This window comes from Streptomyces mutabilis (assembly GCF_046628145.1).
In the GTDB taxonomy this organism is placed as follows: domain Bacteria; phylum Actinomycetota; class Actinomycetes; order Streptomycetales; family Streptomycetaceae; genus Streptomyces; species Streptomyces mutabilis.
Genome location: NZ_CP176874.1, coordinates 7,703,401 through 7,929,211, shown reverse-complemented (window position 1 = coordinate 7,929,211; position 225,811 = coordinate 7,703,401). Strand labels below are relative to the sequence as shown.

The window sequence follows — 225,811 nt, the reverse complement described above, 5'->3', positions numbered from 1 at the left end:
GCTGCCCGGTGCTGGCCCCGGCGTGGCACGGTTCGACGACTATCCGCTGGCGATGGTCGTCGCAGCGGCTCCTGCTGAGGCGGCCCGCCTGGTGCAGGTGACGCTCGGTCCTGTTCTCGACCTGCCGGCTGGGGAACGTTCCCGCCTGCTGCGCACCCTGGAGCATTGGTTCGCTTCCGGCGGCTCGGCCAATGCCACGTCGCAGAGCCTTTTCGTCCATCCCAACACCGTCCGCTACCGCATCCGCCGCGTCGAGGAACTGACCGGCCGGTCCCTCTCCGACCCGCGAACGACGGCAGACGTCGGTGCGGCGCTCCTGGCGGTCCGCCATCAGGACAAGGGCCCCGCCGACTGTCCGCCAGACGTCGGTTGACGTCTGGCGGGACGCCCGGGCCCCCTCAATCAGGCGTGGTCTTCGTTGAGAAGGAGGATCTTGCCGAGGTGGCCGCCGGCCTCCATCAGGCGATGCCCCTCGGCGGCGTCCGCCATCGGCACGGTCCGGTCGATGACCAGCTGCACCGTGCCGTTCTCGATCATCGGCCACACGTTCTGCTGTACCTCGGCCACGACCTCGGCCTTGTACTCCTTCGAACGTGTGCGCAGCGTCGTGCCGTGCACCGATGCCCGCTTGAACACGATCTCGGCGAGATTGAGCCGGCCCTCCAGCCCCTTCTGCAGACCGATCACCACCAGCCGGCCGTCAGCAGCCAGCGATTCGACGTTGCGCTCCAGGTAGTCACCGCCCACGACATCGAGGATCACATCGTAGGGACCGTGCTGGGTGAAGTCCTCGGTCCGGTAGTCGATCGCCAGATCCGCACCCAGGCCCCGAGCCTGGGCGGCCTTCTCCGCGCCGCCCACCGTCGTGACCACACGGGCGCCCAGGGCCTTGGCGATTTGGATCGCCATCGTTCCCACACCGCCGGCCCCGCCGTGCACCAGCAGCGTCTCCCCCGCCTTCAGGCCCGCGGTCATGACGATGTTGGACCACACCGTGGCGGTGACCTCCGGCAGACCCGCCGCCTCCGCCAGCCCGACACCCTTCGGAATCGTGAGCAGCTGTCCCGCGGGAACGGCAACTTTCTGCGTATAGCCTCCGCCCGTCAGCAGGGCGCACACCTCATCGCCCACCTGCCAGCCAGTCACGCCCTCACCGAGCGCGCTGATACGGCCGGAGACCTCCAGCCCCGGGTACGGCGACCAGCCCGGCTGCAGCGGATACAGCCCCCACCGCTGCATCACGTCCGCCCGGTTCAGAGCACTGGCCACCACATCGACGATCACCTCACCTGCGGCGGGCGCCGGGTCCTCGGCCTCCACCCACTGCAGAACCTCGGGACCACCGTGCTCCGTGATCGACACAGCCTTCATGACATCTCCGTTCCCACAACGAGCTAAATGTTTACAGCACACACATTAGCTTGCCGAGTATGCAGCGTCAACATTCCGGGGCAATCACGCCAAAACCCCTGCACCTCCGTGTCGTCCGGGAGGTGCAGGGGGTGGTCGAGCGGTCCGATCAGACCCGGGCGGCCGTCTTGCGACGCGGGTCCGCCTTCTCGGTCTCCGGCCGCTCGGCCGGTGCCGCGGCGGGCAGACGCGCGCCTTCGATGTCGACGTCCGGGAGCAGTCGGTCGAGCCAGCGGGGCATGCTCCACGCGCGCCGTCCGAGCAGGGCCATGGCGGCGGGCACGAGCGTCATACGGACGACGAAGGCATCGATGAACACTCCGAAGGCGAGTGAGAATCCGATGGCCTTGACGATCGGGTCATCGTTGAAGATGAAGCCGCCGAAGACCGCAACCATGATCAGTGCGGCGGCAACGACGACGCGTGCACTGCTGGAGACGCCCTGGGCGATCGCGCGGGCCGCGTTCTTGTTGTGCTCGTAGTCCTCGCGCATCCGGCTGACGAGGAACACCTCGTAGTCCATGGCAAGACCGAAGAGCACACCGGTGAGCAGGATCGGCAGGAAGCTGGTGACCGGTCCGACGGCCGACACGTCGAGCAGGCCGTTCAGATGGCCCTGCTGGAAGACCCAGACTGAGGCGCCCAGGCTCGCCCCGACCGAGAGCAGGAAGCCGAGTGCCGCCTTGAGGGGAACGAGGACGGACCGGAAGGCGATTGCCAGCAGGAGCAGGGCGAGGAGGACGATGACACCCACGAACAGAGGCAGGGCGTCGCCGAGCTTGTCGGCGACGTCGATCGCCATGGCCGTCTGTCCGGTGACGTAGAGCGCTCCGCCCGCGGCGGCGACCTCGGGGGCCTGATCGCGCATGCGGTGGACCAGGTCGGTGGTGGCCTCTGCGTCAGGACTCGACTTCGGCACCACGGCCATGACCACGACGCCGCCGGACGGGCTGGGCACGGGGGGCGAGACCACGGCCACGTTCTTGTCGGCGGCGAGGGTGCCACGCAGCTGGGCCACGGCGCCCTGCCTCTGGTCCTGCGGGATGCTCTCGGCGTCGACGACGGTGATGAGGGTGGCGTTGAAGCCTGGACCGAAGCCCTCGCTGAGCAGGTCGTAGCTCTTGTGCTGGGTACTGGCCTCGGGCTGGGCGGCGTAGCTGGGCAGACCGAGGCGCAGGTCACGGGCCGGCAGGGCCAGCGTCAGCAGGCCCAGGATGCCGGCGACCAGGACGACGGCCGGTGTGCGGGTGACGCCACGGGCCCAGGCCAGGCCCCAGGAGCCGGGGGCGCGGCCCTTGCTCTTGCTCTTCCGCTTGGGCCGGCGCGGGCGCATCCGTTCGCCGAACACTCCGAGCACGGCCGGGAGCAGGCTGATGGCGACCAGGACGGCGACCAGAACCGTTCCGGCACCGGCGAGACCCATGATCGTGAGGAACGGGATGCCGGTGATGGCCAGGGCGGCGAGTGCGATGACGACCGTCGCGCCGGCAAAGACGACGGCGCTGCCGGCTGTGGCGGTGGCGCGGGCGATCGACTCCTCCCAGCCGGTTTCGGGGTCGGCGAGCTGTTCGCGGTGCCGGGAGATGACGAACAGGGCGTAGTCGATGCCGACCGCAAGGCCGATCATCAGGGCCAGCACGGTGGCGGTGCCCGTCATCTCCACGAAGCCGGAGACAAACATCGTGCCGAGCAGGCCGACGGCGACGCCGAGGAGAGCGGTCAGCAGAGGCAGTCCGGCGGCGACGATGGAGCCGAGTGCGACGGCGAGGACCACGAAGGCGACGACGACGCCGATGAGTTCGGCCGGGCCGCCCGCTTCGGTCTGCGGGAGCATGGCGGAGCCGCCCAGCTCGACCTGCATCCCCGCGTCGCGGAGAGGGTCGACCGTGGTGGCGAGCTCCTCCTTGACCTCTTCCGTCACCTCGGGGGCTTCGTCCTTGAAGCGGACGTCGGAGTAGGCGATGGTCCGGTCGGCCGACACAGCGCCCGCCTCGGTCGGCTGGGAGACGTCGACAACGCCCTCCATCTTCGCCGCCTCGCGCAGCACGCCGTCCAGCACCTTCTGCTGGGCCGGGTCCGTGAGGGTCTTCCCCTCGGGGGCGGCGACCACGATGCGTACGACACCACCGGCGGCCGGGGGGAACTTCTCCTTGAGGAGGTCCTGCGCCTCCTGCGCTTCGACGCCGGGGATGGTGAATTCCGTGGATGTCTTTCCGTGGAGTGTCGCCCCCAGGCCGCCGACGGCGGCGAGAAGGACTATCCAGGTCGCGATCACCCAGCGGCGGCGGCGAACCATCCAGCGCGCCCAGGCGTACAGGCGTGAGGCCATCGAGCATTCCTAACCGAACGAGACCCTGACCAAGAGGGCGTCAGGGGACACAGGCGTGAAGGGAGGAGCAGACATGGCGGGAGGGGGCGGAGTGGTACACCCTCACCGCTCGTTACACAGTAAGGCATTTTTACAGTCGTTGGTAATTTAGCTACCGGTGGTAATCTTGCCCCATGACGGGTGACAGCCTCAGAGAACGCAGCAAGGCGCGGCGCAGGGACGCGATTCTCACCGCCGCCTATGAGCTGTTCGCCGAACGCGGCTTCGACACCACGAGCATCGCCGACATCGCCGAGGCGGCCGAGGTTTCGCCCCGCACGGTCACGCTGTACTTCCCGACCAAACTGGAACTGGCGATGGCGCACTTCAACACGTTCGTCGACCAGTTGTCGGCAGCGTTGCGCGCCAGGCCGGCAGGTCAGGGCATCATCGACACCGTGGAGCATTGGCTGCGAGAACAGGCCGACTGCCAGGGGAAGTTGGACGAGCTCCATGACCGGATGCTCCAGGCCAACCCACAGCTCAAGGGACTCTGCCGGGGCCGGTTGGCCGATGTCGTCCAGGACGGCGCCCGGCTGCTCGCCGAGGAGCAGGGCTGGCGCGCCGACGCCTTCGCCCCGCGCATCCTGGCGGCCACCGTGGCGAGCGTGATCGGCGAGCTGACCCACCAGTCGGAGCCCGGGGACCTGGAGACCGCCATGGCGTTCATACGAGCCGCGGCCGCCACCCTGCAGCCGGGCTGAGCCGGCGCGCGTCCCCTACGGTCGCCTCTTCACCCCTGGATCGTCCGGAGAATGTCCGGCTCGCGGCCACGGACCGTCGTCGCGGCGTTCACGAACGCGGCGACGAACGGGTTCACCTGGTGGGAGCGGTGGGCCACGGCGACGACCGAGCCGGGGTAGTCGTCGATCGAGAGGAAACGGACGCCCGGGTGAGGCGAGTAGCGGCGTGCCGCCGCGGGTGTGATGTTGCAGGCCATCCCGGCGGCGACCACTTCCACTTCCTCGCTCTGGGAGTGCGTCTCGATGACGTTGCTCACGCGCTTGCCTCCACGGCGGCCGGCCAGGGTCCAGAAGTCGCGCCATACGGTGTCGTCGGTGCGGCCTATGGCGATCGGTTCGCCGAGGAGGTCCTGCACGCGGACACGGTCACGCGAGCTCAGCGGATGCGACACGCTCACCCCCACCACGCAGGGTTCGGTGAACAGGGGCGTTGTCACGAGGTCGTGCGTGGAGCTCGGAAGTCGCACGAACGCGACGTCCGTGGTGGCGGTGGCCAGGCCGGCGGATGGGTCGGCGAAGCCGAACTCGTGCAGCTCGACCCGCACTTCGGGGTGCCGTCCGGTGAACTCGCTCAGGATGAGCGTGGTCAGTTCGAGGGCAGCGCCGACGACGAATCCAACCCGTAGCGTGGCCTGCTCTGCCAGGCCCACTCGCCTGGCTTCGGCCGCGCCCCGGTCGAAGCAGGCCAGCACCTCGCGGGCGGTGTCCAGGAACACCTGTCCGGCAGGCGTGAGCTCCACGCTGCGCGAGGTGCGCTTGAGCAACCGCGTTCCGACCTGATCCTCCAGTTCGGCGATCTGTTTGCTCAGCGATTGCTGTGCGACGAAGAGCTTCGCCGCGGCGCGGGTGAAGTGCAGCTCCTCAGCCACCGTGACGTAGGCACGCAGGCGGCGCAGGTTCATATCCACAACTCCGGGATTGTAGATCCTGCCGATTTTGGTGTTTCACCTCACACCCAGCTCACCACGACCATGAGCCATCCGCGATGAGCCAAGGGGAGAGATGACTTTCACCACAGCCGTCGGCCACGCCGACGATCAGGGCGCCACCCCGGGTGACGCCGAAGCCATCGCCGAGCTGCGCGCCGTGTTCGCCGCGCAGAGGGCGGCCGTTCTCCGCGACCCCGCACCGGGCATCGAGCAGCGTCGCCGGAACCTGGGAACGCTGGTCGAAGTGATCAGTGCGTACCGGCACCGGATCCAGGAAGCGCTGGCGGCGGACTTCGCGGTGCATCCCGCCGGGTTCGCTGATCTCGTCGAGGTCCTCGGAGTGGCCGGACGGGCCGCCTTCGCCGCCCAGCACCTCGAGGAGTGGATGACGCCGGAGTCCCGTCTCTCCGACCCAGGGCTCCTGGGAACGGCACAGGTCGAAATGGCGTACCAGCCCAAGGGGGTCATCGGCCTGATCTCCCCCTGGAACTTTCCGTTCGACCTCTCCCTCGGCCCTCTCGCCGACATGCTCGCCGCCGGGAACCGGGTCGTCATCAAACCGTCGGAGCACACCCCGGCGTGTTCGGCTCTGCTGCGCCAGATGATGGCCGAGGCCTTCGATCCGGCCCAGGTCACCGTCGTCACGGGCGGTCTGGAGTTGGCACGCCAGTTCCCGACCCTGCCGTGGGACCACCTGCTGTACACGGGCAATCCCGAGGTCGGACGCCTGGTCGCGCGGGCGGCCGCCGAGAACCTGGTGCCGACCACGCTCGAACTCGGCGGCAAGTGCCCGGCGATCGTGAACGTGGACAGCGTCACCGCCGACACGGTCGCGCAGATCGTCGGGGCGAAGCTGGTCAAGAACGGGCAGATGTGTATCAGCGTCGACTACTGCCTGGTGCCTCGGGAGGGCATGGCCCGGTTCACGGAACTGGTGAGGGCGCACCTGCGCGAGCGGGTGCCGGGCTTCGCCGTCTCGCCGGACTGTACGGGCATCATCACCGAACGCCACCTGAACCGACTCGTCGGCCTGGTCGAGGAGGCGAAGGCGCGGAACGTGGAAGTCGTACAGGCCGACGACGCAAGCCCGGACGCGGCCGGCCGCCAGATGCCTCTGACTCTCGTCATCGACCCTCCCGACGACCTCGCGCTGATGCGGGAGGAGATCTTCGGTCCCATCCTGCCGATCAAGCCCTACGACCGGATCGAGGACGCGGTCTCCTACGTCAACGAGGGCGAACGGCCGCTGGGCCTGTACGTCTTCGCGCAGGACCGTGACGTCGCGGAACAGGTGCTGGCCACCACCGTTTCCGGAGGGGCCTGCGTCAACACCTGCGCGGTGCAGGGTGCCGTGCCCGACCTCGGCTTCGGCGGGATCGGGCGCAGCGGCCACGGGCGCCATCACGGCTTCGACGGCTTCCGGGAGTTCTCCAACCCGCGGGGCATCGTCAGGCGCGGCCAAGGCGACATGATCGACGTGATGTTCCCGCCCTACGGGGGCCTGCTCGACATGATCGTCGCCTCCGCGTTCGGTTCCGTGGATGGAAAGGTCACCGAATGACCCGGCCCGGTCCGGAGCAGAAGCCGTCCGAAGACGAAGCGACGGCCAGCGAGTTCGGGTATTCGCAGGAGCTGCACCGGTCACTGAGCTGGTTCTCGCTGTTCTCCGTCTCGTTCTCCATCATGTCGATCGCCACGGGTGTCTTCCTCAACTTCACCTTCGGAATAACCCAGTTGGGGCCGGTGAGCATCTGGCTCTGGCCTGCGGTGGGCGTCGGCCAGCTGCTCGTGGCCCTGGTGCTCTCCGAGCTGGGGACCAGGATCCCGCTGGCCGGTGCGGGCTACCAGTGGGGTTCCCGGCTGGTCGGGCCCGCCTACGGGTGGTTCATCGGCGCGCTGGGCATCCTGTACGCCGCCGTGGGCGTGCCAGGCATCGTCTACCTCGCCGTCGCCCCGTTGACGGAGTACGTCCTCGGGATCGACGATGCTTCACCCCGCATGACGCTGTTCATCGCGTTGCTGATGCTGACCGTCGCCTACCTCGTCAACATCATCAGCGTGCAGGTCGCCGCCCGGATCAACAACGTCGCCGTACTCGCGGAGATCCTCGGCACGGTCGTGCTGGCCCTGCTGCTGTTCTTCCTCTGGGTCACCGGGGCGAAGGACTCCGACCACGGCATCGGGTATCTCACCGAGCACCACCATCTGCCCGGGCATTCCTACGGGTACGCCGTCGCTCTGGCGTCCCTGGTCGGCGTGTACACGCTGGCCGGCTTCGAAGCGGCCGCCGACGTGGCCGAGGAGGCGGTCGACGCCAGACGTGCGCTGCCTCGCGCGATCCTCGGCAGTGTCGTGGTCTCGGTTGTCCTGGGCATGCTGGTGCTGATCGGTTTCACGGTGGCCATCCCCAGTGACGAGGTCCTCGCGGCCGGCGGTCTTCCCGCCGTGTTCCAGTACTGGCTCGGTGAAGGACTCGCGCGCACGTTCGTGGGCGTGGTCGTCTTCGCGATGTTCGCGTTGATGGTGGTCTCCGCTGCCGTCATCGCACGTCTCCTCTTCGCGATGGCCCGGGACAACATGCTGCCCGGATCGGCGCTGTTGAGGCAGGTCAACCCCGCAACAAGGACGCCAGTTCCCGCGCTCCTCGCCGGGTACGTGCTCAACATCGCGGTGGTGGTCTTCGGCTACAACAGCTCCAACGCCTTCGGCACGCTCGTCGGTGCCACGGCGGTGCTGCCGTACCTCGTCTACCTCCTGATTGTGCTCGCCTACGGCTACCGACGGCGGAGGCTGGCCGCGGTCGACGGCGCGTTCGACCTGGGCCGGTTCGCCGGCGCCGTGTTCGGAGCGTCCCTCGTCTACCTCGTCGCCGTGGTCCTGACGCTGACGCTGCCGGACGAGTTCCGCCGAGCGAACTACTACGTGCTCGGTGGGCTGGTCCTGGCAGCGCTGTGGTGGCTGGTCGGACTGCGCCCACGGCTCGCACGGGGCGAGGCCGGGGCACCGCTTCTCGATCAGCCACGCCCTGACACCGATGGCCCGAAACCCCAGGAGGTCGGAGGATGAAAAGGAAGGCTCCCACGGCCGGCACGTGGGTCAACTGGGCCGGCGACGAATCCTGTGTGCCGTACCACGCTCTGCAGCCACGCTCGGTGGACGAGGTCGCCGCGGCGACCAAACGGGCGGCCGCGGAAGGTCGGACGGTCCGCGTCGTCGGGGCCGGCCACTCCTTCAACGACCAGGTCTGTACCGACGGCCTGCTGTTGAACCTGGACCGGATGAGCGGCCTGCGGCATGTCGACGCCGAGGCGGGACTCGTCACGGTCGGCGCCGGTACCCGCCTGAGCGAGCTGAACCTCCAGCTCGCCCGCCACGGCCTCGCCCTGCCCAATCTCGGCGACATCGACCGGCAGAGCGTCGCGGGCGCGGTGTCCACCGGCACCCACGGAACGGGCCGACGGCTGGGCAACCTCGCCACCCAGATCGAAGCCCTCGATCTCGTCCTGGCCGACGGCACGACGCTGACCTGTACCGAAGCCGATTCCGAGATCCTGCGGGCGGCCCGTCTGAGTCTGGGGGCGCTCGGTGTGATCACGAGCTACACCTTGCATGTCGTACCGGCCTTCGCGCTGCGGGCGGAGACCAGGACCATGCCGCTCACCCGGACACTGGACAGCCTGGACGACCTCGTCGACGGCAACGATCACTTCGAGTTCTTCCTCTTCCCGCACAACGACGCGGCCCTGGTCAAGCTGAACAACCGCACCGACGAGCCCGTCCGGCCGCCCCGGGGCCTCGCGAAAGGCATTGCCGAGTTCGTCGAGAACGGGGTCTTCGACGCGGCATGCCGGGCAGGGCGCCGCTTCCCGTCCCAAATCCCCCGCCTGAACCGTGCCGTCACCCGGCTCATGAGTCCCTCCACTCACGTCGATCAGAGCCACCGCGTCTTCGCCAGCAAGCGGTCGGTGCGGTTCACCGAAATGGAGTGGTCTGTGCCCCGAGCGGCGTGCGCGGAGGTCCTCCAGGAGATCGTGCGGGTGATCGACCGCGAGCACCTGGACGTGAGCTTCCCGATCGAGGTGCGGTTCGTGGCCCCGGACGAGCAGTCCCACCTCAGCCCGGCCTATGGACGCGAGAGCGCCTATCTCGCCGTCCACATGTATCAGGGCATGCCCTGGGAGCGGTATTTCCGGAGTGTCCAGGACATCGCCCTGGCTTTCGACGGCCGGCCGCACTGGGGCAAGCGGCACCTGATGACCGCAGCGGGGCTGGCCGCCCGTTATCCCGCGTGGGATGCGTTCCAGGCGGTCCGGGCGCGGCTCGACCCGCAGGGCACCTTCACCAATGCCCATCTGCTCCGCGTACTCGGTCCCGTCACCGACAGCCACTCGAAGGGGCGGGCAACGACATGCTGATCAGTGAACTACAGACCCCCGTGCTGCTGGTCGAGCAGACGGCGCTGCGCCACAACCTCGATACGATGACGGCAGCACTGCCCGGCGCACGCTTGCGGCCGCACGTCAAGGCACACAAGTGCACGAGCCTGGCCCGGCTCCAGTACGTCAACGGGCATCGCGGCTTCACCTGCGCGACGATCCGCGAGGTCGAGGCGATGGCGGCCGCCGACCTGGGCGACGACCTCCTGCTGGCCAACGAGGTCCTCGACACCCGACGCCTGGGACGTCTCGTCGATGACGGACACCGGGTGACGGTCGCCGTGGACTCGGCCGAGACGGTCGAGGCCGCCGCTGCAGGCGGAGTACGCGAAGTCCTCATCGACGTCAATGTCGGACTGCCGCGGTGCGGTTGCTCCCCGGACACCGCCGGCGCGCTCGCCGACCTCGCCCGGCGGTCCGGACTGACGGTACGCGGAGTCATGGGCTACGAGGGGCACCTCATGCTCGTGGAGCAGGAAGCGGATCGCCGGGAACAGACAGAGCGGGCCATGGAGCTACTGCTCGCCGCGAGTGCCGACGTCGGCGGTGAGTTGATCAGTGCGGGAGGGACCGGCACGTACGCCGTCAATACCTGGGCCCATGAGATCCAGGCCGGCTCCTACGCGCTCATGGACACCGACTACCAGCAGCTCGGCCAGCCTTTCCGACAAGCCCTCTTCGTCCTCGGACGGGTCATCTCGGTCTCGTCCGGCTGGGCCGTCGTCGATGTCGGGCTGAAGGCGCTGAGCCTGGACCACGGGCTTCCTCGCATCGACGGCGCCGAGGTGTGGTTCTGCTCCGACGAGCACACCACGTTCCGCACCGACGGCACGCCCCCGCCCGCCGTGGGAGACCTCGTCCGGGTACAACCCGCCCATGTCGATCCCACCGTCGCGCTGCACGAGAGCATCCACCTGGTCGATGGTGTGAAGGTACTCGATCAATGGCCGGTCGACATGCGAGGCTGGCGATGACTGCCGGAACGAGTCCGTCGGCTGCCGTGACCACCGCCTGAAGAACCATGCGCCCCCCTGATCGCGAGACCCGCGGTCGTCCAAGCCAAGCCCCGAGTGATGCCCCCACCCATGTGAAGGCAGGAACCGTGGACACACCAGCACTCACGCGCAGACGAGGACTCCAGCTCATGGCCGCAGCCGCCGGCGGTCTGGCACTCGGCACCGGCAGGGCCGCGGCAGCGGACACACACGGTCCGTCGGCCTACCTAGTCGGCCGCGGGATCGCCGACATCACCGGCGCCGCCGCCGAGAGCGGCATGATGGGCTACTCCAAGTTCGACCAGCAGACCAGCGGCATCCACCAACGGCTGCGCGCACGGGCGTTCGTCATCGTCGATCTCGCGAGCGGCAACCGCATCGCCTGGTGCAACACCGACCAGGGCATCCTCCCGTTCGCCGTCTTCCGCGCGGTGCTGGCTCGACTGACCGCCGCGTTCGGCAGCGTCTACAGCGAACAGAACGTCTCGCTCAGCGCCACCCACACCCACGCAGGGCCTGGTGGCTGCAGCCACGACCTCGCCTACAACCTGGCAACCCTCGGCTTCCAACGGCAGAACTTCGACACCGTGGTCGACGGTATCGTCGAGGCGATCAGCACAGCCCACGCCGACCTCAAACCCGGCACCATCACCCTCGGCGGCGGCGAACTCACCGACGCGAGCGTCAACCGTTCCCTCCCTGCCTTCGAGCGCAATCCGCAGGCGGACAAGGACGTCTACCCCCTCGGCATCGACCCCGCGATGACCGTGCTGCGCTTCCGCCAGGGCGGTACCGACATCGGCGCGATCAGCTGGTTCCCCACCCACGGCACCTCGATGTCCAACGGCAACACACTGATCAGCGGAGACAACAAGGGGTACGCCGCCTATGCCTGGGAGCACGACACCGCCGGGGTGCGCTACCTCGACGACCGGCCCGGTTTCGTGGCCGCATTCCCCCAGACCAACGCCGGCGACATGTCGCCCAACCTCAACCTCCGTCCCGGATCCGGGCCGACCGACGACGAGTTCGAGAACACCAGGCTCATCGGCCTGCGCCAGTCCGTCACCGCGCAGCGCATCCATGCCTCCGCCACCACCCCGATCAGGGGCGGCATCGACTCCCGCCTGCGCTACGTCGACATGTCCCAGGTCCAGGTCGACGGCCGCTACACCCCCGACGGCCGGACGCACCACACCAGTTCGGGCGTCATCGGCCTGTCCACGCTGGCCGGCAGCGTCGAGGACGGGCCTGGCATCCCGGGTCTGATCGAGGGTACGCCCAGCCCTCTCGCGCCACTGATCGAGCACATCAACTCCGCGGTACCGCAGTGGCTCGCCGACGAGCAGTCACCCAAGACCTCGGTCGTACCCGGAGGGCTGCTCCGTGCGACGCCGGACGTCCTGCCCCTGCAACTGCTCAAGATAGGCCAGCTGTATCTGGTCGGCGGCCCCGCCGAGTACACCATCGTCGCCGGACTCCGCATCCGCCGTGCCGTCGCCGAGGAACTCGGCGTCCCGCTGGAGAACGTGCTGATGCAGGGCTACACCAACGGGTACAGCCAGTACGTCACCACGCCCGAGGAGTACGACAGCCAGCAGTACGAAGGCGCCTCCACGCTCTTCGGCCGGTACACCACACCCGCGTACCAACAGGAGTTCGCCAAGCTGGCCTCCGCGATGCGCGAGAACATCAGGCTCCCTCTCGGGACACCACCCACCTCACCGGCCGTCGGCACGCTGAACGTACAGCCCAGCGTCGTCCTGGACAGCCCCGGCCTGCTCCGTTCCTACGGCCAGCTACTCACCGACGCGGCACCCGGCTACCGGGCGGGGCAGCGGGCAACCGTGGTGTTCGTCACCGGCCATCCCAAGAATGACCTGCACCGTGGCGGTACGTTCCTGGAGATCCAGCGGCGCAAGGACGGCGAGTGGGCACGCTACCTCGATGACGGCGACTGGCAGACGACGTACCGCTGGCGGCGCACCAACGCCGTGACCGGCGAGTCCACCGCGACCATCACCTGGGACATCGCGCCGGACACCCCGCCGGGCACGTACCGGATCGTCCACTATGGCAACGCCAAGAATGGACTGACAGGAGTGATCGGCGCGTTCACCGGCACCTCGCGCCCCTTCATCGTCTCCTGAACGCAGTCCGTGCCTGGACGTCGGACGTCTGTCGTGCCCGTCACGGTTAAGCATCACTGCAGCATGATTGTGTGCCACTTGTGGGTTGCTCAACTTTCGTGCTCTGCGGGATCACATGCCCCAGGAGGGCACCTGTCCGCCGGACGAATCAGGTCCGGCTGGCGTGGCGGGCCCGGTGGGGTGCGCCTGGGGCACTGACCGTGAGGTCAGCACGCCCATGGAGGCCACAGTGTGCAGCGTTGCTCCGACACGGCCTCAACCGTCTCACGGAGGATGGATTACGGCTGGTCGTCCATGAGGTCGAGGTCGTTCCATGCCTGCTGGACCAAGCCGGAGGCGCGGCCGGCTTCGGTGTCGGTGAGTTCACCGAGGATCGCTTGGGTGACGGCGACCATGGCAGTGAGGGAGACAGTGCCCTGAACGCCCTCGATGGGCGTGACGATCAGATGATCGGCGTCCTCGGCAAGGGGGGAGGAACGCAGGTCCGTGAGGACGCTTACGGTGGCTCCGCGTTCGCGACCCATCCGGGTGAGGCCGCGCAGGGTGCGGGTGAGACGCCAGACGTTGAAGGCGAGCAGGCAGTCGCCCTCCTGCAGCCGAGTGATCTGAACGGCCTGAGTGGTGGCGGAGCCGAGGGCGAGCTGAATGTCGTAGCCCATGATGGTGCCGAGATGGCCGAGGATGTGGGCAGGCCCGGCCCCACTGCCGGAGCTGACGATCACGGTGCGGCGCGCAGACCTGATGGCCTGGGCGGTGGCACGGATCGCTTGGAGGTTCTCCTCGGTGGCCAGCGCGGTGACGTTGGCCGCGTCCTGATGCAGCACCCGAGCGGCGGCTTCGGCCGGCCGGGCCAGGCCGGGAGTGCCTGAGGCCACTGAGCTGAGGTAAAAGGCGCGCAGCTCCTGTCGGAGGTCTGTCCAGCCTTCGAAGCCGAGCTGTTGTGCAGTGCGAACGACGGTGGAGACGTTGACGCCTGCCCGCTCGGCGACCTCGCGGGCCGAGGAATACGTGGCGAACTGCGGCGCCCGGACGAGGACGTGGACCACACGCTCAGCCTGCGAGCCGAGCTTGCCCTGGCCCGCTCTTTCGGCAAGCCATGCCTCGATCGACACGTCGTCCTCCTCGTCGGCCTGCTGTCGGTCAGGTGGCCGGGGCGTTCCCGTACCCGACCTGGAACTCCCGGGTGTGCGCGCTGTCCGCGGAGCCGAAGAAGGGCGCCATACCCCGGCTGAACTCCAGGCGCTGGGCTGAATTGTGCCAGGCCGTGTACGCGGCCTGGTCGGCCCATAGGGCTGTGACGACGACCGTGTCCGGATCGTCGTCGGGGACCAGGACCTGGGAGGAGAGGGCTCCGGACGCCTCGAGGATGCCTGCCGCGCGGTAGTACGCGATCACGTCATCGACACGGCCCGGCGCGGGTCGCAGCGTCAGCATCGTGAATCTCATGCAACAAGCGTTGCAATAAACAGGTTGAACATCAAGTGTTGTTCTTCCGCTGTTGTGCATCTAGCGTTGCGTGCCATCTCTCCCCCGTCCCCAGTGGAGGCACTGTGTCGACCCTTGAGACCGGCCGCTCCGCCGCCGGCCAGGCGCTGCTGGCCAGACTCGACCGCCTGGAACCCGGCCGCCCGCACCGCCGACTGATGTTCCAGGGCGGCCTGGGCTACACCTTCGACTCCTTCGACGGCGCCCTGATGGGATACGCGCTCTCCGCCGTCATTGTGGTGTGGGGCATCGCCGCAGGCACCGCCGGCTGGCTGCTGTCCTCGATCTTCTTCGGCTACCTCGTCGGCGCGCTGGGCGCGGGCATACTCGCCGACCGGTTCGGGCGGCGACGCCTGATGATGTGCGCCCTGCTGTCTTTCTGCGTGTTCAGCCTGCTGATGGCCACTTCCTCCGGGACGGCCGAGCTGTTCCTGTGGCGGGCCTTGGCGGGCGTCGGCATCGGCGCGGAGACGACGCTGATCGCCCCGTACATTTCCGAGTTCCTGCCCGCACGGCATCGCGGGCGCTTCGTTGCCCGAACTGTCGGCTTCCTTGCCGTTGGATATGTCCTCGCCGGCATCGCCGCGCCGCTCGTGATCTCCCCGGATCCCGAGACGGGCTGGCGTATCGCCGCCGTTCTCGCCGCCGCACCGGTCTTGCTGCTGCTGTGGTGGCGCAAGACCCTGCCGGAGTCCCCGCGCTACCTGGTCGCCCGCGGCCGGATAGCCGAAGCTGCGAAGGTGGTCGAGAAGTTCGAGCGGGAATCGGCTGTCAACGGGCATCAGAAGGCGCCGCTTGATGAGGAGACCCCCGCCTCAGATGCAGCTGCTCGAACCGCCGCGCCCCGCGAGCGCAGCTTCCTCGGCCAGCTGGCTGCCCTGTGGCAGGGAAAAATGGCCCGTACCACGCTCGTCCTGTGGGTGCTGTGGTTCATCCTCACCGGCGTCAACTACGGTTTCACCAGCTGGTTGCCCGCAATGCTGGTGGCTGCCAAGGGTTTCACGATCACCAAGTCGTTCCTTTTCGCACTGGTCACCGCTCTAGCGCAGATCCCTGGCTACTACGTGGCGAGCGTCCTCATCGAGCGTGTCGAACGTAAGTGGCTCATCGCGGCCTATGCCACCGGCGCCACCCTGGCCGCCCTGGGCGTGGCCATGTCTGACGGCCAGGCGGCGCTGCTGGTCAGTTCGTCGTTCCTGGCCGCCTTCACCAACGGTTCGGCCGCCGTCTACTACGCCTACACCGCCGAGCTCTACCCGACCGCCATCCGTGCCACCGGCATGGGCGCGGCCTCCGCCGTCGGCCGGATCGGCGCTATCGCCGCCCCCATCACCATCGGCTACGTGTACCAGAGCGTCGGCTTCACCAATGTCTTCCTGGCCCTGGTCGGCGCTCTCGCCATTGCGGTGGCCGTGATCGTCGCGTTCGGCGAGAAGACCGCCGGACGCAGCTTGGAACAGTTGGAAGGAACCACCGCATGACTGCCTCCCCCGCCCCTCGCCTGCTCATTACCGGAGCCCGCCTCCTCCACCCCGAGCAGGGCGAACTCACCGATGCCTCCTGGATCGAGGTCGCCGACGGCCGAATCGCCGCCACCGGCACCGGCCGCCCCCCGGCTGCCCCCGACGGCGTAACCGTGATCGACGCGGGCGGAGCCACCGTAATGCCCGGCCTCGTGGATGCCCACGTCCACATCCTGATCACCAGCCTCAACCCGGCCGAGCGGGCGTCCTGGACGGCCGGCTACGCCACGGTCCGCGCCCTGCGGGAAGCCGGCCGCATGCTCCGCCGCGGCTTCACCACCGTGCGCGACGTGGGCGGCGCCGACCACGGCATGGCCCGCGCCCTGGACGAGGGCCTGATGCCTGGGCCCCGTCTCGTCTTCGGCGGCAAGGCGCTCTCCCAGACCGGTGGCCACGGTGACATGCGCCCGCTGTCCGAGGACCGGGTGCCCTGCTGCCATCACCAGCCGGACTTCGCGCGGATCGCCGACGGCCCGGACGCCGTGCGCGCAGCTGCCCGCGACGAGTTCCGCAAGGGCGCCCAGCACCTGAAGATCCTGCTCTCCGGTGGCGTCGCCTCCCCGCACGACGAGGTGTCCGCTGTCCAGTACACCGACGACGAGATCCGCGCAGCCGTCATCGAGGCCCACAACCACAACCGCTACGTCACCGTCCACGCCTACCACCCCCGCGGAATCAACCAGGCACTGCGCGCCGGTGCCCGCTGCGTCGAACACGGCAACCTCATCGACGACGAAACGATCGAACTGCTCCTGGCCAACGACGCCTTCCTTGTCCCGACGCTCATCACCTATGAGCAACTGGCCGAGACCGGCAAGCGGCACGGCTTGGGCGAAGCCTCGTACCGGAAGATCGACGACGTACGGCAGGCCGGCCTCGGCGCACTGGAGAGGGCACACAAGGCAGGCGTGAACCTCGTCTACGGCTCCGATCTCCTCGGTCCCATGCACGCCCACCAGCTCGACGAATTCACCCTGCGCGCCCAAGTACAGCCCAACGCCGACCTCATCCGCTCGGCCACCACGACCGCTGCCCGCCTGCTACGGATGGAAGGCCGAATCGGCACACTCGCCGTCGGCGCCCACGCCGACCTGCTCGTCGTCGACGGCGATCCCCTGGCGGACATTTCTGTTCTGACACGGCCGCAGGAGTGCCTCAAGCAAGTCATCAAAGCGGGCACACCGGTATGACCACCACGCACCGCCCGGTCGCCCGGAACAGCGCCGCCGACCGGGTGCTCCACTCAACCGTGCGGGCCGATGCGGGTGGGAGGCCGACGGCGGAGGGTCGAGCGGACGGTGTCGAAGGTAAGCGTGGCGAACAGGAAGCCGACGGCCAGGGCAACGATGACCATGCCGGCGATACCGATCTCGGTGACGGCGTTTAGGTGATCGCCGGGTTCGCCGAGTTCGACCGCCCCCTGCAGTCCCAGGGCTCCCGGGACGACAACCCAGAGCACCGGGACGAACCCGGCGTACGACGGCAGGGCGTCCGGGAGGCGATTGAAGACTCCGGAGGCGATGACGGTGGCGACCCCGGCGGCGACCCCGCCCAGAATCGGGCCGCCGTGGTCGGTGGCGAAGAACTGGACGGTGAAGGTGGTGTAGGCCACGAGTATCAGGGCGGGCAGGGCTCTGACGGGAGCCGACTCGGTGAGGAGGGATCCGGCGCAGAAGACGGCCACGCCGAGCCATGGGGCCCAGTCCAGTGTCGTGCCGGTGTAGTGGGGGGCGACGGGGATGAGCCTGGAGGCGGCGTAGGCGCCGAAGGCGAGCAGGACCATGCGCTGCACGCTGACTGCCAGCCGGGCCGTGCCGGAGATCGCCTGGCCTGCGGACAGGTCGATGACGGCGTAGGTCATGGCGGCGGCGGGCAGCAGCGACGCGAGAGGCGCGATCATAGCCAGGGAGGGGTTCATACCGATTCGGGGTGCGCACAGGTCGACGACGGCGGTGACGGCAAACGCGGCGACTACCGGGAACAGGGCCGCTCCGGCCCTGTTACGGCTCGCCAGACCGTTGACCCCGCCGACGATCATGGCCAGGCCGGCGGCGAGCACGAGGCCCCACCATGTGGCTTTGAGTAGCATGCCGAACCCGAGGCCGAACAACGCGTGCCCGGCCAGGACAGTGGCGGTGCTGTAGCGGGGCGGGGCGTTCTTCATCGCCCTGAGCCGCTCAAGGCCCTCCTCGGCGCTGGTCCGGCCAGCCGCTACATCGTCGAGCAGGGACTGCAGCTCCTGGAGCTGGTCCATACGCAGAGAGCCGGTTCCGGCGGTGGAGTTGTCGGCGTCGAAGAAGGCGGTGGTGCCGTCGGCGTGATGGACGAGCACCCCGGCGGGCATGGTGTAAACCCGGGTGCCGGGCAGGCCCAGAACGGTGGCGATCTGCTGCATGCGCCTGGTGACGTGGAAGCTCGGCACTCCGGCGTCGGCCTGGGTCACCGCGGCGTCATGGAAGAACTCCAGAGCCGCGTCCGAGGCTTCCGTGTTCCGGGCGGCGGCCGGTTCGCCGTCGGCGTCACGCCTGGTTCGGAATCTCATACCGGCTCCAGGGGTGTTCGCGGGGCGGTAGACGAGACGGGTCCGCGTCCGTCGGAGCACTGCCCCGGCGGACGCGGACCCCCGGACGCCTACTTGCCGTCGTCGAGGAGGTTCTTGAACACCTGCCCGTCCTTCACGATGACGACCAGGTTCTGCTCGGGTTCGGTGAGGACGGACGGGTCCTCCAACGGGTCGCCGTCGATGAGCAGGACGTCGGCCAGCGCGCCGGGCACGATCACGCCGAGGGTGCCGGGGTAGGGGTTGCGGGGCCCGGCCAGGGCGAGCATCCGGCCGTTGTTGCCGGTCGCCTGCCGCAGGATCTCTGCCGGGGTGAACCACTTGGTCCGGTGCACGAACTCCTCGTTGATCTTCGCGAGGGTGTCCGGCGCGCTGATGATGTCCGATCCGAAACCGATTCGGTCGAACCCGCTCTTCTTCGCCAGCCCGAAAAGCGTCTCCAGCCCCTCACGGGCCTGGGCGAACTTCTTCTTCGTCACCGGCGCGAGCCCCGGCGGGTCCTGGACGTAAACGCTGACCTGCGGACTTAGCCACGTCCCCTGCTCCTTCATCAGCTCCAGGGTCTCGGAGTCGATCAGGTTGGCGTGCTCAATGGTCCGCACGCCGGCCTCGACGGCGCGGCGGATGCCGGAGGGGTTGTAGACGTGGGTGGCCACGTAGGTATTCCAGTCGCCGGCCACCTTCACCGCCGCACCGATCTCCTCTGCGGTGAACTCGGTGATGTCCAGCGGATCCCGCTCGGAGGCGCAGCCCCCGCTCACGGCCAGCTTGATCTGGGAGGCGCCGCGACCCAGGACGTAGCGGGCGGCCTGCAGCATCTCTGGCACACCGTCGACCACCAGCAGATGCCCGTTCATCTGCATGTTGTCGCGGTGCCCTCCCAACAGACGGGCGGGTTCGGCCGCCGGGGTGAAGTCACCGTGCCCGGAAGTTTGGGAGATGATCGGCCCGGACGGGAAGATCCGAGGCCCCTGGGTCAGACCGCCGTCGATCGCCTTCTTCAACGAGAAGGTGTTGCCGCCGGTGTCCCGGATCGTGGTGTAGCCGCGCGACAGGTAGAGCTTCGCCATCGAAGCGCCGTACAGCCCGTGGTAGGCCAGGTCCGTGTTGGCCGCGTCCGCGAGCTTGGGCTGCAGCATGACGTGTGCGTGGGCGTCGATGAAGCCTGGCGTCAGGGTTCGCCCGTCCGCGTCGATGACCAGGGCGTCCGACGGGGCGTCGCCGCGGTCGCCGACCGCGGCGATCTTCCCGTCGGCGATCAGCACGCTGGTCGGACCGGTCAGCTCGTCCGAACGGCCGTCGAAGACCCGGACACCGGTGAACAGCACCGTCCGCCGGGAAGAAGCCGTTCCTCCTTCGGAGGCCGTACCGTCCGGCATCGACTTCGCAGCACTCATGAACGCCTTCCTCCACGATCGGCGGTCAAGCACAACCCCACCATGCTGCCCTGGTGGTCCAGTCGCCCAGCTGCTGGCGCAAACGAGTGACGCACCCGTATGAGACGCCCGGATCCCGGCTGCACGGGCATTTCCATGCCCTTCTCGCTCGGCAGCCGAAGGATCTCTATCGCCCTCCTGGGATCAGGAGGCCATCCGTCTGACGGGCACCACCATCAGCGGCCACAACGGCTCGCCCCTGTTCCAAGCGACTCACCTGCCGTACTGACCGCGTCGGTCTCCTGCACGCCCTCATCGACGTCCGTACGGTCCACCGGCAGCCGAGAATTGCCATGTCCACGCCTTTGCGGGGCCCGTGGCCGGCTACGCGGGCATGCGGGATGGGGCAGGCTGCCGGCCGGTATGCCGTGAAGGGGTTACGGGGGCGTAGCACGTAGGTAGGGCGCGCGCCGCGGGAGCCAGTAGCGGGTCAGCACGTCCAGAGCAAGGCAGATGTCAATGCTTCTGACGCCGTCCAGGCGGGCCAGGTCCTGAGTGATGAAGGTAGACAGTGCGGCTTCGTCCTCGAAGGCTCCATGGAAGAGCAGTGAGGATACGCCTGCGACGGTGGAGACGTAGCGGGCTGCACGATGTTGGCCGAGTGCGGTGGCGGTGGGAACGATGGCCGAGAGGTCGGTGGTGAGGGCGATCACCGGTTCCACGGGATAGCCGAGCAGGGCGGGTTCGATCTCGACCCGTGGCAGGACCAGTCCGCGGTCGAGGACAGAATGCAAAATGCGGTAGGCCGTGGACTGGCTGAGCCCCAACTTCCTGGAGATGTCCCCGGCGTTGGTTCGGCCGTCGTCGTGCAGCAGCTCGATGACAGCGCGTTCGTCATCTGTGATCGCCACCCTCTCACGCAGTGGTGACGAGGTAGGGAAGTCCTCGCACAGGTGATCGTGCTGAGCCGGGGTCAAGCGCGGCAGCCGCCAGTTTGCGGCTGTGGAGTAGGAGCCCAGGACTGTCTCCGTACGGGAAGCGGCGACTCCGTCAATGCCGCCGATCCGCTGGGCGAGGAGGTCGGCACTATCCGCGCGTCTGGGCGCCTGGACGATGGCGTAGACGTCACTGCTGCCGGACATGAGCGCGGTGAACTGGGTCTCGGATAGCTGGGCGACGGCCTCGGCTACCTCGCGGGCGCGCCCGGGAGCGGTCTTGAGCCAGACATGGTTGGGCGTGACGTCCGCGACCAAGGCCGAGTTGACCTGGCCGATCACCCTCGCGGTGCCGGTGTCCCGCAGGCGGCTCATGCGTCGGCTGACGGTGCTGGGTGATGTCTGCAGGACCTCGGCGAGCTGACGGGTGCCTGCCCGGGGCGCGTGCTGCAGGGCGGCCACGAGGTCCAGGTCCGCCTCAGCGAGAGTCACGGTCATGGCTCCAGATCATAGGCCCTGCCGCTCGTGGTCAGTTACCCGACCACGAGCGGAGACGGTTGATTGATTCAATTCAACCCAATCCATTGACTGACTATGCCATCTATGCGACGTTCACCGAACGTTTCCCCCATCCGCGTCTAGGGGAGTCCGCCGGAGGTCGCCGTGAACACCCAGACAGATGTCGAGCCCCGCGCTGCGCGGCTGCTCACCAGAGCGCTGAACAGGATCGAGTGGGCCGGCAACAAGCTGCCCCACCCCTTCTGGCTCTTCGTGGGGCTCAGTGCTGTCCTCGCCCTCGCAAGCGCCCTCCTGGACGCGCTGGATGTGACCGCCGCCGCCCCTGACGGAGAGGGGACGATCGAAGCGCGCAGTCTGCTGACCACCGCAGGGATCCGAGGCGTGGTCGAAAACGCAGCGGCCAACTTCACCGCCTTCCCGCCGCTGGCAACGGCTCTCCTGATCATGATCGGTGTGTCCGTCGCCGACAAGACGGGCCTGCTGAGCACTGCCCTACGCGCAGCAGTCATACGCGTGCCGCCGAAGTGGGTCACGTTCACGCTGTCGTTCACCGCGATGGTCTCGCACGTCGCCTCCGACGCCGCGTACATCGTGCTCATCCCGCTCGGCGCGCTCGTCTTTCGCAGCGTGGGACGCAGCCCGGTGCTGGGCATCGTGGTCGCGCTCGTCGCGATCTCTGCCGGGACCGACGCGAGCCCTCTGATCACACCGACCGACGTCATCCTGTCGGGACTGTCCACCGCGGCGGCACAGACGCTCGACCCCCACTTGGTGGTCAGCCCGGTGGCCAACTACTACTTCTCGCTGGCCTCGTCGATCGTGCTGTCCGTCGTGATCACCGTCGTAGTCGAGAAGTTCCTCGCCCGCCGGATCGAGCAGGACGAAAGCGACCGAAGTGATCTGTCCGTTGCCGGTGAGCAGGCACTGCACCTGACGCCGCAGGAGCAGCGCGGCCTGCGGCATGCGGGCTGGGCCGCAGGTGCCTTCATCGTGCTGATCACGGTGTCCGCGTTGCCGACCGGCTCCCCGCTGCGCGGCAAGAACGGCGCGGTCATCGAATCGCCGCTGATCTCGGGCATCGCCTTCCTGTTCATGCTGCTGTTCCTGCTCGCCGGAGCGGCGTACGGCCGAGCTGTAGGAGCGGTGCGCACCAGCCGGGACATCCCGGACCACATCGCGGCGGGACTGAAGGACCTCGCCCCCATCCTCGTCATGTTCTTTGCCGTTTCCCAGTTCCTGGCCTACTTCAAGTGGACCCACCTCGGGGAGATCATCGCGGTCAAGGGCTCCGACCTGCTGCGCTCGGCCGACGCGCACACCCTGCTGATCTTTGCCGGGCTGCTCGTCATGGTCAGCCTGATCAATCTGGTGGTGACGAGCGGGTCCGCGCAGTGGTCACTCGTCGCTCCGATCTTCGTGCCGATGCTGATGCTGCTCGATATCCCTCCGCAGACCACTCAGGCCCTCTATCGCATCGCCGACTCGTGCACGAACGTTGTCACCCCTGTCAGCGTCTACTTCGTCATGGCCCTCGGCTTCATCCAACGGCACCGCCACTCCGCCGGGATCGGCACTCTCGCCGCGATGACGATTCCGCTGGCCGCCTGCATGTTCGTCGTCTGGACCGCCCTGTTCCTGCTGTGGTGGGCCCTCGGCGTTCCCCTGGGTCCGGGCTCCCCCGTCCGCTGAAACCCCGCCGCCACAACCATCCCGCTTGTATCGAAAGGTCATCTGCCGTGCCTCGACCTCTGCTACTCAAGAACGCCCATGTCCTCGACCCGGAATCGGGCTCCTACCGCGAGGCTGACGTCCTGTGCGCCGACGGCCTCATCCAGCAGTCCGAGGGAAAGACGAAAGCTCCCCAGGACGCGATGGTCATGGACGTGGCCGGCGCCTTTGTGGTGCCGGGGCTGATCGACGCTCATGTACACGTCGCGGGCATCAACGCCGACACGACCGCCCTGCGCACGATGGCCCCCAGCTACATCGCAATCAAGGCCGCCCGGCGTATGGAAGCCATGCTGCGGCGTGGATTCACCACCGTTCGCGACGTCGGCGGCGCCGACTTCGGCATGGCGCAAGCTCAGCAGGACGGACTCGTGCAGGGGCCGCGCCTCGTCTTCGGCGGCAAGGCGCTGTCACAGACTGGTGGGCACGGCGACAAGCGCAGCCCTGGGGTGCAGGCGCAGGACGATCACCCGTTCTGCGGCGGCTCCTGCCGCGTCGTCGATGGCGTCGAAGGCGTCCGGCTAGCCACCCGGGAGGAGCTGCGCCGCGGCGCCCACCACATCAAGGTCATGGCATCCGGCGGAGTGGCCTCACCTACCGATCACATCGATGCCGTCCAGTACTCGGAAGCGGAACTGACCGCCATCGTCGACGAGGCCCACGCCGCCGGCACCTACGTCACCGTCCACGCCTACACCGCCGCGGCCATCAACCGGGCGCTGCGCGTGGGCGCCCGCTGCGTCGAGCACGGCAATCTCCTCGACGACCAAAGCGTGGAACTGCTGCTCTCCAACGAGGCGTTCCTCGTTCCAACCCTGGTCACCTACTGGGCCCTGCGCCGCGAGGGCAGGGACCACGGCCTGTCCGAGTACAGCTGGGCCAAGGCAGGAGAGGTGCTTGAGGGCAGCCTGTCCGCCTTGGAGCGCGCGGATCGGGCCGGTGTGCAGATCGTCTTCGGTACGGACCTGCTCGACGACATGGAGCGGCACCAGAGCCACGAGTTCCGGCTGCGTGCCCAGGTGCAGAAGCCGGCCGACATCATGCGCGCGGCGACGTCCACAGCGGCCCGGCTTCTGCGCCAGGAGGGGCGCCTGGGCACCACGACACAGGGTGCGCAGGCGGACCTGCTGGTCCTCCGCAACGACCCCTTGGCCGACATCGGCGTGCTGGCCGAGCCGGAGAAGCACCTACGTCACATCATCCAGGCCGGACGTGTGCTCGCTCAGCCCTGAGATCTTACAAAGGGAACGGGAGGAGGTCAGTTCTCGACGGATTTGTCCGTGTGACGTCGGGAGTCATGGCAAGGGCGACTACCGCCATCTACGACTACGGCTACGGCTGTTCACAGCGAGGCATCGCCCTCAAGGGCGGCGAGACGTCAGAGGCTCGGGCGGCACCGCTGAGCCATGGAAGAGACCATGACTCAAGTCGCCGGGTGCCGTCGATTCACCCGCCGCTATGAGCGTAAGGGCGAGCATTTCCTCGCCTTCACGAGCAGCGCCTGCAACCTCACCTGCCCCCCAGACTCGCGGGAAATGGCCTCGCACCCGGGCCAGGACAACCAGCGCACCCCATCAGGGCCGGGAAGGTGACCGTGCGCCCACGGTCATACGGGTCATGTCGCAGTACCGCTCCGCGAGTTCTTGCGGGGTGTACTCGCCTTCCGCGCGGTACCACTGTGAGACGCCCGTACACATGGTGACGATCGCCCTGCTGACCTCACGCGGATACGCGGTGACGAAGACGCCTTGCTCAACGCCCTCCTCGATCACGTGGTCCATCAGCCGCTGCTGTCGGTCACGGGCAGCGATGTAGGTGGTGCGGGCGTCTCCGGTGAGACTGCGGATCTCGCTGTAGGCAATGAAGGCGAGGCCTCGCCGGTGGGCATGGAAGAGCACGAGGCATTCCACGAGCAGTTCCAGCCGCCGCTGGACATCGTCGCCGGCCTCCTCCAGGGCTGCGGTGCTGCGTGCCCAGAGCTCGTCCATGGCGTAGGAGACGATTGCGACGAGCAGGGCCTGTTTCGACGCGTAGTGGTAGTACAGCCCCGGCACAGAGAGCTCCGCCCGGGCGGCCACCGTGCGGATCGTCGTCCCGTGGTAGCCGTGCTCCACGAAGCAGGCCAGTGCGGTCTCAAGGATGGGCGGCAGTCCGCTGCCTGAGTACGTTCTCCAGTCCGCCCTGACGTCCGCGTCTGACTTGGTCACAGCGCTCCCCTTGCCCCCTGGTTCTTCATCGCGTTGGCACGCCAGTATGCAGTGCCACGCGGCTCCGAACCGGCGGCAGACCTCTTGACATGGCGCTCCTGCCACATCAATCCTTCACCGAGCGATCGCTCGGTAGCCCTATCGTCGCACATCGCAGACCGAGCGAGCGCTCGGTAGCTATTGACCTGCGGTACGCCGTGAGCAGGAGGGACGAGTAGTGACAGTTCCTGAAGATCCCCCGTGGGGTTCGTTGCTTCCCACCAATGTCGAAGCAGAGACGGCGCCGGCACACGTCCACGACTCGCTCGTAGCCGCATGGACCGCTCGCGTGGCGAAGAACCCGGGCGCCCCGGCACTGCGCTACTTCGACGGCGTGATGTCCGCTCAGGAGGTCGACACGGCGTCGGATGCCCTGGCAGGTGCGCTCAAGAGCCGCGGAACCCGCCCGGGCGACCGCGTCGGCGTCTATCTGCAGAACGTCCCGCAGTACGCCCTCGTCCTGCTGGCCCTGTGGAAGCTGGGAGCCACAGCCCTGGGGCTCAACCCGATGTACCGGCGGCAGGAGCTGTGCCGGATTATCGACGACGCCGGTGCGGTCGGTGTGGTCTGCGCGGACACCGACGTCGAGGAGACGCTGGAGGCCCTGGCGGGAAGCACGGTCCGGTGGCTGATCAGTACGTCGGCGCTGGACTACCAGTCCCGGAACGATCCACGGGTCTTCGCGACGACGGAGCGCGCCGCCCCGGCACCGGACGGTGATCTCGCCGCGCTGATCGAGGAGTTCGCCGGTTTCCGGCCCGCACCGGCCCGGCTGAGCCGTGACGACGTCGCGTTCTTGACCTACACCTCCGGGACGACCGGACCGCCGAAGGGGGCGATGAACACCCACGGCAACGTCCTCAGCGTGGTGACGACGTACACGGCATGGACCGGCGTGAGCGACGGTGACGTCGTCCTCGCCATCGCGCCGTTGTTCCACATCACCGGCGCCGTGGTCAACGCGACGATGTCGCTGCTCACCGACACCACACTCGTCCTCGCCGGCCGTTTTCACCCTGAAGTGGCCCTGGAGGCCTTTGCCGAGCACGGCGTGACCTTCACCATCGGCTCCATCACGGCGTATAACGCGATCTACGAGCTGCCGCAGGCTGAGCCACGGCATTTCGCCTCGGTGAAGACCCTGTATTCCGGGGGTGCGCCGATCCCGCCGGCGACCGTCGAGCGGTTCCAGGAGCGGTTCGGCACCTACATCTACAACGGTTACGGGATGACCGAGACGACCTCTGCCGTCATCGCCGTGCCACCCGGACGCAAGGCGCCGGTCCATGGGCCGAGCGGGACGCTGTCGATCGGGATGCCGCTGCCGCATCTCACGGCACGCGTCATCGATCTGCACGGCGTTCCGGCACCCGTTGGGGCGCAGGGCGAACTCGAACTCAGCGGCCCCCAGGTGGTACCCGGGTACTGGGGAAAGCCGGAGGCCACCGAGCAGACGATGTCCGGAGGGCGACTGCGTACCGGTGATGTCGCCATCATCGACGAACAGGGCTGGGTCTACCTGGTGGACCGTCTGAAGGACCAGATCAACGTGTCCGGGTACAAGGTCTGGCCCCGTGAGGTCGAGGACGTGCTGTACGAGCACCCGTCGGTGCACGAGGCCGCTGTCGTCGGGGAGCCGGACGACTACCGCGGCGAGAAGGTCGTCGCCTATGTATCGCTCAAGTCGGGTGCGAGCCTCACTCAGGAGGAACTGATCGCCTTCTCCCGTGACCGCCTGGCGGCCTACAAGTGCCCTCGGCGGGTCCATTTCATCGCCGACCTTCCCAAGACGCAGAGCGGCAAGATCCGGCGCGCCGAGCTTCGTGCAGCGGACACCACGGGACTGTCCTCCCCCTCGAAAGGCTGATCCGTTGAACCAGAACCACACGGTGCGGGACCGGTTCACGGGGCGCACCGCCATCGTGACCGGCGCGAGCCGGGGCATCGGCCTCGCGATCGCCGAACGGCTGGTGGCCGAGGGGGCGCGGGTGTGCATCACCGCCCGCAAAGCCGGTCCGCTCGAGGAAGCCGCGGCCTCTTTCCCCCCGGACAGCGTCCTCACCGTCGCCGGTAGGGCGGACGATCCCGAGCACCGTCGCGAAGTCCTCGACAGCGTCGCGCGGGAGTTCGGCGGGCTCGATGTCCTGGTGAACAACGCGGGCATCAATCCTACCTATGGTCCCCTCACTCAGCTGGACGTCGATGTCGCCCGCAAAGTGCTGGAAGTGAATGTCCTCGCCACCCTCGCCTGGGTCCAGGACGCGGCGGCGCACGAATCCCTTCGCTTCGCCCAACGCCGGGGAACCGTCGTCAACCTCTCCTCGGTGACCGCGGAGACCCCGTCGCCCGGGATCGGTCTCTACGGGGTGAGCAAGGCAGCAGTGTCCCACCTGACCAGAACCTTCGCCGTCGAACTCGGTCCGGAGATCCGCGTGAACGCAGTGTCGCCCGCCGTGGTGAAGACGCGGTTCGCGAGAGCTCTCTACGAAGGCAAGGAGGACCAGGTGGCCGCGGACTACCCCATGAACCGCCTGGGCGTGCCTGCTGATGTCGCCGCCGCGGTGGCATATCTGGCCTCGGACGATTCCTCCTGGGTCACCGGCCAGGTCCTCACCGTCGACGGCGGCCTGAGGGTCGCCGGCGGCACCGCTTGACGACCACGCCCTGCGCGCCCCACCCCGAAAGGACAGTCATGGCTTTCACTCACCTCCCTCCCGAGGTGGCGGAGTTGCGTGAGCGCACGCGCCGGTTCATACGCGAGATCGTCATCGACGCGGAACCCGCCCCCGGCGAGCGTCTCGACCAGGCCGCGCGTGACGGGCTGCAGGCGGCGGCGGAAGACGCTGGGGTCTTCGCACCGCACGTGCCGAAGGAGTACGGAGGGCAGGGGGTGCCCATCGAACACTGGTCACCGATCCTGCAGGAGGCCGGCTACTCACCGATCGGTCCCAGCGCGCTCAACTGCATGGCACCCGACGAGGGGAACATGCACATGCTCAACCTGATCGGGACCGAGGAGCAGAAGCACCGGTACCTCGTGCCGCTGGCCGCGGGAGATATCAGATCCTGCTTCGGCATGACCGAGCCCCATCCGGGGGCCGGGTCCGACCCGGCGGCCCTGCGGACGAGGGCCGCGCGTACCTCGGGCGGCTGGATCATCAACGGCCACAAGCGGTTCACCAGCGGTGCGGTCGGCGCCGGCTTCTGCATCGTGATGGCACGGACCCCGGCCGTGGACGGCTTCCCGGAGGGAGCCACCATGTTCCTCGTCGACATGACGAACCCGGGCCTCAGGGTCGGTGAGGCGATCCACACCATCGACCGCGCCATCGACGGCGGCCACCCTCACCTCTTCGTACAGGACTGTTTCGTCCCCGACGACGCGGTGCTGGGTGAGGTGGGTCTCGGCTTCCGGTACGCGCAGGTACGGCTCGGTCCGGCGCGTCTCACTCACTGCATGCGGTGGCTGGGACTGGCGCGGCGGGCGCTCGATATCGCCCTGGACCGGGCTGGGCGGCGGGAGCTCTTCGGCGGTCCGATCGACTCGCTCGGTCTGGCGCAGAACCTCATCGCCGAGTCGGTGATCGACATCGAGACGTCCGACGCGATCATCACCAAGACCGCGGCTTTGCTCCACACCGATCCGAAGGCGGGGTCGGCGATGTCGTCGATCGCGAAGGTGCATTGCTCGGAGGCGATCTTCCGCGTCGTCGACCGGGCCATCCAGGTCTGTGGTGGTGACGGGGTCTCCGACGGGCTTCCGCTGGCGCAGTACCTCAACGAGGTCCGCCCGTTCCGCATCTACGACGGTCCGAACGAGACTCACAAGTGGGCGATCGCCCGCCGGGCCTCGGCCAGCCGGAGCGCGGCGGTCCGGGCCGGTGAGCGCTACCGGGGCGATGTCGTGGTCGGCCGGGGCGAGGGAGCGTGATGCACACCGTCCCCGACCGGGTGGAGGTCGTCGCGACCTGGGCCGCTGCCCGGCATCTCGAGAATCCTCCCCTTCTGGTCGTCGACACGGTCACCGCCTTCCTCGACGCGCACGGTGTCGGGCACGGGCCGATGGCGTGGCAGCGCATAGGTGACGGCCAGTCCAACGTTACCTATCTGATAGTGCGCGGCAGTGACTGCGTCGTACTGCGCCGAGGCCCGCGCCCGCCACTGCCGAAGTCGACGCACGACATGGTGCGCGAGGCCCGCATTCAGAAGCTGCTGCGCGGGCATGGGGTGCCGGTGCCGGAGATTGTCGCCGTCTGCGAGGACGAGTCGCTCTTGGGCGTGCCGTTCTACCTCATGTCCCACATCGAGGGAACGGTCATCACCGGCACGGTCCCGTTCCACCTCTCCTCGCTCGAACAACGTCGCGCGACCAGCCTGGCGGTCGTCGACACCCTGGTCGCGCTGCACCGCATCGACGTGACCAGGGGGGAGCTCGCCTCCCTGGGCTCCCCCGACGGATATCTCCGACGCCAGGTCGACCGTTTCAGCGGCTTGTGGGAGGTCAACGCCTCACGCCGTCTCCCGGCCGTGGAACGGATCGCGGACTGGCTCGGCCGCAACCTGCCGGCGAGTCAGGCCGCCTCGGTGGTCCACGGTGACTACCGCTTGGGCAACCTCATGTTCGCTCCGCAGGCACCCGCCGGGGTCCTCGCGGTCCTGGACTGGGAGATGGCCACGCTCGGCGATCCGCTGGCGGACCTGGGCTATCTGACCGCGACGTACTCCGAGGCCGGTGCACCCTCCACTCCGCTGGAACTGACCCCGGTGACCCAGGCGCCCGGCTACCTCACCCGACTCCAGCTGGCCGAACGCTACCGGTCCCGCACGGGCCTCGACCTCTCTCCGCTGCCCTGGTATCAGACCCTCGCGCTGTGGAAGGCAGCGATCTTTTGTGAGGCGATCTATACCCGTTGGCGCCGTGGCGAGCGTCCGGACGACACGGACTTCGGTCCGACGTTGGAGACGGGAGTGCCCCGTCTGCTGGAGGCGGCATCACAATACGCCGGCTTGGTCATGTCCCACCGGGCCTGACACCCGACGGCTTCTGCGCACCACCTCATCTCTGGGCACCGGGCGTCGCTCCGCCCTGCCCGAAATCAGTGAAGGAGCAGTCATGAGCAACGCGAAGGCAGGGACCGACGCAGCGACTGGAGCAGGAGCCCGCCCAGCCCTTAGGTCGCGACGCAGGTCTCTGTTCGCCAGCACGGTCGGCAACGTTCTTGAGTGGTACGAGTGGAGCGCCTACGCGGTGTTCGCGCCCTTCATCGCCACCGTCATGTTCAGCTCTTCTGACCAGGTGTCGGCACTGCTGTCGACTCTCGCCGTGTTCGCGGTCGGGTTTCTGATGCGTCCGCTGGGCGGCATCGTCTTCGGGCGGATAGCCGACCGGAGGGGGCGCAAGTTCGTCCTGGTCACCACCATGTTGATGATGGCTGGTGGGAGTCTCGTCATCGGGCTCATGCCCACCTACTCCTCCATCGGCGCCTGGGCCTCGTTGATTCTCCTGCTCGCCCGTATGGCGCAGGGCTTCGCCCACGGCGGCGAATCAGCGACGGCCAACACCTACGTCGCGGAAATCGCACCGCGCGAGAGCCGCGGCCTCTGGGGGAGCATCGTGTTCGTCGCGATCTTCGGAGGCTCCGCCCTCGCCTACTCGGTGGGCGGCGCGGTGACATCCCTGCTGTCCGACAGCGCGGTCGCCCAGTGGGGCTGGCGCATCCCGTTCGTCTTCGGAGCCTTTCTCGCCCTCGCTGCTCTCTACCTGCGCCGCAGCATGGACGAGAGCGAAGTGTTCTCGGACGACAAGTCGGCCGATGGAACCCAGTCGTTGCCTCGCAGGCAGGTGGTCCGTGCAGTGCTACTTGTCATCACGATGACCTCGGGGATCACCGCGGCCCACTACACCTGGACCTCGTACGTGTCCACTTACGCCATCACCCGTATGGGCATGGACGCCGACGTCGCCTACTGGTCTTCCGTCGCGGCCCAGTGCATTGCTCTCACCACTCTTCCGCTTTGGGGGCGCCTCTCGGACAGGATCGGCCGCCGGCCCATGATGATCACTTTCGCGGCACTGATGATCGTCTTGCAGATCCCGCTCACCAGCCTGATCGACTCTGCGGGCTGGACGCTCTTGGTGGCTTCCTCCGTCGCGCTTGCCGTCGTGGCCATCCCCGGTGCTCTTCTGTCGGCCACCATGTCGGAGGCTTTCCCCACACGGGTTCGCACTCAGGGGATCGGTTTCGCGTACTCCGTCTCCGTCGCCGTCTTCGGCGGCACCGCACCGTATCTGAACCAGCTCTTCAACGAGTACGGCGTGGCCCGGCTCTCCAGCTTGTACATCATGCTGCTGTGCTCATTGACGGGCATCGCGTGCTATCTCATGCAGGAGACCAAGGGGATTCACCTGAAGGACGCCTGACGGGAGGCTCTGGGCGTTCCTTCCTCGGCGCGCGGCGCGCCCCCTTTCATGGATGTCACGCCGTCGCGGGTCATGGTGCGGTGGAGGGAAGGGTGAAGCGGAAAGCGCCTGCCGCGCCGCCCAACTGGAGCCAGAGGTAACGGGGCTGTGCGACGACACGCAGGGCGATGGCGGCGCAGCCGGGGCAGCGGGCGGTCAGGCCGGGTTCGGGACCGTAGACGTGTAGTTGGGCCATGGTCGCGGGCAGTTGGCAGGAAGGGCACAGGCGCCAGGCCGTGGTCGGGTCGACGGCGAAGACCTCTCCGAGCGGGCCGGCCAGGACGTTCCCGTCGAGGTATGAGGGGTGATGGTTCATGGCAGGGTTCCTCCCCGTGGCGTTGGTGGGTCAGCCGAAGCGTTCGGTACGGATCTGGTCGGGTGCGTATCCGGCCATCAGGAGCAGGGCGCCGGTGTGCTCGACGAAGCCCGTCGGGCCACAGACGTAGCAACGGGCCGAAGACGGCAGGGCGTTCAGATCGAGTTCGGTCATGCGTCCCGCGGGGCGTTCGGAGCCGTCTGGCGCGGTGCGGGTGTAGAGGCGTCGCACGCGGACGACGTCGGCGGCGGCATCGAGTTCCGTGGAGTACCAGACCTCGTCCGGAGAGCGCACGGAATAGAGGAGCGCGCACGGCTCATCCGAATCCGACGCGAGTCGTGCCCGCAGCATTGCCATTAGGGGCACGATGCCGGAGCCCCCGGCGATCAGCAGCAGCGGGTTGCGGTCACGCGGTGTCCACACGAACCAGCCTCCGAGGGGCCCTTTGATCTCGACCTCGGCGCCCACGGGGAGTTCGTCGGCCAGGTACGGGGAGACCTCCCCTCCGAGCGTGGCCTGGACTCCTAATTCGACCCTGTCGGTGTCGGCGGGAGCGGCGAGCGAGTAACTCCGTCCGGCCTGGTAACCGTTGTCGGCGGTCAGCCGGACGTCGACGTGCTGGCCGGGCAGGTGTCCCGGCCACCGAGGCACCTCGAACTCCAGCGTGCGGCCGGTCGCGGTCTGTTTCGTCCGCTCCGTGAGGCGTGCCCGTCGCCATCCGTGCATCAGTCGCTCCAGTAACGCTGCTCGCGCCAGGGGTCGCCGTAGTCGTGGTAGCCGGCGGACTCCCAGAAGCCGGGTTCGTTGTCCGGCGTGAGGATGAGGCCCTTGACCCACTTGACCGACTTCCAGAAGTACAGGTGGGGAATCACCAACCGGGCGGGGCCGCCATGGTCCGGGGAGAGCGCGTAGCCGTCGAAAGAGTGCGCCAGCCAGGCTTTGCCGTCGGTGACATCCTCCAGGGGCAGGTTGGCGGTGTAGCCGTCGAAGGACTCGGCGACGACGAAGTCTGCGGTGGTCTCGACCTCATCGAGGAAGGCGTCGAGGGGGACTCCGCGCCAGTGGGTGTCGAACTTGGACCAGCGAGTCACGCAGTGGATGTCGACGGTGGGCTCTTCCTGCGAGAGCGCCATCATCTCCTCCCACGTCCACGAACGGCTCTCGCCGGCCTCGGTGGTCACAGTGAACGACCACCCGTCGATGGGGATGTGGGGCGTAGGCCCGGCGGACAGGACGGGAAACGATTCCGTCGGGTACTGCCCCGGCGGGAGCCGGGACATGAGGTCTCGGGGTTTCCCGTGGAATCCCGGTGACAGGTCGCCCATGTTTCTATTCCTCGCTCGGAGTCGGCTTCCGCCCGTTCTTCGTCGCGGTGGGCCTGGGCTCGGGCGTTCAGGTCGTGCACGAACCCGCGGGTGTCCTGCACGGAGTTGCCGGGTCGAGCCGGAGCAGGCGGTCTATCCGCGGGCCGAGAGGGCAGCCGGGTTCTTTTATGAGTCCTCCCCCGGTGAGCTGGGGCGACGTCCGCCGGTGGCAGGCCGACGGGGAGGTCGTTCCCCGTGCGCACCGCGTCGTGTTCTCCCTCTCATGGTCCCCGCCTGCCGTGCGCGTGCAACCCGGCGTGCTGGGTTCTGTTGGACGGAAGTTCTGCGGGGAGTCCAGCCGCCCGCAGGTCAGACCGTGACGAGACCGAGTGCGGCACAGCCCTGGCGGAGCGTGTCGATCCCGAAGGCGGTGGTGGGCCCCACCACACCGGGTGTGGCACCGGTGTGGGTGGCGAGGCGGTCAGCCGCCCAGGCGATGAGTTCGCCGGTGAGGGTGTAGGGGTTGGGGCCTTCGAGATGGACCTCCGCGAGCGGGGCTTGGCTCGGGAGGCCCGAGGAGGCGACGGCGACGACGTGTGAGGGGATCCGTTCGCGCAGGGCCGCATCTGGGCCGCCTGGCGGGCCGACGAGGAGCGGCCGGGTCAGCGCGTCGGTCAGTTTGCGGCCCGCGGGGAGCCGTGTGGTGGCGTTGACCAGGGCCGAGTAGAGGGACAGGGGGCGGCTGAGTCCGGGAAACCAGCCGTTGTAGACGGTGACGTCGTCGAGGAACGGGAATTCCTCCGGCAGGAACAGCACTTCGGTGCCGGAGACGAGGAACGCGGACTTGCGGCGGCCCCGCACCGTGAAGCGGTGGGTGTGGGAGGCGGTGCGTTCGTCGACGAGCCGGTGTTGCTTTCGGCGGGGCGAGGGCAGGGTCATGCCATCGCGCATGGTCGTGCGTGTCCCTTGGCTGATCCCGCGCCAGATGGGACCGGTGGCGAAGTAGCCGATGTCGACGGCGCGTGTGGTGGGTCCTGCTTTCTGGATGGCGAGGGCCGCGGCGAGGATGCCGGGCACGTAGTCGTAACCGAAGGCCGGCAGCATCACCGCGCCGGTCTCGCGGGCGGGTCGGTGGTGCTGGGCGTGCAGGGCGCGGACGAACCCGACTTCACCGCTGGAGTCGAGGTAATGAGCTCCCGCGTCAGCGGCGGCCTGCGCGACGGGGAAGCCGAAGCGTTCGAAGGGGCCGACGGTGGTGATCAGGACGTCACCGCGCCGCAGGTGCTTCTTCAGGCCGTCGGGGGTGCCGGCATCGACCACCAGGTGGTCCAGTTCGCCGGAGCGTTCGGCCAGTGCCGCCAGTGCGGCAGGGTTGCGCCCGGCCAGCATGGGCCTCACGCCTCTGCGCAACAGTGCGCTCAGGACGAGGTCACCGGTGTAGCCGGTGGCGCCGAGCAGGATGATGCGGCTGATCATCGCTTCCTTCCGAGGAGCGGGTGAGTCCGGGACACGGCCTTGGCGATGAGGGCGAAGGACCGGGAGGTGTGCGGTGCGTAGACGAGGCGCAGCGTGTCGGGCCTGGTGGGCTTGGTGAGGACTGGCTTGTGGTGGCTGAAGGTGTCGAAGGAGGTCTTGCCGTGATAGGCGCCCATGCCGGATTCTCCGACGCCGCCGAACGGCAGGTTCGGTACGCCGAGGTGGATCATCGGCGCGTTGTAGACGAGTCCTCCGGACGAGGTCTTCTCCAGCAGGGCCTGCCGGGCCGCCTTGTCGCGGGTGAACGCGTACAGGGAGAGGGGCTTGTCGCGGGCGTTGATGAAGTCGATGGCTTCGTGGACGTCTCGTACGGTCAGAACCGGGAGGATCGGGCCGAAGATCTCCTCGGTCATGACGGGGGCCCCAGGCGGCACGTCGGTCAGCACGGTGGGGGCGATGTAGCGTTCTTCCGCGTCGAAGGCGCCTCCGGTGAGGAGGTCGCCCGCTCCTGTGAGGGCGGTCAGCCGATAAAAGTGGCGGTCGTTGACGATTCGCCCGTAGTCGGGGCTGGTACGGGGATTGAGGCCAAACATCTGTTGGACGGCGCCGGGCAGTTCGGCCAACAGGGAGTCGCGGGCGGCGTGGGTGACGAGTACGTAGTCGGGTGCGACACAGGTTTGGCCGGCGTTGGTGAACTTGCCCCAGGCCAGCCGACGTGCGGTGACGGCCATGTCGGCGGTTTCGTCGATGAAGACGGGTGATTTGCCGCCGAGTTCGAGGGTGACGGGGGTCAGGTTCTTCGCCGCGGCTGCGGCCACAATACGACCGACCGTTCCGTTGCCCGTGTAGAAGATGTGGTCGAAGCGCTGCGCGAGCAGCAGTGTCGTCTCCTCGACGGCTCCTTCGACCACGGCGATGGCTTCCAGGTGGCGGGGCAGGAGGTCGGCGAGCAACGCACTGGTGGCAGGAGCGAGTTCGCTCGGCTTGACGACAGCCGCGTTGCCGGCTGCCAGTGCGCCCACCAGCGGGTTCAGCGTGAGTGTCAGCGGATAGTTCCAGGGCGCGATGATCAGGCAGACGCCAAGGGGTTCGGGGTGGATGCGAGCCGTAGCCGGTTTCAGGTTCATTGGCACGGCGACCCGTCGGGGTCTCATCCAGCGGTCGAGGTGGCGCAGGGCGTGCTCGATCTCGGCCAGGACTCCGCCGATCTCGGTGAGGTGTGACTCGGTGCGCCCTTTGCGCAGGTCGTCGTAGAGGGCTTCCTCAATGGCCGGGGTGTGGTTCCGTAGCATGCGTCGCAGGGCGTGAAGCTGGCGTCGACGCCAGGCTGCCGGCCGGGTGACGCCCGAGTCGAAGGTGCCCCGGAGTCGTACGACGGTCTCCGGGATGTGGTCCTGCTGCGCCTCGGGGGCGGCGGTGCCGGTCATGGGTGCCGGGCCTTCCATCCGGGGGGGGGCTGGTGATGCCGGGGTGGGCTACTGGGCTTTTGCCGCGGCGTCGACATCGGCGACGAGACGTTCGGCGAGGCGTTCGGAGGACGGCGGGTTCTGCCCCGTATAGAGGTTGCGGTCGACCACCACGTAGGGCCTCAGTGGCAGGCGTGCCTTGGAGTACTCCGCGCCGCTTTCCCGCAGCCGGTCCTCCAGCAGCCAGATGGCCTTTCGTCCGAAACTGTTGAACTTCTCCTCCAGGTTCGACAGCCCCGTCATGCGATAGCCGGTGAACGGCCAGGAGCCGTCCTCGTTCTTCGCCGCGAACGCAGCCGCCGGCGCATGGCACAGCAACGCCAGCGGCTTGCCCGAAGCAAGCACCTTTGTCAGCAGCGCGCCTGAGACCGGGTCGACCGACAGATCCTCCATCGGACCGTGTCCGCCCGGGTAGAACACCACGTCGAAGGCATCCGGGTCGATCTCGTCCAGTGACCGCGGACTGTTCAACTCGTCCTGGATCGAGTCCAGGTATGCGGCGACTTCGCGCAGTTTCGACGGCCGCCCCGCTGTCCTCGACATGCTCAACCGGTCGAGCGTCGGGATCCGCCCGCCTGGGGTCGCGATCGTGATCTCCCACCCCGCCCGAGTAAAGATCTTGTGCGGCATCGCGAGTTCCTCGCCCCAGAACCCTGACGGATGCACCTCACCGTCGCGCAGCGTCCACCGGTCAGCCGCAGACACAACGAACAACACCCTGGTCACAACAGACCCTCCTCTTACCGAAACGGATTTACCGACGTTCCGATGGCTGCATCGACGTGATGCGCCGCAAGGGGCTTAAACCATCATCTGCCTCGCAAAGGGTGCGGGCGACCGGGCAAGGCGACGCCACCGCACCCTTCACGACTGACACAGTACGCCATGACTGACACAGCCTGCCAGGTTTGACATTGATAGGCTTCCTGTATGAGGGAGACGACAGCGCCCGGTCTGCGCATGAAGACTCGCCAGGCCGTCACCGAAGCCTTGGCCGACACAGCCCTCGAGCTCTTCGACAGCACCGGCTTCGACCAGGTCACCGTGGCCGACATCGTCGCGGCGGCGGGTATCTCCCAGCGCAGCTTCTTCCGCTACTTCAGCAGCAAGGAGGACGTCGTCTTCGGCGACCGCATCCCGAGCGCCGAGGAGGTCCGAGAGGAACTGCTCAGGCACCTCGACGCAGGACCGGCATGGGACGCCCTGCGGAACACCTTCCATGCGGCCGCCGATCAGATGGACGCCGATCCGGGGCGCTGGAAGCGCGCGACCCGCGTCATCTGCCACACGCCCGGCCTGCGTGCACGCTACCTCGAAAAACACCTGGCCTGGACCGACGCCCTCGTACCCGAGATCGCGGCGCGGCTCGGCCCCGACGGTCCGGACGCGGACCTCAGGGCCCACACGATGATCAACACGGCACTGGGCTGTTTCGACGTCGCCCTGATGCGCTGGGCCGACAGCGGCGAGGACCTGTCCCTCGCCGTTCTCGTCGACGACGTGTTCGGGTTCGTACAGATCCCCCACACCTGACCGACCGGCCCGCCCGCCTCTATACCGTTTTACCCCGGCCGTCCCGCGACACCAGGCGCTTCAACTCCGAACGGTCCTGTCTCTGCGGTTCGGCGTCGGCGCAACACCGCCGCGACCATGGTGATCAGGACGCCGGCGACCGCCCAGGCCGACAGCACCAGCAGAGCGGGCGTCATTCCGTTGCCGTGAAAGTAGGAGATCGAGCGGGCCGCCCAGGTGCCGGCCCCCGGCGGCAGGGCCGGGCCGATCGCCTGCCAGAACGGCGGCAACATCGGGGCGGGAAAGGCACCGCCCGCGCTCGGATTGCCCGCGATGACGACCAGCAGGATCGCCAGGCCGATGCCCATGACACCGAAGAGGCCCTGGAGGGCGAGCGTGGCGGCACCGACGGCGAAGATGAGCAGCGCCCCGAGACCCCACAACGCCCACACACTGCCCGGAAGAGCACCCAGGATCGGGCCGACGATGACCGCACCGCCCAGTCCCCCGACGAGTGCGACCAGCACCATCGTGCCCAACCGGGTCGCCGCTCGGGCCGGATTGGCCGGCCGCGCTCCGGAACTGATCGCCAGGATCGACGCACATAGATACGCACCGACGCACCAGCCGATGACCAGATAGAACGAGGACAGACCGTTGAAGTCGTGCGGGGAGACCGCAGCCACGTCCACTGTCCGGACGTCGCGCCCCTGGCTCTGCTCCACACTGACGGTGAGCGTACCCAGCGCCAGCGACAGGGCCCTGCCGCTACCCGACGCAACAAGCAGCGTGTCGGTGGTTCCAGCCGGGTTCACCACCAGTGCCGCGTAGATGTCCCGGTTCGCGATCTGGTCCACCGCCGTCTCCTCGTCGGGCAGCGCACGCGGGTCCAACGGCGAACCCAGCAGCCCCTCCAGGCGACTCACCGTCTGTTCCGCCACTGCCCGTGGCGCCACCACGCCGAAGGTCACGTCCTTGAGCCTGGGCTCGTGCAGGGCTCCCACGTAGGAGGCGACGAACAGCAGCTGCAGGGCGATGACCCCGATCACCAGCAGCGTGGCCCGCGGAGTGACGGCGTCTTTCATCTCGGACAGGGCGCTCTGTCTCATGGATCCAACGGTCCGGGACGGCGGGCGCCTGCACAGGCGGGATGCCTCCGAATGGCCGTCGGCGCACCCGGAGTATGCCGGCGCCGAGCACGAGCCGCCCGCTTGCGACGCAGCCCACACCTTCTGATGTTTACATTGATTACATCAACCCCTAATGTGAGTGGTGCAAACATTTTTACGCTCGCCATTGGAAGAGAGGGCCCGTATGACCAGCGAAGTGTTCTCACCGCTGCCCCTGCACTCGGGACAGGTACTGAAGAACCGGATCGCGAAGGCGGCCATGGAGGAGAACATGGCTGGCGACGGCCAGCTGCCCGACGAGGAGTTGCTCACTCTGTACCGGCGCTGGGCCGCCGGCGGTACCGGACTGCTGATCACCGGCAACGTCATGGTGCACGCCGAGGCGCTCACCGGTCCCGCCGGTGTCGTGCTCGACGAGGACGCTCCCTTGGCTCCGTTCATCGAGTGGGCGAAGGCCGGCAAGTCCGGTGGCGGTGCGATATGGATGCAGATCAACCACCCCGGCCGCCAGGTGGCCTCCGAGATGCCCGGCGTCGTGTGGGGCCCTTCGGACATCGGCGTCAACCTGGGCAAGCACAGCAGCCGCTTCGGCCGACCGACCGCCATGACCTCGCAGCAGATAGAGGACACCGTGGCACGGTACGCAGTGACCGCGCGCCGCGCCGAGCAAGCCGGCTTCGACGGTGTCGAGATCCACGCCGCACACGGATACCTGCTGTCCCAATTCCTCTCCCCCCTGGTCAACAAGCGCACCGACCAGTGGGGCGGATCCCTCGAGAACCGTGCCCGGATGCTGCTCGACATCGTCCAGGCCGTCCGCTCCGCCGTCTCCCCCACCTTTGCCGTCGCGGTCAAGCTCAACTCCGCCGACTTCCAGCGCGGCGGGTTCGACGCCGACGACGCCCGGCAGGTCATCGAGATGCTCGAACCCCTCGGGGTCGACCTGGTCGAACTGTCCGGCGGCAGCTACGAGAGCCCGGCGATGACCGGCCGCTCCGCCGACGCCCGCACCCAGGCCCGCGAGGCCTACTTCCTGGATCTGGCCAAGGACCTGGTCAAGACCAGCCCGCTCCCGCTGATGCTCACCGGAGGCATCACCAAGCGTGCGACCGCGGAGAAGGTCCTCGACAGTGGCGTGGCGGTCATCGGCATGGGTACCGCGCTCGCCGTCACCCCCGACCTGCCCGACCGCTGGAGCCAGGGCCGTGAGGCCGACCGTCGGATGCGGCCGGTGAATTGGGCCGACAAGGCCCTCGCCTCCGCAGCGAGCATGGCTCAGGTGCGCCACCAGATGCGCCGCCTCGCCCGCGGAAGCAGCCCCAGGCCTGGCACGCACCCGGCGATCGCCCTGATCTCCGAACGGCGCAAGCAGCGCGCGGCACTGCGCAGCTACCGCGCCTGGCTGTCGAAGCGGCAGGGCGCGGCCTGACCGGCGCCGCTTCGCACCACCCAGGCACAGGGAGTACAGGAGTGGCGGAGCCGATCCACAACGACGAGGACCTGAGCGAAGGGCGATCGGGCGACAACGACCACCCGACCTCCCCTGTCCCGGCAGACGTGCCGTCCGCCGAACCCCACGAAGCCACCGCGCATGAACCCGCAACCCTGCCCGGAGCGGTAGCCACGGTGTGGTCCAGCATCCTCTCCACCGCCTACTGGCGGCTTGGAAAGAGGCGATGAGGGCCATGCAATCGCTCGCACACAGCGCAGCGGGCGCGCCCATGAACGGCGTCTCCCGCACTCCGCCGGCCGATCACGGCCATGAAAGGCCCCGCAGACTCCCCGAACCTCAGTGTTGACGCTGCAAACATAAAACCCTACAGTCAAACAAAAATGTGTACGCCGCTTACATCAGAGTGAGGAATGCGCCATGTCTTCGAATCAGCAGGACACCGTCAAGGTCGATCTGGGAGGCCGCGAGGTCACGGTCCCCAAGGGGGGCCTGTACGACCGCTACCGCATGAACCCCGACCTCGACGCGATCGGCCGGGATTCGCGCGTCAGCAGTGTGGACTTTTTCCGGAAGCTCCCCAAGATCAAGGTCGACTCCCCTATCGGCCCCACGCTCACCCCGAACTTCTACTACAATATCTCGACGGCCCGGCTCACGATGCTCGCGCCGTCCCGCGCCATTCGCGCCCGGCTGCCTGAGGAACTCTCGCCGCTGGAGGTCGTACCCGGCCTCGGCCTGGTATCGGTCATGTTCTTCCGCTACAACGTGTGCGACATCGACTTCTACACCGAAGCGGCCGTGGGTATCGCGGTCAAGCCTGCGCGGCACGGCAAGCTCGGCTTCTTCGACCTCGTCACCGGTCTGAAGAACGAGCACCTCGACTCCTATGTCCTGTCGCTCCCCGTCAGCACGGAGATCGCGCAGGTCCGCGGCCACGACGGCTACGGCTTCCCCAAGTGGGTCACCGACCTCGACGTCGACATCGACGCCCACCGGACGACCGCCCGCGTGGCCAATGACTCCGGCGGACTCGACCTGTCGCTCCTGGCGAACACCCCCGCCCAGAGGGCCTACGTGAGCGGGGAGCGCGTCGGCTCGCTGACCTCGTACACGAGGATCGACGGCGCGTGGCACTCCACCCTGAATCAGACCAACGTGCTGAACGCGGGCACGACGCGCAGCACCAGTGGCATCACCCTCCAGCTCGGTGAGGGTCGCATGTCCGACGACCTGCGGTCGCTCAAGCCGAAGCGGACCATCCAGTTCGACGTCATGACCGAGGGCCAGGCCGCCCTGCACATGCCGGTCCCCACCTCTGTCCAGAGCCGCAGCAAGTAGCAAAGGAGCCCTGCCATGACCACCGCCCCCGCCGGCCCGACGACCACTCGCGGTCCGAGTCTTCCTGCGTCCGTCACTCCGTCCTTCCTTCAGCGGCTAAGCGCTCAGGTCTCCGCCGCGCCGGACGCCGCACGGGTCACCACCAGTGCCCCCTACACCGGCGTCCCCCTGGCCGACCTTCCGGTCTCCACCCCCGAAGACGTCGAGGCCGCGTTCGCCCGTGCCCGTACTGCCCAGAAGACCTGGGCCTCCACGCCGATCGCGGAGCGCAGGAAGATTCTTCTGCGCTACCACGACCTCGTCCTGTCCCGTCAGGACGAGGTTCTGGACCTGATGCAGGCCGAGAACGGCAAGACCCGCCGCGACGCCTTCCTTGAAGTCGTCGACATCGGCATCGTCTCCCGCTACTACGCCCGCAACGCCGCCAAGTACCTGAGCCCGAAGCGCCGTCGCGGTGCGATCCCGCTGCTGACCCACACCACCGAGCTGCGCCATCCCAAGGGCGTCGTCACGGTCATTTCTCCGTGGAACTATCCGCTGAGCATGGCCGCCAGTGACACCATCGCCGCGCTCATGGCCGGCAACGCGGTTGTCCAGAAGCCCGACACCCAGACCGCGCTCACTGCCCTGTGGTCCATGGACCTCATGTACGAGGCCGGGCTGCCCAAGGACGTGTGGCAGATGGTGATCGGCCGGGGCAGTTCTATCGGCGGTGCGCTGATGGACAACGCCGACTACATGATGTTCACCGGCTCCACCGCCAGTGGACGCAACATCGCCAGTGACGCCGGCCGGCGCTTGATCGGCGCCTCTCTCGAGCTTGGGGGCAAGAACCCCATGATCGTTCTGGACGATGCTGACATCAACAAGGCCGCCGACGGCGCCGTCGCCGCGTGCTTTCCCTCTGCCGGCCAGCTCTGCGTCTCCATCGAGCGTCTCTACGTCGCCGAGTCCGTCCGCGACGAGTTCGTCGCCGCGTTCACCGCCCGCACCAAGAACCTCAAGATCGGCGCCGCGTACGACTACAGCGTCGACGTCGGCAGCCTCACCACCCCTGCGCAGCTCAAGACCGTCACCGAACACGTCGACGACGCCGTCGCCAAGGGCGCCACGGTCCTCGCCGGCGGCAAGGCCAGGCCCGATCTCGGGCCCCTCTTCTACGAACCGACGATCCTCACCGACGTCACGCCCGACATGACCTTGTACGACCACGAAACATTCGGCCCTGTCGTCTCCATCTACACCTACCGCGACATCGACGAGGCCATCGCACTCGCCAACGCCACCCCCTACGGCCTCAACGGCAGCGTCTGGTCCCGTAACGGGGCCCGCGGCCGGGCCGTCGCCGCGCGTGTCCATGCCGGTACCGTCAACGTCAACGAGGCATTCGCCGCCGCCTGGGGCAGCATCGACGCCCCTATGGGCGGTATGGGCGACTCCGGCCTCGGCCGCCGCCACGGCGCCGAGGGCCTCCTCAAGTACACCGAGCCCCAGACCATCGCCCATCAGCGCATCCAGGGTTTCACTCCCCCCGCCCGCATCAGCCCCGACGCCTGGGCCAGTATCCTGACCGGGGCACTCAAGGCCCTCAAAGCGGCCGGCGTCCGCTGAACCGCGACCGTATTCCAGGAGCTGCCCCGGCCCGGGCAGCTCCGCAAGGGCAGCAGGAGCACCCTCTCCGCCGCCTGGCCTGGCGCGAAGTGCAGGCCCGACGGCACTGCGCCCCGACGAGCGTGTAGGCGACAGGCGAAACAGCCGACACGGCAGGGTTCGGGGCTCTTCCGGGAAACAGGACCGCTGAGGCGCTTGGGCTGGACGCAGGCGCCGGAACCACCCTGCAACAGCAGAGCTGCCGGCCCACGCCGCGCGTCCTGGACAGCCCGTCAGGGCAGGCGGCGAAGCGCCCTGCGCTGTTGACGCCGTTCAGAGACCAAAGCGATCGCCGGCCGGGCCCGGGAACGGGGGCTTGCATGGGCGCAACGGCGCACCAGGCTGCGCCCGGCACTCACGCCCACTGAGGACACAGCGAAGCCCTGTCGGGCCACATCGCCGCCTCCCTCTTCCAGCCAGCGTCTCGGCCTGCCCATCCCACTTCCGGCGGCCGACAACCCGTGCCGCCGGCGGACCAGCGCCGGTGCAGTCCGCAGACTCGCCCGTAGGGCAGCCGGTCGCCTTCGGCCATGCCCCGCCTTCGCGAACCGGCACTCCAGCGCCTGGCCGGGGCGATACAGGAGTGGCGAGAACAGCCCCGTGACTACCCTGGTTCCCTCTTCCCTTTTCGATCACTTACGATGTATGCGACGTTCACATTAGAAAGAGAATGTAAGCGGCGTAAATATTAGGGAATGTGACCTATGCCTCAAGACACGTATCACCACGGCGATCTGCGTGCCGCCTGCCTGCGAGCCGCGCGTGAACTCCTCGAGGAGGACGGCAGCGCGGCTCTGTCGCTGCGCGCAGTCGCCCGGCGCGCCGGGGTATCGGCCACGGCCCCCTACCGCCACTACGCCGACCGCGACGCGCTTGTCTCTGCGGTGGCCGCCGAGGGCTACCGGGAACTGGCCCAGTACTTGGCCGAGGCCCATCCCGCGCCCTCGACCCCTGACGAACTCGCCGCGGTCGCCGTCGCCTATGTTCAGTTCGCCCTCGAGCACCCTGCCCTGTTCCGGGCCATGTTTGCCGAGCCTTGCGACCCGACCAGCGAAGAACGGGTCGCCGCGACCGCCGCCATTTCGGAGTACGTCCGCAGCATCGTCCGGGCCACCTTCCCCGGCGTGGACGCGGACGCCCTGTCCACCACCGTGTGGGCCTTGGTTCACGGCCTGGCGTTCCTGCACCTCGACGGCAAGCTCGACTCCTCCACCCCCGAAGTCGTCGCCGCACAGGTCCAGGGCGCCGTCCACGCGCTGTTCAACGCGTCTCCGGCGATGGCCCAGGCAACGACCGGGAAGGCGGCGGTCTAGGCCACCCACGCCCGTCCCGCCTGGAGCCGGCTCAGCGGTAGGTGCGCATATGACGCCTGTCGCCGGCGAAGTGGGCGTGTTCGTTGAAGGTCAGCAGCGTGGCTCCTGACGCGCCCACGGCAAGGGTGGTGACGGAGGCGTTGACGCTCACGCGGTTGAGTGCGACGACGCTCTCGTGGGGCAGGGAGAGCAGGGCGCCGCACAGAGCGGCAAGAAGGCCGCCCGAGGTGACAACGATCGCGTCCTTCCCTCGGTCGAGCCTGGCAGCCAGTTCGGCCAGTGCGGCCGCGGCCCGCTGAGAGAACGCCGCCCACGTTTCACCGCCGACCGGGTCGGGGTCCCTCATCCATCCCAGCAGGGCGTGATCGAGCAGGTCCTGTACCGGTTGGGGCTGCTGGGACACGGGGGCGTAGCGGGTGATCAGGGCGAGGTGGTCGTACTCGTTCCAGCTCGCGTCCTGGTGAAGCGGTTGGTCGTACCCGGTCGCTTCTGCGATAAGGCGGGCCGTGTCCCTCTGGCGGGTCAGAGTGCCCGAGACGAGGTACGGATCGCGCAGGCCCCGGCGGGCCAGTTCGTGGCCGACGGCAGCCGACTGATCCCGGCCGAGGTCGGACAGGACGTCGTAGTCTTCGGCGGTGGCGGAGGCCTGGCCGTGACGGACGAGGCAGATGAGCGGCATGGTGGGCTCTTCCGTCCGTTCTGTCAGATTGCAGTGCTGCGGCGGATGACCGCACGGCAACGGTGGTCAAGGTAGTTGACGGCCAGCCAGAAGTTGCGGAAGGCCGGGTTGCGGGTCTGTTTGTGGTGGTAGCGGTAGTAGATCTGCTGGACGATCACCGCGAGCCGGAACAGGCCGAAGGTTTCGTAGAAGGGCCAGTTGTCGGTGGACTGGCCCGTGCGGTGGCAGTACCGTTCGACGATTTCAGTGCGGGTGAGCATGCCGGGCAAGTGGCTGGGCTGGCGGCGCGTGGTTCGCGCGATGCGGTCGTCGTCGGCCTGCACCCAGTAGGCGAGAGCGTTGCCGAGGTCCATCAGCGGATCACCCAGGGTGGCCATTTCCCAGTCCAGGACTCCGGTGACCCGCAGGTCTGTCTCGTCGAGGACGAGGTTGTCCAGGCGCCAGTCGTTGTGGACGACGCAGAGGGCGGAGTCATCGGGCTGGTGGTCGGCGAGCCAGGCTGTCACCCGGCGGAAGCTGGGCGTGTTCCAGGTGCGGGCCTGGGCGTAGCGGCGGGTCCAGCCGTCGACCTGCCGACGGACGTAGCCGCGGCCTTTGCCCAGGTCGGCCAGTCCTGCGGCGGCAGGGTCGATCCGGTGCAGGTCGGTGAGGGTGTCGACGAAGGCTTCGGACAGTGCACGCGCCCTGGCTGCCGGCAGGTCCATGCCCTGAGGGAGCTTTCCGCGGAGGATGATGCCCGGCACCTTGTCCATGACGTAGAAGTCGGTGCCGATGACGGAAGGGTCCTGGCACAGTGCGCGGACCGTGGGGACGAGGGGGAAGTGGAGCTTGAGCGCCTCCTGTACGCGATATTCACGGGCCATGTCGTGCGCGGACGCGGCCTTCTGTCCGGTCGGCGGTCGGCGCAGGATCAGTTCCGTGCCCAGATGCGGGTAGCGCAGCAGGTAGGTGAGGTTCGAGGCGCCGCCCGTGAACTGGGTGATGTCGGGCGGGGGGCCGGAAAGTCCGCCGATCCGCTGCGTCAGCCAGGTGTGCAGGCGCTCGACGTCGAAAGAGTCCTCGGCGCGGACCGGGCTCTGATGGGTGGCGTTCATCGGGTCACCTGGCCACGAGTCGCAGGGGCAGGTGACGCATGAGGAATCCCACGGGGACCCAGGGCCAGGCGGGGACCTTCGCTTCGGTCCGTTCGCGCTCGATGGCTTTGACCATGGACCGTACTCCCTTCTCGGTGGTGGTCATCAGCGGTGATTTCGCCGCGCCCGCGCTGAGGTCCGTGGCGATGTAGCCGGGGTGGAGGGTGGTGACCTTGATTGGGGTGCGGGTGACGGTCATCTCGGCCCGGATGCCTTCGGCGAGGGCCGAGATGCCGGCCTTGGTGGCCGCGTAGGTGGTGAGATTGCGGGGCAGTCCCCGCATCGCGCTCATCGACGAAACGACCACGAGATGGCCCGATCGCTGGCTGCGGAAGATCTCCATGGCTGCCTCGCACTGGGCGAGCGCGGCCGTGAAGTTGGTCTGTGCGGTCTGCAGGTTCACGTCGAACTGGCCGGTGCCGATCCGCTTTCCCTTGCCGAGGCCTGCGTTGACGATGACGCGGTCGATGCCTCCCAGGTCCTCGCGCAGGGCTTGGAAGACGGCAAAGACCTGCTGGTGGTCGTTGACGTCCAGACGGCGTACGGACACGGTGATGCCGGGGTGAGCGGCAAGCAGTTCTTTGCGCAGCCTCTGCAGGCGGTCGGTGCAGCGTGCACAGAGCGCGAGGTCACGGCCGACGGCGGCAAAGGTGCGGGCCATCTGCTCGCCGAGTCCTGAGCTCGCCCCGGTGATGAGCACCTTCTTTCTCACGGTCACGCGGCGGTCCTCCCCTGCTCCAGCTCGTCCTGGGCCCGGAGTTTTCTGGTGGTGCGCCGCCATCTCCTGGCAGTCCGTGCGTCGGCTACACGGGGAAGAAGCCGCTTGAGGCATACAGCGCGCCGGTTCTCGGGGTGGGTGACGATCAAGAACCGTCCTTGTGAAACAGCATCGACGATCTGGTCGGCCACCAGCTCCGCGGGCAGCCCTCTGTCGCGGACCCTGCGGTCGGCGAGCTCGGCGAGTACGGGATCGGGGCTGTACAGCCCGGCTCTGAGGTTGGTCCGGATGGGGCCCGGGCAGACGACGCTGGTGCGGACGCCGAAGGTCCCCAGCTCGTGGTGGAGCGTCTCGGACAGAGAGATGACGGCAGCCTTGGAGGCGTTGTATGAGGCCATGCCGGGTTCGTTGAGCATTCCGGCCGAGGAGGCGACGTTGACGATATGTCCGCTGCCCTGCTGCTTGAACAGCGGCACGAATGTACGGCAGCCCTGGGCGACACCTTTGAGGTTGATGTCGAGGATCCAGTCCCAGTCGTCGGCGTGGAGGCGTTCGATGCGTCCGGCCGCCATTACTCCGGCGTTGTTGACCAGGATGTCGAGGCCGCCCCAGTGGTTCTCGCACCACTTCAGGGCGCGTTGCCAGTCCTTGTGGATTCGGACGTCGAGCCGGACGAATGATGCGCCGGCGGGGAGTTCGCTCGGCTGGTCGTGGTCCGCAACCAGGACACGGTCTCCGGCGGCTGCATATCGCTCCGCCAGGGCGCGGCCCAGACCGGAGGCTCCACCGGTGATGAGGACGCGCTTGCTCACCCTTCCTCCCGTGCGCGGTACCGGCCGAGTTCCGTCCGGGCCACAACCCCGAGGTGGACTTCGTCGGGTCCGTCGGCCAGGCGCAGCGCGCGGGCAGCGGCCATCGCGGCAGCGAGCGGAAAGTCGTCGGACAGGCCGGCACCGCCATGGAGTTGGATCGCCATGTCGATCACTTCACAGGCCATGACGGGAACGGCTGCCTTGACCTGGGACAGTTCACTGAGTGCGGCCGCTGTGCCTGCGGTGTCCAGCAGCCAGGCGGCATGCAGGACCTGCAGTCGAGCCTGGTTGATCGCGATCCTGGCCTTCGCCACGCGCTCACGGTTGCCGCCCAGGCTACTGAGCGGCTTGCCGAAGGCGGAGCGGGAGACCGCACGTCGGCAGGCCAGTTCGAGGGCGTTCTCGGCGAGACCGATCAGACGCATGCAGTGGTGGATGCGGCCGGGCCCGAGCCTGCCCTGGGCGATCTCGAATCCGCGGCCGGGGCCGGCGATCACCGCGTCCAGCGGAAGCCGGACGTCGTGAAAGGACACCTCGCCGTGGCCGTAGGGCTCGTCGAGGTAGCCGTACACCGGCAGCATCCGCTCGATGCGCACACCCGGGGTGTCGAGCGGCACCAGCACCATGGAGTGCCGGGCGTGGCGTGGAGCGTGCGGGTCGGTCAGCCCCATGAAGATGACGAAGCGGCAGTCTGGGTGCCCGATGCCGGTGCTCCACCACTTGCGGCCGTTGAGGACCACGGTGTCTCCGGCGATGAGGGCGGTGGCGGCCATGTTGGCCGCGTCGGAGGAGGCCACGTCCGGTTCGGTCATGCAAAAGGCCGAGCGGATCTCGCCGCCCAGCAGGGGCTCCATCCACCGTCGGCGCTGTTCGCTGCTGCCGTAGTGAAGCAGGACCTCTGCGTTCCCGGTGTCGGGCGCATTGCAGTTGAAGATCTCCGGCGCGATCAGGGATCGGCCCATGAGTTCGGCCAGCGGCGCGTACTCGGTGTTGGTCAGACCGGCACCGTAGGTGGTGTCGGGAAGGAACAGGTTCCACAATCCGGCCGCTTTGGCCTTCGCCTTCAGCTCGTCGATCACCGACGGTATGGACGCCCAGCGGTCCTCCTGGGCCCGCAGTGCGGTGGTGTACTCCAGCTCACGCGGCAGAACCTCTGACGTCATGAACGCGCTGACACGCTCCATGTAGTGGCGCGCCTTGGGCGAGTGTCCGAAATCCATGCGCCTTCCATCCTGTCGAGCATTGCTCAGTAACTGGCCCCGCACGCCTGGCGGGCTGCACCGGGGTCCGGCAGGCGTCAGTCCTGCCTGGCGACGAACTGATCCATGACCTGTTCCAGGCTGTCCACGAGCAGGTCGACCAGTTCTGCCGTGATGACGACCTGATCGGTGGCGCCGATGGCCATCTCCTCCGCCATGGCCAGCCAGCCTCTGACGGCCAGCCGGTGCAGCGGGGTGGGGGTATGGACCCCTGCGGCCTCCAGCACACGGTCGGCCAGGATGCGGCGGCTGTCCTCGAAAACCTCCAGCACCCGTTCGTCGCCACCGGCCGCAGCCCGCACCACAGCCACGTAGTTGTCCTTGCGACGCTGCACGAAGGACACGAATCCATCGGCGACGCCGCGTACCCGTTGCGCCGGGGTCCCTTCTTCCGGCGCCTTGGCGTGCAGCAGCAGGCGGTCCGCGCCGGCCCGTACCACCGCGACGTAGTAGTCACGTTTGGTCGGGAAGTAGTGGAAGAGCAGGCCTCGGGAGATGCCCGCTTCAGCGGCCACCTCGTCGACCGACATCTCGTGGATGGGGCGGGTGGTGAGCAGACGCAGGCCAATGTTGATCAGCTGCGTCCGGCGCTCTTCGGGCCTCAGTCGCACGCGGGTCGGCCCGGACTTGGCGGTCATGGGCGCCGACCCTAGCTTGTTGAGCAATGCTCGACAAGCGTTTCCCTGGCACGCGGCGGCGGCCAGGTACCGCCGCCTCGCCGACTTGGCGCCGAGCTCTCATCGCAGCACCCCCCAATGTTGACACTGCACACCCAGCCCTCTAATGTGAGCATCGCGCACATTGAGATCCGGCGGTTCGCTCCCGAGGCCGCGCCTCAGCTCTGCAGCCCCGGCACGCTCGTAGGCGGTGAAAACGGCACCGGGCCGCCAGAAAGGAGGCGGGGCCATGTTCCTGCCGTATTACCAGGTCAAAGTCCCCATGCGAAGCACCACCGGCGCCAGCGGCATACACGTCTTCACTGGACTGGCCGACAGCCGCAGTGCCGCCATACGGATCGCTCGCGACGCCTATCACGCAGCTCACACAGCGCAGCAGACCGGACGCAAGAAGCCTTGCGAGCGGCCGAACGGCTGGGGGGCTCGTGGTTACCGTGTTGGATGGAACCTCGACTGGAACGCGGCCACCGCCCTTCCCTGGCAGGACCAGTGGGGCTGGCACCACACGGGCATCGTCGATGCCGAACAGTAGGACAATCGCTGTGCGGGAGCGGGCATCCCCTGATCAGAACGTCCAGGAAGCCAGATGCTCTGCCCCGCAGAAATCTGCGGCCTCGGTGCCGTCGTCGGCACAATGAGAATGCATCCCGGCCACTGCCCGGGCCCCGGCCGCGCCGGCCGATAACCGTCCCCTTGAGCACATCCCCGGAGACCAGTCCGCCTTCCGCTCTCGCCCAGGCACGTCTCGGCTGGCCGGGACAGGGGCGACCGGCACCCTCTGAGCCGCACATCCTCGATCCAACTGGCCCAGGGACGTCACTATTCGTCCTGTCGGTGCGACCGGAGCCCACACGCGCGGAGTGCGCTGGGCGGGGAGACGAGTGCAGTCTGGAGGTGTGAGCAGCGTTGCGATCGTCGTGGGCCGGCCCTGTGCGAGCGGCGGCCGCCGGGTACTCCTGCGCCGTGGCGGCCATGAGAAGGTCCTGGGGCTCGCTCATTCTGACCACGACGTGGTCGTCTTTCTGGAGGCTGCCGGGATCGGCGATGCAGATGCGGCTCTAGACGATCCGCAGTGCGTGCAGTGGCAGGGAGCACCCGCTCATCAATGGGATGCGCCATGAACCCTCGTGTGAAGGTGCCCGCCAGGAACCGAGCAGTCGGCAGCAACGCCCTGGCTCCGTACTGACAAGCCGGTGGGATTCGCCTCGATGTTGTTCTCATCCGAGGTATGCCGGTGGGCGGAGGCTGCACAAAGCCTCCGGTCGGCGTTCTTGCGCCACCCAGCCGTCCCGGGCAATGAGCTGCCGGAGCGGTCAGGTCCCGCTGCCGTCGGGGTGATCCCTGATCCAGGACAGACCGCCGAGGTCGAGACGCCGACGCGCCCGGGTGACCGCGACGTACGCGAGTCGCGCTTCGGCATCGTCGACCGGGGCTGCGGGAGCAGGGCCGTCACCGGTGACACCGGCAGCGGATCCTTGTCGCGGGCGACGAGAACTCGGTGCCATTCGCGTCCTTTCGCCTTGTGCGCTGTGGAGACAGTGGCCTGGGCCTGCCGCTCGGAGGTGAGCTGTGCGACTGCGGTGAGGATTGCGTCAGTGCCGTGTGTATCAACGAGGTTGACCAGCGGCAGGAATTCGCGGCCGGCGGAGTCGTGCGAGGCGTAGTCCTGCAGATCGCCCCAGCAGGGAAGAAGGACCAGTTCGGGGTGATGCGTGCGGCGTCCTTCCTTCAAGTCGCGGGCGGCGAGAGCCAGGGCCTGGAGGTTGTCGCCGCCGCCGGCCAGGGCGACCCGGCGCCCGGCGGCCATGTACGTCATGACCTAGGCCAGTGGTAGATGGCCTGGGCGGAGTCGCCGACCATGACGAGCTGGGCGTGGTCGCGCTGGTTGAGGAAGATCTGTTCGACGATCGGCCCGGTGGCATGCCGCCCTGCTACACCCTCTCTCTGACCGGTGCTCCGGCCAAGGAGCGCGGCCAGGACGGGATGCCAGTGTCAGCGCATACAGTCGCTGCGACGTGACAGGGCACGCACACGGGGTGATCACATTGGTGTCGGGATGACCGGTCGATCCAGAAGAGGCGCGGCAATTGATGCTGCGGAACGGCTGCAGGCCGAAGACCGCCTTCACCACCGTGAAGGCGGAGTGGCCCTGCATCTGTGGTAGGTGCAAGGCGGACATCGTCCCGACGTTCGACGGCATCGCCAGGACAGCGAAGAAGCACGGCGACGCCCCAGCGGGTGCCGCGACTGCGCCGCCCGCGCGCGGGCGGACAAATATCTTACCGAAACCGTACTGCTCAACGATCCCGCCCGCGACGAGAAGTGGGCTCAACTGACGCCGTTGGCCTTGTGGATGGATGTCATGGTCGAGTCTGAGCAGTTGAGCTTCGACCTTGACGAGCAGCGGGCCAAGATGTCCGACAACTGATACCTGCGCCGGGGGCAATGCCGCCTTACCGGCCCTTCGAAATAGCCTGCAAGCACGGCCAGTTGCACGAGAGAGTGCAACAGCAACCGGTTCAGACCGGATCCGAGCAGGACGCGGAGCGCGGTCCAGGCGGCCAGGCCGACAACCGGTTCCGGGCAGGCAGGGCCTTAAGCCTGCGGTGCTGAAGCAGCCGGCACGCCCCGGCTTCCACCGCGGCGCCGTCCGCTTCATGGAATTGGCCCGCGGTGAGTTACCCGCAGCTCTTCCGGCGGGCCGAGTGCACCCGGCTGAGCATGGTCAGTTCTCCCTCATCGGTCACCTTACCGGCATGGCCGACGCGCCGTTGCCTGTTCTCCTGCCCTACCCGTGGACATCGCCGGGCGAAGTGTCCGGCTCGTTCAACTTCCCGAAGGGCACGTGCACGCTGGGCGTGCTGCGGGAAGTGCCGGACAGGTGCCTGACTTGGTCGTCGAAGAAGATGTGCGGCTTGAGCACCCCCATGATCGTGCTCTTGTCTATGCCGCCGAGGAAGAAGGCGTCGTTGACGGTCACACCCCAGTCCTTCAGGCTGCGCACCGCGCGTTCGTGGGCGGGTGCGTTGCGGGCAGTGACGAGGGAGACATGAACACGGATCTTGTAGTCCGGGTCTTTCACCCGCTGCTCTTCTTCCCGCTGCTGCAGCCGGTTGACATTGGCGAGGAAGTCCCGTAGAGGTCCCGGGTCGTGCGGGGTGGCAGCGTTCATCGTCTCGTGAGCGCGGAAGCCCTCGATGCCGTCAGCCTGATAGACCCGCTCCGAGGCGCCGTCGGCGAGGACTCCGTCAAAGTCGAAGGCGATCCGCAAGTCCTGGTCATCGCTCTCGTCGGCCGCCGCAGGCCCCAGGACACGACCGGCCGGCAGTCCGAGCGCGACGGCCTCACGGACGTCGGTTTCGTTCGCGGACAGGAACAGCGACATGTTCAGGGCCGGCATGAAGTGGTACGGCGAGCGGCCTTGCATGAAGATCGCCCGGGTGATCGGCAGGCTGTGGGACTGAATGGACCGCATGACCCGCAAGCCGGTGTCCGGGTCGTTGCGTGACAGGACGATGACCTCGACCAAGGGATCGTCGGGTGAGAGGTCGTTCAGGGACAGCAGCCGGCGGACGAACGGGAAGGCGACCCCGGTGCCCAGCGTTTCGTCCAGATGCTGCTCCTGGTAGGCACGGTAGGCCTCCTCCCCCTGCTCGCGGAAGACCGTATCCGCCTCTGCCAGGTCGAACAGCGCGCTGGAGGCGACCCCGATGACCAAACGCTGCTCGAGTTCACAAGCCACCGCACTCTCCCTAACATCAATTCGCACATGCGTCTCATTCATGGTACCGAGCGGCGCGAGTGAGCGGTGTTCCAGCGGGCGGCCCTAGCCGTGGGGGTCGCCGTTTCGGCCCTCACCTGGCTGTTGGCTCGTGTCCGGCGGCTTCTGCGGTTGCCCGGTGCGTCGCCCACCTTCCCTGTCCTCGCAAGGCCACGGATCACCGGATCGCACCCGTGCCGCCGCAGCCCGGGCGGGCGGGCGGGTGAGCGACGCTCCCGCCGCTGAACCGAGCCACACGCGGCAGGTAGGCGATCTCTGCGGCAGCGACCTGAGCGCCGTTTCACGGCAGCACTGCGGACCTCCCCGTCCGTCTCTCACCGCGGTCGCAGAGCGAGCCAGGACGCAGCGTTCACGGATGCGCACACGTCGAAGACGATCCAGCACTAAGGGATCATCTCGTTTGGTGGATCGAAGTGAAGGTGCCCCGGCGGACTGCATCTTCAGTGCTGGTGCGACGATGCGGGCATGCGCGAGGTCGATGAGCTGCTCAACGTCGATGATCCAGCCTGGCCGCTCCTTCTCCAGGAGCTGTCCGGCACTGACGTACCAGTCGAGGTGCTGCCCGGCGATGCCGAGACAGGCCGTGCATCGCTGTTGCAGCTCCAGGTCTCGGCCCGGTCGAATCTGGGCGGGATTGTCTTGAATAGCGGCGGTCTGCTGGTGGACAGCGGCTGGTTGCGGATCTTCGGAAGCCCGGGTGACGCTCATGCCGAGAGGCTGCCGGGCCTGGCGGAGATCAACGCGATGCCCTCGACGTTCGATCCGGCCTGGCGGCCAGGGGCGGGACTCGTGGTTGCGCACGATGTGCTGGGCGGGGTGTTCGCCCTCAACGGCGGAAACTCCCGTGCCGCCGGTCGGCCCGGAGAGCCGGGCGAAATCCTCTACTTCGCCCCCGATTCTCTTGGCTGGGAGGCGCTGGGCGCCGGGCACTCGGCCTGGCTGTCCTGGATTCTCTCCGGAGGGCTACAGGAGTTCTATGGGGGCCTGCGGTGGGACGGCTGGCGCAGCGAGGTGTCCGTGCTGAACGGCCGGCAGGGATTGTCGTTCTTCCCGCCGTTGTGGTCGGCTGAGGCCCGCCAGGACCTGCTGGCGACCAGTCGCCGTGCGGTGCCCATGGCGGAACTCCTGGGGCTGAGCCGCGACTCGTGCCTGCAGTTCGACGGCGCCGACCCGGGGTTCCTCGGAGTCGCATGAACCGGCTCACGCAGCCAGACGCCGGTAGCAGATGAGCGCGGCGGCGATGCCGGCGAAGGCGAGGAAGTGTTCGGCCTTGCGCTCGTAGCGGCGGTGGAGGCGGCGGCACCCGGCAAGCCAGGCCACCGTGCGTTCCACGGTCCATCGGTGACGGCCCAGGCGCTGGGAGGACTCGATGCCCTTGCGGCCGATGCGTGGGGTGATGTTCCTGGAGCGTAGCCACCAGCGAAGGTGGTGGTAGTCGTAGCCCTTGTCGCCATGGAGCTTGGCGGGCCGTCGTCGGCGCGGTCCGCGGCGGGAGCGGATGGGCGGGATGCCGCGCACCAGGGGCTCAAGCCCCTGGCTGTCGTGGGTGTTCGCGGCGGAGATCCCGATGGAGAGGGGCAGACCGGTCCGCTCGGTGATCAAGTGGATCTTTGATCCCTTCTTGCCGCGATCTACGGGATTCGGACCCGTCAGGTCCCCCCTTTCGTCGCGCGCATGTTCACGGAGTCGATGGCGCACCGGGACCAGTCCAACTCGCCACGCGCACCGAGTTCGTCCAGGACCAGGCGGTGAAGCTTGCCCCATACCCGGGCCCGGCTCCACTCGGTGAACCGCCGGTGCGCGGTCGGCCCGGACGGGCCGAAGACCGGTGGCAGTTGCCGCCAGGTACACCCCGTCGTAGCCACGAACAGGATCGCCGCCAGCACTTCGCGATCACCGTAGCGGCGTCGGCCGCCACCCTGCGGACGCACCGGCGCAGCCGGGACCACCCGCTGGAACAACTCCCACAACCTGTCCACCAGACGCCCCACCATCGCCATCACGGCCGCCAGCCTAGTGATCTAGCCAGTTGAGACGTCCTCTAAGGCGCTCGGCCGTGATCTGCGGCCGAGCGCCTCCGTGTTCACTCCCCGCTCAAGGACGCCGTCCCCCTGCAGCACGCAGGGTCACACCTCACGGATCGGGAGTCAGGACTTGCCCTTGCGGCCGGCGAGTACGGCAAAGACTGCCAGGAGCACTCCACATGCCACGGCGATCGCCCCGAGCACGATCGGAACGGCGTCACCGGTCGCGACTCCCGCGATACATCCGCTCAAACCTCCCACCATCAGAATGATGGAAAAGATCCGCACAGCGCGTACAGCGTCCGTCATCGGGGCGTCGCTCGCTGTCATCCTTACGTCACTCCCCTGTAGATGGTCTGGTTGGCGTCTGATTGAACGTCATCCGTAGGTGATGATGTCGGCTCCGTAGTAGCCCGCGACGCCTCCCACCGCACAACTGCCGACCACGACGGCACCGGCGCCGACCGTGTGCCACCTCCGGCACCGACCACTCCTCCGACCGCAGCGGCGTACCGGATGGTTCCGGTTGATGCGGCTGCACCAATGCCCGACACGCAACCCGACACGACGCCGAAGAATTTACTACCGGTGTCCAGAATGTCTGAGAAGCTGAACAAGCCGGTGGGGTCGGTTCGGTTGACCGGGTCGCCGGCGGCGTAGAGGTAGGGGTTGGTTTCCTGGCCGGAGGGGTCGGGCTGGGTGAAGCGGCTGAGGGTGGGGTCGTAGTAGCGGTGGCCCATCTTGTACAGGCCGGTCGGGTCGGCGTAGGCGCCGGCGTAGCGGTACGGCTGGGGGACGGCCTCGGTCGGCGTCGTGCGCGGCAGTCCGGTGGGGCCGTAGGCGTAGGTGTGGGTACGCTTGCCGGTATCGTCGACGAGGCCGAGGGCCTTGCGGCTGGCTGCCGCCCTCTGCTGCTATAAGCGGCTCGTCCACCTCACCGCGTAGGACACCTGTGTGTTCTGCTTGCTTTGGCAAGCAGAACACACAAGATCAGCAGTCTACGTGCGGCGCATAGGAGGAACTTTTCCCACTGCTCTGATTGAGCGTAATGACAGCGCAGGTCAGTACGCCAATCGAGACAGAGAGGCAAATCATCCAATCACGATCCTGTGAGAACGCCAGATTTGCGGTCGCTACTGTGGCGAGTACAAGGACCAGGGCGCTGACGATACGTGTTCGGGTTGAGCGGGCCTTCAATGTGCTCAATATGCGCGTGGGCAAGAGGGCCACAACTGCAAGCGCAGTGGCCCCGAAAGCTGTGGAAACGGCCGTTGATGTAGCTGCCATCGAGTCGTTCGCTGCGAGTATCGACGTAGCCACGAAAAGCGCGGCGGATCCTGCGCATAGAAGTCTGGCGACTAGCACGAGTCCTTTGCCCCTTCTAGGCCAGCCTGGCATGTTTCCCCGACGACGACACGACAGAAGGCCCTGCTTCCATGCGTCGGCACCAGCAGGCTCACCTGGATCAAGTCGTGTTCGAACCTCACCGACGACGTGAGCGGAAGGAGAACAGCCAGTCGGGGCTCGGGCCTAATTCCTGCGCCGGAACTGGACCAACACCGAAGCTGTTGCGATCACGCCTACGATACTAAGGACGAGGAGGCCCCAACGTTCAGTCGCAAGAGAGGTTCCTGAAGAAAGCACGCACAGAGCGAGTACCGTCCAAACGCAGGCTTTCCAGGTTCGACTCTCTCGCAAGTCCCCTGAGCCTCGCATACATACTCCTCTCGCTCTTACGACATAGGTTGCAACTCAGTGGGGTGGAGGCGATCGTGCGTCGCCTCCACCCAATGGCTTTAGTCTGCGATGTGCCGCCCGACTACCACCCCGACTCCGAAGGCACCGCCGATGAAGCCGCCGATGCCGACGCCGACTCCGCAGGCCTGGGGGCCGAAGAAGCACGCGCCTCCCCCGAGACCGGCTCCCGCTCCGGCGGACCCACCGATGATGCTGATATCAGTCACCAGGTCGTCGATGCCGTACAGGCCGGTGGGGTCGCTGTTGTTGATGGGGTCGCCGGCGGCGTAGAGGTAGGCGTTCTTCTCCTGGCCGGAGGGGTCGGGCTGGGTGAAGCGGCCGAGGGTGGGGTCGTAGTAGCGGTGGCCCATCTTGTACAGGCCGGTCGGGTCGGCGTACGCACCTGCGTAGCGGTACGGCTGGGGCACAGCCTCCGTCGGCGTCGTCCGCGGCAGGCCGGTGGGGCCGTAGGCGTAGGTGTGGGTGCGCTTGCCGGTGTCGTCGGCGAGGCCGAGGACGTTGCCGGTGGCGTCGGTGAGGTAGTAGTAGGACTTCCCCCCAGTCGTCATGGAGTTCAGCGTGCCCGCCGGTTCGCGGATGAATCCGGTGTCGACGCCGTTCGTCGTGGTGGAGGCGAGGCCGAGGGCGGTGTGGTGGAACCACGTCTCGCCGAGTTTGGTGCGTTCGTAGTTGCTGGTGCCGGCGTGGACCAAGTCGTAGGTCTTGCCGCCTGCGGTGATGCCGGACAGCTGGCTGTAGTCCGTCCAGCTCTCGCCCGTGCGCGGGGTGTTGTTGGCTGCGGCGGTTTCGTTGCCGAGTTTGTCGTAGGACCAGCCGGTGGTGGAGCCGTTCTTGCCGGTCAGCTCGGAGGCGTCGTTGTAGGTGTAGGTGGTGCCGCCGGGACAGGTGCTCTTGTTCCCGTCTCGGCTGGTGAGATTGCCGGCCTTGTCGAAGCAGTACAGCCACGACGCCTTCCGCGCCCCCGCCGCGTCGGCCTCGAGCGCGTAGGAGAGGCGGTCCTGGGAGTCGTAGGTGTAGGTGGTCTTGAGCTTGGTGAGGTTGTCGGTGCGGGTCCGGATCTTGGTGGTGTCCTTGCCCGCGTTGGCGTAGCTGTAGGTCAGGTCGACGAAGGTCTGCGTGCCCGAGGTGGTCTTGATCGCCTGCGGGCGGCCGTTCTTGTCGATGGTGACGGTCTGGGTGGTGCCGCCGGGGTAGACGGTCTTGGTGCGCTTGTCGTTGTTGTTGTAGTCGAAGTCGGTCTTCTTGCCGTCCGGCGCCGTCAGGTAGTCGAGGCGGCCGGCCTTGTCCCAGGTGTAGTCCGTTGTCCCGGTCGGATCGGTGTAGAAGTCGACGTCGCCGCCGGGGGTGTAGGCGAGTGCGGTCTGGGCGCCGTTCTGCAGGGTGCGGACGCTCTCGCGGTTGAGCTTGTCGTAGTCCCACTTGGTGGTGCCGGAGGCGTCGGTGCGGGACGTGACGTTGCCGTCGCCGTCGTAGGAGTAGGTGACGGTGAAGTTGGTGGAGGAGACCTCGTGGACGCGGTCGCGGGAGTCGTAGGCGTAGACGGTGGTGATGCCGCGGCCGTCCTTGACCGTCTCGACCCGGCCCAGCGCGTCGTAGGTGTAGGTCGTCTCCCCGAGCGGCGCCGGCGGCTTCACCTTGATCAGGTTGCCCTTGCTGTCGTAGGTGAAGGAGGTGACCTTGCCGTTGCCGTCCTTCGCGGTGCAGCGCTGGCCCTCGAACCCGCCGCAGGTCGGGGTGTCCTTGTTGTAGGTGTACTCGCGGGTCGCGCCGGCGGTGCCGGATGTGGTGACCGACAGGGTGTTGCCGTTGGTGTCGTACTTGAAGGTGTCCTTGCGGCCGTTGGCGCCGGTCATGTCGCTGGGCAAGTCGGTGCCCGCGATCGTCTGGTAGGCGCTCACCGACGCTGTCGCGCCCATCGGCAGCTTCTGGGAGACGGGGTTGTTGCGGTCGTCCCAGCCGTAGGTGGTGGTGTTGCCGCCGGTCCCGTCCGTGCCGGTACCCATCGCGTCGATCGCCGTCTGGGTGAGGTGGTTCTTGTAGGTGGCGTGGCGGGAGTGGCCGAGGGGGTCGGTGACCTTGGTGACCTCGCCGTCAGCGTTGTGCGTGTAGATCGTTTCGTCACCGTCGGGGTCGGTGACCGTCGTCGTACCCGCGTCCGAGGGGGTGGCCGCGGTGTAGTCGTAGCGCCAGGTCGGCCCGGTGTGGCCGCTGCCCGAGGTGCCGGTGGCGCGTTGCATGGAGGTGACGCGGTTGTGGCTGTCGTAGGTGAAGAGGGTGACGGTGCCTTCGGGGGTGGTCACCTTCGTCAGGCGGCGTGAGGAGTCGTACTCGTAGGCGGTGGCTTTGCCGGCGGTGTCGGTGACCTTGGCGAGGTTGCCCGTGCTGTCGAGGTCGAGGACGGAGGTGCGGCCGGTGTGGTCCTTGGCCTGCCACTGGCTCGCGTCCGTCTTGACCAGGTCGATCCAGCGGCCGGAGCGGGTCTCGGTGAGCTTGAAGCCCTTGTGCTCGGCGCCTTCGTCGTGCTGGTCGACGGTGATCGTGCCGTCGTTCTTGTCCGTCACCTTCAGCAGCGTGCCGTGCTCGTTGTAGGTGTCCTTGGTGCCGGACTTGCGGTCGGTGAGGGTGTAGGTGCCGTCCGCGTTCTTCTTCAGATCCTTCGAGTAGCCCGTCGGCGTCGTGTACGTGCCGTCCGCGTTCGCGGTGAAGCGCAGCAGGCTACCGGTGGCGTCGAAGACGTCCACCTCGCCGTCGTTGATCTGCAGGTAGCGTTCGTAGGCCTGCCACCAGCGCTGCGACATCTTCCCCCACGGCGCCTCAAGGGAGTTGTAGGTGCGGGTCAGCTGAAGTTTCTGGCCGACGCCGGCGATGTCGAAGTCGGTCGCGGCGAGCATCAGGTTGCCGTTGGAGACGTTCACCCGCGCGACCAGGGCGTCGTTCAGGCGGGTGTCGAGGATCTGGTGCCAGGGCACGTCTCCCTGTCCCTCGGGCAGGTAGTCGGCTGCAGCGGCGTCCACGGCAGCCGAGCGGGATGCGGACGTCTTGGCGGGCTCTTCGCCGGTGGCGCGGGCCTTCTGCGCCGTCCGCCAGGCCGCGACCTCGGCCGACGGCTTGGCTTCGGCCTCCGAGGTGGGCGCCTTGATCGTGCCGGCTGGCGTTACCGGCGCCTGTACCTTGGTCGGTTTCGTCCACGGACTCTCCGGCTCCGGCAGCTCCGGTTTCGGTGTCGCCGCCAGACCGGGAGCCGCCGCGATCACCACGGCAGCCGCGGTGATCGCCGAGACGAGAGCGGTTCTGTGTGTTCTCCGGGCACGCCACATGGGCGTGCGCGCAGCACGCGAGTGCATCAGCTTCCCCCCACAGGAAGTCAGACCCGGCAACCCCAGCGGTCGCCAGCGGCACACAAGCTGTCACAAGACGCACACAAACCGGCGCGGCGTCCCCCCGATGCACGCATGCATGCGGGCCGGAACCAGCCCCACCGCTTCACCCCGGCAAACCAGGACGTTAGCCCTTTAACTCTACGGGCAGCGGGCGGAGTTGTCGGTTCCGTTACCGTTCACCGGAGGCAGCTTGACCGGAATTGTTCGGTCCAGGGCGTCTTCCGGTCCGTCACGGTTCCCGACCGCCGCCTTTCGGCCAGGTTCAGACCTTTCCGGTGGCCTGTCGCGCAGGCTGAGCAGGGTGTTCTCGCTGGCCATGACGGCGAACAGGTGATCGGAGAAGTTGTCTCAGAGGACGGGGCGCACGGCAGGTGCCGCTGTGCGCGCGGTTTCACCGAATGCACACTTGGCCCGTCCTGCATGCGTGGTCCCCCAGCCCGCGGCAACCACCCCTGTCGTGAAGGACATCTCTGCGATGAGCACACCGGGCAGACACACGCCCTGCTCCCGTTCCAGTCGCCGCCACCGCGTTCCCGCCCAGCGGCTCACGCGCTTCGTGCAACAGGCCGGCCGCCTGCTGTGCTGGAGCCTCACCGCCGGCATGACCACCGCCGCCCTCGAACTCCTCATCACACCCGCAGCAGCCTGGTGGCACATGATGTGGCCCCTGCCCTGGTACCTCACCTGCCTCTCCGCCCCTCTCTGGGCCACCCTCCGCACCCACGAAAAGGCCGCGCACCAACAAGCGCCTGAGGAAGACAACGACATCCCCGGCAAGTGGGAGCAAGCCGCCTGACCCCACGACACCAGCGGGACCGGCAGGTGCAGTAACCGAGCATGGCGGCGACCTGTGACGCGTGCTGTTCCATGGACCGCTGGGGGCCTCTCGCCTCGGCCGATGCGATCGCTGCGGAGGTCGACCGTGACCGCCCCAACGCCGAGGTGCCGCGCACACTCCTCAGGGCGTACGACGTCCGCCAAAGCAGCGTCGACGGCATGCCGGTCATCACGCTCACCCCGAAGGGTGTTCCCCCTGTGGGGGAACTGCTCTATACGCACGGCGGCGCGTACGTGCACCCGCTGATCACGCCGCACTGGCACATCATCGGACGTCTGGGGCTGACCAACCCGCTGCGCGTGACCGTCCCTCTGTACGCGCTCGCACCCGAGCACACCGGTGACGAGACCTACCCAAGCTCCACAAGCTCTACGACAGCCTGACCGAATCCGGGTTGCCGGTGATCACCGCGGGCAATTCGGCCGGCGGCTCGCTCGCAATGGCTCTCACCATCCGCGCCCGGGACGAACACCGTCCTCTTCCCGCCGCGATCCTGCTGTTCTCACCCTGTCCAGACGCGACCCTGACCAATCCCGACATCCCAGGCATCGAGCCGCGAGACCCCATGGTCGGTCGTGAAGGGGCGCTATGGGCCATGCGCAGCTGGGCCGGGGGACCGCCTCCTGGAACACCCCTGGCTCAGCCCGATCAACGACAGCCTCCGTGACCTGCGTGACCTGCCTCTGATCTCCGTCTTCCACGGCGAACGCGACATTCTGTACCCCGACGCCAAGAAGATGGTCGCCAAGGCCAAGGCCGCCAGCACCAACGCCGAGATCAACCTCTACCCCGACGCCTTCCACGTCTTCGTCGGCCTGCCACACCTCCCCGAATCGCGGGCAGCCCTTGCCCACGCCAGAGAGATCATCAAAACCGTCACCGTGACCTGACCTCACCACGGGGGCGGACGCCGCCCCCGTGGTTCGCTGCTGTCGGCGCCCGCGCGTCCGCTGCAAGGAAGTGCAGGCACCCACAGCCCGTACGGTCCTCGCCTCTTGCGCCATCGGCAGTGCGCAAGCGGTGCGGGGCCGGGGCCCGAGTCAGATTACGGCGAGTAACTGGCCGTATACAATGGTGATTTCCTGCCGGACAGGCGAAGAAGCGACCAGCGAGCGACATCGAAAGACATCGCGATTGATCATGCCGGGACGGGCTCAGTGACTCCCCGAGACACCGCGAAACGACTCCCGTTCAGACCTCCACAGCCACACGACGACGGCCAACGCTAAACCCGCGGGTTCGGGGTGCGGGTGCCACAGAAGGTGACCGCCACGGTGATGGCCTTCGGGGCCGGGGTGCTGCTGTCGGCGGTTTCAGCTTCGAGCTGGTCGGGGAGGCATACGAGCAGGCCGGGCTGGCCCCGGCTGCAGTCGGCACACTGGCGGGCGCCGCGGCCTACACCGTCGGCATCATGTGGCTGGCCCGCCGCGGCGCCCGCCACCGCAAGCGCTCCGGCCACTACGACCATCAGGCGCAGCCTTCCGAGGAGCAGCAGAGCGGTTCGGGTCTTGCGCTGGCCTTCGGCGCGTTGCTGGACGGTGTTCCGGAGTCGGCGGTCATCGGCGTGAGTCGAGGGCGGAGCGGTGAGTCTGGTGACCGTGGCAGCGGTGTTCATCAGCAATGTCCCCGAGGGGCTGTCCAGTTCGGCGGGGATGAAGAAGGCGGGCCGTGGCAAGACCTACGTCTTCGGAGTGTGGGGAGCCATCGCCGGGGCGAGCACGCTCTCCGCGGTCCTCGGCTACACCGTGGTCGGCGGCTTCTCCCCCGCGGTGATCGCCGCCGTGACCGCGGTGGCCGCTGGTGCCATCCTCGCGATGATCGCCGACACATCCCGGAGGCCTTCAAGGACGCCCACCTGGCCATCGGCGTGGTCACCGTCAGCGGCTTCCTGATCTCCTTCGCCCTCTCCCACACCTGAACCAGACCACGCCCCGCCTGTTCGGCTCCGTCGCGCGACGCCGCGCATTGAGTGCGAGCGCCTGAGTAGTTTTCCGAGGCCCTGGACGCCGCCTAACCCTCCGCAGCCATGGCCACGCCGGTGGCTCCTGACCCAACGGGGGAGGCCAAGAGCCACCTGCGTGACAGGGCGGGCCCTGGTATGCAGTCGTCGGCTTCAGCCTCCAGCCAGGTGAGGGTCGACGGCGGCGACCGCACCAAATCCCGTCCGTGCCATCCAGGACAACGGCCGTCAGCACGAGTGGTCACGCCACTGTCAATCACTCCAACAATCGACTTCCCCTCCACACCAGCCACCACACCGTGTCGCGGCCCGGAAGCACCGCCGGACGCGCTGAGAAGAAGCCCCACCGGCAACGCGCCCGTCACCCAGTGAACGCCCTCACCACACCGTCGCTCACCTCGCTGCGCATAGAAATCTGTCAGAGGCGCCCTGTCCCGGGCTGGCGAGGCGGAATGCGTCCGAGACGGAGTGTCCGTTCCGTTTCTCGGCGCCGGCCGAGGACCGGTGCCGAGAGACGGCCGGTGCCCGCGGCGCATGTTCCAAACCATGGGCACCTGGCGGGCACCGGCCCCCGGGGGATACCGGCCACCGCCTGCCGCCCCTGTGCCCGGCCGGCGCCGTCCATAACACGATGCGGAGCGGGTAGACGCTGCCCAGTCCCTCCAGAAGGAACTAAAAGTACAAAACCCACAACTGAGAGTGACGATCTTCATGTCTCAACCGCTTATGAAGCAGGCGGAAGAGCAGGGACCGGACGACACTCTGCGTCGGCACCTGGCCTGGAGCGGCTCCCCGCCCACGGCCGCCCGGGCACGAGCCGAAGCCGACGCACTGCTGTCCGCCCTGCAGCACACGCATCAGGTGCTGATTGCATCCCGTATCGCCGACGACATCCGGCTCGTGGTCAGCGAACTGGTCACCAACGCCACACGGCACGCCCCCGGCCCCGGCCGCCTGGAGCTCGACACGGCCGACCGCGGCCGCACCGTGCGAATCACCGTCCGGGACACTTCCCCCGCCATGCCCCTGCCGCAGCCGGCCGACCCCCGCCGCGCAGGAGGACATGGACTGAGGATCGTCGAGGCCCTCAGCAGCCGCCTCACCGTCCAGCGCACCGACGAGGGCAAACAGATCACAGCCGAGCTGGCCCTCCACCAGCGCCGCACCCCACCCCGCCCCGACCGGTACTACGTGGACGTGGACGGGGCACGCGACGGCGCCCCGGAATAGGTGCAGCCAACCGCGCCTCGCCCGGCACGGCGCGCAGACGGCAGGACACCACGCCCCGGCGCACGTCCACGTCGGTCAACGGCGCTCCTGCTCGGCGCGGACCTTCTGCGCCACGTCCCGCAGCTTGATGTTGTGGTGCTGGGAGACGCGGCGCAGCACGTTGAAGGCGTCGTCTTCGCTCATGCGGTGGCGTTCCATGAGGATGCCCATGGCTTCGCCGATGGCGTGGCGGGTCTCCATGGCGTGTTCGAGCTGGTCGATGGTGCGGGCGCTGGCCAGGGCCACGGCGGCGTGGGAGGCGAGCATCCAGGCGGCGGTCTCGATGTCCTCGGTGAAGGTGCCGGGGCGGCGGGCGTAGAAGTTGAGGGCGCCGAAGTCCTCGTTGTCGGTGTAAAGCAGGATGCCGGTCATACTGCCGATACCGAGTTCGCGGGCAGCCTCGGCGTAGGCGGGAAAGTCCGGCTGAGGCTGGGACATGTCGGTGATCCGGTAGGTGCGCTCACCGGTCTCGTGGCGGGCCAGGTCGTAGCAGGGCCCCTGGCCGAGCTCGCCCTGGATACGGTCGGAATCCTCGACCCACTCCCCGCACGAGGACAGCGTGACCGCCCGGCCCTTGCGCACCGCCAGGATCCCCGCCGCGTCACACCCCTCGACCAGGTCCACAGCCGCCGCCGAGATCGCGTCCAGCGTGTCCTGGACCGACTTCTTCTCCAGAAGGTCCCGGGCCAGCACCGCCATCTGCTCAGCGAACCTCTGCCACCGCATCCCGCCACCACCCGCCTCGGCACACCCGTAGAGCCGTCCACTCACCCTAAGCCCCCCACCACGCCCGCCGTCCAACTGCCGCACGCTGATGGCTGCAACCCCTCGTCGATGCCTGTCTGTCCCACTCCAACAGTCTCCGCAGCGCGACCCGGTCTTCAGGCAGGACAACGGCTCGGGGCCGGTCAGTCAGCCCCATGAACGACTTGTCCGGGGCCAGCTGGCCCAGCGAGCAAACGCGCACAGCCTGGAAGGCGGCGAAGTCGGCGTGCACGGTTCTGGGTGCGGACGAGCGTTTGAGCGGGGCCGCTGCCCTGATCCTTCGAACGGGGCCGCCGACCAGGACGGCTAGGTGTCCCGAAGGGCGACACGAGTAACGCACCACTGGGGCAGGCGTGTCCGGGTGCTCCGGCTGCGCGCCGAACGAAACAATCGGTTCGTGAAAGGCTGCACGTGCGTGCTCCGATTGCGGCCGGCGGCCGGCTCGACGCGGCCGCCAAGCATCCTGGCCTCAGTGACCCCCGCCACCTGCAGCGGCGTCGGGCAACCACAATCCCCATAGCGCTGTCCGCCCGCTGGGCGGCGGCGCCGACGCCGCACGATGCGGTCGGTGCCGTGCAGGGTTGCCGAGTCAGGAGGCCGGGTCGAACCACAGGGGGTTGGTGCCGTCACAGGTGTAGCCGACGGTGATCTCCTGTCCCGGCGCGATGCCGCGCACAGCGTGGATGTCCACGGTGGCGGTGTCGGTGTTCTTGCGGTAGCGCGCGTTCGGCCGAGGCGAGTGGTTGTAGAGGCTGCCGTACCCCAACGCGAGGGCCGCCTGGTCGCCGGGCCAGTTGAAGTAGTAGTCGTAGCGTGTTGTGTCGTCGACGAGGTGGCGCTGTGAAGCGGGTACCAGGATCACGGGGCAGGACTCGACGGTCTCCCCTGCTGTGAGGGCGCGGGTGGCGAGGACACCGCGGCCGTGGACCGCGGAGGCGCCGATCAGGAGGTGGCCGGGGCCGCTCGCCGCGGCGTCCGGGACGTTTATGGGCGCGCCGCCCGGTACCAGCAGTCGGGCTCGCCCATCATGCCGAGATCACCCAAGCGGTCGATGCGGTCACGGTGGTAGTCCGACCGCTCGGCGACGGGACCGAATTGGTCAGCTCCAGGCCCGCTTCGGCGAACTGCTTCTTCAGCAGCGGGTCGGGCACGACCAGCTTGCTGTAGGTGTGCGCCGGCACGAGGGGTCGACGGCCGTGCTGGTCCAGGATCTCGCACCGGATGCTCAGCAACGCCATCCCGGAGGTGCCCAGTGGCCGGCAGGTGCGCGTGCGCCGGTCCACGACGTCCACGTCACCCTCCGGGCCGTGCCAAACCTGCGGCCATTCACTGGTCGTCGGTCCGGTGCCGACGGGCCGAACGCTGGCGTGCCGGGACCGCGGAGCCGACGCGGCACTCCTTCGCCACCGCGCAGATCCTGTCGAACGTCGGTGCTCCGGTGCGGGTAAGAGCGGGTGGGTGGGTGGAACGATGTGCTCGGCCGGGCGGAGACACTCGTGCTGCCTGCGGTGAGGTGAAGGCCACCGGGCCTGCCGACGTACTCCTCGGCTATCTGCCCGACCCTTGACTGTGGGGTATGCGGGCCCTTTCTCGCCGCGGGCTACCCGCCGCCGCTGCTCCGGCGCTTCATCGTGTCGTGGCCTGACATTCCCCGGTCGACTGCGCGATGCCGGTCAGCCGACTGCAGGCATCGGCGGCGTAACGACCTGATGCCCGATGCGTTGGGCAGTACGCGCGGGTCCTGCTCGCCCCACGACGGGACCTGCGTCGTCGACGGCTCCGGCCCCGCGCTCGGCGCCGGAGCCGTCTTCATCTGCCACCACCGTCCGCAGGCACGCATGCAATGGCCTGCGGAGTCGGAGAGGTAGGCGTGGTCGCCTGGGACTGGGTGTGTCGTCGGTCGGATAAGCGGGACAGTGCGGGGTACAACGATTGCGGCTCCTGCTGCCGGGAGCCGGAGCATGCCCAGATAGCTGGGCTGTTCCTCCGCGCATGAACGAAGGATCGACAGTATGGCCAGCGGCACCGTGAAGTGGTTCAACAGCGAAAAGGGCTACGGCTTCATCGCGCAGGACGACGGGGGCGCGGACGTCTTCGCGCACTACTCCGAGATCCAGGGCAATGGGTTCCGCGAGCTGACAGAGGGAGAGCACGTCACCTTTGAGGTCGGACAGGGCCAGAAGGGGCCGCAGGCGCAGAACATCGTCCGGCGCTGACCGGGCGGCGCGATGACCACCAGGCGGCTGCCGGCGCGGTAGCCGCCTCCCGCTTCGCGCCGCCCCGGGCGCCGGGCGCACGGATGAGGAACGTGGCGCGCATAAGTCGCTGGCCGTGGGTGGATGCATCGGGGGCTCGGTCTTGGGCCGGGCTGCGCCCGCTATCCGGCCATGCGATCATTCAAGATGGCGTCGTCCATGAGGTTCCTTTGACCGACGCCGTCTGTACCGATCGCTCCGCTGCTCCACCTGCTCGGAGGTGACGCCTCCCCCAAGGAGGTGTCACACGCTCGGGCCGCGGCTTGTGCTGTCCATAGAGGGAGGGTCCGCGATCTGGCCCGCCGATGCTTCCACGCCCGCTCCCCAGCGCGAGGGCGTCGGCATACCGATCAGCGGTGACGGTGTCAACGGCGCGCACGCACAGCGCGCGCTTCAGTCCACCCAGGGGGATCTGCCAGCCCACGCCTCCGGCGCCTCACTGTTCGCCTTCTTGTATCGACCACCACGTGTCCCGGCTGAGGGCGCGGGCACCCGGTGGCCATGCAGATGCCGACCGCACCCTTGATCGACCGTTCCCTGCCGGCTCTCCTCCAGGGCTACTCCTGGTTGCCCAGCGTGCTGCGGGAACGCCCCGACGGCGTGGCTCGCACTCGGGTGCTGGGCAAGCCGGCGCTCGTCGTGCGCGGGCCCGAAGCCGTGCGGTTCTTCTACGACCAGGAGAACGTACACCGCGGCGGCGCCCTGCCGGGGCCCGTGCTGAGCACCTTGTTCGGTCATGACGCCGTCCACACGCTTGACGGCGATGCGCACCGCGCCCGCAAGGAGTTCTTCCTGCCGCTGCTGCGCCCCGACCGGATCTCCGGTCTCGTCGAGCACGTGACGGCCGTGTGGGACGACGCGGTCCGGCAGTGGGGCGAGGCCGAGCAGACCGTGCTGTTCGACGCGGCGAGCGTGGTTCTCACCCGCGGCGTGTGCCGCTGGGCGGGTGTTCCGCTCGGCGAGGACACCGAAGAGACGAAGGACCTTGCCCACGACCTGGTCGCCATGGTCGACGGCTTCGCCACCGCCGGGCCACGGCACTGGCGAGCGCGACGTGCCCGCAGCCGCCAGGAGCAGCGCTTCACCCAGCTCATCGAGGACGTGCGCGCCGGCGAGGCAGCCGCCCCTGACGGATCGGTGCTCGCCGCCGTGTGCGAGCACCGCGAGGCCGACGGCGAACTGCTCCACCCGCACACGGCCGCGGTCGAGCTGCTGAACGTCCTGCGCCCCACTGTCGCGCTCTGCTGGTTCGTCACCTACACGGCGCACGCCCTGCATCTGCGGCCCGGCCAGCGTGAGCGGCTGCGCAGCGGCGGCCCCGCCTACGCCGCCGCGTTCGCGCACGAGGTGCGCCGTTTCTACCCGTTCGCCCCGTTCCTCGGCGGCCTGGCCGTCCGCGATCTGGCCTGGCGAGGAGTCTCGCTGCCGGCCGGCGGGATGGTGCTGCTCGACGTCTTCGGCCAGAACCACGACGAGAAACTGTGGGGCGACCCGTTCGTCTTCCGCCCCGAGCGGTTCCTCCAGCATGCCGTCGAGCGTGACGAACTGGTCCCGCAGGGCGGCGGCGAACCACGCACCGGTCACCGCTGCCCGGGGGAAGGGCTGACTATCGGGCTGCTCGAGGCTCTGGCACTTCGTCTTGCCAACCTCGACTATGCCGTCCCCGACCAGGACCTGAGGATTTCCCTGCGGCGCATCCCAGCGCGGGTACGCAGCGGCTTCGCCGTACGGAACGTGCGGACGACGAGCGAGCGCACGCCGACGCCCGTGTGAGTTCCGCTCCGTTGGGCAGGCGGGCCCCTGGCAGCGGTTCTTCCTCGGACCGGCCTGCGGTACGCGGGTCCGAGCGCTGCGTACCGCCGACCTCGCCCTACCCGCCCGTCAGTGGCCGTGCTCTCCCGTCAGGCAACGGAAACCAGGGAACTTGGCGCCGACGGAGCAGATACCTCGGGCGGGCGCGGCGACGCCCGTCCGCTCCTCAGGACGGCTGCTCGGGGGCCTTGCCGGTTCCCGGTTCCGCCAGCCGCCGGTGGATCGCCGCCTTGACCCCGTCGGGCAGCACCTTTCCCGCCAGCCCTTGTGCCTTGGTCTTCAAGGACCCGGTCACGGCCGTCGTCTCACCCGCCATGACCGCTTCGAATGCCTGCTCGGCCACCTGTGCCGGATCGTCCTTCTTCATGGTGCCGATCCGGGTGTCGTCCGCCATGCCGGCCCGGTCGAAGAAGGCCGTGTCCGTCGGCCCCGGCATGAAGGCGGTCACGGTCACGCCGGTGTCCTTCACCTCCTCCGCCAGTGCCTGGGCGAAGGACTGCACGAACGACTTGGAGGCGTTGTAAACGGGCTGGAAGGAGCCGGGCATCATCGAGGCGACGGACGAGGTGAAGGCGAGCCGACCCGCTCCTCGCGCCACCATGGCCCGCAGGAGCGGCTTGGCCAGTCTCACGGTCGCGGTGACATTGAGGTCGATGACCTCCTGGTCGTCGGCGAGATCGGTGTCCACGAAGGCACCGCCCTGGCCCACACCGGCGTTGAGGACGGCGACGTCGACCGTCAGTCCGTCGAGCGCGTCGAGAAGGAGGAAGCGTCCCTCGCCGGTCCGGAGATCGGCGCGCACCGCGCGGACCTCCGCTCCCGACTCCCGCAGCTCCTGGGCGGCGGACTCCAGCGGCGCTTCGTCCTCGGCGTTCACCACCAGGTCGTAGCCGTGGTGCGCGAACTGCCGGGCCAGTTCGTGGCCGATTCCGCTGGACGCGCCGGTGATCAGGGCGAGTGGCCGTGTGTCAGTCATGACGGACGGGTAACCGCCGCGCCCCGTGCCACGCCTTGAGGGACGGTCGCACGACCGTCACTCGCAGGCTGCGCACGCACACGGTGAGCGGAAGAGCAGGAAAGAGCCCGTTACCAGCCCTGGCACTCGGGAACACATGTCGCATCAGCTCAACCGCCGCCCCTCGGCACCCGTGCGGGAGGCGGCACGCCGAAGAAGGGGAGTCCATGACCAAGGCGCGAGAGATCATGACCGGCGGAGCCGAATGCGTCGGTGCTGAGGAGACGGTGCTGGACGCGGCCCGCAAGATGAAGGACCTCGGGGTCGGCGCCCTGCCGATCTGCGGCACCGACAACAAGCTGAAGGGTGTCCTGACCGACCGGGACATCGTGGTGAAGGTCCTGGGTGCCGGCAAGGACCCGGCCACCTGTCCGGCCGGTGAACTGGCCCAGGGCGAGGCCGTCACCATCGGAGCCGACGACGACGTGCAGGAGATCCTGCGCACCATGTCCGCGCACAAGGTGCGCCGTCTGCCGGTGATCGACGGACACGACCTGGTCGGCATGGTCGCCCAGGCCGATGTCGCCCGCTCCCTGCCCGACCCCCAGGTCGGTGATCTGCTGCAGGCGCTGTCCACCGACTGACGTCGCCCCTGTCCCGAGCCCCGGCCCCTTGTCCCACAAGACGTGAGACTGCGGGACCGGGGCTCGGGGCACCCAGGTCCGTGTGCGACCCGAGCGAGTGGCGGCGACCAAGGGAGACCCCCGATGCTGATGGCCCACCCGGCCGTGTTGAAGAACCTGGTCGAGCAGTACGAGGCGCTGCGCGCGCTGCACGCCGAAAACAGCGGTGAGGAAGCCCGGCGGCGCCTGGACGACGTCACCTACACCCTGTGCGTGTCCACCGGTACGCGTGACATCGCCTCCGCCCTCATCGCGGCGCGCCACCAGATGTCTGGGGCCCGGTGGGCGGACAAGACGCCTCTCACAGGCTGAGAGCCTGATCCGGCCGCGAGCCGTCGACGGGCCGCTCCTCGTCGGGCGGCCTCACGCCGACGTGATCGACGACGGCGGGTCACCCGGTCACTGATGCGCTTCCCCTTCACGGCTGCAAAAGCCTCTCGAAGCACTGATGCACAGGCGTACGAGGACCGTCGCCGGTTACTCACCACCCAGGCGACTCGGGGTGGTGGAGATCGGATCGAACACGGTGCGGCTCGTCGTCGCCCACGGACACGGTGACGTTCCGCTGCCTGTGCACAGCAGCAAGCGGCGACTGCGGCTCGCTGAGAAGTGCACCGGCGACGGCCGACTCGCCTCGGGCGCCGTGGAACAGCTGGCGGAGACGATCATCGGGATGCGCCGGGAGGCAGCCTACTGGGGAGTGGGCGAACCGCTCGCCGTGGCGACCGCCGCCGTTCGGGACGCCGCCAACCAGCAGCACGTCCTGGTCGAGGTACGCGCGCACCGGCCTGAACGTGCACATCCTTCCCGGCGACTTGGAAGCCGAGCTGACGTTCCTGGCCGCGCGCGACTGGATCGGCCTGCAAGCCGGGCCCATGGTTCTGCTCGACATCGGCGGCGGCTCTCTCGAAATACCTCAGGCCGGGGCCGTACCCCTGACTTCGCCGTCTCCCTGCCGCTCCGTGTCGTCCACCTGACACGGGAGTACCTGGATCACGACGCCACCTCCACGCCCGAACAGCTCCGCAGGGTACGGCGTCGCGTCCGCCACGAACTGCGCGACGTCACCGTCCGGATGCAGTGGGAGGGGCCGCGCACCGCCGCGGCGACCTCACGCACCTTCCACCAGCTCGGCAGGCTTTGCGGGGCGGCCCCCGGCCGGCAAGGGGTCTTCGTCCCACGTCAGTTGGACCGCCACGATCTCAAGGCCGGCCTGCGGCGCCTGGCCGAACTGCCCGCGCCCGCACGGGCCGATCTGCCAGGTATCTCCCCCACACGCACACGCCAGCGCCTGACCGGTGCGATCATCGCGCACACCGCCATGCGGTGCCTCGGCATCGCTCACGTCACCCTCTCTCCATGGGCCGTGCAAGAAGGCGTCCTGCTCACCCAACTGCAGGAACGACGCGTCCCGCGCGAGCGTCTCGGCGAAAAGCGGGCACCACTTGGTGAGGCACAAGCCGGTCGACTCCCCACCGGGGCCGGCTGAATGACCCATCCCAGCGGTTCGCATTATCGGGAGGTCACCGGCGACCGGGAGTGGACATCAGCAGATCAACGTTCGCGGGGTGCCATCGGGTGGGCCCGCCTTCAAGGCCGTTTGGCCACCGCAACACGGGCAACCCGTTCCGGCACTCATCAGATCGGGACGTGCGAACGACCGGTATCAGGAGGAGACGATCATGCCTGCGGGTTCCAGTTCCAAGCGGGAGCGTCAGTACGAGCACATCAAGGACAGCGCCGAGGACCGCGGGGCGTCAAAGGGCCGGGCCAAGGAAATCGCCGCCCGGACCGTGAATAAGGAGCGTGCACAGTCCGGCGAGGCGAAGTCCGCCAGCCGTAGCTCCACGAAGGGCAAGTCACCGTCCCGACGAGGCGGCGAGAAGTCCGGCTCCTCGGGCGGGGGCCCGACGCGGGAGCAGCTGTACCAGGAGGCGAAGAAGAAGGGCGTCGAGGGCAGGTCCACGATGAACAAGGACCAGCTCGCCAAGGCTCTCGGCCGGAACTGACCCCCTCCCTCCCCCGGCCTCTTTCAGCCGCGACGCCTGAAGCCAGGGTCCACGGGAGGACGCCCGGTGACGCTGGCGACCAACTGGGCGCACACGTCCCGGAGTTTGACATTGCGGTGCTGCGAGGCGGAGCGCAGGATGTTGAACGCCTCGTCGGCGGTGCAGTGGCGCTGACCCATGATGATGCCGAGCGCTTGGTCGATGACGCTGCGCGACCGCATGGCGGTCTGCATCTGGTCGGCGAACTCCTGGGCGTCACTGATCCGCTGGGACAGGGCGATGCCCTCGGTCGCCTGAGTGGCCAGGGCACGCAGAGCCGCGAGATCGCTGTCGGCGAACGCGTCGGGCGGGTCGGCGTAGAAGTTGAGCGCGCCCGCGGTGTCGGTGTGGGCGGCGACCGGCAGGGAGAGGGAGGAGCGGATGCCGCAGGAGGCGGCATAGGCGGGATAGTCGCCCCACCGGGTCTCGTCCAGCATGTCACCGACGGTGATCTCTTTACCGCTGCGCAGGGCCTGAAGGCAGGGGCCGTCGTCCTGTCCATACTGTTTCTCGTCGAGTTTGGGTGCCGCGATCCCCGCGCTGACCACCGTGAGGGGGCGGCCGTCCCGCTCCAGCGTCACTCCGACGCCTTCGCAGGGGGCCAGTGTCAGGGCGGCGTCGGCCAGCGTCTGGAGGAAGTCCTCCAAGGACTCGGTTTCCAGCAGCCACTGGGTGATGTGGCCGCTGTCGTACGGGCCCTCGGCGTTCATCTGATGTCCTTTCGCGGTGATTCGGGCGCTGAGCCCCGGTCGCAAGTCGGTCGGTTCGCTCTTCCACCAGGGCCGACGGACTCCAGGATCCGCAGGGAACATCTCCGGTGCGGCCACCGACCGCCATGGTTCGCGAGCGGAACGGCGTGGCCTTCGAACTCACACGCTACTCCCCGGTCACCGCCACACCGGTGGCGGTGACCGGCGCACTGGCGCCGGGCGGCCGCTCACACGCCGGCGCCCTGGCTCCCAGGGCCGTGCCATGCGCGCAGCATAGGGCAGTCCCCTCGCGAGGGGACTGCCCGCGTCCGTCCCTCGCCGGGAGGGACCTGGGCGACTCCCATGAACACTGCTGTTCGAGACATGCTCGCCGCTTACCCCGCCGACCTGGGCGGGGTGGATCGTGACATGCTCGCCCACTGCATCGAGGAGTGCGTCGCCTGCGCTCAGGCGTGCACGGCGTGCGCGGACGCCTGCCTGTCGGAAGAGATGGTCGCCGGGCTGACCAAGTGCATCAGGACCGACGCCGACTGCGCCGACATCTGTGCCGCCACGGCAGCCGTCCTCTCCCGCACACCGGTTACGACGCCAACGTCACCCGGGCCGTCCTCAAGGCGTGCGCCACCGTCTGCAAAGCCTGCGGTGACGAGTGCGCGAGCCACGCCGAGCAGCACGAGCACTGCCGCGTCTGCGCCGAGGCGTGCCGCCGCTGCGAGGAAGCGTGCAACGACCTCCTCGCCTCCCTCGGCTGACGCCCGCGCACCCGATGCCTTTCGTGCGGCCGGGTGGTGGGCAGGCGCCGTCTTCGATCAACCGTCGTCAGTCCCGCGCCACCACGCGGAGCGTCTTGAGCGAAGGGTCGGCCGCGTCCGGGATCAGGACCCCATGCTCGACACCGCTGCGCAGGTAGTCCAACACCTCGTCGGTGATGACTTCACCTGGAGCGACGACGGGCACCCCCGGCGGGTACGGGCTGACCATCTCCGCGGCGATCCGTCCCGCCGCGCGCTCGGCGGACACGTGCTCCACCGGGGCGAAGAACGCCTCCCGCGGCAGCATTGCCTGCTCCAGTTCCAGGGCCGAGGGCTCGGGCAGGTGCACCGGCGGCTGCTTCTCGATGGAGTCGGCGCCCTCGACGAGCGCGCGCAGGGCGTCCAACAGGATCTTCTCGGTCTCGTCGTCGTCAGCGTGCGTGATGGACGCACTGATCCGGCAGGTGTCGGAGCCGCCAATGTCCACATGCCGGTTCGCCCGCAGCCACTCGGCCGCCTGCATGCCGCTGATGCCCAGCTCCCGTACGTCGATCACCATCTTCAGCGGGTCGAACGCGGCGGCGAACCCCTCCTCGACGACCTCCCCGCCCATGGGCCGCAAGCCGGGCAGATCGCCGACGGCCGACCGGATGCGCTCCGCACGGTGCAGCGCGGCGTCCAGGAGGTCGTGTCCGTGTTCGACCATCTGACGGCGCCAGCCGTCGAGGGTCGCGTAGACCAGGGAGGAGGCGCTGGTGGTGCCCAGCAGGTCCTCCCGCTGCTTGAGGGCCTCCGGCGACACCCGGTCGTACTGAAGGTGGAAGACAGAGCTCTGCTCGATGGCCCCGCCCATCTTGTGGACACTCGTGACCACCAGGTCGGCCTCGGCGTCCATGCCCCAGGCCGGCAGCCCGGGATGGAACGGAAGGTGGGCCCCCCACGCCTCGTCGACGATCAGCGGGACGTCGAACTCGTGGCAGACCCGGGCCACGCCCGCCACGTCCGCACAGGTGCCCCAATCAGTAGGAGTGATCAGCAGCATGCCCTTGGCGTCCGGGTGCTCCTCAAGGCGGCGCCGGACGTCCTCGGGCTCCGGCGGGTGCGCCAGGTGCCGTTCGCCATCGAACTTCGGATGCACCCAGATCGGCTCCACACCGTTGACGACGACGGCCGCGATCACCGACTTATGCGCGTTGCGGGACAGCAGGAGTTTCTCGCCGGGACCGGCCACGGCCAACATGGCGGTCTTGACTGACAGGGAGCTGCCACAGGTGGAGAAGAACGCCTGTTCGGCCCCTACCGCGTCGGCCATCAGATCCTGGGCCTGGCCGAGTACGCCCTGGGACTGACGGCGGTCGTCCAGTCCGTTGAGGGACAGTACGTCCGACCGGAACACGTCGAGCCCGACGATGTCTGCCACCCTAGGGTCCACGCCTCGGCCCTGCTTGTGCCCCGGCGGGCCGAAGACCACGTCCCCACGACGCCGGAACTCCTCGAGCGCCTCCAGCACGGGTACCCGCGAGTGATCCATCGTTCCTCCCAGCGGTCGTCCTCCGCCCGGCCGTTTCCGGCACGGCGACTTCGCTCTGCGTCGTCCGTGAGCGCACCGGACGTGTTGCACCGATGTCCCGGATCGAAACCCGGAGGTGTGACGACGCCCGGTTGACGGCACCCGATGGTGCACGACGCGAAGACCGACGACCGCACCTTGATCCGAGGAGGCCAGGTGACCCGTACGCCTTCCGGCGACGCTGTGCATGCCGACGTCCACGAGAGACTGCGAGCGGAGGTCGCGAAACGGGCGCATCTTGTCTGGGAGACCGCCCTGGAGCTGCATGCTCACCCCGAGTACGCCTTCTCCGAGCACCGGGCCGCGGCGTTACTGACGGACACGTTGGAGAGGGCCGGTTTCGAGGTCGAGCGCGGGACGGCCGGGATGCCCACCGCGTTCACCGCCCGCTCGGGCCACGGCCGCCCCGCCGTGGCACTGCTGCTGGAGTACGACGCCCTGCCGGGACTCGGCCACGCCTGCGGGCACAACCTCATCGCAGCCGCCGGTCTGGGAGCGGCACTAGCGCTGAACGCGGTGCTGGACGCCTCAGACGGACGCGTCATGGCGGTCGGGACACCGGCCGAGGAGGGCGGGGGCGGAAAGGCCCTGGAGGTGGAGGCCGGCGTGTTCGACGACGTCGACGCCGCGCTGATGTTCCACCCCGGCGTGTACGACTGGACGCGGGCCCCGCTGACCGCGCAGGTGCAGTACCGGGTGGCCTTCCACGGCCGCGCCGCGCACCCCACCGGCAACCCGACCGAGGGTGTCGACGCTCTCCTGGCGCTGGTCGAGCTGTTCAACGTGCTGACCGCCCTGGGCAGGCGTCTGCCGACGGCCTCCCACATCCAGGGGATCGTCACCGACGGGGGCAGGGCAACCAACATCGTCCCGGAGTACGCGGAGGGGCTGTTCGGCCTGCGGGCGGCGACGAACGAGGAGTTGGAGGACCTGACCGGGCAGTTGCGCGCCGCCGCCGAAGGCGTCGCCCACGCCACAGGCACTCGTGTCGAGGTGGAACGGGCCACGCTCCGCTACGAGCACTTCCGGGACAGCGGCCCGCTGTCCGAGACGTTCGCCGAACGCCTGTCCGAGGCGGGGATCGAGCTGACGCCGCCCGCGCCGGGCGTCTACCTGGGATCGTCGGACATCGGCAACGTCAGTACACGCGTGCCCGCCATCCACCCTTTCGTCGCCATCATGAATGACGGGTCCGACCACACCCCCGAGTTCGCCGCGGCAGCCGCCTCTCCACGGGCCCGCGACGTGCTCGTCGCCGTCACCGGCGCGCTGGCCTGCACGGCCGCGGACCTGCTCCTCGACGCGGACTTGCGCGAGAAGGCGTGGGAACTGCACCGGCAGGCGGGACGCTGAGCCATGTCCGCCACAGCCATCTCCATAGAGTCCACCGGTGGAACGCAGGATGACCTGGGCTTCGTGGCACGGCAGCCATCTGCCAAAAACCCCGGACCGAGGGAAGTTTGCGGTACGAGCTAAGCCGAGACACCACCAAGCGTCGGCACCGCGGGGGCCTGGCTGTACCACTTCTTTCTCGGCGTCTCAGCTCCCGTGCGTGACCCGCGCCGCGCGGGAGCCGTCCGCCGGCTTCTCGTCGTCACCGTGTCGGTCGGTGACCGAGTGCCTCGACGATCTCGGTCACGTTGGTGTACGTGCCGCCCTCCGGGAGGTCCCGCGCCGCCTCCAGCACCGAGTCCGGTGCGTGGTGCGCCTCCAGGGCCTCCAGCACCGACCGCCGGTCGGCGGGGAAGACCGTGCGGTCCAGGTGGCGTGCCAGTTCGAGACGCAGGGAATCCGCCTCCGCCTCGGCGCGCGCCCGGTCGCGTTCCTCGCCTGGAGGGGGAACCGGTCCGCCCGGGTCCACCCGGATGTCGTCGTCCGCCGGCGGCTCCGGGGAGCTCGCTTCCTCCACGTGGGTCGGCCGGCCGGAACGCAGGTGTCCTTCCAGCTCGTGCTTCATCTCGTCGTCGGTACGCGGACTGATCGGGTTGCTGCCTCGTTCCGTCATGTCTCCACACCTCGCATTCTCGGCTGTGTCGCCGTCACGCCGGAGTCGTCTCGTAGGTCCAGCGCAGAAGAGCGCCCAGGCCGCCCGTAGGAATGTCCGTGGCTTCCGTGTCGTCCTCGTCCGCCGGGGGGACGACCAGTACGTCGGCGGCCGTGACGGCGGCTGCGCGTAGCAACGCGTCGTCCGCGCGTACTGCCGCCGGATCGCTCACCCCCAGCGTCCGGGCGTCGCTCCGGCGCGCCGCGACCTGGTCGGGCCGGCTGCCCACCCACGTCTCACGGTCCAGCTCCGGTCCGTCGGGCCGGACGAGCAACGTGTCGATGCGGTGTTCTCGGGCCGCTTCCACCAGCGCCGGGATGCCTTCCACCGCCTCCGTGGACCGGTCGGTGCCCACGCGGCCGGCACGGAAGCGGTCGAGCGCCTCCTCGACACGGTGACTCGTGTACCGCCGCCGGGCCTCCTCGATGGCCTCCTCCAGCAGCGCGGAGGCGGACCCCGCGGCGCGACCGCCGTGCTCGGTCTCCGTTGTGACCCGGCGGACCGCTTCGGTGAGCCTCTCGTGCACGGACGGCCGCTCGCGGGGGTCGCCGGCCAGGACGACCAGGTCGGCACCGGATTCCTCATAGGCCGCACTCAGCGCTTCGGCGATCTCACCGGCGTTGCGCTCCCAGGTGTTCTCGACCTTGAGCTGGAAGTGCCGCTCGGACCAGTCGGACGAAGCCGTGCGATGCACGGGGTGCTGCTGCCCCTCGACCTGTCCCGCGGACCGCGGGCCGGCTGCCCCGCGCAGCTCGAAGTCGGCACCCGTCCGGTCGATGTACGCCACGAGGCAGACCGGGTCCTGACCCACCAGTTCCAGCAGCGGCGTCAGCCGGGGCAGCGAGGCCCAGCAGGCGATCGGCCGCTGCGGCGGGCGGGAGAGCCGGTGGCTGAGCACCACCTCGCCCCCGGCCGCGAAGACCACTCGGCCCGTCGGGTCCTCCGCGGGTCCGATCCGAAGGAGGGCGTCGCGTACCGCTTCCGTGGTCGCGGCGTCGGCACCCTCCTCCTCGAGCGTCCGGCACGCTTCGCGTACGGACAGCTCACGCCGCTTGGCACCCGACTCGTCGTTCTGGGCGGGGTCGAAGTAGACGGTGGCCCACGGGCCCGGGCGGTCGAAGAGCGGTTGCAGGAAAGACAGCTGCACTTTTCCTCCTTCGGTCCGTTGCCGGGCCGGGTGCCCGAAGCAGGACGAGAGACACACGACGAACCCGGCACGCGGGTCTCACCCCGCGTGGTCCGACTACGGCCGGAGCGCCGTCGGTGCCCTCGGAGCGGCGGACCCTCTCTCCGCCCGGCTGCGCCGGCCGCCGGCCCTCATCCCATCCTTCGAGAGGGTCGGCGGCCCACCACCGGCATCCTCGACAGCCGTCCGGGTTTACTCGTTCCCGAACACGGCCTTCTGGACATCGTTCGGGCCGTCGAACTCGTCCGCAGGGGCATCGCCGAGCTTCTCCACGAGGGTGTCGTCCGCACCGTTGTCCTTGGCCAGCGTGACCAGGTCGTCGCGGCTGGCAGGGTACTCGGCGCCCTTGAGTGCCTTCTGCAGGTCGATCGGGCTGATGCTCGCCATGGCGGTCTCCTCGCTGTCCTGACGGTCCTCCGGTAGGCCCGTCGTACCGGGTCGGCCGGCAGGTACATCGTGGCCACAGCAGAGGGGACGGCGCATGTCGGCCCGTCCGCCCCGGCGAAGTGGGCGACACCGTCCGTGGCATGGGTCGGCTCCGGTTCGGTGGAGGCCCCGGTCCGCCCGCAGACGCGCGGAGTCGTGCCGGCCGGTCGGCACGCTACGAACCCCGTGTGGTCGTTCAGGGGCCACCGAAGCGACGCGCGGTCACCGAGCCGGCACAACCGCACGCATGCGGCAACCCGATCCGGCTACTCACACCGACATCCGAGTCGACGCGAGAGCGAGGAGGGACCCCGTGAGCGGACACCCCTGGCGCAGGGCCCTGGTGACCGGCGGAGCGGGATTCGTCGGATCCCACCTGTGCGCACGGCTGGCCGAGGCCGGCAGTGAGGTCGTGTGCGCGGACAACCTGGTCACCGGATCCCGGGCCAACGTCTCCGAACTGGAGCGGTACCGCGGCTTCCGCTTCGTGTGCGCCGACGCCACCGCCCCCGACGCCCTCGCGGCTCTGCCCGGCAGGTTCGACCTGGTGCTGCACTTCGCCTGTCCCGCCTCGCCCGCCGACTACCTGCGGCTCCCCCTGGAGACCCTCGACGTCGGCAGCACCGGCACCCGCAACGCCCTGGGGCGGCCCGCGCCGACGGCGCGCGCCTCGTCCTCGCTTCCACCTCCGAGGTGTACGGCGACCCGTTGGAGCACCCGCAGCGCGAGACGTACTGGGGCAACGTCAATCCCATCGGGCCGCGCAGCGTCTACGACGAGTCCAAGCGCTTCGCCGAGGCCCTGGTCACCGCCCACCGTCAGGTGCACGGCACCGACACCGCCATCGTGCGCATCTTCAACACCTACGGCCCCCGCATGCGCACCGGCGACGGCCGCGCCGTACCCACCTTCATCGCGCAGGCCCTGGACGGCATGCCCCTCACCATCGCCGGCGACGGCAGCCAGACCCGCTCCCTGTGCTACATCGACGACACCGTCACCGGCGTCCTCGCCCTGGCCGCCTCCCGCGAGACCGGCCCCGTGAACATCGGCGGCGGCGAGGAGATCACCGTGCTGGAACTGGCCCCCGCATCGTCGAGCTCACCCGATCCGCCTCCCGGATCCGGTTCGTGGACCGCCCCGTGGACGATCCCGCCCGGCGCCGGCCCGACACCCGGCTCGCCCTCGAACGCCTGGGCTGGCGGCCCCGGACCGGCTGGAGCCAGGGCCTGTCCCTTACCGTCAACTGGTTCTCGCGCTCGATGGCTGCCTGAAGTAACGCTCGCCGTGTGAACACAGCTCCGGTGCAAAGGAGGGTCCTGCGTCCGCACAGCCACGGAGAGAAACGAACGCGAGGACCTCCGGGCGAGCTGTCTCCAAGTGTTTGAGATGACTGCGGTGGGGACCCGCGAGGCCAGAGCGCCTCTGCATGCCGTCCGGGACGGAGCACCCTTCATGCGCATTCTTGGTGTCAACGCCCTGTTCCACGACCCGGCCGCCGCCCTCGTCGTGGACGGACGTACGGTCGCGGCGGCCGATGAGGAGCGGTTCAGCCGGCGTAAGCACGGCAAACGCCCGCTGCCGTTCTCGGCGTGGGAACTGCCGGAGCTGTCCGCCCGCTGGTGCCTGGAACACGCCGGTGTCCGGCCGGAGGAACTGGACGCGGTCACCTACTCCTACGACCCCGCGCTCGCCCGGCCCGCCGCCGACATGGACCTGGACGACCCCTTCGACCCGCTGCGCCAGGACTACGCCCGCCGCGCCCCCGAGTTCCTCGCCGAGGCCCTGCCCGGCCTCGACCCCGAGCAGGTCGTCTTCGTCCCCCATCACGTCGCGCACGCCGCCTCCGCGGGACGTGCCGCCCCGCATCCCGACAGCGCGGTCCTCGTCCTGGACGGGCGTGGTGAGTGCGCGTCCCACCTGGCCGGGCGCTACGACGACGGCAAGCTGGACACGCTCTTCACCCAGCCTCTGCCCGACTCCCTCGGCCTGCTCTACGAGGACCTGACCCAGCACCTCGGCTTCCTGCGCAGCAGTGACGAGTACAAGGTGATGGCGCTCGCCTCCTACGGCACCCCGCGCCACCTGGCCCGGCTGCGGCAGTACGTGCACGCCACGGGCGACGGCGGCTTCCGCGCCCACGGGGTCGACTGGGCCGCCCTGGCCCCTCCCCGTGCCAAGGGCGAACCGTGGACCCGGGAGCACGCCGACCTGGCCGCGAGCACGCAGGCCGTCCTGGAGGAGGTCCTCCTCGAACTCGTGCACTGGCTGCACCGCGAGGCCGGCGGTGAGACCCTCGCCCTGGCCGGCGGCGTCGCGCTGAACTGCGTCGCCAACTCGAAGATCGCAGCGAAGGGCCCGTACCGGAACGTGTGGGTGCAGCCCGCCGCCGGAGACGCCGGCACCGCGCTCGGCGGCGCCCTGCACCTGGCCGAGAACCCGGAGCCGATGTCCGGCGCCGCCCTCGGCCGCGGCTGGAGCGACCAGGAGATCCGCGCCTGGCTCCAGGGGGCGGGGGTCCCGTTCGAGGAGCCGGCCGACATCGCCGAGACTGTCGCCGGGGAACTGGCCCGGGACGGCGTCGTCGCCTGGTTCCAGGGCCGCAGCGAGTACGGACCGCGCGCTCTCGGGCACCGCTCCCTGCTGGCCCACCCGGGCCGGGCGGAGAACCTGGAACGGCTGAACCGGGTCAAGGGACGTGAGGAGTTCCGGCCCGTCGCGCCCATGGTGCTCACCGAACGCGCCCACGAGATCTTCTCCGGTGGCCCGCTGCCCAGCCCGTACATGCTGTTCGTGCACGACGTCGCCGCGGAGTGGCGTGAGCGCATCCCGGCCGTGGTGCACGTGGACGGCACCGCCCGCATCCAGACCGTCGACGCCTCTCAGGAGCCGCTCGTGGCGCGCATGCTGACCGCGTTCGAGCAGCGCACCGGGGTGCCCGTCGTGGTCAACACCAGCCTCAACACCGCTGGCCGGCCCATGGTCGACGATCCGCGCGACGCCCTGGAGTGCTTCGGCTCAGCACCGGTGGACCTGCTGGCGATCGGGCCGTACGCGGTGCGCCGGGGCGCGATGTTCGGGAGGGCCTGACGTATGACCGCCTACGCCGTCGTCATCCCCACGCTGGTGCGCGGCACGCTCGCCGACTGCCTCGCCGCGCTCGCCGCCGCGACCGGTCCGAAGCCCGAGAAGATCGTCCTCGTCGACGACCGCCCGGAGCCGGACGCCACGGCGCTGGATCATTCGCTGGGCGTCCTCGGCGATCTGCGCAAGCGCGCCCTGGTGATCCACAGCGGAGGGCGCGGACCCGCCGCCGCCCGCAACGCCGGACTGCGCGCGGTCAACACGCCCTGGGTCGCCTTCCTCGACGACGACGTCCAGGTCGGCCCGCACTGGTGCGACCAGCTCTCCCAGGATCTCGCGGAAGCCGGCCCCGAAACCGGTGGCGTACAGGGCGTCATCACCGTACCGCTGCCGGGGGAGCGCCGGCCCACCGACTGGGAGCGCGGCACCGCCGGCCTGGCCCGGGCGCGCTGGATCACCGCCGACATGGCGTACCGCGCCAAAGCCCTGAAGCAGACCGGCGGCTTCGACGAGCGATTCCGGCGGGCCTTCCGCGAGGACGCCGACCTCGCACTGCGGATACTGGACGCCGGCTGGAGCATCGGGCAGGGCCGGCGCACCACCCGGCACCCTGTGCGGCCGGCCGACCGCTGGGTGTCCCTGCGTGCCCAGCGGGGCAACGCCGACGACGCCCTGATGCGGCGCCTGCACGGGCCGGACTGGTGGCAGCGGGCCGAGGCGCCGCGCGGCCGGTTGCGCAGGCATCTCGCGATCACGGCCGCGGGTCTGGCCGCCGGTGTCCTCGCCCTGACCGGGCACCGCCGGGCCGCCGCGGCCGCAGCACTGGGCTGGGCCGTCGGCACCGGCGAGTTCACCTGGGCACGCATCGCGCCCGGACCGCGCACCCCACACGAGGTGAACACCATGCTCGTCACGAGCGTGCTCATCCCGCCCGCCGCCACCTGGCACCGGCTGAGCGGGCTGTGGCGCCACCGAGACGCCGCCCCCTGGCAGGAAGTGACGTCGTGAACGAGATCGACCTCGTGCTGTTCGACCGCGACGGCACCCTCGTCCACGACGTCCCCTACAACGGCGAGCCCGATCTGGTCCGCCCGGTCGACGGCGCCCGCGAGGCACTCGACTCGCTGCGCGCCCGCGGCATCGGCACCGGCGTCGTCACCAACCAGTCCGGCATCGCTCGCGGGCTGCTCTCCACCGCCGACGTCCGCCGTGTCAACGAGCGGATCGACGCCTTGCTCGGCCCCTTCGACATGTGGGCCGTCTGCCCGCACGGCCCCGACGACGGCTGCCACTGCCGCAAACCCCGGCCCGGCATGATCCTCCGGGCCGCCGACCGGCTGCGCACTCCGACGGAGCGGATCGCCGTGATCGGCGACATAGGAGCCGACGTCGAGGCCGCGAGCCGGGCCGGTGCCCTCGGTGTCCTCGTCCCCACCGCGCAGACCCGGCCGGAGGAGATCGCGGCTTCCGAACACGTGGCACGCGACCTGTCGACGGCCGTGCGCACCGTGCTGTCCCAGCGGCCGTCCGGACGGTTTCCAGTCGGCCGGCGGCCTGTCACAGCCGCCCACGAGATCACCGGGAGCATCCGATGAGGGCCCTGGTCACCCGCCTGGACAGCTTCGGCGACATGCTGCTGGCCGGACCGGCCATCCGTGCCGTCGCGGCCCGGGCCGACCACGTCACCGTTCTGTGCGGACCGGCCGGCGCCCCTGCCGCCCGCATGTTGCCGGGCGTGGACGACATCCTGGTCTGGGACGCGCCGTGGGTGGGCTTCACGCCCCCGCCCGTGGGCCGCGGCGAGGTCGAGCTGCTCGTCGACACCATCGACGCCGACACCGCGCTGATCCTCACCTCCTTCCACCAGTCGCCGCTGCCCGCCGCCCTGCTGCTGCGCCTGGCCGGCGTCGGCTTCATCGCCGCCGACAGCGACGACTACCCCGGCTCCCTGCTCGACGTGCGCCACCACCGCGCCCCACACGCCCACGAGGCGGAGGCCGCGCTCGACCTCGCCGAGGCCGCGGGCTTCCCCCGCGTCGACGACGGCCGACTGCGCGTGCTGCACCCGCCCAACGCCCTCCGGCTGACCGGACCGGAGCCGTACGTCGTACTGCACCCCGGGGCCAGCGTGCCCGCCCGGGCCTGGAGCCGGGAGCGGTGCGCCGAGGCGGTGCGTGAACTGTCGGTGGCCGGGCACCGGGCCGTGGTGACCGGCGGTCCCGGGGAGCGCGAGCTGACCGCGTACGTCGCCGGTGACCACGGCCTCGACCTCGGCGGCCGTACCGACGCCGTGGAACTGGCCGGCGTGCTGGCCGGCGCGCGGGCCGTCGTCACCGGCAACACCGGCCCCGCCCACCTCGCCGCCGCCGTCGGCACCCCGGTGGTGTCCCTGTTCGCCCCCGTCGTCCCCGCGGAACGCTGGCACCCCTACGGCGTCCCGCACATGCTGCTCGGCGACCAGGACGCGCCCTGCGCGGACAGCCGCGCCCGGGACTGCCCGGTGCCCGGCCATCCATGCCTGCAGTCCGTCACCGCGGAGGATGTGGTGGCCGCCGTGGAGAAAGTGATGGTCGTGGAATGAGGATCCTGATCTGGCACGTCCACGGGTCGTGGACCACGGCCTTCGTACAGGGCCCGCATACCTACGTCGTCCCCGTCACCCCGGACCGCGGACCCGACGGACTCGGCCGCGCCCGCACCTTCGACTGGCCGGAGTCGGTGATCGAACTCCCGCCGGAACGGCTGCGGGACGCCGACATCGACGTCGTGATCCTTCAACGCCCGCACGAGTACACCCTCGTGGAACAGTGGCTGGGCCGCCGCCCGCCCATGGTGTACCTGGAGCACAACGCTCCCCACGGCTCTCCCGGAGTACCGGACACCCGGCATCCGGTCAGCGACCTGCCCGGTGTGCCGCTGGTTCACGTCACCCACTTCAACCGCCTGATGTGGGACGCCGGAAGTGCCGAGACCACCGTCATCGAACACGGCATCGTCGACCCCGGTCCCCTGTGGACCGGAGAGTTCCCGCACGCGGCCGTCGCCGTCAACGAGCCGATCCGGCGCGGCCGTACCACCGGGACCGACTTGCTGCCGACGTTCGCCGAAGCCGCCCCGCTGGACGTCTTCGGCATGAAAACCGACGGCCTCGCCGACCACCTCCGCATTCCGCCCGAGCGCTGCCGCTCGTACGAGCTGGTCCAGCACGACCTGCACGCCGAGATGGCCCGCCGCCGCGTCTACGCACACCCCGTGCGCTGGACCTCCCTCGGGCTGTCCCTGCTAGAGGCCATGCACCTCGGCATGCCCGTGGTCGCCCTCGCCACCACCGAGGTCACAGAGGCCGTACCAACCGGCGCCGGTGTGGTCTCCAACCGCATCGACGTACTGACCGACGCCGTCCGCGACTTCATCACCGACCCGCTGCACGCCCGCACGGTCGGCGAGGATGCACGGGCGGCGGCACTGGCCCGCTACGGGCTGTCCCGCTTCCTGGACGACTGGGAGCGGCTGCTGAAGGAGGTGACCCGATGAGGATCGCCATGGTGTCCGAGCACGCGAGCCCTCTCGCCGCGCTCGGCGGTGTCGACGCCGGCGGCCAGAACGTGTATGTGGCACGGCTCAGCGAGGAGTTGGCGCGTCGCGGCCACGACGTCACCGTGTACACCCGCCGTGACGCGGCCGATCTGCCCGAGCGGGTGCCGCTGCCCGGCGGTGCCGTCGTCGAGCACGTGCCCGCCGGACCGCCCGAGGTGATTGCCAAAGACGGACTGTTGCCCCACATGCCCGACTTCGGCGCGTACCTCACCCGGGCCTGGCGGCCGGACCGGCCGGACGTCGTGCACGCCCACTTCTGGATGTCGGGCATGGCCGCTCGGATCGGCGCGCACCCGTACGGCATCCCCGTGGTCCAGACGTTCCACGCCCTCGGCACCGTCAAGCGCCGCCACCAGGGCCGGGACGACACCAGCCCGCCCGAACGCATCGGCGTCGAACGGCAAATCGGCCTCACCTGCGAACGGATCCTGGCCACCTGCACCGACGAGCAGGAGGAACTCGCCGCTATGGGCGTGTCCTCCAGCCGGGTGTCCGTGGTGCCGTGCGGCGTCGACACCGACCACTTCCACCCTCGGGTCGACACCGCCGACGCTCCCGGGCGGGAGCAGCGGCACCGGCTGCTCGCCTGCGGCCGACTGGTCCCCCGCAAGGGCTACGACCAGGCGATCCGCGCCCTCACTCGGATCCCGGACACCGAACTGGTCATCGCCGGCGGCCCGCCCTCCGACCGGTTGCACGCCGAGCCCGAAGCCCGACGGCTGCTGAAATTGGCCGAGGAGCAGGGAGTGGCCGAACGGGTACGGCTGCTCGGTGCCGTCGACCCGCGCCGGATGCCCGCGCTGATGGGCAGCGCGGACCTGGTCCTGTGCACTCCCGTGTACGAACCGTTCGGCATCGTCCCGTTGGAGGCCATGGCCTGCGGTACACCCGTCGTCGCTACCGCCGTCGGTGGTCACCGGGACACCGTCGCCGACGGCCGCACCGGACGGCTCGTGCCGCCGGGCGACGCCCCGGCGGTCGCCGCCACCGTCCGCGATCTGCTCGGGCACGACCGCAGGCGTGACCGCTTCGGCGCGGCCGGCCGCAAGCGTGTGCTCGCCCGCTACACCTGGCAGCGCGTAGCGGACGGAGTGGAACGGGTCTACCGGCAGACCGCCATGGGCCGTGAACTGCGTACGGAGGTCGCCTGATGAGCACCCATGCCGAATCGTCCGTCGTCGCGCACTGCGACGAACTCCTGGACGCCCTGACCCGGTTCCGCGGCCGGGCTCCTCTCACGGAGCGCTGGGGCGGGCTGCTCGCGGAGGTGCTCTCCAGCGGGGGCCGGCTGCTGGCCGCGGGCAACGGCGGCAGCGCCGCCCAAGCCCAGCACCTGACCGCCGAACTCGTCGGCCGCTACCGCGACGACCGGCCGCCGTTCTCCGCGCTCGCCCTGCACGCCGACACCTCCAGCACCACCGCCATCGCCAACGACTACGGCGTAGACGAGGTGTTCGCCCGCCAGGTACGCGCCCACGGCCGCTCCGGCGACATGCTGATGCTGCTGTCCACCTCCGGCGCCAGCGCCAACCTGCTGTCCGCCGCCGACGCCGCCCGCGCGGCCGGTCTGCGCGTATGGGCCCTCACCGGACCCGCCCCCAACCCGCTGACCGCGGGCAGCGACGAGGCCCTGTGCGTGGAGGCGCCCACGGCGGCCACCGTCCAGGAACTCCACCTGGTAGCGGTGCACATGGTGTGCGCGGCGTTCGACGCGGCGCTGGAGAGGAAGGCGAAGTGACCGTGGCACGCTCGGGCACGTCCCCTCGTCGTGGTCGGTGACGCCCTGCTCGACCGCGACTTGACCGGCCACGCCGACCGACTCGCCCCCGACGCGCCCGTACCGGTCGTCACCGAGCGGGCGCGACGGGCACGGCCGGGCGGCGCCGCCCTCGCGGCCTGCCTCGCGGCCGCGGACGGCCGGGACGTGACCCTGATCACCGGCATGGGCGACGACCCGGCGAGCGAGGAGTTGCGCCGGCTGCTCGACGGCCGGGTGAGGGTGATCGGCCTGCCGCTGTCCGGCGCCCTGCCGGAGAAGACCCGCGTGCTGGCACAGGGCCGCCCGGTCGTGCGACTGGACCGCGGTGACGGCCGCGTTCGCGGGGCCACCGACGAAGCCCGTGAAGCCGTCCGCTCGGCCCCCGCCGTGCTGGTCTCCGACTACGGCCGGGGCGCGGCGGACGCCCTGCGCGACGTCCTGGCCGAGCGTCCGCCGGTGGTCTGGGACCCGCACCCGCGAGGCGGGCCGCCGGTGCCCGGCATCCGGCTGGTGACACCGGCGCGGTCGGAGGCGCGCGCACTGGCGGGGGCCGTCGGAACACCGGACGGCGACCTGCGCGCCGCCGCCCGCGAGGCCGCCGCGCTCGTGCGGCGCTGGGGCGCGACCTCCGTGGCGGTGACCATGGGCGCGCGCGGTGCCCTGCTCTCGTACGGCGAGCACCCCCTACTCGTCCCGGCGCCGGCCGCGCACCACGGCGACCCCTGTGGCGCCGGCGACCGGTTCGCCGCGACGGCGGCCGGGCTGCTCGCCGACGGGACACTGGTGGGCGAGGCCGTCGAGGCCGCCGTCATAGCCGCGAGCGGGTTCGTCGCCGCGGGCGGCGCGGGCACGGTGGCCGGCGGGGCCCCGCCCGAAGCCGAGGCGCTTCCCCGGCAGCCCGGCGAAGACGGCGCGGGCGCTGCTCCCGACCCGCGCACGGTGATCGCCCGGGTACGGGCCGCCGGCGGCACCGTCGTCGCGGCGGGCGGCTGCTTCGACCTCCTGCACGCCGGGCACGTCGGCCTGCTCCAGACCGCCCGCCGCATCGGAGACTGCCTCATCGTCTGCGTCAACTCCGACGCGTCGGTACGGCGCCGCAAGGGAAAGGGCCGCCCCGTCAACCCGCTGGCCGACCGGGCCCGTGTGCTGCTCGCCCTGGGATGCGTCGACGCGGTGGCCGTGTTCGACGAAGACACCCCGGAACGGCTGCTGACCGACCTGCGCCCCGACATCTGGGTCAAGGGAGGCGACTACACCGGCGCGGACCTGCCCGAGGCGGTGCTGCTCGAGGAGTGGGGCGGACAGGCGGTGCTGCTGCCGTACCTCGACGGGCGGTCCTCGACCGCGCTCATGACCCGGGCGGCGGAGGGAGCCCGATGACGCACCCCCGCCTGCTCGTCCTGCGCGCCCTCGGCCTCGGCTACCTCCTCGCCGGCGTGCCGGCGCTGCGCGCCCTGCGACGGGCCTTCCCCGGCCACGAACTGGTATTGGCTCGTCCGCCATGTCCGCCCGCTCGAGGAAGTCGCCCGCCCCGCGCATCACCATGGCTCGCAGCAACAGTTTGGTCAGGCCAGCCGCACTGTCGCGCCGACGTTGAGATCGATGACCTACTGGTCCTCGGCCAGGTCGGTGTCCATCAAGGCGCCGCCCCACACCCGCGTTGAGGGCCCCCGCGTCGGCCGTCAGACCGTCGAGCGCGTCCAGCAGCCGAAACCGTCCCTCGCCGGTCCGCAAGCCGGCGCGCACGGCGCGCATCTCATGCCAGGGCGCCGTCACCCTGCCGGGTCGGCGGTTCCGAGAGGGGCGGGCACCCGCGGGTGAGTCTCACGGCACCGGGCAGTGTGGCTGCCACGCGCAGGTATCGGCAGACACCGGTTGTGCGGAAGACCCTGCGGGCCAGCGATCGACGCGCCACAACACACAGCACGGCTCCACGGCTATAGGCGAATTGCCGGGTACGCAGCAAGACACTGACAGCCGTGGCGGTGACCAAGGGCGTTTGCACATCGATGATCACGGTGCGGGCGGCCGACCGCGAGATCTTTCCGCAGAGGTGCCCGTGGGCGACGTCCTCCGTGTTGAAATCGATGGCGTCGTCGATCTGAATCACAATCTGGTCTTCGGTGAGGCGGTGGCACGGAAACAGCAACACGGACTCCTCGAATGCATGCCTGGCTAGCGGGCTGCCGCTTCCTGACGCCGTATCCGTCGTACCCCTGCCCCAGCGGCTGATGCCAAAGATCGGCGTGGTCTTGCCCACCCGCCCCCCCCCAGACTGGACGCGGGCACGAATTGCGGATCCGACGTACCCCTGCCCTGCCGGTGGGGAACGGCCCGACAGCGCGCGGGAGGAGGCGAGAGAGCCTTATTCGCGCATTGTCGTGCGTCCCGGGGGCAGTTCTCTGCCTGTGGGATTCGTGGGGCTGTCCGGTGGCACCTTCGTACTGGCGGGCTGCAACTCGGCTGGGGTTTCGGCAGCTCAGTCGCCTGCGGTCGCGCTGGTGCTGCTGGCCTTCGTCTTCCCGGTGCAGGCGCTGGCGAGCGTGCTGGAGTTCCTGGCCGTGACGCCGTCGCGGCACAGGCAGGGGTGTACTGGGTGGCGGTGGGTGCGATCATGACGAGCGGTCCGTCGGGGGCGACCAACGATGCCGCCGGGTTGCTGCTCCTGCTGGCCGGGCTCGCGCTGGGCAGCTTACGGATGTCGCTGGACTCGGCGCCGCGTTCCGCGGGCGGCCCTTTCCGCCAGGCCGCCCCGCAGCGGACGGCTTGCGCGGCGCGGTGCCGATCGACCTCGGCCGACCGGCCGAGGGATACGTCCGCCGTGGTGAGACGGCAGGTCGGACCGCGCGAGCCGGGTGCGATCGGAAGGGGTGGGGTACTCGGCGTCCCGACCGTCCCACCGGGTGGCACCCGCTCACTGCGGACACCCGCCTCTCGTCTGTTCTGGAGCCATGATGTCGCAGCCCCGCCAGCAGCAGGTCCCGCCCGGCCGGACCAGTCAGATGACACCTCGGCCCGACCACGGCGAGGATAGTTACCGAGGGTCCGGACGACTGGCCGGCAAGGTCGCCGTGATCACCGGCGCGGACAGCGGAATCGGGCGGGCGGTGGCCATCGCCTACGCCCGGGAAGGCGCGGACCTGCTGCTCTCCTACCTGGACGAGCACGAAGACGCCGAGGAGACGGCCCGATGGGTACGGAGCGCCGGCCGCTCGTGTCTGCTGCTCCCCGGGGACCTGGCCGAGCCCGCCCACTGCCGGACGGTCATCGACACCGCTGTACGGGAGTTCGGACGGGTCGACGTGCTGGTCAGCAATGCCGCCCACCAGATGACGCGCGACTGGATCACGGACATCCCCGATGAGGAGTGGGACCGCACGCTGGCGATCAACCTCAGCGCCTTCTTCCACCTGACCAAGGCGGCTGTCCCCCACATGCGGCCTGGGTCGGCGATCATCGCGAGCACCTCGGTCAACTCCGACAGCCCGCCGCCGCAACTGCTGGCCTACGACGTCACCAAGGCAGGCATCGCCAACATGGTCGGTGCCCTGGCCCAGATGCTGGCCGCCAAGGGGATCCGGGCCAACAGCGTCGCCCCGGGGCCCATCTGGACACCGCTCATCCCCGCGACCATGCCACCGGAACAGGTCGAGAGCTTCGGCTCCCAGGTACCGCTCGGCCGACCGGGCCAGCCGGCCGAACTGGCACCGGTGTACGTCATGCTCGCCTCCGACGAGGCGAGCTACGTCTCCGGGGCCCGGGTCGCCGTCACCGGCGGACAGCCGATCCTGTGAACGCCACAGAGACATCTCTGTATCCGTTGCGGTTGACCGTCACGGCGAAACCTCTGGTCTTCGGCGGTCACGCGATCGCCCGGCGGCTGGGCAAGACCGGCCTGCCCGACTGGAGCGTCGCGGAGACCTGGGAATGCAGCGACGTCACGGGCCACCGCAGCGTGGTGACCAACGGCCCGCTGGCCGGCCGGACGCTGCACCAGGTGCTCGGCGACCATCCCCAAGCGCTCATGGGCGCCGGATGGTCCGGCACGTCCTTCCCCCTGCTGACAAAGTTCATCGACGCCACCGGCACCCTGCCCGTGCACCTGCACGCCGACGACGAGACGGCCCGACGCCTGGAGGGAGAGCCCAACGGCAAGACCGAAGCCTGGCACATCCTGGACGCCGCGCCCGGAGCGACCGCCCTGTGCGGGGTCAAGGAAGGGGTGACGGCCGACCGGCTGCGGGCCGCTCTGGAAGCGCAGGACTTCGAGGCGGTGCTGCGCCGCCTGCCGGTGCGCGCGGGACAGACCCTGTACGTGCCCGGCGGCACCCTGCACAGCTTCGGACCGGACACTCTCGTGTACGAGATCGAGCAGACGTCCGACATTCAGCAGCACGCGATGCGCTGGAAGATGGAGGACGGCTCCCCAGTGGGCGACGAGGAGTTCCGGACCAATCTCGACATGCTGATGCTTCAGGCCGACCTGGAGATCCGTCCGGACTTCACTTCCGGGCTGAGCGTCGCCGTCGGGGACGCGGTGGAGCGGGTGTTCCTTTGCGCGGGGCCGTACTTCGCGCTCGAACGCTGGCGTGCCGGGACCGCGGAGCCGATGCGGCACTCCTTCGCCACCGCGCAGATCCTGTCGAACGTCGGTGCTCCGGTGCGGGTACGAGCGAGTGGGTGGAGCGAGGTGCTCGGCCGGGCGGAGACACTCCTGCTGCCCGCGGCGTGCGGTGAGGTGGAGGTCACCGGGCCGGCCGACGTGCTCCTCGGCTACCTGCCCGACCTCGACCGTGACGTACGCGGGCCCTTGCTCGCCGCAGGCTACCCGCCGCCGCTGCTCCGAGGCTTCATCGCGTCGTGAGCCTGACACTCCCTGGCCGACTGCGTGATGCCGGTCGGCGTCTGCGGGCATCGCAAATCGTCTCCCAGGTGTTCCGGGGCTGTCCCGGGGCCGTCCCGTCACGGTCGCGTGCGGCGCAAAGTCACCGACACGAGCTTTCGATCCAGAGGCCGGCCCTGTTCGGCGTTCGCGACGCGGATCAGAAGTCGGCGGGCAGGGTGTCGGGGAGTATGCGGGCGAGGTCGTACGCGGCGGGGTTCAGGTCGGCGGCGATCAGTAACAGGCGCAGGGGTTGAGACCGCAGGCCCGTCACGGTCCTGCGGCGGGGCGGCGAGGCATTTACGGAGTGGTCGAAGAGGACGCGGAGACCGGCGGCGCTCATGAAGGGGGTGTCGCGCAGGTCGAACAGGACGTCACCGACGTCCGGCGCGAGCGCGGTCAGGGCTGCCTGTAGCGAGGGCAGGGTGTCGGCGTCGATCTCACCATGCCGGTTGATCCGGGCGTAGGTGCCGTCGGTGACGGTCGCAGCCGGGTGAAGACGATGCGGTGCAAGGCCGCGTTTGCTTGGCGGTCGCCGCCGTGGTCGAGCCGACGCGTGTGCCGCCGACCGGAGGAGTACTCGATGGGGCTGACTGCGCAAAGGACAGCAAAGGACGCCTCGGTGTTCAGGCGCTCGGAATTGTCTCCCATGGTGATCAGGAGAGGGACAGCGCTGTCCGGACCGATACCCACTGGTTCGAGCAGCTGCGGGGCATGATGCTCGACGAGCCGGGCCAGGCGTTGGTTGAGCTCATTGATCTGCGCCGTGAGCTGTTCGATGCGTTCGGCGAGCATGCGCAGCGTCATGTGGGTGGCCTGGGTAACCGCGTCCTCGTCGTTCCCGCCGTCGTTCGGGGCGAGGCGCACGCAGGTGCGGGCGGACGAAAACGACTCCGACGCCGAGCGCGGAGTCGGAGCCGTAAACGACGCGGGCCCCGTTGTGGGGCGAGCGGAACCCGCGCGTGCTGCCCAGCGCACCAGGCTTCTGGCCGTTACGCCGCCGAACGAGCGAAGCACCACAGCACCGTCCCCCGCCTCATGTGTGTCAGCCGCCAACAGCAGACGCCGAGTGGCGCTGCGCCCCCGGGCCCGCGTTGATCAGTGGGTGGCTGGCCCTGGCCCGCCGTACGGCAATAAGCAGCTGTCGTACGGGAATCGATTCGCCCAGCAGAGAAACTCAGCGTGGTGCGGTTCGGCGCAAAGGCGGAGACGTTGTCCCGGCTGATGCCGAGATTGCGCAAGGCCCAGGTGCTGTCGCTGGTGTACTTCACCGTCGACGAGTGAAGCGGGATTCCGCAGCTGTACGCGGAAGAGTCAGCAGGTGTCCCTGGACTGGCGCGTCATTGGTAGTGCGGAGCAGTTCCCTGAGCGAAGACGCTGAAGGCATTTCGAACCGGTTCGCACCGGTCGGCAGGCGGACTTGGGCCCCGTGCCGCGCGACCAAGCCGGCAGTATAGCGCCACCCGAGGTTACTGGCGGTCGTGTCGCGTCGGCGATGGCCTCAGGGGTGCGGGGGTTTCTCCGGAGGTTCGTCTCGGTCGAGTGGGCCCCAGCGTCCGGGCTGTTCGGTGATGATGCGGGAGGCTTCTACGATCACTTGGTCGGCGATCCAGCCGAGGGGTTCGATCTGCGTCACCAGCGGCTCGTTGTCCGGACCGCGTGCCGTCTCCGTGCCGTGCAGGACCCAGGGGCGGGTGCGGGGGTCTTTCACGCGCGGCAGGTAGCAGTAGTCGTACAGTCGGCGGGCGACCCAGATGCGTACGGGGCGCTCGCCCCACCAGTCCTCAAGGTCCAGCGGGCTGGCCGACAGGCCCGGCAGCTCGATGCCCGTCAGATCGTCCGTACTGCTCGTCTTCGGCAGGTCGCTCTCCGGCCCGCGGGACCAGCGTACGTAGAGGCCGCGACGGCGGGTGATGAGCCGGGTGAGCTCATCGAGGCTGCTGAACGTCGGCAGGTCGACGGTCTTGGTCATGATCCTGGTGGGACGATGCCGGGGCAGTCACGCAGCCAGAAGGGAGTCGTCTTCGGTACGCGCTCCGGGCAGCTGGTGGCGGGCGGCAACGAGGGCGGTGTCGTCGATGTCGCGGGTCCCGGTCGACACGCACAGCGTGTAGGCGACGTCGTCCATACGCCGGCGCGCCTCCTCGGTGCCGTCTTCGGCGTGCAGGGCACGCAGCGTCTCGTACTGCTCGATGAGGTTCTTCAGCACGACGGGGTGTGCCAAGAGCATCGGGAGTCTCCCTTGTCACCGTCTCTCACGTGGGTCGTACACCGACGTGTGCCCCGGCCCCCGGCCGCCATTCCGGTGCGTTCCCGCACCGGCGGCCAGAGGTCAGTGGGGTCCAGTGTCCGGGTCAGTCGGTGGACAGGGCCTGGAGCAGGTCGCCGACCTTGGGGTCGGGCAGGGAGCGGGCGACGTCGGCCTGGGCGACCATGCCGACCAGGTCGTGACCGTCGATCACCGGCAGGCGGCGCACCTTGTGTTCCGTCATGGTGCGCAGGATCTCCTCCACGTCGTCGTCGGCGCCGATGGTCACGGCCTCGCCCTGAGCCAGGTCGCCGGCCGGGCAGGTCGCGGGGTCCTTGCCCGCGCCCAGCACCTTCACGACGACGTCCCGGTCGGTCAGCATGCCCTTGAGCTTGTTGTCCGTGCCGCAGATGGGCAGGGCGCCGACGCCGAGGTCCTTCATCTTGCGGGACGCGTCCAGCACCGTCTCCTCGGCACCGATGCACTCGGCCCCGCCCGTCATGATGTCCCGTGCCTTCGTCATCAGATTCACTCTCCCTGTGTCGTCGGCCGTCCCTGAGCACCGTGTCAGCGGACGGTCGCGTTGGGTGGCTGCGGGCGGGGTTCCCCGCGGTCGCCCGCCGTAACGCCTGCCTCGGCGCTGGCCTCACCGCTGCTGAAGCGGCACACCGCCCCGGCGTGAGCGGTCATCCGCCTCTCGGCACCGGGATGCGTGATCACCGGTTGTGACATACTCCGGTCGGCTGGATCCTGGTACGAAACCGGGGCAGGCGTAGGACTGCCTCTGCCCGGCTGCCCGGCTGCCCGGCTGCGGCCAGAGCACGGTCCAGCGCCAGCACCGACGCCGCGGCCGGTGCCTCTGTGTACTCCACGGCGTGCACGACACCGCCGCGGCCGCTGGCCTTGGCCAGCACTCAACCGCTGAGCCACCGTGGCCGCAGGAGTCGTTGTCTTGGGCCATGCGCTCGCGCTCCCACAGCACTCAGTACTGCCCATGCAGTGGCCTGGTTGGCGCTGACGACGGGCTTGCCGAGCCGTTCTTCGAGGTGAGGGAGGGCCTCGTAGGTGGGCAGAGCGGTGCAGCTGATGAACAAAGCATCGGCTTCACGGTGGTCTCCGGTGACGACGGCGTCCACTACCTCCTGTTCGTTCACGGTGTAGACGTCCTCGACCGCGTCGCAACCCAATGGTGTGAGAGCCACAACGGCGAAGCCGGATTCCTCGAGGTACGCGACCAGCAGGCGGTCGACCGGCTTTTGGTAGGGGTGCACGACGGCGAGACGACGAGCGCCGACGGCACGGAGAGCGCCAATGACCGCGCCGCCGGTCGTCAGCGCCTGCCGCGCCCCGTGTTTCCTCATTGCTTCGCGCAACGCCCGCTCACCGACCATGCCGCCGGCAAAACTGCAAGCGGTACACAGATACGCCACGGCCTCCGCTCCGCGTTCAACGAGCTCATTGACCGGCTCTGCCAGCAGGCCCGGCCTCCCAAGGCGGGAGACCAGCTCCAGATTGTCCCGGTAGGGAACCTCTTCCGTGAAGGCCAGCGTGAACTCCACGCTCGGCGGGATCCAGCGGCGCAGCTCCGCCTGACGTAAGAAGTCGTAAGAGGCGACCACACCGACATGCCGCCTCGTCGCAGCAGCGACACTTCGGGGACCCATACCACCGAGACTAACGCGACGGTTTCGCCCGGTTGTGCCGCCCGACCGAAGCACAGTGACGAGCAGCTTGCTCATTCAGTGACAGCTCACGTGCTGCGCTGCTGTAGAACAGCAGCGCAAGCGTCACCGATGGTGACAATCACCGTGCCACGGGACAGCACTAAGCCGCCAGGGGCGAGACGCGTTCGCGTTTCTGCTGGGACTGGTGAAGGCAGAGTCAGAGCCCTATTGTGCTCCGCCACAGCACTGGCCCACGCGCATCCTCACTGTCCGGGACCGAGACAGGGCAGTGAAGGCGCGTGCGACAGTCTTTCCGCCTTGCCTGGCGCTTCAGTAACGAGAACTGCCTCTTTCGCCGCCCGGGTACGTGATTTGGGGGTGGGGAGCATGATGGGGTTCCTGCTCTACGCCGAGGACGAAGAACTCGGCGCCCTGGACCTGTACTCCCGCGCGCCTGGCGCCTTCACCGAGAACAGCGAGACCGCAGGCTGGCTGCTCGCCTCCCACGCCGCGGTTGCCCTGGCCGGCGCCCGCACCCATGCCCAGATGGGCCAGGCGATCGCCACCCGCCACACCGTCGGCGAAGCCATGGGCATCGTCATGGGCAGTCGCCACCTCACGGAGGAGCAGGCTTTCGACGTACTGCGCCGCTACTCCCAGGAGCACAACATCAAACTGCGCGAAGTCGCCCGCCGAGTCTGCGAGAAGGGCAGCGTGTGACGAAGCCGCGGAGGCGGCTGGCCTGGTCCGTGACTGGACCGCGGGAGCCAGAGCGGGGTCGGCTCCCCAGGGGACGCCGCCGCCCCCGCCTGCGGAAGGCCGTCCCCTGTGCGCCTACGTCAATGCCCGTGATCAGCAGCCCACTGCTGTGACACGCGATCAGCGGACGGCACTCAGCCAACGGACGCTGACTGACCGGCCGGTTCCGTCGCAGTCTGCGTGCGCGTCGAGGAGGTGTACTGCCGGAAGGGAGAATCCTCCTCGAGGGCGGTCAGCAGGACGCCCTCACGCAGAGCCCAGGGACAGAGCACCACCTGATCGATCTCCAGGCAGCGCATGGTGGTGTGGGCGACGATCGCTCCGGCCAGGGACTGGCGTGCACGTGCGGCTGAAATTCCTGGCAGGGCTGCCCGCTCGCGTGCGGGCAGCCGGGCCAGTGTGCCAAGGGCGGCTTTCAGGTCCCGGCGCACCAGCCGACCAGGCTTCTTGGGGGCCTTGCGGCCGTTCTGGGCCGCGCACAGGCGTCCAAGTTGGTGGAACGTGCGGGACGTGGCCACGGCGGTCCGTGGGTTCTCCCACTGGATACGGGCGGCGGCATCCCGCAGTTCGTGTCGGATACGCCGCCGCACCTGCCGCAAAGCCGTGGCGTCGGGAACGTCGTCTTCGGCCAGGTGCTCCCGGGTGAGCCGACCGGCCCCGAGCGGCAGCGAGACCGCGAAATCGGGCGTGGTGCCGCGGCCGGAAGCGATCTCGAGCGACCCCCCGCCGATGTCGAGGAGCACCATCGCGCCCGCCTGCCAGCCCATCCACTGCCGGGCAGCCAGGAAGGAAAGCTCTGCCTCCATCTGCCCGGACATGACGAACAGGTCCATACCCGTACGGGCCTGCACCTCTGCCAGGACCTCTTCCCGGTTGGGTGCCGCCCGGACGGCGGAGGTGGCGAACACGAAGGGGTCACTCACGCCCCAGTCTGCCGCCTCCTTCACGACCTGGCCGACGGCCTCGACCAGACGATCGATGGCGCCACGGCCGAGTCGGCCGTCGGCTGCGGCCCGCTCTGCCAGCCGCAACCGCCGCTTGCTGGTGTACACGGGCAGCGGCATCTCACCGTCCCGTTCCGCGATGACCAGCCGCACCGTGTTCGAACCCACGTCCACAACCCCGAGTCGCATGGACGAGGAGTACCCAACAGCCGGGTGCCACGCCTACGAGTCGACGCTTCCCCCGGGTCGTTCTCACACCGAGCGCGAACGGCAGCGGCGCCCTGGGAGCCAGGGTCACGTGAATGCGTGCGGATAAGGGGCGCGCAGTGGCGCCGGGAGGCCGCTCACACGGCGGCTCCCTGGCTCCCGGGGCCGTGCCATGCGCAGCACAGGACGGTGGCGTCGTCGTCCAGCACGCCGTCGTGGTAGTCGAGGACCGAGTGGACCAGCCGGCGCAGGGTTTCGGGGAGCGAGACCTCGTCCGCGTGGTGACGTACTAGGAAGTCGACGAAGCGGTCGTGTCCGAACATCCGTCCAGTGGCGTCGCGGGCTTCGGTGATGCCGTCGGTGTGGAGCAGCAGCCGGTCACCGGGTTCCAACTGCTCCCAGCAGACGGTAGGGGTCAAGCCGAGATCGGTTCCCAGAGGATGCGTGGGCGGGCACTTCAGGATGGTCGTCCAGCGGCCGCCCCGGATCAGCACCGGTGGCGGATGACCGTAGTTCACCCAGCTCAGATGCCCTGTGCCGAGATCGAGGTCGGCGATGACACCGGTGGCGTAGCGGTCGCGGTGGAACTGCTCCATGAGCGCCGTTTCGATGGCGGTGCCGGTCTCGGCGAGGCCGGCGCCCCGACGGCGGTGGCTGCGGCAGGTGGCGACGGCCAGGTTCGCCGTCAGACCGGCGGTGGTGTCGTGTCCCATGGCGTCGAACAGAGCCAAATGTACGGTTTGACCGGCCAGTGCGTAGTCGAAGGCGTCACCTGCCGTCTCGTAGGCCGGTTCCATGGCCGCGGCGATCGTCACCCTTCCATTCGAGAACACCTGGGGCGGCATCAGGGTCCACTGCATCTCGGCCGAGGGGCTCATGGGGCGGGTGCGGGTCAGCCGGGCGTACGAGTCGCTGTAAGCGCGCTTGGACACCAGCAGCAGGCCCAGTAGGGAGGCCAGATCCTCCCTCGCTTTCCCGTCCGCTCCCCCGGCCGGCACGGCATCCACCCGCAGGACGCCCAGACGCTCGGTGCCGTCCAGCACCGGCACCCAGTGCCTGCCTCGGCCGTCGGACACGGCACCGCCCAGACCCTGCTGGAACGCCCTGCCCGCGAGGGTGGTGTCGATCCGCAGTTCCTCGCCCCCGTACCCGGCGTCGACGCCCCGGCCGGTCAGTTCACGCAGCACCCCTTGCTGCAGGTCGGCCAAGAAGATGGCGACCCGTCCCAGGCCCGCCCGGGCAGCGTGGGCGGCCACGAGGGTGGGCAGGTCCTCCAACGCCGACAGGTGGCTGGCCTGGGTGAGGGCGGTCAGTACGCGGGGTGGGTCCTCGTACGCTGCCACGGTGGTTTCCCCTCGCGAGGGGACTGCCCGCGTCCGTCCGTCGCCCTCGCCTGGAGGGGCCTGGGCCTGCTGGTGGCTGATGAAGACGGGAAGCCCGGAACACACTGTCGCCGTCAGCCTACTGCAGCCGGCAGCGCGTACCTGGTGAGGACAGGTGACGCTTCTTCCAAGGTCGGCCTTCGAGAACTGGGTCCGCCGCCATGGGCGCCTTCGCGTCCGGGCGGGTTTCCCCACCACCGTTCGGTGTTACGCGTCAAGGGCCGGGACCCATTCGCGCTCCCACTGCCACCGCACTCACTGGAGACTCCCATGAACGCTGCTGTCCGGGACATGCTCGCCGCTCACCCCGCCGACCTGGGCGGTGTGGACCGTGACAAGCTCGCCCACTGCATCGAGGAGTGCGTCGCCTGCGCTCAGGCGTGCACGGCCTGCGCGGACGCCTGCCTGTCGGAAGAGATGGTCGCCGAACTGACCAAGTGCATCAGGACCGACACCGACTGCGCCGACATCTGCGCCGCCACGGCAGCCGTCCTCTCCCGCCACACCGGTTACGACGCCAACGTCACCCGGGCCGTCCTCACGGCGTGCGCCACCGTCTGCAAAGCCTGCGGTGACGAGTGCGCGAGCCACGCCGAGCAGCACGAGCACTGCCGCGTCTGCGCCGAGGCGTGCCGCCGTTGCGAGGAAGCGTGCAACGACCTGCTCGCCTCCCTCGGCTGACGCCCGCGCGGCCGAGGCGGGCCCCACGAGGGCGACGTTTCCCGCGTAGCCAGACGGTTACCCATGGGCTGTGTCGTGCCCGCGGGCGTCCAGACGCCGGGGACCGCCGTTCACCATCGCGATCGGAAACGGAGTTTGCATGGCCAGCACGAAGGTGTCCGACTACATTCTCCAGCGGTTGCGCGACTGGGACGTCGACCATGTCTTCGCCTACGCGGGGGACGGCATCAACGGGCTGCTGGCCGCTTGGGGACGCGCGGACAACAAACCCAAGTTCGTCCAGGCCCGGCACGAGGAGATGGCTGCCTTTCAGGCCGTCGGTTACGCGAAGTTCTCCGGCAAGGTCGGCGTGTGCGCGGCGACGTCCGGACCGGGCGCGATCCACCTGCTGAACGGGCTCTATGACGCCAAGCTCGATCATGTTCCCGTCGTGGCCCTGGTCGGGCAGACGAACCGCAGTGCGATGGGCGGCTCCTACCAGCAGGAGGTGGATCTGGCCAGCCTGTACAAGGACGTCGCCTCGGACTTCTGCGAGACGGCCATGGTCCCCGAGCAGTTGCCGAACCTGATCGACCGGGCCTTCCGTACCGCGTACGCCAAGCGCACCGTCACGGCGATCATCCTTCCCGGCGACGTGCAAGAGCTGGACTACAGCCCGCCCACGCACTCCTTCAAGATGGTGCCCTCCAGCCTCGGAATGGGACGGTACGCGCCGGTCCCCGCCGACGAGGACCTCCAGCGAGCCGCCGACGTGCTCAACTCAGGCGAGAAGGTCGCCGTCCTGATCGGGCAGGGCGCCCGTGGCGCCCGCGCCGAGGTCGAGCGGCTGGCCGACGTGCTCGGTGCCGGCGTGGCCAAGGCCCTGCTCGGCAAGGACGCCCTGCCCGACGACCTGCCCTACGTCACCGGCTCCATCGGCCTGCTGGGCACCCGTCCCTCCTACGAGCTGATGCAGGAGTGCGACACCCTGCTGATGATCGGCTCCAGCTTCCCGTACACGCAATTCATGCCGGAGCTGGACCAAGCCCGGGCCGTGCAGATCGACATCGACCCGCACATGATCGGCCTGCGCTACCCGAACGAGGTCAACCTCGTCGGCGACGCCCGCGAGACCCTCCAACGGCTGCTGCCCCGCCTGCACCGCAAGGAGGACCGCTCCTGGCGGGAGAAGATCGAGAAGAACGTCGCCCGCTGGTGGGAGGTCATGCAGCGCCGCGCCGCCGTCAGCGCCGACCCGGTCAACCCCGAGTACGTCGTTCACGCCCTGGACGGCAAACTGCCCGACGACGCGATCCTGAGCGCCGACTCCGGCTCGGCCGCCAACTGGTACGCACGTCACCTGCGGCTGCGCGGCCGGATGCGCGGCTCCCTGTCCGGCACCCTGGCCACCATGGGCCCCGGCGTGCCCTACGCCATCGGCGCCAAGTTCGCCCACCCCGACCGGCCCGCCATCGCCCTGGTCGGTGACGGCGCGATGCAGATGAACGGCATGATGGAGATGGTCACCGCCGCGAAGTACTACCGCGAGTGGTCGGATCCGCGGCTGATTGTGGCCGTGCTGAACAACGGCGACCTCAACCAGGTCACCTGGGAGATGCGCGCCATGTCCGGCGCCCCGCAGTTCGAGGAGTCCCAGCACATTCCCGACCTGCCGTACGCGGACATCGCACGGTCGTTCGGTCTGGACGGGGTCCGGGTCGAGAAACCCAAGCACGTCGAGTCCGCCTGGGATCAGGCTCTCGCCGCGGACCGGCCCTTCGTCATCGACTTCCGCACCGACCCTGCCGTCCCGCCGATCCCGCCGCACGCCGAGCTGGACCAGATCGAGGCCGCAGCCGCAGCGATCCTCAAGGGTGACAGCGACCGCGGCTCCATGGTGAAGCAGGGATTCAAGGCGAAGGTGCAGGAGATGCTGCCCGGCAGTCGCCACCGCGACGACCGCCCCGGCGCCGGACCGCACGACAGCACCGAAGAGAACAAGTGACCCAGGCTGCCTCATCAGGTCAGGTTCTCCGCGGCAGTCCGGCCGTGGAGAACCTGACCGTCTCCGTCTACCGGATACCCACGGATCTGCCGGGCGGTGACGCAACGTTGACCTGGGGGGCCACCACCCTGGTGCTGGTCGAGGCCGTCGCGGCGGGCGTGACGGGCCTGGGCTTCACCTACGGATCGCCCGCCACCGCACCCGTCGTCGAGCACGAACTGGCGGACCTCGTCATCGGGCACGACGCCTTCGACGTGCCCGCCGCCAACGATCGGATGAGCCGGGCCCTGCGCAACGCCGGCAGGCCCGGCATCGCCGCCGGCGCCGTCTCCGCCGTCGACACGGCGCTGTGGGACCTCAAGGCCCGCCTCCTGGGCCTGCCGCTCCTGCGTCTGCTGGGCGCTGCCCGCACCGAGGTCGCGGTGTACGGCAGCGGCGGCTTCACTACGTACGACGACGCCCAGCTCGTCGAGCAACTGCGCGGCTGGACCGATCAGGGCATCGACCGGGTGAAGATCAAGATCGGCGAGTCCTGGGGTCGTCAGGAGGCCCGCGACCTGCACCGCACCGCGCTTGTCCGCCGTACCGTGGGCGACACCGCCGAACTGTACGTCGACGCGAACGGCGGCTACACGCGCAAGCAGGCCATACGTGTGGCAGCGGCCATGTCCGGCCTCGGCGTCACCTGGCTGGAGGAGCCCGTCTCCTCCGACGACCTGACCGGCCTGCGCGAGGTACGCGACGCCGTCACCGCTGACGTCGCCGCGGGTGAGTACGGCTACGACCTCCCGTACTTCGCCCGGATGGCGGCCTCGGACGCCGTCGACTGCCTCCAGGCCGACGTCACCCGCTGCGGCGGCATCAAGCAGGAACCCACCCTCCGCATGGCCCAGCGGCTTGTCCCTGTGCCGGAAGCGGTTGAGCGCCCCGCGCTCTCCGTCGGCGGTGCGGCTTCACGATGGCGCTGGCCGCCCACGCGCAGGGCCTGCACCCCGAAGCGGCGAGGTGATCCGAGCGCACCCGCTCGGCCTGCGGGCCCACCGGGCTGTTCGCCGAGGAGTACGACGTGGCACAGCGCCAGCTACGGGGCAATCTGCCGCAAGGGTCCGTCCATGCGCTGCTGTTGGAGTGCTCGGCACGGTTCAGCGACGCTACGGAGGCGGTGCCGTCGGCCGGTTGGTGACGGTTCGCACAGCGCGACTCCGCGCGGACTGGTGCGTGCCCTCCCGGGTACCCGAGGGGGCGCTGTCCACCACTGCGGGGGTCGAGAACCGTGTTGCTGTCTCACTCACTCGAGCACGGAGTGCTCGTCATCACGGTGCACCAGGCTCCTGACATCGCCGGACGTGCCGAGTTCGTGGGCCGAATCGAAGGTCTCGTTCACGCTCACAAACCCGCTCCCGTCCTGATCGTCCTGGAAGAGTACGCCGCGGACGGCCCCACGACCAGCGTCGTCCTCCGCGTCCACCGAACATGCCGGGACCTGGGCATACTGCTGTCCGTGGCCAGCACCAGCGCGCCCGTCCGGCGGCTGCTCGAGGCCCATGCTGACGCGGCTGGCACTCATCTTGTCATTCACGCACGCGCCGATACCGCTGTTACCGCAGCCGCCCGGAGTGGGGAACTCTCGGCATCGCAGCCGCCGATCTGACGTTGTTCGCCGTCACGATCTGGTCCATACGCAAGGTGGCCGTCGTCGGCCTCCCCATGCGGTCTGCCGGGGACCTCGGAGGCGCCGGGCCCTGGGAGCGACGAGCGACCTACGCGCGAGTCGGCGCCGTCGGCGATGGGGGCGGTACGCAAGGCCGTCCGGCGGTCGACCCGGCAAGTCTCCGGACGCGCCCCTGTCGAACCAACCGCGCCGAGACCGGGCGCTTGCTGCCTACCGTACGACCGCCCATGCACACGCACCGCGTCCCCGGCAGGGTCGCAAGCGGGACGGGCGACTGTCCGGCGAACCGCGCGGGTACCCAGGTGTCCGATCACGTCGCCGATGGGTCCGAACGTACCAAGAGCATGGAAGAGCACGCGCACCCGACTGGTTGAATCGAGGCGCTGGGCTGGTTCAGCCTGAGCGTGGCCTTCGCCTGTGCGCTGGTCATCCTGGCGGACCTCTTCCTCTTGGGCCGCCGTCAGCACATGTGGATCATGAATCTGGTGTATCCCGTGACGGCCCTCTACTGGGGGCCGGTCGCCTTGTGGTTCTACTTCGTCCACGGTCGCCGCACCTCCGAGCGAGCGGTCGAGGAACATGGCGTGCCCGACTCCGGCAAGCTGCCGGACTGGAACGCCCAGTCCAGGCGAGCAGCCATTGCGGAGCCGGCTGCACCCTGGGCGACATCGGCGCCGAGTGGCTGGTCTTCGCGGCCTCTCTCACCCTGGCCGGCAAGACCCTGTACGCGGACTTCGCCCTGGACTTCGCTTCGCCTGGATACTCGGCGTCCTCTTCCAGTACTTCACCATCGTGCCCATGCGGGGCGTCGGCAGGCTCAAGGGCATCTGGGCCGCCGTGAAGGCCGACACCCTGTCCCTCATCGCTTTTCAGGTCGGCCTCTTCCTCGGCATGTGGCCCTACCAGGAAGTTCTCTTCTCCCCGGCCTGCCCAAGACCACAGCCGCCTACTGGATGATGATGCAGCTCTCCATGATCCTCGGCTTCTTCACGGCCTGGCCCGTCAACGCCTGGCTGGTCCGGGTCGGCTGTGATCAGGCCGAAGGGAGCGCCACTCGTGCAGTGCTCCGTCACCTCGCCGACTGCGTCCACGCTGTCGGGCTGCCACTGGCCTCGGCACCCGGGGCAGACGGGAGTTGAGGCCGTTCCGGGCGGTTCTTCGGCGGGTCATGAGGTGCAGCGGCGTGGGCGAGCGCGGCGCAGGGGGTCACGTCGGGTGGGTGGTGAACAGCCGTGCACATGTCTCGTCGTCGTCTCCCGTCAGCAGCAGGATCTCGTCGTCCCTGCGCAACCGCGTGGAGCCGCTCACGGCAAGCAGGCGCCCCTCGCGGACGACGAGGCTGATCCAGGTGTCCTCACCGAGGTCGAGTTCCTCGATGGCGGTGCCGTCTGCCGGGGAGCCCTCCGCGACCACGTGGCGGACCACCCCCTCGGGGCGGTCACGCAAGCGCACTCCCAAAGCCCACGGCTCCAGTTCCACCGACCGCATCGGCACCCGGCACCACCGCGCCACGGTGGGCACCAGCGATCCCTGGACCACGACGGAGAAGACGACCACGACGAAGACGATGTCGTACAGGCGATCGGCGTCCGCGATCTGTGAGCTGACGATGTAGCTGCCGAGCAGCACCGGCACGGCGCCCTTGAGCCCGGTGAAGGCGAGGAACGCCCTCTCCCCCAGGCTCATCCGCATGCGCCACAGCAGAACGGCCATGACGACCGGACGCACGACCAGGGCGAGAAGCACCGCCAGGATCAGTCCGTCCTGCCACGCGCCTTCGGCGGTGAACGTCCACAGCGGTACGGTCAGCCCCAGCACGGCGAAGGCGACGACCTCCCCCAGACTGCCCAGCGCGGTGTGGAAGCGTTCGATCTCCCTCTTGTAGGGAGCCCGGACGTCGCCGAGCAGAATTCCGGCGACGAAGACGGCCAGGAACCCGGAGCCGTGGGCCACCGTCGCCAGTCCGTAGACCGCGAACGCCCCCGCGAGCGTGCGCAGCGGGTAGAGGCCCTCAGCCGGGAGCGCTACCCTGCGCATCAGCCACTTGAGCGCCCATCCGCCGGCGGCGCCGAGCACCGCGCCGACGACCATCTCCTGGACGAAGAGCACGGCCGTGTGTCCGGCCGTGCCGAGGGCACCGCCCGAGCTGCCCAGCAGACCGGCCATGAGCGCGATGCCCACCGGGTCGTTGGCGCCGGACTCGCCGGGCAGCAGCACTCCGGTGCGGCCCTTGATGCGGCGGCGTCCGAGCACCGAGAAGACGACGGCCGGGTCCGTGGGCGCGAGAGCCGTGCCCAGCAGCAGGGCGGGACGCCAGTCCAGGCCGAGCAGTGTGTGCGCCGCGACAGCCAGCAGGCCGGCGGTGGCGAAGGTCCCCAGTACACCGATCGCGAGGATGGCTCGGGCCTCCGGCCGGAAGCGCCGCCAGCCGAGGTCCATTCCGCCCTGGAAGAGCAGCACCACCAGGGCGACGGTGACCACGTCCTGCACCGTGGCGGTCGACAGTTCCCGCAGCCCGGGGAAGACGTCCACGGCCACGGCGGCCACCACCAGGAAGAACGCGGGAGCAGGAACACGGGTCCGCTCACTCAACCGGTTCGACGCGACCGCTGCCGTGCCGGCCAGTGCCACCACGAGAATCGCCAGTCCGAACGACCAGGTTCCCTCCACCTAGCGCACACCCTTCTTCAGGAACTGGTACGGGACACCCGGACACGTCGGGCGCCGACGGCGGCCGCGAGCAGGGCCGCGCCCGCCCCGGCCAGCGGCAGCAGTGCGCGTCGGCTCGGAGGCACGGGCCGGTCTGCCACGGGCTGATTCCCGCGCAGGCCGGCCGCGAGGATCTCCGCGAGGTGAAGCGGGGTGCGTCCGGTGCCGGCCTGGTCGACCTGAGTACGGCAGCTGAAGCCGTCGGCGAGCACCAAGGTGGAGTCGTCGGCCTGCCGTACCGCGGGCAGCAACCCGGCCTCGGCGCAGGCCATGGACACGTCGTAATGGCCCTTCTCGAACCCGAAGTTGCCGGCCAGTCCGCAGCATCCGGCGTCGAGGACGTCGGCGTCGACCCCGGCCCGCTCGAGGATCTCGCGGTCGGCGTCGAAGCCCATGACGGCGTACTGGTGGCAGTGACGCTGGACGACCGCCCGGGCGTCGACCCGGGGCGGCCGCCAGTCGTCGGCGCGCTCCACCAGGAGTTCGGCGAGCGTCCTGGTCTGAGCGCGCAGCCGCTCCACGTCCGGGTCCTTCGGCAGCAGTTCCACGGCGTCGGCGCGGAAGACGGCGGTACAGCTGGGTTCCAGACCGATGACGGGGGTGCCCCGGCACAGATCCGCGCGGAGCACGTCGAGGGTGTGGCGCAGAACGCGCTGGGCAACGCCCAATTGTCCCGTGGAGATCCAGGTCAGGCCGCAGCAGACCGCGTGATCGGGCACCTTGACCCGGAAGCCTGCCGCTTCCAGGACCTCGACGGCGGCGCGTCCGACGGCGGGGTGGAAGTGGTCGGTGAAGGTGTCGGGCCAGACCACGACCTCCCCCCGGTGTCCGTCCCCGCGCGGCCCGCCCCGCTCGCGCCACCAGTCGGTGAAGCGCTGTTCGGCGAAGACCGGCACGTCCCGCTCCGGCGCCACTCCGCCCAGCGCCTTCGCCGCACGTGCCAGCCAGGGCACGGATGCCAGGGCGTTGATGGTGCGGGGGGCGAGCGAGACGGCTCGTGCGACGGCGGGTAGCCAGCCCATCGAGTAGTGGGCGAGCGGCCGCAACCGGCCCTTGTAGTGGTGGTGCAGGAATTCGGCCTTGTAGGTGGCCATGTCGACGTTGACCGGGCAGTCCGTCTTGCATCCCTTGCAGGCCAGGCAGAGATCGAGGGCGTCGTGCACCTCGTCGGAGCGCCAGCCGTCCGTCACCGGGGAGTCGTCGTCGTTGTTGACCATCTCGAACAGCAGGCGGGCACGGCCACGGGTGGAGTGCTCCTCCTCGCGGGTGGCCCGGTAGCTGGGGCACATCACCCCGCCTTCCGAGGAACGGCACTTGCCCACTCCGACGCAGCGGGCGGCGGCCCGGCTGAACTTGCCGTCGTCGTGCGGGAAGGAGAAGGCGGTCTCCGGTTCCCAGGGCAGGTAGCCGGCTCCCAGCCGCAGGTTCTGGTCGAGGCGGTAGGGAACGACGATCTTGCCCGGGTTCATGCGGTTCTCCGGGTCGAACAGGCCCTTGAGCCGCTCGAAGCCCTCGATCAGCTCCGGCCCGAACATCTTCGTCAGCAGTTCGCCCCGGGACTGGCCGTCCCCGTGCTCGCCGGACAGCGATCCACCGTAGGAGACGACGAGATCGGCGGCGCGTTCCACGAACGCCCGCATCCGGGCGATCCCCTGCTCCGATTCCAGGTCGAAGCGGATGCGGGTGTGGACGCAGCCATGACCGAAGTGGCCGTAGACCGAGGGGTGCCCGTAGTCGAACTCTTCATAGAGGCGTTTGAGATCACGCAGGTAGTCACCGAGGCGGTGCACGGGGACGGCCGAGTCCTCCCAGCCCTCCCAGGTGTCCGGCTTGCCGGGGACGTGCGCGGTCGCACCGAGCCCGGACTCGCGCACCTTCCACAGCTGCCCGATGTGCCGCGGGTCGTCGTACCAGGTGTGGTCGACGTCGTCGGGCTTGGCGTCGATGAGCGCTTCGGCCCGCTTCTCCACCTCCTCCCGGGTGTCGCCGTTGAGCTGCACCATCAAGTAGGCCCGCCCGTCGGGCAGTTCCTTCAGAGCGTCGGGGTTGAGGTGCTTCTCCTGCTGGAAGTGAACCAACTGATGGTCCACGCCCTCCAGCGCCGCCGGCTCGTGCCGGAGGACTGCCGGTACGTGGTCGGCGGCCTGGCAGATGTCCTCGTAACCGAGCACGACCAGCGCGCTGTGCTTCGGGACCGGAACGAGCTCGAATTCCGCGTGCAGGACGGTGACGAGAGTGGACTCGGAGCCGGTGAGCAACCCGGCGACGTCGAAACCGTGCTCGGGCAGGAGCGAGTCCAGGTTGTAGCCGGAAACCCGGCGCGGGATGTCCGGGTAGCGCTCACGGACGAGGCCGGCGTACCGGTCGCGCAGGGCCTTCAAGCCGCGGTACAGCTCGGCAGTGCGCCCGTCGGACTCTGTGAGGCGTTGCAGTTCACCGTCGTCCGTCCGGCCCACCCACATGCGTACGCCGTCGTAAGTGAGGACTTCGAGGCGGTGCAGGTTGTCGACGACCTTGCCGTACGCCTGGGCCGTCGACCCGCACGAGTTGTTGCCGATCATCCCGCCGATCGTGCAGTTGGGATGGGTGGCCGGCTTGGGGCCGTACATCAGGCCGTAGTCGGCCAGCTGTCGGTTCAGGTCGTCCAGCACGATGCCCGGCTCGACGACGCATCGACGGTTCTGCACATCGACGGACAGCAGCCGGTTGCAGTACTTGGTCCAGTCCAGGACCACGGCGGTGTTGCAGCACTCGCCGGCAAGGCTCGTGCCGCCGCCCCGCGACAGCAGCGGCGCGTCGTGCTCACGGCATACCTGCACCGCCTCCCGGGCCGCCTCGACCGTCCGGGGGACGACCACGCCGATGGGTACCTGCCGGTAGTTGGAGGCGTCGGTCGAGTATGTCGCCCGCGTGCCCGCGTCGAAACGCACCTCCCCGTCGACGCGGGACCGCAGGTCCCGCTCCAGTACACCCGCATCGGGTTGCTCCTGCGGACACAGGACGACGGGAAGAGGCAGATCAACCGGGTCCATGAACAACCTCCACTGGTGACGAGGGGTGCGTCGGTATCAACCGGCTGACGCCGGGAGCAGTCGGCCCGTCCACCGGAGGACGGGATCGCGCGGCCTCAGTCCCTGCCGCGTCGCACCATGCCCGAGCCGGGAGCCGGCAGTGTGTCGGCCGGCGGTATGCGCACCTCGGCGTCGACGTTTTCCGTCGTGCCTTACGAGGGCGCCCCTCTCCTTCGTCGACCGCGTTGCCCGACCGTCTATCCAGGGCCTCGCGCACACAAACCGGGAGGCCCGTTCGGCGGCACGGCACGCCTCGCCGTCAGCCGCCCCGGTGGCGAGCCGCGACCCAACCGCCACGTCCACAGCCGATTCAGGACGGCCGCGTGCTCGCCGACCCGATCCGCTGCCGTGTCCTGCTCGCCTGCGCCAGGCGTCCGCCTGCCCGGCTTCGCCGCCGCCGTCATCGCTGCCATCGGCGCCGTCGCCGTCAAGGAAGACCGCGACGTCTTGCCAGGACAGGAGCTGCGGCGACAGGGCAGCTGGGCAGGTCAGCCCTTCCCGCGCCCTGTCAGGGCGTCCCTGATCCGGTCGACCATGCCCGTGCCGGGGGCCAGCAGCTTGTTGGCCGGCGGCTTGTCCGGGGCGGACGGGTGCGGTCGGGTCGGAGCGGTCTTCTTGGCCTGTCGGACCTTCTCGCCCAGCTTCACCAGCTGGTCCTCGGTGGCCGCCGACCGCAGGCGGGGAAAGAGGTTGTCCTCCTCGTCCCGGACGTGCGACCGGATCTCCGCCATCAGTTCGCCGATGAGCCGGTCGAACTCCGCGTCACCCGCGTCGACTCCTTCGAGGGCCTTCATCGTCCGCTCGGCCTCGGCGTGGTCCTCGATCTCCTTGTCCGCGATCGTGTCACCGTCCGACAGGAACTCCCGCACGGCCGGATAGAGGTACGCCTCTTCGGCGACCGAGTGCCGCACCAGCTCGATCACGGCTTGGTCGGCGTACTTCTTCCTCTGCCCGTCCCCCGGAGGCAGGGCCTCGATCTTGCCGAACAGTTCTTCGACCTCCCGGTGGTCGGTGGTCAGTTCCGCGGTGACATCCCCGCCGTGTCCCATGGGCGTTCCCTTCCTTCGCAATACCGTCCGCGATGCCTCGCCCGTGTATCCCAGTCCCCGCGCGCGCAAACCGGTGAAGCGTCCGGCGCACCGGGCCCGTCACGCGGGCTGTGCGAAGTGCACTGCGATCGAACGTCGCCCTTGGGGTACGCCTGTTCCACGACCAGGTCCGCGAAGCGTCGAGGGGTGTTGTGTGTGCTGCTGTCCCGAAGCAGAGCACGGCTGAGGCAGAGGATCGCACGCACGGGCAGCCGGGCGTGCTTGGCGCCGCAGTAGGCGCTCTGCAGGAATGCCGCGGTAGGCGAGCGCGGAGCCGACCTGCGCGACGGTGCCCCGGTCCCTGGGCACCATGCGGTCCAGCGCCGCCCGGGTGCCGTGCACGTAGCCGAGGTACGTCGACCTGGTCGCCTGCAGGAACTCGTCGGGGGACACGTCGGTGAATCTGCCGAAGGCCGCCGTGAAGGCGTTGTTCACCCAGACATCGACCGGCCCGAACTCCTCCTCGACGCGGCGGGCGGCCCGGTCGGCCTGATCCCACTCCGCCATGTCGGTGACGATGGGCAGCGCCTGCCCGTCGGCCGCCCGATCCCGGCACTCGCCCCGGTCACCACGACCGTCTGCCGTGTCGTCCGCTCATCGATCCTCCTCGTTCGTCATGCATGTGCTTCGGCGCGTGCCCCTGGGCACGGTCATGCGTCGCGCGACCCGTACTGGAAGACGAAACCCAGGATTCCGGGGACCAGTACCCCGGCACCGATCAGGAACAGCCACAGTCCGTACACCGCGCCCAGGCCGAGCAGCGCCGTACCCGCCGCCGCGAGCACGGGGAAGGCGCTGCTGGGCGGGAAGAAGGCGACGGGCCCCGCTGCCACGTGCACCGGCGCTTCCTTCTCGTCCTGGGGCAGGGGGCCGTCCTTGAGGTGCCGTTGCCAGAGGAAGAAGGCGACCAGCGCCGACATGAGACATGACACAGCGAGGGCGGCGGTGCCGGCCGGCTCTGCCGAGAACCATCCGTAGACGAGAGCGCTGACGGCGAAGAACAGACTGACTCCGGCGAACAGGGCGCTTTCGGCTTTCACAAGGACTGTCCTTCCTCACCGGACGGTGAGTGAGAGTGCGCCTTGCGGGCATGCCGGGGATGGTGCAGGTCGAAGGCGGGCGACTCTGAGCGGACACGAGGCATGGCGACGAAGTTGTGCTTGGGGGGCGGGCACGAGGTCGCCCATTCGAGGGAGCGTCCGAACCCCCAAGGGTCGTCGACGGTGACCGGCTTCCCGTACCTGGCGGTCTTCCAGACGTTGTAGAGGAAGGGGAGGGTGGAGGCGCCCAGCAGGAAGGCGCCGACGGACGAGATGCTGTTGAGGGCGGTGAAACCGTCGGCGGCGAGGTAGTCGGCGTAGCGCCGCGGCATTCCCTCGGCACCCAGCCAGTGCTGCACCAGGAACGTCAGGTGAAAACCGACGAACAAGGTCCAGAAGTGAATCTTCCCGAGCCGCTCGTCGAGCATGCGACCGGTGAACTTCGGCCACCAGAAGTAGAAGCCGGCGAACATGGCGAAGACGACAGTTCCGAAGAGCACGTAGTGCATGTGCGCCACGACGAAATAGGTGTCGGTGGTGTGAAAGTCCAACGGGGGTGACGCGAGAAGCACACCCGTCAGCCCACCGAAGAGGAACGTCGCCAGAAAGCCCAGCGCCCACAGCATGGGTGTCTCGAACGAGAGCGAGCCGCGCCACATCGTCCCGATCCAGTTGAAGAACTTCACCCCCGTCGGCACCGCGATCAGGAACGAGGCCAGGGAGAAGAACGGCAGCAGCACCGCCCCCGTGGCGAACATGTGGTGCGCCCAGACGATCGCGGACAGCCCGGTGATGGCGACGGTGGCACCGATCAGCCCGAAGAAGTACCCGAAGACCGGCTTGCGGCTGAAGACCGGGACGACCTCGGTGATGATGCCGAAGAACGGAAGGGCGACGATGTAAACCTCCGGATGCCCGAAGAACCAGAACAGGTGCTGCCACAGCAGCGCTCCCCCGTTGGCGGGGTCGAACACGTGAGCACCGAAGCGGCGGTCGGCGAACAGCGCCAGCAACGCGGCGGTGAGCACCGGGAAGGCCAGGAGCACCAGGATCGACGTGAACAGCACGTTCCATGTGAAGATCGGCATGCGGAAGAGCGTCATACCCGGGGCACGCAGGCAGATGATGGTGGCGATGAAGTTGACCGCGCCCAGAATGGTGCTCAGCCCGGACACGACCAGCCCCATCACCCACAGATCGCCACCCGCTCCGGGAGTGTGCGCGGGCCCGTTGAGCGGAGCGTAGGCGAACCACCCGAAGGAGGCCGCCCCGGTGTCGGTGAGGAAGCCCGACACCACCATCAGGCCGCCGAACAGGTACACCCAATAGGTGTAGGCGTTCAGCCGCGGAAAGGCCACATCGGGTGCGCCGATCTGCAACGGCATCACCGCGTTGGCGAACCCGACGAAGGTGGGGGTGGCGAACAGCAGCATCATCACCGTGCCGTGGATGGTGAAGAACTGGTTGTACTGGTCCGCGTTGACGATCTGCAGGCCCGGGCGTGCCAGTTCGGCGCGCATCAGCATCGCGAGCGCGCCGGCGAAAAGAAAGAACCCGAACGCGGTCGTCAGGTACATCTGGCCAATGACCTTGTGGTCGGTGGTCGTCAGCCACCGCACCATGGCCCTTCCCCGCGCCGGCCGCCTCTCTGCCCCACCCTGCGTCCGTGCGCCGCTGTCCACCGCCGCCATGCCGCCTCTTCCCATCACCCCGCCGACCCGCGCGGCCCCTGTACGGGAGACCGTCCGAGCCGGGACGTGCCTCCAACACCGGCGTCTAACCGATACCGCCGTCCCGGAAACCTACCGAGCCGTCGCGGAGGCAGGAGTACCCGGTGGACGAGCGCCTGCACCTACCGCTCAGCCAACGCGGTGCACCGGCGTCGGCCGGGTCGCCGTGTGCAGGACTCGGGCACCGGCGACTGAGCGTTCACCGAAGGCGCCCGAGCGGATCCACCGCTCTTATGTCTTGTCCGCCGCCGCCATCGGCGGTTTCGCACCGCTCGGTCCCGGGCCTGCTCCGGCAGGAACGGTATCGATACCGTCAAGCAGAGCCCCACAGCGGAGGCCGGTCACACGGGCGAGGTCCCGCAGGCTCCGCACGCGCGCGACAAGCTCCGGGCGTCGCTGCGGGAACTCGTCCCACAGCCGGTCCAGCTCCGCCAGCAGAAGCCCGGACTGTTCACGTGCCACGCCGACGAGCGTCGGTGCGCCCAGCCGCCGCGCGAAGTCGAACACCTTGCCGGCATAGGGCAGGGGCAACACAGGCAGACCGTGCAGCGCCGCGAAGATCAGGAAGTGCAGACGCATGCCGACGACCAGGTCGAAGTGGCGCATCAGCCCGAGGATCTGCCCAGGACTGTAAACGCCGTTGATGATCCGGCCCCTGTCGGATGCCGCCATCCTGGACAGCACGGCGTGGGCGTGGCGAATGTCCTGCCGTTCCATCGGTACGAAGACGACGTGGACGTCGAGGCGCCGTACCAGGAAGTCGGCAACGCCGGCGAGCAGTGTGTGGTAGTCGCCCTCGTCCAGGTGCTCGGCCGCCCGGCCCGGCTCACGCACCGACATGCCCACCAGACGGGCGTCGGCCGGGACACCCTCGCCTGCCATCATCTCCGAGGTGAACGGCTCCGCCGGCAGCAGCAGGGCCGGGTCTGCGGTGACAGTGATGCCACGCTCGACACCAACCTCCTCCAGAACCAGCCGTGACTCCTCGTCCCGCACCACCACGTCATCCATGGCCGACAGCACCGTCCGCACCGCCTCACGGTCATCCTGTTCACCCAGGGGCCCGGCTCCGACCGCGTAGGCGAACGTCCGCACGCCGTCGGCCTGCGCCGCCGCGACGAGGCGCAGATAGCGGCGCGCCTCGCCGTCGTAAAGGACGCCTCCCCCACCCAGCACGAGCAGATCAAGGTCAGCGAGGGTCTCATTCAACCGTTGGTACGAAACTCCCTCCCAGTGCAGCACCTCGTCCGCGAGCGGTTGGTGCACGCGTGTGTGAGCGGCGTCTCGACTGAAGACGATCAGGGACGCCCGAGGGCTGCGCGCGCGCAGGCAGGCGAGGACACAGGTGAGGATCGCTTCGTCACCCGTGTTCAGCCCACCGTAGGAGCCGAGCACCCCGATCCGCGGATCCGGCGGGAATGGCGGGCGGTCGGTGTTCATACGGCTCTCCTGTCAAAATCCCAGGGCGGAAGGCCGGGGGCCCTGCGGGGCGACCGCACGAGCAGGAAGCGGTGGTGTCCTGTTGCCAGAGGGCCGAAGCCCGCTGTCCGCACGACGGCATGGAAAGGTGCAGTCCGCTGGGAGCGGCCGTACTCTCGGTCCCTTTGACACCGAGGCTCCCGTTCACGACCTGTTGCCGGGTTCGTTCCTGCGGGTCTCGAACTCCTTGTGCCCGTTGGGGCAGGACGGGATCTTGTCTCCCTGTGTCACATGCACCTTCTCGCTGCAGTGCGCGCAGTAGAAGTCCCCTGTCTTCTGCGCCTTCTCGCCGGCCTCGGCGGTCATGACCGGTCACCTCGGCTGCCCTGGTCCGTCGTCCTGGGCCCCTGCGTACCTGCCGTGGTACCGGCTCCGGTGCCGGCCGCTTCGCCCAAGCCCGGAGCGACCGAGCCGTCGCCCGCCATGCCGAGGGTCACCTTGGTCCAGCCCGCCTCCCGCCGGTCGAAGGTGCGGTAGGCGTCGATCGCGTCCTCGGTGCCGACCCAGCGGGTGATCAGCGGAGTGGGGTCGAGCCGGCCGGCGGCGACCATGGACACCAGCTCGGGCACGTACCGGCGGTGGTTGCAGTTGCCCATCTTCAGGGTGAGGTTCTTCATGAACGCCTCGCCGTACGGATAGTGCTGCACCTGCGGCGGATAGACGCCGACGGTGCCGATCGTGCCGGCCTTCGCCGACATCTGCACGGCCCAGCGGGCCGCCAGGGTCGGGGCGTCACCGGGCACCCACGTGCTGCCGTCCGGATTCTGTTCGGGAGCCGCTTCCTGGCGTTCGTGCGCGAACTGCTCGCCCTGCTCGCGCAGCGCTTCGGCCGCCGGACCGTGGGCGGGCCGCTGGGCATCCACGCCCACGGCCTCGATCACACGGTCCACGCCGATGCCGCCGGTCAGCTCCAGGACGGCCTCGACCGGGTCCTCGGTGTTGAAGTCGACCGTTTCGGCATGCTGGTCGCGCGCCAGGTCCAGCCGGTCCGCCAGGCCATCGACGACGATGATGCGCCCGGCTCCCTGCAGGCGGGCACAGGCGATGGCCGCCTGACCGACCGGTCCGGCACCCACGACCGCCACCGTGTCGCCGTCTCCGACCTCCGCCAGCCTCGCCCCGAACCACGCCGTGGGGTAGATGTCGGAGACCAGGATGGCCTGCGCGTCATCCACGGTGTCCGGCAGCGGGACCAGCCCGACGTGCGCGAACGGGATACGGGCGTACTCGGCCTGGAGACCGTCCAGTCCTCCGGCGGCCTCCGGGCCACCGAAGAACACCGTGCCCGCCCGCGGACCACCCGGGTTGGCGTTGTCACATTGTGCGTAGTAGCCGGCCCGGCAGTAGCTGCACGTCCCGCACGCCACGGTGGACGGCACCACGACACGGTCACCGGGGCGGAGGTTGCGCACCCCGGAACCGACCTCCTCCACGACGCCGACGGCCTCGTGGCCGAGGACGCGTCCCTCCTGCATCCCGGGCATCGTGCCACGGATGAAGTGCAGGTCGGTGCCGCAGATGGCGGACGTCGTGATCCGCACGATCGCGTCGTACGGGTCCTTGATCTTCGGTTCCGGCACGTCATCGAGGCGTATGTCCCCCAGCGCGTGCCACACGACAGCCTTCATATGTCTCCTCCGTCGTTCTCGTATCACCGTTACCAGGCGACGCGACCGGTGTGCTCCTTATGGCCGTTTTTGGGTGTCCTGTCGAGGGTCCTCGAAACCGCGGCGTCCCGCCGATGACGGCGAGACCTGCTGACGTACAGACGATTCGCCTTCTCGAAGCCGGTGACGGGGAGCTGGATGCCGTCTTGACAGCCAAGGCATGGCAGGCGAGTTCACGACTCTCGAAAGGCGAGGGTACCGACCGGGCGGTATGCAAAGGGCCTGTCATCGCTTAGCCTTGTACCGCCCGGCCCGGGCGGCCCGGGCGGGCGGGAAGCATCCCACGACGACCGACAGGAGCAGCCCGTGGCTGTCGATCCCGACAAGGCGGTTCTCAACGCCTTCGCTACGCCTGGCCCGGATGGGCCGTTCGTGATGCTGAACCTTCTGCGGTTCACGCCGGACGGCCGGCGGTCCTACGAGGAATACTCACGCCGAGCGGCCGTCTTCCTGAGTAGATACGGAGGGGAACTGCTCTACGCAGGCGACGGTGATACGCCCCTCGTGGCCGGGGAAGGCCAGACCTGGGACGCGGTGCTTCTGGTCCGTTATCCCAGCCGGGAGGCGTTCAGCAGCATGGTCACCGACCCCGATTACCAGCAGATCACCGCGCTACGGACCCGCGCGCTGTCCGAGGCCGTACTCCAACCGACCGCACCCTGGACATCTCGGCTCGGCCCGCGACCGTCCTGAAGCGGGCCGAGCGGGTCCGCTCGAACCACCACACCGCCCCCACCATGTAGGGGCGTCTGCTCGCGCCCAGGACGTGGCTCGTGAGGGTGCCGATGTGACAGCAGGACGGGGCCTTGCGGACGCAGGAGCAGCTGCGCGCCATTCGCTCCTCAGGTGCGGACGTGGCGGCGACGCTGAAACCACCGCTGTACCGAACCGTTGACGAGCAAGGGACGAGAAGGCTCTACACAGCGCGCTACCGGCCCGCCGAAGGCCATGTGACGTACTACTGGCCCGGTGAGACTGGCAACAGCCCTTCGGCGACTTCGGCCCCTGATCCCGCGCCGAGACCCTGGTCCGGGCCGACTGAGAGGCTCCGGACTGCCCCTTGTGCACCCCTGTACGTGGACACTTCCCTGCGACGCACGATCGCCGAGGCAACACCGGGTCCGTGGGCGCCAGTAGGACCTACCGTCAGCGATTTCGCGATCTCGCGCGGTTCACAGACCGCCAGTTCATCCACCGGCGACAAACTGACCCATCCGACCGTTCCCGCTCCCGCATTCACACGACCCGGTCACGCTGAGAGGGACACACGCCTCTGATACGGATGAACGGGTGCGATGGCAAATCATGCACCCGAGGGTGTTCCAGCACACGGACCGCACGAGGCAGCGACGCTTCCACCGCGGCGCCGACCGCATCATGCGCACCAGCGCGTGCGGTCTCACGGCGAAGCCGCACCGGAGTGCTCCGGTGCGGCTTCGCCGTCTCACGGAACCGTGCAGAGATTCCGTCAGGGCGGACCTCGGTGGCGCCTCGCTTATCACCGACGCCCCTATAACGCGGGGGCGCGGGAAACCGGTCTGACCAGGTTGAATACCTCGCGGGCTGCGTATCGCTTGAGGCACCGGATAATTCCACGTCGGGTCTTGCCTTCCTGGGTGCGGCGTTCGTAGTACGCCTGGATGCGTGGATCGTGACGCAGGCGGGTGAAGACGATGCGGTGCAGGGCGGCGTTTGCCTGCCGGTCACCGCCGTGGTTGAGCCACCGCGTTCTTCGCCGGCCCGACGAGTACTCGAGAGGTCATGACGATCGAAGTGGCGTCGGGCACGGTAGTCGTCTATACGAAGTGGCGTGCGCGTGGTCCACGGTGGGGCTGGCGAGGCTGTACGCCGCTCGGGAGCAGGCGCAGGCGCAGGACCGGCTTCGGGTGGACCACCGTCTCTTCCTGTTGGAGGACATCAACCGCTTCCCCATTCCGAAGCGTTACCTGGACGCCGAAATCCCGGTCGCAGGGCCCCTGGCTCCGGAGCTCGGCTTCAAGCCGTGGCAGCAGGACCCGTCGGCCTGGCCGGTGACCGTCGCCCCGGCGAACGAGGCCGTGCACGCCGCGAAGGCCCAGTCGTACGCGGCCGCCGAGCAGCTGGACATGGCGCTGCGGCTGGCGTTCTTCCGCGACAGCCGCTGCATCTCGCTGCACCACGAGATCCTCGACATCGCCTCCGGCTGTGACCGGGTGGACACCGACGCGCTGGTCGAGGCCCTCGACACGGGAGCGCGCGCGGGGCGATGATGCGCGACTACCGGGGGCACCGTGACGAGGTTCAGGGCAGCCCGCACTTCTTCCTTCCGGACGGATTGGACGTCCACAACCCGGGCATCGGTCTGCGCTGGGAGGGTGATCCCGGCGCAGGTTATCCCGTGGTCGAGGACGATGATCCTGGAGCCTACGACGCGCTCGCCCGCCGCGCGCTGGGATGACGCCTCGTCCCGGCCACGAGGTCGTCGTGCGTGGCGTCCTCGTCGGCATCAGTCGTCGGATCAGCCTTACCGTGCCCATGACCTGCATGAAGGCGGCGGAGACGGGGCAGACGGTGGTCCTGTGATGGGGAGGATGCCATGACGATGACGGAGCAGTCGGCCGAGCCGACGGAGGAGGAGACCGTTCGCTGCGCACACCACGACGGTCACGGCCCGGGGTCGGGTGCCGAGGCGCCGGAGTCCCCGCGTGAGCGGGTCAACCGCCGCTGGAACGAGGTCCTGCAGGAGACGCGGATCACCCAGACCGGTGTACAGATCCTCTTCGGCTTCCTGCTGAGCGTGGCCTTCACCCCGCTGTTCCGGGAACTGGGGACGGTGGACCACGTCATCTACGTCCTCACCGTGGTCCTGGGCGCGTCGGCCACGGGATCTCTCATAGCACCCGTCTCCATCCACCGTTTCCTGTCCGGCCAGCGTATGAAGGACGAGGTGGTGGAGGCAGCCTGCCGCCTGATGATGTGCGGCATAGTCCTGCTCGCGTTGACCATCGGCTGCACGCTGCTGCTCATCCTGCGTTTCGTGGTCCCCGGTGTCCTCGCCGAAGTGCTCGTCGGCGGGGTCATGCTGTGGTTCGGCCTCTGCTGGTACGTGCTGCCGCTGCGCCTGCGCCGCCGCGCCGCCCGGCGCTCCCCCACCAACGACGCGTAGGCGCCCGGGGCGCGAGGCGGGCAGGGCGTCGTGACCGGATGCCGGAGCAACGGGCAACACGGTCCGCCTCAGGTGCGCGGCCTGAAGGCCAGCGGGTCGGGCCTGCCGCCGTCACCAGGGGCTCGGTCGCGGTCTGGCCGGCGTCCACCGCATTGAAGCGGACGACGGGGATCGTCCTGGCGTACTGCGTGGTCAGCCACGACGGACGGGGCGGTCGCTTTCCGCAGCAGGGGCAGGAACGCGTGCGTGACGCGCACCAGGCCGAAGACGTTGGTTTCGTGGACGTGGCGGACCTGGTCGGCCGTCAAGTCCTCGGATGCGGTCACTTCGCCGAGGATGCCGGCGTTGCTGACGAGAATGTCCAGGTGGCCGACCCGTGCGCGCAGCGTCTCGACCGCCGCGTCGACCGACGCGTCGTCGATCATGTCCAGCTGGACGAAGCCGGCGCCGAGCCGGTCGGCGGCCTTGCGTCCGTTCCCGGCGTCCCGGGCTTCGATCCAGACCGTCTGGCCCGCCTGGACGAGTCGGCGCGCGATCTCGTGACCGAGGCCCCTGTTGCCGCCGGTGATCAATGTGGTGGTCACGTCGTGTCTCTCCTGTGCGTGTCGTCGGAGCGGGTGCTCCCGGAAAGCGGTCACCGGGAGCACCCAAGGGATTGGTCCCGCGGCGGTGTGCTCCGTCGCGTCGACCCCGACGTCGGCGGGCGCCCTGCTCTAGTGGGCGGGGCGGAACGGACGCAGTAGGCGGATGCCGTCCTCGATGGATCCGTCGATCAGTTCGAGCATCTGCGGGACGAGTTCCCGCATCCGGGGCGCGGCGAGGTGTGCGTCGAGGTGTGCGCGTGTCTCCCAGCGTTCGTAGATGACGAACTCGCCGGGTCGGCCCTCGACTTCGTGAGACTCGTAGTCGATGTTGCCGGGGTCGTTGCGAGAGGGGGTGACGGCGGCGGTGATGAACGCCTTGAGGTCGTCCTCCCTGCCCGCCTTCGCCTTCGCGTCCCAGACGACGGTCACGTAGCCGTTGTGTGTTGCGGTCATAGTGATTCCTTTTCTGTTCCGTGTTGTGTTCCGTGCTGACGAGCTGTGTCTGGTACCGAGCCGGGTCAGCTCTTGATGAAGTCGAGGAGGTCTGCATTGACGGTGTCGGCGTTGACGGTGCACATGCCGTGCGACAGGCCCGGGTAGACCTTCAGGGTTACGTGCTCGACCAACGTGACCGCCGACCGGGCGGAGTTGGCGATCGGGACGATTTGGTCGTCGTCACCGTGCATGAGGAGCGTGGGCACGTCGATCGCCCGGAGGTCGTCGGTGAAGTCCGTCTCCGAGAACGCTCTGATCCCCTCGTGGTGCGCCTGCGCGCTGCCGGCCATCCCCTGGCGCCACCAGTTCTGGATGATGCCCTGGGAGACGTCCGCGCCCGGACGGTTGAACCCGTAGAACGGCCCGGAGGCGATGTCGAGGTAGAACTGGGAGCGGTCGGTGGCCACGCCCTCGCGGAAGCCGTCGAAGACCTCCACCGGCAGCCCTGCGGGGTTGGACTTCGTTTGGACCATGTGCGGCGGGACCGCTGCGATGAGGACGGCCTTGGCAACCCGGCCGGCACCGTGCCTGGCGACGTACCGGGCGACCTCTCCGCCACCGGCGCAGTGGCCGACGTGGACGACGTCGCGCAGACCGAGGTGTGCCACCACGGCGGCGGCGTCCGCCGCGTAGCGGTCCATGTCGTGCCCGTGGCCGACCTGGGCGGAGCGCCCGTGCCCGCGGCGGTCGTGGGCGACGACGCGGTAGCCCCGCCGGACGAGGAACAGCAGTTGGGCGTCCCAGTCGTCCGAGCTCAGCGGCCAGCCGTGGTGGAACATGACCGGTCGGCCCGAGCCCCAGTCCTTGTAGAAGATCTCGACTCCGTCGCTGGTGGTGACGAACGGCATGGTCCGCTCCTCGTGGTCTCGCCCGGGTACCGGGCGGATTCGATGTCTCCACGAGAATGGCTCGGCCACCGTGCCGACAGCCTCCGTCAGCTGACTGACATCCGGCCGACGGCTCGCTTACGTCAGTACCGGGGCAGTGCTGAGACCCGACCGGTAGCTCTCACAGCCGGGTGGCCGGAGGCTCGGGAGGCAGCGCCTCCAGAGCGTCGCGGAGCCCGGCCCGCGACGTGATCCCCAGCTTCGGGAATACACGGTAGAGATGCGACGACACGGTCCGCGGCGAAAGGAACAGACGCGACGCGATCTGCGGGTTCGACAGCCCCGTCGCCGCCAGCCTGGCAACCTCGAGCTCCTGCGGGGTAAGGGCCTCGCCGACCTTGCCCCGGCCGGTCCGCGTCATCCCGGTGGCGCGGAGCTCCGCCGCGGCCCGGGCCTCCCACGAACGCGCTCCGAGCTCCTCGAAGCGGCCGCGGGCGGCGGCCAGCTGCACCCGGGCCTCGCGGTTGAGCCCCTGGCGGCGCAGCCTCTCGCCGTATGCCAGATGAGCACGGCCGACCTCGAAGGGCCACTGTTCGATGCCCGGCAGCCCGAGTGCCTCCTCGAAGCACCGGACCATGTCCTCGGCAACCGATGTCATCGCCGTGACCGTGGCCGCGCTCAGCGCGAACCGCGACGAGAGGTGACCGACACCGGCGTCGCGCAGCGCGTGCGCGTGCCGTCGCGCCTCCGCGTGCCGCCCGGAGCGCACGGCGGCCTCGACGAGGTCCGGCGCGGACCACACGGCCTCGGGGTTGAACGCCGGCAGCACACCCGGGGCGCAGATCGCCGTGGCGTGCCGGAACGCCGTCTCGAAGTCGGCGGCGCCGAGGGCCGCCCGGGCCGCCGCCTGGTGGGCGCAGTTCTCCAATCGCCGCAGGCCCCTGGGACCCGACCACCCCCAGATGTCCTCGCAGTGCTCCCGGCACGCGTCGAGGGCGCCGCGCTGGGCCGCGGCCATTGCAGCGACGTAGTGCCCCACCTGGGCGAACAGGTGGTACCCCGTCTCCTCGGACAGCGCGATGAGCTCGTCCGCGGCGCCGGCCGACGCCTGCCACCGGCCGGCGTACAGGTCGTCCAGGGCGACGAACATCAGGGCCGGCATGCTCGATCCCACCGCGCCGCCGTCGCGTATGACCCGGGACACGGCCTCGTGACAGCCCGGAAGCCGGTCGAGGTACGAGGCGGTCAGGGCGGTGCGGATGACCACGTCGGCGTCACTCTGGTCCCTCAGCCGCGCGATCTCCTCGTCCAGGCGGCGCAGCATGCCGTCGGTGACGGAGCCGAGGTCGTGGTGGACGCGCCCCAGCGACGCCGCGGCGGCGGGCGCCGCCTCGGGGAACCGGGCGAGGACGTCGACCAGAGGCTGCCAGTGCTCGGGCCGGCCCGAGTACTGGCTGGCGAGGATGAGGGTGAACAGCGCGGTCTCCAGCTCCTCATGCGGCGGTCCGGGCATCACCGGGTTCTGCTCGACCGCCTCCATCAGGAGTGCATGGGCCGTATCGGCGTCGCCTTCCGTGACGAGCACCAGGAAGCCGGCCGTCGCGGCCGCCGAGAGCGACCGGGCCGCCGGATTGCCCTCGACCTCACGCATGATCTCGTGGCTGACCTTTAGATGGCCTGTGACCCAGGCGGCGGCATAGGCGGCCTGGGACAGGCGGCGCCTGCGGTCCGCTCGGTCGGTGCTCAGCTCGGCCGCGCGCCGCAATCTCGCGATCGCGCCGTCGGCGTCACCGCGCCGCAGGCTGCTCCGGGCCGCCGACTCCACCACGGCGGCGACCGCCTCGTCGGGCGCCGTCGTGGCTCTCGCCAGGTGATCACCGCGCCGCTCGGGCTGGTCGGCCAGCGCGTCGGCCAGCCGGCGGTGGGCGCCGCGCCGCTGCTCACCGGTGGAACCGTCGACTACCGCGGACCTGACCAGCGGATGCCTGAAGCGCACCGCGCGGCCGTACTCCGTGACCATGACCAGGTGGTCACGCTCCGCGGGAGCGAGTTCCTCAAGGCTGCCCGGCCCGCCGGCCGCCTCGAGGACGCCGATGTCGCCGGAGCCCTCGAGAGCCGCGAGCAGCAGTACCTCACGTGTTCCCCTCGGCAGTCGTCCAACGCGGGCGCCGTACAAAGCGCGGACATCCCGCCCCGGGCCGCTCGCCCACCCCGTCCCTTGGCCGTGTTGGTCGCCGGACACCCCGGTGGACCCGGCGAACTCGAGCAGCGCCAGGGGATTTCCCTGCGCCTCGTGGGCCACACTCGAAAGAACCCGGCGGGGAAGGTGAGCAAAGCGTCGGGACAGCAGCCGCAGGGCGTCCGCGTCACCCAGCGGCGCGACCTCGAGCTCCGGCAGACCGGTGGACCGGAAGGGTTCGCCGGACTCCGCCCGCTGCGCTCCGAGCAGCCCGATGCGGCGGCCCCCCAGCCTTCTGGCGACGAAACCCACCGCGGCTCGGCTCGCCTGGTCGACGACATGAAGGTCATCGACCACGAGGAGCAACGGCCGCTTCTTCGCGGCCTCGTCGAACAGGGACAGTGCCGCGTTCAGGACGGCGATCCGGCTCGGCGCGGGACCGGCGCCGAGACCGAGGGCGACCTCGAGGGCCTCCCGCATGGAACGCGGCAGACGATCGAGCTCGTCCGGCAGCGAGCCGACGAGCTGATGGAGGCCCGCGAAGCTGATGTCCGTCTCGTACTCGACACCGCTCCCGCGGACGACCCGCACTCCCTTCGCCACCGCCAGCTCGGCGGTCGCGTCCAGGAGTGCCGTCTTCCCCACGCCCGGATCACCGGTGAGCACCAGGACAGCTCCGTCCGTCCCGGCCATGTCGAGGAACACCGCAAGCTCGGCGAGCTCGCCCTCCCGGCCGACCAGCCCGGTCGGGCCGACGCCCATGCCTGTCCCTGACTTCGCCCACATCCGCCGCGTCCCTCGTCCTGCCTCGCGAAGCAGTCGAAACACTAGCCACGCACCTGACCAGGAAGTATCGCACCCACCGGCAAACCGAGCCTGAAGCCATCTGCTTCGCCGACACCCGCAGCTCCCAAACGAAGATCATGCAGAACACCCGTCGGGCGCCGCAGCCCCATCGCAACGACAGCACCAAGGGCAGTCAGCCTTCCCGGGAAGCTTTTCGAGTCGGCTGATAACGGTGATGTGGGTGGCGTCGACGTTGGCGGCCTGAGCGGCGTTGAGGACCTTGGTGGTCTCGGCTCCGTCGATGAGTACGCGACCCACTCGCCGGTGCCCACAGCGCGTACGGTCGCGTGGGTCACCGCGTCCGCGCCCCGCCGCGAGGACTTCGTCCAGGGTCGGCGGGTTCGCGGTGCCGAGCCGGTGCGTCCCCGTCGTCGGCGTGAACAACGTGTCGCCGTCGTCGAGCAGGTGCACCGGGCCCACGGCACGGGCGCCGTCGTACGCCGTGCCGGCCAGGTTCCCGCGGCGGCGGGGGTCTCCTCACAGAACTGGCACCGCGGCGCTTTCCTCGCCCCTCCCGCGCTCCGGGCCCGCCCCGAGCACCGTCAGCGTCACCCCGGCTGCCACCGCCAGCGCCGCCACCAGTCCCGCCGCGAGCACCGCCCAGTGACCCAGGAACGTACAGACGACCACCAGCAGCGCCGTGGTCGGCAGCACCGACTGCTGGGCGATCCCCACCTTGTAGAAGCGCGAGTGCAGCGCCCATACCGTGAGCAAAAACAGCGCTGTCGGCAGCGTCACCGCCGCCGACGCCGACAGCGCCGAAAGGTGCGTCTTGCCCACCGCCTGCTCCACCGCCACCTCCAGGCCGGCCCCGATCGCGGCACCCGAGACGAAGATCAGGTAATGGCCGTAGCCCCAGAGGAAGGACTGCCGGTTGGACCGGAGGTGCCCGTGGATGGGGACCGCGAAGTACACCCACCAGGCGGCGAAGATGATCAGCAGTCCGCCGGCGGCGATGGGCAGCAACTCCCCCAGGGCCTCGTGCTCGTCGATCCCCGACTGCACGGCGACGGTGGCCGCCGCGATGGTCTCGCCGAGCACGATGAGCGTGAGCAGCCCGTACCGTTCGGCGATGTGGTGGGGGTGCCACGGCGTGGGGTGGGCCCGCTCCGCATACAGCGGTACGGCCATCTCCAGTGGCGCCATCACCAGGAAGACCCACGGCCGGTCGGCCTCCGGCAGGGCCAGTAGCCCCAGCCAGCCGATCTGGCACAGCCCGATGGCGTACCGCAGCGCCATCGTCCGCTCGGGGCCCTGGCTCGACCGCGCCACGCGCAGCCACTGCGCCATCATGGCGAGCCGCGTGATCACATAACCCATGACGACGACCAGGTACGCGTGTTCCTCGAACACCTGGGAGACGCCTGCCGTCAGGACGAGCACGCCGGCTATCTGGATCAGCGTGGCGATCCGGTACAGCACGTCGTCGTTGTCGTAAGCCGAGGCGAACCACGTGAAGTTCATCCACGCCCACCAGATGGCGAAAAAGATCATCAAGTAGTTGAGGATCCCCTCGCCCGTGCGGCCCTCGACCATGGCGTGCACCAACTGGGCGCCTGCCTGGGCTATGGCCACGATGAAGCACAGGTCGAAGAAGAGCTCCAGTGCGGAGACGCCGCGGCGGGTCTCGCCGCGGCCTCGCGCCGTGAGCCTGCGCAGTGGTCTGTGGTGGGCGGGCGCCGCGGAGCACACCGGCGGCGGAGCCGGGCTGCTTGTCATCTGGTGAGCCAAGCTCCGAAATGCCGCTGCAGTCGGGGATTGATCTGCCAGACCATCGCTGCTGCCGCCGCCGGGACGAGTACAGCGAGTCGCACCGGCAGGTACAGATCCTCCAGAACAGGGCTTGTGGCAAGGCCCAGCAGGACGATGGTGGGGTAGATACCGCAGACGGTGAGGAGCCACAGCTTCCAACGCCGGACGGCGGCCGGAACGGTGGGGCCGAGCCGGGGTTCGGCGTTCGCGAACGCGTTCCGGCTCTGCTCCCGGAGCGTGTGTCGGATGTCCGTCACTGCCGGTGGGCTTGGCAGTCCAGGATCGTCGGCACCGTAGGCATGGGAAACAGTTCTCTCGTTCATGGACCACTCCAAATCGACATGCTGCGTATCGTTTTGATTCCATCGGTTCCTACGCGACCGAGGCGATGTCGGCGCTGCGTGATGGGCTACCCGCGCGCAATAGCGGCAGCAGTTGCCGGGTGGGCAGCACAGGGCTCAGATGGCTCACCGTCGGCCGCTGCTGGTATCCGTCCACTGGCATGCTTCGGATGGTGCCGTTCCAGGTGAAGCCGCACCCGCGTTGTTGACCAGCACGTCGAGGCGACCGTGCCGTGCCGCCACTTCGGCCGCGGGTCGCTGGGTCTCGGCCAGAGCGGACAGGTCGGCGATGTATTGCCCGGTCCCGAAATGTTGCGCGACCGGCACCGGTCGCTGCGGGTTACGACCGTGCAGAAGCAACTGGTGCCTGGCTTCCGCGAACTCCTCAGCCAGAGCGAGACCAAGAGCGTTCGTCGCTCCGGAGATCGGAATCGAGGCCATGGTGCACCGTTCCTGTGCAGGAGGGCTGCCCGGCGCCCAGGTGGGCGCCGGGCCAGGTGGGCGCCGGGCCAGGTGGGCGCCGGGCCAGGTGATGATCTGATCAGTGAGCGGACTGGGTGTGGTCCTGCTCCACGTACACCTTGAGGGCCTGGAACTCCTCGATCGCTCGCGGGCCGCACAGGTAGCCGTAACCGCTTCCCTTGACGCCGCCCTCCTCGAAGTCCTCGCTGATGGCTCCCCAGGTGTTGATCCATACCGTGCCGGTGCGGATGCGCCGGGCGATCCGGCGGGCCTTCATCGAGTCCGAGCTGAACACCGAGGCGGCCAGGCCGTAGATGGTGGCGTTCGCCTTGGTCACGGCGTCGTCCTCGTCATCGAAGATCTCGAACGTCTGGACCGGACCGAAGACCTCTTCCTGCACGATCCGGACGTCGGTGCGGTCCACCTCGATCAGGCTCGGCCGGTAGAACGCGCCGGCGGCCAGCGGGCCGTCGGTGACCACGCCGCCGCGCAGAAGTACCGTGCCGTACGAGGCGGCTTCCTCGACGATCGCGTCCACCCGCTGGGCGGACGCCCGGTCGATCACCGGGCCGAGCTGGGCCTTCTCGTCGTCGCCCGACCCGAGCCGCACCTGCGCGAGCGCGGCGGTGAGCCGAGTGCGCACCTGGTCGGCGATGCCCCGGTGAACCAGTACACGGGAGCCGGTGCAGCAGAACTGCCCGTTCATCAGCACCAGCGACTGCACCACGGTGGGGATCACCATGTCCAGATCGGCGTCGGGAAAGATCACCATGGGCGCCTTGCCGCCCAGTTCCAAACCGAGCCGCTTGAGTGTGGTGGAGGCCGCGGCCGCGATACGGCGCCCGACCGGCGTACTGCCAGTGTAGTTGATCACGTCGACCTTGTCCGAGGAGACCAGGAACGGGGCCCCGGTGTTGCCGGACTCGGTGAACACGCTGACCACGCCCGCCGGGATCTCCGGGACCGAGGCCAGGACCTGCGCGAAAAGCTCATTGGTCAGTGCCGTCTGAGCCGGAAGCTTGACCACGACGGTGCAGCCGGCGGCCAGCGCCGGGCCCAGTGCCCGCACGGTCAGCATAATGGGGGAGTTCCAGGGAGAAATGATCCCGGCGACACCGAGCGGCTCGGGCACCGAGTGGGTGTACTGGCCGGGTGCCGTCTCGGCGGCGCGCCCGGTGGTCTGGGTACGCACAGAGGCCGCCGCGTACCGCAGCCACCCGACCGCACTGCTGACCTCCCACGTGGTCTCACCCAGCAGCTTGCCGTTCTCCCGGGACAACATGGCCGCAACCTCGGGTACCCGGGCCTCGAGGGCGTCGGCCAGCCGGCTGAGCGCGGTCGCCCGAAGCGAGGGAGTGCGCGCCCATTCGGTGGTCTCGAACGCGGCGGCGGCTGCGTCCACGGCGGCCGAGGCCTCTGCCTCGCCACCGTCGTAGAACGAGCCGACGACGGTGCCGTCGGCCGGGTTGATCGATTCCAGAACCGAGCCGGAGCCGGTCCACTGTCCGTTGATCCAGTGCTGCGCGATGGTGTTCACGGTCCGCTCCTCGTGGTCTCACCCGGGTACCGGGCGGATTCGATGTCTCCACGAGAATGGCTCGGCCGCCGTGCCGACAGCCTCCGTCAGCTGACTGACATCCGGCCGACGGCTCGCTTACGTCAGTACCGGGGCAGTGCTGAGACCCGACCGGTGGCTCTCAGTGGACGTTGAGTCCGCTTCGGGTGTGACCCAGATACGCGTCAAAGGGCCAATGAGTTGATCTTGAGGCCCTGACGGGCAGCCTGAGTGCCCCGGAGAGGCCACAGCCTCGTACGTGGGTGTTGCTTTGGCCTTTGCTCCTCTGGGTGGGCACAGTCCCGGTAGCGTGCCGCCGACCACGCGATGTGAAGGGCGGGGCCGCGGTGGCGAAGCGGTGGGTCCGGTACGTGATGCCAGTGATGGTCGATGTCGACTGCGACGACGACAAGGTGACCCGGGTGGTCACGCTCACGGAGGAGGTCCGCGAGGACCGCGACGACATGGGGCGCTTCCTCATCTCGACGAGAAGTTCGTCCACCGGAACAGCGACGAGCAGCCCCAAGCGCACACGTTCTGTGTGGGCGAGCCTCGCTGGGAGCATCCGCAGTTCTGAGCTGGCGGGCCGGTGAACTGGCTGGAGACCTCAGCGTGGGAGGAAGGCTTCGACCTGACTGAGGCGGACGACCGGTACGCGGAGATCGACCCGTACGAGCTGCGGGAGCGGTAGAAGGACAGCAGAGGGCCCCGGCCGGGAGCTTGGTGTTCGCGGTGGTCAGGCCGCTGGCGTGAAGAGTTCGAGCAGGCGTTCCTTCTGCCGGGCGCCCAGGCCCTGGACGCGGCGGCTCTCGGAGATGCCGAGTTCATCCAGGAGCTGTGCGGCGCGGGCCTTACCGATGCCGGGCATCGACTCCAGCAGGCGGCGGACGTAGACCTTGCCGACCAAGGTGTCCTCGCGCTCCAGCGCCTCCTTCAGCGAGACCTCGCCGTCCTTGAGCTGGGCGAGGATCTCGCCGCGCTCCTTGCGGACAGCGGCGGCCTTCTTCAGCGCTTCGGCGCGGGCCTCGGCGGTCAGTGCGGGCAGAGCCATCGGGGACCTCTTCTCGTACGGCGTTGCGGCGGCCATCATCACCCCGCCATCGGGCTGGTGACCAGCAGGTTTACGGATTTGCCCCTGGTAGGGTGCCGACTTCGTCCTGTGCGGTCCAGGTCTTGAGTACGTGTTCGCAGCCGTCGCTGACTTCGATGAGGCGAATGACTACGCTGTCCTGGCTGCCCTACATCCCGACCCAGCCGCGGTACGTGCGCAGGGCGGGAGCGTCGTCGGTCCATTCGCCGGTGACGGCCGGGCCGCCCTCTTCGAACTGGAGGACCGCGAGGTACCGGGTGGGCTCCGGCTGGTCCGCCGTACGCGGGCGGGAACGTCCCCGGCCTTCAGGGCGGCGAAGTCGGCGTGCGCGGCCTCGAGGGCTTCGGGGTACGCCTCGTGCTTGGCGTGTTCGGCGAGCGCCCGGTAGATGCTGGCGACGGAGGGGTTCCGTCCCTTGCGCCTGCCAGTGGGGATGATCAGGTCGGGCTGGATCTGCTCGACGGACTCGCCGCCCGCGGGGCGGCGGAGCACGGTGTGGAGCATGTCGGCGGTGATGACCGGGGGCCGGCCGCCGTGCTTGCCCTTGCGGGCCGCGGTGTCGAGCCCCTCCAGCGTCGACTCCGGGATGTTCTCCCGTTCGGTCTCCGCCATCGCCGCGAAGAAGGCGAACAGCAGCTTGCCGGGGCCGGTGGGGCCGTAGATGGCGGGCAGGGGCCCGGCGAGCATCTCCAGGACCAGGCCGTGGGCGGTAAGGTGGTCGGCGAGCGCGGTGAGTTCGGCGGCGTCGCGCCCAGCCGCTTCATCTCGTACACGGTGAAGATGACGCGGCAGTGCGGGACGTGGGCCTTGACCTCCTGCGCCGTACGAGCGCCTCCTCGAACTGGGCCCTCCGCGGATGCGGGTGCTGATCTTCTCGTTGAAGATCTTGTCCCTCGGGATGCCGTGGCCCGCAAGGCGTCGAGCTGGGAGTCGTCGTCCTGCCCAAGGGCGGAGCAAAGGGCGCGGGTGGTGCCGTCTCTTACGCCTGCCTCCGCGCCGGCTCTCGTGATCGTCACGGACTCATGGCAGGCCGAGCCCCCCACGGTCCGCGCACGCGTGGAACTCGTCCACGGTCAGCGTCGGATGCACAGGGCTTGGCGGCATGGGGAAGGGCAGTCCGGCCCCGCGTGCCCCGACGATCTTTGGGGTGGGGTCTCGTCGCAGCCGTGTGTCATCCCGCCCGTCGCCGGCCGCCCGGGCCGACCCCGCCGCCCCGAGGCCCTCCTCGGAGACAAGGGCTACGACTCCAATCCCAACCGCGAACTGCGCAAGCGCCGAATCCTGTCGGTCATCTCCTGCAAGGGCAGCCCGAACATCAAGAGCCTCGGCAAGCTCCGCTCCGTCGTCGAGCAGACCTTCGCCCTCCGTCACCAGTTCAAGTGCCTCGCCGTCCGTTGGGAACGCCGCACCGAACTCCACGACGCCTTCGTTTCCCTCGCCTGAAGCCTCATCTACTGGAGACGCCTCGAAGGCCAACTCATGATCGTGTTATGAGCTCATAGGACACAGTCTGATGCGGATTGGCCACACCCATCCCAGAGCCGTACTCGTGATGTACTTCTGGTCCGCCTTGGTGTCCTTTGGGGTCGTGGCCTACTCAGTGGTGCGGAAGGTGGAACAGTCTTTGCGCTCTTCATGCTCGCGACCGACGACCTGATACTGCTCCTGGTCCCCTACGCTACGGCTCGAAAATTGCAATGGAGACCACGATCAGGACGATGAGAATGGCTATCCCGACGGTGAATCCGATAACCGCGGAGCTGTCCGACCGGGCTCTGTGATCCCGGTCTTCTTCCAGGGGAGCTGGCCCTCGACGAATACGTGCGCCTGCGCGAGGACGAGCGCTGGGGGGCCTGACCGCCGCGGCCGGCGGCGGCTCGTACTCCCCGGCCGATCCCGCCCCGCTGCTGCTGCACCCGGGCACCATCCCCGATCCCCGTCTCAGCTCCTTTTACCTCGCCAACCCCGCCGAGACCACGCTCGCCGCCGCCCAGCTCGTCTTCGGTGACATACTCGCCACGCACCGAGCCTGCGCTTCGTGCCAACCCTGGCCCGGGTGCAGACGGTGATCCGCCAGCGTCTGCGGGTGAGCCTGTGGGTGGCGTCGGTCATCACTCTGCCGCCACCGGATCCGATCACCAAGCCTCACACCGAACTCATCCCGAAACAATCGGTTTCACAGAGTTGGAGGCGGCACGAACAGTCGTTCGTCCCGAATTACCGAACGGGCCGTACGGACAACTTCTGCAGTGCACCCACGCAGGGCGATTCGTTACAAATGTCGGACGAGGTTCGCGCGCAGCACCTTTTCGAGGTTCAGCTCCACCTCGCGCGTGTGAACCCCGGCCGCGAGCGCTGCCCGGGCAAGCTCTCCAGACGCGGGAGTGAACGTTTCGCCGAGCAGGCGGTTCTCCGCGCGCAGTGCGTCCTCAAGCGCGCCGTCGGCCGCGTCGATTGCTTCGATAGTCGCAGCGCGGACACCGTCGGGCAGAGACGCGATGGTCAGTGCGACCCACTCAACATACTCATCCAGTTCTGCGGCGGGCAGAGCTCGGTTCACCCAACCCCACCGCTCGGCAGTCGCCGCGTCGACGAGCCCGCCTGTCAGCACGATCTCGAGAGCGCGAGCACGACCCACGAGGCGGGGCAGGTGAGCAGTTGCACCGGCTCCAGGGACGATGCCGATCAGTGCCTCGAACTGGCCGAACGCCGCAGTCTCGAGAGCCGCGAATCGCAGATCCAGACTGGAGACCAGCTCGGCTCCACCGCCACGGGCGAGTCCCGCGACCTTGGCGATGGTGGTCTGAGGCAGACGCCGCCAGCGTTCATGAAGCCGCATCATCGGGCCCGTCCCGACAAGCGTCTCCTCCGCTACCGGGAGGGCGGCGTAGCTCGCGGGGTCCTCCACGAATGACAGGTCGCCGTGCGCCAGGAAGAACTCCGGATTAGCGCTCTGGACCACGATGACGTGCAGATCGGGATCATTCTCGGCCGATGCAGCGACGGCGTCCAGGTCGATCATGAGCTGCGCCGTCATCAGGTTGACGGGTGGAACATCAATCGAGACCCATAGCACTCCGTCCTGGCGCTTGAGATTGAGGCTGGGTAGGGACTGTTCGGTCATGAGATTCCCTCGGGTTGCCGGTATCTCTGGTATACCTGGTACATGGCAGGTACTTCAAAGAAACCTGGTATCCGCGAAGATCGGGCCGGTCACGAGACCATCGTTGGCCCGCAGCGCGAGCTCCTGGATCAGCTGCTGGACAAGTGGGGTCATCTGCTGCTGGCCGCGTTGTGCCGGCAGCCGCGACGCTTCAACGAGCTCAAGAGAGAGCTCGATGGGGTCACTCAAAAATCGCTGACGCAGGCACTGCGACGGTTGGAACGCAACGGCCTCGTCGAGCGCCGGGTACTGATGCAACGCCCCGTTGCTGTGGAGTACCGGATCACACCGCTGGGCCGCACGCTTGAAGAGCCCTTCTCGATCCTGCGCTCCTGGACCGCCGACCACCTCCCCGAAGTCGAACGACACAGGGAGGCATTTGACAAAGGCGTGGACACCCTTCACTGAGCCTCTTCAACGTTGCCGCTCCAGGTGAGGACGGCCTTGCGATTGACGTCATGCGGTTCGGACTGCATCGAGCTCTGCGGAAGATCCGCCAGGCCTTCAGACGGGCGACTCCGCGTTCGACCGGCGCGCGTGCCGTAGCCAGCGCCCGGTTCAGGGTCTTCTCGGTGGGCGTGAGGTCTTGCAGCGGCCTGCGTTCGATGCCCGTGGTCAGCCAGGGGCCGCCGCCCTGGTAGGCAAGATCGGCAAGGACAGGGACGCCCAGGCGCTCACCAATCCGGATGATCCGGTGGGTGCGCGCGGCGGTCAGGTCGTGTGCTCGGCCCGGTAGGGCCGGCGAGATCCACCGCAGCCGGCCAGCCGGGTCGGTGACCACTTGGACGTTCACTCCGTGCCGGCGGTGCTTCTGGGAGTAGTCCGCGCGCGAGTCGCCGCCCCGCTCGCATTCGGCGAGGGTGCCGTCCAGCAGGACGAAGTTGGGGTCGGTCTCGCGCAGGACCTTTAGCAGGTCCGGCGCGCGATCGGTGAGCAACCTCTGCACGGGCGCCGCAGTGGCTCGGATCCCGCAGGACGGCACCGACCTCGCCCCTCCCCCGCCCGGCGCGCCACTCCGCAGCCTTGAGGAACGCCTGGCCTACCACTCGCGGTTCGTCATCGTGCGCACCCCGGCCCTCGACGCCCTCGCCAGGAACGTGCGCGCCCTGATAATCCTCGGCCGCCACCAAGCCGTCACCGCACGGCCGTCCCTCATCGTCACCGTCCCCGCTGGCGCCGGGAAGACCACCGCCTTGCTCCAGGTCGGGCGCGCCTGTCACCTCGCCCACGCCCGCCGCCACGGCCCCACAGCAGCGGCCAGGCAGGTCCCTGTCACCTACGTCCTGGTCCCGCCTGCCGCCAGCGCCAAGACCCTCGCCACCGAGCTCGCGGCCGCTACCTCGGCATCCCCGTCTCCGCTGGCATGTCCCAGGCCCAGATCACCAACGCGGTCTGCCACACCTACACCACCGCAGGCGTCCAGCTGGTGATGATCGACGAAGTCCACCGGCTCAACCCACGCACCACCACCGGCGCCCAGACCGCGGACCTGCTCAAAGACCTCACCGAACGCATCGGCGCCACCTTCGTCTACGCCGGCATCGACGTCACCACTGGTCACGGGGTCCGCGGCGCCCAGCTAGCACCTCCCTCATCGCCTGCGCCGCCTTCCCCGCCCGTCTCGGCGACAGCGAATCCTTCCGCGACCTCGTCAAAGCCATGGACAGCGCACTCGACCTGCGCCACCACCGGCCCGGAACCTCCCCCAGCTGGCCCCCTGCCTGCTGGTGGACCCGCCCCGTGAGCGGCCAGCCCTCGCCTCCTCCACCACCGCCACCAGCCGGGCGAGCAGCTCTGCCACGGCGTTTCGCCCTGGTGTTCCGCCACTTCGTCCCCCAGATCACCCAGCTTCTCCAGCGGGTGTCGCAGGTGCGAATCCTGCCGGGGCACAGGAAGAAGGGCCAGCTCACGAAGGATCTCCTCCCAGGCCGACCCTACGTCGTGTCCAAGACGTGCGCTCCGATCAGTCCCTTTACCTGCTGCGCTTTCACGCTGGGAAACCCGCTGCGCGGGAAAGACATTCGGAAGAGGATGTCTGTATGCGGGTAGGAATAGTCGGACTCAGCATGGGGCTTCACCTGACGGACTGGTGCCGCAAGGTGGGCTTGGAGGTCGTGGCGGCATGCGACCGCGACCCCGAACGCCGTGCCGTGGCGCGGGCGCAGTTACCCGAAGCAGCGCTCGTGGAACAGTGGCAGGAGTTACTGGAGCACCATCTAGACGGGGTCGTCCTGGCCAACGATTTCGACGAACACGCGCCATTGGCCATCGCGTTCCTGGACCGTGGGGTGCATGTGCTGTCCGAGTCGGCGGCGTGCGTGGACGCCGCGGAAGGCGAGCGGCTCATCGCGGCGGCGGACAGGTCGTCCGCGACCTATTCCTTCGCCGAGAACTACGTGGCCCATCCGCATGTCCGTCTCCTCCGGCAGGCGATCGAGGGCGGAGAGCTGGGCCGGATCAGCCTCATCGAAGCGGACTATCTGCACGGCATGTCCCCGGACGAGGTCGCGAGCCTGATCGGTGATCCGGCGCACTGGCGCGGGCGCATCGCTCCCACAGCGTACTGCACGCACACCGTCTCACCAATACTGGCCCTCACGAAGGCCTGGCCGGGGGAGGTGTCGGCCTTCTCGGTGGACGAGGCGGATCCACGCGCCGCGGTCGTCATGGCTGTGCGGCTGTCCACCGGCGCACTGGCCCTCACTCGGCACGGGTTCCTCCAAGGCGAGGCCGACAGCCACTGGAGCTGGATCTCCGTACGCGGCACCAAAGCGCTGGCCGAGTCCGTCCGGGCCACCGGCGAACGGTCCTGGTCTGTGCGTGTCAGGGCGGAGGGCTGGGCGGCCCCGGAGGGCCACGCACGCGAGGAGGAACGTACCCCTCCGCCCTTCACCCTCGCCGGGGAACCCGTGGCACGCGGGGCCGAGGGCACCGTACGGGTACTGCGCGCCTTCCGGGCCACGATGGAGCACGGAGAGCAGCCGCTGGTACCGGTACGGCCTGCCGTGGCCGCGTCACTGGTTCGGCGTGGCCGGCGCGGAGTCCCTCGCCAACGGTTCTCGCCCGGTCCCAGTACCTGTTATGACGACCGGCCCACAACGAGCCACGGCTCAGGCAGATCCCGACATCCACAGCTGACATTAACGACACCGGACGGGAAGGTACGCCGGCATCTCCGTCCGGTCGTCGCACCGACCACCGACAGCAGCCTCAACCGTCCCGCATCGAACTCCCAAAGCGGTGCTCCCCCCATCGACAGTGGACTCAACCTTCCTCTGCCTCTACCAGGCGGTTCGTTAGATCAGTCGGTCGTTGGTCCGGGTGTGCCGTTGACTGGTGCACAGTGGGCGCGGATCGAGCCGTTGCTCCCGGAGCGGACCCCGCAAGGGGTGGCCGCTGGCGCGACCATCGTGAGGTAATCGACGCGATCGCCTTCAAGTTCCAGACCAGTATTCAGTGGGTGCTCCGGGAGAAGTACGGCAACTGGCGGGGCGTCTACAACCGGCTGCGGATGTGGGCCGCCGATGACACGTGGGAGCGGGTGTTCACCGCCCTGGTGGCCCAAGCCGACGTGGACGACGACGTCAGGTGGGCCGTCTCGGTGGACTTCACCGTCGTGCGGGCTCACCAGCATGCGGCCGGCGCCCACGAAAAGGGGCCCCGGCCCACGAGCCGGACGATCACGTCATCGGCCGGTCCCGCGGCGGACTGACCACGAAGATCCCCATGGCGGCCGACGGCCGGTGCTGGCCGCGGGTGTTCGTCCACACCGCTGGCCGGGCATCTCCACGACCCGGTGGTCCATACGGCCGGTCAGGAGAATCGCCAGGACCATCGCGTACTCGCGCCGTACCTCGGGTGTGAAGCAGGCGGCAGTCCGGGCTTCGCCATCGTGGAAGCCTCCGCTGCCGACGACCCAGTGCGGCTGCGGGAGATGCGGGAGAACCACCATCCCTTTGTCACTGAGTGGCGGGCCGTCGACAACGAACTGGACGGCATCGCCCGCGCCAGCGGGCTGGGCATGGACGACTGATCGGGCCGCGGCCTGGCGGCTACAGCGCATCGAGGGTTGCGCATCCGGCCTGTAGCGCCGCGCCGTTTCGCTATTCCGCGACGTTGGAAACGGCTGGCTCCGGGCTTCCCCGGCGGGCCGCACCTTCGACATAGGGGCGCAGCGCCTTGATGATCTTTTCCGGGTCTATGTCCTCGCGAACGTGAGCCGGACGGTTATCGGGAGAGTAGTTCAACGCGCCTGGGCAGAGCCCTTGCCCCTCGACTACGAAACGGGTGATCACCTCAGAGGTCTTCGCTGCGAGCAGCAGGTAGGTGGCCCGGGCCTGGATCAGCCGTGCCTCGCCATATCCCCGGTAGTCGCACTTGATGTCCGTGAGAGTGACGGGTTCCACGTACTCGCAAACGACCAGCTGCGCGGTGTACGGCTCGCTGTCGGGTGTCGTCCAGTGAGGAGGCAGGGTCTCATCCATCTGGAAACGAAGATCGACCGAATGCGGGCCCGGCCCGGAATACGGCTTCGCGTCTTCGGTGTAGGTCGTGGGGTACACCCCTCGCCCGGACGCAGCAGACGCTGGGCACGGGTCAGTGGGCAGGACGGTTGAGCTGGGCTCAAACGCCGTACCGTCCACCACCAGGACGACCATGGTCACGGCAGGAACGATGATCAAAGGGGCGAGAACCGCCGGTCTTATCCTGAACATCGCCCCTCCGTGATACACGTCAGCGACAGCGGCGAGCCGGACGAGATGACTCGCCGGTGCCCAATGGGGCAGGCGCTCGCGCTGTCGTCCTCGCCCATGCTGGCTGCCCAACTTTCCTGGCAAAATACCCAGCTTCGCTGAACTGTCTGCCATCGCAGTTGGACCGCTGACGGGTCTCCCCGCACTGGGTGGCCGTCCGATCAGTGACCACAGGACCGTGGGGCAATTGTCAGTCATGAGGAGATGGCGCAAGCGGATCGGCGCGGCGGTGGCGACGGGAGTCGTGGTGAGCGTCGTCATAACTCTGGTGGGCGACCAATCGTGGGGGTGGGACTTCGCAGCCCGTTCCCTGATCCTCTCGGTGCTGTACGCGTTGTTCGGTCCTGTGATAGCACGCTCTCGACGGCATGCCGAGGAGCGGGAGGGATATCCAGGAGGCGCGGCGCGGTCGACGCTGACGAAGTCGGCAGCCTCGCGTCACTGCTCAAGCGTGCAGCGCTCGTGGGCGCTCTGGCCACGACTCGGGCGATGATCTCAGCGGGGCCCGGGCGGGTGGCGAAGGCGGCCCATCCCGCCCGGTGTGGGCAAGCCGCCATCAGCGGGGTGACTTGCCCACGCCGGCGCCGCGTCTACCGGCGGCGCCCGAACAGGCCGCGGCCCTTCCTCGCCCTCTCCTCCGCTTCGGCCGCCTCCCGAGCCGCGGCTTCCTCCGCCTGGCGTCACGCGGCCTGCTCCGCCTGCACCTGTTCCCAGTGTTCGTGCAGGCACGGTTCGCAGAGATCGCGGTGCTGCTGCGCCGGGTGGCGCCGGATCGAATCCCAGCGGTCGTCGGTGAACTTCGCTCCGCAGCACCTGCACACGGGCCGCTGCGCCTCGCGGGCCGCGGTTTCACGCTCCTTCTGGCGGCTGCGGGCCTGCTCCTCCTGCACCACGTACAGCCGGTCACCGTCGGGGTTGTCCAGGTCCTCGGTCAGCGTCTGCCACTCATCGCGCCCGAGCCTGCGCCACACCCTCCCCGCCGCCCCATCAGGATCGGCCGTGATCCGCTCCAGCTCGGTGACGGACCACGGACACCGCCTGGTTGTAGTCGACGGCCGTGATGTCCCCGCCCGGGTACGGGGTGCCGGCGAAGTAGGAACGGGTTCGGGCGGGGTCTGTAGGCTGGTGTGCGTGCTGGCGGCGGTTTCGTCGGTGGCTGTTGGTTGAGGGCCGGTGGTGTGCCGGGGCGCTCCTTGTGAGCGGCTCTCCGCCGGCCCTTTCGACTGTCTCTTCCACTGCTGGACCTGGCGCGGGCTGCGGAGCCTGACGACCTTAACGCCGCGGTCGGCGGTCTCGGCGACCTGGCGAGCGTAACGGGGCCGGTTGCTGCGGTACTTGCGGACGGCGATATGCAGCAGCGACCGACAGGTGCAATGCACGAGACCTCGCCCAGTACGAGCATGGCCATGGCCCACGTCCGGGAGACAGAAGCGCAGACCGCACCTCCGCGCCCTCCCAGGCGGGCGGGACGTGGATCTCCCGGACGGTATCGATCAGGTCGGGGAACCGGCCCTCCCGGCGTGCCTTGGCTAGCTGCGCCGCTGCCGGAGCTCCAGTGGACAGTGAGGCCGGCTGTCACGGCGTCGAGGTCTCGGAGCAGGTGGAGTGCGAAGCCGGTGAGGCCGGACAGCTGGCCGGCGTCGACTGCGTCGACCCAGGTGGGGAGCCTGGAGTCGAGGCTGACGCAGTCGTCCTCGGCCAAGGTCGTGGGGTGGCGGGGGAGCCAGCCAGTCACCTGCCTTACCGTCGGCGGCCCTGGCGGTGCGGCGGCGGGAGCCTCGCGCAAGGCGGTGATCTAACCAATCCCTCGCAATTCGCCAGTACCCCGCGTGGTGACGAGATGGGTCCCCAGCCGACCCGCGACGCTGACCGTGATCGAACAGCTCCGGCTCAAGACCATCCCAGCCAACTGCCCTGAACTCGGCGCCCTGACCGGTCACGTCCGGTCCTTCGCCCCCATGCTCACCGAACGCCAGGGGCGAACAACTCCCGCAGTGGCTCGACGCCGTCCGCCAGGACGACCTTCCCAGCCTCCACACTTTCGCGGCCGGCATCGACCGCGACCGCGACGCCGTCATCGCCGGCCTGACGCTGCCCTGGAACTTCTGAGTCGTCGAAGGCCACGTCAACCGGATCAACTTGCTCAAGCGCCAGATGCTCGGCCGTACTGGCTCCGCACTGCTCCGCAAGCGGGTCCTCCTCGCCTCGTGACCGATGCCAGTGGCTCCTGGAACCATGCCTTCGTCCGCGACAGCCCTATCAGGAGCAGTGCATGGGAACGTGGGGAACCGGTCCCTTCGACAGCGATCTCGCCGCAGACTTCGTCGATGAACTCGAAAGACTCACCCACCAGCAGGTCATCGAAGTGCTGGAGCGGACATTCCAGCGAGTCACCACTCGGGAGAACGCATCGACAGCGGAGACGGAGCCGAAACCGTTGCCGCCGGTGCCCTCGTCGCGAGCACCCTCCCGGACAGTCCCATCGTGACTGACCCGGACGACAGCCCCAGGGAACCGCTGCCCGAGCTGCCAGCCTCCCTGCGCGCGTCGGCGAGACTCGCACTGGACCGGGTTCTCCAGGAGGGATCAGAGATGGCAATCGGCTGGGTGGACAGCGCAGACGCTGAGCAGTGGCGCCAAGAAGTACGGCAGATCCTCCGAGTACTCGGACACCCAATGATCACTAACCGTGACCGCTTCACGGAAGTGCCAGAACCCGAGAACTGACAGCAGTTGTTCAACAGTTTCGACAGCGCGGAGCGGTCTGACATCTTCGACCGACGGTGGCCTGATGACACCTGTCAGAACTCGGGCCTAAGGTGTGCCGGTGATCTTCAAAAGTAAGCAGAAGGCTGCGGACTTGGCCACCGTCATGTCAGAGCTGGAGCAGGCAGTGGCCGCTCGCGACGGTGGCCGCACCGAGCGTGCGTTCAAAGCGGCGATGAGTGGTCTGCAGTCGGCGACGGGCACCGAATGTGTGCCGGTGGGACCCCGGTTGGCCGCGCTGCTCCCCGCCTTTCCGCCCGCCGGTCCGCGCCCGATGCTGGCAACGATGGCTGGCTTCTGCGTGGAACGTGGTGCCGATCCGGTGGCCTGTGCGGAGCCGATCCTCGACGGCACCCACCGGGACCTTCTCGATGCCCTGGAGTTCGCCCGCCGCTGGTCCGCCGCCGGTGCCGGGGACGAACTGCCGAAGGCCGACGAGGAGATCATCGACGACGCGCTGATGGCACGGCTGGGTGCGAGGCACACGAGGCATTGCGGCTGGCGCTGGCCTGGTCCTCGGTCGAGCAGTGGCAGTCCCCCGCGTTGGCCGTGCTGTGCCGCAGCACCGAGGTACGCCGTCGGCACGCATCCGCGCTCCTCCCCGCCTGCCGCGACCTGACGGCCATGGAGCGGCACGACCTCAAGTGCCTGGCCTACGCGCTGGCGATCTTGGACGACGAGCCGCTCGTGGTGTTGCACCGGCCCACCAGGACCGGGTTCGAAGTGCGCATCGGGGGCATCGGGGACAACTTCCAGTTGCACACGCTGCTCGCCCACGTGCTCGTCGGCGGCGGCCACCTGCCCGGTACCCCCCCCCGTCGACGGAGAGCGTCCGCCTGGCCATGGACCCCGAGCCCGCCCAGGGGCACACCGGGGCCGTCGCGACCGGGGCCTTCGAACTCCTCGCCCCGGACGGGGAGCGGATCTGGAACGAGGGGCTGCCCGACGACATCCCCGTTGTGGAGGGACACCGCCTACTCGTGCTGGACGAGCCGATGTACCCGCGCAGTTGGAACGCCGACCGGTTCTTCCCGATGCTGCCGGCGACGGCCGAGCTGACTCGTGTGATGTCCGCCGACGAGGTCCAGACGTGGTTCGCCTACACCTGCTGGACGAGCTGACTCACGGGGCGGGGGCGGGCAGCGGCCGGTAGGCACCGTCTGCGCGGGCCTGCTCGATCTCGCTGAAGAGGGGCAGGAGGTAAGCGCCGTTGAAGGCCTGTGTGCTCATTCCCGACCACGGTAGAAGCCACGAGGCCTTGAGAGGTAGCGAATTTGTGTGCTGCCCACGGCCGGGAGCGTTCATCGGCGGGGAGCTGCCGGTGAACGGGGCCCGCGTGACGATCATCCCCCGACGGAGAGACCACGCTCTCGCACGGCCGGTGGTCAGCCGCTCTCTAGGCATCCGGTCGGCCACCGACCGAGGTGTTCCTCTCCTCGATTCATCACAGGGGCGGGCGCCAGGCGGACCCTGCGGGCATCAAGTGGAGGTGGGCCAGGTCCGCAGCAGAGCGGCGATCTTCCCGGCGGTGCAGGCGGGGTCGAGGAGCAGGTCCTTGAGGGCGACGGCGTCCTTGCGATCGGGCTTGACGGAGATCCCAGCGGCTTCGAGGTACATGACGCCGGACGCTGCGGCGACGGCCATGTTGGAGCGCTCGAGCCAGCGGCAGCGGCCCAGGGTGTGCACCAGGGCGGCGCCTTTGGCGTAGGGGCCGTCGTAGACGGGGTGCTCGAACAGCTCGGCCCGGTGGCGGGCGACTGCCGAGACAGGGACGCCGTAGTCGTCGGGGGCCGGGTCGTCCGCTCCGGCGGCCTCGGCGACCTGCAGGATCCAGGGGACGTCGATGTGCAGGTCCATCAGGCCGCGCGTGCTCCGCGGGGTGCCTGCTGCTGGGCCTCAGCTTCATCGAAGACCGCCTGGTGGTCGGCCAAGAACCGGGCGGCCGCCCCCACCGCTCGGGCACGCAGCCCGCTGACGTCGTCCTGCACCAGCCGCGCGAGGTAGTCCCCGATACTCAGTCCCAGGTCGGCGGCGCGCTTCTTCGCGAGTTCCGCGACGTCCTCGTCTACGCGGGCGCCCAGCTGTGTCTTCGCCATACCAGCATGGTAACAGCTGTTACCGCCATTGGGGGGCCGTCCAAAGAACATTGCACGGGCGCCGCTGCGGCTCGGATCCCGCAGGACGGCACCGACCTCGTCCCTCCCCTACCTGAAGGACGTCGCCGTCACCGTGTCTCGTGACGGCGGTTCGGGGTCGCCGTGCCCCGGCCGCTCACCTGGACCGTCGCGGCGGACGGCACGCTCCGCCACCGACCCCCACGACCGCAAGGACACATGCCTGCACCGTCACGCACTCCGCTACGCGGACCACCTGCCTGCCACGGCCACCGAGACTGACGTCCTGACCGCCACGAGGCCTCATCTGACGCAACAACTCATCGAGCACGTGAGGTATCGGCACGGCTCTCCCCCGCCAGCTCATCGGCCGCCTTGCCCTCGTTCAGCCGTCGCGCACCCGCGGTCCTCACCGCAGATATCCGCGCGGTCATCCTTGAGTACCTGGTCGGCCACTCACGCAGCACCCCGCTCAAACAGTGAAACCATCCACTACTAGGACGACGAAGGCCCCACCCGCAGGTGCACCACGCCGGCCCGCCTCGACGCTCCCACCGAAACCCCTCCCAACCACTCCGGCTCGCCTGAACCGCTGCCCTGTAACAGCCCGTCTTCAAACCCGCCGAGTCGAGAGCGGAACGGTGCACTACCCCGTAGGGCGCCCGGAAACTCTCCGCAACGGCCACTGCGAGACCCCTGCGAGCAAGAGGCGACGTGCGCACCCGCGTCCTCCACTGTGACGCGTGCACGAGATCAGCACAGATTCAAAGATGGGTCTGGGAGTCCTGTGACACGCGCTACCGAGACCCTGGGAGTAGCCGCCACGGCCGGGCAGGACATCTTGCCCAGCCGTGACCTCCGTCCGGACGTCAGAACAGGCGCCTCACTCGGTCGCCTTCCGCAAGGCAGGCCGCAGAGCTTGCTCAACGAGGTCGGGTGAACCGTCCAGCAGAACCGTGGTCCACCCTCGCGTGACCGCGACGGTCATCCTGCGCTCACGCGATCCGCCCACGCGGTCCGTCGCAACGCGCTCGTAACCGTAAGCTACGCCCTCCACGTCCACATCAACCCTCCGCGTCGTCACGTCGAGCTCGGCGTTGCCCTTGTCACCGAGGCTGATGAGTTCGGTGTATGAGGGACACGCGGTCAGCACGGCAAACAGCTTGCTCACGCGACCCAACATCGACGCGGGCATCTGGCTGTACAGCCGCTGGGTCAGGAACTCGCCGTCGCGGGTGAACACCGCCTCCGCGGTGCGCCTGGTCCCCAACACCTTTTCGATCGGACCGTAGATGCCGTACGGCTCCAACTCCTCACAGTCCTGTGGCCCTCCCCCCTGGACCAAGGAGTCGCCGGCGTCCTTCTTTGTGCTCAGGGAACGGGTTTCCTTCCCTAGGTCCGAAGCATCCAGCAGCAGCGGTTTCAGATCCTCGGTCCCCAAGAGCGTCGATGTGGGCGCCGGACCCGGCGCAGCGCTCCTGCCCTCGGCTCCGCCGCTGGTGCATCCCATGAGCGCTACCAGCACAGTGGCACCGACGGCAGCTTTGTGTCCCCGCCGCACCCTCGGCCCGACTGCAGCACTGCTCAAGCGGCTCCGCCCCGACGCACGCTCGCTCATCGCACCTCAACTCCTGCCTCGCTCCACGGATCTCCCCACCACTCTGCAACCGGCAGCCGCGTCCGCACAGCGTCTCCCCCAAGATGCGCCCAGCCTCCCGCCTCGCCCGGTGCCAGACCAGTTCGAATTGGGCAGGGGACACGGGGATTAGGCTGAAGTGCACCAAGGGCGTCCCGCCCGCAACGAGCACACCGGGACACCTTGCTGCGAGGTTCGTACGAGCACGGTGAGGCGTTGGAGTGCGAGCTGAGCAGCCTTGACCAGCATGGCTCGGGCGAGGCCGACTGGGTGGACCCATACGGAGACACGTTGTTCAACAGATAGGAAGCTGGAGCCGCTCGCCTAGAGATCGGCCAACCTGTCCCAGAGCACCGGTACGGTTCTGTGACGGCGTCGGCTCGCAAGCTAGGGCTCGGCACAGGTTGGTGAACATGGGGTGCGGCAGCCTCCAGGTCATGGCTGATGCCTTTCACACCCCGCTCGCTCTGTGCGCTGCGCGCCCGTCCGCTACGTCTCGTCTGTGTGGCGGACCGGTCCGGGATGGTCAGTGCGGCACTTCCTCGCCGTTCGGGCCAAAGCGGTCCGCCCCGTACGTGTCCGGGCGTCCGACGGTAGCAAGGTAGCGGGTGCACAGGTTCGCGCCCACTGCGCAGCGTGTGTGGCCGCATTCGGTGCAGCGCATGAGATGGTCCAGGTAGGCGGCGTAATGGGCACCGTACGGGTAGGCGTCCCAGTCGATGGCCATGCGCACGCTCCCCGCGCCCGTCGTTCCTCTTCGCGAAGAACGCTACGCTGCTGCCTGCGTCTCGGTGTGCAATTGCATGCTTCTTGGCTTGAATGCGACGGCTGGGTCAGGCGGCACGCAAACCGTGTGGCAGGCCGCCGCGCCCCGGCCGGCCATAGGTATCGGTCAGCATGCGCTATGCCTGGCCACAGTGCTCCGCCACGCTGGCCTGCCCCCTCACCACGCTCCGCCACGGGCCGCGGGGGAGGGCGGCCGAGGCTGTGGGGCGACAAGCCGGGATAGGTGCTGTTCCAACTGACCGTCGCGTCACAGGGCGGCTGGGGCAGGAGCATCTCAGCCGGACGGCGGCTACGGCAGCCAGCCGGTCCCTCGCCTCTCGGGGGCGGATGTTCGCCTCCCGTCATTGTTGTGCCTGAGCGGATCGCTTCGTCAGTGCTGGAGTCGTGCACGGCCGGCCGCCAGGCTTCGACCGAGGGACCTCCCGGCGGGGCAACATGATCGAGCGCTGCTTCAACCGGCTCAAGGGCTCCCGCGGCATCGCCACCGGATACAGAAAGGACCGCCACTTCCTACGAAACGGCGGTCACGCTCGCAGCATTTCTGCTCTGGGCAAGATCCGCTTGAAGACGGACCCTGGACCCCCTCAGCGGGCAGTGAGGGTGGTGGGGGCTCGACCTGAGTGGCATCGCAATTGGGCTGGCTGAACGAGTACTGCTTGTTACGGCTCACCGCGGTCTTCGGAGAACTCCGCGGCGACGTCGTACAGTCCCCGGCTGGATGTGACCGGCACCCGCGAGTCCTGCTGTACGGCTCGAGTACGCTCGCGGAATTCGGGGTCCGCCGTGCCCGCCTCCCACGCCTCCCTGCTGGCCCAGTGAGACACGTTGACGAGCTGGAACCGGGTCGTCGGGCGGTGGGCACGGTGCAGCCGGGAGTCGATGAAGCCGGGCTTGGTGCTCATGAGAGCGGCACGCTGTTCCCACTCGGTGATGAACGCGTCGAGGTGATCAGCGGATATCTCGAAGACGTTGATGAAGGTCACGGCGGTGCCCGGCACGTTGGCGGGCCGGTTGTGAGTGGTCACAGGGAACCCCAGGGGCGAGCAGGGCGTCGGGTCCTGGCGCGCAGTGCGGCGAATTGGACGATGGAGAGCAGCGAGACGGGCACGGCCTGCAGGGTGATCCACACCGTTCCGACGGTGGTGGTGTCCCACCAGTCGAGGGCGAGTGAGGCGATGCTCGCCGCCACCCACGCCGCCCCGATCACGATCACGGACAGCACGCACGCGGACGGTGGACGGGTACGAAGGGCCAGAAGCGCGACGCCCGTGCCGATCGTCAGCATCAGGCCGCCGACGGTGATCACCAGCGTGTCACCGACCCCGAGGAGCCGGGCGAGAGGCACGCGGGCAACAAGGTAGGCCAGCCCGAAGAGGATCATCCCGGTTGCGTCCAGGGCGAGGATGCGACGGAGCCGGGCATCCACCGGCGGGCGAGACAGTGCCCTGGTGCCGGCGCGGATGACGGTGTCATCGAGGTGTCCTGGAGTCGGCGTCATGCGCCGGTACCCGGCGCGATGTTGTAGTTGAGCCGGAAGGTGTTTCCTGGGTCGTACGCAGCCTTCAGCTCGGTCAGTCGCTCATGGTCGTCCGGGGTGTAGGCGGTGCGGGTCCGTTCCTGGTCGGCTGCGGCGCCGTGGCCCATGAAGTTGAGGAACCGGCCGGCGGTCCAAGGATCCAGCTCCTCGAACAGATGCCGGAGGAACGCGAACGCGTGCGCATCGGCCGCCGAGTCGTTCGCCAGAGGCACGAGGACCGCCAGCATGAAGGGCGCGTCGCGCCGGCCGACGGCGTTCGGGTGCGCGGGCCGACGGGACAGGGCGCCGCCCAGGTGGCGCACTTCCACGATCGCGGGCGGCGCCGCCTCGTCGCTGATGTGCTTGAGGAGCGTACGGACCGTTCCCCCGTCGGGATCCGCCAGGAAGGCGTTGTCGGCGGCCCACGGCATCGGGACCGGAGGGTCGTCGTGGATGTCGGCGTTGTGCTCGTAGGGCATGTCACGCAGGTTCTCCAGCAGCCGGGGGCCGAGCCGGCGGAGCGGTTCGACCAGACGGGTGCCGTCCTCGGCGGAGCCGGTGAAGGCGATCCGCACATGCCAGACGCGGCGTCCTCGCATCGGTCCTGGAACCTGCGGATCATCCGGGAAGGGGATCAGTGCCACCGACGAGTTCATCTCGTCCGGCACCGTGGTGGTCCAACCCGCGTACGCCTCCAGGAGGCCGGGCACCTGCTCGGCGTCGTAGAAGAGGCCGCCGCCGTAGAGCCGGACCACCGGGACCAGGCCGAACTCCATGCCCGTGACGATGCCGAAGTTGTCCCGTCCGCCCAGCAGGGCCCAGTACAGGTCCGGCTCGGCCTCGGGGGTCACATGGCGCCGCTCGCCGTCGGCGGTCACCACGTCCATGGCCAGTACCCGGTCGGCCGCCCAGCCATGGGTGCGTCCGAGCAGCGGGAGACCGCCGCCCAAGGTGTAGGAGACGACGCCCACGTGCGGGGCGGAGCCGTTCAGCGGCGCGAGTCCGTGCCGCGCCGCCTCGGGAACGAGCTGCTCGAAGCGAACGCCGGCCTCGACGTACGCGCTTCGCGCGGCCGGGTCGACACGGACCGTGGTCATGCGCCGGGTGGTGACGAGCAGACCACCCTCGGCGGGCACCGAGAAGCCGTGCCCGGTGTTCTGCACGGCGACCGGCAGGCCACGTGCGACGGCGAAGGCGACGGCCGCCGCCACGTCGTCGGGCCGCGCGGCCCCCACGATCACCTCCGGACGGTGCCGCGCGGCCAGGTTGAATCCCGTGCGTTCCTCGTCGTAACCCTCCTGACCGGGCAACAGCACGGGCCCTTTGCAACGGGCGGCCAGGAAATCGAAGTCGGTGCGTTCCACAGTCCTGCTCCTTCGTCGGTGTCAGCGGGAGCAATCGTGCGACGCGTATATGACACCTGCCGTCATATTCTGCAGGGGTGAAATTCAACCGCCTTCTCTCGATCGTGCTGCTGCTCCAGCACCGTGGCCTGGTCCCGGCGAAGGAGCTGGCCGAGCGCCTGGAGGTGTCACAACGCACCATCTACCGCGACATCGAAGCACTGTCGTCGGCCGGTGTTCCGGTGTACGCGGAGCGCGGCAAGGACGGGGGCATCGGGCTACTCCCCGGCTTCCGCACCGACGTCACCGGCCTGACGACCGACGAGGCGCGCGCACTGTTCGTGCTGGCGTCCCAAAGCGCACACGCGGCGCTCGGCCTGGACCACGCCCTCGGCTCCGCGTTGCGCAAGGTGATGGCCGCACTGCCCGCACCCCACCGCCCGGCGGCCGAACTGACCAGCCGCCGCATCCTGGTCGACCCGGAGCGCTGGCATGCCGCACCCCGCTCCGACACGGACCTGGAGGCGCTGTACGCCGCGGTCCTCAGCGACCGCCGGCTGCACATCCGCTACCGCCACAGCGGCCGTAGCACGCTGCACGACTACACCGTCGACCCGTACGGCCTGGTGGCAAAAGCCGGTACCTGGTACTTGATCGCCGACCATCGAAGCAGGCCCCGGCTCTTCCGCACCGATCGGCTGACGCAGGTCCGCGTCCTCGAGACCGCAGCAAAACGTCGCCCAGGTGTGGAGCTGGCCCAGGTCTGGCACGCCCTGCGACGCGGGGTGGAGGACCGCACGACCGGCGTCCGGGTCACCGTGCGGCTGCGCCGCGAGCGGCTGGACATGGTGACCCGAATCGCCGGCAGCTACTTCACCGGAGCACCCGCCGCCGAGGCGGACACCGACGAGTGGCTGCGAGTGGAGGTGACCTACCCCGTGGTCGAAGCGGTCCGCCACCTGCTGCAATTCGGCACCGACATCCAGATCCTCGGCCCTCCCGAGGCCCGTGCGGAGATGGCACGTGCCGTCACCGAGTTGACCGGGCTCTACGGCGAACCATGACCGTCGACTTCACCAGCCCCACCGCGACGCGGCGTCCGCCACCACGGTGCCAGACGACGAAGCGATCGGAACGGGTGCACGCGCACGGCGGACCTGGACGCGCCGATATCGCCGGTAGACAGGCTGCCCGCCGCCGGCTGGGCTGTCGAGCGTGCCTGGGCCAAGCGCCTCGTTTACAGGGCGCACCGGCGCACATCCCGGACCTCATCGCCGAGTCGGCCGGGGACCGACGACCGCGGTTTCGTCTCACACTGCCGGATGGTCTTCGAACTGCTCGTGAGGACGGTGGGCGCTTTCCGGGCATCCGCCGGTGGAACGGAGGTTCGTTCCCTCGGGGCACAGCCGCCCCCAGCCAGCAATGCCCGCTGCCGTTCAGTGAGGAACGACGCAGCCCGGCGGCAAACCATCGCGGCCCCACCTGGCGCGCTCCCCGTCCGGGGTACGTCGCCCTCGCGGAGGGCGAGGCGTACGGACCGGCGGATGTCTGCGGCCTGCGTAGCGCCGTCACCGCAGGTAGCGCCGTAGTGTCCGCCACTCCCCCGGGTCAAGGCTGTGTGGCGGCTTCGCCGTCGGGGTGGGAGCCAGGATCTGGTCGAGTCCGACCAGCCGCAGCACGCGCAGGATGTGGCCGGGGACTGCGGCGAGTGCTACGTCGGCCTGGGCGGTGTGAGCGTGGTGGCGAGCGGCGATCATGGCGGTAATACCGCTGGAGTCGCAGAACTCAAGGCCGACTCGAGTCGGCGTACGCGCCAGCGTCGCGGTACCGGTGGGAACGGCCTCGGTGGTGCTACCGCTTTCATGACGGCCTTTCACCCGGTCGCCGGGGCCGAAGCCGTGGCGAGCGCCGAGCCGGGAGAAGTGCTGGTCGTGGTGGCCGTCGTGTCACAGGGCGGGCTGCGGCAGGAGCATCTCAGCGGTGACCTGTTTGCCGTCGTCGCGGGGGCTGGTGTGGAAGTGGCTGCACAGGCGGGTGATGAGGTGGAGGCCGTGTCCGCCGATGCGGTGGGGGTCGGGCACGCGCAGCCGCGGTGATGCCCTCGAGGTGTCGCGGACGGTGACGCGCAAGCGAGCGGGGGTGGTGAGCACTTCGAGGAGCAGGCCACCGGGTCCGGGTGCGTGTCGCAGGGCGTTGGTGACGAGTTCGCTGACGACGATCTGGGTGTCCTGGCTGATCTGGTGGTGCGGGGGGTTCCCTGCCCGGGCCAGAAGGGTGCGTACCGCGTTGCGGGCGTCGGCGATGGAGGTGCCGTCGGCGGCCCATACCGCACCGTAACGTAGGACGGCTGCCGGATGGTGCTCATCCGTTGTCTGCTGCCTCAGCGGGATGACCATGGTGATTCCTGTGCGATGGTGGAGTGCCGGTCACTGATCGTTTCGGTTGGCCGTCCTTCGTTTACCCACGGTGTCCGTGCTCATGGGACGCGGCCGGGCCGGGCGTGCCGTGCTGTGGCCCCGATGCCGTTGACCCGGGTGCGCGGCCCGCGTCCTTGATCGTGAAGTGTTCGAGTGTGCCGCTGGCCTCTAGGAGTCGGCGGACCAGCAGCTCCTGGAGCGGGCCGATCAGGACGACTCGCGGCCACCGACGCGGTCGCGGCGCAGGGCGTCCCGGAGGGCGTTGAGATGCATGCTGTCGGCGAAGGTGAGACCTGGGACAGGTCCACGGCGGTATTCGGGCGCGAACGCGAGGTCGACGACCAGCGTCCGCACTGGCCCGTCCGTCTCCGGGCCGTCGGACTCGCGCAGTCGCACCGCGTTTGAGCAGCCGGGCCGCCTCAGCGTCGCCGGGGGAACTTCCAGCCGTTCTGGCGCAGCTTGTAGAGAACGAACACTCCGCAGAGCGCCCACACCCCTAGAAAGGCCCACTTGAACCACGGGGGGCCGTCCCAGCGCTCTGCCAGGTGAACCGATGCCGCGTAGTAAGAGGTCATTACATGCGCATGCCCGGCTGTTCGGGCAGGAACACCCGATACTATTGCTTTCCTCGTACACTCCTGACTCGACGGCATCAGGTGCGCGTACACCCGCAGCCTCAGCCCGGGGTCGGCGCGTCCCAGGGACTCACTCCCGGCCTTGATGCTCTCGTCGGCGTCCGGGAGCGCCGAGGCGTCTGCCGCACTGTAGCCGGAGACCTCGGTGTTCCTGCATGAGTTCCCCGTCTTCACCACAACCTGACCGAACTCCCCAACGCGTCCCGACCGCTCCGGCCTGGCGCCCCGCCTCCACCCGGACCACCGCGTCGGCTGGATGCCCACACGGCGCCCCGTAAGTACCCGCTTCGGCTCCTTGGCGCATTGTTGAGGCGGCTCAGGCATCGAACCGAACGTGTTACTGCGGTTGAACTCGTGGTGTCGTACTGCTGATTCAGTCAGGGCGGATGGCCAGGCCGGTCTCGGCTAGACCTGGAACAGCAGGGGGCGTTACGCGGATGCTGACACCACCGCGGTCTCGAACCTTATTTGCATTGCCGGCCGCGGTTGGAAGAACCTGGGCACCGATATCGACAGTCGTACGGGTACCAACGTTCCGCTACCAGGGGAGCCGTGAGGGCCGTCCACCCAGCCAGCAAGTGAAGGGAACCCTGTATGTCTCACCCAGTTGTCGCCCGTCTGCGCGAGCTGCTCCCGCCGCCCAGCTCTGGCGGCGACACGGTGGACTGGGAACAGATCGAGCGGACGACGGGCCTGGCGTTCCCGGCCGACTACCGTGAGCTCGTGGAGTTGTACGGCGGCGGCGAGATCGACGAGTACCTGTCTGTGAGCACGCCGCCGGTGCCTGGCTCGCCGTACGGGGATCTTCTGGACAGAGGCGAACCCGCCCTCTCTGAACGGGATCGCGAGGAGTTGGGAGCCCTCCTGCCGGGAGGGGCACTGCCGCCGCTGCTGTCCTTCGCAGACTCGGCAAGCAGCGATGTCGCGTTTTGGCTGCGCGAGGGCGCTCCCGACGACTGGCGGGCGGCTGTCTTCCGGAGGCAGACATTGCACGGGACGAGCCACTGGACCGTGTTCGACGGCGGAGTGGCAGCTTTGTGCGTGGCGGCTCTGACCGGCGACGTGCACCCGTTCAGCGAACAGCTCTCAATGAGCGGAGGGCATGAGTTCGTGAGCTGGCGCGGCGTTTAGCGGCCAGCAAGTCACCTGGTCCTTGGCGGCGTTCCGACGTCAGCGAGCCGACCCCGGATGGGACTCCTCGTCCTGCCGGCAGCAGCCGGAGGGCTAGTCTTCTGAGTCAGGAATTCTGTTTAGGTATCACTGCGGTTGGACTCGGGATTTCGTGCCGCTGTTTCAGTCAGGGCGGATGGCCAGGCCGGTCTCAGCGAGACAGCCGTCGATGAGGTGGCTGCGGTACTGGATGTGCCGTAGGCCGCGTCGGATGCGCTGGTCGAGGTGTTCTGGGGTACTGAAGGCGACGTTGGAGAGCCAGCCGCGTCGCAGGAGGGATCAGATCCCTTCGACGGGATTGAGGTCAGGTGCGTAGGGCGGTAGGTAGTAGATGGTCAGCCAGTCCCGGGCTTCGGCGAACTTCCGCAGTCCGGCGGCCTTGTGGACGTTGAGGTTGTCCCAGACGAGCACGATCGGACCGCCGAGTTGCTGGTGGGCGGCGATCAGCAGGTCCCGGTAATCTCGCCAGGAGAAGCTCTTGCGGCCGTAACGGTTGCCGTCATCGCGGCGAGGCCGGTAGATCAGCCTTGAGCGGTGGCCGGTTTTGTAGCAGGTCAGCGCGGCTATGGAAATCCGTCTGCGAGAGCGGCCACGGACCCGGACCACCGGGGTGCGGCCGCGTGGCGACCATGTCTTTGCGTGCGGCGGTGTCGTGGAGAAGCCTGCTTCGTCCTCGAAGACGAGCCAGGCTCCACGGGCCGCCGCGAGCCTTCCGCGCAGGGCCACACCTCCCGGGTCCACCCCGCGACAGCATCGTCGACCCGCTCCATCGCTCTGCGGGCCGGCACCTGGCAGGACCAGCCGTTACGCACCAACAGCTTCCGCACACCCTGGATCGTGTACGTGAGGTGAAAGCGCCGGCCGATCACCGTCTTGACCCGGGCTAGCGTCCAGCGCTGGTCCTCCCAGCCATGCGCGGCCGGCCCTTTGGCCAGCTCCGCCTCCAGCTGCGTGAACTGCTGATCGCTCAGCCTCGGCAGCGACGCCGGCCCCTGTGATCGCAAGGACCGCGGGCCGCCCTCGGCCCACGCGTGACGCCATCGCTGGACCGAGCGCACACTGACCCGCAGATCTCTGGCGATCGCGGTACTGCCCTCGCCCAGGGCGAACCGCTCCGCCGCCTTGAGTCGTAACCTCTCGCGGAACTGCTGCCGTTCGGCGGTCAGCCCGCCCCCTTGTGGATACCGCATGCCCTCGGTGATATCGCAGCCAACGATCAGCTGTCACTCCCTACGACACCACGAGTTCAACTGCAGTAGCGGCGGGACGGTCCCATTAGAGTGAGCTCGTGGACATGCGCAGGATTGTCGCGGTGCTGGCCGAGGAAGCTGAACAGCTGATTCGGGACCAAGTGTGGAAACTGACGCCGAAGGACCACGCACTCGCTCGGAAAACCGCGGCCGGCCTGCGAGAAGCGGTGGGCCCGCCCGACGTTCAGGAGGCCTTGCCCCCGATCGACCGTTTGGAACACCTGCGGGAGACGCTCGCTGTCCTGGCCATCTCCCTTGCGCGCACGCACGGCCGCCTGGCCTGGTTCCTCTCCGGCGCTCTCAACGCGCTCGAACCGGTTCTACGCTGGCGTGCCCTGCCGTCTGACCTTGGCGGCAGCTTCGGTACCGTCCTCCCGAGTCCCGAGGAATACACAGAAGCGGAGGATGCCGTCCGCCGACTCCACGACGCCCTCGCGGACATCACCACCACGCCCGTAGACGGTGCAATTCACCCTAAAGGGTGTTGCAGAAGGCCGTGATCTGGGCGTATTCGGTGTATGGCTGGGGTGTTGAGGGCCGAGCGGGTGTGGGTGGAGACGTTCACGGGGTTGCGGGTCGATCAGTTCGGTCGGTTGCTGAGGGCGGTCCGGGAGCGTGGTGGCGAGGGGTGTGGGCGGGGTCGTCCGTGGCGGCTGCGCTGGCGGAGCGGGTGCTGCTGGTGGCGGTGTACTACCGCACGAACCTCACGATGCGGCAGCTCGCGCCGCTGTTCGGTGTCTCACCGGCTACCGTGTGCGGGTCATCCAGCGGCTCGGTCCGCTGCTCGCGCTCGAGCCGGCCCGTGCCTCCCAGGACGCCGCCGAGCGGTTGTGGATCGTCGACGGCACGCTGATCCCGGTCCGCGACCGCAAGGTCGGCGCGTCGTCACGGAATTACCGGTTCTCGGCGGATGTGCAGGTCATCGTAGACGCGGAGACCCGCTTGGTGGTGGCGACCGCCCGTCCGGTGCCCGGCAATACGGCGGACGCGAAAGCCTGGCGGGACTCCGGCCTGGCCGAGCACTGCGAAGGCGTGACGGTCCTCGGCGACGGCGCCTACATCAACACCGGCCTGATCGTCCCGCACCGCAAACGCCCCGGACGCCCGCTACTCAAGGGCGAGGAAGAGGACAACGCGCAGCATCGCAAGGTCCGCGCCCGCGTCGAGCACACCTTCTCCCGCATGAAGAACTACAAGATCCTCCGCGACTGCCGGCAACGCGGCGACGGCCTCCACCACGCCGTCCAAGCCGTCGCCCGCATGCACAACCTCGCCCTCGCCGCATGATCACACACGCCCGAGCACCGCTCCGACCTGCCTGATCACGGCCTTCTGCAACACCCTTAGGAGATTCCCGCCAGGCGCAGCAGCGCTGTCGCCGTTGCCGCGCCGACGACGACCACCACGAACGGCGCCTTGCGCCAGGCGAGGATGCCGCCGAAGAGGACGCCCGCGGGTCGCGCCCAGCCCGCGGAGCCCTGGCCCTCGGTCAGCGCGCCCGTGGCGAGCAGGGCGACGAGGAGCACGGTGGCCCCCACGGTGAGCAGTTCCTGGACACGGGCGGGCAGTTCCACGCGCCCGTGCAGCACGGGTCCGGCCAGGCGGAAGGCGTACGTGCCCGCGGCGAGGACGAGGACGCAGGCGAGTGTGGCGTTCACGAGGCGCTCCCGGGGGCGGTGGTGCGGGGACGGCGGGGGCCGCGGCGGGCGGCGAGCAGGCCGAGCAGGGCGAGGAGAACCGGCACCCCGGCGGGCAGCAGCGGGGCGGCGGCGACCGCGATGACCGCGCCGGCGGCCGCTGCCCGCCGTGCCGCGCTGTCGGCGCGCAGCGCGGGCAGGACCAGGGCGAGAAGGATCGCAGGGAACGCCGCGTCGAGCCCGAACTTGTCGGTGTCGCCGAGCGCCGTGCCGACGAGGGCGCCCGCGAGGACGCTGACGTTCCACGCCAGGAACAGGCCGATGCCGGATATCCAGAACGCGGCCTTGCGTGCCCTGCCCTCGTCCTGGGCGAGCACGAAGGCGGCCGTCTCGTCGGTGATGAGGTGCGCGCCGATCAGCCGTGCCGCCCAGGAGCGGCCGAGGTCGTCGGCGAGGGCCAGGCTGAACGCGGCGGTACGGGAGTTGAGGAGCAGCCCGGTCGCCGCCGCGGCCACGGGGCCGCCGCCCGCGGTGAGCAGTCCGACCGCGCTGAACTGGGCGGAGCCCGCGTACACGAGCAGCGACATGAGGACGGGGACCCAGAGGGGGAGCCCGCCCGCGACGGCGATCGCGCCGAAGGAGACGCCGACGATGGCGTCGGCGAGCCAGACCAGGGCGATGTCGCGCAGGACGCCGGGCGGGAGGTCGGAGAGGTGGACGAGGGAGGCGCCGGGCGCGCGCGTCGTTCTGTTTGGCGGATGGTTTGTTCGGTGTGGCGAACGCATGCATCGTAGGATGGGCAGTGCGGGGTGCGTTCGTCAAGGCGAACGAAATGGCCTTGTACAGCGAACGATGTGCGAAACGAACGTCTTCGATCAGGAGCGAAAGCGATGTCCAACGGCACCGGCCCCGGTGGCGCCCAGCCGTCCCGCATGCCCCGCGAGTGGGTCGCCGCGGCGCTGCGCCGCGAGCGCGCGCAGGCCGGGATCTCCCTCTCCGAGCTGGCCAAGCGCGCGGGGATCGCGAAGTCCACCCTCTCGCAGCTTGAGGCGGCCACCGGTAATCCCGGCATCGAGACGATCTGGGCGCTCGCCGTGGCGCTCGGGGTGCCGTTCAGCGTCCTGGTGGAGTCGCCCGCGCCCGCCGTGACGGTGATCAGGGCGGGCGAGGGCCCGACCATGCACGCGGAGAACTCCTCGTACGCCGGCACCCTGCTCTCCGCGGGGCCGGCCGGGGTGCGGCGGGACATCTACCACGGGGCGCTGGAGCCGGGCGCCCCGCGCGAGTCGGACCCGCACATCCCGGGCTCGATGGAACACCTGGTCATCAGCACCGGCCGCCTGCTCGCGGGCCCGCGGGGCGAGGCGGTGGAGCTGGGCCCCGGTGACTACATGTCGTACCGGGGTGACGTGCCGCACTCCTACGAGGCCCTTGAGCCGGGCACGACGTTCGTGATGGTCATGCAGCACGTCTAGTAGTGCTTCGTTAGGTTCTGGGTCTGATTCTGCGTGTGGTGAGTGGTCGGCCGCAGGTGGTGCAGGTGCCGGTCCAGCACCTCAGCAGGTCCTGAAGGACGTAGAGGACCTGGTAGAGGGTCAGGCCGGCATGTGGGCTTTTGGGTCGAGCCGCCGGAGGGTGAGGAAGGCCTGGGCGGCGGTGACAAGGGTGACGTGGTGGTGCCAGCCGCGCCAGGTGCGGCCTTCGAAGTGGTCCAGGCCCAGGCCGTGCTTGAGCTCGCGGTAGTCGTGCTCGATCCGCCAGCGCATCTTGGCCCACCGCACCAGGTCGGTGACCGGTGTGGTGACGGGCAGGTTCGATATCCAGTAGCCCGTCGGAGCGTCCTGCCCGTCCGGCCATTCGACCAGGAGTGTCCGGGCGGGCAGGACGCCGTCCCACCGGTTGCGGCCGCCGCCCGCCTCCTGGGCTGCGGCCAGGGACTGCTTGCCCGCGGGCCGCGCTGTCAGTACCGCGAACCGTGAGGTCATCACGCCCTTGCTGCCGCGGCGCCAGGTCACCTCGGTGAACCGGCCGTCACCGGCCTCCGACACGAGGACCGAGACGGCATGCGGCGGGGTGCGGTATCGAGGCAGCGTCGGCGGACCGAGCCCGCCATAGTCGGGCTGGTGCGGCAGGGCATTCTCCGGGTGAGCGACTTCTCTCCCGGTCAACGCCAGGACATAGGCCAGCCCTCGCTCCTCGAGACCGAGCCGGAACGGGGTGCTGACACCGTAGCCGGCATCGGCGACCACGACCGGCGCCTTCAACTGCCAGCCGGTGAGTGTGTCCAGCAGGCCGAGCGCCAGACGCCACTTCTCCTGGTGGGTGACGTGATCGGGCACTCCCGCCTTGCGGCATCGGTCCGGCTCGTCCGTCCACTCACGCGGCAGATACAACTCCCAGTTCAGCGGGCAGGACGCGGTGTCGGTGGCGGCATGGACGCTGACCGCGACCGGGCAGTTCGCCCGTTTCCCGACCGTCCGCAGTACTGACGGGCCACACCCACCGACGCGGTTCCGCACTTGGGGAACGACACGTCGTCGACCACCCAGACCTCGGGCGTGACCACTTCGGTCAGCCGCTGGGCGATCCGCTGCCTGACGGGAAGCGGGTCCCACGGTGACTGGTTCACGAACTGCTGCAGGGCCTGCATGTTCCCGTCCGGCAGCCGCTCGAGCAGATAGGCATGGAGGGCGCGCGCGTTGCGCGGTGCCGGTCGCTCCACCAAGTCCCCCCAGAAGACGGCCCCCGCGTTCGCCATGCCGCCGCCCAGCGCCTCGTCTTCAGCCGTCATGAGGATCACGCTATCGCCGGATCGACCTCGTGCGGGCCGGGCTGCACACGACGTGGGCCAGCGCTGAAGAGACCTGCCGGTGCGAAACGACTGAGCCGCCAACGGTCGTGCATGACTGACTTGGACCCAGACAGCAGCGCGACCGGACGCCGGGCCCCGCCTGGGCCCTGGTCGTGCCGTCGGCCGTTGCCGGTCGTCCACCGGTAGGCGAGCGCAGCCCCACCGAAGCCGACCCACCAGCGCACCGCCGGCCCCGCTCCCACTTTCTTGATCGATCGCTCCAGATAAGTTACCGTAGAGCCATGGCAAGGACCCGGGAGTTCGACACCGAGGCGGCGGTGAGCCGCGCGATGGAGCTGTTCTGGACACGCGGCTATGAGGCGACCTCGGTGCGCGATCTGACCCAGCACCTGGGGATCGGACAGGGGTCCTTGTATGCGGCGTTCGGCGACAAGGACGGCCTGTACAGAGCCGCGTTGGAGCGCTACCGCACCACCCTCGCTGCCGCCGCCCTGCGCAGTCTGGAGGAGGGGGCGGACGCCCGCACGGCGATCCGTACGCTGCTGACGGAGCGGATCCGCATCGCCGTCGGGCACGGTGGCCAAGGCTGTCTGGCCGTCAACGCCGTCTGCGAGCGGCTGCCTCAGGACGCGGCGACCCGCCGCACCGTGCGCGACATGCAGGACGCGAGCCGGGAGGCGTTGACCGAGGTGCTGCAGGCCGCGATGGAGCGGGGCGAGATCGCGGCGCGGCACACCCCACACGCGGTCGCCGCGTTCCTGGTCACCTTCCTCAACGGGCTGCTGGTCTCCTCGAAGATCACGCCGGACGCCTCCGCACTCGAACCCCTCGTGGACGTCGCGCTGACCGCTCTCGACTGAGGGGTCCGCGACCTCGGCCCGGCGTTGCCCGTACCCCGAATCCGTAACGATCGATCAAGAAAATGGGCATCCGCCCCCGCCGCGGCGACAGCGTTCCCCCGGCACCGACCCATCCAGGACAGGAAGCACCCACGTCATGATGTACGACCACACCGCGACACCCCTGCGCTCGGGACGTGCCGCCGTCAACGGCACGAGTCTGCACTACCGGACGGCCGGGTCCGGCCCCGCCGTGGTGCTGCTGCACGGCGTGCCCAAGACCAGCTACCACTGGCGTCACCTTGTCCCGAAGCTGACGCCCCATTACACCGTCGTCGCACCCGACCTCCGCGGCCTCGGCGACTCCGCCCGCCCCGCGGACGGCTACGACTCCGCGACGATGAGCGACGACATCGCCGAGCTGATGACCCACCTCGGACACGAGACGTACGCCGTGATCGGCGAGGACTGGGGCGCGGTGATCGGTTACCAGCTCGCCGCCCGCCACCGCGACCACGTCCACGCTCTCGTGTTCGCGGAGGCCCTGGCCCCCGGCTTCGGCTTCGAGGACCACACCGCCCTCACCCCTGAGAACGTCTCCAGCGGTATGCACCTGTGGCATCTGGGCTTCTATTTCCAGCCGGACGTACCCGAGATGCTGATCGCCGGGCATGAGCGCGAGCTGGTCACCTACATGATCAAGTCCGAGCGCAGCCACCCCGACACCGCCACCCCCGAGGCGGTCGACGAGTACGTGCGCTGTTACTCCATGCCTGGCGGCATCCGCGCGATGCTCTCGATTTACCGGGCGATGCTCGTCGACGCCGAACAGAACCGGCAGGCCGCACAGAAGAAACTGAACATCCCGGTCCTGGCCCTTGGCGGATCCGCGTTCATCGGTGACCGCAACGAGTCCCAGATGCGGCTCATGGCCCACGACGTCACCGGGCACGTCTTCGACGCCGGACACGACCTCGCCGAGGAAGTACCCGACGAGATGGCCGACGTAATCCTGCCGTTCCTGGCCGGGAACTCGTAGAGCGGGCCGGGCCGCGCTGCCGGCCGTCCAACGCGGACGGGCTGAGCCGGCCCGGTCCTCGGAAGGCCGGCGGTTACGGCACCTTCGTCCAACGGCGAACGGAGTGGAGACCGAGGGCAGCCCCGGGTCTTCGAAGATCCTCCACATAGCTGGGGCCTGGATCGGGAACCGGCGCAGCCGGGCAGCAGCACTGAGCGAAGAGCGGGTGGAGTTCCTGCCTGCCATCAGCATGCGATGGTCGTGAGCCTGGACTCGGCGCAGGGAGCGAAGTCGACCACCGTGCGGCACCGCTCACAGGCACCCATGCGGCGCCCCGGATCACCGAGTGCTCTGCGGCACCGCTGCATCTCGCCCGCCGTGGCGTACGAGAACGCGGTTGCGGACGAGGAGGGCTCTCGAGTGGCGTTCTTCGATGTGGCCGCCGGGGCGGTCCCTTCGGTACAAGGCGGGGGATGACACTGTCCAGGAAGCGGGTGGCGTGGCGTTCGTCGGAGCGGGCCGTGGCCAGGGATGTACCCAAGAGCGCCGAGACTGACTCGTGGGTGAAGCCACGGAGGCGGCGCGGCAGCATGCCCACCGCGACTTCCACCACCGGGCTTTTCGTGCGTCCATGCCTGAGCCAGAACGCTGCGGTACGACGTTGGCGTTCATTGCGAAGCACTAGGCCATTTATCCGGATCAGCCGGTCGTTGGTCTGGGTGTGCCGTTGACTGATGCGCAGTGGGCGCGGATCGAGCCGTTGCTCCCGGAGGGGACGCCGAAGCGGGGTGGCCGCTGGCGGGACCATCGTGAGGTGATCGACGCGATCGCCTACAAGTTCCAGACCGGCACCCAGTGGGTGCACCTGCCGGAGAAGTACGGCAACTGGCGGGGCGTCTATAGCCGGCTGCGGATGTGGGCCGTCGACGGCACCTGGGTGCGGGTGTTCACCGCCCTGGTGCCCCAGGCCGAGGCGGACGAGGACCTGAGCTGGGCCGTATCGGTGGACTCCACCGTCGTGCGCGCTCGCCAGCACGCGGCCGGGGCCCCCGACAAGGGGCCGCGGCTGGCGAGCCGGACGACCAAGTCATCGGCCGGTCCCGCGGCGGGACTGACCACGAAGATCCACCTCGCGGCCGGCGGCCGGTGCCGGCCGCCGGCGTTCGTCCTCACCGCCGGCCAGGCCGGCGACACACCCGCCTTCGCGGATGTCATGGCCCGCCTGCGTGTTCCCCGCCGGCCCGCGGCCAGTATGCTGTTCGTCATCGAGCCGGGGAGGTCCGTGTGAACTATGGCGACAAGCTCTTCTGGCTCTCGGTTGTGATTCAACGCAAGTACGCGCAGATCTGCGCCGAGTTCGACCTGACCCCCTCGCAGGCCACGCTGCTCTGCGCAGTCAGGGACGAGCCGCGGCAGATGGCCGACCTCGCCGCGTCGTTGGGGATGACCAAGAACGCATTGAGTCAGTTGGTCGATCGCACCGCGCGGCGTGAGTTGGTCGACCGGGCAAGCTCGAAGCAGGACCGACGGGTCGTCATGCTCAGCGTGACACCCACGGGGAAGGTGCTCGCCGAGGCCGTTTACGCCGAGGTCGCCAAGCGCCTGCCCGAGATTGCGAGGGACCTTGACGCTGACGACCAGCGCGACTTCGAGCGAGTGACCACCGCCATTGTGGACACCTCGGACCTCTCTTCGCCCGCCTCGAACTGACCCATCACATGGCGAGGTCTCGCCACACCCATGCCTTGACAATGTTCATGTCGTGAACTAATTTCGTTCATGCCATGAACCAGTGAAGGGTGGCAGCGATGAGCACTCAGAAGACCGGCACGATCGCAGTCTTCGGCGCGACGGGGCAGCAGGGCGGGGCGGTGGTCGACGCGCTGCTGGACCACAAGGCGCGGGTGCGGGCTTTGGTCCGCGACCCGCAGCCCGACCGGGCTCAGGCGCTGGCCGCCCGCGGCGTCGAGCTGGCGGCCGTCCGGGCCGACGACCCGGCGTCGCTGGCCGGCGCGCTGGCGGCGGTCGAGGGGTTCTACTTCATGACCCCGGAGGCGAACAGTCTCGAAGAGGTCGAGGCGGAGATCCGCATCGGTACCGCGCTCGTCGACGCGGCGGCCGAGGCGGGCGTCCCGCACGTCGTGTTCAACTCGGTCTTCGGAGCGGACCGGGAGCGGGGTGTGCCGCAGCACGACTCGAAGCACGCGATCGAGGAGCACCTGAGGAAGTCCGGCCTCAGGGCCTCGATGGTTCGCGCGACCGCCTTCATGGAGAACTTCACGAGCGTGCTGGCACCGAGCCTGGAGCACGGGGAGATCATGCTGAGGATGCCACTGCCGGAGGACGTCCCTCTGAAGATGATCTCGGTCAGGGACATCGGCCGGGTCGCCGCCGCGCTCCTGCTCGACATCGCCCAGGCGCCCGGCGGAGCCGTCGAGCTCGTGGGTGACGAGCTGACGGGCCCCCAGATCGCCGCGGCGTTCGGCGCGCGCGCCGGGCTCCCGGCACGGTACGAGGCCCTCCCGGTGAGCGTGCTTCCCAACGACCTCGACAGGGTAATGTTCCGCGAGTTCGCGAAGGCGGCGGAACACCCTGCGGACCCCGCGGTGGTGCGCTCGATCGAGCCGGCCACCCTGGACCTGGTCGAGTGGATCCGAACCACCGGCTGGACCGCGCCCACGAACGCGGCTGGTTCCTGAACCTCCGGCCGCGACGAACGCCCGCGATCCTGCCGCCCGCGGGGCCGCCGCGCCGGCGTCTGGACCCGTACAGCGGATGGCCGGAACAGGCTTGACCGTGCCGGCCATCCGCAACGGTGCCCGGCGCGTCTCCGACCGCCGCTGAGGCATAGTTTCCGTCTGACCAGAGCAGATCGACTTCATTGACACATGGTCGTCCACCTCATGTCTCGCCGAATCTGATCCACCGCAGCGCCGCTCGGCATGGATCGGATTCAGTGAGAGCTCACGCTGGGTCACCGGCGACGAGGTCTACGGCGGTGACCCTCACCTGAGTGCCGAGCTGGAGAGGCGTCAGACTCACCCCGCTGACGTGCAGCGAGATCCGACGCCTTTTCGCGGCATGCACCACCCCGCCGCCCCGCAGCCTCGCGCACCGAATCCGCTGGCCGGACTGGCGCCGGCGACACCGAGCCCGCGCCCGCGCCCGCCACCACCGGTGACGGGCCGCCCAACAACCCTGACCACGAGCTACAGCCGGAGCACCAGACGGCAGGACCGCCGAAGCGGCCCTGCGCCCGCTGGTTCAGGGAGAGCGATCCCGACATCACCTTCTGTCGGCAGTGACGAATGACCGGGACGGCTATGGAAGCCTGCACGTCCGGGGCCGCCCTCAGCTCGTGGTCTTGATCCAGTTCAGGATCTGGGTGTTCGTCTCGGGCGCGTTCTTGCCGCCGGTGACCAGGAGGGCGGGCACCTTGATGGCGCGGGAGGAGGACTTGCCGGGCGGAAGAGAGTGGTCTCAGAGTCTGCTGCGGTGCTGACACCCTTGAGGCGTTTGTCAGCCTTGATGACGGCAGAGCTACTGGGCGTCGGCCCGGGGGTCTTCCTCACCAGCGAGACACTTGTGACAGGGTACTTCACCGTCACACCGGAGGCACGCGGCCAACGGGGGGCTGAGGTCATCATCAGGGAACTGGCCGTGAGGAACGAGCCACAGCTCGCGTGTACGGCGGCAGGAATGCCGTCTCCCAGCGTCTCCCCCAGCCGCTGAAAAGGGAGAAGTCACGCTTTGCCTGTGTGCCCCGGTTGGCGAGTTGAGCGTCACCCGGTCCTCACCCGTGTGCTCGGCTGGTGTGGTGCCGGCACGTCCGCATCGCCGCCAGACGGGCGACCGCCTGCCGGGCAGCCGGTGAGCGACTTGGCTCCTGCGGTCCAGCCGACGCGGCGCACCACGGCGATGTGCCCTTCCTCGTGGGCCTGTCCGTCGTTCCAGTCGTCGGGTGGCGCCATGAGGGCACGGAGGTCCTGGTCGATCAGCCACTCCAGTCCGAGGACCTAGCGGCCGAGGTGGTGCTCGATGAGCGAAGGGCGGTGCCGGTCTCCAGGCGGAGGAGCAGGAGCCGCCGTCGTACTCGCCGGACCCCATGGCGAGCAGAGCGATGGCCGGATGGAAGGCCATCGCGTTCACGGGATGCGTCTTCGTTTCGTCGTCCTCGTGCGTGCCGACCACGGCGACCAGGCCTCTCCGCTTGTCCGCCGGCCAGATCCCGGGGTAGCCAGACGACGGCGGCGCACGGGAGTCGGTCGCCGATGACGCCGGAGGGTGGCGGCGCGCGGCACGCACGACGTAGGTGTTCACGCTCAGGCCGGCCTCGGACGCGGCGGCCCGGATCGAGGGGGCGATGTCGTCCGGAACGCGCAGGGTCATCGTGGTGACGGACATGGCGGTCACTGATGCGTCGGCGGTGGCAGCCAAGTGGATGGTCCGGGCGGTATTCCGGCCGCTCGGGCAGCAGGACCGCGAATTGGTCCCAGAGCGGCTCGGTCAGCCATGATGGAGCGCAGGCACAGGTCTCCTCGGTGATCACAGAGCGTCAGTAACTTTATGATCAACGGGACCTGTGCCCGCTCGGCTACCCACCTTCCCAACCGCCCCTATTCGCGCGGCCGAACAGCGTCGTCAAACTTACGGCTGCTTGCGCCATCCATTCCCCTGCCCGCCGTTTCCGGCGCTGCAGCCGGTCGTGTTCCCGACAGGCTCGGCGAACCGGGGTGGTCGGCCTGACCACTCGACAACGCGCGTACCGGCGATGGCTGAGGAACTCTTCCCGCGGAGTCTGCGCGTACGGGTGGCGAGAGCTTCGGTGCTCAGATGCTGTTGGCGATGCGCTCGTGGTCCCGTTCGCCCTCGCGGGTCTGGATACCAGCGGCGAGCAGCTTGTGGGCGAGCTCGGTGACCTCATCGCCGAACGCGGCGAACAGGCCCTTGTTCTCAACGGCGTATGCCTCACGCGGAATCGGCTGCGCGACCGCGTCGACCGCAGCCTTCGTGATAGAGATCACCCCCGGCCGGAGGCCGGCGATCCGTCGGGCGAGGGTGTCGACGAAGGAATCGAGTTCTTCGGCGGGCAGGGCACGGTTGATCAGGCCGTACCGTTCCGCCAGCTCCGCGCCCACGAGCTCGGCGCCGAGGATGAGCTCCAGCGCGCGTGCCCTTCCTGCCAAGCGCGTCATGTTCACTGTGCCGCCGCCTCCAGGGAGTATCCCCATCAAGGACTCTGGCTGCCCCTGCCCCGACTTGCCGATCGCCGCGAATCGCATGTCCAGGGACATGAAGAACTCGTTGCCCGCGCCGCGCGCGAAGCCCGCCAGCTTGCCGATGGTGACCTGCGGCAGCGAGCGGACCTCCTCGCTCATCGCCTGGAGGATGTTCAGGCCTTCCGGGACGATCGAGCCCGGCGCGGCCGCGATCGCGGCGCGAGTGGCTGCAGGCAGCGCGTCAGGGTCGGTGAGGTAGGCCATGTCACCGTGCGCAACGAAGAACTCCGGGTCAGCACTCTCGAAGACAATGACGCGGACGTCGGCGTCGTCCCGCACACGCGCGACGAATGCCCGGAGTGACGGCACGAGGACTGCGTCCATCAAATTGAGCGGCGGGTGATCGATCATCACCGTCGCGACCCCGTCCGAGACGTCGATCGTCAGGGCGGGAAGGTCTTCGTAGCTCATGAGGTGGCTCCATATCGCGGTAAGGGACGGCTCATGACCGGGCCGTCAGTTGGGGCAACGTGTATCTCAGTATCGCGCTTGACACTGAGTATCAGATTAGAAACACGCAACCGAAGAAGCAAGCGAGTGTTCCGGAGTACACTCGTCCCCATGAGCGCAGCGCCAATCGGTACCCGTGAGATCAGCCGCCACGCGGTGCGAGCAGAGCTGGCCCGCGTCGCGTTCAACCGGTTCTGCCTCACCGGCTTCAACCAGGTCACCTTCGCCGACCTCTCCAAAGCCGCCGGAGTGTCGCGGAGCACCTTCCTGCGCTACTTCGGCACCAAGGAAGACGTGGTCCTGTTCGTCTTCGACCCCGTCGGTGACGTCATCACCGACGCACTCGATGCCGAGCAGGCCGACCAGGACGACTGGAGCAGGCTGCGCAACGCCCTGGAGTCAGCCGTGACGTTCCTCGTGCGCGACGTCCAGGAACTCGTGACGATCCTCGACCTCATCGAGCAGACCCCAGCCCTGTGCGCACGCCTCCGCGAGAAGCAGGCTGAATGGCGACCAAAGATCGTCGCCCGACTGCAGAAGACAACCTCCGCGACCGACGGGTCATCGGTCATCGCCAACGTACGCGTAGCGGCGGCGCTCGAAATCTTGTGGATCGTCCTCGGGCAATGGAGTGCGAGCGACGGCCAGGAGGACCTCGGCAACCTGCTTGACGTCGCGTTCGCCGCCTTCTCGACCCCGGCACGCCAGCAGACGGACACTCCGCTGTAAGGGTTGAGGCGGCGGCTTCCTCGGCGGTGCCGAAGCGGCTGAAAGGTGATCGCCCCGGCGGCAGTGATCGCGTCGTCGGAGTCGAGCCCCGGCCGCAAGTGCAGGAGTCGGCTGTCGATCCGGCCGAAGCGGACGATGTCCACTCGCAGCTGTGCGGGGACGCCGAGGCCCCCACAGCGCCTAGAGCGTGTCTCTTTGATCGGTTGGAGTGAGGACTTGCGTCGGTGCGGCGTGTCGCGGTTTCCCACGAAATCCTGTGGAGTCTCGGCCGCCGGAAGTGGTTGGGTCCTGCTCAATGCTTCGCTGACACGGCCCGGCACAGTGCGAAGCGCAAGGTCCGAATCGCAGGTGCGCTCTAGCCCGCGTGTCGTCGAGTGATGGAGGTATCGCAGTGGCTGGTTATGGGGCGCTTTCCGACGTATACGAGTGGCTGATCGGGGACGACAGGTTGCCCCCCGCCAAGGCAGCCGCGGTCTATTGCAGCGACGCCGTGGGCTCTCTGCCGCCCAACGCGCGCGTCCTCGACTGCGCGTGTGGAACCGGCCAGCTCGCCATCGGCCTCGCGAGTCTTGGCCTTGACGTGGTCGCCGCAGACGCCAGTGATGGAATGATTCACCGGACCGAGAAGGCCGCCGACGAGCAGGGTGTCTCGCTTCGAGCCCTCCGCGCGAGCTGGGACGAGCTGCCTGACCACCTGGAAGACTCCACGTTCGATCTGGTGTTCTGCGTCGGCAACTCGCTCGGGCACGCCGAGGGCGCAGCCGGGCGCCTGAGCGCACTGGAAGCGATGTCGCGGCTGCTGAATCCGGGCGGACGCCTCGTGCTCCACTCACGCAACTGGGAGCTCGTGCGCTCCGCCGGCTCCCGGGTAGACGTCCGCAATCGACTCATCCGCCGAAACGACCGCGATGCGGTCGTCAGCTACTACTGGCAGATCGAGCCTCGCTGGGAGCAGGAACACTTCCTCGAGATCGTGGTCGCGCAGATCGAGCCGGATGGGGCAGTGCGAACCTGCTCGGAGCGGTTGTCCATCTGGCCCTACCGGTACGAGGACCTCGTGGCGCAGTTGCGGAGCGTTGGGCTCACGGTGCAGTCCACCACCTTCGACCCTGAGAGTGATGGATACATGGTGGTCGCCAGCCGCGACTAGGGACTGTCTCGATGACCCGTTCTCGGCAGGTTGAGGGGGTGGTTACTCTGCTGTGGTGCCGAAGAAGACGGAAACGGAGCTGGAGGTAGACCTACGAGGTCGGTCGATCGAGACCCTCGATGACTTCTGGGACGCCGTCGCCGAGCCCTGCGGGCTGCCGGAGTGGTTTGGCCGGAACACCGAAGCTTGGCGCGACACCATCCAGACACGAGGCATCTCCGATGTCATCGACAGCTACGACGTCTTGGGCGTCCACGTGGACAAGCGCGGAGTCTTCGCTGCCCGGAATCGTGAAGCTCGCGCCCTGCGGAGCGCGTTCTCGGGGCGGCGGTCGCGGCTGATCGTGCACGAACCATCCTGATTGCGTAGTGAATGGGTTTTCCGATATCAGCGGCGGGCCCAGATCAAGATGGCCGCCAAGTGCAGGGCCGCCCGGTAGGCCAGGGCAAGCTTGTCCGTCCGCATGGCCAGGCCGCGCCACTGGTTGAGACCACCGATGCACCGCTCGACAGTGTTGCGCTGTTTGTATGCCTCGGCATCGAAGGCGGGCGGGCGGCCCCCATCGCGACCTCTCCTCAGCCGGTGTCCGATCTGATCAGACACGGTTGAGGAATGACGGCACGGATCCCGCGTCGACGAAGATGTCCGCGGATCGCGCGGGAGGAATACGCGCGGTCCGCCAGGACGGCCTCCGGTCGAGTCCTCGGCCTGCCGGGTCCGCTACGCGGAACTTGGATGCCCGCCATGACGGCTTCGAAAGCTGGTGCATCACCGGCCTGACCCGCAGTGACATGGAGGGCCAAGGGCCGTGCATGACTGTCGATGGCGATGTGGACCTTGGTGCTCAGGCCGCCGCGAGAGCGTCCGAGCCCGTGATCGCCGGGTTCACAGCGGCTCGGTGCCCCCTGCTCCTGGCTCCGGCGGCATGCTGGTGTGCTCGGCAGACGGTGGAGTCCACCGTTACCGTCCATCCGATGTCGTCATCGACGTCGGCCGCTGTCAGGATGGCGGCGAGGATCCGTTCCCAGGTGCCGTCCACGGCCCACCTGATCAGCCGTTTGTGCGCGGTCTGGAACGAGCCGAGTTCGTCCGGCAGGTCCCGCCAGGGTGAGCAGGTGCGGCACTTCCAGGCGATGGCCTCCAGGGTGCGGCGGTGTTCGGCCCACCGCCGCCCGCGAACCGGATCAGCCGGCATGAGCGGCTCGATCCGGCTCCACATCGCATCAGTAATCACCGATCGGACAGGCACATCCGATCAACTGACCAGCCCACCAAAGAGACACGCTCTAGGAGTTGTCGTCAAATGTCACGCCCACATCAGCAGCGATGCGAGGGTGACGGCTGCTTGGTAGGACTCGGCGGTCTTGTCGTAGCGGGTGGCGATGCCACGCCACTGCTTGAGGCGGTTGAAGCACCGTTCGACGACGTTGCGCCGCTTGTAGACCTGCTTGTCGAAGGCCGGCGGACGTCCGCCCTGACTGCCGCGCCGGAGCCGGTTGCGAACCTGGTCGGACCGTTCCGGAAGGTGTGCCGGATGTTCCGTCGCCGCAGCCAGCCCCGTATGGCCTTGGAACTGTAGCCCTTGTCGCCGAGGATGCGGTCGGGTCGGACCCGGGGCCGTCCCGGGGCCGGCCGGGGCACCCGGATCGCCTTCATCACGGCGGTGAACTGCGTGCAGTCGTTGGTGTTCCCGCTGGTGACGGTGAAGGCGAGCGGGCGGCCGGCGCCATCGCAGGCCAGGTGGATCTTGCTGGTCAGGCCGCCTCTGGACCGGCCGAGTCCCGGGGAGCGGAGCCCCCTTTTCGCGCTCCGGCCGCGTGTTGGTGGGCCCGGACGATCGTGGAGTCGACCGACACCAGCCACTCGATGTCCCCGGCCGCGTCGGCCCTGGCCTGGGCGGCACGGAGCATCCGCTCGAAGGTGCCGTCCTTGGCCCACCGGCGGAAGCGGGTGTGCAGTGTTGCCCAGGAGCCGTACCGCTCGGGCACGTCCCGCCAGGCCGTTCCGGTCCGGAACTTCCACACGATCCCGTTGAGGACCGTCCGGTCGTCCAGCCGCCTGCTGCCCCGCTCAGACCGGGGCAGCAGCGGCTGCACGAAGGCCCACTCGGCATCGGACAGTTCATGGCGACGTATCACCCGACCATGATCTCCGACCGAAGATCATTTGACGACAGACCCTAGGCGAATACGGCCACACGCTGCGGGACAGCGGGGCATCTCGCATCACGGTGCACTACATGCTGGCTTCCATGACAAGGCTGTGGGCCTTCGACCAGCTCAGCAGCCGGCCCAGCGGGATCGGCTGCCCACCCCGGGAAACCGAAGGAGTGGACGACTATCTGCCGGCGGCGACCGCAGAGGGAGAGAACACCACCGAGGCGATCGCCGAGCAGACCATGGGTCCCATGCTGATCTGGGCCATCCGCATGGTCGAGGACTTCAGCGACGACATCCTCACCGCCTGGGCCGAAATGGAGAGACTTCGCGCGGCCGCCGCCGCCAACAAGTCCACTCCCGCCTCACTGGCCTCGCTCAAGGCCTTCATGGAACCGCTTCTCGCTGGTGACCTGCCCATCCCAGCGGTGACCTGGCGCGGAAAGCCGGCCCTCGCCCGCGCTTGCATCGCCGCGATCACCGGAGCCTCACACAATCAGGTCACCGCGACCTCCAAGCGACTGGGCTGGCGGCAGGCCGCCGTCCGGCGTCCTGGGCCCTGTCCCCTAAAGACCTCTGTCACCGGCATGCTGGGGGGCAAGCCATGGAGGGAAGCCCTCGACTATCACGAATGCGCCTCTTTGACGCGCCAGTTGGGCACGGCATGCTTCATCGTCATCGCCTATCTGACAGGAATGCGCCCAGGGGAGGTGGCCGGCCTTCGCAGCGGATGCTGCCCTGATCCCGAGCCGGACAGCAAGGGGCAAACGGGGCGGCATTTGATCACTGGTGCCGTTTACAAGACGGCGCGGGACGAGAAAGGCAACCACCGCTCCGAAGGCGAGCTCCGGGATGTTCCCTGGGTGGCCATCGCCCCGGTGGTGAACGCTATTCGAGTTCTGGAGCGGATGGTCCCGACCGGAGATCTGCTGTTCGCCCACGGTGCGCATGACACCCGTTCTGGCACGGGGGCACTCGCCATCTCGACGATGGGAGACCGGATCGAGGACTTCGTCGCCTGGGCCAACGAGGAGGCCACCGCGCACGGGCTCACCGAAGAGGTCATACCGCCGGACCCGCACGGCCGCATCGGTACTTCCCGCTTTCGCCGCAGTCTCGCCTGGCACATCGCCTGTCGTCCGGGTGGACTGGTCGCTCTGGCGATTCAGTACGGCCACCTGCGAACTTGCGTATCTGTCGGATACGCCTCCCGAAGCCGTGACGGGATCCACGACCTCCTCGACGTCGCGACCGCCCGGGCGACATTGACACCGTCGCTGACCTACACGACGACCTCGAAGACGGCCTCGGCGTCTCGGGACCTGCCGCCCGGCGGGCTATCACAGCCGCTACCACCGCAGTGCAGTACACGGGCACGGTCATCAGCCTGCGTCAGGCCCGACAGATCGTTGCCAACCCTCAGCTGGCCGTCTACGACAATCCCAACGCTCTGCTGATGTGTGTCTACAAGCGCGAAAAGGCCCTCTGCCATCGCGGCATCAAAGACACCCCAAGCCTCGATCGATGCGTCGCCGGCTGCGGGAACATTGCCCGCACCGACCAGCACATCACCAAGATCCTTGACCGCGCCGACCTCCTCGACAGGCGAGCGCCCGCGTCCCGGGCCCGCTCGCCGACCGTTTTCGCCGCAACGCGGCCCGTCTGCGTGACCTCGCTGAGGCCCACCACCGCACCCGAATCACCCTCCAGGACACCGCATGAGCCCTGCACCCGATGAACGCGACCGCATCCATGCCGCCATGGACCGCATCCTGGCCGGGACGCCCGAGCGCTCGGACGGCGCCCTGACCATCAAGTCCCTGGCTGCCGAGGCGGACGTCCCCCGCAATGCTCTCACTCAGCGCCACCTCGATCTGAAGAACGAGTTCTACGCGAAGGTCAAAGAGCGGGGCCAGCCGACCGACGTCGAAGTGCGGTTGCGCAGGCAGATCGTCAAGCTGAAGGAACTCCGCGCGGACGACAAAGACGAACTCGCCCAGCTCCGCGCAGACCGTGAAGCACTGGTCAGGGTCGTCAACCAGCTGACCTTGGAGAACCGTCAGATTCGCCAGCAGCTGATGGCCCCCAGCTCCGTAGTCCGCCTCCTGCCCAGCCAACCTCAGCCGCCAGCCCGTTGAACCAGCAAGTAGCGACGCCGAGCTCCCTGCCAGGGAACTGCCTGAACCGTCGGCAGGAGCAACCGGGCAGGCGGACGTCAAGACGCTAATCCTCAGCGCCAGGCCCGACGTGCCTGGGAACGTACTCTCACCCTTCCTCAAGGACAGAGACGTCCTGCCGCCGCCTGTCCTGCGGGGCCGCCCCCCGCCTGAGCCACGTCGCAGCAGTCAGCAAGAGCGTGGTGCCGGTGGCGATGAGGACGCTGGTGTCGGGAGTGGTAACGGTAAGGAGGAGACCAGTAGCGGCAGCGCTGATGCCGTAGCCGATGCCGCTGCCGGCGTAGAGGACCGAGTAGCCAACGGGGTGAAGGTCGGCGGGCAATTGTTCGCGGAGGGTGAGATTCCGGGTGATCAGTACGGCTGCCTGCAAGAGACCGGTGAGAGCGAGAAGAGCTGCGATCACGGTCCAGCTGGAGGCGAACGCAGTGGCGGCGACGCCCGCGATCATAATGACGAGCAGGAGCGTGCTCTGACGGTGCACGCTGCCGGGCCAGGTACGCGCGCCGTAGATGAGGCCGCCGATGATGCTTGCCAGGGCGAAGCCGGTGAGGATGGGACCGCTGTAGGTAACGGGCATCTCCCGGTGCTGAAGCAGTGCGGGCAGGGTGAGCTCGATGCTGGCCAGCAGGTACATGGCGGCGATGCTGGTCAGGTAGACGGGCCAGGCGGTCAGGGCTTGCTTGAGCGGGGCGCGCTGTCCGTCGTCCGTGGCGCCAGTCTTGTCGGGCAGCAGCCACAGCCCGGCGGTGGCTGCGAGCGTGGCGAGCGTGGCGAGGAGGAACGGGGTCTGCGGGGCGGACTCGAGCGCAAGTAAGGACACTAGGGCCGGCGAGGCGGCCCAGGCGGCCATGTTGAGCGTGGATTCCAGACTGAGGGCGGCGTGGATGCGCTTCTCAGGAGCGAGATCCTCGGCCATGGTGCGCAGTGCTCCGGGTGCGGCGGCTGCGGCGGCGCCGGCAGTCGCAGCGAGGATCACCGCGAGCACGGTGCCAGGGGCTGGCAGAAGGGCGAGCAGGCCGAAGGCGACGGCCGACAGCCCTAGTCCCCCGGTGATTTCACGGCGGTAGGGGCGCGTGCGCAGTCGCGTACTGAGAAGCGGGGCGCCTATGGCTTCCGCGATGGCGTACGCGGCGGCCATGGCAGCGCCGCCGCTGTATCCGGCGTCCGTACCGCGCCCGTAGAAGAGGAAAGCGAGCGGTGCCATCGCCACCGGCAGGCGGCTGGCCGTGACGACCACGGCCCAGATCGTGACGTGCTTGGTGAACAGGCCGCGGTACGCCACGCGTAGTAGTCCTTAACTGTCGTGCTGGGCCAGAAGCCCGGTCAGTTGGTCTTCGAGAGTGCTGGCTTCTTCGTGATTGTGCGCCAGGACTACATATTCGAGGTTGCCGGTGACCGCTGTGTCATCGGAGGCGATGACGATGCCACGGCCATGCCGAGGGTCCCAAGCGAGCCCGTGTTCCTGCATGACCCGCAGAAGATGGGCGAGCGCGGGTGCCCGGACGTTGAACCTGCTGATCAGAACATGGCTGTCCGACCAGCCCGGGCCAATAAGAGTTCCTAACAAAGGCGTTGGACGTGGCGGTGGGTGATCAGGCAGACGGCGAGTCCGAGGAAGGCTTCGTGGATGTCGTCGCGTCTTTCCCAGCGGATGCGCAGGCGGCGGAAGCCGTGGAGCCAGGCGATCGTGCGCTCGACGACGTAGCGGAAGATGCCCAGGCCAGTGCCGTGCGGCTCGCCCCGTTTCGCGATCACGGGGCGGATGCCTCGCTGCCAGAGCAGGCGACGGTACTTGTCGTGGTCGTAGCCGCGGTCGGCCAGCAGTGCGTCGGGGCGTCGGCGGGGTCTGCCGACTTGGCCCGCGACGGCGGGAATCTTGTCGAGCAGCGGCTCGAGCTGGGTGACATCGTTGCGGTTGCCGCCGGTCAGCGACACCGCGAGCGGGATGCCCTGTCCGTCGACGATGAGGTGGTGTCTGCTGCCCGGCCGTGCGCGGTCGACCGGGCTGGGCCCGCTTTTGGGCCCCTGCGTGCGGCCCGCACGTGCGAGGAGTCGATCACCGCCCGTTCCCAGTCCAGCTGGTTCTTCGACCGCAACTCGTTCAGCAGCAGCTGGTGGAGCTGGTCCCAGACGCCGGCCTCGTTCCAGGCCGCCAGGCGCCGCCAGCAGGTCATGCCCGAGCCGAAGCCGAGTTCCTGGGGCAGGTACTCCCACTGGATGCCGGTGTGCAGGACGAACAGGATCCCGCACAGGGCCTGCCGGTCCGGCACCCGCGGTCTGCCCTCGGCCTTCTTCGGACCCGGCTTCGGCAGCAACGGCTCGACCAGCGACCACAGTTCGTCCGACACGATCCACGGCCGCGACTGACGGTTTCCCATACCCAGACATACGAGCAGAGCGGCCGACAGTCTCATGATCAGCAGCTTTTGTTAGAGCCAGTAAGAGTCTCGGCAATGTGATGCAGGTGAGTACTGCCGCCCAGACGCGCGTTCACCTCGTTGAACCATACGTTGTTGGCCTGGTCGATCACCGCGTCGATGCTGGCCAGACCGCGATACCCCAGCCCCTGCATGAAGCGGGCCATCCGCAAGGCCTCGCTGGCGAAGCGCTCCCAGGGCGGTCCGGACACACTCCTGGGCGGCAGCGCGAGGCCGGCGAGGACCGGCGGATCCTGGTCGGTACGAAGCTGTCCCCCGTTGAGGAGGACCACTTCGCCGTCGTCGGGGCAGTCCACCTCGACGTACACAGACGTGCAGTCTGGGTGGAAGACCTCCAGGACGATCTCTCCCTGCGGGGCATGTGTCACGCACCCGATCGGCGTGCTGTCCCACCCGGCGGTTGAACCGGTCGAAGTCGCGGTTGTCCAGCTGCCGCAGACCGTGCAGCAGTTCCAGGGCGCCTTCTACGCCGAAGCGTGCCTTGCCCTGCTCACTCCACTTGGCCTGGACGAGCCACAGTTCCGGCGCCGAGGGAGAGCAGCCGATGGCGTCGATCCCCTGATCGTCCTGGCCGTCGGTGATCGACGCCGCGGCCTCCGCCGACGGGAAGCCAGTGAGCAGTTGGAGTGACATGGCCGCCAACGCGCGCGTGGTGAAGACCAGTTCGGTCTCGCGAACGCTCCGCCTCTGCACGTCCCAGATCGATGAGGCCGTCGTACTCCCGCCTCAGGGCGTCCCGGATGATCCCGACCGCCTGGGCACGCGTCGCCTCCGCGTCCTCGCCCTCACTCATGAATGCCCCCGCATCGTCCGATCGCCCCATCGTACGTTCGCGGGAACCGGACTCCGGGTCAGCGGGCGACGGCTTCCCGGTGCCGACCCGCGGGGCGGCCGGAGCCACACAAGCAGGAACCGGGACGGCTGGTGCGGCCGCCGGGGGCACGGCGGGCGAGATGCGTAGAAGTACACGATCCCGGCCCTGAAGACCACATCGGCAGTAGAGCACGGCGCCAGCCATAACGAAGCCCGCCCACGCACGTAACAAGCTGAGCAAACGCCCCCCACACTCCCCCGCCTCTAGATAAAGGGCCTGCGCTCCCATGATGAGCGCCTGGTTGAACAGCTCGCCTCCCGCGCCCTCACCCATGGGCAGCGCAAGGCCCACCTCCGGCGTGACGAAGAGGGGCGGATCGTCGGGGCCGGCGGCGAGGGCAACGGCGAGGACCAGGAGGACGACGACACACAGGCCGCCGCCGAAGCGTCCCTGCTCCGCTTCTCCGGCCCGCGCGACGGCGCGACCATCGCGGCCTTCCTGCGCACCCGGGTCTACCGGCCCGAATCCCCGGTCTGGCTCGAGGGCTACCAGGCGCTGCTGCCCTGTCTGCAGAACCTCGATGCTGCGGCACTTGTAGAAGATCAAGCATGTGGTTAACAGTTCCAGTATTTCCAAGCCGAATATTTGTCGACTCACCTAGGCTGTAGCCCGTTCCGTTTGCACGTCCGCCCTGGTCATGGTTGATTAAGAGGGGCGGGGTCCAATAATGAAGGCAGGGGGGTAACCCCAAGGGGCAACCATGGGTGACGCCATCCTAGGAATCGATAGCCTCCTTTGCGTAAGAGCAGAGGAAGCCGGGTCTGATGACGTAAGAATTCGGCGAGATGGGCTTCACGTCTGGCCCTCCTCCGGTGACGGTTTCCCGATGCCGAACGGGGCATCGGTGGTAATCGCTAAGGATTTCTTCTTCGGCGGCGCCTCCGACACTGTTATTTCACTTTGGGATGCTGACGAGTTGAGTGCAGACGACCCTCTCGGAAGCGTCACCATCTCGGCGAGTGAGGCTGGTACCGGCTCTCACACAAAGGACATAATCGGTCCAGGCTCACACTACAAGATAAATTACCACGTCGGGGCAATTCAGTTCTGAGATCGCTCCGAAATATGATGCGGCGGAGCAAATCCGCGCGAGAGTGGCAGTACGGCCCATGATTCATGACGCCCATGTAACCTCTCGGCCCCCCGTAGCCATGGCGGGCCTCTCAAAACTCATGGTTAGAAGCGTAGGAGCAGCTAATTTGAAGGTGGGTCTCCTGGACGGGCCAGTGGTGGTTAGGCATCCCGGATTTTCCGCCGCAAAGATCGAATGGTCTTGTCAAGGAGATGTGGCAGAAATCGGGGCGCGTGACGTCGCGGCTACGCATGCCACGTCCGTCGCAGGCGTCCTGGTGGCTGGGCGCCAGTCGGGCGCATTGGGCATCTGCCCCGGGATCACGCTTGTCACTCGTTCCGTCTTCCGTTCTGCGGCAGCGCGTGCTGCAGGTACCACCACATGGATGGAACTGGCTGACGCGCTGCGGGAGATCGTGGACGCCGGTGCACGGATCGTGAACATGAGCCTCTCAATGGCACCAGGTATGTCCAAGGAACATCGCGCCATGCAGGATGCACTCAACTATGTGGCCGCTCATGGTGTGATCGTGGTAGCCGCCGCCGGCAACGACGGCACAATCGACAGCACGGTTGTGACCCGTCACCGATCAGTTCTCCCTGTCGTGGCTTACAACCTCCAAGGTCGGCCTTGGCGGCTTTCCAATGTCGGACGGTCGATTGGTCAGCGGGGCATCGGGGTGGCAGCAGACGGATTGATGAGCCTGGGCACGCGCGGGATGCTCCGGCCGTTCGGTGGGACTAGCGCGGCGGCTGCAATCGTCACTGGTGCTGTGACTCTCATCTTGTCCGAGCTTCCGAAGACCGCGCCCGGAGCACTGATTTCCGCGATGAAAGGGGACCAAGCGCGCCGCACATCGGTCGTTCCTCCCCTGATGAACGCGGGGCGTGCATTTGAGTCGTTGCTGGCATCACGAAGCTGGCAGGAGCGCTGGTCACCGTATTGATCAAGGAAGGAGGCGGTGAGCTAATGGACGAGCCCACGATATCCGCTGCGGAGTTGCCCCCTGTTGCTCCCGATCCATCGGTGGAGCATGCGACGAGCAGTGTGACGGTTTCCTCCGCCGAGGTATCCACCCCTGGCGTAAAACTGGCATCATCGGCTGCCGACGAGTACGCGCAACCACACGACAAATCGCCTTGCGGGTGTGGTGGTTGTGGTCGGGTCGTCTCTGCGACTGACGGCCCAGGCCGTCCTTCCGAGGCGTATCCGCCGTTCGTATATGCGGTAGGCCGGCTTGAGCCCCGCATTCCCAGTCTCGGAATAGAAAAAGAGTTCGCCCAGGCGACCGGCCGCGCCGAGACGACCAACCTGACGGACAGGCAGGCTCTGCATGCCGTTCTGTCGGACCCCCAGAGTCGCTATCTCGCCAAGCACCTGTGCTACGTACTGGTGATCCAGGGGATTGACACATACATCCTGCGTCCGCGTGATCCCGCAGACTACGGCCTGCTCGTGGACGCGATCGGTCCGTCACCGCAGGCAAATGATCTCCAGGCGGTGGTTGGCCTACGAGGCCCCTTCGCCCCGCCCGACTTCTGCAACGGTCTCATGCTTCCCGTTGTGGCGTTCGATCAAATCTACGCCTTCGACACAGACTCCCTCGTCGCAGGGCTGCCCAAACCGGACGACATCGACGAGGAGTCGTTCCGTTCGGCCTCCCGAGAGCTCTTCGACCGGGTATTGCAGATGGCAGACAACGCTGGCTCGTCCGACGAGCACCGTGCCCTCAACTATTGCGCAGTGCGATACGCGCAGATCTACACGCAAACCGCTCATGCCTTTGCATCGGGGCGTGCCCTCACGGCCATTGAGACGCGGCCCTCGCGGCTCAGCGGCAGCAGGAGCATTCAAGACGTGGTGTTCGCCTACACGAACCGGACAACCGACGTGACAGAGAAGTACTTCGTCCGGGTCGATGTGACGGAAGAGTTCCCCTTCCTCGTCACCAAGCTGTCTCCGTACTACGACCGGTGACGGCAGGAGGAGGTCGGCTGACATGCCAGTCCCGACCGCTACGGCGGGCGCCTCTCTGTACCGCACGAGCGGCGCGTACCGGTCAGTCCCCGGGGTGGGTACCTCCCCCAACGTCTCTCTGGCCAGCAATTGCTACGACGACTGCATGTGGGATTGCAGGCTGGAGGGTTGGGAGAGCTACGAATGCAAGCCATTTTGCAGGCAGAAGTGCACCGGGCCTCCACCTTGTCTGGGTGAGCTGTGCCTTTTCGGCCCACAGCGCCGCTGCTGCCCCTACGGAACCACCTGTTGCTATGGCTACGAGTACCCGTCAGCGCGCCAGATCATCGGCTGCTGTTCGCCCGGGTGGGAATGCTGTGGGGAAGGCAAGTGCTGTGAACCCGGGCACACATGCTGTGCTCCGAGCGGGTTTGGTCCGAGCAAGTGCTGTCCACCAGGCCAGAAATGCTGCGGCGGCGTGTGTTACACGCCAGGTCCCGGGAGCGTGTGCACAGGCGACGGAATTGTTTGTCCTCAGGACCAGGTCTGTGGCGACAGGTGCTGTCTACCAGGGGAGAAATGCGTAGGTGGCAGGTGCTGCAAGCCGGGGCCGCTGTGCGGTGGCGGGCAGTGCTGTGAGGGAGAGCATTGCACGCCGACGGGTTGCTGCCCTCAGGATCGGTACACCACGACGCTCGGCTGCTGCCCCCAGGGTCAAGTCGCGTGCAGGGTGCGCACTGAGGGCCCGCCGGACGTTGAGCCGGGAGGTGAACCCGGGAGCGATCCGACGGTCGTATACGTGGAGAAGTGTTGCCCGCCCGGCTATTCCTGCTCCGATGACTCCTGCTGCCCACCCGGCGAGTGCTGTCAGAAGAACGCGGACTGTCCACAAGGAAAGCACTGCGACAAGAAAAAGTGCTGCGCTCAGGGACAGAAAGCAAAATACGACCCCACTACAGGAAAGCTGAGCTGTGCCTGAGTTCCTCAGATGAAGTCCGCCAATACCAACCGAACGCGCCTCCGGCCGCGCCGGCGGTACTTGCTCCGGGTCAATGTAGGAAGAAGTTTCCCTACTCGTCACCGGCAGGAGGAGGTCGGCTGACATGCCAGCCCCGGGCCAGAGATGCTGCGGCGGCGTGTGTTACACGCCAGGTCCCGGGAGCGTGTGCACAGGCGACGTTACTGTTTGTCCTTAGGACCAGGTCTGTGGCGATAGGTAAGGTCGATGTGCGGTGGCGGGCAGCGCTGTGAGGGAGAGCATCGCACGCCGATGGGTTGCTGCCCTGAGGATCGGTACCGCCAAAAAGAAAATGGCTCCGGGTCATTATCCGGAGCCATTCTCGTCTGTCTTCCTTCACGGATTCGTAACCGTGTAGAAGACTTCATAGTGCGAGCCGTCACCAGTCAGGGTGACGGCGTGCTCTCCCGTTCCCGCCTGGCTTATATGAGGGAAGAAGCTGCCGATGAAGTCATCAGCAGAGCCGCTGTCATACTCCCACAGGCTGACCTTAACCTTGGCGCCGCCGAAGGTCGTAGATACACCGATGGACTTTGATTCTTCCTCGTCGATCTGCTCGACACCGAAAACCCGACCGCCGTCGACGTTGATGTACAAATCGTCAGCGCCCGCGCCGTCGGTGGTTTCGTAGCAGTCCACTGCACTGAGTATGAGAGTCGCCATATCAGTTGCCGTTCTGTGAGCGTTAGATCCCTCTTACAGGATGACGCAGGAGGTCGGCAACAACAACTTTTGAGGCGTCGAGTGAATGGTCAATTGTTGACCATTCAGAGATTGCATCCGCCGCGCCCACAGCGCGATACCATCATCTGAGAGACGACCATCGCGGAGGAACAATGGTAGACCGTGAAACAAGTCGTCGTGGCGCAACGCAGAGACCACTGCGCGTACGGCTGCCTGGATTCATTGATGAGGAGATCGGCCTAGGCGACGCAGTCAAACGAGTTACCCATCTGGCGATACGGCGGCCCTGCGGTGGCTGCGAACAGCGCGCTGCCGCATTGAATCGCTGGATAGTTCTCTCAGGCAAGAAGAAGCCACGTTGAGGCGTGAGACGGCGATGCCAGCTCGCGTCGCAGCGCCGAAAACTCGGTCCCCAACGATGAAGGCGGGGGATGCCCGGTGGGGCTCCTCCCCGACAAGCCGACCAAGAACTTCGTGCTGGAGCAGCATTATTCCACCTCCGGGCACCGCCGCACCGTCCGCCTAATACTGCAGCCGCAGTTGCGGGAGCGGGTGGTCGCGGCCACCTGCCACCCGTCCGGTCGACGGCCGGTGAGTAGTGGGGTGGCCTGGTGTCAGCGGTTCTCCTTCGCTGTGTCCGGCGCCTTGCCGGGCCAGATGAGCGACAGTGCCGCCGGTACAGCTGCTCTTATGGATCTCATACTCACTCGCTCAGAATCGTTGGGCATCGACCATCCCGACACGCTCCTCGCCCGGAGGCATCTCGCCTTGTGGCACGGTGAAACGGTGACGCCGGCGCCGCAGCATCTGACCTGGAGCCCTTGCTCATCGACTTCCGTCGCGTCTACGGCCCAGCAGATCCCGAAACGGTCACCGCCTGGCATCTACTTGCTCACTGGCAGGGCGAAGTCGATAGACCGCTCGCAGCCGTGAACACGCTGCAGCAACTCGTGAGCAAACAAGCATCGATCCACGGCCGCGCCTTACCAGCCCCACTCCAGAGTTATAAGGAACGCATCGCGTACGGGCTCACTCAGGCGCCAGGCGACTCTTCTCCCAGCCATCCGCCCTCTGAGCCGTCTCAGATGCGTGCCAGCGTTTCTCTGGGTAGCCGGCCCGCCCGGTCAGTTCCATTTGTCAGTCCGGTGGGTCGCGATGCCGTCGCGGTGTCCCGGACCACCCCCTCATTGGCCGGGGAGGGCACGACCAGGGCGCCGCCCACCTACATGTATTGCGGAGCCCTTTCGCTTCGGCGAAGAACAACTTCGCGCCCCACGCGGCGCGGCTGACGATTGGAGCGCCCCCGCGTCGGCGGGGAGAACGCCTCCAGCCCCTCGTAGGGGTTCACGCGGTTCGGAGCACCCCCGCGTCGGCGGGGAGGGCCGAGGGCGGCCGGGAGAACTACCGCAACAGGCACCGGTCACCTCGGCGAGATGCGCGGAGATCTCCCCGTGCGTGAGTCCTTTAGCTGACATGGCCCAGGTGATCAGTGAGCTCGCCCTCCAGCGCGGACTCCAGCACCGCTTGGTCAGCTGCTGCCGAAGGCCGCCCTCCCCGGTGAGCTTCACCCCACCGGCCTGAGCTCGGGCAACCAACTCGGCGGCCAGCCCGTCATCCACGGCGCCCGTGCCACTCACAGCGGCCCTCCCGGCCTCGGTGTCACTCGTCACGTCAGTCATCAACTGTCGCCTCCAGCTCGGGAGTGAAACCACTCACCGTACGGACCCTCACCTGCCGGGAGGACGCATCCGGATCCACCGCCTCCTCGTGCTCGGCCTGGAGGCCGGGGTCGAGCGGCTGCGTCTCGGGCCGGTCAGCGCGCCGACCGTGGATCACGCCTTCCATGCCGAGCTGAACCCCCGCACCCCACGACCGTGCCGGCCGTGCGGCCCCTTCGCTGCCGGAACCCGCACGAACCGCCGCCCGAGTGCCGGGAGGCTCACACGGCCGTGCCTGCGACGGCGGCCAGGAGTTCGGCGCGGGATGGGCCCGGATCGGAGTAGTGCGGTGCCTTGCGGCCGAGTTCGGCGACCTTTTCCGCCAGGGCGGGATCGGTGAACGTCTTGCGAGCCGGTGCCGGTCCCACCCCGTCAGGCCCTGCTGCATCGGGGACAGCGAGGCCCGGGTGGTCTCGTCGAACCGGAGGGCGAGCTTCTCCGCGTCGTCGGTGCCCTCCGTGCGCAGGAGGTCGCGCAGGAGGGTGGCGTGCAGGGCGCCCATGGACATGCCCAGGCCGAAGAGGGGGTTGGTGGTCGCCCAGGCGTCACCGATCGGTGCGGCCTCCCTTGCCGCGGAAGGGTACGGCGAGACGGACGGTGGTGCCCGCGGGGATATTGACGGTGTCGCGCCAGGCGCGGAACGGCTCTGGCCTGCCGTCCCGGGCGAGGACCTGCGCGCAGGTCGACGCGGTCGTGGTCGAAGGTTCGGCCGTCGATGGTGAAGGAGCCGTCCCCGGCTCCGTTCAGGACGATCCGGCGGGTGCGGACGTCGGTGGACGGGGCAAGTTTCTCCACGGGCAGGAGAGAGGCGGGCAGCGCGATCGGGGCCAGGTCTGCGGGGATGTCGATGCCGGCCAGCGCGCGGTCGGTGCTCTGCTGGCCGCCGTCGCCGTAGACGGAGTACGGCATAACACGCAGTGTCAGGCGGCCCGGTGTGGTGGTTGCCACCAGTATCTCGGCGCGCTCCCCTGGCGCGAGGAGGATCTCGGTGAGCGGGACGGGCCGCTCGATTAGGCCGGCGTCGGTGGCGATGAGGTGGATTCTCGAGCTCTTCCCGTTCACCGCAGTGACGGCGAGGAGCAGGTGATCGCCGGCGGTCGCGTTGAGGAGCCGCAGCCTGATCCTTCCGGCTCGGGCGGTGACGACCGGCCGGGTGGCGCCACTGACGACGAAATCCCTGCCGGTCCGGGTGAACATCAGCAGGCGGTCGTCGGCGTTTCGCAGTGCGGGTTGGTCGTCGACGGGGCCGGTTCTGAAACGAGAGACAGGGGGTGGGGCCGAGAAGGGGGTGAGCCGGGGAAGTCGCTTGGCCGGGGCCTTGCGTCTCCCGCCTCCGGCAGGGGTCGTTTGGGGTCAGTTCCGGTTCTCCGCGGTGGTCTTCAGTACCTGCAGCCAGGCCAGGAGCGATTCCTCGAGAGCGAGGTGCATGGCGTGAAGGTTCGCTTCGACGGGGGCGCCCGCCCAGGATTCGCGGGTGCTCACCTGCACGCCGTCGCTGGTCTCCTCGAATTCCCAGACGTGGATGCCGGTGATGCCGTGGGCGGGGCCGCCCCAGACGATGCGGCGCTTGGGGCTGAGTTCAGCGACGGTGGAGCTGATGACGAGGCCGGCTGTCGTCCAGTCGAACACTGCGCCGACGGCGAGGGGCCCGTGCAGCACGGCGGTGTCGATGCCGGTGTTCCACTGCGGCCAGCAATCCACTTCGGTGTGCAGCTGCCAGATCGTTTCCAGCGGGGCGTGCATGGTCCGGTGCAGTTCGACGACGACGGGGGCACTGCGATCGATGTCCATGGTGTTCTCCAAGAGGGGTGAATGGTCGGGGCGAGAGGGGTGGGGGGATCAGGGGTGGAGGGAGAGGGAGGCGGCTCGGGCCCGGTGTTTTAGGACCTGCCGGGCAGTGGTGCGGCTTCACCCGTGCGGCCGCGTAGCAGGTGGATGGCACTTGTGGCGGCGGCGAGCAGTGTGATGAGGGCTGCTGCTACGAGGGCGCGCCGGTATCCGTGCGCCTGGGCGGTGAGTGCGGGGGTGACCGGGGCTGCGAGGGGGGTGAGGGTTGCGAGTCCGAGTGCGCCTCCGACCTGTCTGGAGGTGTTGATCAGTCCGCCTGCGATGCCGGCGTGCCGTGGCTCAACTTCGGCGACACCCAGGGCGGTCAGGGGTACGAAGGCCAAGCCCAGGCCGGTGCCGATCAGTACAGAGGGGCCGAGCAGGTCGGGTAGGAACGCGCCGTCGACGGGGAGTCGAGCGAGCCAGAGCAAGCCGGCGGCGAGTACGAGCAGGCCGGGCAGGAGGGTCTTGGACAGGCGTCCCGCGCCCCAGGATGCGGCCATGAGAGCGGCAGCGAGCGGGAGTTGGGTCAGGCCCGCTTCGAGGGGCGAGTAGCCGAGCACCTTCTGCTGGTAGAGGGGGAGGAAGAAGAAGGTGGCGACCCATACCCCTCCGAGCAGCAGCATCAGGATGTTGCCGGTGACGAGGGAACGGTTGCGCAGCAGTGCCGGGGGCAGCAGGGGGTTCCTCGCGCGTCGCTCGATCGGCAAGAGGGCCGAGAGCAGCATCAGGCCGGCTGCCGGGAGGACGAAATCGGGCAGCGGGGTCGCGTCCTTGGTGCCGAGTCCGTAGACGAGGAGGGTGAGGCCGGCTGTGACGGTGAGTGCGCCGGGCACGTCGAGTCGTGCGGTGCGCTTGCGCTCGCTCGGGCCGAGGAGGAGGGGGGTGGCCATGAGGCAGGGGAGGGCGGCCAGCGCGCTGATGGCGAAGATGGCCCACCACCCCAGGCTGCTGGTGAGCGCCCCGCTGAGCAGGACTCCTGCGGCTCCGCCCGCTGCCGAGGCCGCTCCCCAGATGCCCAGGGCCTTACCGCGGCCGGGGCCCGGTGGCTGGTGGGCCAGCAGGATGGCCAGGCCGGCAGGTGAGAGCAGGGCCGCGCCGATTCCCTGGATGACGCGGGCGGTGATGAGCGGCCCGGCGCTTGAGGGGATGCTCGCGGCCAAGGATCCGGTGGTGAAGATGAGGAGGCCGGACAGGAAGGCTGTGCGGTGTCCGAGGAGGTCGGTGAGACGGCCGCCGAGGGGCAGCAGTGCTCCGAAGGCAATGAGGTAGGCGTTGACAGTCCAGGTCAGACCGGCCGGTGTGAGGTCCAGGTCCTGTCCGATGGCGGGCAGGGCGACGTTCACGATGGATGTGTTGAGCACGACGAGGAACTGCGCGCCGGCCAGAAGGGAGAGGAGGAGTCCTGGGTGATACGGGCGTGGTGGGCAAACGGGGGTGGACATGATGCCTTTCGCGATGCTGTCCGGGGCTGTTGCGGTCGCGCTGCGCGGAGGGCGGTTCACCGGTGCCGAGGGGTTGTTGCTGCGGTGAGCAGGCAATCCGCCCGCCGCGCCGGGGGGTCGTCACGGCGGGCTGCGCATCATTCGGGTTCCGGGTTCAAGCGGCCGGCGGCCGGGCGGTGCGCTGCGCGGCTCCCTGCACTGCCGGGCGGATTCACCGGTGGCAGGGGCCATGGCGGCCAGCGGGACCGGAGACAAGGGCGTGTTGCCGCGGCTGCCGTTCAGGAACGCTGTCCGCTCGACATTCCGGGCTTGGGGTGGCGCTGCTCGGACTGCTGCTTGAGGTTGTGCAGCCAGTGGTCCAGTGAGGCGTCCAGAGCTTCCTGAAGGTACTCGGTGTTGGCGTTGACGGGCGCACCGGTCCAGGACTCTTCAGTGTGTACGTGGACTCCGTCCTTGGCCTGGGTGAAGGTCCACACGTGGATCGCGGTGATGCCCTGGGCCGGTCCGCCCCAGACGATGCGGCGCTTGGGCTGCACCTGCTTCACCGTCGAGGTGATGTCCTCCAGCCCTTCGGTGGACCAGACCCACGAGGAGCCCGGGCGCAGCCTCCCGGGGGTCTGTTTGACCGAGGAGCTGACGTTCGACTGCCAGGCCGGCCAGTTCTCGACGTCGGTCTGGACACGCCAGACGCGCTCCAGCGGGGCGTGGATGACGATGTCGTCCCGAGTGATGACAGGGGCCGCCTCATCGATGCCGATCGGTGCGGGCCCTGCATTTCCGAACGCCAGGGGCAGCGCGGCGAGGAATGCGGTGACGGTGGTGAGCATGACAGTTCCTTCGAGGTCATTAAGGGAGGACATCGCCACAATGCGTGAGTGTGGTCGCTCACTCACCATGGACTTGTGCCAGACTCCAGCTGATGACACATGCAGTTGCTGCACGAGGAAGCCGGACGACGGGGCATTCGAGCCCCGACCCGCCTCTCGACGTGTGAGTAGTCAACCACTCCCTCTCCTTGGGCGTCAACTACGTCCCGCTCGCCCGCCACCCGTCGGGCCGACGTCGACGTCAGCGCTCTTCGGCGCTTGGCCGCCCGGGGCCGCCGACCGCGCCGTGAGAGCGCGCGGCAGAAGACCGGGGTCCCCGCCCTTCATTGCCGCGACGGAAGTCGGGTGCGCTCCGGGCAGTCGGTTTCTCCCCCGCCGTAGGTGCGGCGGCCATGTGCAGGCCAGCGATCAGCACCTGCGAGTGCGGGAGGCACGACGAGGATCCGCACGGCGATCCGTGCGGCGAGACGGCGGCAGTCAGGCCCTGAGGAGCATTGGACCGAGGGCCGACTCCTGCGGGGCGATCGACGGGTTGCCGGTGCATGACCGGTCCGGGACCGGCGTCAGGCAGCGACCCAACCCCTGCGCAAGCGTTGCGGAAAGCCGCGGCCCGAGGCAGTGAGCGTCCACCGTCATGCGGCAACGTTCGCCGTCAGGGCGACAGCCGCCGACCGGACGCGGCATGCCGTTGCCCGCGAGCCGTCAGCGAGGCGCACGCTTGACACCCACGAGAGTGAGTGATTGAGTACTCACATGAAGACGGAACGACGCCGCCAACTGTCCACGGCCGACGAGCGCCGGGAGACAGTCCTGCGCACCGCCATCGGGGCCTTCGCGGCCCGGGGATACTTCGGGACCACCACGTCAGAGGTGGCCAAGGCTGCTGGCATCTCGCAGGCGTACGTCTACCGCCTCTTCCCCAACAAGGAAGCCCTGTTCACCGCAGTCGTCGAACACTGCTTCGTCCGGGTGCGCGCCGCCCTCGAAAGCGGCGCGGCAAAGGCCGAGAGCAGCGCGCCCGAAGCGGTGCTCGCCTCGATGGGCGACGCCTATGCGCGTCTGATCAGCGACAACGATTTGATGCTGGTCCAGCTGCATGCCCAGGCAGCCGCGGTGTCCGAGCCGGCCGTCCGTGAGGCGGTCCGGGCGGGTTACGCCCGCACCGTCGAGTACGTCCGCAGCGCATCAGGGGGCAGCGAGGCGCAGGTGCAGGAGTTCTTCGCTGTCGGCATGCTCTGCCACCTGCTGGTGTCCATCGATGCCGGGGCGGTCTCGGCACCCTGGACCCGCACCCTGACGGCCGGGATCGTGCATTACTGATCCGGCTCACGGAAGGCGGCCGCCCAGGTCTGCGGACCAGCGGTCGCCTCCATCAGAGCTAAAAAGTGAGTGGCTAACCACTCACTGATCACCGCTGATACTTCTCCCGAACGTGAGGTCATGATGACGAGCAAGCCCTACCTGACCGGTCACTACCGCCCCGTCGCGGACGAGATCACCGCGACTGAGTTGACCGTGGAAGGCACCCTGCCGCCGGACCTGACCGGCCGACTGATCCGCAACAGCCACAACCCCAAGCCCGGCATCACCCCCACCCACTGGTTCAAGGGCAGCGGCATGGTCCACGGCATCCGCCTCAACGAGGGACGCGCCGAGTGGTACCGCAACCGGTGGGTCCACACCCCCGCGCTCGATGGCGCCCCCTACATGACCGACCGGGGACCGGATCTGACAGTCAGTACTGCCGGCACGCACGTCATCGAGCACGGTGGGCGCCTGCTGGCCCTGTCGGAAGCGGCCCTGCCCTTCGAGCTGACGGCCGACCTGGAGACGGTCGGCGCCTACGACTTCGGCGGCAAGCTCACCTCCGCCATGACCGCCCACCCCAAGGAGGACCCGGCCAGCGGCGAGCTGCACTTCTTCGCCTCCTCCCCCTTCCCCCCGTACCTGATCCACCACGTCGCCTTCGCCGACGGCGAGGTGCTGGACAGCCAGGAGGTGCCCGGCGCGAGCGCCGCACTGAAGCACGACTTCGCGATCACCGAGCACTACGTGGTCTTCCTGGAGGGCTCGGTCACCTTCGACCCCACCGAACACTCCGGAATCCCGTACGGGTGGAACGACGCACAGGCCACCCGGATCGGCGTCATGCCGCGCGGAGCGGGCGGTGCCCCGCAGATCCGCTGGTTCGAGATCGCCCAGGGCTACGGCATGCACTTCGCCAACGCCTACGAGGACGCCCGCGGTCACATCGTCGTCGAGGGCCCCACAGTGGGCCGCGAGGGCTGGCAGCGGTCCTGGAACTGGTGGGTCGGTGCTGAGGACCGGGGCGCCGAACCGAACTCCGGATCCCGCAGCCGCCGCTGGACCGTCGACCTGGTCGCCGGGACCGTCCACGAGCAGCAGATCGACGACCTGACCGTGGAGTTCCCCACGATCAACGACAACTTCACCGGCAGCGAGCACCGCTTCCAGTACGCCCTGTCGTTCCCCGACGACCTCGGCGTCGGCAACCACAGCCTGGTGAAGTACGACCGCGTCACCGGCGCCCGCCAGCTGCTGCCCGTCGGCACCGGCCAACTCCCCAGCGAGGCGGTCTTCGTCCAGGCAGACGGGACCACCGGCGAGGACGAGGGTTACCTCCTGACCATCGTGAGCGACCTCAACACCGACGCGTCGAAGATGCTCGTTCTCGACGCCTCCGACCTCACCGTGCCCCCGATCGCCACAGTCCACCTCCCCCGGCGGGTACCCGCCATGATTCACGGCTCGTGGATCCCGGACACCGCCCTCTGACCTCCCCCCCTCCCGCCCGCGCCCGCCCTGCCCACGTACTGCCCCTCCCGCAACAAGGAGCACTTCCATGAACGACTCACACGCCCGCACCCCCGCCTTCACCACGACCGTCACCGAAGCGGTGCTCCCCGGCATCGTCGACCCGGAGGGCATCCAGGTCCGCACCCGACCCGTCCGCCCGGCCGGCCCCGGGCAGGTAGTCCTGGCGATGGAGGCCGCCGGAGTCTCCTTCGCCGAGCAGCAGATGCGCCGCGGCAAGTACTACGACCAGCCCCCCTTCCCCTTCATCCCCGGTTACGACCTCGTCGGACGGGTCATCGACGTGGGGGAAGGCGTGCCCGGCGAGCTGCTGGGGCGGCGCTTCGCCGCACTGACCAAGATCGGGGGCTGGGCCAGCCACGTCACCGTCGACGCCGGCGACCTCACCGAGATACCCGAGTCCGTCGACTCTGCCGAGGCGGAGACCTTCGTGGTCAACGGCATCACCGCCTGGCAGATGCTCCACCGCCTCGCCAAGGTTCAGGCCGGCCAGGTCATCCTGGTGCACGGCGCGAACGGTGGCGTCGGCTCCACCTTGGTCCAGCTCGCCCGCATCGCCGGCGCACGAGTCGTCGGCACTGCCTCGGCCAAGCACCACGACGCCGTCCGGGCGCTGGGCGCCGTCCCCGTCGACTACCGCGACCCCGACCTGGAGGACCGACTGAGCGGACACGCCCCGCGTGGCTACGACGCGGTGTTCGACCACGTCGGCGGCGAGGGCATCCTCACCTCCTACCGCCTGCTCGCCCCCAAGGGCACCCTCGTCTCCTACGGCACCGCCTCGACCCGCGACGTCCAGGGCTCGTCGAGGGCACCGGTCCTCAAGCTGCTCACCCGCCTGATGCTGTGGAACGCGCTCCCCAACGGCAAGGGGGCCCACTTCTACAACATCTGGGCCGGGCGGCGCCGACTCGACACCTTCCGGGCCAGGCTGCACGCCGACTTGGCCCAGGTCTTCGCCCTGCTCGCCGACGGCGCACTTGTCCCCCAGGTCGCCGCGCGCGTCCCGCTCGCCGAGGTCGGCGAAGCGATACGGCTGGCGGAATCCGGCACCGTCGTCGGCAAGGTCGTCCTCGTGCCGTAGCCGTGCGGCGCTCGAAGCCATTGCCCTCTGCTCCGCGACTGCCGCGGGGTAGGGGGCAGAGCCGTTTCAACCGAGAACACCCCAGGCGGTCAGCACGCGCTTGAGCGCCCGCAACGCGTAGAAGGCGCCCGACTTCACGGTACCGGGCGGACGCCGAGGACAGCTCGTGGACGAAATTCGCTGTCGCCGGGTAGCACATCTGCGCGCCGGCCGACTTGGGTACGGGCGGGTGAAAGCCTGCTGGACGGCGCGGTCGAGGCCGTCTCCGAGGGTGCCCATGAGAGCATCCGTTCGTGATCGGCTGTGTGGGCCGCTGAGGGCCGATCTCGCTACCGCGTGAGGCAGTGTGTCCGCGCGGCAGGGGCTCAGCGTTCTGTGCGCCGTCCAGGGCCGTTGGTGTGCGTTCTCGCTATCGGTGTCATGTGCCGACGCTGTGACCTGGACGTCCCTCTTCAGTCTCACGCGGTGTCGGCCGACGGTGTCTCAGGTCGGTGTCATTTCCTCAGACTGTCCAGCAGGCTGCACCGCCTGTCCGCATACCCGGTCTGGGTGCACCACCACGTACGGAGATACGTGCCACAGCGGCTCATCTCATCGCGCGGGCATGGTGGTGGCAGGAAGGCAACCCTCCAGGATGACTGCGGTGCCGGCCACGGCTCGGTCCTCGTGCATGGTGATCTGCTGGCCGGGCTGGACGTGCGTCCAGTGGGAGGGAGTGAGGGGCACAAGGCGAACCGTGGCTCGCCCGCCGGGCTCCAGCATGGGCATGTTCTCAACCCAGAGCCCAGCGATGCTGACCGCGCGTCCGCCGGTGGGTGAGAGGTGTCCGATGTCCCACATGGGCCGCAGAACACCGGCGCCGGAGATGGGCGTCGTGCGTGGCGCCTCGGCGGTAGGGCGGAGCGTCAGATCCGCCCGGATCACACCGTTGCGGAGTTCGGAGCATCGCCAATGGCACCACGTTGCGCTCCGCTCCAGCCGGAGCTGCTCGGCCGCTTCGGCGAGCTGCTCCCAGAAGGCCAGAGGGAGCGAGCGAGCGTCCCCGAGCTCCTCCAGCAGGCCCAGGGCGACCTCCCACTCGTCGTGGACGAGGTAGTCCCAGATGTCTCGCACCGTGATGTCGTTCTCGGTGGCGGCCTCTTCCGGAACCAGCAGGGAAGCTGCTTCGAGCAACTCAGGGACGTCCATGCGCTCATTGTCGACCACATGAACGTGCTGCCCGATCCGAATGTCAGACCCTGCGCTCAGAGTGCGGCGAGATTGGGCCGGTCCCGAGGCCGCCAGCGCCGGAAAACGGCAGCCTCCCTGGTCTGCTCGGGGGTGGTTTCGGCCCCAACCGGCGTCCATGCATCGTTGAGGGCCACGAGTGCAGCCTGTCAGCCCGGCCCCATCTCACCTAGGCCGTCTCTTCCGGTCTTGTAGGTCAGGCAGGATGCAAAGATGACGGCCCAGGCTGGGTTCTTGTCGGTGGGGTGTCGTAGCGTCGGCGCCCCGATCACGCAAACGGTGTTCGCTCGCACGTTCCTCCCTTGACCGGGCGTCGCACCACATTTCCACAGAGCCATTCACCGCGTAAGAGGCGGACGGAAAACACCGTCCACGACGGTAGTCCGCCTCCGAGCTGACGGGTACCCGAGTAGTTTTCCGATTCCTGTGCGATGCCGCTCCTGGAGCCGGCGGCGGTCACTCACGGCATGACCTGATGAGACGCTCCGGTGTGCTCGCATCCTCGGCAAGGAAGGGTGCCGAGTTGGCGCACCGGCTGGTCGCTGAGCACCCCTCCGTTCTCGGACCACCAGCACCATGGCAGCACCCCGTGAGTATTCGACGAGCTCCGTGAGGGTGCGACCCGTCAGGTCCGCGCCACCGGCGCCGCCAGGCTGGTGGCACTGGTGCGGCGTCGAGGTGGCGACGTCCGGCGTGGCCGGCCGTGGCGGTTGCCCCTCGAGGACCGGGGCTGCTGGTGGCGACGCGCTGGCGCACAACACTCACGTTGCGGCGGGTGGCGCCGTTGTTCGGAGTCCAGAAGTCCGCGGCCGACAGGATCCTCGACCACCTAGTACTGCAACGGTGCTTGCCGTGACTGGTGGCCAGGTTGGTCGTTGGTGTGGTTATGGGTGGGGCCCTTTCTGATGTCAGGTTGTGGGCGGGTGAACTGGAATCTGTGCATGGGCAGTTCGTGCACCGTTTCAGCAGATCGGAGCCTCGGGAGTCGGCACTGGCTTATATGCGGGGCCTGATCGCTCCGCTGCAGCGGAAGAACGGCTGGACGCTGGCAGAGGAAGCCGGTCACGCTGGCCCGGACCGCATCCACCGGATGCTGAACCGGATCGAGTGGGACGCCGACGAGGTGCTCGACGACGTGCGCCGGTACGTGGTCGACAACCTCGGCGACCCGGACGCTGTCCTCGTCGTGGACGACACGGGCTTCCTGAAGAAAGGGACGCGGTCGGCAGGAGTGCAGCGGCAGTACTCCGGCACCGCGGGGCGGACGGAGAACTGCCAGGTCGGCGTCTTCCTCGCCTATGCCACCGACCGTGGGCGGACGCTGATCGACCGGCGTCTGTATCTGCCCACCTCATGGACCGACGACCGGGAAAGATGCCGCCGGGTCGGCATCGGCGACGAGGTCGCCTTCGAGACCAAGGTGGCCATGGCCAAGGCGATGGTCCGCCGCGCGATCGCAGACAAGATCCCGTTCCGGTGGGTGACCGCGGACGCCGCCTACGGCTTTTCCAAGGGCTGGCGGTCCGAGCTGGAACGGGCGGACGTCTTCCACGTCATGGCCACCACCCGGCACGACACCGTGGTCACCCGCTGGGCGATCGACCATCCCGTCCACGACCTGTTCAACGGCCTCGCCCGGCAGAAATGGAAACGTCGTTCCTGTGGCACCGGAGCTCACGGCCAGCGGATCTACGACTGGGCACGCGTCGAGGTGCGGCCCTGGCACCGGCCCGACCGCCGCCACTGGGTGATCGCCCGCCGCAGCGTTGCCCGCCCGCAGGAGATCTCCTACTACATCGCCTACTGCCCCGCCGGAACCACACTGGATGACCTGATCCGCATCGCGGGCAGCCGGTGGGCCATCGAGGAGTGCTTCCAGAGCGCCAAGCAGGAATGCGGCCTGGACGACTACCAGGTCCGCCGCTATCCCGGATGGCACCGCCACATGACCCTCGCCATGGCCGCCCACGCCTGCCTGACCGTCCTGCGAGCCCGCGAGCTGGATGCCGGGAAAGCAGAAACGGATCCTCCCAGCTCATCCACCTGAGCCTCGCCGAGATACGACGGCTGATCGCCCGCCTCACCAACCGCCGGCCCACACCCATCGAGCACATCCTGCACTGGTCGACCTGGCGCCGCCGACGACAACACCAAGCCCGCACCAGCCACTACAAACGACGCGGACACATCCCCTGACCTGGCCACCAGTCACGGCAAGCACCGTTGCAGTACTAGGTTCTGTCGTCAAATGTCACTGCCCACATCAGGAGTGAGGCGAGGGTGACGGCTGCTTCATAGGACTGGGCGGTCTTGTCGTAGCGGGTGGCGATGCCCCGCCACTGCTTCAGGCGGTTGAAGCACCGTTCCACGACGTTGCGGTGTTTGTAGACCTGGCGGTCGAAGGCCGGCGGGCGGCCGCCGCGGCTGCCTCGCCGGGCCTGGTCGGTCCGCTCGGGGATCGTGTGCGGAGCCCCCTTTTCGGGCCCCGGCCGCATGCTGGTGGGCCCGGACGATGGTGGAGTCGACCGAGACCAGCCACTCGATGTCACCCCGCCGCGTCTGCCTTCACGAGCGCGGCCCGCAGCATCCGCGCGAACGTCCCGTCCGTCGCCCACCTGCGAAAACGCGTATGCAGCGTGGTCCACGGCCCGTAGCGCTCGGGCACGTCCCGCCAGGCCCGTGCCGGTGCGGAACTTCCACACGATCCCGTTCAGGACAGACGATGCGGCGGATCTCGGTATCGAACCGCAGGAAGGGAGTGAACTCTTCCCAGGCTCGACAACTTCACGATTTCCGGGTACTTCCGCACCACCAACGCGATCGAGTCGGTGAACGCCCGCATCCGGCGGGGGGTCAAGGCCCGTGGCCACTCCCCCAACGAGCAGGCCGCCCTGGAATGTGTCTACATGGCCATGATCACAAAACGGGGCGAGCCTCACGGCATCGGCCTGGGCATCTTCCGCCACGTCGTCGAGCGCACAATCGCCTGGCTCCACGGCTTCCGCCGCCTACGCATCCGCTGGGAAAGACGCGACGACATCCACGAAGCATTCCTCGGACCCGCCGTATGCGTGATCACTCACCGCCACGTCCAACGGATTGGTTAGGGACTGTTTACGCCACCACCGGCGACAAGGACGGGTGGCGGGGCCTGGTCAGCACACTGGAATCCATGCTCCGCCTTCACTAGAACCCGCCGGGCACGCTGAGCACATTGAGCGTTTACCTCTTCCATCGCACCGGCGCCATGAGCGGCAGCCTGTCCCAGTTCATCCGCGGCGCCGCCGTGCTGGCCATCGAGGACGGCAGCGAGGCCATCACCGAGGAGTTGCTGGAGATCGTCCCGATCGACTTCGCCGCCAAGCAGTGCGAACGGCTTACCGCTCCGGCCAAGGCGACCCGTGCGAGGCGCCCGACTTGACTTGAGGCAAAACGACCGAGTCACTACTCGCTGACGAGTCCGCTCTTCCGCAACAGCGGAAGAACTTGATCCCGAACGGCTGGAGCGAGCGTCACATCCGTTTCGCAACCGGAAATCCACCGCATGCCTGTCAATTCAGCTGCAGGATGCGGCTCACTGCTGAGGCCTGCCTCAAACACCGTCATCCGCATCGGAATTCCCTCCAGCGCAGCCACAGCCTCAACTTCTGCAAGAAGCCGTGGCCCCACGGGAGAGACACCGAGTTCCTCCATCAACTCCCTGTTCAGCGCCTCCAATGCCTCCTCGCCCTGGTCTGGCTTACCGCCCGGCAGATAGAACACCTCAGGAGCCGACTTCTTACTCACGACCAGCAGTCGTCCCCCCGAGACCACTGCGGCAGCTACCACGACCAGGGGATCGACGGCATCATGGCTCATAAGGTCCTCACGTGTCATGCGAACCATCCTCCCAGGCGTCGCCAAACACGGTTCAACCGCCTGCACCCCGAAGAAGGGCACCCATGTCCCTGCGCACGTTGCCCCACCCCATTCCGTCTGCCCGGCATGGTCCCCCGCCCGCCGTCGTTCTCACCCAGCTCCCGGACATCATCGGCGCGCAGCGGCGCCACTGCTCGTGCTGCGGCGCTATGGCTGGGACGCCACCTACGACGCGGTGCTGACCGGCCTCATGCTCTGCGCGCACATGGGGTCGCCGGAGGGACGCCCGTCGCCCTTCGGCCGCTGGGGACGTCTGGGACGACCGCCTCGACGTCCTGATCCCCTTCGACAGAGAAAAGTAGGACAACGTCGGCATCAGCACCTCGAAGCTGCTCGCCCGGCTGCCACTTCATCATGCCGTAAGTCGTGGTTCTCGCTGGAGCATCGGCGACGTTCTCCAAGGATGCGTCAGTGTGAGGTACTGACAGTGCTCCGGTTCGTTCGTCGTATCGAGTTCCGCCAGCGTCATGTCTTTCGCATCACCGAGTTCCGCCGGTGTCATGTACTTCACATCGAGGACACGGACGTCCGTCTTCGTCGTCACCTTGTACTCCTCGGTTCCCCGACGCTGAACGTCACCCGCCCCCCACTGCGGATAGGACGACGGGCCGGCACCACGGCACGGCGAAGGTAGGCGCGCACAGCGCATTCCCCCATGGCTCAGTGCCCCTCCCTGGCCGCACGGAGACCACAGCGTAAGGCACAGGTGTAGGACGAGGAGGCGCACTGGCGTGGCAAGGAAGCACACGTAGAAGCCTGCTTCCGAAGAACTGGCCACGCCTTCGACGCCGTGTCCTGCAGAGTGGTGAACACCCGCTCCCAGGTGCCGTCGACGGCCCACATCGCATTGATTTCGAACGCCTCTGGCCTTGGGAGGCAAGCTCCGGCCGGTGGGACTGTTTAGGGGACGAGCGGGGTCATGGAACGGGCGTGTTCCCACATGCCGTGGAATTGCTCCATAGGGCGCTGCTGTTCCCCGTGGAGGGCGTTGAGGACGACGAGGCATCCGGTGAGGGCCGGCACCGCCCACTGCGCGCACGCGAGCTGACGCTGCGCCTTGTGCAGGTCGATGGGGTGCTGGCCGGCCTTCTCGTTGTCCTCGGGGGCGGAGGAGCACGCCAGCTCCACCTTCTTGCCGAGGACGCGGGCGTAGGCGGTGGCGGCGAGAGCGGCCGCCGTGACGACGGTCTTGGCAGTGGTGGAGGCACCCACGCCGTGCTGGGTTCTGACCCGGTGGGCGTTCACGGCGAGCAGGCCGCCACCGCCGATCAGGTGCGCGCCGATGGCGGCGGCATTGACCGGTACCCACTTCGTCCAGCCGACCGAGGCGATCCGGGCCCGGGCGGCGACCGTGGGGCCCTCGTCCTCGGCCGCCCCGTTGAGGCCGACCGCACCCATCAAAGAGCCGCCGAACCAGGCAGCCAGGCCCACGTCGTGCAGGCTGCGGATGAGCGTGTGGCGTCCGGACATGATCGTGCTCCTTGGGGGCGTGAGCGGCAGGGGCTGGCAGGGTGTCGCGTGCCTTCACTCTCGCCGGATCTGGCTCTCGCCGCCACCAGGGCTGCCCCAGACGGTGCGCCCGTGCCCCGCGGCGCGCTTCGAGGCTCGAGAACCTCGTAGGGCGGTGGGGAAGGCGGCCCGGTCCAGCCGGGGGAGCGATATCGGACACGGGGCCGCTGGCACACGGCGCGTGGGTATGCCGCCGATGTCACGGTCCAGGAGCAGCGGGGAACGGCCGTTACCGGTGTCAGGCGGCGGTGCGTGCTGGCCGGCGTCCGCGGGTGAGCAGGCGGCCGGAGCTGATCACGCCGACGCCGAGCTCGATGCGGAGCCAGTTGTCAGCGGACTTTTCCCTTCGTCACAAAGAGCCACCTGCGCTGCCCCAGCCATGACCACGCTGACCGCGAAGCGCCACCGGCGGGCGGTTCCGCCCAGCTTGCGCACAACATCGTCCAAGGCTTGGACCAGGTGGGGGAAGTCCTCCGAACCCGCCAGCACAGCCCTCCATCGGTCCGAGTGCACGAGGGCCCCGACGAGTAGATGCGCGTGCCGCCCACCCCCTCCCTGAAGGATCGGGCGGTTCCAGCCAGTCGAACTGGGTCTCCTCACCCCGGCGGATACGCAATCACTGCGACGTTGCGGCCGGTCGAGGCATGACAGGACTCGCAGTGCGGCCGGACGCGATAGCGGCGAAGTGCGCGGGTGAACGTCGAGTACGCGCCCTCATAGCCGAGCCCTACCGCCTCGTCGATCAGGGAGGACGCCCACAGGTGCGGGTCGTCAGCAAGGCTCTGGCGGCAGTACGGAACCCGCGCCCGCAGGAGTAGCTCCAGGTCCCGATCCTTCACCGTGCCGTGAGGGCTGTCGTCCCCGCGCCCGCGGGGGTGGCTCTTCAACGCCGCCGTGATCTCAGCCGGCGACGGCTTGTCGTCCGGTGCAGCGCAGGGGGTACTGTCATCGGGTTGGTCGGCGCGTGCGGGGATCCGCTCGACGGTGAAGAGGAGCGGTGATTCCTCGATGCCGACGGCCGCCAGGTCGGCCGGGGCCGTCTGCGCCAGGGAACGCCGTAGCGCGCCAGGCGCAGCGGCATGAGTGCTTCGACAGGGGCTTTGCGGCGCCAGGCCCGGCCGTAGCGGGAGCGGAGACTGGCCTGGTAGACGAGCCGTTCCTGCTCCAGCTTGAATACCTGCTCGTAGGAGCGCAGCTCCCACAGCTTCATGCGCCGCCACAGCAGGAACGTCGGGCCCGGCGAGAGGATCCAGCGGGTGAGGCGGACACCCTCCATGTGCTTGTCGGCGGTGCTGTCCGCGATCCGGTTCGGCCAGGGTGTGTCCGCGCGCGGACGTCACCGGGGCGAATCCGTACTCGTGGTAACGGAGCAGGGTGCCTTGGAGTCGTCGTCCCACGGGCAGCCGACGGTGTGAGGGCCGTCGATCTGTTCCCACGTCCGGGCGAAGACGGGTGATGTCGTCCAGTCCCCACGCGAAGTGGTAGGTCCACCGGAAGGCATGCCCCCGGTCAGCGCCACGGGAGTGGACGGAGGCCTGCCACGGGAAGGTGGCCGACAGGCACGGAACGCCCAGTTCCTCGCACGCGTCCGCAACGGCCGGCAGGACCTGTGTGCCGGCCATGGTCAACACGATGTGAGCCTGGTCGGCGGTGACCCGGTCGTGGACGGCCTGCCGCGCCGCCACGGGTCGGAACGGCTGTCGCGAACGGCAACCGTCACGTCGTAGCGGCTGCCGTTTCTGACGTGGTCCAGCTACGCCGCCAACGCCTTCAAGACGTACGTCAACGGCTTGCCCAACGGAGCCAGAAGCCCCGTCAAGGGTGCCACCACGCCGGTCGTCAACCAGGCCGAGGCTACGCTCACCCGTACTACCTGCCTTCTCATCGCTCGCCGGGAAGGGGCCGGTGCACCGTGCCGGCGGACGACGTCACGGTGCACCGGCCCCGTAGGCGGGCCTGCGTCAACCTCTTCGGATCAGTGGCTGGAACGGTCCACGGTGACGCAGGTGGTGCGGCTCATCACCGACACCGTCTCGTTGCCGCAGTTGTTGCTGTGGCCCGAGGCGTTGCGGGCGAACAGCAGGTTGGACAGAATCCCTCCGCTGGGGCCGGCCTGGTCACCTCCGCCGCTCTCACCGGTGTCCTCGGACAGACACGTGCGGTCCTTGAACAACGCCACCTTGCCCGTCCCGCACAGGTTGGCGTGACCGGAGGAGTTCCTGCCGGACAGGTTGGACAGCACACCCCCCGGCCCCGCGTCCCTGTCACCGGCCTGCGCCTCTGCCACACCCACGGGCGTCGCCAACACCATCCCCACCATCGAGGCCACCACCGCGATTCGCCGCGCACCGAACATCCGCACCCTGTTTCCTCCCCATCTACCGTTCCCGGCCGCGTCGGCCGGTCCACCAGCCATAACGACGCTCCGGCCCAACGGCATGGCCCCGAGCCGGTGAATCATCAGCACGACGGTTGATCAACCCCCCGAAAGCAGACACATCCCTCAGACCGTTGACAGCGCAGCACGGCCGTTCTCGATGCGGTAGCGAGACGGCTGGGCAGTGCAACGCCTGGGTGATGATGGAGCCCTTCCAGCGGTGGGCGTGTCCCTCCCGCGCCGGGCTTGAATGACGTCCGCGTTGTCTGCGGCCCGGTTCCGGTCGGCCACGCTGTTGATCAGCGTGACCAGGCTCGGCAGCAGGAAGCCCAGGGCGATGAGTAATACGGTTGAGCTGGTCCAGGTCAGAGTTGACCACCAGAGGACCCGTCCTGTGCTGGCGCGGGGACGTTCTGTGGGCCGTGGAAGCGGTCTCCTGCATCTCCGCGCCGTCCATCGTCGCCGCCCTCCTCGGCAAAATCGTCTCCCCCCGTGGACAGGTGTGGACCCTCGACGTCGACCAGGCCCAGCACGCAGCCGTCTCGCTCCTGGCCGATCCCGAACCCTCGATCGCCGTGTTCCAGACAGGGTTCCGTGGGCTGGCGCGTGAAGTGCTGAACCACCCGACTATCCGGGCACTGTTCAGCGCCGAGCGGACATCTGCACTCGGCTCGGTGGTCGCTGACGCAGGTCTCGGTGCCGGAACCCTGTCCGCGGATCACCAGCGGTCCCTGACCGAAGCCGTCACGCTCGGCGAAGCCGAGCTAAGGCGACTTCTCCGAGACGACCAAACGGCACCAGGCAACCCCCCGATAGAGGTACCGCAACCCACATGAGTGATCGAACCCAGCATCACAGCCCGCCCCACCCGAGCGGCAGCGCCTCCGAGCGACTGCACGCCCTGTGCTGCCCGACGCCGAAGGCCGCCTCCAGTGCGTCGGCCGCACGACCACCCTCGCCCGAGCGGCAGGCGCGGCGGTCGCCGGCCTGCTCGAGGCGGGAGGGCGCGGGCATCCGTGGACGGGCTGGTCGTTCGCCGCCGGATGGGGCAGCCGGGAGCAGCTGGACGTCACGTTGGCGGAGCCCGGGCTGGTGGTGGAAGTCGGCGTCGATGTCGCCCGTGACGCCTCCGGCCGGTGGCGCCATCCCGCGCGTTGGCACCGCGCCCGCCCCGACCTCTCCCCCACCGAAGCCATACCGAACGCCCACCGCGAGAAGTGCACCACCCTCTCCTCTCGGCCTGGCGCTCGCCCGCACGTTCACCGATGCCGGAACACCCGGTCGCGACGCTCCCTCGTGACAAGACGAACCATCCGCACCAGGCCCGATGCGCTTGAGGAGATTGGCGTCACTGACCGCCATCGAGGCCCTCCACCCGTAGCCGTGCGTTGGCCGGTCACGTCTTGTGGGAGGCCGTGCTGGCCCGGACTACGAGGGTGGTCGCCAGTTCGACCCGGCGGCTCTCCAGCTCCTCACCGTTGATCAGTCTGAGCAGGGTACGCAGGGCGCTGCCGCCCATCTCCTTGAGTGGCTGGCGCACGGTCGTCAGGGCGGGCGAGACCCAGCGGGCTTCGGGCAGGTCGTCGAAGCCGATGACACTGATGTCGTCGGGCACCCGCAGACCGACTTCGGCCAGGGCCTCATAGCCGCCGATGGCCATGTGGTCGGAGCAGATGAAGAGAGCGGTCGGAGGTTCGGGCAGTGCGATGAGGGCCCGGACCTGCTCGGCTCCGCCGGCCCGTTCGTAGGTGCCGTGTCGCAGCAGCTCGGGTGGCACGTCGATGCCGGCGGCGGCCATGGCCGAGCGGTAGCCTGCGATGCGGGCCCGGGCGTAGAGGTGGTCGGGCGGTCCTGTCACCAGACCGATGCGGCGGTGCCCTCGTTCCAGGAGGTGGACCGTTGCCTCGTATGCGCCGGACCAGTTCGTGGTGCCTACTGACATCACGTCGGGCGATGGATCGCTGAGCGGATCGATGACGACGCAGGGCACTTGTGCCCGTCGCAGCCGTGCCACCTGGTCCGCTGTCGGCTCGATCAGGCCGAGGACCACGCCGGCGCTGCCGCGTTCGAGGATGCGGTCCACCCAGTCCGGGCCCGGCTGCCTGCCCATGGGCGGGGAGGCGCGCGCCACGGAGATCACCACGTGCACACCGGCCCCGTAGGCCGCCGCTTCCATGCCGCTGGCGACGCTGGCGGGCCACGAGCCGTCGAGCCCGCTCATCACCAGGTCCACGGTCCGGACGGTGGGCCCCGTGGCGCGGACGCCGCGCCGTACGTACCGGTGCTCACGCACAGCCGAGTCCACCTTGGCGCGAGTGTCCGGCGAGACGTCCGTCCGGTCGTTCAGAACCTTCGAGACGGTGGAGACCGACACTCCCGCCGTCTCGGCGATCTGGGCGAGGGTGGGGCGCGGCAGCCGGCTCGCGGCCTCACGCCCTTTGTCCGCCGACGTGACGTCATCCAGCACGGTGCAGTCCTCTCGGTGTGACGGTCAGCGCCTCGCCCGCCGACGGCCAGGCCCGCAGGCGTGCCGCCTCGGGTCCGGTCGCGACCGTGAGTGCCTCGGTCAAGGCCTCGTCGAGCAGCGACTCGATGTGCACCCGGCGGTCCGTGTGCGCGGAGGCCACGGCGGCCGACACCATGGCGAGACTGAGCACGTTACCGTGCACCTCCCCGCTGGGTGTGACGCCGGTGCGCAGCGCGTGGACGAACTCCGCGAGCGCGCCCGCCACCCCTTCCGGACCGCACGCCTCCAGCCCGTTCCCGCCTTCCACGAGCGGTACGGCGTCGGCGTCGCGGAACTCGGCCTCGGGCGGGTGCTCACCGTCCCAGGAGACCGATCCCAGCTCGCCGCTGAGCCGCCAGGCCCCGTTCCAGGAGGTCTCCAGGCCCGGGCTGCACCAGCTGCCGTTGTAGACGTATCGGGTGCCGCCGGTCATCTCGAAGACGGCCGTGGCCGCGGCGTCGCCCGCGTACCAGCTCCAGGAGGGGTTGTACGACTCGCAGCGCACCGACACCGGTTCCGCGTCCAGGAACCAGCGGGCGGTGTCGAAGGCGTGGATCGCCATGTCGAGGAGGAGCGGCTGCGCCACGGTCTCGCGGAATCCGCCGAACCGCGGTGCCCGGAAGAAGTCGGTGGTGAGGATGCCGTGCCTGCCGAGCAGGCGCGCGCGGACCCGGAAGGCGGCCAGGTGCCGGTGGTAGCGGCGCGACTGACTGACCATGAACAGTTCACCCGCAGCCTCGGACGCGGCGGCCAGTCGCAGTGCCTCGGGCACGGTGGCGGCCACAGGCTTTTCCCCGAGGACCGGCAGCCCGAGGGAGAGTGCCTGAAGGGTCACGGGCAGGTGCGCCTCGGGAACCGTCACGTCCACAACTGCGTCGGGCCGGGTGGCCGCCACCAGCGCGGCCAGATCATGTCCGGTGGGCACCCCCGGCACGCCCGCCCGGCGCACCAGCGTCTCGGCTGCGGCGGGGACGAGGTCGACGACGCCCGCGAGTTCAGTGTCCGGCGAGGCCAGGATCGCCCGTAGCCAGAGGCGGGCCATGGCGCCGGCCCCCACGACCAGGACGCGCAGGGGACCGCTGCCGGGCGGCAGCTGCCTGAAGGACGGGGGTCTCACGCCGGTGCGCCCCCGGGCTCGAACCAGCCGGCTTCGCTGTGGACCAGCCGGGGCGCCGGCCGGTTCGCCTCGGGAGCCGCCCAGCGCACGGCATTGGCGATGACGCGGCGCACGTGTGGATGGTGGTAGACGGGATAGTCCTGATCTCCGGGGCTGAAGAAGAAGATCTTCCCGTGGCCGCGCCGGAAGGCGCAGCCGCTGCGGAACACCTCCCCGCCGCTGAAGGAGCTGACGAAGACCAGTTCGTCGGGGGCGGGGATGTCGAAGAACTCCCCGTACATCTCCTGCTCGTCGATGACGAACGGGTGGGGCACGCCGGCCGCCACGGGATGCGAGGGGGCCACTGTCCAGACGACCTCGCGGTCACGCTCACTGCGCCAGCGCAGCGTGCAGCTTGTGCCCATGAGACGGGTGAAGATCTTCGACCAGTGCCCGGAGTGCAGCACGATCAGACCCATTCCTGCCAGCACCCGGCGGTGCACCCGTGTCACGACCTCTTCCGACACCTCGCGGTGTGCCAGATGCCCCCACCAGGTGAGCACGTCCGTCGTGGTAAGCACGTCTTCGGTCAGTCCGTGCTCCGGCTCGTCCAGCGTCGCGGTCCGTACCCTGGCCCCCTCGCCCAGGTGCTCGGTGACAGCCCCCGCCACCGCTCCGTGCATGCCCTCCGGGTAGCGCGCGGCGACCTCGGGGTTCTGCCGCTCGTGGCGCCCCTCGCTCCAGACGGTGACCCGCAAGGGAAACGGTGAGGCTGAGGACGTCATGGCTTCTCCTTCGGTGCGCTGCGGGCGGCCGGGACACCGCAGAACACCTGCGGGGAGCGGGCCGTCGCCGGTGGGACGGATTGCGGAAGTACCGGTACACGTTCGACGAAGTTTTCGAAAAAATCTTGCGGGACAGTGGGAGGCAGGGGCGGACGCCGTCCAGGTGGCCAGGGAAGCGGCACGGACGCCGCCGATGGTGTCCGCCGCTCCACCGGCGTGTCACCGGCTGGCCCAGAGCAGGCCGCGCTCGATCAGCGCGCGCACCTCGGGGGTGGCCAAGTCGCTCGGCCGACGGCCGAGGGCGGAGGCGAAGACCCGGCCGCGCCCCCACGTCCTGGTCCACACCGCCGGTACGGCCGAGGCTTCCGGCCGCTGTTCGTCGCCGTCGAAGGTGATGGTGGCCAGGACGTCGATCAGGGGGTCGTTGAGCAGCCAGTACCGTTCGGCATCGGTGTCGAAGTCGGAAAGACCGTCGATCACCGGGTGGTCGGCTCGCTCCGCTGCCAGCCGCACCCGGCGACGGCCCGTCTCCGACGGCTCCAGCTGGAACCTCCCCCCGACGAGCAGCTGGCAGTCGAGGTCCTCGGGGAAGGCGTCGACGAGCCCCGCATGCCAGCCGGCGAGTCCCGTACCAGCCTGGACGGCTGCCCGCAGTCCGGCACTCTCCCGGGGCGTGATGTCGCCACCGGGCCAGCACTGCACCACCAGGTCGGTCTCCGCCAGGAGCTTCTCGTCCTCGTAGACCTCCAAGCAGTCCTCCACGAGAACATCGAACCCCTGCCGCACGAGAAAGGGCATGAAGAGGTTGGTGGTCTGGACGGGGCAGTGGGCCTTCCGGCCACCGCGCACGATCAACGCCCGTCTTCTGGCATGGCTCATGGTGCTCGCTCGGTCCTCTCGGTAGGGGCCGGAAAAGCGGATCGCCAACACTCCGAAACATTGCGAAAAAACGAGTAGCGCCGAGGGGGACTGTAGGAATCGGTACGGCCAGCGTCAAGAGATGTCACGTCACGGCATCGGCCGAGCCAGAGCCCGGAACCCTCACGAGGAGCGACGCCCCGACGCGTTGACGTACGGAACAGCCCGGGACGCCGCTCCCGGTCCTCTCCGCGGAATGGGCTGCAGGCGGTGTAGAGCCTGGTCGCTCACGTGCTCCGATCGAGGTGTCCTCCGCCCGGGCGACCACGGTGGCGGCCTGGCCCTCGTCGATCACGTCGCAGCCGATGCCGAGGGCTTGGTGGCCGACGTCGGCCGACTGCTCGCGGCGGCGCTGACGCGGCGGCATTGAGGACGTCTGCGTCGGTGTCGGCGAGGCCGAAGGCCGCGCCTCCTTGGGCGAAGGCTCGGGCGGTGGCCAGGCCCGTGCCGGAGGTGGCGCAGGAGGGTGAGCGCGGTGAAGACGGCGCCGACCAAGGCCGGGCCGGACAGGCCGAGCGAGGAGTCCAGGGCCCGGCCCGCGACGAGGGAGCCGGCGGCGATGCACATAGGCGGGGCGGGAACCTGATGGCTGCTCTCCCAGGTGGGCACGGCGGCCTCCCCCTCTGTGCGCCCCGACGGTCAGGCCGAACAGGACCCGTTCACCAGATGTGCGGTCGTCGCCATACGCGTTCGCACCGGCAAGCCTGCCGCCGGAAGTCCAGCCTCTCGCACTGGCGCGCCGACGTAGTTGATTCAGCTGCCGAGTCGTTCCCAGGACAGCCCGGCCGGCCTGAGGGTGCTCGGAATGCACCGGGCGGAGAAGGACACAGCAGTCTCCCTCGTCGCCGAGTCCGGGCGTCCCCACCGGACGTGTCAGGGCATGTGCAGGCCGCCGGCCGGCAGGCCCAGCTCCGCTTCTGCGAGCGTGCGGGCAAGGTCGGTGAGGGGCTCCATGCGCTGCCCGGCGCTGGTGTTGATGTACGTGCTGACTCCGTCGACGATGGCGAGGATGCGTACGGCGGCCGCCCACGGATCCTCGCACTGGAACGTCTGCTCCTTCACCCCTTGCGTGATGATCTGCTCGATGCGGCGGCACCAGCGCAGCTCTTGGCCGACGACCTGGTCGTGGAGCACAGGGCGGTAGCGGGACAGGTGCCGGGCGTTGAGCCAGAGCTTGCTGATGTTGTCGAACTCGGCGCCCGAGATCCGGGTGAAGAAGCGCTGGAGGGTGCTCAGGGCTCCGTGGCCTTCGGAATCGGCCTCCGCCTCAGGCAGGAGTCCGTCCAGTTCTGCCGTGGTGGCGCTGGTGAACGCTTCGGCCACAAGTTCCTCGATCACGGGGAAGTAGTGGTGGATGAGTCCGGTCTGGACTCCTAGGCCGTCGGCGATCCGCTGCCGTGTGACGCACTCCAGCCCTTCCTCGAGCCCGACCTGCGCCGCCGCTGCCACGATTTCGCGGCGGCGCTCGGCCGCCGATTTGCGGACTTGCTTCCCAGGACCCCTTGACGTCATGGCGAGGATGCTATTGGCTGTGCAGCCAAATGACAATTGGCTCTACAGCCAATAGCTGGTCGCCGCCCGTACACGAGAAGCTGGCGGCCGACCCCCACCTTGTGAGGGCTGCCGCCAGACGTGCGCCCGTAGCACTGCCAGGAGACGAACGTGGAGCACAACCGCGCCGATGCCGGTGATCTGGCTGAGTACGGCTACGAACAGGAGCTCAAACGCACCCTGTCCGCGTGGGCCGTGTTTGCTCTCGGTTTCGCGACTATCTCCCCGGTGGTCGGCATCTACGCTGTCGTCCAGCTGGGGTTCGTCCTCGCCGGTCCCGCGTGGATCTGGGCGGTCGTCGTCGCCTTCCTGGGCCAGCTGTTGGTCGCCACGGTCTACGCCGAGCTCTCCTCGCAGTTCCCGATCACGGGCGGCGTCTACCAGTGGGTCCGGCGGCTTGGCGGACCACGGCTGGGCTGGCTGGTGGGCTGGATCTATCTCGCCTCGGCCGTCGCCTCCCTGACCACCGTGGCCTACCTCGGTTCCAGCTGGCTGCACATGCTCTTCAGCGACTCGGCGCTGTCACCGGCGACCCATGTGCTGCTCGGGGCGGTCTTCATCGCCGTGGCCCTGGGCATCAATCTGCTGGGCGTCAACCCGGTCAAACACTTCCTCAACGCAGGCATCGTCGCCGAGGGCATTGCTTCCATCGCCGTCAGCGTGTTCCTGCTGCTCTTCGCACGCCACCACGGCTTCAACATCCTGTTCGACACCCTGGGCGCACATGCCGCCTCGGGTGGTTCCGTCACGGCCGGATTCGTGACGTGTCTGGCCGTGGCCGGCTGGGCCTTCCTCGGGTTCGACTCGACCACGCAGGTCGCCGAGGAGACCGAGCAGCCGCGACGCAGCGTGCCCCGGGCTCTGCTCCGCTCCTACGTTTTCGTGGCGTTCACGGTGCTGCTGACGTCGATCGCGGTGACGCTCGCGCTGCGCCGCCCGCAGGACGCCGTCTCGGGGAAGACCGCGGACCCCGTCTTCGACGCGGTGACGCAGAGCCTGGGCGGCTGGAGCGAGAAGCCGTTCATCGTCGTCGTCCTGATCGCCTTCTTCGCCTGCGCCATCTCGATCCAGACCTACATCGGGCGGGCCGTCTACGCCTTCGCGCGGGACCGGCAGCTGCCCTTCTCCGCCCAGCTGGCCAAGGTTGGAGAGCGCCAGATCCCCTGGGTCTCGCTCACCGTGACAGCCGTCCTCGCCGGCCTCGGCCTCCTACTCGGGCTCAACGGCAACGCGGCGGCCACGCTGATCTCCTTCGGGTCCGGCGGCTTCTACTTCATCTTCCTGGCGGTCGCCCTCGTCGCGCTCTCCGCACGCCTTGGCGGCCGTTGGAATCCGTCGGCGGGCGAATTCCGCCTGGGCCGGGCCGGCCTGGCGATCAACGTCCTCGCCGTGGTCTGGCTGCTGTTCGAGGCGGTCAACATCGCCTGGCCCCGCGCCGAACTCGCCCCGCCATCAGGAAGCTGGATCCAGGTCTGGGCCGTGGTCCTGGTCTTCTCCGCGCTGCTCGTCCTCGGCCTGGTCTACATCGCCCTCGCCAAACCCCACACCCGACTCTCCCCCAACATGTCGACCGAAGAAGTTGAGGCTCTCTGATGTCCGCACGCCTCTCCCCCGCCCTCGTCTATGACTCCGTCGCGGGACTGCACACCCGTGAGGTCTCCCACCGGCCCGCCGGACCCGGCGAAGTCGAGATCGATATCCGCGCTGCCGGGGTGTGTCATTCCGATCTGCACATCCTGACGGGCGACTGGCCCACCGACCGCCCCCTCGTACTGGGTCACGAGGCCGCCGGTGTGGTCACACACGCAGGCGACGGCGTCAGCGCGGTGAAGGCGGGCGACCACGTCGTCCTTTCCTGGTTCGCGCCCTGCCGCCGCTGCCGCAAGTGTCTGGCCGGTATGGCGTGGCTGTGCACCGGCACCCAAGCCGTGGCCAACACCTTGCCCGACGGTACGACACCCATCACCGACGCCCAGGGCGAGGAAATCTGGCCCTACCTGGGTCTCGGCGCGTTCACGAGCCGGGTCGTCGTTCCCGAATCAGCCGCAGTCAAAGTTCCCGACGAGCTGCCGTTCGGCGTCGGCGCGCTCCTGGGCTGCTCCATCTCCACCGGCATCGGCGCGGTCATGAACACCGCCGGCGTGCGGCCGGGCGAATCCGCGGTCGTCGTCGGCGCCGGAGGGGTGGGCCTGTCCGTGGTGATGGGCCTGCGTCTGGTGGGGGCCGATCCCATCATCGCCGTCGACCTCTCGCCCGAGCGCCTGGCCGCCGCCGAACGCTTCGGAGCCACCCACACGCTCACCGCCACCACCGACGTGGCCGCCTGGTGCCAGAAGGAACTCGGCGGCGTCGACTACGCCTTCGAGGCCATCGGCAGCCCCAAGGTCATCGAGAGCCTCCCCGGCATGCTCACTTCCGGCGGGGCGGCCGTCCTGGTCGGCATGGCCGCCGCCGACGCGACCGGCGCCTTCAACCTCTTCGACCTTGCCGACCAGGGAAAGCGCATCCTCGGCTGCAACTACGGATCCAGCGTCGGCGCGATCGACATCCCGAAACTGGCCCGCCTCTACCTGGCCAGCCGCCTGCCCCTGGACGAGCTCATCGGCAACGTCCGCCCGCTCGACGAGGCGGCCGCCGCCTTCGAGGACCTCAAGTCCGCCGTCGGGACCCGCACCGTCCTCGAACTGTAGGACCCCACGACGTCGACCGCGCGGACACCTGGACGCGAAGTCGGCGCGGCCGGCCCTGCCACCTCTTCCCCGTACTTCCTGGAGAACCGATGTACGCCGTCACCGACCCCTCCACCGGCACAACCACCCAGACCTACCCGACCGCCACCGACGCCGAGGTGGCCACGGCCGTCGACGCCGCGAACGCGGCCGCCGCCTGGGGACGACGCGCCTCCGTGGCCGAGCGTGCCGCGCTCGTGCGCCGGCTCGGGGATCTGCACGCCGAGCACCGCGCAGAACTGGCGGCAAGCATCGTGCGCGAGATGGGCAAGCCGCTCGACGAAGCGGAGGGCGAGATCGACTTCTGCGTCGACATCTACCACTACTACGCCGACCACGCCGAGGAGTTCCTCGCCGACGAGGAACTCCCCGTCACCTCAGGCCCCGGCCGCGCCGTCGTCCGGCGCAGCCCCGTGGGGGCCCTGCTGGGCATCATGCCGTGGAACTTCCCCGCCTACCAGGTCGCCCGGTTCGCCGCGCCGAACCTCGCCCTGGGCAACACCATCGTTCTCAAGCACGCCCCGCAGTGCCCGGCCACCGCGGCGCTCCTTGAGCGGCTGGTCGCCGAGGCCGGCTTCCCCGCCGGCGCGTACGTCAACGTGTACGCCACCAACGAGCAGATCGCCGAGGTCATCGCCGACCCGCGCATCCAGGGCGTATCCCTGACCGGCTCGGAGCGGGCCGGGGCCGCGGTCGCCGAGACCGCCGGGCGGCACCTGAAGAAGGTCGTCCTCGAACTCGGCGGCTCCGACCCGTTCCTCGTGCTGTCCACCGACGACCTCGACGCCGTCGTGGACGCAGCCGTGGCCGCCCGCCTCGACAACACCGGCCAGGCGTGCAACGCCGCCAAGCGCTTCATCGTCACCTCCGATCTTTACGACGCGTTCGTGGAGAAGTTCACCGCCGCGCTCCTCGCCCGCCAGTCCGGGGCTCCCTTGTCCTCGGTCGCTGCGGCCGACACCCTCGAGCGCCAGGTGGCCGCCGCCGTCGCGGAGGGCGCAACCCTGCACACCGAAGGCGAACGCAGCGGCGCCCACTTCCCGGCCGGGGTCCTCACCGGCCTCACCACCGAGCACGCCACGGCGCGCCAGGAGCTCTTCGGGCCGGTCGCCATGGTCTTCCGCGCGGACGACGAGGAAGACGCGCTCCGGATCGCCAACGACACTCCGTACGGCCTCGGTTCGTACGTCTTCACCACGGACCCCGCACAGGCCGACCGCGTCGCCGACGGCATCGACGCCGGCATGGTGTTCATCAACGGCGTCGGCGCCGAAGGTGCCGAGCTGCCCTTCGGCGGCATCAAGCGCTCCGGCTTCGGCCGCGAGCTGGGTCGCCCGGGCATCGAGGAGTTCGTCAACAAGAAGCTCATCCGCACGGTGGCGTAGGGCACGCGCCACAGTGGAGCCGTCGACGAGCGTGACGAACAGGACGTCGCGGCTGCCCCACCCGGCGGTGAACGTGCGCCCCGTCCGTCTTCAAAGATCATCAGAGGACTGATCACGGCGGGGTGAAACGTCGCCATGAACTCACCGAGCTGGAGTGGGAGTTACTCGCTCCGCTGATACGGCGGGCCGCAACGGGGCGTCTGCGTGTGTCGGACCGGCAGGTCATCAACGGGATGGTCTACAGGATCCGCGCCCAGGACACGCTCTTCCGGCTCCAACCGGTCGGCGAGGGGTTCCGGTTCCTCGTGGTCACCAATGGCCGGTGCGTCGGGGTCGCCGACGCGAAGGAGGGGGCGGAGGCGTCGGGGTCGCCGACGCGAAGGAGGGGGCGGAGGCGTCGGAGCAGCGGTGCGGGGACTCGGCGGACCAGCGGTTTCTGGTGCGACGGGACTGAACGTTACTCGGCCAGCACCGCGCGCCGTCAAGCAGACACGGCGCGAGATGGGGTGGAGCGAGGAGTAGAACCGCCCAACCCACCGGCGGTAGGTCCGTCTTCGAAGAACGAAAAGGTACGTGTCCACGCTCACGTACCGGTGGGCCGAAGTTCCGATGCTTCAACGTACGTGGTGGCGAACTGGTCGATCCGTTCGTATCCGGTACGCAGCAGGAAGGTGTTGAGGCGGCCGTAGGACTTGGCACCCAGGATGAAGGAGTGCGGTTCGGGGTTGCGCAGGGCGTCGATGCCGACGGAGGGCTGGGCCAGGCAGTTGCCGTCGGCGGAGCCGAGCAGGGGGGCGGAGAGCTTCATGGGGGCGCCGGTGGCGTAGCACTCGTGAACCTGCACTGCCGGCAGATCGTGGCGTCGCCCGTGTACCCGGTCTCGGGCGGCTGTCCAGGCCAACTTCCCGGCGCCGAGGAGCAGAACGGTTCCGGTCCAGCGGGCGGAGTCGCGGGTGTCGGGGAGGGCGCGGCCTCACCTTCCGCTGTCCTTCTCCGTCGTGCTGGACGGAGCCCGTGAACGAGGGACCCGGGAGAGCGTACGGCCGCGCCGTCCGGGCGGGCGGCCCACCCGCCCGCAGGACCGGGTGCTGAGCGTGATCGTGGATGAGCGGCGCACCTGCCGAACGCGCCTTCCTTCAGCCGTGCCTCTCGTCGGCGGCACGAGCATGCGCGGGACTGCCCGAGCGGCAGGCCGGGTCACTTCTTGACCGCGACACCGCAGACGGAGACGTCGACCATGCCCTCCTCGGGCTGGTCGGCGTCCGGTCGCCAGGTGACCGTGGGCACGACCCCCGGCTCCACCAGCTCCAGCCCGGTGAAGAAGGACGCGATCTGCTGAGGCGACCGCAGGCGGTAGGTGTTGGCCGACTGCTCGTTGTAGGCCCCGACCGCCGTGTTGAGCGCCTCGTTGGTGTTCGTTCCGTCGCTCAGGGCCAGGTAACTGCCCGAGGGCAGGGCCGACATCAGCGTGCTCACCAGCTCGGCGGGGCGTTCGGCGTCGGAGACCTGCCCGACGATGCCCAGCATGGTCAGGGCGACCGGGCGGCCGAGGTCCAGGGTCTTGGCGGCCTCGGCCAGGATGTGGTGCGGGTCCCGGACGTCGGCGTCGACGTAGGCGCAGGCGCCCTCGGTGGTGCTGGTGAGCAGGGCCTGCGCGTGCACCAGGACGAGGGGGTCGTTGTCGACGTACACGACGCGGCTCTCCGGCGCGACGCGCTGGGCCAGTTCGTGCGTGTTGTCGGCGGTGGGCAGGCCGGTGCCGATGTCGAGGAACTGGCGCACACCGGCTTCGCCGGCGAGGAAGCGCACGGCGCGCCCCAGGAACCGCCGCTGCTGCCGTGCGACGGCGGCGAACTCCGGGAAGGTCTTCAGGATCATCTCACCCGCCTCGCTGTCGACGGGGTAGTTGTCCTTGCCGCCGAGCAGGTAGTTCCAGACACGGGCGGAGTGCGGGCGGTCGGTCTGCAGCCTGGCCCTGACGTCTTCACGCGGGTGAGTCATAGGGAAAGCTTCACACAGAGGCGCGGCTCCGTGGTCAACTACCGGAAATCGAAGTCGACTTCCCGGGCTGCGGACGCCGACGGGCCCACGACGGCCCGCCGGTCTTGCAGGACGGCGGCACCGGCCGGGCGTCGCCCGAGGGTGTCCGGACGGTGTGGTCCCGGGGAGCGGCGGCATGACCACCGCCGATCAGCGCTCGCGCCACGGGGCGGCGCAGGGGGGGGCCGAGGGCGACGGCAGGTCGTACGGCCACAAGGGCCGGGTCGCCGACGCCCGGCACGGCGACCTGCGATCAGGACTCGACGATCTCCCCGCGGTGGATCACGCAGACGCGGTGGCTCATGAAGCGGACGACCGACAGGTCGTGCGAGACGAAGAGGTAGGCGACCCCGGACTCCTCCTGGATGTCGAGGAGCAGCTCGAGCACGGTGGCCTGGGTCGTGAGGTCGAGCGCGGAGACCGGTTCGTCGGACGACGAGACGGGGCCGCAGTGCCAGGGCCCGGGCGATGGCGACCCGCTGTCGCTGGCCGCCCGAGAACTCGCGCGGCGGCGGGCCGCGCTCGCCGTGTCGACGCGTTCGCCGTCGAAGGTGATGGTCCCGGACGCGACGGGGACCAGACCGAGGATCGCTCGGCCGATGGTGGTCTTGCCGGAACCGGACTCCCCGGCGAGACCGACGGTCTCGCCGGGCCTGATGCCGAGGTCGACGCCCTTGAGCACCTCGGTGCGCGGCGCGCGTCAGCCCTTCCCGGGGAACGACACCCGCAGGTCCCGGACGGAGAGCAGGTCTTCGGCGGTCGTGTCGGTCATGCGGTGGACGCTCCTTGTCGGGCGGTGCTGCCAGGGGCCGCGTGCGGGGGCGTTGTCGAGGACGGCGCCGAGGAGGGTGCGGGTGCAGGGATCCTGGGGTTGGTGGAGCACCTGGTCGGCGGTACCGGTCTCGACGATGCGGCCCTGACTCATCACCGCGATCCGGTCGCACAGGTCGGCGACCACGCCCAGATCGTGGTGACGAGCAGGACACCCAGGCCGCGCTCCTCGCGCAGGCGGCGCAGCAGGTCGAGGATCTCGGCCTGGACGCGGACGTCCAGGGCGGTGGTGGGTTCGTCGGCGACGAGCAGGGAGGGGTCGCAGGAGATCGCGCCGGCGATCAGGACCCGCTGGGCCATGCCGACGGAGATCTCGTGCCGGTAGCGGCGTACGACCTGCTCCGGCGCCGGGATCTCGACCTGGCGCAGCAGGTCGACGGCCCGCTCGGCGGCCTCCTTGCGGGACAGACCGAGGATCTGCCGCATCGGTTCGGTCAGTTGACTGCCGACCGTGAACGCCGGGTCGAGGTTACTCATGGGCTTCCGGGACGTACGCGACGGTCATGCCGCGCAGGGCCCGGTGCTCGCGCCGAGGGAGCCCCGTGTCTCCCGGCCCGCCAGGAGGATGCCGCCGGCGCTTAGCCGACCACCCTCGGGCAGGATGCCGAGGATGGAGAAGGCGGTCTGTGTCTTGCCCGACCCCGACTCGCCGACCAGGCCGACGATCTCGCCGCGGCCGACGTCGAGGTCGACGCCGTGGACGACCTCCTTGTCGGTGCCGTCCGGCCGGGCGTACGCGGCCCGCACCCGCGCAGGGACAGCAGGCCGGCGCGCTCGGCGTCGTCGCCGGTCGCGGCCGGCGACACCGGTGGCGGGGTGCGGCCGGCACGTCCGGTCGGCTCGCTCGTCCGGTCCTCCAGTGATCCAGCCGAGCGGTACCTGAGGTTGGGCCCTTAACCTGCCGATCCTGGTCGGCAGTTCGAGGTCTCCGCTCCGGCCTCGTCGGCAAAGGGGATACGGATAATGGTGAGTAGGCGCCTTGCAGCGCTCCAGTGTCTGGCTCCCGTCCGACGGGGCCGACGTCGTCTGTGTCGACTGGGGGAACCATGCGCGTAGCGGTCTATCTTGCTCACCCGCGTCCGGGGAGCTTCAACCACGCCGTGTTCGACGCCGTGATTGAAGAGCTGCATGAGGGAGGAGCCGAGGTGGTGGCGCACGACCTCTACGCGGAAGGGTTCCCGGCCTTGCTCTCCGCCGACGAGACGGGGACGGTCGAATCGGCAGGGCACTCCCCGGACGCGCAGCTGGCGCTGCACCGGGAAGAGCTGCCCACTTTGGACGCCATGGTGTTCGTGCACCCGAACTGGTGGGGTATGCCGCCCGCCGTCCTCACGGGTTGGGTGCAGCGGGTCCTGGCGCCGGGCGTCGCGTACAAGCTGGAGACGGCGGAGGGCGAACCCGCCGGGTTGCTGAAGGCCGGACGAGCCCTCGTGCTGAACACCTCCGATACTCCCGCCGACCGGGAGGAGAGCGAATTCGGTGATCCACTGCAGAGTGTCTGGGCGGCATGCGTGCTGCCGTACGTGGGAGTCTCCGACGTACGCAGGGTCGTCTTCCGCACTGTCACCGGCTCGCTCCCCGAAGAACGCGCCACCTGGCTGGCGGACGCACGCAAGCAAGCGGCAGCGCTCCTCCGGCCCCGCGTGGCAGTCCACGTCACCGATACAGACCTGATGCCGAGGTAGCGGCGAGACCTCTCGCGACCGGTGCCCTCCGGCGGATGGTCACATCTGCCGACGGAGCCGACCGCCCGAATCAGCCTGCCCATCGTGTGTCCTCACGGGAAGCGTGGGAGCGGTTGTGCAACGAACTTCGTTAACGCACCTTGGTGCCCGGGGCGTGAAGCAGGGCGGCGAGGTGTCCTTCACGGCCACCGGGTTTCCGGCCGGGGGCACGCCGAGCGTCAAGTTCGATGACAAGACGCTGCTGAGGCAGTTCACCGGCGGCGACGACGGAAGCGTCTCGGGCTCGGGCTCTGTCCCCGCCGACGCGAGCGTCGGCGGCGGGCCTGGTCACGGCCGTCCGTCATGTCCGCGAAGCTCCCGCCGGCGCACGCGCGTCCGCCCGCAGGAGCCCTCCGCCCTCCGGGCCGCGGGTCAGGCCTGGATCTGCTGATGAGCGCGGATGATGTCCGCGTACCGGCGGCCGCTCGACTTGATGGTGCGCGCCTGGGTCGCGTAGTCGACGTGGACGAGGCCGAAGCGCTTGTCGTAGCCGTAGGCCCACTCGAAGTTGTCGAGCAGGGACCAGGCGTAGTAGCCGGCGAGCGGGGCGCCCTTGCGCACGGCGCGAGCGCAGGCGCTGACGTGCTGCTCCAGGTAGCGGGCCCGTTCCGTGTCGTCGATGGTGCCGTCGGGGGCGACGGTGTCGGGGAAGGCTGAGCCGTTCTCGGTGACGTACAGCTTGCGGACTCCGTAGTCGTCGGTCAGCCGCATCAGGAACGCCTCCAGGCCGTCGGCGTCGATCTGCCAGTCCATGCCGGTGCGGGGCACGTCGGGCAGTTGGACCTCGCGGGCGTACGGGACGGGGCCGGCCGGGTCGTCTGCGACCGTGACCGGGAAGTAGTAGTTGAGGCCGTGCCAGTCGAGCGGGGCGGCGATCGTGTCCAGGTCGCCCGGTCGTTCCGGCAGGTCCACGCCGTACAGTTCGCGCATGTCGGCGGGGAAGCCTCGGCCGTAGACCGGGTCGAGCCACCATCGGTTGGTGTGGCCGTCCATGCGGGTGGCCGCCGCGAGATCCTGCGGGCGGGTCGAGGCGGCTTCCACGGTCGAGTGGTTGGTCACGAGCCCTACCTGAACGCCCGGTGCCGCCGCGCGGATCGCCTGCGCGGTCAGTCCGTGGCCGAGGAGCAGGTGGTACGAGGCGTGCACGGCGGCGGTGAGGTCGGTGAGGCCGGGAGCCATCCTGCCTTCCAGGTGGCCGATCCACCCGGAGCACAGGGGTTCGTTCAGGGTGGCCCAGCGGGTGACGCGGTCGCCGAGCCGTCCGGCGACGGCGGAGGCGTAGGCGGCGAGGTGTCCGGCGGTGTCGCGTACGGTCCAGCCGCCGCGGTCCTGGAGGGCCTGGGGGAGGTCCCAGTGGTAGAGGGTGATGTTGGGGGTGATGCCGGCGTCGAGGAGGGCGTCGACGAGGCGGTCGTAGAAGTCGAGGCCGGCCGCGTTGACGGGTCCGTCGCCGGTGGGCATCACGCGGGGCCAGGCGATGGACATCCGGTAGGCGTCGGTGCCCAGTTCCTTCATGAGGGCGATGTCCTCGGGCCACCGGTGGTAGTGGTCGCAGGCCTCGTCGCCGTGGTCGTCGTTGTCGATCTTGCCGGGGGTGTGGGAGAAGGTGTCCCAGATCGACGGTGCCCGGCCGTCCTCGGTGGCGGCGCCCTCGATCTGGTAGGCGGAGGTGGCCGTGCCCCAGGTGAAGTCGGCGGGGAAGGCGGCGAGGTCTATCGAATCGGACACAGAGGGTGCCTCTCTGGGGTGGTCGGAGAAGTGAGTGAGGAAAGAGGACGCGGGCCGCTACTTGACGGCACCGGCGGTCAGACCGGCGACGAGGTAGCGCTGGAGGAGCAGGAAGCCGGCGACGACGGGCAGACTCACGACCAGGGAAGCGGCCATGATCTGGTTCCAGTACACGTCGTTCTGGGTGGAGTAGCCCTGCAGACCGACGGCGAGGGTGCGGGTGGTGTCGTTGGTCATGACGGAGGCGAAGAGGACCTCTCCCCAGGCGGTCATGAACGCATAGACGGCGACCGCCACGATGCCCGGTATCGCGGCGGGCACGATGACCCGGAAGAGGGCGCCGAGCGGCCCGCAGCCGTCCACTTTCGCCGCTTCGTCGAGGTCTCTGGGCACCGAGTCGAAGTAACCGATCAGCATCCAGATGGAGAAGGGCAGCGAGAAGGTGAGGTAGGTGAGGATCAGGCCGCCACGGGACCCGAAGAGCGCGATGCCGGTGGCGTTGCCGATGTTGACGTAGATGAGGAAAAGCGGCAGCAGGAAGAGGATGCCGGGGAACATCTGGGTCGACAGCACCGTCACCGTGAAGACGCGTTTGCCGCGAAAGGTGTAGCGGCTGACCGCGTAGGCGGCGAACACGGCGATGGTGACGGAGCAGACGGTCGCCGCGCCGGCCACGATCAGCGAGTTCATGAAGTAGTCGGCCAGCGGGACCGTGTTCCAGATGTCGAAGTACGGGCGGACGGTCAGGCTCGAAGGGATCCACTGGAACTTGCCGGACACGTCCTGGAGCGGCTTGAGCGAGCTGGAGATCATGACGTACACCGGCAGCAGTACGAAGCCGGCGAGGAGGGTCAGGAAGATCCGTCGGCTCCACAGGAAGGACTGCGGGGCAGCCATCGGGGAGCGGACCTGACGCCGGGACTGGCTAGGCATCGGTGGCCTTCCTTCCTCGGGACGTGAACCAGAGGTAGGCGCCCGTCACCACGAGCAGGAACAGCAGCAGGAGGACCGACATGGCGGATCCGGTGCCGAAGTTCCAGGTCTGGAACGAGGACTGGTAGATGTGCAGGGAGATGAGGTCGGCCGCCTCGGGCGCCGCCTCGCCGAAGAGGACGAACGGCGTGTTGAAGTCGTTGAACGTCCACAGGAACAGCACCAGGACGAGGACCTGGTTCACCGGGCCCAGCGCCGGCAGGGTGATGCGGCGGACCTGCTGCCACACGCCCGCGCCGTCGAGGGCGGCGGCTTCGTAGATCTCCCGGGGAATGTTCTGCAGCCCGGCCATGACGATCAGGAAGGCGAAGGGCCAGCCCTTCCACACCGAGACGATGAGCAGGGCGAAGAAGCTGTTGTCGCCGATCAGCCAGAACGGCGCGCTGTCGGTCAGGCCGAGCTGGTCGTGCACGACGTGGTTGATGAGTCCGTTGTCGCGCTGGAACATGAACGCCCACGTGATGACGGCGGCGTATACGGGCAGCGCGTACGGGACGAGGAAGAGCGTGCGCAGGAAGCCACGGCCGCGGAAGCTCTCCTGCATGAAGATGGCCGCGGCCACTCCGAGCAGCCAGCACAGGCCGACGGAGAGGACGGTGAACAGGCAGGTGGTGAGGAAGGAGCTCAGCAGCGCCTCGCCGACGGGGGCGTTGAAGTCGACGGCGAGGGAGTAGTTGTCGAACGCGGCCCAGGGAGCGGTGCTCCAGTCGCGGATGTAGAACTGGGTCAGCTCCTTGAAGCTGACGACGATGCCGATCACCATCGGCACGAGGTGGACCAAGAGTTCGAGCAGGATCGCGGGGAGCAGCAGGAGGTACGGCAGGCTGATGCGGCGCAGCCGCCCGGAGCGGCTTCTGCGCGGCGCTCCGGGGGGCTTCTTGCGTGCCTTCCGCTCGCCTGAGTCAGGGGTAGCGGTGAGGGTGGTCATGGAGGTGTCCGTACTCACGTCGTGGGCATCTGCTGCTGGGCCTTGTCGAGTGCCGCCCGCACCGACTCGGTGGTCACCGGCCGCCCCGCGGCGGCGTCGGCGAAGAGCTCCTTGACCGCGGTGCCGACGAGGGTCTCGAACTGGGACTCCTCGGGGACCTGCGGCAGGGCGGTGGCGCTGTTCGTGAGGGTTTCGCGCAGGACGGCGAGTGAAGGGGTGTTGAAGGCCGGGTCCTGCTGGGCGGTCTTGACCGGCGGGATGGAGCCGTAGGCCTTGTTGAGGACGACCTGCTCCTCGTCGCTGGTCATGAACTTGACGAACTTCTTGGCGCCGTCGATGTTCTTGGTGTTCTTGAAGACGGCCATGTTGATGCCGGCGACCAGGGAGTTGGTGGCCTTGTCCTGACCGGGCTGGCCGGACTGCACCGGGGCGGGTGCCACTCCCCATTCGTCGTCGTTCATGCCGTGGGTCTTGAAGGTGGCGGAAGCGGTCTGCCACAGCACCATGCCCGTCTTGTCCTTGGCGAAGTCGCTCAGGGACTGGTTCTGCGCGTACTCGGCGTTGCCCGGCGCGACGATCTTGTCCTTGGCCATCAGGTCGACGTACTGCTTCACCGCGGCGACCGCACCGTCGGAGGTGAAGTCCGGCTTGCCGTCGGAGGTGAAGAAGTCGGCGCCGTGCTGCTTGCCGAGGACGAAGACCTGATGGATGTTGTTGGAGAGGTTGGAGCCCTCGGCGCCGAGGCCGTTGTGGCCCTTGGCGGTGAGCTTCTTGCCGGCGGCGACCAGCTCTTCCCAGGTGGCCGGAGGCTTCGCTATCCCGGCCTCGGCGAAGAGCTTCTTGTTGTAGTAGAGCGCGTAGGCCATGGAGTACAGCGGTACGGCGGCCGGGTCCTGACCCTGGGTGCCGGTGGAGCCGAGAGCGGACTCGATGAATCGGTCCTTGCCGCCGATCGCCTCGAAGTTCTTCGCGTCCCAGGGCAGCAGGGCGCCGCTGGCCTGGAGGGAGGCGCTCCAGGTGTTGCCGATGTTGAGGACGTCCGGGCCCTGGCCCGACGTAGTGGCGGTGAGGATCCGGTTCAGCAGGTCGGACCACGGCACGACCTCCAGCTTCACCTTGATGCCGGTCTGCTTCTCGAACTTGTCGAGTTCGGGCTGGAGGACCTTCTTGTCCACCTCCAGGTTCGCGCCCTGGTTCGAAGCCCAGTAGGTGAGCGTCTTCGGCTGCTCGTTGGAACCCTCCGAGCCGGAAGTGCCCCCGCCGCAGGCGGCCGCGGTGAGAACGAGTGACAGGGTGACGGCGCCGACGGCTGCGGCTCTGATTCTGCGCATGACTTCAGGTGGCCCTTCCGGGGAGGTGAACGGACTTCGCCTGCGGGGAGGGTGCGACACGAGTGGCGTCCCGGTTCGATCCCTGAAGTGTCCCGCCGCTTAATTCACGGTGTGAGTTAAACCTCGTGTGAAGGTCGCGTCAAGGGCTCGGGCCCATGTAAGTTGCATGCAGGACATCGGAGACGAGGTGGCACAGTGAAGATGCGCAGCGGCCGTACGGTGCGTGACCTGCGGCGAGAGAATCGCACGGCGGTGTTGCAACGATTGTATTTCGACGGGCCCCTGAGCCGTTTCTCGCTGGGCCCGGCCACCGGGCTGAGTTCGGGCTCGGTGAGCAACGTGGTGTCCGAACTGGTCGCCGAGGGCTTGGTCGAGGAAGCCGGCAGCGTGGACTCGGCCGGCGGCCGCCCCCGTACGCTCCTGCGCATCAGCGCGAACAGCGGCTACCTGATCGGCGTGGACGTCGGGGAGACGCGGGTGCGGATCGAGCTGTTCGACCTGGCTCTCACCGAACTCGCCCGGCTGGAGCGCCCGTTGACGTCCGATAGTCCGCGCCGCGTGGACCGCTACGACGTCGGCGTGGTGGTCGGTCATCTCCGCGAAGGCATTCCCGAGGTCCTGAGCCAGGCCGGTATCCCGGCGGAGCGGCTGCTGGGCGTCGGCATCGGCGTGCCGGGAATCGTCGCCGGGAGCGCGGAGGACGGCGCCGTGGTGCACGGGCAGACCATCGGCTGGGACGCCGTCCCGTTGGAGCGGCTGCTGCGCGAGTCCCGGCTGCTGCCCGAGACCGTGCCGTACTACATAGACAACGGCGCCAAGACGCTCGGCCAGGCGGAGATGTGGTTCGGCGCCGGGCGGGGCGCGCAGAACGCCGTGGTGGTCCTCTTCGGCTCCGGTGTCGGCGCCTGCGTCGTCACCGACGACATGCGGTCCGGCAAGGCACTGGAGTGGGGACATCTGACCGTACGGGTACGGGGCCGGCAGTGCCGCTGCGGCGCGAAGGGCTGCCTGGAGGCGTACGCCGGGTCCGAAGCGCTCCTGGACCGGTGGGTGGAGGCGGGCGGGCGGCCACCGACCGGCGCGGACGAGGAGACCGCGCTGACCGCGATGCTCGCCGCCGCGTACCCCGTCCCCGACGCCGAGGGAGTCACTCCGACGGCCGACGCGACCGCACTGGCCGTCCTGGAGGAGACCGCCGAGTACCTCGGCGCGGGCTTCTCCGACCTGATCAACCTCTTCCAGCCCGAACGGATCCTCGTGGGCGGCTGGGCGGGGCTCCAGCTCGGCCGGCGATTCCTCGACACGGTGCGGACGTACGCCGCTTCGTACTCGCTGAAGTACCCGGCCTCGCACGTCGAGATCGACCTCGGCACGCTCGGACCGGACGCCGTCACCGTCGGCGCCGCGATCCTGCCGCTCGCCGACTTCTTCGCCCGTGGTGGCCGCCGCCCCGAGGCGGATCCGGAGCAGCAGGGCCCCGTCTGGCAGTCCAGCCTGCGGGAACGGGCAGCGCAGTGAGGAGGGACTCAGCGGGTGAACGCCCGTCGCTCGACCGTCACCTCCCCCGCCCACCGCAGGTCCCCCGCCGACCTGCCCACCGTGAGCCGGTACGGACCGGGCTCCGTGGACCAGGCGCGCTCCTCCTGTGACCAGTGGCGCAGCGCGCGGGGCGCCACCTCCACCTCGGCGGTCACCGTCCGGCCCGCCTCCGCCCGGACCGCCACGTAACCGGCGAACCAGCGTACGGGCCGCTCCACGGCAGACCCAGGCCGCGCCACGTACACCTGAACGACCTCCCGCCCCGCGCGGGCCCCGGTGTTGCGCAGACGGACCCGCACGGTGAAAGCTTCGCCCGCCGTGACCCTTGCCGGCGCGTCGACGGCCTCGTACTCCCAGGTGGTGTACCCGAGTCCGTGGCCGAACCAGAAGGCCGGTGCGCGACCGGCCCGCAGCCAGGCCCGATGGCCGACGTGCAGCCCCTCGGCGTAGTCGAGACGACCCTCCGCCGGATGCGTACGCGTCACCGGCGTGTCCTCGAGACAGGCACCCCACGTCGTGGGAAGCCTGCCGCCCGGCTCCTCCAGTCCGAACAGCACGTCGGCGAGTCCCGCACCCGCCTCCTGCCCCGGGAACCAGGCGAGCAGTACCGCGCCCGCCTCCTCCCGCCACGGCATCTCCACCGGGCCGCCGCTGTTTACGACCACGACCGTGCGCGGATTGACCGCGGCCACCGCCCGCACGAGGTCGTCCTGGCGCCCGCCGAGCGACAGGTCGTCCCGGTCGCGCCCCTCTGTCTCGTCCTGCTCGGTGGTGCCGACGACCACGATCGCGGCATCCGCCTCGCGGGCCGCCTCCACCGCGGCCGCCACCGCGCTCTCCGCGTCGGGCTCCGGCGGCGCCGCGGTGACGACGGTGGCTCGCCCGCAGCCGGGGACCAGCTCACGCCGCGCCACGACGTGGACCGGCCGCCGTTTCGAGGTCAGCTCCGTCCGTGCCTGCTGGACGGGTGGATCGACGTGGACGACCGCCGGGTCGTCGGTCTCGCGGGGGAACACGCCGTCCAGGATCGTGTCTCCGTCGACGGTCAGCGTCATCCGGCCGAAACCACCGACACCGAAGGTCCACTCCCCCGTCCGTTGCGGCCGCAGCAGGGCGCTGATCTCCACCGTGTGGGCTCCAGGAGGCAGATCCGGCTCCAGCTGGCGGCCCGAGAGGCGATGCTCGGCGCACAGTTCTCTCCCCGACTCGTCCAGAACGCGCAGCAGCACCCCGGGGGCGCCCGACCTCGGGTCGTCGCACCGGTCGGTGCCGAGCGGGGCTGCAGCGGCGCCTGGCGTCGGACCGGGGGCGTGCACCACCCGGACGCGGCCTCTCAGCCGGGCCCGGACACCGGCCAGGGGGGTCACCACCGCAGACGGGAAGACGCCGGCGCTGCCGCCGCCCTGCGTGCGGGGCGACGCGGCGTGCGCGCCGATGACCGCGACGGTGGAAAGCTCCGCCGGATCGAGGGGAAGCACCCCTCGGTTGCTGAGCAGGACCGAACCGGCCGCGGCGGCCCGGCGCAGCAACGCCCGGGTGTCCAGGGAGCCCCGCAGCGGCAGGTGACGCCGGCGACGGGGAGCGAAGGCGCCCACCCGGTCGGCAAGCCGGAGCAGTCGGCGTACCTTGTCGTCGACCGCCTTCTCCGGTACCCGTCCCTCCTTGACCGCCCGGACCAGCGCCGCTCCCCAGGGGCCCGGCGGCCCGGGCATCGCCAGGTCGAGGGCGGCGCGGGCCGGCCCCTCGGTGGACCGCACCGCGGCCCAGTCGGACACGACGACTCCGTCGAACCCCCACTCCCCCTTGAGGGGCTCGTCGAGAAGGGGGTGGGACGTCATCGTCACGCCGTTGACGGAGTTGTAGCCCGCCATGACGAGCCACACGCCGGCCTCGACGGCCGCCTCGAAGGGGGCGAGGTACACCTCGCGCAGGGTGCGCTCGCACGCCCGGACGTCGACGGTCAGCCGGTCGGTCTCGGAGTCGTTCGCCACATAGTGCTTGGCCGTGGCCGCCACACCGTGGGCCTGGACGCCACGAATCAGCGCGGCCCCGGTACGGCCGGTCAGTTCCGGGTCCTCGGAGAAGCACTCGAAGTGCCGGCCGCCGAGCGGGGTCCGGTGGAGGTTGAGGGTCGGAGCCAGCACCACGTCGACGCCCTTGCGGACAGCCTCCGCGGCCAGCAGCCCACCGAGTTCCTCCACCAGTGCCTCGTCCCACAAGGCTCCCAGGGCCGAGGCGGAGGGCAGCAGCGCGGAGGGGCGCCGCTCGTCCCACGCCTCCCCGCGGACGCCGGCCGGCCCGTCGGACATCACGATCTCCCGCAGTGCGATGCCGTCCTCCCCCGCCGTGCGCCACGTCGTGGCACCGGTGAGCAGACGTACCTTCTGCTCCAGGGTCAGCTTGCCGGTGTGCCGGTCGAGCGTCCTGTCGTCCATGTCCCGTCCTTCTTTCACAACTGCTCGGTCAAGGCCCCGCCGAGGGCCGGGCAGGGCAGAGGGCCCGGCCGCTCTCGCGTGTGCGGGAGTGGCCGGGCCCCGGTACTGCGGCCGGTCAGGGCAGTCGGTAGTCCGCGTTCAGGACCGCGTCCCGCTCCGGGTGGTACAGGTCGTAGCCGCGCGCGTCACACTGGAAGCCGCCCACGATGCAACCGTCGACCAGCGCCTTGAGGGTCCGCTCCTCCCAGGCGTTGAAGAAGTCGTAGTGGAAGGAGTAGCCGCGACCACTGGCCAGCCGCACGTCGCTCATGTCACCGTTGACCGGCCAGGCCATCTTGAACTCGATCATCGGCACGGCGACCGGGTGGGACGCCGGACACATGTTGTCGTTCGTGCCCGGCTTGACGACCGGATAGGCCATGTGGCTCTTGTGGTCGGGCGTGTCGAGGTACTTTCCGTCCCAGCAACTGGGCGCCTGCATGCGCAGGTTGAGCTGGACGTCGGGCCGCTCCGGGCAGCTCGCCGGGATGTCGACGTTGAAGAAGCTGTCACCGCACTCCCAGCCCTCGACGAAGCCCTTGTGGCCGCGGAACTCCTCGGCGCTCTGCATGGGGTTGCCGACGACGAACCGCAGTCCCTTGGGGAAGGGACGCACGCTGGTGTAGTCGGTGACGCCGGCCTTGTAGTAGATGGTCTGCGGGCCGACCGGCAGGACCTTCTTGTCGCCCTTGTACAGGGACGGCATCCAGTACGCGGATGCGTCGGCCGGCGCGAGACAGGTGGTGTCGCCGCCGTAGAGGCTCGCCGTGGTGCTGCCGGCGTCCGTCGACGTGTTGCCCATGAAGGTGTGGTCGTGGGACTTGCCCGGCTGCCCCGGGTACACGATCGGGTCGTCCGGCGCGGTGTGCGTGACAGCGCAGTTGGCCTGGAACTCCTTGTGGTAGCGCGGCGGCGGAGTGTGTGTGGACGGTGTGACGCCGGTGACCGGAGGGACGGCCGGTATGTAACCGTCGCCGTCGGGGTCGTCGCCGGACGCCTGGGTCGACACCGCCGCGGTGTGTCCCGTGTGCTGGCCGACCGGGTCGGGACTTCCCGGATCGGCCGCGGTGGCGACCGTGCCGAGACCGAGGACCGATGCGACGAGAGCGCTGCCGAGAAGGAGCGCGGGGAGTTGTTTCGAACGCCATCTCATGGAGGGCCTCCAGCCCATGGTGGGGGATGGTGACCGGCAGGGGGCTGAGCGCTGCCTCCTGCCGGGGGCATGGCGTGGTGCGTCAGCTGTAGACGCCGAACTCGTGGAGCGAGTAGCCCCAGCCCGTCCCTCTGGCCGTCAGGTGGAGACGGACGTGCCGCGCGGTCCGGGCGACGTCGATGATGTCGACGTCACCGTTGCCGACGGTGGTGGTGTGGACCGTGCGCCAGGTGTTTCCGTCGTCGGACACCTGGAC

Annotated in this window: 199 protein-coding genes and 30 pseudogenes (1 of these 229 cut by a window edge); 105 read left to right on the top strand and 124 right to left on the bottom strand. The window is 68.8% G+C overall.

Going from position 1 to position 225,811, the window contains the following annotated elements; translation table 11 throughout:
* Nucleotides 1–22 precede the first annotated feature (22 nt).
* Nucleotides 23–373 (top strand): PucR family transcriptional regulator, encoded by a 351-nt coding sequence (locus tag ACLIN4_RS35705; RefSeq protein WP_411576681.1) that lies wholly within the window; start codon nt 23–25, stop codon nt 371–373.
* 29 nt (nt 374–402) lie between these two features.
* On the opposite strand, the gene ACLIN4_RS35700 is transcribed toward ACLIN4_RS35705, so the two are convergent.
* The gene (locus ACLIN4_RS35700) at nt 403–1,371 is read right to left on the bottom strand and encodes an NAD(P)H-quinone oxidoreductase (protein WP_411576680.1); all 969 of its coding nucleotides are present in this window, start codon (nt 1,369–1,371) and stop codon (nt 403–405) included.
* Between the two features lie 148 nt (nt 1,372–1,519).
* Nucleotides 1,520–3,739 (bottom strand): MMPL family transporter, encoded by a 2,220-nt coding sequence (locus ACLIN4_RS35695; protein ID WP_411576679.1) that lies wholly within the window; start codon nt 3,737–3,739, stop codon nt 1,520–1,522.
* Between the two features lie 173 nt (nt 3,740–3,912).
* Between ACLIN4_RS35695 and ACLIN4_RS35690 the strand changes: the two genes are divergently transcribed.
* Nucleotides 3,913–4,482: a TetR/AcrR family transcriptional regulator gene (locus tag ACLIN4_RS35690; RefSeq protein ID WP_411576678.1), complete on the top strand. Its 570-nt coding sequence runs from the start codon at nt 3,913–3,915 to the stop codon at nt 4,480–4,482.
* Nucleotides 4,483–4,511: 29 nt separating this feature from the next.
* Here the strand turns inward: ACLIN4_RS35690 and ACLIN4_RS35685 are convergent, their stop codons facing one another.
* Nucleotides 4,512–5,423 carry a LysR family transcriptional regulator gene (locus tag ACLIN4_RS35685; protein WP_411576812.1) on the bottom strand — a complete coding sequence of 304 codons (912 nt, stop codon included), beginning with the start codon at nt 5,421–5,423 and terminating at the stop codon, nt 4,512–4,514.
* Nucleotides 5,424–5,523: 100 nt separating this feature from the next.
* Between ACLIN4_RS35685 and ACLIN4_RS35680 the strand changes: the two genes are divergently transcribed.
* The 5 genes from ACLIN4_RS35680 (at nt 5,524) to ACLIN4_RS35660 (ending at nt 13,031) form a co-directional block, all read left to right on the top strand.
* Complete coding sequence (locus ACLIN4_RS35680; protein ID WP_411576677.1) at nt 5,524–7,011, top strand: aldehyde dehydrogenase family protein; 1,488 nt, start codon at nt 5,524–5,526, stop codon at nt 7,009–7,011.
* Nucleotides 7,008–8,516 (top strand): amino acid permease, encoded by a 1,509-nt coding sequence (locus ACLIN4_RS35675; RefSeq protein WP_411576676.1) that lies wholly within the window; start codon nt 7,008–7,010, stop codon nt 8,514–8,516. The genes ACLIN4_RS35680 and ACLIN4_RS35675 overlap by 4 nt, the downstream gene beginning before the upstream one ends.
* Nucleotides 8,513–9,865 (top strand): D-arabinono-1,4-lactone oxidase, encoded by a 1,353-nt coding sequence (locus ACLIN4_RS35670; protein WP_411576675.1) that lies wholly within the window; start codon nt 8,513–8,515, stop codon nt 9,863–9,865. Before ACLIN4_RS35675 ends, ACLIN4_RS35670 begins: the two co-directional genes overlap by 4 nt.
* The gene (locus tag ACLIN4_RS35665; RefSeq protein WP_411576674.1) at nt 9,859–10,860 is read left to right on the top strand and encodes an alanine racemase; all 1,002 of its coding nucleotides are present in this window, start codon (nt 9,859–9,861) and stop codon (nt 10,858–10,860) included. The genes ACLIN4_RS35670 and ACLIN4_RS35665 overlap by 7 nt, the downstream gene beginning before the upstream one ends.
* Before the next feature lie 170 nt (nt 10,861–11,030).
* Nucleotides 11,031–13,031: a neutral/alkaline ceramidase gene (locus ACLIN4_RS35660; RefSeq protein WP_411576673.1), complete on the top strand. Its 2,001-nt coding sequence runs from the start codon at nt 11,031–11,033 to the stop codon at nt 13,029–13,031.
* Between the two features lie 278 nt (nt 13,032–13,309).
* Here ACLIN4_RS35660 and ACLIN4_RS35655 read toward each other — a convergent pair whose 3' ends face one another.
* Nucleotides 13,310–14,143, bottom strand: a complete 834-nt coding sequence (locus ACLIN4_RS35655; protein WP_411576672.1) for a MurR/RpiR family transcriptional regulator — start codon at nt 14,141–14,143, stop codon at nt 13,310–13,312.
* A gap of 28 nt (nt 14,144–14,171) precedes the next feature.
* Complete coding sequence (locus tag ACLIN4_RS35650; protein ID WP_411576671.1) at nt 14,172–14,477, bottom strand: antibiotic biosynthesis monooxygenase family protein; 306 nt, start codon at nt 14,475–14,477, stop codon at nt 14,172–14,174.
* Between the two features lie 104 nt (nt 14,478–14,581).
* Here ACLIN4_RS35650 and ACLIN4_RS35645 point away from each other — a divergent pair, with 104 nt between their 5' ends.
* Both ACLIN4_RS35645 and ACLIN4_RS35640 read left to right on the top strand, forming a co-directional pair.
* On the top strand, nt 14,582–15,997 hold the full coding sequence (locus ACLIN4_RS35645; protein WP_411576670.1) for an MFS transporter: 1,416 nt from the start codon (nt 14,582–14,584) through the stop codon (nt 15,995–15,997).
* Nucleotides 15,994–17,229 (top strand): metal-dependent hydrolase family protein, encoded by a 1,236-nt coding sequence (locus ACLIN4_RS35640; RefSeq protein ID WP_411576669.1) that lies wholly within the window; start codon nt 15,994–15,996, stop codon nt 17,227–17,229. The genes ACLIN4_RS35645 and ACLIN4_RS35640 overlap by 4 nt, the downstream gene beginning before the upstream one ends.
* A gap of 53 nt (nt 17,230–17,282) precedes the next feature.
* Here ACLIN4_RS35640 and ACLIN4_RS35635 read toward each other — a convergent pair whose 3' ends face one another.
* From ACLIN4_RS35635 to ACLIN4_RS35625, 3 genes are all read right to left on the bottom strand, one after another.
* Nucleotides 17,283–18,581 carry a threonine/serine ThrE exporter family protein gene (locus tag ACLIN4_RS35635; protein WP_411576668.1) on the bottom strand — a complete coding sequence of 433 codons (1,299 nt, stop codon included), beginning with the start codon at nt 18,579–18,581 and terminating at the stop codon, nt 17,283–17,285.
* A gap of 89 nt (nt 18,582–18,670) precedes the next feature.
* Nucleotides 18,671–19,996 carry a metal-dependent hydrolase family protein gene (locus ACLIN4_RS35630; RefSeq protein WP_411576667.1) on the bottom strand — a complete coding sequence of 442 codons (1,326 nt, stop codon included), beginning with the start codon at nt 19,994–19,996 and terminating at the stop codon, nt 18,671–18,673.
* Between the two features lie 416 nt (nt 19,997–20,412).
* On the bottom strand, nt 20,413–21,408 hold the full coding sequence (locus ACLIN4_RS35625) for an Lrp/AsnC family transcriptional regulator (protein ID WP_411576666.1): 996 nt from the start codon (nt 21,406–21,408) through the stop codon (nt 20,413–20,415).
* 165 nt (nt 21,409–21,573) lie between these two features.
* On the opposite strand from ACLIN4_RS35625, the gene ACLIN4_RS35620 reads away from it, so the two are divergent.
* Nucleotides 21,574–23,118, top strand: a complete 1,545-nt coding sequence (locus tag ACLIN4_RS35620) for an AbgT family transporter (protein ID WP_411576665.1) — start codon at nt 21,574–21,576, stop codon at nt 23,116–23,118.
* Between the two features lie 47 nt (nt 23,119–23,165).
* Complete coding sequence (locus ACLIN4_RS35615; protein ID WP_411576664.1) at nt 23,166–24,389, top strand: metal-dependent hydrolase family protein; 1,224 nt, start codon at nt 23,166–23,168, stop codon at nt 24,387–24,389.
* A gap of 342 nt (nt 24,390–24,731) precedes the next feature.
* On the opposite strand, the gene ACLIN4_RS35610 is transcribed toward ACLIN4_RS35615, so the two are convergent.
* Complete coding sequence (locus tag ACLIN4_RS35610) at nt 24,732–25,364, bottom strand: TetR/AcrR family transcriptional regulator (RefSeq protein WP_411576663.1); 633 nt, start codon at nt 25,362–25,364, stop codon at nt 24,732–24,734.
* 328 nt (nt 25,365–25,692) lie between these two features.
* Between ACLIN4_RS35610 and ACLIN4_RS35605 the strand changes: the two genes are divergently transcribed.
* The 5 genes from ACLIN4_RS35605 (at nt 25,693) to ACLIN4_RS35585 (ending at nt 31,824) form a co-directional block, all read left to right on the top strand.
* Complete coding sequence (locus tag ACLIN4_RS35605; protein ID WP_411576662.1) at nt 25,693–27,270, top strand: class I adenylate-forming enzyme family protein; 1,578 nt, start codon at nt 25,693–25,695, stop codon at nt 27,268–27,270.
* Nucleotides 27,271–27,274: 4 nt separating this feature from the next.
* Nucleotides 27,275–28,057, top strand: a complete 783-nt coding sequence (locus ACLIN4_RS35600) for an SDR family oxidoreductase (protein WP_411576661.1) — start codon at nt 27,275–27,277, stop codon at nt 28,055–28,057.
* 38 nt (nt 28,058–28,095) lie between these two features.
* Complete coding sequence (locus ACLIN4_RS35595) at nt 28,096–29,334, top strand: acyl-CoA dehydrogenase family protein (protein WP_411576660.1); 1,239 nt, start codon at nt 28,096–28,098, stop codon at nt 29,332–29,334.
* On the top strand, nt 29,334–30,434 hold the full coding sequence (locus ACLIN4_RS35590; RefSeq protein ID WP_411576659.1) for a phosphotransferase family protein: 1,101 nt from the start codon (nt 29,334–29,336) through the stop codon (nt 30,432–30,434). Before ACLIN4_RS35595 ends, ACLIN4_RS35590 begins: the two co-directional genes overlap by 1 nt.
* A gap of 82 nt (nt 30,435–30,516) precedes the next feature.
* Nucleotides 30,517–31,824 carry an MFS transporter gene (locus ACLIN4_RS35585; RefSeq protein WP_411576658.1) on the top strand — a complete coding sequence of 436 codons (1,308 nt, stop codon included), beginning with the start codon at nt 30,517–30,519 and terminating at the stop codon, nt 31,822–31,824.
* 70 nt (nt 31,825–31,894) lie between these two features.
* On the opposite strand, the gene ACLIN4_RS35580 is transcribed toward ACLIN4_RS35585, so the two are convergent.
* The 6 genes from ACLIN4_RS35580 to ACLIN4_RS35555 form a co-directional block, all read right to left on the bottom strand.
* On the bottom strand, nt 31,895–32,179 hold the full coding sequence (locus ACLIN4_RS35580; protein ID WP_411576657.1) for a DUF6510 family protein: 285 nt from the start codon (nt 32,177–32,179) through the stop codon (nt 31,895–31,897).
* A 30-nt stretch (nt 32,180–32,209) separates the two neighbouring features.
* Complete coding sequence (locus tag ACLIN4_RS35575) at nt 32,210–32,905, bottom strand: ferredoxin reductase (protein WP_411576656.1); 696 nt, start codon at nt 32,903–32,905, stop codon at nt 32,210–32,212.
* Complete coding sequence (locus tag ACLIN4_RS35570; RefSeq protein WP_411576655.1) at nt 32,905–33,504, bottom strand: molybdopterin-dependent oxidoreductase; 600 nt, start codon at nt 33,502–33,504, stop codon at nt 32,905–32,907. Before ACLIN4_RS35570 ends, ACLIN4_RS35575 begins: the two co-directional genes overlap by 1 nt.
* Nucleotides 33,505–33,852: 348 nt before the next feature.
* Nucleotides 33,853–34,959: a saccharopine dehydrogenase family protein gene (locus ACLIN4_RS35565; RefSeq protein WP_411576654.1), complete on the bottom strand. Its 1,107-nt coding sequence runs from the start codon at nt 34,957–34,959 to the stop codon at nt 33,853–33,855.
* Nucleotides 34,956–36,386 carry an aldehyde dehydrogenase family protein gene (locus tag ACLIN4_RS35560; RefSeq protein WP_411576653.1) on the bottom strand — a complete coding sequence of 477 codons (1,431 nt, stop codon included), beginning with the start codon at nt 36,384–36,386 and terminating at the stop codon, nt 34,956–34,958. Before ACLIN4_RS35560 ends, ACLIN4_RS35565 begins: the two co-directional genes overlap by 4 nt.
* Before the next feature lie 48 nt (nt 36,387–36,434).
* Nucleotides 36,435–37,151 (bottom strand): type 1 glutamine amidotransferase domain-containing protein, encoded by a 717-nt coding sequence (locus tag ACLIN4_RS35555; protein WP_411576652.1) that lies wholly within the window; start codon nt 37,149–37,151, stop codon nt 36,435–36,437.
* Nucleotides 37,152–37,355: 204 nt separating this feature from the next.
* Between ACLIN4_RS35555 and ACLIN4_RS35550 the strand changes: the two genes are divergently transcribed.
* Entirely contained in the window at nt 37,356–37,958 is a 603-nt protein-coding gene (locus tag ACLIN4_RS35550) for a TetR family transcriptional regulator (protein WP_411576651.1), read from the top strand.
* 29 nt (nt 37,959–37,987) lie between these two features.
* Here ACLIN4_RS35550 and ACLIN4_RS35545 read toward each other — a convergent pair whose 3' ends face one another.
* Complete coding sequence (locus tag ACLIN4_RS35545; protein WP_411576650.1) at nt 37,988–39,046, bottom strand: DUF3533 domain-containing protein; 1,059 nt, start codon at nt 39,044–39,046, stop codon at nt 37,988–37,990.
* A 205-nt stretch (nt 39,047–39,251) separates the two neighbouring features.
* On the opposite strand from ACLIN4_RS35545, the gene ACLIN4_RS35540 reads away from it, so the two are divergent.
* The 5 genes from ACLIN4_RS35540 (at nt 39,252) to ACLIN4_RS35520 (ending at nt 44,821) form a co-directional block, all read left to right on the top strand.
* The gene (locus ACLIN4_RS35540; protein WP_411576649.1) at nt 39,252–40,496 is read left to right on the top strand and encodes an NADH:flavin oxidoreductase/NADH oxidase family protein; all 1,245 of its coding nucleotides are present in this window, start codon (nt 39,252–39,254) and stop codon (nt 40,494–40,496) included.
* A 41-nt stretch (nt 40,497–40,537) separates the two neighbouring features.
* A complete protein-coding gene (locus ACLIN4_RS35535) occupies nt 40,538–40,747 on the top strand; it encodes a hypothetical protein (RefSeq protein WP_411576648.1) in 210 nt (69 codons plus the stop codon).
* 190 nt (nt 40,748–40,937) lie between these two features.
* Nucleotides 40,938–41,858: an acetoacetate decarboxylase family protein gene (locus ACLIN4_RS35530; RefSeq protein WP_411576647.1), complete on the top strand. Its 921-nt coding sequence runs from the start codon at nt 40,938–40,940 to the stop codon at nt 41,856–41,858.
* A gap of 15 nt (nt 41,859–41,873) precedes the next feature.
* Nucleotides 41,874–43,469 carry a succinic semialdehyde dehydrogenase gene (locus tag ACLIN4_RS35525; protein ID WP_411576646.1) on the top strand — a complete coding sequence of 532 codons (1,596 nt, stop codon included), beginning with the start codon at nt 41,874–41,876 and terminating at the stop codon, nt 43,467–43,469.
* Between the two features lie 743 nt (nt 43,470–44,212).
* Nucleotides 44,213–44,821 (top strand): TetR/AcrR family transcriptional regulator, encoded by a 609-nt coding sequence (locus tag ACLIN4_RS35520; RefSeq protein ID WP_411576645.1) that lies wholly within the window; start codon nt 44,213–44,215, stop codon nt 44,819–44,821.
* Between the two features lie 31 nt (nt 44,822–44,852).
* Here the strand turns inward: ACLIN4_RS35520 and ACLIN4_RS35515 are convergent, their stop codons facing one another.
* From ACLIN4_RS35515 to ACLIN4_RS35490, 6 genes are all read right to left on the bottom strand, one after another.
* Entirely contained in the window at nt 44,853–45,500 is a 648-nt protein-coding gene (locus ACLIN4_RS35515) for a histidine phosphatase family protein (RefSeq protein ID WP_411576644.1), read from the bottom strand.
* Nucleotides 45,501–45,523: 23 nt separating this feature from the next.
* On the bottom strand, nt 45,524–46,594 hold the full coding sequence (locus ACLIN4_RS35510; RefSeq protein WP_411576643.1) for a phosphotransferase family protein: 1,071 nt from the start codon (nt 46,592–46,594) through the stop codon (nt 45,524–45,526).
* 4 nt (nt 46,595–46,598) lie between these two features.
* The gene (locus ACLIN4_RS35505; protein ID WP_411576642.1) at nt 46,599–47,333 is read right to left on the bottom strand and encodes an SDR family oxidoreductase; all 735 of its coding nucleotides are present in this window, start codon (nt 47,331–47,333) and stop codon (nt 46,599–46,601) included.
* A 14-nt stretch (nt 47,334–47,347) separates the two neighbouring features.
* Nucleotides 47,348–48,163 carry an SDR family NAD(P)-dependent oxidoreductase gene (locus tag ACLIN4_RS35500; RefSeq protein WP_411576641.1) on the bottom strand — a complete coding sequence of 272 codons (816 nt, stop codon included), beginning with the start codon at nt 48,161–48,163 and terminating at the stop codon, nt 47,348–47,350.
* The gene (locus ACLIN4_RS35495; RefSeq protein WP_411576811.1) at nt 48,160–49,383 is read right to left on the bottom strand and encodes an acyl-CoA dehydrogenase family protein; all 1,224 of its coding nucleotides are present in this window, start codon (nt 49,381–49,383) and stop codon (nt 48,160–48,162) included. Before ACLIN4_RS35495 ends, ACLIN4_RS35500 begins: the two co-directional genes overlap by 4 nt.
* A 77-nt stretch (nt 49,384–49,460) precedes the next feature.
* Nucleotides 49,461–50,060 carry a TetR/AcrR family transcriptional regulator gene (locus tag ACLIN4_RS35490; RefSeq protein WP_411576640.1) on the bottom strand — a complete coding sequence of 200 codons (600 nt, stop codon included), beginning with the start codon at nt 50,058–50,060 and terminating at the stop codon, nt 49,461–49,463.
* A gap of 268 nt (nt 50,061–50,328) precedes the next feature.
* On the opposite strand from ACLIN4_RS35490, the gene ACLIN4_RS35485 reads away from it, so the two are divergent.
* A complete protein-coding gene (locus ACLIN4_RS35485) occupies nt 50,329–50,631 on the top strand; it encodes a hypothetical protein (protein ID WP_411576639.1) in 303 nt (100 codons plus the stop codon).
* A gap of 781 nt (nt 50,632–51,412) precedes the next feature.
* Here ACLIN4_RS35485 and ACLIN4_RS35480 read toward each other — a convergent pair.
* Nucleotides 51,413–52,016: pseudogene (locus tag ACLIN4_RS35480) on the bottom strand (3'-5' exonuclease); the annotation flags it as partial.
* 247 nt (nt 52,017–52,263) lie between these two features.
* On the opposite strand from ACLIN4_RS35480, the gene ACLIN4_RS35475 reads away from it, so the two are divergent.
* Nucleotides 52,264–52,527, top strand: a complete 264-nt coding sequence (locus tag ACLIN4_RS35475; RefSeq protein ID WP_411576638.1) for a hypothetical protein — start codon at nt 52,264–52,266, stop codon at nt 52,525–52,527.
* Between the two features lie 360 nt (nt 52,528–52,887).
* On the opposite strand, the gene ACLIN4_RS35470 is transcribed toward ACLIN4_RS35475, so the two are convergent.
* Entirely contained in the window at nt 52,888–53,841 is a 954-nt protein-coding gene (locus tag ACLIN4_RS35470; protein WP_411576637.1) for a 5'-nucleotidase, read from the bottom strand.
* A gap of 504 nt (nt 53,842–54,345) precedes the next feature.
* Between ACLIN4_RS35470 and ACLIN4_RS35465 the strand changes: the two genes are divergently transcribed.
* Nucleotides 54,346–55,074: a DUF2625 domain-containing protein gene (locus ACLIN4_RS35465; RefSeq protein ID WP_386733130.1), complete on the top strand. Its 729-nt coding sequence runs from the start codon at nt 54,346–54,348 to the stop codon at nt 55,072–55,074.
* A 6-nt stretch (nt 55,075–55,080) separates the two neighbouring features.
* Here the strand turns inward: ACLIN4_RS35465 and ACLIN4_RS35460 are convergent.
* From ACLIN4_RS35460 to ACLIN4_RS35445, 4 genes are all read right to left on the bottom strand, one after another.
* A protein-coding gene (locus ACLIN4_RS35460) for an IS5 family transposase (protein ID WP_411576810.1) occupies nt 55,081–55,874 on the bottom strand; the annotation gives its coding sequence in 2 pieces (ribosomal slippage) (nt 55,081–55,539 and nt 55,542–55,874; 792 coding nt in all).
* A gap of 153 nt (nt 55,875–56,027) precedes the next feature.
* Complete coding sequence (locus ACLIN4_RS35455) at nt 56,028–56,234, bottom strand: hypothetical protein (protein ID WP_270882850.1); 207 nt, start codon at nt 56,232–56,234, stop codon at nt 56,028–56,030.
* Between the two features lie 2 nt (nt 56,235–56,236).
* Nucleotides 56,237–56,728 (bottom strand): RHS repeat-associated core domain-containing protein, encoded by a 492-nt coding sequence (locus tag ACLIN4_RS35450; protein WP_411576809.1) that lies wholly within the window; start codon nt 56,726–56,728, stop codon nt 56,237–56,239.
* Between the two features lie 972 nt (nt 56,729–57,700).
* Nucleotides 57,701–60,979, bottom strand: coding sequence for an RHS repeat-associated core domain-containing protein (locus ACLIN4_RS35445; RefSeq protein WP_411576808.1), 3,279 nt, complete (start codon nt 60,977–60,979; stop codon nt 57,701–57,703).
* Nucleotides 60,980–61,517: 538 nt separating this feature from the next.
* Here ACLIN4_RS35445 and ACLIN4_RS35440 point away from each other — a divergent pair.
* From ACLIN4_RS35440 to ACLIN4_RS35415, 6 genes and pseudogenes are all read left to right on the top strand, one after another.
* On the top strand, nt 61,518–61,838 hold the full coding sequence (locus tag ACLIN4_RS35440) for a hypothetical protein (RefSeq protein ID WP_411576636.1): 321 nt from the start codon (nt 61,518–61,520) through the stop codon (nt 61,836–61,838).
* Between the two features lie 41 nt (nt 61,839–61,879).
* Nucleotides 61,880–62,263 carry a hypothetical protein gene (locus ACLIN4_RS35435; RefSeq protein ID WP_386771644.1) on the top strand — a complete coding sequence of 128 codons (384 nt, stop codon included), beginning with the start codon at nt 61,880–61,882 and terminating at the stop codon, nt 62,261–62,263.
* A gap of 56 nt (nt 62,264–62,319) precedes the next feature.
* Complete coding sequence (locus ACLIN4_RS35430) at nt 62,320–62,547, top strand: hypothetical protein (RefSeq protein WP_411576807.1); 228 nt, start codon at nt 62,320–62,322, stop codon at nt 62,545–62,547.
* Entirely contained in the window at nt 62,456–62,770 is a 315-nt protein-coding gene (locus ACLIN4_RS35425) for an alpha/beta hydrolase fold domain-containing protein (protein ID WP_411576635.1), read from the top strand. The genes ACLIN4_RS35430 and ACLIN4_RS35425 overlap by 92 nt, the downstream gene beginning before the upstream one ends.
* A gap of 354 nt (nt 62,771–63,124) precedes the next feature.
* Nucleotides 63,125–63,798 (top strand): annotated as a pseudogene (locus ACLIN4_RS35420) (ZIP family metal transporter).
* 753 nt (nt 63,799–64,551) lie between these two features.
* A complete protein-coding gene (locus tag ACLIN4_RS35415) occupies nt 64,552–65,070 on the top strand; it encodes an ATP-binding protein (protein ID WP_411576634.1) in 519 nt (172 codons plus the stop codon).
* 75 nt (nt 65,071–65,145) lie between these two features.
* Here ACLIN4_RS35415 and ACLIN4_RS35410 read toward each other — a convergent pair whose 3' ends face one another.
* The 3 genes from ACLIN4_RS35410 to ACLIN4_RS35400 all read right to left on the bottom strand — a co-directional run bounded on the left by ACLIN4_RS35410 (nt 65,146) and on the right by ACLIN4_RS35400 (nt 67,166).
* Complete coding sequence (locus ACLIN4_RS35410) at nt 65,146–65,835, bottom strand: GAF and ANTAR domain-containing protein (RefSeq protein WP_411576633.1); 690 nt, start codon at nt 65,833–65,835, stop codon at nt 65,146–65,148.
* 628 nt (nt 65,836–66,463) lie between these two features.
* Entirely contained in the window at nt 66,464–66,817 is a 354-nt protein-coding gene (locus tag ACLIN4_RS35405; RefSeq protein WP_411576806.1) for an SET domain-containing protein, read from the bottom strand.
* 82 nt (nt 66,818–66,899) lie between these two features.
* Nucleotides 66,900–67,166, bottom strand: a complete 267-nt coding sequence (locus ACLIN4_RS35400) for a hypothetical protein (RefSeq protein ID WP_271059184.1) — start codon at nt 67,164–67,166, stop codon at nt 66,900–66,902.
* 720 nt (nt 67,167–67,886) lie between these two features.
* Between ACLIN4_RS35400 and ACLIN4_RS35395 the strand changes: the two genes are divergently transcribed.
* Together ACLIN4_RS35395 and ACLIN4_RS35390 are read left to right on the top strand one after the other, a co-directional pair.
* Nucleotides 67,887–68,090: a cold-shock protein gene (locus ACLIN4_RS35395; protein ID WP_107479900.1), complete on the top strand. Its 204-nt coding sequence runs from the start codon at nt 67,887–67,889 to the stop codon at nt 68,088–68,090.
* 540 nt (nt 68,091–68,630) lie between these two features.
* Nucleotides 68,631–69,902 carry a cytochrome P450 gene (locus ACLIN4_RS35390; protein WP_411576632.1) on the top strand — a complete coding sequence of 424 codons (1,272 nt, stop codon included), beginning with the start codon at nt 68,631–68,633 and terminating at the stop codon, nt 69,900–69,902.
* Between the two features lie 205 nt (nt 69,903–70,107).
* Here the strand turns inward: ACLIN4_RS35390 and ACLIN4_RS35385 are convergent, their stop codons facing one another.
* Nucleotides 70,108–70,917 carry an SDR family NAD(P)-dependent oxidoreductase gene (locus ACLIN4_RS35385; RefSeq protein ID WP_411576631.1) on the bottom strand — a complete coding sequence of 270 codons (810 nt, stop codon included), beginning with the start codon at nt 70,915–70,917 and terminating at the stop codon, nt 70,108–70,110.
* Between the two features lie 206 nt (nt 70,918–71,123).
* Between ACLIN4_RS35385 and ACLIN4_RS35380 the strand changes: the two genes are divergently transcribed.
* The 5 genes and pseudogenes from ACLIN4_RS35380 to ACLIN4_RS35360 all read left to right on the top strand — a co-directional run bounded on the left by ACLIN4_RS35380 (nt 71,124) and on the right by ACLIN4_RS35360 (nt 73,588).
* A complete protein-coding gene (locus ACLIN4_RS35380) occupies nt 71,124–71,540 on the top strand; it encodes a CBS domain-containing protein (RefSeq protein WP_411576630.1) in 417 nt (138 codons plus the stop codon).
* Between the two features lie 123 nt (nt 71,541–71,663).
* On the top strand, nt 71,664–71,891 hold the full coding sequence (locus tag ACLIN4_RS35375) for a DUF5133 domain-containing protein (RefSeq protein ID WP_411576629.1): 228 nt from the start codon (nt 71,664–71,666) through the stop codon (nt 71,889–71,891).
* 136 nt (nt 71,892–72,027) lie between these two features.
* Nucleotides 72,028–72,433: pseudogene (locus ACLIN4_RS35370) on the top strand (Ppx/GppA family phosphatase); the annotation flags it as partial.
* Nucleotides 72,430–73,068, top strand: a complete 639-nt coding sequence (locus tag ACLIN4_RS35365; protein ID WP_411576805.1) for a hypothetical protein — start codon at nt 72,430–72,432, stop codon at nt 73,066–73,068. The pseudogene ACLIN4_RS35370 and the gene ACLIN4_RS35365, both read left to right, overlap by 4 nt.
* A gap of 193 nt (nt 73,069–73,261) precedes the next feature.
* Nucleotides 73,262–73,588 (top strand): plasmid stabilization protein, encoded by a 327-nt coding sequence (locus tag ACLIN4_RS35360; protein ID WP_411576628.1) that lies wholly within the window; start codon nt 73,262–73,264, stop codon nt 73,586–73,588.
* A gap of 23 nt (nt 73,589–73,611) precedes the next feature.
* Here ACLIN4_RS35360 and ACLIN4_RS35355 read toward each other — a convergent pair whose 3' ends face one another.
* Nucleotides 73,612–74,337, bottom strand: a complete 726-nt coding sequence (locus ACLIN4_RS35355) for a GAF and ANTAR domain-containing protein (RefSeq protein ID WP_411576627.1) — start codon at nt 74,335–74,337, stop codon at nt 73,612–73,614.
* A gap of 342 nt (nt 74,338–74,679) precedes the next feature.
* Between ACLIN4_RS35355 and ACLIN4_RS35350 the strand changes: the two are divergent.
* Nucleotides 74,680–75,089: pseudogene (locus tag ACLIN4_RS35350) on the top strand (four-helix bundle copper-binding protein).
* 67 nt (nt 75,090–75,156) lie between these two features.
* On the opposite strand, the gene ACLIN4_RS35345 reads toward ACLIN4_RS35350, so the two are convergent.
* Entirely contained in the window at nt 75,157–76,620 is a 1,464-nt protein-coding gene (locus tag ACLIN4_RS35345; RefSeq protein ID WP_107479323.1) for an aminotransferase class I/II-fold pyridoxal phosphate-dependent enzyme, read from the bottom strand.
* Between the two features lie 195 nt (nt 76,621–76,815).
* Here ACLIN4_RS35345 and ACLIN4_RS35340 point away from each other — a divergent pair, with 195 nt between their 5' ends.
* Nucleotides 76,816–78,012, top strand: a complete 1,197-nt coding sequence (locus tag ACLIN4_RS35340; RefSeq protein ID WP_411576626.1) for an amidohydrolase — start codon at nt 76,816–76,818, stop codon at nt 78,010–78,012.
* 241 nt (nt 78,013–78,253) lie between these two features.
* Here the strand turns inward: ACLIN4_RS35340 and ACLIN4_RS35335 are convergent, their stop codons facing one another.
* The 3 genes from ACLIN4_RS35335 to ACLIN4_RS35325 all read right to left on the bottom strand — a co-directional run bounded on the left by ACLIN4_RS35335 (nt 78,254) and on the right by ACLIN4_RS35325 (nt 80,276).
* On the bottom strand, nt 78,254–78,664 hold the full coding sequence (locus tag ACLIN4_RS35335) for a DUF2795 domain-containing protein (RefSeq protein WP_411576625.1): 411 nt from the start codon (nt 78,662–78,664) through the stop codon (nt 78,254–78,256).
* Between the two features lie 34 nt (nt 78,665–78,698).
* Complete coding sequence (locus ACLIN4_RS35330) at nt 78,699–79,850, bottom strand: Vms1/Ankzf1 family peptidyl-tRNA hydrolase (protein WP_411576624.1); 1,152 nt, start codon at nt 79,848–79,850, stop codon at nt 78,699–78,701.
* Nucleotides 79,851–80,081: 231 nt separating this feature from the next.
* Nucleotides 80,082–80,276: a DUF2795 domain-containing protein gene (locus tag ACLIN4_RS35325; RefSeq protein ID WP_073935361.1), complete on the bottom strand. Its 195-nt coding sequence runs from the start codon at nt 80,274–80,276 to the stop codon at nt 80,082–80,084.
* A gap of 352 nt (nt 80,277–80,628) precedes the next feature.
* Between ACLIN4_RS35325 and ACLIN4_RS35320 the strand changes: the two are divergent.
* The 9 genes and pseudogenes from ACLIN4_RS35320 (at nt 80,629) to rfaE2 (ending at nt 90,135) form a co-directional block, all read left to right on the top strand.
* Nucleotides 80,629–81,589 (top strand): annotated as a pseudogene (locus ACLIN4_RS35320) (NAD-dependent epimerase/dehydratase family protein).
* A gap of 181 nt (nt 81,590–81,770) precedes the next feature.
* A complete protein-coding gene (locus ACLIN4_RS35315; RefSeq protein ID WP_411576623.1) occupies nt 81,771–83,405 on the top strand; it encodes a carbamoyltransferase in 1,635 nt (544 codons plus the stop codon).
* A 3-nt stretch (nt 83,406–83,408) separates the two neighbouring features.
* On the top strand, nt 83,409–84,407 hold the full coding sequence (locus ACLIN4_RS35310) for a glycosyltransferase family 2 protein (protein WP_411576622.1): 999 nt from the start codon (nt 83,409–83,411) through the stop codon (nt 84,405–84,407).
* A complete protein-coding gene (locus tag ACLIN4_RS35305) occupies nt 84,404–84,994 on the top strand; it encodes a D-glycero-alpha-D-manno-heptose-1,7-bisphosphate 7-phosphatase (protein ID WP_411576621.1) in 591 nt (196 codons plus the stop codon). Before ACLIN4_RS35310 ends, ACLIN4_RS35305 begins: the two co-directional genes overlap by 4 nt.
* Nucleotides 84,991–85,980, top strand: coding sequence for a glycosyltransferase family 9 protein (locus tag ACLIN4_RS35300; protein WP_411576620.1), 990 nt, complete (start codon nt 84,991–84,993; stop codon nt 85,978–85,980). Before ACLIN4_RS35305 ends, ACLIN4_RS35300 begins: the two co-directional genes overlap by 4 nt.
* Nucleotides 85,977–86,933: a glycosyltransferase gene (locus ACLIN4_RS35295; protein ID WP_411576619.1), complete on the top strand. Its 957-nt coding sequence runs from the start codon at nt 85,977–85,979 to the stop codon at nt 86,931–86,933. The genes ACLIN4_RS35300 and ACLIN4_RS35295 overlap by 4 nt, the downstream gene beginning before the upstream one ends.
* Complete coding sequence (locus ACLIN4_RS35290) at nt 86,930–88,147, top strand: glycosyltransferase (RefSeq protein ID WP_411576618.1); 1,218 nt, start codon at nt 86,930–86,932, stop codon at nt 88,145–88,147. The genes ACLIN4_RS35295 and ACLIN4_RS35290 overlap by 4 nt, the downstream gene beginning before the upstream one ends.
* On the top strand, nt 88,147–88,734 hold the full coding sequence (locus ACLIN4_RS35285) for a D-sedoheptulose-7-phosphate isomerase (protein WP_411576617.1): 588 nt from the start codon (nt 88,147–88,149) through the stop codon (nt 88,732–88,734). Before ACLIN4_RS35290 ends, ACLIN4_RS35285 begins: the two co-directional genes overlap by 1 nt.
* Nucleotides 88,735–88,764: 30 nt before the next feature.
* Nucleotides 88,765–90,135, top strand: coding sequence for a D-glycero-beta-D-manno-heptose 1-phosphate adenylyltransferase (rfaE2, locus tag ACLIN4_RS35280; RefSeq protein WP_411576616.1), 1,371 nt, complete (start codon nt 88,765–88,767; stop codon nt 90,133–90,135).
* Nucleotides 90,136–90,511: 376 nt separating this feature from the next.
* Here the strand turns inward: rfaE2 and ACLIN4_RS35275 are convergent, their stop codons facing one another.
* Nucleotides 90,512–91,015 carry an STAS domain-containing protein gene (locus ACLIN4_RS35275; protein ID WP_411576615.1) on the bottom strand — a complete coding sequence of 168 codons (504 nt, stop codon included), beginning with the start codon at nt 91,013–91,015 and terminating at the stop codon, nt 90,512–90,514.
* A 694-nt stretch (nt 91,016–91,709) separates the two neighbouring features.
* Here ACLIN4_RS35275 and ACLIN4_RS35270 point away from each other — a divergent pair.
* Both ACLIN4_RS35270 and ACLIN4_RS35265 read left to right on the top strand, forming a co-directional pair.
* Nucleotides 91,710–92,549: an SDR family oxidoreductase gene (locus ACLIN4_RS35270; RefSeq protein ID WP_411576804.1), complete on the top strand. Its 840-nt coding sequence runs from the start codon at nt 91,710–91,712 to the stop codon at nt 92,547–92,549.
* 32 nt (nt 92,550–92,581) lie between these two features.
* Nucleotides 92,582–93,619, top strand: a complete 1,038-nt coding sequence (locus ACLIN4_RS35265; protein ID WP_411576614.1) for a class I mannose-6-phosphate isomerase — start codon at nt 92,582–92,584, stop codon at nt 93,617–93,619.
* A gap of 178 nt (nt 93,620–93,797) precedes the next feature.
* On the opposite strand, the gene ACLIN4_RS35260 is transcribed toward ACLIN4_RS35265, so the two are convergent.
* The 6 genes from ACLIN4_RS35260 to ACLIN4_RS35235 form a co-directional block, all read right to left on the bottom strand.
* On the bottom strand, nt 93,798–93,980 hold the full coding sequence (locus tag ACLIN4_RS35260) for a hypothetical protein (protein WP_411576613.1): 183 nt from the start codon (nt 93,978–93,980) through the stop codon (nt 93,798–93,800).
* 56 nt (nt 93,981–94,036) lie between these two features.
* Complete coding sequence (locus ACLIN4_RS35255) at nt 94,037–94,444, bottom strand: transposase (RefSeq protein ID WP_411576612.1); 408 nt, start codon at nt 94,442–94,444, stop codon at nt 94,037–94,039.
* A gap of 694 nt (nt 94,445–95,138) precedes the next feature.
* On the bottom strand, nt 95,139–95,609 hold the full coding sequence (locus ACLIN4_RS35250; RefSeq protein ID WP_411576611.1) for a DUF6098 family protein: 471 nt from the start codon (nt 95,607–95,609) through the stop codon (nt 95,139–95,141).
* Between the two features lie 27 nt (nt 95,610–95,636).
* Entirely contained in the window at nt 95,637–95,867 is a 231-nt protein-coding gene (locus ACLIN4_RS35245) for a DUF5133 domain-containing protein (protein WP_411576610.1), read from the bottom strand.
* A 124-nt stretch (nt 95,868–95,991) separates the two neighbouring features.
* Complete coding sequence (locus ACLIN4_RS35240; protein ID WP_411576609.1) at nt 95,992–96,408, bottom strand: CBS domain-containing protein; 417 nt, start codon at nt 96,406–96,408, stop codon at nt 95,992–95,994.
* Nucleotides 96,409–96,799: 391 nt separating this feature from the next.
* Nucleotides 96,800–97,504, bottom strand: coding sequence for an Asp/Glu racemase (locus ACLIN4_RS35235; RefSeq protein WP_411576608.1), 705 nt, complete (start codon nt 97,502–97,504; stop codon nt 96,800–96,802).
* Between the two features lie 414 nt (nt 97,505–97,918).
* Here ACLIN4_RS35235 and ACLIN4_RS35230 point away from each other — a divergent pair.
* Nucleotides 97,919–98,269 (top strand): annotated as a pseudogene (locus ACLIN4_RS35230) (GAF and ANTAR domain-containing protein); the annotation flags it as partial.
* Between the two features lie 173 nt (nt 98,270–98,442).
* Here the strand turns inward: ACLIN4_RS35230 and ACLIN4_RS35225 are convergent.
* Entirely contained in the window at nt 98,443–99,441 is a 999-nt protein-coding gene (locus tag ACLIN4_RS35225) for a Ppx/GppA family phosphatase (RefSeq protein WP_411576607.1), read from the bottom strand.
* Between the two features lie 155 nt (nt 99,442–99,596).
* The gene (locus ACLIN4_RS35220; RefSeq protein ID WP_411576606.1) at nt 99,597–100,802 is read right to left on the bottom strand and encodes a PP2C family protein-serine/threonine phosphatase; all 1,206 of its coding nucleotides are present in this window, start codon (nt 100,800–100,802) and stop codon (nt 99,597–99,599) included.
* 309 nt (nt 100,803–101,111) lie between these two features.
* Here ACLIN4_RS35220 and ACLIN4_RS35215 point away from each other — a divergent pair, with 309 nt between their 5' ends.
* The 5 genes and pseudogenes from ACLIN4_RS35215 (at nt 101,112) to ACLIN4_RS35195 (ending at nt 106,317) form a co-directional block, all read left to right on the top strand.
* The gene (locus tag ACLIN4_RS35215) at nt 101,112–101,522 is read left to right on the top strand and encodes a four-helix bundle copper-binding protein (protein ID WP_411576605.1); all 411 of its coding nucleotides are present in this window, start codon (nt 101,112–101,114) and stop codon (nt 101,520–101,522) included.
* Between the two features lie 139 nt (nt 101,523–101,661).
* On the top strand, nt 101,662–103,506 hold the full coding sequence (locus ACLIN4_RS35210; protein ID WP_411576604.1) for a thiamine pyrophosphate-requiring protein: 1,845 nt from the start codon (nt 101,662–101,664) through the stop codon (nt 103,504–103,506).
* Between the two features lie 44 nt (nt 103,507–103,550).
* Nucleotides 103,551–104,369: pseudogene (locus ACLIN4_RS35205) on the top strand (enolase C-terminal domain-like protein); the annotation flags it as partial.
* 83 nt (nt 104,370–104,452) lie between these two features.
* Nucleotides 104,453–104,689: pseudogene (locus tag ACLIN4_RS35200) on the top strand (glycoside hydrolase family 15 protein); the annotation flags it as partial.
* Nucleotides 104,690–105,050: 361 nt separating this feature from the next.
* Nucleotides 105,051–106,317: pseudogene (locus ACLIN4_RS35195) on the top strand (DUF4396 domain-containing protein).
* Nucleotides 106,318–106,384: 67 nt separating this feature from the next.
* On the opposite strand, the gene ACLIN4_RS35190 reads toward ACLIN4_RS35195, so the two are convergent.
* The 9 genes and pseudogenes from ACLIN4_RS35190 to ACLIN4_RS35150 all read right to left on the bottom strand — a co-directional run bounded on the left by ACLIN4_RS35190 (nt 106,385) and on the right by ACLIN4_RS35150 (nt 117,923).
* On the bottom strand, nt 106,385–107,848 hold the full coding sequence (locus ACLIN4_RS35190; protein WP_411576603.1) for a cation:proton antiporter: 1,464 nt from the start codon (nt 107,846–107,848) through the stop codon (nt 106,385–106,387).
* 17 nt (nt 107,849–107,865) lie between these two features.
* A complete protein-coding gene (locus ACLIN4_RS35185) occupies nt 107,866–110,919 on the bottom strand; it encodes an FAD-binding and (Fe-S)-binding domain-containing protein (RefSeq protein ID WP_411576602.1) in 3,054 nt (1,017 codons plus the stop codon).
* Nucleotides 110,920–111,446: 527 nt separating this feature from the next.
* Nucleotides 111,447–112,007, bottom strand: a complete 561-nt coding sequence (locus ACLIN4_RS35180) for a hemerythrin domain-containing protein (RefSeq protein ID WP_107477476.1) — start codon at nt 112,005–112,007, stop codon at nt 111,447–111,449.
* A 254-nt stretch (nt 112,008–112,261) separates the two neighbouring features.
* Nucleotides 112,262–112,592, bottom strand: a pseudogene (locus ACLIN4_RS35175) (SDR family NAD(P)-dependent oxidoreductase); the annotation flags it as partial.
* A 104-nt stretch (nt 112,593–112,696) separates the two neighbouring features.
* Nucleotides 112,697–113,086, bottom strand: a complete 390-nt coding sequence (locus tag ACLIN4_RS35170) for a cytochrome c oxidase subunit 4 (RefSeq protein WP_411576601.1) — start codon at nt 113,084–113,086, stop codon at nt 112,697–112,699.
* On the bottom strand, nt 113,083–114,708 hold the full coding sequence (ctaD, locus tag ACLIN4_RS35165) for a cytochrome c oxidase subunit I (protein WP_411576600.1): 1,626 nt from the start codon (nt 114,706–114,708) through the stop codon (nt 113,083–113,085). Before ctaD ends, ACLIN4_RS35170 begins: the two co-directional genes overlap by 4 nt.
* Nucleotides 114,709–115,047: 339 nt before the next feature.
* Nucleotides 115,048–116,256 (bottom strand): polysaccharide pyruvyl transferase family protein, encoded by a 1,209-nt coding sequence (locus tag ACLIN4_RS35160; protein ID WP_411576599.1) that lies wholly within the window; start codon nt 116,254–116,256, stop codon nt 115,048–115,050.
* 183 nt (nt 116,257–116,439) lie between these two features.
* A complete protein-coding gene (locus tag ACLIN4_RS35155; protein ID WP_107477489.1) occupies nt 116,440–116,601 on the bottom strand; it encodes a zinc ribbon-containing protein in 162 nt (53 codons plus the stop codon).
* Nucleotides 116,598–117,923 (bottom strand): zinc-dependent alcohol dehydrogenase, encoded by a 1,326-nt coding sequence (locus ACLIN4_RS35150; protein ID WP_411576598.1) that lies wholly within the window; start codon nt 117,921–117,923, stop codon nt 116,598–116,600. The genes ACLIN4_RS35155 and ACLIN4_RS35150 overlap by 4 nt, the downstream gene beginning before the upstream one ends.
* A 345-nt stretch (nt 117,924–118,268) precedes the next feature.
* Here ACLIN4_RS35150 and ACLIN4_RS35145 point away from each other — a divergent pair, with 345 nt between their 5' ends.
* The gene (locus ACLIN4_RS35145) at nt 118,269–118,655 is read left to right on the top strand and encodes a DUF1330 domain-containing protein (protein ID WP_411576597.1); all 387 of its coding nucleotides are present in this window, start codon (nt 118,269–118,271) and stop codon (nt 118,653–118,655) included.
* A gap of 817 nt (nt 118,656–119,472) precedes the next feature.
* Here ACLIN4_RS35145 and ACLIN4_RS35140 read toward each other — a convergent pair.
* A pseudogene (locus tag ACLIN4_RS35140) lies at nt 119,473–119,661 on the bottom strand (IS110 family transposase); the annotation flags it as partial.
* Nucleotides 119,662–119,848: 187 nt separating this feature from the next.
* Between ACLIN4_RS35140 and ACLIN4_RS35135 the strand changes: the two are divergent.
* The 3 genes from ACLIN4_RS35135 (at nt 119,849) to ACLIN4_RS35125 (ending at nt 121,107) form a co-directional block, all read left to right on the top strand.
* A complete protein-coding gene (locus ACLIN4_RS35135; RefSeq protein WP_411576596.1) occupies nt 119,849–120,211 on the top strand; it encodes a hypothetical protein in 363 nt (120 codons plus the stop codon).
* A complete protein-coding gene (locus ACLIN4_RS35130) occupies nt 120,208–120,399 on the top strand; it encodes a hypothetical protein (RefSeq protein WP_411576595.1) in 192 nt (63 codons plus the stop codon). Before ACLIN4_RS35135 ends, ACLIN4_RS35130 begins: the two co-directional genes overlap by 4 nt.
* Nucleotides 120,400–120,537: 138 nt before the next feature.
* Nucleotides 120,538–121,107, top strand: coding sequence for a DUF6328 family protein (locus ACLIN4_RS35125; protein ID WP_411576594.1), 570 nt, complete (start codon nt 120,538–120,540; stop codon nt 121,105–121,107).
* Nucleotides 121,108–121,304: 197 nt separating this feature from the next.
* Here ACLIN4_RS35125 and ACLIN4_RS35120 read toward each other — a convergent pair.
* The 8 genes and pseudogenes from ACLIN4_RS35120 to ACLIN4_RS35085 all read right to left on the bottom strand — a co-directional run.
* A pseudogene (locus ACLIN4_RS35120) lies at nt 121,305–121,691 on the bottom strand (SDR family NAD(P)-dependent oxidoreductase); the annotation flags it as partial.
* A gap of 129 nt (nt 121,692–121,820) precedes the next feature.
* On the bottom strand, nt 121,821–122,144 hold the full coding sequence (locus tag ACLIN4_RS35115; protein ID WP_100048418.1) for a putative quinol monooxygenase: 324 nt from the start codon (nt 122,142–122,144) through the stop codon (nt 121,821–121,823).
* Nucleotides 122,145–122,209: 65 nt separating this feature from the next.
* Nucleotides 122,210–123,034 (bottom strand): alpha/beta fold hydrolase, encoded by an 825-nt coding sequence (locus ACLIN4_RS35110; protein ID WP_381942303.1) that lies wholly within the window; start codon nt 123,032–123,034, stop codon nt 122,210–122,212.
* Nucleotides 123,035–123,194: 160 nt separating this feature from the next.
* Nucleotides 123,195–125,954 (bottom strand): ATP-binding protein, encoded by a 2,760-nt coding sequence (locus tag ACLIN4_RS35105; RefSeq protein WP_411576593.1) that lies wholly within the window; start codon nt 125,952–125,954, stop codon nt 123,195–123,197.
* A gap of 561 nt (nt 125,955–126,515) precedes the next feature.
* Nucleotides 126,516–127,757 (bottom strand): low temperature requirement protein A, encoded by a 1,242-nt coding sequence (locus tag ACLIN4_RS35100; protein ID WP_411576592.1) that lies wholly within the window; start codon nt 127,755–127,757, stop codon nt 126,516–126,518.
* The gene (locus ACLIN4_RS35095) at nt 127,754–128,113 is read right to left on the bottom strand and encodes a hypothetical protein (protein ID WP_381942310.1); all 360 of its coding nucleotides are present in this window, start codon (nt 128,111–128,113) and stop codon (nt 127,754–127,756) included. The genes ACLIN4_RS35100 and ACLIN4_RS35095 overlap by 4 nt, the downstream gene beginning before the upstream one ends.
* 144 nt (nt 128,114–128,257) lie before the next feature.
* A complete protein-coding gene (locus tag ACLIN4_RS35090; protein ID WP_309050164.1) occupies nt 128,258–128,572 on the bottom strand; it encodes an SDR family NAD(P)-dependent oxidoreductase in 315 nt (104 codons plus the stop codon).
* 100 nt (nt 128,573–128,672) lie between these two features.
* A complete protein-coding gene (locus tag ACLIN4_RS35085) occupies nt 128,673–130,130 on the bottom strand; it encodes an aldehyde dehydrogenase family protein (protein WP_411576591.1) in 1,458 nt (485 codons plus the stop codon).
* A gap of 401 nt (nt 130,131–130,531) precedes the next feature.
* On the opposite strand from ACLIN4_RS35085, the gene ACLIN4_RS35080 reads away from it, so the two are divergent.
* On the top strand, nt 130,532–130,741 hold the full coding sequence (locus tag ACLIN4_RS35080) for a hypothetical protein (RefSeq protein WP_289913001.1): 210 nt from the start codon (nt 130,532–130,534) through the stop codon (nt 130,739–130,741).
* A 143-nt stretch (nt 130,742–130,884) separates the two neighbouring features.
* Here the strand turns inward: ACLIN4_RS35080 and mihF are convergent, their stop codons facing one another.
* Entirely contained in the window at nt 130,885–131,199 is a 315-nt protein-coding gene (mihF, locus tag ACLIN4_RS35075; protein WP_289912999.1) for an integration host factor, actinobacterial type, read from the bottom strand.
* Between the two features lie 168 nt (nt 131,200–131,367).
* Nucleotides 131,368–132,195, bottom strand: coding sequence for a recombinase family protein (locus ACLIN4_RS35070; RefSeq protein WP_411576590.1), 828 nt, complete (start codon nt 132,193–132,195; stop codon nt 131,368–131,370).
* A 126-nt stretch (nt 132,196–132,321) separates the two neighbouring features.
* Here ACLIN4_RS35070 and ACLIN4_RS35065 point away from each other — a divergent pair, with 126 nt between their 5' ends.
* Nucleotides 132,322–132,681, top strand: a complete 360-nt coding sequence (locus ACLIN4_RS35065; RefSeq protein ID WP_290014825.1) for a hypothetical protein — start codon at nt 132,322–132,324, stop codon at nt 132,679–132,681.
* Between the two features lie 829 nt (nt 132,682–133,510).
* Here the strand turns inward: ACLIN4_RS35065 and ACLIN4_RS35060 are convergent.
* Nucleotides 133,511–134,362: an enoyl-CoA hydratase/isomerase family protein gene (locus ACLIN4_RS35060; protein ID WP_289912993.1), complete on the bottom strand. Its 852-nt coding sequence runs from the start codon at nt 134,360–134,362 to the stop codon at nt 133,511–133,513.
* A gap of 42 nt (nt 134,363–134,404) precedes the next feature.
* On the opposite strand from ACLIN4_RS35060, the gene ACLIN4_RS35055 reads away from it, so the two are divergent.
* Complete coding sequence (locus tag ACLIN4_RS35055; protein WP_190077023.1) at nt 134,405–134,809, top strand: winged helix-turn-helix transcriptional regulator; 405 nt, start codon at nt 134,405–134,407, stop codon at nt 134,807–134,809.
* A 6-nt stretch (nt 134,810–134,815) separates the two neighbouring features.
* Here the strand turns inward: ACLIN4_RS35055 and ACLIN4_RS35050 are convergent.
* Nucleotides 134,816–135,362 (bottom strand): annotated as a pseudogene (locus tag ACLIN4_RS35050) (transposase family protein); the annotation flags it as partial.
* On the opposite strand from ACLIN4_RS35050, the pseudogene ACLIN4_RS35045 reads away from it, so the two are divergent.
* The 4 genes and pseudogenes from ACLIN4_RS35045 to ACLIN4_RS35030 form a co-directional block, all read left to right on the top strand.
* Nucleotides 135,358–136,120 (top strand): annotated as a pseudogene (locus tag ACLIN4_RS35045) (TniB family NTP-binding protein); the annotation flags it as partial. The pseudogenes ACLIN4_RS35050 and ACLIN4_RS35045 overlap by 5 nt on opposite strands.
* Nucleotides 136,121–136,353: 233 nt before the next feature.
* On the top strand, nt 136,354–137,820 hold the full coding sequence (locus ACLIN4_RS35040) for a Gfo/Idh/MocA family protein (RefSeq protein WP_411576589.1): 1,467 nt from the start codon (nt 136,354–136,356) through the stop codon (nt 137,818–137,820).
* Nucleotides 137,745–138,113: a transposase gene (locus ACLIN4_RS35035; protein WP_411576588.1), complete on the top strand. Its 369-nt coding sequence runs from the start codon at nt 137,745–137,747 to the stop codon at nt 138,111–138,113. The genes ACLIN4_RS35040 and ACLIN4_RS35035 overlap by 76 nt, the downstream gene beginning before the upstream one ends.
* A gap of 180 nt (nt 138,114–138,293) precedes the next feature.
* On the top strand, nt 138,294–138,434 hold the full coding sequence (locus ACLIN4_RS35030; RefSeq protein WP_289912991.1) for a hypothetical protein: 141 nt from the start codon (nt 138,294–138,296) through the stop codon (nt 138,432–138,434).
* 70 nt (nt 138,435–138,504) lie between these two features.
* Here ACLIN4_RS35030 and ACLIN4_RS35025 read toward each other — a convergent pair whose 3' ends face one another.
* Both ACLIN4_RS35025 and ACLIN4_RS35020 read right to left on the bottom strand, forming a co-directional pair.
* Nucleotides 138,505–139,065, bottom strand: a complete 561-nt coding sequence (locus ACLIN4_RS35025; protein ID WP_411576587.1) for a hypothetical protein — start codon at nt 139,063–139,065, stop codon at nt 138,505–138,507.
* 770 nt (nt 139,066–139,835) lie between these two features.
* The gene (locus tag ACLIN4_RS35020; protein ID WP_411576586.1) at nt 139,836–140,126 is read right to left on the bottom strand and encodes a hypothetical protein; all 291 of its coding nucleotides are present in this window, start codon (nt 140,124–140,126) and stop codon (nt 139,836–139,838) included.
* Nucleotides 140,127–141,427: 1,301 nt separating this feature from the next.
* On the opposite strand from ACLIN4_RS35020, the pseudogene ACLIN4_RS35015 reads away from it, so the two are divergent.
* From ACLIN4_RS35015 to ACLIN4_RS35005, 3 genes and pseudogenes are all read left to right on the top strand, one after another.
* Nucleotides 141,428–141,882 (top strand): annotated as a pseudogene (locus ACLIN4_RS35015) (DUF4259 domain-containing protein).
* Nucleotides 141,883–142,015: 133 nt separating this feature from the next.
* The gene (locus ACLIN4_RS35010; RefSeq protein ID WP_411576585.1) at nt 142,016–142,540 is read left to right on the top strand and encodes a hypothetical protein; all 525 of its coding nucleotides are present in this window, start codon (nt 142,016–142,018) and stop codon (nt 142,538–142,540) included.
* 223 nt (nt 142,541–142,763) lie between these two features.
* Nucleotides 142,764–143,042, top strand: a complete 279-nt coding sequence (locus ACLIN4_RS35005; RefSeq protein ID WP_289912983.1) for a hypothetical protein — start codon at nt 142,764–142,766, stop codon at nt 143,040–143,042.
* Nucleotides 143,043–143,400: 358 nt separating this feature from the next.
* Here ACLIN4_RS35005 and ACLIN4_RS35000 read toward each other — a convergent pair whose 3' ends face one another.
* The 7 genes from ACLIN4_RS35000 to ACLIN4_RS34970 all read right to left on the bottom strand — a co-directional run bounded on the left by ACLIN4_RS35000 (nt 143,401) and on the right by ACLIN4_RS34970 (nt 149,337).
* Complete coding sequence (locus tag ACLIN4_RS35000; RefSeq protein WP_289912980.1) at nt 143,401–143,778, bottom strand: fic family toxin-antitoxin system, toxin component; 378 nt, start codon at nt 143,776–143,778, stop codon at nt 143,401–143,403.
* Nucleotides 143,778–144,017 carry a hypothetical protein gene (locus ACLIN4_RS34995; protein ID WP_289912978.1) on the bottom strand — a complete coding sequence of 80 codons (240 nt, stop codon included), beginning with the start codon at nt 144,015–144,017 and terminating at the stop codon, nt 143,778–143,780. The genes ACLIN4_RS35000 and ACLIN4_RS34995 overlap by 1 nt, the downstream gene beginning before the upstream one ends.
* A gap of 901 nt (nt 144,018–144,918) precedes the next feature.
* The gene (locus ACLIN4_RS34990) at nt 144,919–145,653 is read right to left on the bottom strand and encodes a hypothetical protein (RefSeq protein ID WP_411576584.1); all 735 of its coding nucleotides are present in this window, start codon (nt 145,651–145,653) and stop codon (nt 144,919–144,921) included.
* A 544-nt stretch (nt 145,654–146,197) separates the two neighbouring features.
* The gene (locus tag ACLIN4_RS34985) at nt 146,198–146,398 is read right to left on the bottom strand and encodes a hypothetical protein (RefSeq protein WP_289912974.1); all 201 of its coding nucleotides are present in this window, start codon (nt 146,396–146,398) and stop codon (nt 146,198–146,200) included.
* Between the two features lie 718 nt (nt 146,399–147,116).
* The gene (locus ACLIN4_RS34980; RefSeq protein WP_289912972.1) at nt 147,117–147,482 is read right to left on the bottom strand and encodes an antibiotic biosynthesis monooxygenase family protein; all 366 of its coding nucleotides are present in this window, start codon (nt 147,480–147,482) and stop codon (nt 147,117–147,119) included.
* Nucleotides 147,479–147,955 carry a hypothetical protein gene (locus ACLIN4_RS34975; protein ID WP_289912970.1) on the bottom strand — a complete coding sequence of 159 codons (477 nt, stop codon included), beginning with the start codon at nt 147,953–147,955 and terminating at the stop codon, nt 147,479–147,481. Before ACLIN4_RS34975 ends, ACLIN4_RS34980 begins: the two co-directional genes overlap by 4 nt.
* A complete protein-coding gene (locus tag ACLIN4_RS34970) occupies nt 147,952–149,337 on the bottom strand; it encodes an FAD-binding oxidoreductase (protein ID WP_411576583.1) in 1,386 nt (461 codons plus the stop codon). Before ACLIN4_RS34970 ends, ACLIN4_RS34975 begins: the two co-directional genes overlap by 4 nt.
* 77 nt (nt 149,338–149,414) lie before the next feature.
* Between ACLIN4_RS34970 and ACLIN4_RS34965 the strand changes: the two genes are divergently transcribed.
* Complete coding sequence (locus tag ACLIN4_RS34965; protein WP_289912966.1) at nt 149,415–150,380, top strand: helix-turn-helix transcriptional regulator; 966 nt, start codon at nt 149,415–149,417, stop codon at nt 150,378–150,380.
* A 504-nt stretch (nt 150,381–150,884) separates the two neighbouring features.
* Here ACLIN4_RS34965 and ACLIN4_RS34960 read toward each other — a convergent pair.
* The 3 genes and pseudogenes from ACLIN4_RS34960 to ACLIN4_RS34950 all read right to left on the bottom strand — a co-directional run.
* Entirely contained in the window at nt 150,885–151,073 is a 189-nt protein-coding gene (locus ACLIN4_RS34960) for a hypothetical protein (protein ID WP_411576582.1), read from the bottom strand.
* Between the two features lie 189 nt (nt 151,074–151,262).
* Nucleotides 151,263–151,712 (bottom strand): ATP-binding protein, encoded by a 450-nt coding sequence (locus ACLIN4_RS34955; RefSeq protein WP_411576581.1) that lies wholly within the window; start codon nt 151,710–151,712, stop codon nt 151,263–151,265.
* Between the two features lie 638 nt (nt 151,713–152,350).
* Nucleotides 152,351–152,485: pseudogene (locus tag ACLIN4_RS34950) on the bottom strand (site-specific integrase); the annotation flags it as partial.
* 543 nt (nt 152,486–153,028) lie between these two features.
* On the opposite strand from ACLIN4_RS34950, the gene ACLIN4_RS34945 reads away from it, so the two are divergent.
* Nucleotides 153,029–153,499 (top strand): SMI1/KNR4 family protein, encoded by a 471-nt coding sequence (locus ACLIN4_RS34945; RefSeq protein ID WP_289912964.1) that lies wholly within the window; start codon nt 153,029–153,031, stop codon nt 153,497–153,499.
* Nucleotides 153,500–153,661: 162 nt separating this feature from the next.
* Here ACLIN4_RS34945 and ACLIN4_RS34940 read toward each other — a convergent pair.
* Nucleotides 153,662–154,264: pseudogene (locus ACLIN4_RS34940) on the bottom strand (IS630 family transposase).
* A pseudogene (locus tag ACLIN4_RS34935) lies at nt 154,195–154,728 on the bottom strand (winged helix-turn-helix domain-containing protein); the annotation flags it as partial. The pseudogenes ACLIN4_RS34935 and ACLIN4_RS34940, both read right to left, overlap by 70 nt.
* A gap of 104 nt (nt 154,729–154,832) precedes the next feature.
* On the opposite strand from ACLIN4_RS34935, the gene ACLIN4_RS34930 reads away from it, so the two are divergent.
* Both ACLIN4_RS34930 and ACLIN4_RS34925 read left to right on the top strand, forming a co-directional pair.
* Nucleotides 154,833–155,288 carry a hypothetical protein gene (locus ACLIN4_RS34930; protein ID WP_289913019.1) on the top strand — a complete coding sequence of 152 codons (456 nt, stop codon included), beginning with the start codon at nt 154,833–154,835 and terminating at the stop codon, nt 155,286–155,288.
* An 18-nt stretch (nt 155,289–155,306) separates the two neighbouring features.
* A pseudogene (locus ACLIN4_RS34925) lies at nt 155,307–156,075 on the top strand (transposase family protein).
* A gap of 56 nt (nt 156,076–156,131) precedes the next feature.
* Here the strand turns inward: ACLIN4_RS34925 and ACLIN4_RS34920 are convergent.
* A complete protein-coding gene (locus ACLIN4_RS34920) occupies nt 156,132–156,446 on the bottom strand; it encodes an AzlD domain-containing protein (protein ID WP_289912959.1) in 315 nt (104 codons plus the stop codon).
* Nucleotides 156,443–157,210, bottom strand: coding sequence for an AzlC family ABC transporter permease (locus ACLIN4_RS34915; protein WP_411576580.1), 768 nt, complete (start codon nt 157,208–157,210; stop codon nt 156,443–156,445). Before ACLIN4_RS34915 ends, ACLIN4_RS34920 begins: the two co-directional genes overlap by 4 nt.
* A 105-nt stretch (nt 157,211–157,315) precedes the next feature.
* Here ACLIN4_RS34915 and ACLIN4_RS34910 point away from each other — a divergent pair, with 105 nt between their 5' ends.
* Nucleotides 157,316–157,900 (top strand): helix-turn-helix domain-containing protein, encoded by a 585-nt coding sequence (locus ACLIN4_RS34910; protein ID WP_307651549.1) that lies wholly within the window; start codon nt 157,316–157,318, stop codon nt 157,898–157,900.
* 120 nt (nt 157,901–158,020) lie between these two features.
* Here the strand turns inward: ACLIN4_RS34910 and ACLIN4_RS34905 are convergent.
* Nucleotides 158,021–159,102 (bottom strand): annotated as a pseudogene (locus tag ACLIN4_RS34905) (IS701 family transposase); the annotation flags it as partial.
* Between the two features lie 416 nt (nt 159,103–159,518).
* Between ACLIN4_RS34905 and ACLIN4_RS34900 the strand changes: the two are divergent.
* The 5 genes from ACLIN4_RS34900 (at nt 159,519) to ACLIN4_RS34880 (ending at nt 163,793) form a co-directional block, all read left to right on the top strand.
* Nucleotides 159,519–160,097, top strand: coding sequence for a TetR/AcrR family transcriptional regulator (locus ACLIN4_RS34900; RefSeq protein ID WP_307651550.1), 579 nt, complete (start codon nt 159,519–159,521; stop codon nt 160,095–160,097).
* A 136-nt stretch (nt 160,098–160,233) separates the two neighbouring features.
* A complete protein-coding gene (locus tag ACLIN4_RS34895; RefSeq protein WP_382020209.1) occupies nt 160,234–161,115 on the top strand; it encodes an alpha/beta fold hydrolase in 882 nt (293 codons plus the stop codon).
* 706 nt (nt 161,116–161,821) lie between these two features.
* Nucleotides 161,822–162,382, top strand: coding sequence for an IS5 family transposase (locus tag ACLIN4_RS34890; protein ID WP_411576579.1), 561 nt, complete (start codon nt 161,822–161,824; stop codon nt 162,380–162,382).
* A complete protein-coding gene (locus ACLIN4_RS34885) occupies nt 162,379–162,804 on the top strand; it encodes a MarR family winged helix-turn-helix transcriptional regulator (RefSeq protein WP_411576578.1) in 426 nt (141 codons plus the stop codon). The genes ACLIN4_RS34890 and ACLIN4_RS34885 overlap by 4 nt, the downstream gene beginning before the upstream one ends.
* Before the next feature lie 98 nt (nt 162,805–162,902).
* The gene (locus ACLIN4_RS34880; RefSeq protein WP_382088792.1) at nt 162,903–163,793 is read left to right on the top strand and encodes an NmrA/HSCARG family protein; all 891 of its coding nucleotides are present in this window, start codon (nt 162,903–162,905) and stop codon (nt 163,791–163,793) included.
* A 2,130-nt stretch (nt 163,794–165,923) separates the two neighbouring features.
* On the opposite strand, the gene ACLIN4_RS34875 is transcribed toward ACLIN4_RS34880, so the two are convergent.
* Nucleotides 165,924–166,784, bottom strand: a complete 861-nt coding sequence (locus tag ACLIN4_RS34875; protein WP_107477361.1) for an enoyl-CoA hydratase/isomerase family protein — start codon at nt 166,782–166,784, stop codon at nt 165,924–165,926.
* Between the two features lie 150 nt (nt 166,785–166,934).
* Here ACLIN4_RS34875 and ACLIN4_RS34870 point away from each other — a divergent pair, with 150 nt between their 5' ends.
* The 3 genes from ACLIN4_RS34870 to ACLIN4_RS34860 all read left to right on the top strand — a co-directional run bounded on the left by ACLIN4_RS34870 (nt 166,935) and on the right by ACLIN4_RS34860 (nt 169,063).
* Complete coding sequence (locus tag ACLIN4_RS34870) at nt 166,935–167,552, top strand: TetR/AcrR family transcriptional regulator (RefSeq protein ID WP_107477360.1); 618 nt, start codon at nt 166,935–166,937, stop codon at nt 167,550–167,552.
* Nucleotides 167,553–167,943: 391 nt separating this feature from the next.
* Nucleotides 167,944–168,702 carry a class I SAM-dependent methyltransferase gene (locus ACLIN4_RS34865; protein WP_107477358.1) on the top strand — a complete coding sequence of 253 codons (759 nt, stop codon included), beginning with the start codon at nt 167,944–167,946 and terminating at the stop codon, nt 168,700–168,702.
* Between the two features lie 55 nt (nt 168,703–168,757).
* Nucleotides 168,758–169,063, top strand: a complete 306-nt coding sequence (locus tag ACLIN4_RS34860; RefSeq protein ID WP_107477370.1) for a barstar family protein — start codon at nt 168,758–168,760, stop codon at nt 169,061–169,063.
* Between the two features lie 26 nt (nt 169,064–169,089).
* Here ACLIN4_RS34860 and ACLIN4_RS34855 read toward each other — a convergent pair.
* Nucleotides 169,090–169,951 (bottom strand): annotated as a pseudogene (locus tag ACLIN4_RS34855) (IS5 family transposase).
* A gap of 57 nt (nt 169,952–170,008) precedes the next feature.
* A pseudogene (locus ACLIN4_RS34850) lies at nt 170,009–170,837 on the bottom strand (IS5 family transposase).
* A gap of 104 nt (nt 170,838–170,941) precedes the next feature.
* Here ACLIN4_RS34850 and ACLIN4_RS34845 point away from each other — a divergent pair.
* Complete coding sequence (locus ACLIN4_RS34845; protein ID WP_411576577.1) at nt 170,942–172,315, top strand: hypothetical protein; 1,374 nt, start codon at nt 170,942–170,944, stop codon at nt 172,313–172,315.
* Nucleotides 172,316–172,576: 261 nt separating this feature from the next.
* A complete protein-coding gene (locus ACLIN4_RS34840) occupies nt 172,577–172,996 on the top strand; it encodes a hypothetical protein (RefSeq protein WP_411576576.1) in 420 nt (139 codons plus the stop codon).
* Nucleotides 172,997–173,123: 127 nt separating this feature from the next.
* On the opposite strand, the gene ACLIN4_RS34835 is transcribed toward ACLIN4_RS34840, so the two are convergent.
* The 4 genes from ACLIN4_RS34835 to ACLIN4_RS34820 all read right to left on the bottom strand — a co-directional run bounded on the left by ACLIN4_RS34835 (nt 173,124) and on the right by ACLIN4_RS34820 (nt 175,781).
* Nucleotides 173,124–174,317, bottom strand: a complete 1,194-nt coding sequence (locus ACLIN4_RS34835) for an MFS transporter (protein WP_411576575.1) — start codon at nt 174,315–174,317, stop codon at nt 173,124–173,126.
* A gap of 12 nt (nt 174,318–174,329) precedes the next feature.
* Nucleotides 174,330–174,503 carry a peptide ligase PGM1-related protein gene (locus tag ACLIN4_RS34830; RefSeq protein WP_354671105.1) on the bottom strand — a complete coding sequence of 58 codons (174 nt, stop codon included), beginning with the start codon at nt 174,501–174,503 and terminating at the stop codon, nt 174,330–174,332.
* A 92-nt stretch (nt 174,504–174,595) separates the two neighbouring features.
* Nucleotides 174,596–175,413 (bottom strand): IS5 family transposase gene (locus ACLIN4_RS34825; RefSeq protein ID WP_411576803.1). Its coding sequence is split into 2 segments (ribosomal slippage): nt 174,596–175,081 and nt 175,084–175,413, totalling 816 coding nucleotides; the frame shifts between segments, so codons are not numbered across the junction.
* A 38-nt stretch (nt 175,414–175,451) separates the two neighbouring features.
* Nucleotides 175,452–175,781, bottom strand: a complete 330-nt coding sequence (locus tag ACLIN4_RS34820; protein WP_289908173.1) for a hypothetical protein — start codon at nt 175,779–175,781, stop codon at nt 175,452–175,454.
* A 73-nt stretch (nt 175,782–175,854) separates the two neighbouring features.
* Between ACLIN4_RS34820 and ACLIN4_RS34815 the strand changes: the two genes are divergently transcribed.
* The 5 genes and pseudogenes from ACLIN4_RS34815 to ACLIN4_RS34795 all read left to right on the top strand — a co-directional run bounded on the left by ACLIN4_RS34815 (nt 175,855) and on the right by ACLIN4_RS34795 (nt 179,396).
* On the top strand, nt 175,855–176,103 hold the full coding sequence (locus ACLIN4_RS34815; protein WP_411576574.1) for a hypothetical protein: 249 nt from the start codon (nt 175,855–175,857) through the stop codon (nt 176,101–176,103).
* 451 nt (nt 176,104–176,554) lie between these two features.
* Nucleotides 176,555–176,848: pseudogene (locus ACLIN4_RS34810) on the top strand (helicase); the annotation flags it as partial.
* 199 nt (nt 176,849–177,047) lie between these two features.
* Nucleotides 177,048–177,398, top strand: a complete 351-nt coding sequence (locus ACLIN4_RS34805; RefSeq protein WP_411576573.1) for a hypothetical protein — start codon at nt 177,048–177,050, stop codon at nt 177,396–177,398.
* A gap of 58 nt (nt 177,399–177,456) precedes the next feature.
* Nucleotides 177,457–178,365 carry a S8 family peptidase gene (locus tag ACLIN4_RS34800; protein WP_411576572.1) on the top strand — a complete coding sequence of 303 codons (909 nt, stop codon included), beginning with the start codon at nt 177,457–177,459 and terminating at the stop codon, nt 178,363–178,365.
* Between the two features lie 23 nt (nt 178,366–178,388).
* The gene (locus tag ACLIN4_RS34795) at nt 178,389–179,396 is read left to right on the top strand and encodes a hypothetical protein (protein WP_411576571.1); all 1,008 of its coding nucleotides are present in this window, start codon (nt 178,389–178,391) and stop codon (nt 179,394–179,396) included.
* A 1,333-nt stretch (nt 179,397–180,729) separates the two neighbouring features.
* Here the strand turns inward: ACLIN4_RS34795 and ACLIN4_RS34790 are convergent.
* The 7 genes and pseudogenes from ACLIN4_RS34790 to ACLIN4_RS34760 form a co-directional block, all read right to left on the bottom strand.
* On the bottom strand, nt 180,730–181,032 hold the full coding sequence (locus tag ACLIN4_RS34790) for a hypothetical protein (protein WP_127434630.1): 303 nt from the start codon (nt 181,030–181,032) through the stop codon (nt 180,730–180,732).
* 1,518 nt (nt 181,033–182,550) lie between these two features.
* Nucleotides 182,551–182,756: pseudogene (locus ACLIN4_RS34785) on the bottom strand (IS256 family transposase); the annotation flags it as partial.
* Nucleotides 182,749–182,922 (bottom strand): hypothetical protein, encoded by a 174-nt coding sequence (locus ACLIN4_RS34780; protein WP_382087195.1) that lies wholly within the window; start codon nt 182,920–182,922, stop codon nt 182,749–182,751. The gene ACLIN4_RS34780 and the pseudogene ACLIN4_RS34785, both read right to left, overlap by 8 nt.
* 94 nt (nt 182,923–183,016) lie before the next feature.
* Entirely contained in the window at nt 183,017–183,163 is a 147-nt protein-coding gene (locus ACLIN4_RS34775; RefSeq protein WP_382020241.1) for a hypothetical protein, read from the bottom strand.
* A gap of 985 nt (nt 183,164–184,148) precedes the next feature.
* The gene (locus tag ACLIN4_RS34770) at nt 184,149–184,586 is read right to left on the bottom strand and encodes an SRPBCC family protein (RefSeq protein ID WP_289908179.1); all 438 of its coding nucleotides are present in this window, start codon (nt 184,584–184,586) and stop codon (nt 184,149–184,151) included.
* An 89-nt stretch (nt 184,587–184,675) separates the two neighbouring features.
* Nucleotides 184,676–186,127 carry an MFS transporter gene (locus ACLIN4_RS34765; protein WP_411576570.1) on the bottom strand — a complete coding sequence of 484 codons (1,452 nt, stop codon included), beginning with the start codon at nt 186,125–186,127 and terminating at the stop codon, nt 184,676–184,678.
* Nucleotides 186,128–186,345: 218 nt separating this feature from the next.
* Nucleotides 186,346–186,894, bottom strand: coding sequence for an SRPBCC family protein (locus ACLIN4_RS34760; RefSeq protein WP_289908181.1), 549 nt, complete (start codon nt 186,892–186,894; stop codon nt 186,346–186,348).
* Nucleotides 186,895–187,647: 753 nt separating this feature from the next.
* Here ACLIN4_RS34760 and ACLIN4_RS34755 point away from each other — a divergent pair.
* The 3 genes from ACLIN4_RS34755 to ACLIN4_RS34745 all read left to right on the top strand — a co-directional run bounded on the left by ACLIN4_RS34755 (nt 187,648) and on the right by ACLIN4_RS34745 (nt 190,813).
* On the top strand, nt 187,648–188,214 hold the full coding sequence (locus ACLIN4_RS34755) for a TetR/AcrR family transcriptional regulator (protein WP_289908182.1): 567 nt from the start codon (nt 187,648–187,650) through the stop codon (nt 188,212–188,214).
* 120 nt (nt 188,215–188,334) lie between these two features.
* Nucleotides 188,335–189,690 carry a carotenoid oxygenase family protein gene (locus tag ACLIN4_RS34750; RefSeq protein ID WP_382020249.1) on the top strand — a complete coding sequence of 452 codons (1,356 nt, stop codon included), beginning with the start codon at nt 188,335–188,337 and terminating at the stop codon, nt 189,688–189,690.
* Between the two features lie 67 nt (nt 189,691–189,757).
* On the top strand, nt 189,758–190,813 hold the full coding sequence (locus tag ACLIN4_RS34745) for a medium chain dehydrogenase/reductase family protein (RefSeq protein WP_411576569.1): 1,056 nt from the start codon (nt 189,758–189,760) through the stop codon (nt 190,811–190,813).
* A 591-nt stretch (nt 190,814–191,404) separates the two neighbouring features.
* Here ACLIN4_RS34745 and ACLIN4_RS34740 read toward each other — a convergent pair.
* Nucleotides 191,405–192,001 carry a hypothetical protein gene (locus ACLIN4_RS34740; protein ID WP_107477367.1) on the bottom strand — a complete coding sequence of 199 codons (597 nt, stop codon included), beginning with the start codon at nt 191,999–192,001 and terminating at the stop codon, nt 191,405–191,407.
* Between the two features lie 689 nt (nt 192,002–192,690).
* Here ACLIN4_RS34740 and ACLIN4_RS34735 point away from each other — a divergent pair.
* Nucleotides 192,691–192,872, top strand: a pseudogene (locus ACLIN4_RS34735) (transposase family protein); the annotation flags it as partial.
* Between the two features lie 54 nt (nt 192,873–192,926).
* Nucleotides 192,927–194,087, top strand: coding sequence for an IS701 family transposase (locus ACLIN4_RS34730; protein WP_411575430.1), 1,161 nt, complete (start codon nt 192,927–192,929; stop codon nt 194,085–194,087).
* 184 nt (nt 194,088–194,271) lie between these two features.
* Here ACLIN4_RS34730 and ACLIN4_RS34725 read toward each other — a convergent pair whose 3' ends face one another.
* Both ACLIN4_RS34725 and ACLIN4_RS34720 read right to left on the bottom strand, forming a co-directional pair.
* Nucleotides 194,272–194,589: a transposase gene (locus ACLIN4_RS34725; protein ID WP_411576568.1), complete on the bottom strand. Its 318-nt coding sequence runs from the start codon at nt 194,587–194,589 to the stop codon at nt 194,272–194,274.
* A complete protein-coding gene (locus ACLIN4_RS34720) occupies nt 194,586–194,705 on the bottom strand; it encodes a transposase (protein WP_107477245.1) in 120 nt (39 codons plus the stop codon). The genes ACLIN4_RS34725 and ACLIN4_RS34720 overlap by 4 nt, the downstream gene beginning before the upstream one ends.
* Before the next feature lie 142 nt (nt 194,706–194,847).
* Between ACLIN4_RS34720 and ACLIN4_RS34715 the strand changes: the two are divergent.
* The 3 genes and pseudogenes from ACLIN4_RS34715 to ACLIN4_RS34705 all read left to right on the top strand — a co-directional run.
* Nucleotides 194,848–194,988 (top strand): annotated as a pseudogene (locus ACLIN4_RS34715) (transposase); the annotation flags it as partial.
* Nucleotides 194,962–195,147 (top strand): annotated as a pseudogene (locus tag ACLIN4_RS34710) (IS5/IS1182 family transposase); the annotation flags it as partial. The pseudogenes ACLIN4_RS34715 and ACLIN4_RS34710, both read left to right, overlap by 27 nt.
* A gap of 107 nt (nt 195,148–195,254) precedes the next feature.
* Nucleotides 195,255–195,461 carry a hypothetical protein gene (locus ACLIN4_RS34705; protein WP_143657514.1) on the top strand — a complete coding sequence of 69 codons (207 nt, stop codon included), beginning with the start codon at nt 195,255–195,257 and terminating at the stop codon, nt 195,459–195,461.
* A gap of 23 nt (nt 195,462–195,484) precedes the next feature.
* Here the strand turns inward: ACLIN4_RS34705 and ACLIN4_RS34700 are convergent, their stop codons facing one another.
* The 5 genes and pseudogenes from ACLIN4_RS34700 to ACLIN4_RS34680 all read right to left on the bottom strand — a co-directional run bounded on the left by ACLIN4_RS34700 (nt 195,485) and on the right by ACLIN4_RS34680 (nt 199,823).
* On the bottom strand, nt 195,485–195,916 hold the full coding sequence (locus tag ACLIN4_RS34700; protein WP_257101516.1) for an NUDIX hydrolase: 432 nt from the start codon (nt 195,914–195,916) through the stop codon (nt 195,485–195,487).
* Nucleotides 195,917–196,310: 394 nt separating this feature from the next.
* The gene (locus tag ACLIN4_RS34695) at nt 196,311–196,502 is read right to left on the bottom strand and encodes a hypothetical protein (RefSeq protein WP_411576567.1); all 192 of its coding nucleotides are present in this window, start codon (nt 196,500–196,502) and stop codon (nt 196,311–196,313) included.
* 356 nt (nt 196,503–196,858) lie between these two features.
* Nucleotides 196,859–197,428, bottom strand: coding sequence for a hypothetical protein (locus ACLIN4_RS34690; RefSeq protein WP_107477246.1), 570 nt, complete (start codon nt 197,426–197,428; stop codon nt 196,859–196,861).
* Between the two features lie 1,033 nt (nt 197,429–198,461).
* A pseudogene (locus ACLIN4_RS34685) lies at nt 198,462–198,773 on the bottom strand (DUF2637 domain-containing protein); the annotation flags it as partial.
* Nucleotides 198,774–199,442: 669 nt separating this feature from the next.
* Nucleotides 199,443–199,823, bottom strand: a complete 381-nt coding sequence (locus ACLIN4_RS34680) for a hypothetical protein (RefSeq protein ID WP_107477247.1) — start codon at nt 199,821–199,823, stop codon at nt 199,443–199,445.
* 443 nt (nt 199,824–200,266) lie between these two features.
* On the opposite strand from ACLIN4_RS34680, the gene ACLIN4_RS34675 reads away from it, so the two are divergent.
* On the top strand, nt 200,267–200,680 hold the full coding sequence (locus tag ACLIN4_RS34675; RefSeq protein ID WP_107477248.1) for a hypothetical protein: 414 nt from the start codon (nt 200,267–200,269) through the stop codon (nt 200,678–200,680).
* 16 nt (nt 200,681–200,696) lie between these two features.
* On the opposite strand, the gene ACLIN4_RS34670 is transcribed toward ACLIN4_RS34675, so the two are convergent.
* The 6 genes from ACLIN4_RS34670 to ACLIN4_RS34645 form a co-directional block, all read right to left on the bottom strand.
* Complete coding sequence (locus ACLIN4_RS34670) at nt 200,697–200,858, bottom strand: hypothetical protein (RefSeq protein ID WP_179342372.1); 162 nt, start codon at nt 200,856–200,858, stop codon at nt 200,697–200,699.
* A gap of 382 nt (nt 200,859–201,240) precedes the next feature.
* On the bottom strand, nt 201,241–202,260 hold the full coding sequence (locus tag ACLIN4_RS34665) for a LacI family DNA-binding transcriptional regulator (protein WP_411576802.1): 1,020 nt from the start codon (nt 202,258–202,260) through the stop codon (nt 201,241–201,243).
* Nucleotides 202,261–202,300: 40 nt separating this feature from the next.
* Nucleotides 202,301–203,467 (bottom strand): Gfo/Idh/MocA family protein, encoded by a 1,167-nt coding sequence (locus ACLIN4_RS34660; protein WP_289908198.1) that lies wholly within the window; start codon nt 203,465–203,467, stop codon nt 202,301–202,303.
* Nucleotides 203,464–204,231 carry a ThuA domain-containing protein gene (locus tag ACLIN4_RS34655; protein ID WP_107477250.1) on the bottom strand — a complete coding sequence of 256 codons (768 nt, stop codon included), beginning with the start codon at nt 204,229–204,231 and terminating at the stop codon, nt 203,464–203,466. The genes ACLIN4_RS34660 and ACLIN4_RS34655 overlap by 4 nt, the downstream gene beginning before the upstream one ends.
* A 219-nt stretch (nt 204,232–204,450) precedes the next feature.
* Nucleotides 204,451–205,110 carry a ThuA domain-containing protein gene (locus ACLIN4_RS34650; RefSeq protein ID WP_107477251.1) on the bottom strand — a complete coding sequence of 220 codons (660 nt, stop codon included), beginning with the start codon at nt 205,108–205,110 and terminating at the stop codon, nt 204,451–204,453.
* Nucleotides 205,111–206,022: 912 nt separating this feature from the next.
* The gene (locus tag ACLIN4_RS34645; protein ID WP_107477253.1) at nt 206,023–206,661 is read right to left on the bottom strand and encodes a TetR/AcrR family transcriptional regulator; all 639 of its coding nucleotides are present in this window, start codon (nt 206,659–206,661) and stop codon (nt 206,023–206,025) included.
* A gap of 150 nt (nt 206,662–206,811) precedes the next feature.
* Here ACLIN4_RS34645 and ACLIN4_RS34640 point away from each other — a divergent pair, with 150 nt between their 5' ends.
* The 3 genes from ACLIN4_RS34640 (at nt 206,812) to ACLIN4_RS34630 (ending at nt 210,814) form a co-directional block, all read left to right on the top strand.
* Entirely contained in the window at nt 206,812–208,293 is a 1,482-nt protein-coding gene (locus tag ACLIN4_RS34640; RefSeq protein ID WP_382020290.1) for an APC family permease, read from the top strand.
* Nucleotides 208,293–209,390, top strand: a complete 1,098-nt coding sequence (locus ACLIN4_RS34635; protein ID WP_289908201.1) for an alcohol dehydrogenase catalytic domain-containing protein — start codon at nt 208,293–208,295, stop codon at nt 209,388–209,390. Before ACLIN4_RS34640 ends, ACLIN4_RS34635 begins: the two co-directional genes overlap by 1 nt.
* An 89-nt stretch (nt 209,391–209,479) precedes the next feature.
* On the top strand, nt 209,480–210,814 hold the full coding sequence (locus ACLIN4_RS34630; protein WP_411576566.1) for an NAD-dependent succinate-semialdehyde dehydrogenase: 1,335 nt from the start codon (nt 209,480–209,482) through the stop codon (nt 210,812–210,814).
* A gap of 583 nt (nt 210,815–211,397) precedes the next feature.
* Here the strand turns inward: ACLIN4_RS34630 and ACLIN4_RS34625 are convergent.
* From ACLIN4_RS34625 to ACLIN4_RS34610, 4 genes and pseudogenes are all read right to left on the bottom strand, one after another.
* Nucleotides 211,398–211,658 carry a hypothetical protein gene (locus ACLIN4_RS34625; RefSeq protein ID WP_179342373.1) on the bottom strand — a complete coding sequence of 87 codons (261 nt, stop codon included), beginning with the start codon at nt 211,656–211,658 and terminating at the stop codon, nt 211,398–211,400.
* Nucleotides 211,659–212,011: 353 nt separating this feature from the next.
* Complete coding sequence (locus ACLIN4_RS34620) at nt 212,012–212,815, bottom strand: SAM-dependent methyltransferase (RefSeq protein WP_289908204.1); 804 nt, start codon at nt 212,813–212,815, stop codon at nt 212,012–212,014.
* Nucleotides 212,816–213,110: 295 nt separating this feature from the next.
* A pseudogene (locus ACLIN4_RS34615) lies at nt 213,111–213,660 on the bottom strand (ATP-binding cassette domain-containing protein); the annotation flags it as partial.
* Nucleotides 213,661–213,778: 118 nt separating this feature from the next.
* Nucleotides 213,779–214,432, bottom strand: a pseudogene (locus ACLIN4_RS34610) (ATP-binding cassette domain-containing protein).
* A 299-nt stretch (nt 214,433–214,731) separates the two neighbouring features.
* Here ACLIN4_RS34610 and ACLIN4_RS34605 point away from each other — a divergent pair.
* Nucleotides 214,732–215,370 (top strand): NAD(P)H-dependent oxidoreductase, encoded by a 639-nt coding sequence (locus ACLIN4_RS34605; RefSeq protein WP_381915416.1) that lies wholly within the window; start codon nt 214,732–214,734, stop codon nt 215,368–215,370.
* 411 nt (nt 215,371–215,781) lie between these two features.
* Here the strand turns inward: ACLIN4_RS34605 and ACLIN4_RS34600 are convergent, their stop codons facing one another.
* From ACLIN4_RS34600 to ACLIN4_RS34585, 4 genes are read right to left on the bottom strand one after another with little or no spacing between them, the layout of a single operon-like run.
* Nucleotides 215,782–217,137, bottom strand: coding sequence for a GH1 family beta-glucosidase (locus ACLIN4_RS34600; protein WP_382087190.1), 1,356 nt, complete (start codon nt 217,135–217,137; stop codon nt 215,782–215,784).
* Between the two features lie 57 nt (nt 217,138–217,194).
* The gene (locus ACLIN4_RS34595) at nt 217,195–218,034 is read right to left on the bottom strand and encodes a carbohydrate ABC transporter permease (RefSeq protein WP_107477261.1); all 840 of its coding nucleotides are present in this window, start codon (nt 218,032–218,034) and stop codon (nt 217,195–217,197) included.
* Nucleotides 218,035–218,062: 28 nt separating this feature from the next.
* The gene (locus tag ACLIN4_RS34590) at nt 218,063–219,058 is read right to left on the bottom strand and encodes a carbohydrate ABC transporter permease (RefSeq protein WP_289908206.1); all 996 of its coding nucleotides are present in this window, start codon (nt 219,056–219,058) and stop codon (nt 218,063–218,065) included.
* Nucleotides 219,059–219,072: 14 nt separating this feature from the next.
* Entirely contained in the window at nt 219,073–220,389 is a 1,317-nt protein-coding gene (locus tag ACLIN4_RS34585) for an ABC transporter substrate-binding protein (RefSeq protein ID WP_381915412.1), read from the bottom strand.
* A gap of 201 nt (nt 220,390–220,590) precedes the next feature.
* Between ACLIN4_RS34585 and ACLIN4_RS34580 the strand changes: the two genes are divergently transcribed.
* Nucleotides 220,591–221,907: an ROK family protein gene (locus ACLIN4_RS34580; protein ID WP_373420282.1), complete on the top strand. Its 1,317-nt coding sequence runs from the start codon at nt 220,591–220,593 to the stop codon at nt 221,905–221,907.
* A gap of 8 nt (nt 221,908–221,915) precedes the next feature.
* Here the strand turns inward: ACLIN4_RS34580 and ACLIN4_RS34575 are convergent, their stop codons facing one another.
* The 3 genes from ACLIN4_RS34575 to ACLIN4_RS34565 form a co-directional block, all read right to left on the bottom strand.
* Complete coding sequence (locus ACLIN4_RS34575) at nt 221,916–224,363, bottom strand: beta-glucosidase family protein (protein ID WP_382020299.1); 2,448 nt, start codon at nt 224,361–224,363, stop codon at nt 221,916–221,918.
* Between the two features lie 115 nt (nt 224,364–224,478).
* Nucleotides 224,479–225,555 carry a DUF1996 domain-containing protein gene (locus ACLIN4_RS34570; protein WP_382020302.1) on the bottom strand — a complete coding sequence of 359 codons (1,077 nt, stop codon included), beginning with the start codon at nt 225,553–225,555 and terminating at the stop codon, nt 224,479–224,481.
* An 82-nt stretch (nt 225,556–225,637) separates the two neighbouring features.
* On the bottom strand, nt 225,638–225,811 hold the 3' portion of the coding sequence (locus tag ACLIN4_RS34565; protein WP_382087206.1) for a discoidin domain-containing protein. It continues 1,923 nt past the right edge of the window; only the last 174 of its 2,097 coding nucleotides appear in the window; the start codon falls outside the window, past its right edge; its stop codon occupies nt 225,638–225,640.

Bases quoted from the DNA above. Each gene is read 5' to 3' on its own strand.
- mihF (WP_289912999.1), bottom strand. From the start codon at position 131,199: ATGGCTCTGCCCGCACTGACCGCCGAGGCCCGCGCCGAAGCGCTGAAG.
- ACLIN4_RS35635 (WP_411576668.1), bottom strand. From the start codon at position 18,581: ATGAGATTCCGAACCAGGCGTGACGCCGACGGCGAACCGGCCGCCGCC.
- ACLIN4_RS35675 (WP_411576676.1), top strand. From the start codon at position 7,008: ATGACCCGGCCCGGTCCGGAGCAGAAGCCGTCCGAAGACGAAGCGACG.
- ACLIN4_RS34645 (WP_107477253.1), bottom strand. From the start codon at position 206,661: ATGACGTCAAGGGGTCCTGGGAAGCAAGTCCGCAAATCGGCGGCCGAG.
- ACLIN4_RS34755 (WP_289908182.1), top strand. From the start codon at position 187,648: ATGAAGACGGAACGACGCCGCCAACTGTCCACGGCCGACGAGCGCCGG.
- ACLIN4_RS34870 (WP_107477360.1), top strand. From the start codon at position 166,935: ATGAGCGCAGCGCCAATCGGTACCCGTGAGATCAGCCGCCACGCGGTG.
- ACLIN4_RS35240 (WP_411576609.1), bottom strand. From the start codon at position 96,408: ATGACGAAGGCACGGGACATCATGACGGGCGGGGCCGAGTGCATCGGT.
- ACLIN4_RS35440 (WP_411576636.1), top strand. From the start codon at position 61,518: ATGAGCACACCGGGCAGACACACGCCCTGCTCCCGTTCCAGTCGCCGC.
- ACLIN4_RS35335 (WP_411576625.1), bottom strand. From the start codon at position 78,664: ATGACGGAACGAGGCAGCAACCCGATCAGTCCGCGTACCGACGACGAG.
- ACLIN4_RS35000 (WP_289912980.1), bottom strand. From the start codon at position 143,778: ATGGACCTGCACATCGACGTCCCCTGGATCCTGCAGGTCGCCGAGGCC.
- ctaD (WP_411576600.1), bottom strand. From the start codon at position 114,708: ATGGTGCGGTGGCTGACGACCACCGACCACAAGGTCATTGGCCAGATG.
- ACLIN4_RS34830 (WP_354671105.1), bottom strand. From the start codon at position 174,503: ATGCAGGAACACGGGCTCGCTTGGGACCCTCGGCATGGCCGTGGCATC.
- ACLIN4_RS34670 (WP_179342372.1), bottom strand. From the start codon at position 200,858: ATGCCCGCGCCCTCCCGCCTCGAGCAGGCCGGCGACCGCCGCGCCTGC.
- ACLIN4_RS35095 (WP_381942310.1), bottom strand. From the start codon at position 128,113: ATGAACGAGAGAACTGTTTCCCATGCCTACGGTGCCGACGATCCTGGA.
- ACLIN4_RS34805 (WP_411576573.1), top strand. From the start codon at position 177,048: ATGGGTGACGCCATCCTAGGAATCGATAGCCTCCTTTGCGTAAGAGCA.
- ACLIN4_RS35630 (WP_411576667.1), bottom strand. From the start codon at position 19,996: ATGAGTGCTGCGAAGTCGATGCCGGACGGTACGGCCTCCGAAGGAGGA.
- ACLIN4_RS35435 (WP_386771644.1), top strand. From the start codon at position 61,880: ATGGCGGCGACCTGTGACGCGTGCTGTTCCATGGACCGCTGGGGGCCT.
- ACLIN4_RS35180 (WP_107477476.1), bottom strand. From the start codon at position 112,007: ATGGGACACGGCGGGGATGTCACCGCGGAACTGACCACCGACCACCGG.
- ACLIN4_RS35215 (WP_411576605.1), top strand. From the start codon at position 101,112: ATGAACGCTGCTGTCCGGGACATGCTCGCCGCTCACCCCGCCGACCTG.
- ACLIN4_RS35520 (WP_411576645.1), top strand. From the start codon at position 44,213: ATGCCTCAAGACACGTATCACCACGGCGATCTGCGTGCCGCCTGCCTG.
- ACLIN4_RS35660 (WP_411576673.1), top strand. From the start codon at position 11,031: ATGGCCGCAGCCGCCGGCGGTCTGGCACTCGGCACCGGCAGGGCCGCG.
- ACLIN4_RS35185 (WP_411576602.1), bottom strand. From the start codon at position 110,919: ATGGACCCGGTTGATCTGCCTCTTCCCGTCGTCCTGTGTCCGCAGGAG.
- ACLIN4_RS35560 (WP_411576653.1), bottom strand. From the start codon at position 36,386: ATGACCGGCACCGCCGCCCCCGAGGCGCAGCAGGACCACATCCCGGAG.
- ACLIN4_RS35495 (WP_411576811.1), bottom strand. From the start codon at position 49,383: ATGGATTTCGGACACTCGCCCAAGGCGCGCCACTACATGGAGCGTGTC.
- ACLIN4_RS35160 (WP_411576599.1), bottom strand. From the start codon at position 116,256: ATGAACACCGACCGCCCGCCATTCCCGCCGGATCCGCGGATCGGGGTG.
- ACLIN4_RS35670 (WP_411576675.1), top strand. From the start codon at position 8,513: ATGAAAAGGAAGGCTCCCACGGCCGGCACGTGGGTCAACTGGGCCGGC.
- ACLIN4_RS35510 (WP_411576643.1), bottom strand. From the start codon at position 46,594: ATGAACGCCACCCATCAGAGCCCGGTCCGCGCCGAGGACTCTTTCGAC.
- ACLIN4_RS35685 (WP_411576812.1), bottom strand. From the start codon at position 5,423: ATGAACCTGCGCCGCCTGCGTGCCTACGTCACGGTGGCTGAGGAGCTG.
- ACLIN4_RS35515 (WP_411576644.1), bottom strand. From the start codon at position 45,500: ATGCCGCTCATCTGCCTCGTCCGTCACGGCCAGGCCTCCGCCACCGCC.
- ACLIN4_RS35545 (WP_411576650.1), bottom strand. From the start codon at position 39,046: ATGAGACAGAGCGCCCTGTCCGAGATGAAAGACGCCGTCACTCCGCGG.
- ACLIN4_RS34680 (WP_107477247.1), bottom strand. From the start codon at position 199,823: ATGTTCGGTGCGCGGCGAATCGCGGTGGTGGCCTCGATGGTGGGGATG.
- ACLIN4_RS35565 (WP_411576654.1), bottom strand. From the start codon at position 34,959: ATGATCAGCCGCATCATCCTGCTCGGCGCCACCGGCTACACCGGTGAC.
- ACLIN4_RS34580 (WP_373420282.1), top strand. From the start codon at position 220,591: ATGCGCAGCGGCCGTACGGTGCGTGACCTGCGGCGAGAGAATCGCACG.
- ACLIN4_RS34780 (WP_382087195.1), bottom strand. From the start codon at position 182,922: ATGGAAGGCGTGATCCACGGTCGGCGCGCTGACCGGCCCGAGACGCAG.
- ACLIN4_RS34990 (WP_411576584.1), bottom strand. From the start codon at position 145,653: ATGAGCGAGCGTGCGTCGGGGCGGAGCCGCTTGAGCAGTGCTGCAGTC.
- ACLIN4_RS35640 (WP_411576669.1), top strand. From the start codon at position 15,994: ATGACTGCCTCCCCCGCCCCTCGCCTGCTCATTACCGGAGCCCGCCTC.
- ACLIN4_RS34740 (WP_107477367.1), bottom strand. From the start codon at position 192,001: ATGGACGTCCCTGAGTTGCTCGAAGCAGCTTCCCTGCTGGTTCCGGAA.
- ACLIN4_RS35260 (WP_411576613.1), bottom strand. From the start codon at position 93,980: ATGAGCGCCGCCGGTCTCCGCGTCCTCTTCGACCACTCCGTAAATGCC.
- ACLIN4_RS35385 (WP_411576631.1), bottom strand. From the start codon at position 70,917: ATGACTGACACACGGCCACTCGCCCTGATCACCGGCGCGTCCAGCGGA.
- ACLIN4_RS35250 (WP_411576611.1), bottom strand. From the start codon at position 95,609: ATGACCAAGACCGTCGACCTGCCGACGTTCAGCAGCCTCGATGAGCTC.
- ACLIN4_RS34795 (WP_411576571.1), top strand. From the start codon at position 178,389: ATGGACGAGCCCACGATATCCGCTGCGGAGTTGCCCCCTGTTGCTCCC.
- ACLIN4_RS35285 (WP_411576617.1), top strand. From the start codon at position 88,147: ATGAGCACCCATGCCGAATCGTCCGTCGTCGCGCACTGCGACGAACTC.
- ACLIN4_RS34910 (WP_307651549.1), top strand. From the start codon at position 157,316: ATGTCCAACGGCACCGGCCCCGGTGGCGCCCAGCCGTCCCGCATGCCC.
- ACLIN4_RS35055 (WP_190077023.1), top strand. From the start codon at position 134,405: ATGGCAGGTACTTCAAAGAAACCTGGTATCCGCGAAGATCGGGCCGGT.
- ACLIN4_RS34750 (WP_382020249.1), top strand. From the start codon at position 188,335: ATGATGACGAGCAAGCCCTACCTGACCGGTCACTACCGCCCCGTCGCG.
- ACLIN4_RS35005 (WP_289912983.1), top strand. From the start codon at position 142,764: ATGGACCCCGAGCCCGCCCAGGGGCACACCGGGGCCGTCGCGACCGGG.
- ACLIN4_RS35410 (WP_411576633.1), bottom strand. From the start codon at position 65,835: ATGCGGTGGCAGAGGTTCGCTGAGCAGATGGCGGTGCTGGCCCGGGAC.
- ACLIN4_RS34880 (WP_382088792.1), top strand. From the start codon at position 162,903: ATGAGCACTCAGAAGACCGGCACGATCGCAGTCTTCGGCGCGACGGGG.
- ACLIN4_RS35490 (WP_411576640.1), bottom strand. From the start codon at position 50,060: ATGACCGCCAAGTCCGGGCCGACCCGCGTGCGACTGAGGCCCGAAGAG.
- ACLIN4_RS34650 (WP_107477251.1), bottom strand. From the start codon at position 205,110: ATGAGCCATGCCAGAAGACGGGCGTTGATCGTGCGCGGTGGCCGGAAG.
- ACLIN4_RS35115 (WP_100048418.1), bottom strand. From the start codon at position 122,144: ATGACCGCAACACACAACGGCTACGTGACCGTCGTCTGGGACGCGAAG.
- ACLIN4_RS34995 (WP_289912978.1), bottom strand. From the start codon at position 144,017: ATGGCGAAGACACAGCTGGGCGCCCGCGTAGACGAGGACGTCGCGGAA.
- ACLIN4_RS35090 (WP_309050164.1), bottom strand. From the start codon at position 128,572: ATGGCCTCGATTCCGATCTCCGGAGCGACGAACGCTCTTGGTCTCGCT.
- ACLIN4_RS35540 (WP_411576649.1), top strand. From the start codon at position 39,252: ATGACCAGCGAAGTGTTCTCACCGCTGCCCCTGCACTCGGGACAGGTA.
- ACLIN4_RS35585 (WP_411576658.1), top strand. From the start codon at position 30,517: ATGAGCAACGCGAAGGCAGGGACCGACGCAGCGACTGGAGCAGGAGCC.
- ACLIN4_RS34770 (WP_289908179.1), bottom strand. From the start codon at position 184,586: ATGGACATCGATCGCAGTGCCCCCGTCGTCGTCGAACTGCACCGGACC.
- ACLIN4_RS35700 (WP_411576680.1), bottom strand. From the start codon at position 1,371: ATGAAGGCTGTGTCGATCACGGAGCACGGTGGTCCCGAGGTTCTGCAG.
- ACLIN4_RS35345 (WP_107479323.1), bottom strand. From the start codon at position 76,620: ATGGATCACTCGCGGGTACCCGTGCTGGAGGCGCTCGAGGAGTTCCGG.
- ACLIN4_RS35570 (WP_411576655.1), bottom strand. From the start codon at position 33,504: ATGGGCGACCTGTCACCGGGATTCCACGGGAAACCCCGAGACCTCATG.
- ACLIN4_RS34730 (WP_411575430.1), top strand. From the start codon at position 192,927: ATGGGTGGGGCCCTTTCTGATGTCAGGTTGTGGGCGGGTGAACTGGAA.
- ACLIN4_RS34630 (WP_411576566.1), top strand. From the start codon at position 209,480: ATGTACGCCGTCACCGACCCCTCCACCGGCACAACCACCCAGACCTAC.
- ACLIN4_RS34745 (WP_411576569.1), top strand. From the start codon at position 189,758: ATGAACGACTCACACGCCCGCACCCCCGCCTTCACCACGACCGTCACC.
- ACLIN4_RS34690 (WP_107477246.1), bottom strand. From the start codon at position 197,428: ATGTCCGGACGCCACACGCTCATCCGCAGCCTGCACGACGTGGGCCTG.
- ACLIN4_RS35105 (WP_411576593.1), bottom strand. From the start codon at position 125,954: ATGGGCGTCGGCCCGACCGGGCTGGTCGGCCGGGAGGGCGAGCTCGCC.
- ACLIN4_RS35590 (WP_411576659.1), top strand. From the start codon at position 29,334: ATGCACACCGTCCCCGACCGGGTGGAGGTCGTCGCGACCTGGGCCGCT.
- ACLIN4_RS34930 (WP_289913019.1), top strand. From the start codon at position 154,833: ATGCGCAGGATTGTCGCGGTGCTGGCCGAGGAAGCTGAACAGCTGATT.
- ACLIN4_RS35300 (WP_411576620.1), top strand. From the start codon at position 84,991: ATGAGGGCCCTGGTCACCCGCCTGGACAGCTTCGGCGACATGCTGCTG.
- ACLIN4_RS34975 (WP_289912970.1), bottom strand. From the start codon at position 147,955: ATGACGCCGACTCCAGGACACCTCGATGACACCGTCATCCGCGCCGGC.
- ACLIN4_RS35310 (WP_411576622.1), top strand. From the start codon at position 83,409: ATGACCGCCTACGCCGTCGTCATCCCCACGCTGGTGCGCGGCACGCTC.
- ACLIN4_RS35060 (WP_289912993.1), bottom strand. From the start codon at position 134,362: ATGACCGAACAGTCCCTACCCAGCCTCAATCTCAAGCGCCAGGACGGA.
- ACLIN4_RS35130 (WP_411576595.1), top strand. From the start codon at position 120,208: ATGATGCGCGACTACCGGGGGCACCGTGACGAGGTTCAGGGCAGCCCG.
- ACLIN4_RS35210 (WP_411576604.1), top strand. From the start codon at position 101,662: ATGGCCAGCACGAAGGTGTCCGACTACATTCTCCAGCGGTTGCGCGAC.
- ACLIN4_RS35255 (WP_411576612.1), bottom strand. From the start codon at position 94,444: ATGACGCTGCGCATGCTCGCCGAACGCATCGAACAGCTCACGGCGCAG.
- ACLIN4_RS34895 (WP_382020209.1), top strand. From the start codon at position 160,234: ATGATGTACGACCACACCGCGACACCCCTGCGCTCGGGACGTGCCGCC.
- ACLIN4_RS35295 (WP_411576619.1), top strand. From the start codon at position 85,977: ATGAGGATCCTGATCTGGCACGTCCACGGGTCGTGGACCACGGCCTTC.
- ACLIN4_RS35270 (WP_411576804.1), top strand. From the start codon at position 91,710: ATGTCGCAGCCCCGCCAGCAGCAGGTCCCGCCCGGCCGGACCAGTCAG.
- ACLIN4_RS34700 (WP_257101516.1), bottom strand. From the start codon at position 195,916: ATGACACGTGAGGACCTTATGAGCCATGATGCCGTCGATCCCCTGGTC.
- ACLIN4_RS35485 (WP_411576639.1), top strand. From the start codon at position 50,329: ATGTTCCTGCCGTATTACCAGGTCAAAGTCCCCATGCGAAGCACCACC.
- ACLIN4_RS35465 (WP_386733130.1), top strand. From the start codon at position 54,346: ATGCGCGAGGTCGATGAGCTGCTCAACGTCGATGATCCAGCCTGGCCG.
- ACLIN4_RS34955 (WP_411576581.1), bottom strand. From the start codon at position 151,712: ATGGTCATCCCGCTGAGGCAGCAGACAACGGATGAGCACCATCCGGCA.
- ACLIN4_RS35430 (WP_411576807.1), top strand. From the start codon at position 62,320: ATGGCTCTCACCATCCGCGCCCGGGACGAACACCGTCCTCTTCCCGCC.
- ACLIN4_RS35530 (WP_411576647.1), top strand. From the start codon at position 40,938: ATGTCTTCGAATCAGCAGGACACCGTCAAGGTCGATCTGGGAGGCCGC.
- ACLIN4_RS35595 (WP_411576660.1), top strand. From the start codon at position 28,096: ATGGCTTTCACTCACCTCCCTCCCGAGGTGGCGGAGTTGCGTGAGCGC.
- ACLIN4_RS35455 (WP_270882850.1), bottom strand. From the start codon at position 56,234: ATGACAGCGAGCGACGCCCCGATGACGGACGCTGTACGCGCTGTGCGG.
- ACLIN4_RS35125 (WP_411576594.1), top strand. From the start codon at position 120,538: ATGACGATGACGGAGCAGTCGGCCGAGCCGACGGAGGAGGAGACCGTT.
- ACLIN4_RS35445 (WP_411576808.1), bottom strand. From the start codon at position 60,979: ATGTGGCGTGCCCGGAGAACACACAGAACCGCTCTCGTCTCGGCGATC.
- ACLIN4_RS34800 (WP_411576572.1), top strand. From the start codon at position 177,457: ATGATTCATGACGCCCATGTAACCTCTCGGCCCCCCGTAGCCATGGCG.
- ACLIN4_RS35375 (WP_411576629.1), top strand. From the start codon at position 71,664: ATGCTGATGGCCCACCCGGCCGTGTTGAAGAACCTGGTCGAGCAGTAC.
- ACLIN4_RS35390 (WP_411576632.1), top strand. From the start codon at position 68,631: ATGCAGATGCCGACCGCACCCTTGATCGACCGTTCCCTGCCGGCTCTC.
- ACLIN4_RS35690 (WP_411576678.1), top strand. From the start codon at position 3,913: ATGACGGGTGACAGCCTCAGAGAACGCAGCAAGGCGCGGCGCAGGGAC.
- ACLIN4_RS35245 (WP_411576610.1), bottom strand. From the start codon at position 95,867: ATGCTCTTGGCACACCCCGTCGTGCTGAAGAACCTCATCGAGCAGTAC.
- ACLIN4_RS35315 (WP_411576623.1), top strand. From the start codon at position 81,771: ATGCGCATTCTTGGTGTCAACGCCCTGTTCCACGACCCGGCCGCCGCC.
- ACLIN4_RS34635 (WP_289908201.1), top strand. From the start codon at position 208,293: ATGTCCGCACGCCTCTCCCCCGCCCTCGTCTATGACTCCGTCGCGGGA.
- ACLIN4_RS34605 (WP_381915416.1), top strand. From the start codon at position 214,732: ATGCGCGTAGCGGTCTATCTTGCTCACCCGCGTCCGGGGAGCTTCAAC.
- ACLIN4_RS34845 (WP_411576577.1), top strand. From the start codon at position 170,942: ATGCTGGCTTCCATGACAAGGCTGTGGGCCTTCGACCAGCTCAGCAGC.
- ACLIN4_RS35415 (WP_411576634.1), top strand. From the start codon at position 64,552: ATGTCTCAACCGCTTATGAAGCAGGCGGAAGAGCAGGGACCGGACGAC.
- ACLIN4_RS35380 (WP_411576630.1), top strand. From the start codon at position 71,124: ATGACCAAGGCGCGAGAGATCATGACCGGCGGAGCCGAATGCGTCGGT.
- ACLIN4_RS34760 (WP_289908181.1), bottom strand. From the start codon at position 186,894: ATGCTCACCACCGTCACCGCATTCCTCGCCGCGCTGCCCCTGGCGTTC.
- ACLIN4_RS34585 (WP_381915412.1), bottom strand. From the start codon at position 220,389: ATGCGCAGAATCAGAGCCGCAGCCGTCGGCGCCGTCACCCTGTCACTC.
- ACLIN4_RS34875 (WP_107477361.1), bottom strand. From the start codon at position 166,784: ATGAGCTACGAAGACCTTCCCGCCCTGACGATCGACGTCTCGGACGGG.
- ACLIN4_RS35580 (WP_411576657.1), bottom strand. From the start codon at position 32,179: ATGAACCATCACCCCTCATACCTCGACGGGAACGTCCTGGCCGGCCCG.
- ACLIN4_RS35080 (WP_289913001.1), top strand. From the start codon at position 130,532: ATGGTCGATGTCGACTGCGACGACGACAAGGTGACCCGGGTGGTCACG.
- ACLIN4_RS35680 (WP_411576677.1), top strand. From the start codon at position 5,524: ATGACTTTCACCACAGCCGTCGGCCACGCCGACGATCAGGGCGCCACC.
- ACLIN4_RS35625 (WP_411576666.1), bottom strand. From the start codon at position 21,408: ATGACCGTGACTCTCGCTGAGGCGGACCTGGACCTCGTGGCCGCCCTG.
- ACLIN4_RS34960 (WP_411576582.1), bottom strand. From the start codon at position 151,073: ATGATCGCCGCTCGCCACCACGCTCACACCGCCCAGGCCGACGTAGCA.
- ACLIN4_RS35325 (WP_073935361.1), bottom strand. From the start codon at position 80,276: ATGGCGAGCATCAGCCCGATCGACCTGCAGAAGGCACTCAAGGGCGCC.
- ACLIN4_RS35525 (WP_411576646.1), top strand. From the start codon at position 41,874: ATGACCACCGCCCCCGCCGGCCCGACGACCACTCGCGGTCCGAGTCTT.
- ACLIN4_RS35355 (WP_411576627.1), bottom strand. From the start codon at position 74,337: ATGAACGCCGAGGGCCCGTACGACAGCGGCCACATCACCCAGTGGCTG.
- ACLIN4_RS35290 (WP_411576618.1), top strand. From the start codon at position 86,930: ATGAGGATCGCCATGGTGTCCGAGCACGCGAGCCCTCTCGCCGCGCTC.
- ACLIN4_RS34590 (WP_289908206.1), bottom strand. From the start codon at position 219,058: ATGACCACCCTCACCGCTACCCCTGACTCAGGCGAGCGGAAGGCACGC.
- ACLIN4_RS35110 (WP_381942303.1), bottom strand. From the start codon at position 123,034: ATGCCGTTCGTCACCACCAGCGACGGAGTCGAGATCTTCTACAAGGAC.
- ACLIN4_RS35650 (WP_411576671.1), bottom strand. From the start codon at position 14,477: ATGAGATTCACGATGCTGACGCTGCGACCCGCGCCGGGCCGTGTCGAT.
- ACLIN4_RS34595 (WP_107477261.1), bottom strand. From the start codon at position 218,034: ATGGCTGCCCCGCAGTCCTTCCTGTGGAGCCGACGGATCTTCCTGACC.
- ACLIN4_RS35575 (WP_411576656.1), bottom strand. From the start codon at position 32,905: ATGCACGGATGGCGACGGGCACGCCTCACGGAGCGGACGAAACAGACC.
- ACLIN4_RS35225 (WP_411576607.1), bottom strand. From the start codon at position 99,441: ATGCGACTCGGGGTTGTGGACGTGGGTTCGAACACGGTGCGGCTGGTC.
- ACLIN4_RS35150 (WP_411576598.1), bottom strand. From the start codon at position 117,923: ATGAAGGCTGTCGTGTGGCACGCGCTGGGGGACATACGCCTCGATGAC.
- ACLIN4_RS34620 (WP_289908204.1), bottom strand. From the start codon at position 212,815: ATGACTCACCCGCGTGAAGACGTCAGGGCCAGGCTGCAGACCGACCGC.
- ACLIN4_RS34915 (WP_411576580.1), bottom strand. From the start codon at position 157,210: ATGCGTTCGCCACACCGAACAAACCATCCGCCAAACAGAACGACGCGC.
- ACLIN4_RS34985 (WP_289912974.1), bottom strand. From the start codon at position 146,398: ATGGCCATCGACTGGGACGCCTACCCGTACGGTGCCCATTACGCCGCC.
- ACLIN4_RS34900 (WP_307651550.1), top strand. From the start codon at position 159,519: ATGGCAAGGACCCGGGAGTTCGACACCGAGGCGGCGGTGAGCCGCGCG.
- ACLIN4_RS35360 (WP_411576628.1), top strand. From the start codon at position 73,262: ATGCCTGCGGGTTCCAGTTCCAAGCGGGAGCGTCAGTACGAGCACATC.
- ACLIN4_RS35100 (WP_411576592.1), bottom strand. From the start codon at position 127,757: ATGACAAGCAGCCCGGCTCCGCCGCCGGTGTGCTCCGCGGCGCCCGCC.
- ACLIN4_RS34655 (WP_107477250.1), bottom strand. From the start codon at position 204,231: ATGACGTCCTCAGCCTCACCGTTTCCCTTGCGGGTCACCGTCTGGAGC.
- ACLIN4_RS35155 (WP_107477489.1), bottom strand. From the start codon at position 116,601: ATGACCGCCGAGGCCGGCGAGAAGGCGCAGAAGACAGGGGACTTCTAC.
- ACLIN4_RS34840 (WP_411576576.1), top strand. From the start codon at position 172,577: ATGAGCCCTGCACCCGATGAACGCGACCGCATCCATGCCGCCATGGAC.
- ACLIN4_RS35550 (WP_411576651.1), top strand. From the start codon at position 37,356: ATGAGGGAGACGACAGCGCCCGGTCTGCGCATGAAGACTCGCCAGGCC.
- ACLIN4_RS35665 (WP_411576674.1), top strand. From the start codon at position 9,859: ATGCTGATCAGTGAACTACAGACCCCCGTGCTGCTGGTCGAGCAGACG.
- ACLIN4_RS35695 (WP_411576679.1), bottom strand. From the start codon at position 3,739: ATGGCCTCACGCCTGTACGCCTGGGCGCGCTGGATGGTTCGCCGCCGC.
- ACLIN4_RS35065 (WP_290014825.1), top strand. From the start codon at position 132,322: ATGCACAGGGCTTGGCGGCATGGGGAAGGGCAGTCCGGCCCCGCGTGC.
- ACLIN4_RS35395 (WP_107479900.1), top strand. From the start codon at position 67,887: ATGGCCAGCGGCACCGTGAAGTGGTTCAACAGCGAAAAGGGCTACGGC.
- ACLIN4_RS34570 (WP_382020302.1), bottom strand. From the start codon at position 225,555: ATGAGATGGCGTTCGAAACAACTCCCCGCGCTCCTTCTCGGCAGCGCT.
- ACLIN4_RS34575 (WP_382020299.1), bottom strand. From the start codon at position 224,363: ATGGACGACAGGACGCTCGACCGGCACACCGGCAAGCTGACCCTGGAG.